Source organism: Pseudomonas sp. LPB4.O (genome assembly GCF_038383825.1).
Taxonomy (GTDB): Bacteria; Pseudomonadota; Gammaproteobacteria; order Pseudomonadales; family Pseudomonadaceae; genus Aquipseudomonas; species Aquipseudomonas putida.
In genome coordinates, this window is the sequence record NZ_CP151298.1 from 3,535,483 (window position 1) to 3,762,908 (window position 227,426).

The 227,426-nt window shown below is 62.4% G+C and carries 192 protein-coding genes and 7 pseudogenes (2 of these 199 only partly in view); 94 read left to right on the top strand and 105 right to left on the bottom strand.

The features are described from left to right. The 4 genes in view from MRBLPB4O_RS15945 to MRBLPB4O_RS15960 are tightly spaced (at most 4 nt apart) and all read right to left on the bottom strand, a layout consistent with a single transcriptional unit that may run on beyond the window. A protein-coding gene (locus MRBLPB4O_RS15945; protein WP_341795842.1) for an ATP-binding protein crosses the window boundary here: on the bottom strand, positions 1–36 show its start. Its footprint begins 981 nt before the window's first position; only the first 36 of its 1,017 coding nucleotides appear in the window; the start codon lies at positions 34–36; the stop codon falls past the left edge of the window. Continuing rightward, complete coding sequence (locus MRBLPB4O_RS15950; RefSeq protein WP_197897583.1) at positions 27–431, bottom strand: anti-sigma regulatory factor; 405 nt, start codon at positions 429–431, stop codon at positions 27–29. The genes MRBLPB4O_RS15945 and MRBLPB4O_RS15950 overlap by 10 nt, the downstream gene beginning before the upstream one ends. Further along, positions 428–790, bottom strand: coding sequence for an STAS domain-containing protein (locus tag MRBLPB4O_RS15955; RefSeq protein WP_043196515.1), 363 nt, complete (start codon positions 788–790; stop codon positions 428–430). The genes MRBLPB4O_RS15950 and MRBLPB4O_RS15955 overlap by 4 nt, the downstream gene beginning before the upstream one ends. A gap of 4 nt (positions 791–794) precedes the next feature. Then, on the bottom strand, positions 795–1,646 hold the full coding sequence (locus tag MRBLPB4O_RS15960) for an STAS domain-containing protein (protein ID WP_341795843.1): 852 nt from the start codon (positions 1,644–1,646) through the stop codon (positions 795–797). 233 nt (positions 1,647–1,879) lie between these two features. On the opposite strand from MRBLPB4O_RS15960, the gene MRBLPB4O_RS15965 reads away from it, so the two are divergent. From MRBLPB4O_RS15965 to MRBLPB4O_RS15980, 4 genes are all read left to right on the top strand, one after another. Next, positions 1,880–2,296 (top strand): low affinity iron permease family protein, encoded by a 417-nt coding sequence (locus MRBLPB4O_RS15965; protein WP_341795844.1) that lies wholly within the window; start codon positions 1,880–1,882, stop codon positions 2,294–2,296. A gap of 200 nt (positions 2,297–2,496) precedes the next feature. After that, on the top strand, positions 2,497–3,270 hold the full coding sequence (locus MRBLPB4O_RS15970; RefSeq protein WP_341795845.1) for an endonuclease/exonuclease/phosphatase family protein: 774 nt from the start codon (positions 2,497–2,499) through the stop codon (positions 3,268–3,270). Next, positions 3,267–4,469, top strand: coding sequence for a cardiolipin synthase ClsB (gene clsB / locus MRBLPB4O_RS15975; RefSeq protein WP_341795846.1), 1,203 nt, complete (start codon positions 3,267–3,269; stop codon positions 4,467–4,469). Before MRBLPB4O_RS15970 ends, clsB begins: the two co-directional genes overlap by 4 nt. Then, the gene (locus tag MRBLPB4O_RS15980; RefSeq protein WP_341795847.1) at positions 4,469–5,428 is read left to right on the top strand and encodes a lysylphosphatidylglycerol synthase domain-containing protein; all 960 of its coding nucleotides are present in this window, start codon (positions 4,469–4,471) and stop codon (positions 5,426–5,428) included. The genes clsB and MRBLPB4O_RS15980 overlap by 1 nt, the downstream gene beginning before the upstream one ends. A gap of 73 nt (positions 5,429–5,501) precedes the next feature. On the opposite strand, the gene MRBLPB4O_RS15985 is transcribed toward MRBLPB4O_RS15980, so the two are convergent. The 3 genes from MRBLPB4O_RS15985 to MRBLPB4O_RS15995 form a co-directional block, all read right to left on the bottom strand. Next, entirely contained in the window at positions 5,502–5,963 is a 462-nt protein-coding gene (locus MRBLPB4O_RS15985) for a phosphotransferase system, HPr-related protein (protein WP_341795848.1), read from the bottom strand. A 124-nt stretch (positions 5,964–6,087) separates the two neighbouring features. Then, positions 6,088–7,755, bottom strand: a complete 1,668-nt coding sequence (locus MRBLPB4O_RS15990) for a phytase (RefSeq protein ID WP_341795849.1) — start codon at positions 7,753–7,755, stop codon at positions 6,088–6,090. A 28-nt stretch (positions 7,756–7,783) separates the two neighbouring features. Then, on the bottom strand, positions 7,784–10,249 hold the full coding sequence (locus MRBLPB4O_RS15995; protein WP_341795850.1) for a TonB-dependent receptor: 2,466 nt from the start codon (positions 10,247–10,249) through the stop codon (positions 7,784–7,786). Positions 10,250–10,619: 370 nt separating this feature from the next. On the opposite strand from MRBLPB4O_RS15995, the gene MRBLPB4O_RS16000 reads away from it, so the two are divergent. From MRBLPB4O_RS16000 to MRBLPB4O_RS16035, 8 genes are all read left to right on the top strand, one after another. Then, positions 10,620–12,020 carry a metallophosphoesterase family protein gene (locus MRBLPB4O_RS16000; RefSeq protein WP_341795851.1) on the top strand — a complete coding sequence of 467 codons (1,401 nt, stop codon included), beginning with the start codon at positions 10,620–10,622 and terminating at the stop codon, positions 12,018–12,020. Positions 12,021–12,113: 93 nt separating this feature from the next. Then, positions 12,114–13,043 carry a GGDEF domain-containing protein gene (locus MRBLPB4O_RS16005; protein WP_341795852.1) on the top strand — a complete coding sequence of 310 codons (930 nt, stop codon included), beginning with the start codon at positions 12,114–12,116 and terminating at the stop codon, positions 13,041–13,043. Then, complete coding sequence (locus MRBLPB4O_RS16010; protein WP_341795853.1) at positions 13,040–14,059, top strand: AraC family transcriptional regulator ligand-binding domain-containing protein; 1,020 nt, start codon at positions 13,040–13,042, stop codon at positions 14,057–14,059. Before MRBLPB4O_RS16005 ends, MRBLPB4O_RS16010 begins: the two co-directional genes overlap by 4 nt. Positions 14,060–14,229: 170 nt before the next feature. After that, on the top strand, positions 14,230–16,698 hold the full coding sequence (gene ligD, locus MRBLPB4O_RS16015; protein ID WP_341795854.1) for a DNA ligase D: 2,469 nt from the start codon (positions 14,230–14,232) through the stop codon (positions 16,696–16,698). After that, positions 16,695–17,720 (top strand): acyl-CoA dehydrogenase, encoded by a 1,026-nt coding sequence (locus MRBLPB4O_RS16020; protein ID WP_341795855.1) that lies wholly within the window; start codon positions 16,695–16,697, stop codon positions 17,718–17,720. The genes ligD and MRBLPB4O_RS16020 overlap by 4 nt, the downstream gene beginning before the upstream one ends. Continuing rightward, positions 17,717–18,472, top strand: coding sequence for a PIG-L family deacetylase (locus MRBLPB4O_RS16025; protein WP_341795856.1), 756 nt, complete (start codon positions 17,717–17,719; stop codon positions 18,470–18,472). Before MRBLPB4O_RS16020 ends, MRBLPB4O_RS16025 begins: the two co-directional genes overlap by 4 nt. Positions 18,473–18,482: 10 nt before the next feature. Beyond that, positions 18,483–19,082, top strand: a complete 600-nt coding sequence (locus tag MRBLPB4O_RS16030) for an SAM-dependent methyltransferase (RefSeq protein WP_341795857.1) — start codon at positions 18,483–18,485, stop codon at positions 19,080–19,082. After that, positions 19,079–19,738, top strand: a complete 660-nt coding sequence (locus MRBLPB4O_RS16035; protein ID WP_341795858.1) for a glycosyltransferase — start codon at positions 19,079–19,081, stop codon at positions 19,736–19,738. The genes MRBLPB4O_RS16030 and MRBLPB4O_RS16035 overlap by 4 nt, the downstream gene beginning before the upstream one ends. Before the next feature lie 21 nt (positions 19,739–19,759). On the opposite strand, the gene MRBLPB4O_RS16040 is transcribed toward MRBLPB4O_RS16035, so the two are convergent. Together MRBLPB4O_RS16040 and MRBLPB4O_RS16045 are read right to left on the bottom strand one after the other, a co-directional pair. Further along, positions 19,760–20,596, bottom strand: coding sequence for a Ku protein (locus MRBLPB4O_RS16040; RefSeq protein ID WP_341795859.1), 837 nt, complete (start codon positions 20,594–20,596; stop codon positions 19,760–19,762). A 142-nt stretch (positions 20,597–20,738) separates the two neighbouring features. Then, positions 20,739–21,689 (bottom strand): GlxA family transcriptional regulator, encoded by a 951-nt coding sequence (locus MRBLPB4O_RS16045; RefSeq protein WP_341795860.1) that lies wholly within the window; start codon positions 21,687–21,689, stop codon positions 20,739–20,741. A 106-nt stretch (positions 21,690–21,795) separates the two neighbouring features. Between MRBLPB4O_RS16045 and MRBLPB4O_RS16050 the strand changes: the two genes are divergently transcribed. Both MRBLPB4O_RS16050 and MRBLPB4O_RS16055 read left to right on the top strand, forming a co-directional pair. Continuing rightward, the gene (locus MRBLPB4O_RS16050; protein WP_341795861.1) at positions 21,796–22,593 is read left to right on the top strand and encodes an SDR family oxidoreductase; all 798 of its coding nucleotides are present in this window, start codon (positions 21,796–21,798) and stop codon (positions 22,591–22,593) included. Positions 22,594–22,766: 173 nt separating this feature from the next. After that, positions 22,767–23,774, top strand: coding sequence for a zinc-binding alcohol dehydrogenase family protein (locus MRBLPB4O_RS16055; RefSeq protein WP_341795862.1), 1,008 nt, complete (start codon positions 22,767–22,769; stop codon positions 23,772–23,774). A 62-nt stretch (positions 23,775–23,836) separates the two neighbouring features. Here MRBLPB4O_RS16055 and MRBLPB4O_RS16060 read toward each other — a convergent pair whose 3' ends face one another. Beyond that, a complete protein-coding gene (locus MRBLPB4O_RS16060) occupies positions 23,837–24,868 on the bottom strand; it encodes a methionine synthase (protein WP_341795863.1) in 1,032 nt (343 codons plus the stop codon). Between the two features lie 24 nt (positions 24,869–24,892). Then, on the bottom strand, positions 24,893–25,879 hold the full coding sequence (locus MRBLPB4O_RS16065) for a DUF1852 domain-containing protein (RefSeq protein WP_341795864.1): 987 nt from the start codon (positions 25,877–25,879) through the stop codon (positions 24,893–24,895). A 327-nt stretch (positions 25,880–26,206) separates the two neighbouring features. Here MRBLPB4O_RS16065 and MRBLPB4O_RS16070 point away from each other — a divergent pair, with 327 nt between their 5' ends. Further along, the gene (locus MRBLPB4O_RS16070) at positions 26,207–26,872 is read left to right on the top strand and encodes a tellurite resistance TerB family protein (RefSeq protein ID WP_341795865.1); all 666 of its coding nucleotides are present in this window, start codon (positions 26,207–26,209) and stop codon (positions 26,870–26,872) included. 94 nt (positions 26,873–26,966) lie between these two features. Here MRBLPB4O_RS16070 and MRBLPB4O_RS16075 read toward each other — a convergent pair whose 3' ends face one another. From MRBLPB4O_RS16075 to MRBLPB4O_RS16085, 3 genes are all read right to left on the bottom strand, one after another. Beyond that, complete coding sequence (locus MRBLPB4O_RS16075; protein WP_341795866.1) at positions 26,967–29,375, bottom strand: TonB-dependent siderophore receptor; 2,409 nt, start codon at positions 29,373–29,375, stop codon at positions 26,967–26,969. 81 nt (positions 29,376–29,456) lie between these two features. Then, complete coding sequence (locus MRBLPB4O_RS16080; RefSeq protein WP_341795867.1) at positions 29,457–30,482, bottom strand: FecR domain-containing protein; 1,026 nt, start codon at positions 30,480–30,482, stop codon at positions 29,457–29,459. Continuing rightward, entirely contained in the window at positions 30,452–30,958 is a 507-nt protein-coding gene (locus MRBLPB4O_RS16085; RefSeq protein WP_049277058.1) for a sigma-70 family RNA polymerase sigma factor, read from the bottom strand. The genes MRBLPB4O_RS16080 and MRBLPB4O_RS16085 overlap by 31 nt, the downstream gene beginning before the upstream one ends. A gap of 201 nt (positions 30,959–31,159) precedes the next feature. Between MRBLPB4O_RS16085 and MRBLPB4O_RS16090 the strand changes: the two genes are divergently transcribed. The 3 genes from MRBLPB4O_RS16090 (at position 31,160) to arsH (MRBLPB4O_RS16100) (ending at position 32,759) form a co-directional block, all read left to right on the top strand. Beyond that, on the top strand, positions 31,160–31,507 hold the full coding sequence (locus MRBLPB4O_RS16090; protein WP_049277060.1) for a metalloregulator ArsR/SmtB family transcription factor: 348 nt from the start codon (positions 31,160–31,162) through the stop codon (positions 31,505–31,507). A 66-nt stretch (positions 31,508–31,573) separates the two neighbouring features. Continuing rightward, positions 31,574–32,044: an arsenate reductase ArsC gene (locus tag MRBLPB4O_RS16095; protein ID WP_341795868.1), complete on the top strand. Its 471-nt coding sequence runs from the start codon at positions 31,574–31,576 to the stop codon at positions 32,042–32,044. Between the two features lie 13 nt (positions 32,045–32,057). Then, positions 32,058–32,759 (top strand): arsenical resistance protein ArsH, encoded by a 702-nt coding sequence (gene arsH, locus MRBLPB4O_RS16100; RefSeq protein ID WP_341795869.1) that lies wholly within the window; start codon positions 32,058–32,060, stop codon positions 32,757–32,759. A 66-nt stretch (positions 32,760–32,825) separates the two neighbouring features. On the opposite strand, the gene MRBLPB4O_RS16105 is transcribed toward arsH (MRBLPB4O_RS16100), so the two are convergent. Further along, positions 32,826–33,143 (bottom strand): hypothetical protein, encoded by a 318-nt coding sequence (locus MRBLPB4O_RS16105; protein WP_341795870.1) that lies wholly within the window; start codon positions 33,141–33,143, stop codon positions 32,826–32,828. A gap of 284 nt (positions 33,144–33,427) precedes the next feature. Here MRBLPB4O_RS16105 and MRBLPB4O_RS16110 point away from each other — a divergent pair, with 284 nt between their 5' ends. Then, a complete protein-coding gene (locus MRBLPB4O_RS16110) occupies positions 33,428–33,937 on the top strand; it encodes a ProQ/FinO family protein (RefSeq protein WP_341795871.1) in 510 nt (169 codons plus the stop codon). A 76-nt stretch (positions 33,938–34,013) separates the two neighbouring features. Here MRBLPB4O_RS16110 and MRBLPB4O_RS16115 read toward each other — a convergent pair whose 3' ends face one another. Further along, complete coding sequence (locus tag MRBLPB4O_RS16115) at positions 34,014–34,874, bottom strand: LysR substrate-binding domain-containing protein (RefSeq protein ID WP_341795872.1); 861 nt, start codon at positions 34,872–34,874, stop codon at positions 34,014–34,016. A gap of 20 nt (positions 34,875–34,894) precedes the next feature. Between MRBLPB4O_RS16115 and MRBLPB4O_RS16120 the strand changes: the two are divergent. After that, positions 34,895–35,095: pseudogene (locus MRBLPB4O_RS16120) on the top strand (LLM class flavin-dependent oxidoreductase); the annotation flags it as partial. Positions 35,096–35,206: 111 nt separating this feature from the next. Here the strand turns inward: MRBLPB4O_RS16120 and MRBLPB4O_RS16125 are convergent. Together MRBLPB4O_RS16125 and MRBLPB4O_RS16130 are read right to left on the bottom strand one after the other, a co-directional pair. Next, complete coding sequence (locus tag MRBLPB4O_RS16125) at positions 35,207–36,244, bottom strand: sensor domain-containing diguanylate cyclase (protein WP_341795873.1); 1,038 nt, start codon at positions 36,242–36,244, stop codon at positions 35,207–35,209. Between the two features lie 59 nt (positions 36,245–36,303). Beyond that, positions 36,304–36,450 (bottom strand): annotated as a pseudogene (locus tag MRBLPB4O_RS16130) (transporter); the annotation flags it as partial. A 279-nt stretch (positions 36,451–36,729) separates the two neighbouring features. On the opposite strand from MRBLPB4O_RS16130, the pseudogene MRBLPB4O_RS16135 reads away from it, so the two are divergent. Further along, a pseudogene (locus MRBLPB4O_RS16135) lies at positions 36,730–36,968 on the top strand (hypothetical protein). Positions 36,969–37,280: 312 nt separating this feature from the next. Here MRBLPB4O_RS16135 and MRBLPB4O_RS16140 read toward each other — a convergent pair. Continuing rightward, a complete protein-coding gene (locus tag MRBLPB4O_RS16140) occupies positions 37,281–38,480 on the bottom strand; it encodes a M20 aminoacylase family protein (protein WP_341795874.1) in 1,200 nt (399 codons plus the stop codon). A 1-nt stretch (position 38,481) separates the two neighbouring features. Further along, complete coding sequence (locus MRBLPB4O_RS16145; RefSeq protein ID WP_341795875.1) at positions 38,482–39,783, bottom strand: MFS transporter; 1,302 nt, start codon at positions 39,781–39,783, stop codon at positions 38,482–38,484. 373 nt (positions 39,784–40,156) lie between these two features. Between MRBLPB4O_RS16145 and MRBLPB4O_RS16150 the strand changes: the two genes are divergently transcribed. Next, a complete protein-coding gene (locus MRBLPB4O_RS16150; RefSeq protein ID WP_341795876.1) occupies positions 40,157–41,287 on the top strand; it encodes a porin in 1,131 nt (376 codons plus the stop codon). On the opposite strand, the gene MRBLPB4O_RS16155 is transcribed toward MRBLPB4O_RS16150, so the two are convergent. From MRBLPB4O_RS16155 to MRBLPB4O_RS16170, 4 genes are all read right to left on the bottom strand, one after another. Further along, positions 41,264–42,202 carry a LysR family transcriptional regulator gene (locus tag MRBLPB4O_RS16155; protein WP_341795877.1) on the bottom strand — a complete coding sequence of 313 codons (939 nt, stop codon included), beginning with the start codon at positions 42,200–42,202 and terminating at the stop codon, positions 41,264–41,266. The two genes, MRBLPB4O_RS16150 and MRBLPB4O_RS16155, sit on opposite strands and share 24 nt — an antisense overlap. An 82-nt stretch (positions 42,203–42,284) precedes the next feature. Next, on the bottom strand, positions 42,285–42,791 hold the full coding sequence (locus MRBLPB4O_RS16160; protein WP_341795878.1) for a peroxiredoxin: 507 nt from the start codon (positions 42,789–42,791) through the stop codon (positions 42,285–42,287). Positions 42,792–42,879: 88 nt separating this feature from the next. Then, positions 42,880–43,020 carry a hypothetical protein gene (locus MRBLPB4O_RS16165; protein ID WP_174369350.1) on the bottom strand — a complete coding sequence of 47 codons (141 nt, stop codon included), beginning with the start codon at positions 43,018–43,020 and terminating at the stop codon, positions 42,880–42,882. A gap of 236 nt (positions 43,021–43,256) precedes the next feature. Next, positions 43,257–44,144 carry a LysR substrate-binding domain-containing protein gene (locus MRBLPB4O_RS16170; RefSeq protein ID WP_341795879.1) on the bottom strand — a complete coding sequence of 296 codons (888 nt, stop codon included), beginning with the start codon at positions 44,142–44,144 and terminating at the stop codon, positions 43,257–43,259. 95 nt (positions 44,145–44,239) lie between these two features. On the opposite strand from MRBLPB4O_RS16170, the gene MRBLPB4O_RS16175 reads away from it, so the two are divergent. The 14 genes from MRBLPB4O_RS16175 (at position 44,240) to dsdC (ending at position 60,784) form a co-directional block, all read left to right on the top strand. Continuing rightward, complete coding sequence (locus MRBLPB4O_RS16175) at positions 44,240–45,682, top strand: aldehyde dehydrogenase family protein (RefSeq protein WP_341795880.1); 1,443 nt, start codon at positions 44,240–44,242, stop codon at positions 45,680–45,682. A 13-nt stretch (positions 45,683–45,695) separates the two neighbouring features. Then, entirely contained in the window at positions 45,696–46,682 is a 987-nt protein-coding gene (locus MRBLPB4O_RS16180) for a dipeptidase (protein WP_341795881.1), read from the top strand. A gap of 55 nt (positions 46,683–46,737) precedes the next feature. Further along, complete coding sequence (locus MRBLPB4O_RS16185; RefSeq protein ID WP_016500203.1) at positions 46,738–48,288, top strand: BCCT family transporter; 1,551 nt, start codon at positions 46,738–46,740, stop codon at positions 48,286–48,288. 26 nt (positions 48,289–48,314) lie between these two features. Beyond that, positions 48,315–50,009: a hypothetical protein gene (locus MRBLPB4O_RS16190; protein ID WP_341795882.1), complete on the top strand. Its 1,695-nt coding sequence runs from the start codon at positions 48,315–48,317 to the stop codon at positions 50,007–50,009. 2 nt (positions 50,010–50,011) lie between these two features. Further along, a complete protein-coding gene (locus tag MRBLPB4O_RS16195; RefSeq protein WP_341795883.1) occupies positions 50,012–50,707 on the top strand; it encodes a DUF3726 domain-containing protein in 696 nt (231 codons plus the stop codon). A gap of 28 nt (positions 50,708–50,735) precedes the next feature. Further along, positions 50,736–51,107, top strand: coding sequence for a RidA family protein (locus MRBLPB4O_RS16200; RefSeq protein ID WP_028613671.1), 372 nt, complete (start codon positions 50,736–50,738; stop codon positions 51,105–51,107). A 443-nt stretch (positions 51,108–51,550) separates the two neighbouring features. Continuing rightward, the gene (locus MRBLPB4O_RS16205) at positions 51,551–52,960 is read left to right on the top strand and encodes a circularly permuted type 2 ATP-grasp protein (protein WP_341795884.1); all 1,410 of its coding nucleotides are present in this window, start codon (positions 51,551–51,553) and stop codon (positions 52,958–52,960) included. A 3-nt stretch (positions 52,961–52,963) separates the two neighbouring features. Further along, positions 52,964–53,914, top strand: coding sequence for an alpha-E domain-containing protein (locus MRBLPB4O_RS16210; protein ID WP_016500207.1), 951 nt, complete (start codon positions 52,964–52,966; stop codon positions 53,912–53,914). Continuing rightward, positions 53,911–54,690 (top strand): transglutaminase family protein, encoded by a 780-nt coding sequence (locus tag MRBLPB4O_RS16215; protein ID WP_016500208.1) that lies wholly within the window; start codon positions 53,911–53,913, stop codon positions 54,688–54,690. The genes MRBLPB4O_RS16210 and MRBLPB4O_RS16215 overlap by 4 nt, the downstream gene beginning before the upstream one ends. A gap of 72 nt (positions 54,691–54,762) precedes the next feature. Continuing rightward, positions 54,763–55,485 (top strand): peptidase, encoded by a 723-nt coding sequence (locus MRBLPB4O_RS16220; RefSeq protein WP_341795885.1) that lies wholly within the window; start codon positions 54,763–54,765, stop codon positions 55,483–55,485. A 321-nt stretch (positions 55,486–55,806) separates the two neighbouring features. Next, positions 55,807–56,943, top strand: coding sequence for an MFS transporter (locus tag MRBLPB4O_RS16225; protein WP_049274391.1), 1,137 nt, complete (start codon positions 55,807–55,809; stop codon positions 56,941–56,943). 139 nt (positions 56,944–57,082) lie between these two features. Beyond that, positions 57,083–58,426, top strand: a complete 1,344-nt coding sequence (locus tag MRBLPB4O_RS16230; RefSeq protein WP_341795886.1) for a gluconate:H+ symporter — start codon at positions 57,083–57,085, stop codon at positions 58,424–58,426. A 34-nt stretch (positions 58,427–58,460) separates the two neighbouring features. Next, positions 58,461–59,810: a D-serine ammonia-lyase gene (locus tag MRBLPB4O_RS16235; protein ID WP_341795887.1), complete on the top strand. Its 1,350-nt coding sequence runs from the start codon at positions 58,461–58,463 to the stop codon at positions 59,808–59,810. Positions 59,811–59,845: 35 nt separating this feature from the next. Continuing rightward, positions 59,846–60,784, top strand: a complete 939-nt coding sequence (gene dsdC / locus MRBLPB4O_RS16240) for a DNA-binding transcriptional regulator DsdC (protein ID WP_341795888.1) — start codon at positions 59,846–59,848, stop codon at positions 60,782–60,784. A gap of 209 nt (positions 60,785–60,993) precedes the next feature. Here the strand turns inward: dsdC and MRBLPB4O_RS16245 are convergent, their stop codons facing one another. The 10 genes from MRBLPB4O_RS16245 to pedF all read right to left on the bottom strand — a co-directional run bounded on the left by MRBLPB4O_RS16245 (position 60,994) and on the right by pedF (position 72,232). Continuing rightward, positions 60,994–61,608 (bottom strand): hypothetical protein, encoded by a 615-nt coding sequence (locus MRBLPB4O_RS16245; protein WP_341798895.1) that lies wholly within the window; start codon positions 61,606–61,608, stop codon positions 60,994–60,996. A 637-nt stretch (positions 61,609–62,245) separates the two neighbouring features. Further along, positions 62,246–63,916, bottom strand: a complete 1,671-nt coding sequence (locus MRBLPB4O_RS16250; protein ID WP_016500215.1) for a NahK/ErcS family hybrid sensor histidine kinase/response regulator — start codon at positions 63,914–63,916, stop codon at positions 62,246–62,248. Then, complete coding sequence (ercA, locus tag MRBLPB4O_RS16255) at positions 63,900–65,063, bottom strand: alcohol dehydrogenase-like regulatory protein ErcA (RefSeq protein WP_341795889.1); 1,164 nt, start codon at positions 65,061–65,063, stop codon at positions 63,900–63,902. Before ercA ends, MRBLPB4O_RS16250 begins: the two co-directional genes overlap by 17 nt. Before the next feature lie 143 nt (positions 65,064–65,206). Then, positions 65,207–65,278: a pyrroloquinoline quinone precursor peptide PqqA gene (gene pqqA / locus MRBLPB4O_RS16260; protein WP_010455123.1), complete on the bottom strand. Its 72-nt coding sequence runs from the start codon at positions 65,276–65,278 to the stop codon at positions 65,207–65,209. Between the two features lie 168 nt (positions 65,279–65,446). Then, positions 65,447–66,967, bottom strand: a complete 1,521-nt coding sequence (locus MRBLPB4O_RS16265; protein ID WP_341795890.1) for an aldehyde dehydrogenase family protein — start codon at positions 66,965–66,967, stop codon at positions 65,447–65,449. A gap of 140 nt (positions 66,968–67,107) precedes the next feature. Continuing rightward, complete coding sequence (gene pedH / locus MRBLPB4O_RS16270; protein WP_341795891.1) at positions 67,108–68,895, bottom strand: PQQ-dependent alcohol dehydrogenase PedH; 1,788 nt, start codon at positions 68,893–68,895, stop codon at positions 67,108–67,110. Between the two features lie 164 nt (positions 68,896–69,059). Then, positions 69,060–69,992, bottom strand: a complete 933-nt coding sequence (locus MRBLPB4O_RS16275; protein WP_341795892.1) for a quinoprotein relay system zinc metallohydrolase 1 — start codon at positions 69,990–69,992, stop codon at positions 69,060–69,062. Between the two features lie 40 nt (positions 69,993–70,032). Next, entirely contained in the window at positions 70,033–70,794 is a 762-nt protein-coding gene (locus MRBLPB4O_RS16280) for a quinoprotein dehydrogenase-associated SoxYZ-like carrier (RefSeq protein ID WP_341795893.1), read from the bottom strand. A 95-nt stretch (positions 70,795–70,889) separates the two neighbouring features. After that, positions 70,890–71,765, bottom strand: a complete 876-nt coding sequence (locus tag MRBLPB4O_RS16285) for a transporter substrate-binding domain-containing protein (RefSeq protein WP_341795894.1) — start codon at positions 71,763–71,765, stop codon at positions 70,890–70,892. Positions 71,766–71,770: 5 nt separating this feature from the next. Beyond that, complete coding sequence (gene pedF, locus MRBLPB4O_RS16290) at positions 71,771–72,232, bottom strand: cytochrome c-550 PedF (RefSeq protein WP_016486183.1); 462 nt, start codon at positions 72,230–72,232, stop codon at positions 71,771–71,773. Between the two features lie 254 nt (positions 72,233–72,486). On the opposite strand from pedF, the gene exaA reads away from it, so the two are divergent. Together exaA and MRBLPB4O_RS16300 are read left to right on the top strand one after the other, a co-directional pair. Beyond that, complete coding sequence (exaA, locus tag MRBLPB4O_RS16295; RefSeq protein WP_341795895.1) at positions 72,487–74,382, top strand: quinoprotein ethanol dehydrogenase; 1,896 nt, start codon at positions 72,487–72,489, stop codon at positions 74,380–74,382. Between the two features lie 170 nt (positions 74,383–74,552). After that, the gene (locus MRBLPB4O_RS16300; protein WP_341795896.1) at positions 74,553–75,212 is read left to right on the top strand and encodes a pentapeptide repeat-containing protein; all 660 of its coding nucleotides are present in this window, start codon (positions 74,553–74,555) and stop codon (positions 75,210–75,212) included. Between the two features lie 2 nt (positions 75,213–75,214). Here the strand turns inward: MRBLPB4O_RS16300 and MRBLPB4O_RS16305 are convergent, their stop codons facing one another. Continuing rightward, positions 75,215–75,880, bottom strand: a complete 666-nt coding sequence (locus tag MRBLPB4O_RS16305) for a response regulator transcription factor (RefSeq protein WP_341795897.1) — start codon at positions 75,878–75,880, stop codon at positions 75,215–75,217. Further along, positions 75,880–77,154, bottom strand: coding sequence for a HAMP domain-containing sensor histidine kinase (locus MRBLPB4O_RS16310; protein WP_341795898.1), 1,275 nt, complete (start codon positions 77,152–77,154; stop codon positions 75,880–75,882). The genes MRBLPB4O_RS16305 and MRBLPB4O_RS16310 overlap by 1 nt, the downstream gene beginning before the upstream one ends. A 162-nt stretch (positions 77,155–77,316) precedes the next feature. Here MRBLPB4O_RS16310 and MRBLPB4O_RS16315 point away from each other — a divergent pair, with 162 nt between their 5' ends. The 6 genes from MRBLPB4O_RS16315 (at position 77,317) to MRBLPB4O_RS16340 (ending at position 82,503) form a co-directional block, all read left to right on the top strand. Further along, positions 77,317–78,510: an ABC transporter substrate-binding protein gene (locus MRBLPB4O_RS16315; protein ID WP_341795899.1), complete on the top strand. Its 1,194-nt coding sequence runs from the start codon at positions 77,317–77,319 to the stop codon at positions 78,508–78,510. 30 nt (positions 78,511–78,540) lie between these two features. Beyond that, positions 78,541–79,530, top strand: coding sequence for a YVTN family beta-propeller repeat protein (locus MRBLPB4O_RS16320; RefSeq protein WP_341795900.1), 990 nt, complete (start codon positions 78,541–78,543; stop codon positions 79,528–79,530). Beyond that, entirely contained in the window at positions 79,527–80,267 is a 741-nt protein-coding gene (locus tag MRBLPB4O_RS16325) for an ABC transporter ATP-binding protein (protein ID WP_063425821.1), read from the top strand. Before MRBLPB4O_RS16320 ends, MRBLPB4O_RS16325 begins: the two co-directional genes overlap by 4 nt. Beyond that, on the top strand, positions 80,264–81,055 hold the full coding sequence (locus MRBLPB4O_RS16330) for an ABC transporter permease (RefSeq protein WP_016500230.1): 792 nt from the start codon (positions 80,264–80,266) through the stop codon (positions 81,053–81,055). Before MRBLPB4O_RS16325 ends, MRBLPB4O_RS16330 begins: the two co-directional genes overlap by 4 nt. Positions 81,056–81,236: 181 nt before the next feature. Continuing rightward, a complete protein-coding gene (locus MRBLPB4O_RS16335; RefSeq protein WP_341795901.1) occupies positions 81,237–81,785 on the top strand; it encodes a PQQ-dependent catabolism-associated CXXCW motif protein in 549 nt (182 codons plus the stop codon). 52 nt (positions 81,786–81,837) lie between these two features. Next, on the top strand, positions 81,838–82,503 hold the full coding sequence (locus MRBLPB4O_RS16340) for a response regulator transcription factor (RefSeq protein ID WP_016500232.1): 666 nt from the start codon (positions 81,838–81,840) through the stop codon (positions 82,501–82,503). Between the two features lie 61 nt (positions 82,504–82,564). On the opposite strand, the gene MRBLPB4O_RS16345 is transcribed toward MRBLPB4O_RS16340, so the two are convergent. The 9 genes from MRBLPB4O_RS16345 to pstS form a co-directional block, all read right to left on the bottom strand. Then, positions 82,565–84,463: a NahK/ErcS family hybrid sensor histidine kinase/response regulator gene (locus MRBLPB4O_RS16345; RefSeq protein ID WP_341795902.1), complete on the bottom strand. Its 1,899-nt coding sequence runs from the start codon at positions 84,461–84,463 to the stop codon at positions 82,565–82,567. After that, positions 84,432–85,595 carry a nitric oxide-sensing protein NosP gene (gene nosP / locus MRBLPB4O_RS16350; RefSeq protein ID WP_341795903.1) on the bottom strand — a complete coding sequence of 388 codons (1,164 nt, stop codon included), beginning with the start codon at positions 85,593–85,595 and terminating at the stop codon, positions 84,432–84,434. The genes MRBLPB4O_RS16345 and nosP overlap by 32 nt, the downstream gene beginning before the upstream one ends. Before the next feature lie 139 nt (positions 85,596–85,734). After that, on the bottom strand, positions 85,735–86,922 hold the full coding sequence (locus tag MRBLPB4O_RS16355; protein ID WP_341795904.1) for a porin: 1,188 nt from the start codon (positions 86,920–86,922) through the stop codon (positions 85,735–85,737). A 255-nt stretch (positions 86,923–87,177) separates the two neighbouring features. Beyond that, a complete protein-coding gene (locus MRBLPB4O_RS16360) occupies positions 87,178–87,777 on the bottom strand; it encodes a hypothetical protein (protein ID WP_341795905.1) in 600 nt (199 codons plus the stop codon). After that, positions 87,777–88,475, bottom strand: coding sequence for a hypothetical protein (locus tag MRBLPB4O_RS16365; protein ID WP_341795906.1), 699 nt, complete (start codon positions 88,473–88,475; stop codon positions 87,777–87,779). The genes MRBLPB4O_RS16360 and MRBLPB4O_RS16365 overlap by 1 nt, the downstream gene beginning before the upstream one ends. Before the next feature lie 94 nt (positions 88,476–88,569). Continuing rightward, positions 88,570–89,358 (bottom strand): phosphate ABC transporter ATP-binding protein PstB, encoded by a 789-nt coding sequence (gene pstB / locus MRBLPB4O_RS16370; RefSeq protein WP_016500238.1) that lies wholly within the window; start codon positions 89,356–89,358, stop codon positions 88,570–88,572. Positions 89,359–89,408: 50 nt separating this feature from the next. Next, on the bottom strand, positions 89,409–90,302 hold the full coding sequence (gene pstA, locus MRBLPB4O_RS16375; protein ID WP_016486166.1) for a phosphate ABC transporter permease PstA: 894 nt from the start codon (positions 90,300–90,302) through the stop codon (positions 89,409–89,411). Then, positions 90,299–91,267: a phosphate ABC transporter permease subunit PstC gene (pstC, locus tag MRBLPB4O_RS16380; RefSeq protein WP_016486165.1), complete on the bottom strand. Its 969-nt coding sequence runs from the start codon at positions 91,265–91,267 to the stop codon at positions 90,299–90,301. The genes pstA and pstC overlap by 4 nt, the downstream gene beginning before the upstream one ends. 70 nt (positions 91,268–91,337) lie before the next feature. Then, positions 91,338–92,369 (bottom strand): phosphate ABC transporter substrate-binding protein PstS, encoded by a 1,032-nt coding sequence (pstS, locus tag MRBLPB4O_RS16385; protein WP_341795907.1) that lies wholly within the window; start codon positions 92,367–92,369, stop codon positions 91,338–91,340. A 188-nt stretch (positions 92,370–92,557) separates the two neighbouring features. Between pstS and MRBLPB4O_RS16390 the strand changes: the two genes are divergently transcribed. Next, the gene (locus tag MRBLPB4O_RS16390; protein WP_341798896.1) at positions 92,558–92,938 is read left to right on the top strand and encodes a termination factor Rho; all 381 of its coding nucleotides are present in this window, start codon (positions 92,558–92,560) and stop codon (positions 92,936–92,938) included. A 75-nt stretch (positions 92,939–93,013) separates the two neighbouring features. On the opposite strand, the gene MRBLPB4O_RS16395 is transcribed toward MRBLPB4O_RS16390, so the two are convergent. The 4 genes from MRBLPB4O_RS16395 to MRBLPB4O_RS16410 form a co-directional block, all read right to left on the bottom strand. Further along, on the bottom strand, positions 93,014–93,247 hold the full coding sequence (locus MRBLPB4O_RS16395) for a hypothetical protein (RefSeq protein WP_341795908.1): 234 nt from the start codon (positions 93,245–93,247) through the stop codon (positions 93,014–93,016). A 160-nt stretch (positions 93,248–93,407) separates the two neighbouring features. Further along, positions 93,408–94,193 (bottom strand): fumarylacetoacetate hydrolase family protein, encoded by a 786-nt coding sequence (locus tag MRBLPB4O_RS16400; protein WP_341795909.1) that lies wholly within the window; start codon positions 94,191–94,193, stop codon positions 93,408–93,410. A 256-nt stretch (positions 94,194–94,449) separates the two neighbouring features. Next, positions 94,450–95,793, bottom strand: a complete 1,344-nt coding sequence (locus tag MRBLPB4O_RS16405) for an MFS transporter (protein WP_341795910.1) — start codon at positions 95,791–95,793, stop codon at positions 94,450–94,452. Positions 95,794–95,838: 45 nt separating this feature from the next. Continuing rightward, positions 95,839–96,981, bottom strand: a complete 1,143-nt coding sequence (locus MRBLPB4O_RS16410) for an iron-containing alcohol dehydrogenase (RefSeq protein WP_341795911.1) — start codon at positions 96,979–96,981, stop codon at positions 95,839–95,841. A 142-nt stretch (positions 96,982–97,123) separates the two neighbouring features. Here MRBLPB4O_RS16410 and MRBLPB4O_RS16415 point away from each other — a divergent pair, with 142 nt between their 5' ends. Continuing rightward, positions 97,124–98,062, top strand: coding sequence for a LysR family transcriptional regulator (locus MRBLPB4O_RS16415; RefSeq protein WP_341795912.1), 939 nt, complete (start codon positions 97,124–97,126; stop codon positions 98,060–98,062). Between the two features lie 221 nt (positions 98,063–98,283). Here MRBLPB4O_RS16415 and MRBLPB4O_RS16420 read toward each other — a convergent pair whose 3' ends face one another. Beyond that, the gene (locus MRBLPB4O_RS16420) at positions 98,284–98,748 is read right to left on the bottom strand and encodes an Lrp/AsnC family transcriptional regulator (RefSeq protein ID WP_012272789.1); all 465 of its coding nucleotides are present in this window, start codon (positions 98,746–98,748) and stop codon (positions 98,284–98,286) included. Positions 98,749–99,227: 479 nt separating this feature from the next. On the opposite strand from MRBLPB4O_RS16420, the gene MRBLPB4O_RS16425 reads away from it, so the two are divergent. Together MRBLPB4O_RS16425 and MRBLPB4O_RS16430 are read left to right on the top strand one after the other, a co-directional pair. Then, positions 99,228–99,494 carry an AzlD family protein gene (locus tag MRBLPB4O_RS16425; protein WP_341798897.1) on the top strand — a complete coding sequence of 89 codons (267 nt, stop codon included), beginning with the start codon at positions 99,228–99,230 and terminating at the stop codon, positions 99,492–99,494. 153 nt (positions 99,495–99,647) lie between these two features. Continuing rightward, positions 99,648–100,523 (top strand): universal stress protein, encoded by an 876-nt coding sequence (locus MRBLPB4O_RS16430; RefSeq protein ID WP_341795913.1) that lies wholly within the window; start codon positions 99,648–99,650, stop codon positions 100,521–100,523. 22 nt (positions 100,524–100,545) lie between these two features. Here the strand turns inward: MRBLPB4O_RS16430 and MRBLPB4O_RS16435 are convergent, their stop codons facing one another. Further along, the gene (locus tag MRBLPB4O_RS16435) at positions 100,546–101,433 is read right to left on the bottom strand and encodes a LysR family transcriptional regulator (protein WP_341795914.1); all 888 of its coding nucleotides are present in this window, start codon (positions 101,431–101,433) and stop codon (positions 100,546–100,548) included. Positions 101,434–101,555: 122 nt separating this feature from the next. On the opposite strand from MRBLPB4O_RS16435, the gene MRBLPB4O_RS16440 reads away from it, so the two are divergent. Next, entirely contained in the window at positions 101,556–101,999 is a 444-nt protein-coding gene (locus tag MRBLPB4O_RS16440) for a GFA family protein (RefSeq protein WP_341795915.1), read from the top strand. A gap of 178 nt (positions 102,000–102,177) precedes the next feature. Then, the gene (locus MRBLPB4O_RS16445; protein ID WP_041167770.1) at positions 102,178–103,404 is read left to right on the top strand and encodes an MFS transporter; all 1,227 of its coding nucleotides are present in this window, start codon (positions 102,178–102,180) and stop codon (positions 103,402–103,404) included. Positions 103,405–103,621: 217 nt separating this feature from the next. On the opposite strand, the gene MRBLPB4O_RS16450 is transcribed toward MRBLPB4O_RS16445, so the two are convergent. The 4 genes from MRBLPB4O_RS16450 to MRBLPB4O_RS16465 form a co-directional block, all read right to left on the bottom strand. Then, the gene (locus MRBLPB4O_RS16450; RefSeq protein WP_341795916.1) at positions 103,622–104,005 is read right to left on the bottom strand and encodes a DUF2493 domain-containing protein; all 384 of its coding nucleotides are present in this window, start codon (positions 104,003–104,005) and stop codon (positions 103,622–103,624) included. 21 nt (positions 104,006–104,026) lie between these two features. Beyond that, positions 104,027–106,741, bottom strand: a complete 2,715-nt coding sequence (gene mgtA, locus MRBLPB4O_RS16455) for a magnesium-translocating P-type ATPase (RefSeq protein ID WP_341795917.1) — start codon at positions 106,739–106,741, stop codon at positions 104,027–104,029. A gap of 764 nt (positions 106,742–107,505) precedes the next feature. Continuing rightward, complete coding sequence (locus MRBLPB4O_RS16460; protein WP_341795918.1) at positions 107,506–109,131, bottom strand: methyl-accepting chemotaxis protein; 1,626 nt, start codon at positions 109,129–109,131, stop codon at positions 107,506–107,508. Positions 109,132–109,286: 155 nt separating this feature from the next. Then, positions 109,287–110,177, bottom strand: a complete 891-nt coding sequence (locus MRBLPB4O_RS16465; RefSeq protein WP_341795919.1) for an alpha/beta hydrolase — start codon at positions 110,175–110,177, stop codon at positions 109,287–109,289. A gap of 225 nt (positions 110,178–110,402) precedes the next feature. On the opposite strand from MRBLPB4O_RS16465, the gene MRBLPB4O_RS16470 reads away from it, so the two are divergent. After that, on the top strand, positions 110,403–111,644 hold the full coding sequence (locus tag MRBLPB4O_RS16470; RefSeq protein WP_341795920.1) for a DUF1835 domain-containing protein: 1,242 nt from the start codon (positions 110,403–110,405) through the stop codon (positions 111,642–111,644). A gap of 139 nt (positions 111,645–111,783) precedes the next feature. Here MRBLPB4O_RS16470 and MRBLPB4O_RS16475 read toward each other — a convergent pair whose 3' ends face one another. Continuing rightward, entirely contained in the window at positions 111,784–113,271 is a 1,488-nt protein-coding gene (locus tag MRBLPB4O_RS16475) for a PLP-dependent aminotransferase family protein (protein WP_341795921.1), read from the bottom strand. Between MRBLPB4O_RS16475 and MRBLPB4O_RS16480 the strand changes: the two genes are divergently transcribed. Continuing rightward, on the top strand, positions 113,272–115,038 hold the full coding sequence (locus MRBLPB4O_RS16480; RefSeq protein WP_341795922.1) for an NAD(P)H dependent flavin oxidoreductase family protein: 1,767 nt from the start codon (positions 113,272–113,274) through the stop codon (positions 115,036–115,038). It abuts the gene before it with no gap. A gap of 29 nt (positions 115,039–115,067) precedes the next feature. On the opposite strand, the gene MRBLPB4O_RS16485 is transcribed toward MRBLPB4O_RS16480, so the two are convergent. Next, positions 115,068–116,003 carry a LysR substrate-binding domain-containing protein gene (locus MRBLPB4O_RS16485; RefSeq protein WP_341795923.1) on the bottom strand — a complete coding sequence of 312 codons (936 nt, stop codon included), beginning with the start codon at positions 116,001–116,003 and terminating at the stop codon, positions 115,068–115,070. 134 nt (positions 116,004–116,137) lie between these two features. On the opposite strand from MRBLPB4O_RS16485, the gene MRBLPB4O_RS16490 reads away from it, so the two are divergent. The 4 genes from MRBLPB4O_RS16490 (at position 116,138) to MRBLPB4O_RS16505 (ending at position 128,207) form a co-directional block, all read left to right on the top strand. Continuing rightward, positions 116,138–117,439 (top strand): FAD-binding oxidoreductase, encoded by a 1,302-nt coding sequence (locus tag MRBLPB4O_RS16490; protein ID WP_341795924.1) that lies wholly within the window; start codon positions 116,138–116,140, stop codon positions 117,437–117,439. Positions 117,440–117,480: 41 nt separating this feature from the next. Then, positions 117,481–118,569 carry a polyamine ABC transporter substrate-binding protein gene (locus tag MRBLPB4O_RS16495; RefSeq protein ID WP_063425775.1) on the top strand — a complete coding sequence of 363 codons (1,089 nt, stop codon included), beginning with the start codon at positions 117,481–117,483 and terminating at the stop codon, positions 118,567–118,569. A gap of 174 nt (positions 118,570–118,743) precedes the next feature. Next, positions 118,744–127,389 carry a glucoamylase family protein gene (locus MRBLPB4O_RS16500; RefSeq protein ID WP_341795925.1) on the top strand — a complete coding sequence of 2,882 codons (8,646 nt, stop codon included), beginning with the start codon at positions 118,744–118,746 and terminating at the stop codon, positions 127,387–127,389. Positions 127,390–127,481: 92 nt separating this feature from the next. Then, positions 127,482–128,207, top strand: a complete 726-nt coding sequence (locus tag MRBLPB4O_RS16505) for a Crp/Fnr family transcriptional regulator (RefSeq protein ID WP_341795926.1) — start codon at positions 127,482–127,484, stop codon at positions 128,205–128,207. A gap of 220 nt (positions 128,208–128,427) precedes the next feature. Here the strand turns inward: MRBLPB4O_RS16505 and MRBLPB4O_RS16510 are convergent, their stop codons facing one another. Both MRBLPB4O_RS16510 and MRBLPB4O_RS16515 read right to left on the bottom strand, forming a co-directional pair. Beyond that, positions 128,428–129,180 carry a methyltransferase domain-containing protein gene (locus tag MRBLPB4O_RS16510; protein WP_341795927.1) on the bottom strand — a complete coding sequence of 251 codons (753 nt, stop codon included), beginning with the start codon at positions 129,178–129,180 and terminating at the stop codon, positions 128,428–128,430. A gap of 62 nt (positions 129,181–129,242) precedes the next feature. Further along, entirely contained in the window at positions 129,243–129,920 is a 678-nt protein-coding gene (locus MRBLPB4O_RS16515) for a glutathione S-transferase family protein (RefSeq protein WP_341795928.1), read from the bottom strand. Positions 129,921–130,073: 153 nt separating this feature from the next. Between MRBLPB4O_RS16515 and MRBLPB4O_RS16520 the strand changes: the two genes are divergently transcribed. Further along, a complete protein-coding gene (locus MRBLPB4O_RS16520) occupies positions 130,074–131,090 on the top strand; it encodes an AraC family transcriptional regulator ligand-binding domain-containing protein (protein ID WP_341795929.1) in 1,017 nt (338 codons plus the stop codon). Between the two features lie 1,221 nt (positions 131,091–132,311). Here MRBLPB4O_RS16520 and MRBLPB4O_RS16525 read toward each other — a convergent pair. Further along, complete coding sequence (locus MRBLPB4O_RS16525) at positions 132,312–132,953, bottom strand: 4-carboxy-4-hydroxy-2-oxoadipate aldolase/oxaloacetate decarboxylase (protein ID WP_341795930.1); 642 nt, start codon at positions 132,951–132,953, stop codon at positions 132,312–132,314. 254 nt (positions 132,954–133,207) lie between these two features. Between MRBLPB4O_RS16525 and MRBLPB4O_RS16530 the strand changes: the two genes are divergently transcribed. The 3 genes from MRBLPB4O_RS16530 (at position 133,208) to MRBLPB4O_RS16540 (ending at position 136,768) form a co-directional block, all read left to right on the top strand. Continuing rightward, positions 133,208–133,861: a GntR family transcriptional regulator gene (locus tag MRBLPB4O_RS16530; protein WP_341795931.1), complete on the top strand. Its 654-nt coding sequence runs from the start codon at positions 133,208–133,210 to the stop codon at positions 133,859–133,861. 409 nt (positions 133,862–134,270) lie between these two features. Next, on the top strand, positions 134,271–135,653 hold the full coding sequence (locus MRBLPB4O_RS16535) for an MFS transporter (protein ID WP_341795932.1): 1,383 nt from the start codon (positions 134,271–134,273) through the stop codon (positions 135,651–135,653). Between the two features lie 53 nt (positions 135,654–135,706). Continuing rightward, complete coding sequence (locus MRBLPB4O_RS16540; protein ID WP_341795933.1) at positions 135,707–136,768, top strand: hydroxyacid dehydrogenase; 1,062 nt, start codon at positions 135,707–135,709, stop codon at positions 136,766–136,768. Positions 136,769–137,505: 737 nt separating this feature from the next. On the opposite strand, the gene MRBLPB4O_RS16545 is transcribed toward MRBLPB4O_RS16540, so the two are convergent. Together MRBLPB4O_RS16545 and MRBLPB4O_RS16550 are read right to left on the bottom strand one after the other, a co-directional pair. After that, complete coding sequence (locus MRBLPB4O_RS16545) at positions 137,506–138,828, bottom strand: MFS transporter (RefSeq protein WP_341795934.1); 1,323 nt, start codon at positions 138,826–138,828, stop codon at positions 137,506–137,508. A gap of 50 nt (positions 138,829–138,878) precedes the next feature. Further along, entirely contained in the window at positions 138,879–141,845 is a 2,967-nt protein-coding gene (locus MRBLPB4O_RS16550) for an FAD-binding and (Fe-S)-binding domain-containing protein (protein ID WP_341795935.1), read from the bottom strand. Positions 141,846–142,193: 348 nt separating this feature from the next. Here MRBLPB4O_RS16550 and MRBLPB4O_RS16555 point away from each other — a divergent pair, with 348 nt between their 5' ends. The 4 genes from MRBLPB4O_RS16555 to MRBLPB4O_RS16570 all read left to right on the top strand — a co-directional run bounded on the left by MRBLPB4O_RS16555 (position 142,194) and on the right by MRBLPB4O_RS16570 (position 145,662). Next, a complete protein-coding gene (locus MRBLPB4O_RS16555) occupies positions 142,194–142,979 on the top strand; it encodes an SDR family oxidoreductase (RefSeq protein ID WP_341795936.1) in 786 nt (261 codons plus the stop codon). A 9-nt stretch (positions 142,980–142,988) separates the two neighbouring features. Continuing rightward, on the top strand, positions 142,989–143,693 hold the full coding sequence (locus tag MRBLPB4O_RS16560; protein WP_341795937.1) for a ribonuclease activity regulator RraA: 705 nt from the start codon (positions 142,989–142,991) through the stop codon (positions 143,691–143,693). Positions 143,694–143,732: 39 nt separating this feature from the next. Beyond that, positions 143,733–144,671: a dihydrodipicolinate synthase family protein gene (locus tag MRBLPB4O_RS16565; protein WP_341795938.1), complete on the top strand. Its 939-nt coding sequence runs from the start codon at positions 143,733–143,735 to the stop codon at positions 144,669–144,671. Positions 144,672–144,771: 100 nt separating this feature from the next. Next, a complete protein-coding gene (locus MRBLPB4O_RS16570) occupies positions 144,772–145,662 on the top strand; it encodes a LysR substrate-binding domain-containing protein (protein WP_341795939.1) in 891 nt (296 codons plus the stop codon). On the opposite strand, the gene MRBLPB4O_RS16575 is transcribed toward MRBLPB4O_RS16570, so the two are convergent. The 3 genes from MRBLPB4O_RS16575 to MRBLPB4O_RS16585 form a co-directional block, all read right to left on the bottom strand. Next, positions 145,659–146,567: an AraC family transcriptional regulator gene (locus tag MRBLPB4O_RS16575; protein ID WP_341795940.1), complete on the bottom strand. Its 909-nt coding sequence runs from the start codon at positions 146,565–146,567 to the stop codon at positions 145,659–145,661. The genes MRBLPB4O_RS16570 and MRBLPB4O_RS16575 overlap by 4 nt on opposite strands. Positions 146,568–146,625: 58 nt before the next feature. Further along, positions 146,626–147,321 (bottom strand): fumarylacetoacetate hydrolase family protein, encoded by a 696-nt coding sequence (locus MRBLPB4O_RS16580; RefSeq protein ID WP_341795941.1) that lies wholly within the window; start codon positions 147,319–147,321, stop codon positions 146,626–146,628. A 186-nt stretch (positions 147,322–147,507) separates the two neighbouring features. Then, the gene (locus tag MRBLPB4O_RS16585) at positions 147,508–148,005 is read right to left on the bottom strand and encodes a helix-turn-helix domain-containing protein (protein ID WP_341795942.1); all 498 of its coding nucleotides are present in this window, start codon (positions 148,003–148,005) and stop codon (positions 147,508–147,510) included. A gap of 103 nt (positions 148,006–148,108) precedes the next feature. Between MRBLPB4O_RS16585 and fabF the strand changes: the two genes are divergently transcribed. Further along, positions 148,109–149,386 carry a beta-ketoacyl-ACP synthase II gene (gene fabF / locus MRBLPB4O_RS16590; RefSeq protein WP_341795943.1) on the top strand — a complete coding sequence of 426 codons (1,278 nt, stop codon included), beginning with the start codon at positions 148,109–148,111 and terminating at the stop codon, positions 149,384–149,386. 568 nt (positions 149,387–149,954) lie between these two features. Here the strand turns inward: fabF and MRBLPB4O_RS16595 are convergent. The 12 genes and pseudogenes from MRBLPB4O_RS16595 to MRBLPB4O_RS16650 form a co-directional block, all read right to left on the bottom strand. After that, the gene (locus MRBLPB4O_RS16595) at positions 149,955–152,399 is read right to left on the bottom strand and encodes a TonB-dependent siderophore receptor (protein ID WP_341795944.1); all 2,445 of its coding nucleotides are present in this window, start codon (positions 152,397–152,399) and stop codon (positions 149,955–149,957) included. 143 nt (positions 152,400–152,542) lie between these two features. Beyond that, positions 152,543–153,232: a FecR domain-containing protein gene (locus MRBLPB4O_RS16600; protein WP_341795945.1), complete on the bottom strand. Its 690-nt coding sequence runs from the start codon at positions 153,230–153,232 to the stop codon at positions 152,543–152,545. Positions 153,233–153,471: 239 nt separating this feature from the next. Next, entirely contained in the window at positions 153,472–153,993 is a 522-nt protein-coding gene (locus MRBLPB4O_RS16605; RefSeq protein ID WP_341798898.1) for a sigma-70 family RNA polymerase sigma factor, read from the bottom strand. 286 nt (positions 153,994–154,279) lie between these two features. Beyond that, positions 154,280–154,666 carry a cupin domain-containing protein gene (locus tag MRBLPB4O_RS16610; protein ID WP_016486135.1) on the bottom strand — a complete coding sequence of 129 codons (387 nt, stop codon included), beginning with the start codon at positions 154,664–154,666 and terminating at the stop codon, positions 154,280–154,282. Between the two features lie 72 nt (positions 154,667–154,738). After that, positions 154,739–155,562 (bottom strand): annotated as a pseudogene (locus MRBLPB4O_RS16615) (AraC family transcriptional regulator). A gap of 83 nt (positions 155,563–155,645) precedes the next feature. Continuing rightward, a complete protein-coding gene (locus MRBLPB4O_RS16620; RefSeq protein WP_341795946.1) occupies positions 155,646–156,197 on the bottom strand; it encodes a YdeI/OmpD-associated family protein in 552 nt (183 codons plus the stop codon). 48 nt (positions 156,198–156,245) lie between these two features. Then, a complete protein-coding gene (locus tag MRBLPB4O_RS16625) occupies positions 156,246–157,565 on the bottom strand; it encodes a serine hydrolase (RefSeq protein WP_341795947.1) in 1,320 nt (439 codons plus the stop codon). Positions 157,566–157,585: 20 nt separating this feature from the next. Further along, positions 157,586–159,439: a DUF1302 domain-containing protein gene (locus MRBLPB4O_RS16630; protein ID WP_341795948.1), complete on the bottom strand. Its 1,854-nt coding sequence runs from the start codon at positions 159,437–159,439 to the stop codon at positions 157,586–157,588. A gap of 134 nt (positions 159,440–159,573) precedes the next feature. Beyond that, complete coding sequence (locus MRBLPB4O_RS16635; protein ID WP_341795949.1) at positions 159,574–160,044, bottom strand: thioesterase family protein; 471 nt, start codon at positions 160,042–160,044, stop codon at positions 159,574–159,576. A gap of 2 nt (positions 160,045–160,046) precedes the next feature. Then, a complete protein-coding gene (locus tag MRBLPB4O_RS16640) occupies positions 160,047–161,210 on the bottom strand; it encodes an iron-containing alcohol dehydrogenase (RefSeq protein WP_341795950.1) in 1,164 nt (387 codons plus the stop codon). Positions 161,211–161,253: 43 nt separating this feature from the next. Beyond that, entirely contained in the window at positions 161,254–163,041 is a 1,788-nt protein-coding gene (locus MRBLPB4O_RS16645) for an acyl-CoA dehydrogenase C-terminal domain-containing protein (RefSeq protein ID WP_341795951.1), read from the bottom strand. Next, positions 163,038–164,276 (bottom strand): 3-hydroxyacyl-CoA dehydrogenase NAD-binding domain-containing protein, encoded by a 1,239-nt coding sequence (locus MRBLPB4O_RS16650; RefSeq protein ID WP_341795952.1) that lies wholly within the window; start codon positions 164,274–164,276, stop codon positions 163,038–163,040. The genes MRBLPB4O_RS16645 and MRBLPB4O_RS16650 overlap by 4 nt, the downstream gene beginning before the upstream one ends. 100 nt (positions 164,277–164,376) lie before the next feature. Between MRBLPB4O_RS16650 and MRBLPB4O_RS16655 the strand changes: the two genes are divergently transcribed. Next, on the top strand, positions 164,377–165,276 hold the full coding sequence (locus MRBLPB4O_RS16655) for a LysR family transcriptional regulator (protein ID WP_341795953.1): 900 nt from the start codon (positions 164,377–164,379) through the stop codon (positions 165,274–165,276). A gap of 101 nt (positions 165,277–165,377) precedes the next feature. After that, the gene (locus MRBLPB4O_RS16660) at positions 165,378–167,336 is read left to right on the top strand and encodes an alkyl sulfatase dimerization domain-containing protein (RefSeq protein WP_341795954.1); all 1,959 of its coding nucleotides are present in this window, start codon (positions 165,378–165,380) and stop codon (positions 167,334–167,336) included. 18 nt (positions 167,337–167,354) lie between these two features. On the opposite strand, the gene MRBLPB4O_RS16665 is transcribed toward MRBLPB4O_RS16660, so the two are convergent. The 3 genes from MRBLPB4O_RS16665 to MRBLPB4O_RS16675 are packed head-to-tail and all read right to left on the bottom strand — an operon-like array spanning position 167,355 to position 169,384. Beyond that, positions 167,355–167,654, bottom strand: a complete 300-nt coding sequence (locus MRBLPB4O_RS16665) for a DUF202 domain-containing protein (protein ID WP_341795955.1) — start codon at positions 167,652–167,654, stop codon at positions 167,355–167,357. After that, positions 167,647–168,033 (bottom strand): DUF202 domain-containing protein, encoded by a 387-nt coding sequence (locus MRBLPB4O_RS16670; protein WP_338747061.1) that lies wholly within the window; start codon positions 168,031–168,033, stop codon positions 167,647–167,649. The genes MRBLPB4O_RS16665 and MRBLPB4O_RS16670 overlap by 8 nt, the downstream gene beginning before the upstream one ends. 13 nt (positions 168,034–168,046) lie before the next feature. Next, entirely contained in the window at positions 168,047–169,384 is a 1,338-nt protein-coding gene (locus MRBLPB4O_RS16675) for a DUF1329 domain-containing protein (RefSeq protein ID WP_341795956.1), read from the bottom strand. Between the two features lie 150 nt (positions 169,385–169,534). Here MRBLPB4O_RS16675 and MRBLPB4O_RS16680 point away from each other — a divergent pair, with 150 nt between their 5' ends. Continuing rightward, the gene (locus tag MRBLPB4O_RS16680) at positions 169,535–170,497 is read left to right on the top strand and encodes a LysR family transcriptional regulator (protein ID WP_019472166.1); all 963 of its coding nucleotides are present in this window, start codon (positions 169,535–169,537) and stop codon (positions 170,495–170,497) included. Here MRBLPB4O_RS16680 and MRBLPB4O_RS16685 read toward each other — a convergent pair. The 3 genes from MRBLPB4O_RS16685 to MRBLPB4O_RS16695 form a co-directional block, all read right to left on the bottom strand. Next, positions 170,482–171,792, bottom strand: coding sequence for an MFS transporter (locus MRBLPB4O_RS16685; RefSeq protein WP_341795957.1), 1,311 nt, complete (start codon positions 171,790–171,792; stop codon positions 170,482–170,484). The two genes, MRBLPB4O_RS16680 and MRBLPB4O_RS16685, sit on opposite strands and share 16 nt — an antisense overlap. Before the next feature lie 63 nt (positions 171,793–171,855). Continuing rightward, positions 171,856–173,019 (bottom strand): acyl-CoA dehydrogenase family protein, encoded by a 1,164-nt coding sequence (locus MRBLPB4O_RS16690; protein WP_341795958.1) that lies wholly within the window; start codon positions 173,017–173,019, stop codon positions 171,856–171,858. Between the two features lie 15 nt (positions 173,020–173,034). Then, positions 173,035–174,582, bottom strand: a complete 1,548-nt coding sequence (locus MRBLPB4O_RS16695; RefSeq protein ID WP_341795959.1) for an AMP-binding protein — start codon at positions 174,580–174,582, stop codon at positions 173,035–173,037. 140 nt (positions 174,583–174,722) lie between these two features. Between MRBLPB4O_RS16695 and MRBLPB4O_RS16700 the strand changes: the two are divergent. The 3 genes and pseudogenes from MRBLPB4O_RS16700 to MRBLPB4O_RS16710 form a co-directional block, all read left to right on the top strand. After that, positions 174,723–174,821 (top strand): annotated as a pseudogene (locus tag MRBLPB4O_RS16700) (OsmC family peroxiredoxin); the annotation flags it as partial. 497 nt (positions 174,822–175,318) lie between these two features. Further along, positions 175,319–175,912: an N-acetyltransferase gene (locus tag MRBLPB4O_RS16705; RefSeq protein WP_341795960.1), complete on the top strand. Its 594-nt coding sequence runs from the start codon at positions 175,319–175,321 to the stop codon at positions 175,910–175,912. Continuing rightward, a complete protein-coding gene (locus MRBLPB4O_RS16710; RefSeq protein ID WP_019472176.1) occupies positions 175,909–176,268 on the top strand; it encodes a cupin domain-containing protein in 360 nt (119 codons plus the stop codon). The genes MRBLPB4O_RS16705 and MRBLPB4O_RS16710 overlap by 4 nt, the downstream gene beginning before the upstream one ends. A gap of 162 nt (positions 176,269–176,430) precedes the next feature. Here the strand turns inward: MRBLPB4O_RS16710 and MRBLPB4O_RS16715 are convergent, their stop codons facing one another. Both MRBLPB4O_RS16715 and MRBLPB4O_RS16720 read right to left on the bottom strand, forming a co-directional pair. After that, positions 176,431–177,636: a GAF domain-containing sensor histidine kinase gene (locus tag MRBLPB4O_RS16715; protein WP_341795961.1), complete on the bottom strand. Its 1,206-nt coding sequence runs from the start codon at positions 177,634–177,636 to the stop codon at positions 176,431–176,433. A 440-nt stretch (positions 177,637–178,076) separates the two neighbouring features. Continuing rightward, positions 178,077–178,619, bottom strand: a complete 543-nt coding sequence (locus MRBLPB4O_RS16720) for an AAA family ATPase (RefSeq protein WP_341795962.1) — start codon at positions 178,617–178,619, stop codon at positions 178,077–178,079. A gap of 359 nt (positions 178,620–178,978) precedes the next feature. On the opposite strand from MRBLPB4O_RS16720, the gene MRBLPB4O_RS16725 reads away from it, so the two are divergent. From MRBLPB4O_RS16725 to arsH (MRBLPB4O_RS16745), 5 genes are all read left to right on the top strand, one after another. Next, a complete protein-coding gene (locus tag MRBLPB4O_RS16725; RefSeq protein ID WP_341795963.1) occupies positions 178,979–179,773 on the top strand; it encodes a substrate-binding domain-containing protein in 795 nt (264 codons plus the stop codon). A 390-nt stretch (positions 179,774–180,163) separates the two neighbouring features. Continuing rightward, positions 180,164–180,511 (top strand): metalloregulator ArsR/SmtB family transcription factor, encoded by a 348-nt coding sequence (locus tag MRBLPB4O_RS16730; protein WP_341795964.1) that lies wholly within the window; start codon positions 180,164–180,166, stop codon positions 180,509–180,511. Positions 180,512–180,532: 21 nt separating this feature from the next. Then, positions 180,533–181,816 carry an arsenic transporter gene (locus MRBLPB4O_RS16735; RefSeq protein WP_341795965.1) on the top strand — a complete coding sequence of 428 codons (1,284 nt, stop codon included), beginning with the start codon at positions 180,533–180,535 and terminating at the stop codon, positions 181,814–181,816. A 27-nt stretch (positions 181,817–181,843) separates the two neighbouring features. Next, positions 181,844–182,314 carry an arsenate reductase ArsC gene (locus MRBLPB4O_RS16740; protein ID WP_341795966.1) on the top strand — a complete coding sequence of 157 codons (471 nt, stop codon included), beginning with the start codon at positions 181,844–181,846 and terminating at the stop codon, positions 182,312–182,314. An 11-nt stretch (positions 182,315–182,325) separates the two neighbouring features. Next, positions 182,326–183,027, top strand: coding sequence for an arsenical resistance protein ArsH (gene arsH / locus MRBLPB4O_RS16745; RefSeq protein WP_341795967.1), 702 nt, complete (start codon positions 182,326–182,328; stop codon positions 183,025–183,027). A 76-nt stretch (positions 183,028–183,103) separates the two neighbouring features. Here arsH (MRBLPB4O_RS16745) and MRBLPB4O_RS16750 read toward each other — a convergent pair whose 3' ends face one another. Further along, positions 183,104–184,270: a PLP-dependent aminotransferase family protein gene (locus MRBLPB4O_RS16750; RefSeq protein ID WP_341795968.1), complete on the bottom strand. Its 1,167-nt coding sequence runs from the start codon at positions 184,268–184,270 to the stop codon at positions 183,104–183,106. 80 nt (positions 184,271–184,350) lie between these two features. Between MRBLPB4O_RS16750 and MRBLPB4O_RS16755 the strand changes: the two genes are divergently transcribed. Beyond that, positions 184,351–184,794, top strand: coding sequence for a MarR family transcriptional regulator (locus MRBLPB4O_RS16755; RefSeq protein ID WP_341795969.1), 444 nt, complete (start codon positions 184,351–184,353; stop codon positions 184,792–184,794). A 72-nt stretch (positions 184,795–184,866) separates the two neighbouring features. Here the strand turns inward: MRBLPB4O_RS16755 and MRBLPB4O_RS16760 are convergent, their stop codons facing one another. Beyond that, complete coding sequence (locus tag MRBLPB4O_RS16760) at positions 184,867–185,835, bottom strand: AraC family transcriptional regulator (RefSeq protein ID WP_341798899.1); 969 nt, start codon at positions 185,833–185,835, stop codon at positions 184,867–184,869. Between the two features lie 101 nt (positions 185,836–185,936). Here MRBLPB4O_RS16760 and MRBLPB4O_RS16765 point away from each other — a divergent pair, with 101 nt between their 5' ends. Beyond that, complete coding sequence (locus MRBLPB4O_RS16765; RefSeq protein ID WP_341795970.1) at positions 185,937–187,184, top strand: MFS transporter; 1,248 nt, start codon at positions 185,937–185,939, stop codon at positions 187,182–187,184. 107 nt (positions 187,185–187,291) lie between these two features. Here MRBLPB4O_RS16765 and MRBLPB4O_RS16770 read toward each other — a convergent pair whose 3' ends face one another. Next, positions 187,292–187,888, bottom strand: a complete 597-nt coding sequence (locus tag MRBLPB4O_RS16770; protein ID WP_341795971.1) for a helix-turn-helix domain-containing protein — start codon at positions 187,886–187,888, stop codon at positions 187,292–187,294. Positions 187,889–188,010: 122 nt separating this feature from the next. Next, positions 188,011–189,234, bottom strand: a complete 1,224-nt coding sequence (locus tag MRBLPB4O_RS16775; RefSeq protein ID WP_341795972.1) for an MFS transporter — start codon at positions 189,232–189,234, stop codon at positions 188,011–188,013. 87 nt (positions 189,235–189,321) lie between these two features. On the opposite strand from MRBLPB4O_RS16775, the pseudogene MRBLPB4O_RS16780 reads away from it, so the two are divergent. After that, positions 189,322–189,540 (top strand): annotated as a pseudogene (locus tag MRBLPB4O_RS16780) (hypothetical protein); the annotation flags it as partial. A 265-nt stretch (positions 189,541–189,805) separates the two neighbouring features. Here MRBLPB4O_RS16780 and MRBLPB4O_RS16785 read toward each other — a convergent pair. Beyond that, the gene (locus MRBLPB4O_RS16785) at positions 189,806–190,513 is read right to left on the bottom strand and encodes a helix-turn-helix domain-containing protein (RefSeq protein WP_341795973.1); all 708 of its coding nucleotides are present in this window, start codon (positions 190,511–190,513) and stop codon (positions 189,806–189,808) included. A gap of 232 nt (positions 190,514–190,745) precedes the next feature. After that, a pseudogene (locus tag MRBLPB4O_RS16790) lies at positions 190,746–191,425 on the bottom strand (OprD family outer membrane porin); the annotation flags it as partial. A 265-nt stretch (positions 191,426–191,690) separates the two neighbouring features. On the opposite strand from MRBLPB4O_RS16790, the gene MRBLPB4O_RS16795 reads away from it, so the two are divergent. Beyond that, complete coding sequence (locus MRBLPB4O_RS16795) at positions 191,691–192,611, top strand: SMP-30/gluconolactonase/LRE family protein (protein WP_341795974.1); 921 nt, start codon at positions 191,691–191,693, stop codon at positions 192,609–192,611. Positions 192,612–192,656: 45 nt separating this feature from the next. Then, positions 192,657–193,982: an MFS transporter gene (locus MRBLPB4O_RS16800; RefSeq protein WP_341795975.1), complete on the top strand. Its 1,326-nt coding sequence runs from the start codon at positions 192,657–192,659 to the stop codon at positions 193,980–193,982. 4 nt (positions 193,983–193,986) lie between these two features. Here MRBLPB4O_RS16800 and MRBLPB4O_RS16805 read toward each other — a convergent pair whose 3' ends face one another. Together MRBLPB4O_RS16805 and MRBLPB4O_RS16810 are read right to left on the bottom strand one after the other, a co-directional pair. Then, complete coding sequence (locus MRBLPB4O_RS16805) at positions 193,987–195,168, bottom strand: MFS transporter (protein WP_341798900.1); 1,182 nt, start codon at positions 195,166–195,168, stop codon at positions 193,987–193,989. 131 nt (positions 195,169–195,299) lie between these two features. Continuing rightward, a complete protein-coding gene (locus MRBLPB4O_RS16810; protein ID WP_341795976.1) occupies positions 195,300–195,977 on the bottom strand; it encodes an RraA family protein in 678 nt (225 codons plus the stop codon). Positions 195,978–196,200: 223 nt separating this feature from the next. Here MRBLPB4O_RS16810 and MRBLPB4O_RS16815 point away from each other — a divergent pair, with 223 nt between their 5' ends. The 3 genes from MRBLPB4O_RS16815 to MRBLPB4O_RS16825 all read left to right on the top strand — a co-directional run bounded on the left by MRBLPB4O_RS16815 (position 196,201) and on the right by MRBLPB4O_RS16825 (position 199,597). Continuing rightward, a complete protein-coding gene (locus tag MRBLPB4O_RS16815; RefSeq protein ID WP_341795977.1) occupies positions 196,201–197,178 on the top strand; it encodes a hydroxyacid dehydrogenase in 978 nt (325 codons plus the stop codon). Between the two features lie 85 nt (positions 197,179–197,263). Next, the gene (locus MRBLPB4O_RS16820) at positions 197,264–198,592 is read left to right on the top strand and encodes an MFS transporter (RefSeq protein WP_341795978.1); all 1,329 of its coding nucleotides are present in this window, start codon (positions 197,264–197,266) and stop codon (positions 198,590–198,592) included. An 87-nt stretch (positions 198,593–198,679) separates the two neighbouring features. Next, on the top strand, positions 198,680–199,597 hold the full coding sequence (locus MRBLPB4O_RS16825) for an amidohydrolase family protein (RefSeq protein WP_341795979.1): 918 nt from the start codon (positions 198,680–198,682) through the stop codon (positions 199,595–199,597). Positions 199,598–199,654: 57 nt separating this feature from the next. Here MRBLPB4O_RS16825 and dapA read toward each other — a convergent pair whose 3' ends face one another. The 10 genes from dapA to MRBLPB4O_RS16875 all read right to left on the bottom strand — a co-directional run bounded on the left by dapA (position 199,655) and on the right by MRBLPB4O_RS16875 (position 214,564). Next, a complete protein-coding gene (gene dapA, locus MRBLPB4O_RS16830; RefSeq protein WP_341795980.1) occupies positions 199,655–200,524 on the bottom strand; it encodes a 4-hydroxy-tetrahydrodipicolinate synthase in 870 nt (289 codons plus the stop codon). A gap of 330 nt (positions 200,525–200,854) precedes the next feature. Further along, positions 200,855–204,373, bottom strand: coding sequence for a cellulose synthase complex outer membrane protein BcsC (bcsC, locus tag MRBLPB4O_RS16835; RefSeq protein WP_341795981.1), 3,519 nt, complete (start codon positions 204,371–204,373; stop codon positions 200,855–200,857). After that, positions 204,361–205,476, bottom strand: a complete 1,116-nt coding sequence (gene bcsZ, locus MRBLPB4O_RS16840; protein ID WP_341798901.1) for a cellulose synthase complex periplasmic endoglucanase BcsZ — start codon at positions 205,474–205,476, stop codon at positions 204,361–204,363. The genes bcsC and bcsZ overlap by 13 nt, the downstream gene beginning before the upstream one ends. Next, on the bottom strand, positions 205,476–207,758 hold the full coding sequence (gene bcsB, locus MRBLPB4O_RS16845; RefSeq protein WP_341795982.1) for a cellulose biosynthesis cyclic di-GMP-binding regulatory protein BcsB: 2,283 nt from the start codon (positions 207,756–207,758) through the stop codon (positions 205,476–205,478). The genes bcsZ and bcsB overlap by 1 nt, the downstream gene beginning before the upstream one ends. After that, entirely contained in the window at positions 207,755–210,364 is a 2,610-nt protein-coding gene (gene bcsA / locus MRBLPB4O_RS16850) for a UDP-forming cellulose synthase catalytic subunit (RefSeq protein WP_341795983.1), read from the bottom strand. The genes bcsB and bcsA overlap by 4 nt, the downstream gene beginning before the upstream one ends. Continuing rightward, positions 210,361–211,068 carry a cellulose biosynthesis protein BcsQ gene (gene bcsQ / locus MRBLPB4O_RS16855; protein ID WP_241800889.1) on the bottom strand — a complete coding sequence of 236 codons (708 nt, stop codon included), beginning with the start codon at positions 211,066–211,068 and terminating at the stop codon, positions 210,361–210,363. The genes bcsA and bcsQ overlap by 4 nt, the downstream gene beginning before the upstream one ends. Then, on the bottom strand, positions 211,065–211,283 hold the full coding sequence (gene bcsR, locus MRBLPB4O_RS16860) for a cellulose biosynthesis protein BcsR (RefSeq protein WP_016500278.1): 219 nt from the start codon (positions 211,281–211,283) through the stop codon (positions 211,065–211,067). Before bcsR ends, bcsQ begins: the two co-directional genes overlap by 4 nt. Further along, positions 211,280–212,899, bottom strand: coding sequence for a cellulose biosynthesis protein BcsG (bcsG, locus tag MRBLPB4O_RS16865; protein ID WP_341795984.1), 1,620 nt, complete (start codon positions 212,897–212,899; stop codon positions 211,280–211,282). The genes bcsR and bcsG overlap by 4 nt, the downstream gene beginning before the upstream one ends. Beyond that, positions 212,892–213,077: a cellulose biosynthesis protein BcsF gene (gene bcsF, locus MRBLPB4O_RS16870; RefSeq protein WP_016500280.1), complete on the bottom strand. Its 186-nt coding sequence runs from the start codon at positions 213,075–213,077 to the stop codon at positions 212,892–212,894. The genes bcsG and bcsF overlap by 8 nt, the downstream gene beginning before the upstream one ends. Continuing rightward, entirely contained in the window at positions 213,074–214,564 is a 1,491-nt protein-coding gene (locus tag MRBLPB4O_RS16875; RefSeq protein WP_341795985.1) for a BcsE family c-di-GMP-binding protein, read from the bottom strand. Before MRBLPB4O_RS16875 ends, bcsF begins: the two co-directional genes overlap by 4 nt. Before the next feature lie 290 nt (positions 214,565–214,854). Here MRBLPB4O_RS16875 and MRBLPB4O_RS16880 point away from each other — a divergent pair, with 290 nt between their 5' ends. Further along, positions 214,855–216,711, top strand: a complete 1,857-nt coding sequence (locus MRBLPB4O_RS16880; RefSeq protein ID WP_341795986.1) for an ABC transporter ATP-binding protein — start codon at positions 214,855–214,857, stop codon at positions 216,709–216,711. A gap of 85 nt (positions 216,712–216,796) precedes the next feature. On the opposite strand, the gene MRBLPB4O_RS16885 is transcribed toward MRBLPB4O_RS16880, so the two are convergent. Next, the gene (locus tag MRBLPB4O_RS16885; protein WP_341795987.1) at positions 216,797–217,624 is read right to left on the bottom strand and encodes an IclR family transcriptional regulator; all 828 of its coding nucleotides are present in this window, start codon (positions 217,622–217,624) and stop codon (positions 216,797–216,799) included. Between the two features lie 249 nt (positions 217,625–217,873). Between MRBLPB4O_RS16885 and MRBLPB4O_RS16890 the strand changes: the two genes are divergently transcribed. The 7 genes from MRBLPB4O_RS16890 to MRBLPB4O_RS16920 are packed head-to-tail and all read left to right on the top strand — an operon-like array spanning position 217,874 to position 224,391. Beyond that, on the top strand, positions 217,874–218,893 hold the full coding sequence (locus MRBLPB4O_RS16890) for an ABC transporter ATP-binding protein (RefSeq protein WP_341795988.1): 1,020 nt from the start codon (positions 217,874–217,876) through the stop codon (positions 218,891–218,893). Continuing rightward, positions 218,890–219,759 carry an ABC transporter permease gene (locus tag MRBLPB4O_RS16895; protein ID WP_341795989.1) on the top strand — a complete coding sequence of 290 codons (870 nt, stop codon included), beginning with the start codon at positions 218,890–218,892 and terminating at the stop codon, positions 219,757–219,759. Before MRBLPB4O_RS16890 ends, MRBLPB4O_RS16895 begins: the two co-directional genes overlap by 4 nt. Before the next feature lie 4 nt (positions 219,760–219,763). Further along, complete coding sequence (locus MRBLPB4O_RS16900) at positions 219,764–220,558, top strand: ABC transporter permease (RefSeq protein WP_341795990.1); 795 nt, start codon at positions 219,764–219,766, stop codon at positions 220,556–220,558. Positions 220,559–220,572: 14 nt separating this feature from the next. Continuing rightward, positions 220,573–220,863 (top strand): (2Fe-2S)-binding protein, encoded by a 291-nt coding sequence (locus tag MRBLPB4O_RS16905; protein ID WP_043201539.1) that lies wholly within the window; start codon positions 220,573–220,575, stop codon positions 220,861–220,863. Further along, positions 220,860–222,218: an FAD/NAD(P)-binding oxidoreductase gene (locus MRBLPB4O_RS16910; protein ID WP_341795991.1), complete on the top strand. Its 1,359-nt coding sequence runs from the start codon at positions 220,860–220,862 to the stop codon at positions 222,216–222,218. The genes MRBLPB4O_RS16905 and MRBLPB4O_RS16910 overlap by 4 nt, the downstream gene beginning before the upstream one ends. Beyond that, positions 222,215–223,351, top strand: coding sequence for an FAD-dependent oxidoreductase (locus tag MRBLPB4O_RS16915; protein ID WP_341795992.1), 1,137 nt, complete (start codon positions 222,215–222,217; stop codon positions 223,349–223,351). Before MRBLPB4O_RS16910 ends, MRBLPB4O_RS16915 begins: the two co-directional genes overlap by 4 nt. Continuing rightward, on the top strand, positions 223,348–224,391 hold the full coding sequence (locus MRBLPB4O_RS16920; protein ID WP_341795993.1) for an ABC transporter substrate-binding protein: 1,044 nt from the start codon (positions 223,348–223,350) through the stop codon (positions 224,389–224,391). Before MRBLPB4O_RS16915 ends, MRBLPB4O_RS16920 begins: the two co-directional genes overlap by 4 nt. Positions 224,392–224,466: 75 nt before the next feature. On the opposite strand, the gene MRBLPB4O_RS16925 is transcribed toward MRBLPB4O_RS16920, so the two are convergent. Beyond that, the gene (locus MRBLPB4O_RS16925; RefSeq protein ID WP_341795994.1) at positions 224,467–225,237 is read right to left on the bottom strand and encodes an IclR family transcriptional regulator C-terminal domain-containing protein; all 771 of its coding nucleotides are present in this window, start codon (positions 225,235–225,237) and stop codon (positions 224,467–224,469) included. 152 nt (positions 225,238–225,389) lie between these two features. Here MRBLPB4O_RS16925 and MRBLPB4O_RS16930 point away from each other — a divergent pair, with 152 nt between their 5' ends. Further along, positions 225,390–226,199, top strand: coding sequence for a shikimate dehydrogenase (locus MRBLPB4O_RS16930; RefSeq protein WP_341795995.1), 810 nt, complete (start codon positions 225,390–225,392; stop codon positions 226,197–226,199). A gap of 4 nt (positions 226,200–226,203) precedes the next feature. After that, a protein-coding gene (locus MRBLPB4O_RS16935; protein WP_341795996.1) for an FAD-dependent oxidoreductase crosses the window boundary here: on the top strand, positions 226,204–227,426 show its 5' portion. 511 nt of this gene lie beyond the right edge of the window; 1,223 of the gene's 1,734 nt are visible here — the first part of the coding sequence; the start codon lies at positions 226,204–226,206; its stop codon lies off the right edge, out of view.

The following is a 227,426-nucleotide window of genomic DNA, read 5'->3' on the forward strand; positions in this document are numbered from 1 at the left end:
CACCTGGGTCAAACTCGCTGCCAGGTTCAGGCCCATCGTGTGATCGTTACCCGGGTACCTTGCCCGGGGGTGGTGTCCAGTTCGAATTCGTCTACCAGTCGGCGCGCGCCGGTCAACCCCAGGCCCAGCCCGCCGCCGGACGTCCAGCCATCGGTAAGCGCCAGTTTGACGTCGGCGATACCCGGCCCCTCGTCACGAAATACCAAGCGCAGGCCTACCCGCCCGGCTTCCTCGATGACTTCCCAGTCCATGTCACCGCCGCCACCGTATACCACGGTGTTACGTGCCAGCTCACTGACAGCCGTGACCAGTTTGGTGAGGTCGACCAACCGCATGCCGCAGTCGGTGGCAATCTTGCGGGTCAGCTGACGGGCCAGTACCACGTCCTGCTCCAGGCGTACCGGCTGGCTGCCGCTTTGGCGGATGCTCATGAGTGGCCTACCCGCTGGCGCAACAGGTGCATGCCGCGATCGACATTCAGTGCTGTGCTTACGCCGGGCAGGGTCAGGCCAAGCTCCACGAGGGTGATGGCCACCGCGGGTTGCATACCGACCAAAACCGTTTCGGCATCCATGATCCGGGAAAGGCCGGAGATACTGGCAATCATGCGGCCGATGAACGAATCGACCATATCCAGCGCGGAAATATCGATCAGCACGCCGCGGGCCGAGGTGTGGTCGATGCGGTCGGTAAGGTCGTCCTGCAGGCGCAGCGCCAGTTGGTCATGCATGTCGACCTGAATGGTTACCAGCAGGAATTCACCCATTTGCAGAATGGGAATACGCTCCATCGCCTCACACCTTCTCGCCAGTGCTGGTACCCAGACGCGAAAGCGCCAGCTTCAAGGCGTCCGCAAGGTTGGACTTGGTGGTCAACGTGCCCAGATCAAGGCCCAGGTGCACGATGGTCTGGGCAATCTGCGGGCGAACACCGCTGATGATGCAATCGGCGCCCATCAGGCGGATAGCTGTCACGGTCTTGAGCAGGTGCTGGGCGACCAGGGTATCGACAGTCGGCACACCGGTGATATCGATGATGGCAATTTCGGAGCCGGTATCGACGATGCGCTGCAGCAGCGATTCCATCACTGTCTGGCTGCGTTGCGAGTCGAGTGTGCCGATCAACGGCAGGGCCAGTACGCCCTCCCAGAGTTTGACCACCGGGGTGGACAGCTCAAGCAGTTCTTCCTGCTGGCGCTTGATGACGGCTTCGCGGTTTTTCTGATAAGTACGGATGGTGTGCAAGCCGAATGCATCGAGCAGTTGGGATATTTCCCACAGCTGTTCGGCCAACAGCGCGGGCTGGTCGCGGTAGTGGGCCTGCAGCAGTGTGAATAGCGGGCCTTTGAGGGCGAAGATGAAATTGGCTGTCTGGTGCGATTCCTGTCCAACCTGCGCACGGCTGGCAGACAGTTTTTCGAGGAAATGACGCGTTTCTTCCCACTCTTCTACGCCAATCTGCGTACCCGCCTCCTTGCGCAGCGCGTCGATCACCAGTTGCAGGAAGTCTCGGGTTTCCTGGCGCAAGTCATGCTCACGGATATTGCGGGTCGCGCCGGTGGCTTCCAGGGCGCTGAGCCATTGCGCCAACAACTGCGGCTGATTACCGACGATTGCTTCCAACGAGCTGTTCTGCAGTGCTGCCATGTACGGTTTGCTCCTGAAAAAAAGGCCTGGCCGGCTCATCGATTTTTTTGCCTGCTTCGACAATGACCCCTACCGATGAAAATAGTTGTGGCACTTAGCGATAATTGATTGCGCCATCTTTTGTGTCGTTAACTCTAGGCCAAGTTCATGGGGTACGTGGGCTGCACACCCTCATCTACAGAGCTTTTAGCGCTCCACTGTGGTCACACGCTATAGATCACTGGAGAAAAGTCATGAAATTCGCGCAATTCTGCCAATGGCTCGCCAAGCACGCCGGTAAACCGAGCACCTTCCTCATCGCTGTAGTGCTGATTGCCATGTGGGCTGCATCCGGCCCCTGGTTTCACTACAACGACACTTGGCAGCTCATCGTCAATACGTCGACGACCATTATCACTTTCCTGATGGTTTTTCTTATCCAGAACACCCAGAACCGGGACAACGACATGATCCACGTGAAGCTCGACGAACTCATCCGCGCTACAAAAACTGCGGAGCAATCGGTGCTGGATCTCGAAGCGCTCGACAGCCGCCAGATCCATCAGCTTCGCAAGGCGTATGAGGCGATGGGCAGCCGCTGTGGAACGGCCGCACAGCCGCTTGTTGAGGAGGATGGAGACTCTGCCGCCCGGGATAACCTGCAGCGCTAGCGTGGTGTGGCCAGTCGAAGCGCTTTCATCACGCTTCCACTCGTCAACCTTGCTGAACCCTGTTGCCACTGCGCGGGTCGCTAATGATGAGTGCACGAACGAAAGGGAGCCCTCGTGAGCGAAATCTGCATTGGTATTTCCGGTTGGCGCCATGGCCCACCCCGCAACAAGCCCTACCGCAAGGGGCTGGGGGCGCAGCCATGAACGGGACCCTGCCCACCCCCAACTGCATTATCGACAAGGTCACCGCCGTGCACCGCCTGACGGTGCTCACACTCAACGTTCACAAAGGCTTCACGCCGCTCAACCGCCGCTTCATCCTGCCAGAGCTGCGTGAGGCGGTGCGTGCCACCGGCGCCGATCTGGTGTTCCTGCAAGAGGTGCATGGCAGCCACCAACACCATGCCGAGCGCCACTCGGCATGGCCGCAAACCCCGCAATACGAATTTCTTGCCGACAGCATGTGGCCACAGTTCGCGTACGGGCGCAATGCGGCCTACCCCCATGGCGACCATGGCAATGCGCTGCTGTCCAAATTCCCGATCCGCACCTACGACAACCTGGACGTTTCGGTCCATGGCGACGAGGAGCGCGGCCTGCTGCACTGCCAGCTCGAAGTACCGGGCCATGAACAGCTACATGCCATTTGCGTACATCTGGGCCTGCGCGAAAACCATCGCCAGCGTCAGGTCAGCCTGCTCATGGCATTGCTCGAGAGCCTTCCGCCAGAGGAGCCGGTCATCGTCGCCGGCGACTTCAACGACTGGCGCCTGAAAGCCGATGCGCGGCTTTCGGGGCACTTGATCGAAGCCTTCGGCAAACCGGCGCGCAGCTTTCCGGCCCGCCTGCCCCTGCTGCGCCTGGACCGTATTTACCTTCGCAATGCGCAAACCTGCAAGGCGCGGGTGTTGTCCAGCTACCCCTGGTCGCACCTCTCCGACCATGCCCCGCTGGTAGCCGAGGTGACGCTATGAAGCAGCCCTGGAGCAACGGCAATCACGTCGAACTGCTGATCAATGGCGAGCAGTACTATCCCCGCTTGTTCGAGGCCATGGCCGAGGCTCGCGAAGAAATCCTCCTGGAAACCTTCATCATCTTCGACGACAAGGTCGGCCAGGCCTTGCGCCAGTCACTGATCGAAGCCGCCCAGCGTGGCGTGCGGGTCGAGGTGGCGGTTGACGGCTACGGCACTGCAGACCTTCCCGACGATTTCATTTCCTCCATGACAGCAGCCGGCGTGCGCTTTCACGCGTTCGATCCGCAACCACGACTGGCGGGCATGCGCACCAACCTGTTCCGCCGCCTGCACCGCAAGATCGTGGTGATCGACGGGCAGCGCGCGTTCATCGGCGGCATCAACTACAGCGCCGACCACCTTGGCGACTTCGGGCCCCAGGCCAAGCAGGACTATGCGGTGGAAGTCGTCGGCCCCGTGGTTGCCCAGGTGCACGCCTCCTGCTGCAGAATGCTTGCGCCGGTTCTGGAAAGCGTGGCCCGAGTGGAGCCGACCAACGCCGCTGCCGGCCCGTCCAGCGCCGTGCTGGTGGAGCGCGACAATGGTCGCCATCGCAACGATATCGAGGTCTGTTACCTGCAAGCCTTCCGCCAGGCCAAGCGGCGCATCGTGGTCGCCAACGCCTACTTCTTTCCCGGCTATCGCCTGCTGCGCGAACTGCGCAACGCTGCCCGGCGCGGGGTCGAGGTGACCTTGATCCTCCAGGGGCAACCGGACATGCGCTGGGTCCGCGCGCTCTCGCGCCTGCTCTACAACTACCTGCTGCGCGACGACGTGCGCATCCACGAGTACTGCAAGCGCCCGCTGCACGGCAAGGTGGCGCTGGTGGACGACGACTGGTCCACCGTGGGCTCAAGCAACCTTGACCCGCTGAGCCTGTCGTTCAACCTCGAGGCCAACCTGGTAGTCCGTGACCGCGCTTTCAACCATGGCCTTTACACCCACTTGAGCGAGCTGAGCCAGGAGCATTGCAAGACCGTAACCCTGGAACGTGCGGTGCGTGGCTACTGGTGGCGTGCACCCTTGATCTTCCTGGGCTTCCACCTCACCCGATATTTTCCGCGCATCGCCGGCTGGTTCCCTGCACACAGGCAACACCTGCAGTCGCTGCAAGCAGACAGCGAAATCCCGGTCGACTACCACGAGGGCCAAACCTGATGGCCAATCCACATTGGAAGACCTGGGGCAAACGCCTTCTGACCGTGCTGTTCCTGATACTGATCCCGGTGCTGCTGTTCACCCTGGCGCGCAATCTGGACTGGAACGAAGTGCGCCAGTCGCTGCTGGCATACCGGCCCTCAACCCTGGCCCTCGGCCTGTTGCTGGCGCTGTGCAGCTACCTGGTGTTCGCCAGCTACGACTTGCTCGCCCGTGCCTACACCGGCCACCGCCTGCCTGCCCGTCAGGTGCTGCCAGTGGCATTTGTCTGCTACGCATTCAACCTCAGCTTCACCACCTGGGTCGGTGGCGTAGCCCTGCGTTACCGCCTGTACGGCAGGCTGGGGCTGGATACCGCGACCATCACCCGCATCCTCACCTTGGGCCTGTTGACCAACTGGATGGGCTATTTGCTGCTGGCCGGCACGGTGTTCGCCTTGGGCCTGGTCAAGCTGCCCGAAAGCTGGGCGGTGGGTTCTGGCGGCCTGCGCCTGATTGGCATGTTGATGGTGGCGGTCGCGGTGGCTTACCTGCTCGCATGCGCCTTCGCCAAGCGGCGCACGTGGAGCCTGCGCGGCCATGATGTAACCCTGCCGAGCCTGCGCCTGGCGTTGTGCCAGTTGGCGCTGGGCGCAAGCAACTGGGCGCTGATGGCGGCACTGATCCACCTGCTGCTGCCGCCGGAGCTGATGTATCCCTCCGTGTTGGGGGTATTGCTGATCAGTTGCGTGGCTGGCGTAGTGGCGCATATTCCCGCCGGCCTTGGCGTGCTGGAGACCGTGTTCCTTGCCCTGCTCCACGGCCAGATCGGCCAGGGCACCCTGGTCGCGGCACTGCTAGGCTATCGGACCTTGTACTACCTGATCCCGCTGCTGTTGGCGGTGGTCACCTACCTGATCCTCGAAAAGCGTGCCAAGGCGTTGCGCCAGCAGGCCGGCCTGGCTGCCGAGAAACGCTGATGCACCGTGGGTGCCCGTGCCGGACAGCGGCACGAGCACCCACGGTGCAAGCAGAAACAGCGTTGCTCGTGTATCAGGGCTCTCTGCGGTCGTCTTCAGAGGCCACATCATCGGTCCAGGGTTCGCCATCCAATGGCGCGGAGCGAGCCAGTTCAGCCTCGTCCAGGCCGATGCCGCCACCGATCTCGTTGGCCCCTACCTCGCGCAAGGTCTTGTCCGCCGGGCCATCATCCGTTCCCGGCTCGTAGGGATCACGGGCGCCGCTCTCATCGAACAACGTATCCGGGCTCATGTCGTCGAGGGTGACATTGTCTTCGTGCAGGCTGTCGCTGAGAGCCTCGCCCCCGGTCATGCCACCTTCAGCGACACGCCGGGGCGGGAATTCCTCGTTTACCTCGCGGTCCGGACGCTCGTCGCCGATACGGCCCTGGCGTTCATCGCGGCGCTCGCTGAAATCCAGCTCGTGGACTGAGCCCATGCGGTCTTCGGTGTCGTCGATCTCGCCTTGGGGTCTTGAGTCATCGGGTTTTGACATGAACGTTCTCCGTCTGTGGGCTTCATTCGGTCGACTCCCGCCAGGGGAAAATGATTCAGAGTTTCTTGAACAAAGCCCACCGCGCACTTCATGATCGCCACGCACATGCCCCTCCGGCCGGGATTCATCGAATCTTGTAGGTGAAGGTATTTTTGACATTGGCCACCGCCACCGCCTGCCCGTTCACCATCCGGGGCTGGTAACGGAAGCGCTTTTCGATGTCGTCCTTGACCAGGCCGCCCACGCCGATCACGTTGTCCAGACGGGTCGGGCCATCGCCACGGGCGTCCAGTGCCCAGACCGCAAGGTCTTCTTCGCCGATGAACAGGCGCTGGTTGCGGTCGTCGGCCACGCAACCTTCCGACTGGGTCGCGGTGCTGAAACTGCGCACCAAGGTGCCACCTGCCTGGCCGCTACTGCCGTCGAGGCGGTATTGAACGAAGCGGCCATCCTTGTCATTGGCGATGGCGTGAATGGCCGCATCGGCATCCTTGAAAAGGCAAACGCCGTAGATTTCCTTGAGCTCCGTCGGCACCTGGCCGATGTCGCTCAACTGGCCGCTGGCCGGGTCGATGGCAAACAGGTGCAGGCTGTTGCGGTCACGGTTGCTGGCCACAGCCAGGTCGACCTCACGTTCGCCAAGCTGGAACCCCTTGCGCACGTCCACATTGTTCAGGCGGCCCACACGCAGGTCCTGCAGCTGCTTGCCGTGCAGGTCGTAGGCCAGCAGCCCGCCTTTCTTGTCGGTACCCAGTACCCGACTCAGTTCGGGCTGGCGCGTGTTGACCCAGATCGCCGGGTCGTCCGCCGCATCGCCAAGGCTGGGCACGCCGTCGGTCTGGACCTGCGCCTTGATCTGTACCACTGCAGGCGCAATCGGCGCTGGCGTTGGCTTCCAGCCCAGCGTCGCCAGGTGCGTACCCTGGTCGTCGGCCAGCAACAGTTCCAGGCCCTTGTCGTTCACACGGGCGCTGATCTGCTCCGGCTCTTTCAGCCCTGGCAAGCTCAGGGCTCCATCACGCAGCCATTGCCCGGCGCGGCGCTGGTACAGGTGCAAGGCATTGGCGATCGGGTCCAGCAGCATCAGGCCCCCGGGCACCAGGGCCACGCCGGCGGCGGCCTTGGCCAGGCTTCCGAACGGTGCCACCAGGTCCACCGGCTCGCGCACCAGGGGTGCTTCGGCAGCAGCTTCGTAGCGCCACAGGCCGACGTTTTCTTCGTTTACGTACAGGCTATGGCTTGCATCATCCGCCTGGCAGAACGCGCTCTGCGGCGGCAGGCTCAGGGCGCGCACCTGGCGTGCCTCGGCCAGCGGCTGGCCATGTTCGGCGACCAGCCACTGCTCACCGATGCCCTCCTCGCCAACCAGGAACAGGAAGTCGTTGGCGGCGCTATCGCGGTACAGGCACAGGCCCTCGATGGCATAGCGGGTCTTGGGCAAGTAGCGCGGGGAGCCCCAACCGCTTTGTGCATCGAAGCGGGCCAGCAACGCCTGTTGACGCTTCTTGTCGACGGTGGCGACCATCAGGCCGGTGCCATCGGTGCGGTGGTCAAGGGTTTCGAAGCGGCCCGGCAACTCGCCAAGTACGCGGCCCTGGCGGTCAACCAGCTGCAGCGCCCTGGCGGTCAGTTGCAGGCGTTCGGCCTGCTTGAGCGCCGGCGTTGGAGCCAGCCAGTGGCTGGTTTCGCTGTCGATGACGTTGCGGTCGAGTGTGAAGCTCGGCGCCGCGTTGGCACCGGCGTGGGCCAAGGCGATGTATAGCCCCAGCATGGACAAAGTGAACATACGCATGAGCAGGCAATATCCCTGAAGGGTGCGGTCAGAAGTGGGTGAGCGTCAGGCCGACCTTGTAGGTCGGGCCGTATTCTTCGTACTGGGCGTTGTAGCGACGGTGGCCGCTGTACACGTAATAGGACTCGTCGGTGATGTTCTGCGCCTCGAAGGTCAACTGCAGCTCGGGGGTCAGGAAGTAGCCTGCCTTGAAGTCCACGTGCAGCTGGTCATCGGCATACTGGTCGTGGGCCTTGTCGTCGATGGCCCCCAGCTCCAGCAGGTAGCCCGACTTGTAGTTGGCGGCCAGGCGCATGTTGAAGCGGTCGTTTTCCCAGCCGACCATGAAGTTGCCCACTGTGTCGGACTGATTGGGCAGGTCGATGCTGCGCTTGCCGGTGGCCCCTTGCAGGGTTGCATCAGACTTGCTCAGGGTTAGGTTGGCGCCCAGCAGCAAACCGTTCCAGGGTGCCGGCAGCCAGTCGAACTTCTGCGAGTAGGCCAGCTCCAGGCCATACAGCTTGGCGCCCCCGCCGTTCTCGAAGGTGAGCGCTTCGTCGAAGTCCACCCATGCGCCAGTGCCCGCCAGGTCGGTGCTGTAGATGAAATGGTCGATGTCTTTGTAGAACAGGAACGCCGAGGCGGTGCCGGCGCGGCCCATGTAGTGCTCGATGCCCAGGTCGAAGTTCATCGACTCCAGCGGTTTGAGTTCGGGGTTGCCGAACGACGCATCGTTCTCATCGATGACAAAACCCGGCGCCAGCTGGCCGAAGGTTGGCCGTACCACGGTGTTGGTCCAGGCGGCCCGAATGGCCGTGGCCGGCGACAACTGGTAGCGGGCGTGCAGGCCTGGCAACCAGTGGTCATAGCGATTGTTGCTGCTGACGTTCTCGTACACACCGTCGCGCAGGCCAGTACCTTTGGCCTCGAACCTGGTACCTTCGTAACGCACACCGGCAATCAGGCGCCAGTCGCCGATGTCCAGCGTGTTCATCAGGTACGCCGCGTTGATGTCCTCGCTCATGTCGAAATCATTGATCCGCGAGGCTTCCTCATCGTAGTAGGCTGCACGGTCGAGGTTACTGATCAGGCCCTTGATTGCGCTGGCGCTGACGCCGTTGCCGAAGTTGCCCAGGGCGTAGTCGACATTGCTGCCCTGATAATCGGCAAGGCTGATGTCATCGAACCCGTCATAGGCCCAGGTTTCGGTGTCGCTGGTCTTGTCGCGGCGGCTGAGTTTGCCGCCAAACTTGACCTGCGAGGCGTCGGCGAATTCGTAGTCGCGGGCAAGGTCCAGGCGGATGTTCTTTTCCTGGTCCTTGCCGTCAACCTTCTCCCACTCCACTTCGTCGAGGGTGAACCGGGCCGGGTCGTAGAAGTCGTTGCCCACGCTCAGCCGTGGCTTGCGCGTGCCGTCGAAGCCGACCTCGTCGAAATCACCGACGAACCTGGCGCCGGCAATGCCAGCCGGATCGTGCTCGGTGGCCTGGCTGTAGCCGGCCTGGGCACTGATGGTCCACTGGTCGAGGATGCGCTCGCCGCCAAGTACGTAGGACTGGATTTCCTGGGTGTCCTCGCGCGATTTCAAGTCGCGCCAGCCTTCGGCCTCGCCACGCTGGCCGGGACCCTGCGGGTCGGCGAATTCCAGGCCTTGGGCGTTGCGCGTCTCGGTGTCCTTGAACTTGCTGTAGAGGGTGCGCAGGTAGTAGCTGGAGAAGTCATCCGGCTGGTAATCGAAGTTCAGGCCCAGGCCGGTGCGCTCACGGGTAATCTGGTAGTCGCGGGCCTCGACCTCTTCCAGCCGGGCGCCGTCCTCGAAATCCCAGTTACCGCCGGTTTCGACGTTGTCCGAGCCAAACTTGCGCTTCTGCCAGCTAAACGCCGCAGCCACGCCAAAGTTGTTGATGCCGTCTCCCAGGCTGAAGCGGTCGCTGACCGCGCCGGAAAACTTCGGGCTGTCGCGGCTGACGTTGGTGTCGTGGCTGGCTTCGCCGGTAAGGGTGTAGAACAGCCCGTCATGGTCGAACGCCGACAGGCTCTCGACTTCGATGGTGCCGCCGAGGGAGTTGGCGTCCATGTCCGGGGTCAGGGTCTTGACCACCGACAGCGACTGCACCAGCTCGGCGGGCAGCACATCCAGCGCCACGGCGCGGCGGTCGCCCTCGGGGGCCGGTACCAGGGTGCCGTTGATGGTCACACTGTTAAGGTCCGGGGCGATACCGCGGACGCTGACGAAGCGGCCCTCGCCCTGGTCGCGCTCCACCGACAGCCCGGGGATGCGCTGCAGGGCTTCGGCGGCATTGTCGTCGGGCAGTTGGCCAACACCATCGGCATGCACCACGCTCTTGATGCTGTCGGCGCTTTTCTGCTCGCGCAGCGCCTTGTCGATGCTCGCCGCCTGGCCGATCACCTCGACCCGCTCGACCGCATCTTCCGCCCAGGCTGGGGCGGTGGTAATGGCAACGGCCAGCAGGCTGACCCGGAATCCGGCGTTGCGGATGTGACGAAACGGCATTGCCACCTTGAAACCCTCGCTTGCAGTGACCCGATGAACCCGGGAATGGCTGCGAAAGCTAGAAAGTGTGTGTGGCACTTGCGTGACAGCGCTGGGCTGGGCGGCTTGAAAACGCGGCTTTAACATCGTTTTCGGCGCAATTTGAGCTGATATGACCTGAGGCCCGCTGCGGCCCTGGCGATGCCCTGCAAACCTGCGGCGCAGCTGTGGGGCCGGTCTGGGGGCCCTGGGCCGTTACCGACCACTTGAAATCGCGTTTTTTCCTGACGATCAGCTGAGCCAAATCGACCCCCCGCCCGGTAACAGAACCGTCATTCGCCTTTGTTTCCTTTGCGCCCATCACGCCTTCCGGGCTCATCGAGGAAACCCCATGCACCGCCCCCTGCTACTGGCCGCCCTGCTCTGCGCCGCACAGGCTCATGCCCAGGCCAATGACCCTCTTCCGATCCCGCGCTCCGCCGGCCTGCCCTACGCCGCCGGCAAGCTGGCCGACCGTATCGTGCTCACCCCCGGCCAGAACGCCGCCACGCAGATGGCCATCAGTTACCGCACCGACCTGGCCCAGGCCGACGCGGTGCTGGAGCTCGGCCCCGCCCTCGCCGGCCCTGCGCTGGCAGCCAAGGCCAGCCCATTGAGTGGCAGCACCCAGCGCCTGGACAGCGACAACGGCCCAGCCAACTACCACCAGGTGCGCCTGGAACACCTGCAACCAGACACCGCCTACGTCTACCGGCTCAAGGGCAGCGCGGGCTGGAGCGAATGGCACCAGTTCCGCACGGCCAAGGCCACGTTCGCGCCGTTCTCGTTCATCTACCTGGGCGACACCCAGAACGACATCCTCGCCATCGCCTCGCGCACCATTCGCCAGGCGCTGCGCAGCGTGGCGCACCCTGCCCTGGTGGTGCACGCTGGTGACTTGGTGGCATCGCGCGACGACCTCGCCCACGACGATGAATGGGGTGAATGGAACCAGGCCGGCGGCTGGTCGTACGCTGCCATCCCACAGCTCACCGCGTTCGGCAACCACGAGTACCTGGAAACCCTCAACCCCGATGGCAGCGAAAGCCGTAGCCTCAGCCCTCATGTAACGGCGCAGTTCGCCCTGCCGCGCAACGGTGCCCCGGGTGTGGCGGCAACCAGCTACTTCAGCGATTACCAGAATGTGCGCTTCGTGGTGCTGGACGGCACCTCGGCGCTCGACCTGGGCACCCTGCAAGTACAGACCGACTGGCTGGAGCAAACCCTGAAAAGCAGCAAGGCGCAGTGGAACATCGTGGTCATGCACCAGCCGGTCTATACCTGTGCGCGCCCCGACGATACCGAACCGCTCAAGGCCGCCTGGCAACCGCTGCTGGAGCGCTACAAGGTCGACCTGGTACTGCAAGGCCACGACCACTGCTACAGCCGCCTGACCCACGCCCAAGGGCGCCAGGCCACGCGTGCTGCACAGCAGGCCAGACAGGCAATCGGCCCGGTGTACATGGTCTCGGTGACCGGCTCGAAGATGTATGGCCTGAACGACCGCGCCCGCCACCAGCCGGACCGCACGGCCGAAGACACCCAGCTGTACCAGACCATCACGGTCGAGCAGAACCGCCTGCAGGTGCGCACCTATTCGGCTGACGACCAGCTATACGACGCGTTCGATATCACGCGTGATGCCAAAGGGCGCAAGTTCCTGCAGGAACCCAAGCTGGCGCTGGCCAACGAACGTTACTGCAAGGCCAGCGTAGGGCCGGACGGGCTGCCGTGCACGGCCCGCGGCAAGTGAGCGTCATCGAATTGAGATAAACGCCTTGCATGCTGCTCTGCCTGTGCCGGCGACGGTGCCAGCACAGGCAACAACACACTCACAGGACACCCCATGCGCCCCAGCCCCCTGTTCAAACAGCACGCCCTTACGCTGGTCGGCCTGGTACTGGCCGCCAACGCCGGCCTGCTCGTCTACCTCGCCGCCGGCACGCTTAAAGCCTGGGCCGAGATCAACTGGATGGACGTCGCCGGCGAGGGCGGCACTTGCCTGATCCTCTGCGGCTGGCTGGTGATGCTGCTGCGCGGGCGCCCTGCTGGCCGGGTCACCCGCCTGCTTTCGCTGGGCCTGTGCTTCATCGCCTTTTCGATGTGGATGGACACCCTCGACGAATTCATCCGCCTGCCCGACGACGCGGTCTGGGACAACTGGCTGGAGACTGCGCCCATGCCGCTGGGCATGCTGCTGCTGACCCTGGGCATGTACCACCTGCAGCAGGAACAGCACGCCATCACCGCGCAGATGCGCAAGCGTGAGCAACTGTTCCGCGAGCACCGCCTGTTCGACAAGCTCACCCCGCTGTCCGGTGCCCGGTACCTGCGCCAGCACCTGCAGCAGGCCATTGCCCAAGCCGCCCGCGAACAGCAAGCCCTGTCGCTGATCGTCGTCGACCTGGACGATTTCAACCAGATCAACCAGCGCTATGGCCAGGAAGAAGGCGATCTGGTGTTGCAAGTGGTCGCCCAACTGCTGCTGCTCAACCTGCGCCAGCACGACATACTCTGCCGCCTGGCCGGCGACCGCTTCGTCGCGGCGCTGCCCAACACCGGCGAACGCCAGGCCCAGGCCATGGCCAACGCGCTGCGCCAGAGCATCGCACACCTCGCCCATCACACCGGCCGGCATGGCGAACGCCTGCACCTGACCGCCACGGTGGCCAGCGTGATGGCGCTGGACGAAAACGAAGACCACCTGCTGAAACGCCTCAACTACGCCCTGGCCCAGGCCAAGAGCCGCCAGACGCACCAGGTACAACGGGCATGAACGGCTATGACGGCGACAGCCGCTTCATCACCGCCCACCACCTGCCCGCTGCGCTGATCGACCTGGCGCGTTCGCGGCAGATCGACACCCATCACCTGCTACGCGGCTGCGGGCTGTTTTACGACGACGTGGTCAGCGGCAAAGCGCTGATCAGCCCACAGCAGTTCCTTCGCCTGATCGGCAATGCGCAGCGGTTGCTCGATGCCGACGACACCAGCTTTCTCTACGGCCAGCGCCTGTGGCCCGGGCACCACGGTGCCGCCAGCCTGTTGCTGGAGCAGGCCGACCACCTGCTGCAGGCCCTGGAGCGCATCGAGCACTACCGCGCCCTGCTGTCCCCGTTGCTCAGCCCGGTGCTGCGCCTCGATGAGCGCTACCTGCACCTGTACTGGCGGGAAAGCTGCGCCATCGACGAGCAGCGCCGCTTCCTGCTGGAGTCCAGCATGACAGCGGTGGTGGCCCTCGCGCGGCGCCAGCAACAAGAGCACCTGCCCTGGCGCTTCCGGTTCCGCCATGCCGAACCGGCCTACGTCGAGCAGTACTGGGTGCACCTGGGCGACTCTCTGGCCTTCGACTGCCCATCCACGGTGATGAGCCTGCCCCGGGAATACCTGCTGCGTGCCTGGCCGGGTGCCGGGTCGACCGCCCAGCACGTGGCACGCCAGGCCTGCGATGCACAGCTGGCGGCCTGGGGCTGGCGGGCGAGTTTTCTCGACCTGGTCTACGAGCACCTGCTCGGGCTGATTCGCCAGCCGCTGAACCTGGAACGGGTAGCCGCCGCCTTCGCCACCAGCCCCGCTTCGTTCAAGCGCCGCCTGGCCCGTCATGGGTCCAACTTCCAGGAGCAACTGGACCAGGTGCGCTGCGATCAGGCGCTGTACCTCTACCAGGTCAAGGGCTACAGCAACGACGCGGTTGCGCAGTACCTGGGCTTCAGCGACAGCACCAACTTCCGCCGTTCGTTCAAGCGCTGGACCGGGCGTGTGCCAAGTGAACTGGAAGCCTTGTGGGGCTGATGCCCAAGATTGTCGTGCCGGGATTACCAACGTAATAGACCGCGCCATGGGGCGTGTTGAGCCTCTAGCAGTGGGCCGGTTCGTCGGTCCGCGACCCCACGCTTTTTTTGAACTCCATGCGCAGGCGCCCTCTCCCAATGAAGAGACCGCGAACTGTCCCGGAGCCCGCCATGGCCAAGCCCCTGCAGGAGTACCTGCGCAAGCGTGACTTCAACGCCACACCCGAGCCAGCCGGCAAGCGTGCCCACCCACGGCCTGCTCACGGGTTGCAGTACTGCATCCAGAAGCACGACGCCAGCCATCTGCACTATGACTTTCGCCTGGAGCTGGATGGCACCCTTAAAAGCTGGGCGATTCCCAAGGGCCCATCCCTCGACCCCAAGGTCCGCCGCTTGGCCGTGCATGTAGAAGACCATCCGCTGGACTACGCCAGTTTCGAAGGGCACATCCCTGAAGGCCACTACGGCGCCGGCGACGTGATCGTGTGGGACCGGGGGCTCTGGGAGCCCGAAGGCGACCCGCGCGAGGCCTATGCCAAGGGCAAGCTGCGCTTTCGCCTGCAAGGTGAAAAGCTGTCGGGTGTCTGGAACCTGTTTCGTACCCACCTGGCTGGCAAGAAAGAGCAGTGGATGCTGGTCAAGTCCCACGATGGCGAGGCCCGCAGCGAAGCGGACTACAGCATCGTCGAAGCCCTGCCTGACAGCGTATTGAGCGACCGTACACTGGTCCCCCGCCGCCCAGCCAAGGCGGCGACCTCCACGCGCAAGCGCAAGGCCAGCGCTGGCGCCCTGCCGGACATGCTCCAACCGCAGCTGGCAACCCTGGCCGATTCCCCCCCCGAGGGTGACTGGCGATACGAGGTCAAGTTCGATGGTTACCGCATGCTGGCCCGCATCGACGGGGACGATGTGCGCCTGTTTACCCGCAATGGCCACGACTGGAGCGCAAAGCTGCCCCATCAGGTGCAGGCGCTGAAAGCGCTGGGGCTCGACTCGGCATGGCTGGACGGTGAGATGGTGGTCACAGACGAGAACGGCGTGGCCGACTTCCAGGCCTTGCAGGCCGCCTTCGACAACGAGCACGACGATGACATTACCTACTACCTGTTCGACCTGCCCTACCTCGGCGGCAAGGACCTGCGTGAATTGCCTGTGCAAGACCGCCGGGCGACCTTGGCCAAACTGCTGAAGCACAACGCATCGGCCATCCTGAAGTTTTCCGAAGACTTCAACCAGCCGGTCGACGCGCTGCTCGACAGCGCCTGCCGGTTAGGGCTGGAAGGCCTGATCGGCAAGCGCGCCGACAGCCCTTACGTTAGCCGGCGCAGCAGCGACTGGATCAAGCTCAAGTGCACGCAACGCCAGGAGTTCGTGATCGTCGGCTACACCGCGCCCAAGGGCAGCCGCCAAGGTTTTGGGGCCCTGCTGCTGGCGCTGCACGACACCGACAGCGGCCAGTTGCGCTACGCCGGCAAGGTGGGCACCGGCTTCAGTGCTGCCACGCTGACGAGCATCCTCACCCGCCTGAAGCCCCTGCACACCGCCAAACCACCTTTGCCTGAGCCCCCCAGCGGTGCCGATGCACGGGGCGTGCACTGGCTCAAGCCAGAACTGCTGGCCGAGGTCGCCTACGCCCAGATGACCCGCACAGGGATCGTGCGCCACGCGGTTTTTCACGGGTTGCGCGACGACAAGCCCGCCACTGCCATTGCCTTGGAACGTGCCATGCCGGTAAAGAACGCAGCACATGCAGAGCCCAAGGGTTTGAGCAACCTGCACCTGACCCACCCCGACCGCGTCATCGACAAGACCAGTGGCACCAGCAAACGACAGGTGGCGGAGTACTACGCCCAAGTCGCCGACTGGCTGCTGCCACAGCTCGAACACCGCCCCGTGGCGCTTGTGCGCGCACCGGAGGGTCTGGACGGCGAGCTGTTCTTTCAGAAGCACGCGGGGCAGTTGCACCTGCCCAAGCTGACCAGCTACACCAAGGACCAGGCCGGCCAGGCGGCAATGGTGCTCAACAGCACCGAGAGCCTGTTGGGCGCAGTACAGATGAACATGCTTGAACTGCACACCTGGAACGCCACCGACAAGAATTTCGACAGGCCTGACCGCTTCATCCTCGACCTCGACCCCGACCCGGCATTGCCATGGAAGGCCATGCTCGAGGCCACCCAGCTGACCCTCACCCTGCTCGATGAGCTGGGCCTGAAGGTGTTTCTCAAGACCAGCGGTGGCAAAGGCATGCACCTGGTCGTGCCGCTCACCCGTCGGGCCGGCTGGGAGGAAGTGAAGGACTTCAGCCATGCCCTGGTCAAACACATGGCAGACTTGTTCCCGGACCGGCTCAGCGCAGTCTCCGGGCCCAAGAACCGGGTCGGGCGCATCTTCATCGACTACCTGCGCAACGGCAAGGGCGCTACCACCGTGGCCGCCTACTCGCTGCGCGCGCGCGAAGGCCTGCCAGTGTCGGTGCCGATCTGGCGCGAGGAGCTGCCCAAACTCAAGAGTGCCAACCAATGGAATATCGGCAACTTGCAGGCGCGGCTTGCGCAGGTGGACGACCCTTGGGCCGAGCTGGGCTCGACCCGGCAATCGATCACCCTGCGCATGCGCAAGCAACTGGGGATCGCATGATGGACTTCGCTCACCTCGACCGCCTGCTGCACCGCTTCGGTACCCGTTCGCGGGCCATCGACCTCGACCCCTTGCTGCCTGAACTGTTGCAGGTACTTCATGCTGAACAGCTTGACCTGCTGCCATTGCCCGGCCACGGGCGCACCCTCGAGCGCTGGCGGGCCTTGGCGCGGGTTGCCGGTTGCGATCTCGGCCTGGCCAAGCTGTATGAAGGCCACACCGATGCCCTGGCGGTCCTCGCCGAGTGCGGCGCCCTCCAGCATGCTCACGACGGTATCTGGGGCATGTGGGCCGCGGAGCCGCCGGATGCCAGGGCCCACATCGTCGCGCGCGATGGCGAACGGGTTCAACTGCAAGGCCGAAAAGCATGGTGCTCGGGCGCACTGCAGATCGATCGAGCGCTGCTGACCGCCTGGGAGAACGACCAGCCACAGCTGGTGGCCGTTGAACTGTCACACCCCAGCCAGCGCATCCAGGCCGAGCAATGGCAGGCTGTAGGCATGGCCAACACCGCCAGTGTCACCGTCGAGTTCGACAACTCGCCCGGGCTGGCCATCGGCACACCCGGCCAGTACCTGTCCCGCCCAGGCTTCTGGCAGGGCGGCGCAGGTATCGCTGCCTGCTGGTACGGCGCGGCCGAGGCATTGGCAGGCTACCTGCGCGAGCACTGCAACAAACCTCGGCCCGACCCCTATGCAAATGCCCACCTGGGGGCGGTCGATGCGGCCTTGTACGGTGCCCGCGCCGCCCTTCGCGAGTGCGCCGCGTGGATCGACCAGCACCCCCAGGACGACGCCAGTTTCGAGGTACGCCGCACCCGCGCCCAGATCGAGCAGGCGGTCGAACAGGTCATTCAGCATGTTGGCCGAGCCCTGGGGGCTACCCCCTTCTGCCGCAGCAGCCATTTCGCCCGGCTTAGCGCCGACCTGCCGGTGTACCTGCGCCAGAGCCACGCTGAACGCGACTTGGCCGAACTGGGTCAGCAAGTGACCAGCACACCGACAGGAGCATGGCAGCTATGAGCGAGAACCTTATTGATGCGGCCACGGGTACGCCGTGGAGTGACTGGCAGCATTCTGCGCACCTGGCACGCGCTACCTGGCTTGCGCCCGAGCAGCTGTGCCCACCCGGCCGACGCCTGGTGCTGCTGGCGCCGCACCCGGACGACGAGGTGCTCATGGCCGGCGGACTGCTTGCCAGTTTTCGCGGGCGCGAACAGGACCTGGTGCTGATTTCCGCCACCAACGGCGAGGGCAGCCATCCGCACTCACCACACTGGACCGAGCAGCGCTTGCGTCACCAGCGCCCCTTGGAGAGTCGGCATGCCTTGCAGCAGCTAGACCTGGACCTCACCCGCCTGGACTGGCGGCGGCTTAACCTCAAGGACGGCGCATTGCCCCGCGATGAGGCCTTTCTGGTCCGTCACCTGGAGCAGTTGCTGGAGCCTGGCGACCTGCTGCTGACCACCTGGCGTGGCGACGGCCACTGCGACCACGAGGCCGCAGGCCGCGCCGCTGCCCAGGCAGCCCAGGCGCGCGGGGCACAGCTGGCCGAAGCGCCGGTGTGGGCCTGGCACTGGGCCGCACCCGACGACCCACGCCTGCCCTGGTCGCGGGCGCATCGCTTGCAGGTCGACGAAACGCGCCAGGCGCGCAAGCGCGAGGCCTTGGCTGCCCATACCAGCCAATTGCAGCCCGACGGTGATCGCCCGCCGGTGCTGCCGGCGCATTTGCAGGCGTGCCTGCTGCAACCCTTTGAACTGGTTTTCCTGTGATGGAGTCGCCATGAGCCTCGACGCGCAATACTTCGCCGACCTGTATGCCGACAGCGATGACCCCTGGGCGTTTCGCACCCGCTGGTACGAACGGCGCAAGCGCGACCTGCTGCTGGCCAGCCTGCCCCGTCAGCGCTATGAGCGCGTGTTCGAGCCGGCCTGTGCCAACGGCGAGCTGAGCGTGCTGCTGGCCGAGCGTTGCGTCAGCTTGCTGTGCCAGGACATCGACCCGACCGCCGTGGGGCTGGCGCGCCAGCGCCTGGGGGCCGCGAACCATGCCCGGGTGGAGCAAGGACATCTGCCGGGCGACTGGCCAGGCGGGCAGTTCGACCTGATCGTGCTCAGCGAAATCGGCTACTACCTCGACCCCACCGATTGGCTGCAGGTGATCGAGCAGTCGGTGGCCAGCCTCACGGCCGATGGCGCCCTGCTCGCCTGCCACTGGCGCCACCCCATTGCCGGTTGCCCGCAGGACGGCCGCGAGGTTCATGCCCTGCTGGCGAGGCACTTGCCGCTGTATCCGCTGTTGCGTCACGAGGAGGCGGACTTTTTACTCGAGTACTGGACGTGCCAGCCCAGCGTCGTCGACCTGAATGAGCCCTGCCCATGATCGCCGTCATCATACCCGCCCACAACGAGGCCCGGCGCCTGGGGCGCTGCCTCAAGGCGGTCAAGGCTGCAAGTGCGCGAGCCGAGGCGGCAGGCTTAGCGGTAGAGGTGCTGGTGGTGCTGGACCGTTGCAGCGACACCAGTGCGCTCGTGGCCCGACGCCACGGTGTGCATACCCTTGAAGTGGACGCTGGCAATGTCGGCGTCGCCCGGCGTGCAGGCGCAGCATGGATGATCGCCCGCGGCGCCCAATGGCTGGCATGCACCGACGCCGACAGCCGCGTCCCGCAGCACTGGTTGACATCGCAATTGCAATGGCGCGCCGAGGTGGTGTGCGGCACGGTGCACATCGAGCGCTGGCAACCCTGGCAAAGTATCGCCCTGCGCCGGTTGTACCGCAGCCTTTACCAGGCCCGTGAGGGGCACAGGCATATTCATGGCGCCAACCTCGGTGTGTGCGCCAAGGCCTACGAACGCGTTGGCGGGTTCCAGCCACTGCCGGCCCACGAGGATGTTCAACTGGTGCTGGCCCTGCAAGCCAGCGGGGCGCAGATCGTCTGGACCGCCGAGCACAGCGTGGCGACCAGCAGCCGGCGTGATAGCCGCGCAAAGCAGGGGTTCGGCGACTATATCAGTGGCCTGGAAGGCCAGGTGTGACCACCTGGCGAGTCTCCACCATCAGGAGGCCTTGCGCGGTCGTTTGGTAGCCGGTTTTGCGCCCTTGGCCTTGCCACCGAGGCTGCGTTTGAGCAGTTCGGTAAGGTCGAGGATATCCGCGCCTTTCTCCGCGCTGGCGCCCTCCCCTTTGTCCACTGTCTCGATCTTGCCCTTGCTGGCTTTCTCTTCCACCAGGTCGAGTATGGTCTGGCGAAATGCGTCGTGGTACTCGTCCGGAGCCCAGGACCCACTCATGTCTTCGACCAGGCGTTTGGCCATGCCCAGTTCGCGCTTGTCGACCTTGGCATCGGTCACGCTCTTGTCCAGTTCCAGGGTTTCAACGCTGCGCACCTCCTCGGGCCAGCGCAGGGTGATCAGCACCAGGGCGTCTTCCAGTGGCCGCAGCAGCGCGAGGTGCTGACGGGTATGCAGCACCACGGTGGCCAGGGCTACCTTGCCGGTGCTCTCCAGCGTATCGCGCAACAGCGCATAGACTTTGCCGCCGCGCCGGTCAGGGCTCAGGTAGTAAGGTGTGTCAAAGTGCTGAAGCGGAATCTCTCCAGCCTTCACGAACGAAAAAATATCGATGGTCTGGGTCGCTTCAGGGCGAGCATCGCGAATTTCCTGCTCACTGATCACCACGTAGCGGCCCTTCTCGTACTCCACGCCCTTGACGATGTTGTCCTTGTCGATTTCCTTGCCGGTTACCTTGTTCACCCGCTTGTAGCCCACCGGCTCCATGCTGCGCTTGTCGAGCCAGTCAAAATCCACCCGCTCGGAGCTCACCGCAACGTTGAGCGAAACCGGGATGTGCACCAGCCCGAAACTGATCGCGCCTTTCCAGATAGCCCGCGCCATGTCTACCTCCTATGGGTTAGCAGCGAACGAAGCCCTTACTAAACCTGACTGACGACGGGTGCGAAGGTTTAGTTTGGTTGCACGACGCCAACGGGGGCCTGCAATGCCGGATAAACTGACCCGATTGCAAGCAGCCGAACCGTCAGAGGGAGACCAGCCGCCGAGCATCCCTTCGCACGGCTTGAGGGGGCACCCCAAAACCACGGATGAACACCTCCCGCATATGCCGGCGGTCCCTGAAGCCGGTCTCCCTGGCCACCACATCCAGGCTGTGCAGGCTCTGCTCGATCATCAGCCGGGCAGCCTCCAGCCGCAGGCTCTCGACAGCCTTGGCCGGTGACTGGCCGGTCTCGGCGGTGAACACGCGGGTGAATTGCCGTGGGCTCAGGTGCACCACTTCAGCAAGCTCTTCCACGCTCAATGGGCGGCTGAGGTGCTTGCGGGCGTAATCCAGCGCGCTCTGGATACGGTCCGACTTGGGCGAGAGCGTCAACAGTTCGGAGTGTTGCGACTGCCCGCCAGATCGGCGTTGGTGCATGACCATCTTGTGCGCCACCGACCTGGCCATTTCGCTGCCCAAGTCTTTTTCCACCATACCCAGCGCCATGTCCAGGGCGGCAGTCATGCCGGCAGACGTCCAGATCGGCCCATCGACGATGTAAATCCGGTCTTCCTCGACGTCGATCTTCGGGTGCAGCTCTCGCAACTTGTTCGCATAAGCCCAGTGAGTGGTCGCGCGCCGACCATCCAGTACGCCGGCTTGCGCCAGCACAAAACAGCCGGTGCAAAGGCCAGCTGTACGGCGCGCACCGTCGACAAAGCCCCGCACGCTGGCGAGCACCTCCTCGCTGGGGGGCGTCAGAGGCGTCAGCGTGCCGGTGACCATCCAGGTGTCGGCCAGCCCCGGCGCCCCCACGGGCAGCGTGTCGATATGCATCCCCAGTGACGAGCACACCGTGCCGCCATCGATGGAAAAGTTCTGGACCCTGTAAACCGCTTCGCCCGCCATGATGTTCGTAAGCTCGAACACGGTTTGCGTCGCCAGGGACATGATCTGGAAGCCTTCGGTGATGAGGTAGCCGACCCGGTGCATCGCTGATGCCCTCTGTGCAATGTCCTAAAACAGCACTATATGCGTCGTTTGAGACAAAGACCACCTGCTGCATGATGGCCCCACACCCAACCAACGGAGCATCAGCATGACGCAGCAATTCAAGGGCACCGCGCTCATTACGGGCGCCTCATCCGGTATCGGTTCGATCTACGCGGAGCACCTGGCCCGTCGCGGCTATGACCTGGTGCTGGTGGCACGCGACCGGGAGCGCCTCAACGCATTGGCTGGCCGGCTTACCACCGAAACCCGGCAGAACGTGGAAGTATTCCCGGCAGACCTGGCCAACGCCGATGACCTGGCCAAGGTAGAACGCAAACTGCGCGAAGACGCCAGCATCAGCCTGCTGGTGAACAACGCCGGTATCGGTACCCATACCGGGCTGCTGGAAAGCGACGTTGAGCGCATGGCGCACATGATCACCCTCAACGTCACCGCCCTCACCCGCCTTACCTATGCAGCTGTCCCCGGCTTTGTCGCTCGCAAGCAAGGCGCGGTCATCAATATCTCGTCCGTCGTCAGCCTGGCACCCGAACTGCTCAACGGCGTGTACGGTGGTAGCAAGGCCTACGTCACCGCGTTCACCCAGTCGCTGAACAAGGAACTGGCGGGTACAGGCATCCAGGTTCAGGCAGTACTGCCCGGGGCCACCGCGACCGATTTCTGGCAGACCGGCGGTTTGCCCGTCGAGAACCTGGACCCAGGCATCGTGATGTCTGCCCAGGACCTGGTAAACGGTGCCCTGCAGGACTTCGACAACGGCGTGCTGATCTCTCTGCCGTCGCTGCACGACCTGCAAGCCTTCGACCACTTTGAGGCCAGCCGGCAAGCCTTGTTCGGCCAGCTGTCCAGCAACCGGCTGGCGCAGCGCTACAGCGCCAGGTGATCAGCAGCGAAAGGAACGTAGTCGAGAATGTGTGGGGCGACCAGGCCAGATCACGGGCGCTTCACACCATTTTCACTGCAAGCGAGAAAGTCTTACTCCACCCAGGCTGTTTTTTGAGTGAAACGAAACGAATAGTCTGAACCCACTTTTCGCATCCCCAAGAGGCAACGCCAATGAAGGCAGTCGTTTACACCCAGCCCGGTCTCCCGATCCACGACCCACAATCGCTGTATGACGCGCAGCTGCCCACGCCAAAACCGGGGGCCCGTGACCTGCTTGTGGAAGTCCGGGCAATTGCCGTCAACCCGGTTGATACCAAGATCCGTGCAAGCCGCGGTGGTGAACAACCACAAGTGCTCGGCTGGGACGCTGTCGGCGTCGTCCGCGAGGTGGGGCCACAGGTTACGTTGTTCCAACCGGGCGACGAGGTTTTCTACGCCGGTGCCATTGACCGCCCAGGCAGCTACAGCGAGCTTCACGTGGTGGATGAACGCATTGTCGGGCCTAAGCCCCGCAGCCTGGACAACGCCAGCGCCGCGGCCTTGCCGCTCACCTCCATTACGGCCTGGGAGCTGCTGTTCGACCGCCTGGGCGTTGAAGAAAACGGTGGCAAGCAGCAAAGCCTTCTGGTGGTCGGTGCTGCCGGCGGGGTTGGCTCGATCCTGGTTCAACTTGCCCGCAAGCTGACACAGCTCACAGTCATTGGCACCGCCTCACGGCCCGAGACCCAAGCCTGGGTGCAGCAAGCGGGAGCCCACCATGTGATCGACCACTCCGAATCGATTCCACATCAGTTGGAAGCGCTCAAGCTGGGGCCGGTCGACTACGTCATCAGCCTGACCCATACCGACACCTATCTTGCGCAACTGGTGGAAGTGCTGCGGCCACAAGGCAAGCTCGCGCTGATCGACGACCCCGCGCAACTGGATGTGATGCCGCTCAAGCGCAAGTCGCTTTCACTGCACTGGGAGCTGATGTTCACGCGCTCGCTGTACAAGACCGAAGACATGATCAAGCAGCACCAACTGCTTGAGCGCGTTTCGCGGCTGGTCGATGATGGCACGCTCAAGACGACCCTGGGCGAGCACTACGGCACGATCAACGCCGAGCACCTCAAGCGCGCCCATGCCATGATCGAGAGTGGCAAAGCACGCGGCAAGATCGTGCTGGAAGGGTTCTGAAGCCCGAGATCAGGCGCCCGACGGCCAAAAGTGACATGGTAAGTCCCGACGTTCGGGTGCCTTCAACTGGCCAATAGTTCTCTGCGGACGATTTCTGCACCCGCACTCAACGCTCTGAGCTTGCCGCTGGCGACCCTACGCGGTAAGGGCGCCATGCCACAGTTGGTGCAAGGATAGAGCTTGTCTGCCTCTACAAATTGCAGGGCCTTGCGCAGGGTATTGGCTACTTCCTCGGGGGTTTCAATGGTGTGGCTGGCCACGTCGATCGCGCCGACCATCACCTTCTTGCCTCGGATCAGCTCAAGCAGGTCCATGGGTACATGGGAGTTGTGGCATTCCAGCGAAATGATATCGATGCTGGACTTCTGCAGCTTGGGGAAGGCTTCTTCATATTGCCGCCACTCTGATCCCAAGGTCTTTTTCCAGTCCGTGTTGGCTTTGATGCCGTAGCCGTAGCAGATATGCACAGCGGTTTCACACTTGAGGCCTTCGATGGCCCTTTCCAAAGTGGCGACCCCCCAGTCATTCAGCTCATCAAAGAAGACGTTGAAAGCGGGCTCATCGAACTGGATGATGTCAACACCGGCAGCCTCCAGCTCCCGGGCTTCCTGGTTGAGGATTTTGGCAAATTCCCAAGCCAGTTTTTCACGGCTTTTGTAATGGCTGTCATACAGCGTATCGATCATGGTCATGGGGCCTGGCAGCGCCCACTTGATGGGCTGACTGGTCTGCTGGCGCAGGAACCTGGCATCGTCGACAAAGACCGGGTTTTTCCGTGCAACGGCACCCACCACCGTCGGTACGCTGGCATCATAACGATCACGGATCCTGACGGTTTCACGGTTCTCGAAATCGACGCCGCTCAAGTGCTCAATGAAGGTCGTCACAAAATGTTGGCGCGTTTGCTCACCATCACTGACGATATCAATGCCGGCGTTTTGCTGCTCTTGCAATGACAAGCGCAGGGCATCCTGTTTGCCTTCGATCAACGCCTCATCCTGCAATTTCCAGGGTGACCAGAGCGTTTCGGGTTCTGCGAGCCAGGAGGGTTTAGGCAAACTGCCGGCAGTCGAAGTGGGTAACAGCTTTTTCACGAGGTAAGACCTTATATAAGTTAATCAGCAGGCGTAATTGGCGGACCACTGCTCAAGCATCGCGTGGTGCGGTTTGATAAAGTGCTCCTCCACAAAATGCCCCTGCTCGATGGCCAACCGGCTACGCTCCTCCCGGTCATAAACAATACGGGTCAGCGAGTAATCCTGATGCTGCAAGCTGGGGTGATAGCACTTCCCTGCGGCAGAATTTGCATTGTAGATTTCGGGACGATAGATTTTCTGGAACGTGTCCATGGTGCTGATGGTGCTGATCAACTCAAGGTTGGTGTAGTCACTGAGCAAATCGCCCGAAAAATAGAAGGCCAACGGTGCAGCACTGTTGGGCGGCATGAAATAACGCACCTTCAAGCCCATCTTCTCGAAATAAGTATCCGTCAAGGAGTACTCATCCTGCTGATATTCAAAGCCCAATACAGGATGCTGATTATCCGTTCGATGGTAGGTCTTGCTGCTGGAAACACTCAGGCAGATAACCGGAGGCTTGTCGAAGTGCTGCTTGTACGTGCTTGAGTTCACGAAGCGCTTGAACAGCTTGCCGTGCAGCTCTCCGAAATGGTCTGGCGTGCTGAACACAGGCTGGTTGGCATTGTGCCCCGGCAGCAGTACGCTGAAATCGTAATCGCGCACGTAGGAAGAAAAATTATTCCCTACCATGCCCGCGATGCGCTCGCCGGTTTGTCGGTCGATAATAGTCGTTTTCAATATTTCAATCAGCGGCAGCGCCTGATCGCCGCCCTCGGCATCGATACTCATCTCGACAGAAATGATGTCAAGTTCGACGGCGTAGCGGTCGCCTTTGGGGTTATCCCAATGCGCCAGGGCGTTGAAGCGGTTATCTATCATCCCCAAGGTGCTGCGCAAGTTCTCTTGCCGGCTCGCGCCCCTCGCCAGGTTGGCGAAGTTGGTAGTAATACGGGTGTTTTCGGACGGGTGATAGTGCTCGTCGAAGCGAGTGCTCTTGATGGAAAACTTGAAGTCTTTATTCGTCATGACCGGGAGCCTGCTCAAATATCCATATTCTCTGTAATTGGCCGGTATTTTAGGTTGGGGGCATGACCGAGGGAACTGAATTGATTTCACAGAACCTTTAGCCATGCTCATGACGCGCGCGGGCGATAATGCGAAAGATTCGCCGGGTTAATGTGTGCCCTACCACCACTCGATGATCGCCGCGCGTCAAACGGCGCTCAGGCATCGTTGCCATCGCCGCCAGGCTCCCGCGCCGGCGCGGCAAGGGGCCAGACGGTCATGGCGAATCGCCTTGAGAGGGCTATCGTTGCTTGTCTGGGCAACGACTACCGAGCGAGGGGCGCAGCCATGAATACCAGTGATCTACTCGAACAGTTGCTGCGCGCCGGGCAAGGCTCGCAAGCGCGTCAAGGCAGCGGCGGCATGTCATGGCGAGACGGCCTCGGCGGGTTGGGCGGCTTGCTGGGTGGCCTGTTGGGTGGCCGTGCTGGCAGCGGCACGGGCGGCTTGCCCCAAGGGCGCTCTGCGGGCGGCACCAATTTCGCAGCCCTGGCGTCGTTGGGGATGATGGCGTTCCAGGCCTATCAAAGCTGGCAGCGCAGCCAGGCGACAGCCCCGCAACAGGCGGTGCGTACTGTCGATCAGTTGTCCGGCCCCGAGGCCGAGGACCACAGCCATGCCATCTTGCGCGCGCTGATTGCGGCAGCCAAGGCAGACGGCCGCATCGACCAGCAGGAAGAGCAACTGATTTACGCTGAAATCAAACGTCAAACCAGCGATCCACAGCTACAACAATGGCTGGATGAAGAAGTCAGCAAGCCGCTCGATGTTGCCGAGGTGGCCCAGTCGGCACGGGACCCGGCCATGGCAGCAGAAATGTACCTGGCCAGCGTGATGCTGGTGGATGACCAGCAGGACGCCGAGCGGGCCTACCTTGACGAACTGGCCAGCGCACTGCAAATCGACCCGGCATTGCAGGTGCATCTGGAACAGCAAGCCAAGGCAGGTGCCTGAACGGGCTGTCAATTTACCCAGTGCAAACCAGACGTCTGAGGGACTGCGAAAAAGCTGTCGGTCAGTCGTGGCCTCAGCCTGGAGCCTACGTACCTCAGAAGTTGTATTTGATGCCCGTCATGATGTTTCTTGGAGCACCGTACATACCGTGGTCGCCGGCATAGCTGAGGTATTCGCGGTCGAACACGTTGTTCAGGTTGACTGACGCACTCAGATGCTGGTTGAAGTCGTAGCGCGCCAAGAGGTTGGTGACGGCATAGCTGCCCTGAGTGAAGGTGTGCAGGTCGGCACCGGTTTTGCTCTGCCAGTTCACACCGCCGCCGAGGGTGACCTTGTTCAGAATTCCCGGCAGCCGGTAGCTGGTGAACGTCTTGAGACTGTGACGAGGCAGGGTGGTAACGATGCGCTGGTCGTCAGCGTCGGTGCTGACCGCATAGGCATAACCTGCGGATGCCTGCCAGCCTTCGGCCAGTTCACCGTCCAGGGTGAACTCAGCGCCCTTGGTGGTGGTGCCCTGTTCTGACTTGTACGTGTTGCCGCCTGGGGTATCGATCCAGATGGCCAGGTTGTCCTGCTCGATCTTGAACAGCGCGACGCTGGAGTTCAGCTTGCCGTCAAAGTGGCTGCCTTTGACCCCGACTTCATAACCCGTGCCTTCCATGGGATCCAGGGGTTTGTTGTTGATGTCGCGAACCCAGGACGACTGAGGGTTGAAGATTTTCGTGTAGCTGGCATACAGCGACCACGTGTCGTTGACGTCATACACCACGCCGGCATAGGGAATGTAGACGCCGGTTTCCGATTCCTTGGTCTTGGTTTTTTCTGCGTTGTAGGGCTTATCCTCGATGTCACGGTGCCAGTCGATCACGCGGCTACCCAGCAAGACACTGAGATCGTCGGTGACGTGCAGTCGCGTGGCGAGGTAGGCGGCGTATTGGGTTTCGTCGGCAGTGGATTTGCCCGTGACGTCGAACTCCGGTTTGACCGAGCCGCCGTTCCAGTTCAGCAAGTTGTCGATCGCGCCAGCCGGCGAGCCGGAATAGTCGTATTTCCAGCCGCCGTAGCTGGGCACGTTCTCGTAGTAGTTGGACAAGGTCACACCGGCGATCAACTCGTGTTCGCGCCCCAACAGCCCGAACGGGCCGGTCAGGTAGGCATCGATGTTGTTCTGGCGCGGGATCCCGGAGAAGCGCACCGGCAACTGCGTGGTGCCGCTTCCGTCCGGGCTAAGGCTACCGTTGACGTAGTTGAAGACCTCGTCAAACTTGTTTTCGGAGTGGGTCAGCTCGATCTTCCCGCTCCAGCCATTGGCGAACTGCTGCTCGATCGAGGTGAAAAAGCTGGTTTGTTCATGGTCGTTGTAAGACCACGTCTGAGCCGAATTGAGCGAGCGTTTGAGGTGGGTGCGAGACCCGTCGGTAAAGCGCGTCGGCAGGCCGGAGCGCATGGGCGAGTCAACGTCTGTACGTTGGTAACTGAAGCCCATCGTCAGCAAGGTGTCTTCAGTCAGGTCGAACTCGGTAATGCCGTAGATCAGCTGCGAGTCCTGCTTGTAGCGGTCGACCCATGATTGCTCGGTCTTGAAGTCGGCGACCAGGCGACCGCGTACGTTGCCGGTTTCAGTCAGCGGGCCAGATACATCAAAGCCGGTTCCGTAGCGGTCCCAGTTACCGGCTTCTGCGGTGACGCTGGCCTGAGCCTCGAAGGTCGGACGCTTGCGGATCAGGTTGATCGTCGCTGAAGGGCTGCCCAGGCCGCTGATCAGGCCGGTAGCACCGCGCACCACCTCCACCCGGTCATACATGGCCATGCTCTGGGTGTAATTGTCCATGCGCTTGACGGTGGGCACACCATCGATTTCAAAGTTCTGAATCTCGAAGCCGCGCGAGAAGTAACCATCGGATTCCGCACCCAGCCCGTCGCGTAACACAATGATGCCCGGTGTGGCATCGAGGGTATCGCTGAGATTGGTCAGGCGCTGGTCATCCAGGCGCTGGCGGGTCATGACGGTCAGCGACTGCGGGGTTTCCTTGGGGGTCAGGTTCAGGCGGGTCGAACTGCTGGATGAGTAGGCGGTGTAGAGCCCGGTACCTTCTGTCGTCGACCCGGGCGCCTTGCCCGAGATCGAAATGCTTTGGAGCTCCAGCGCGGTAGAGGCCGGCGCTCGCTGGAGGGTGTATCGCCCATCCGGCTGGCGCACCGCAATCAGTTGGCTGCCCGCAAGCAGCGCCTGTAACGCACCGTCGATCGTGTAATCACCATTCAAGCCGGGGCTGTTTTGCCCCGCAATCAAGTCATTGGGAAACGACAACAACAAATGGGCTTGCTGGCCCAGTTGATTGAGCGCAGTGCCCAGGGGCGCTGCGGGGATTTCGTAGTGTTGCACGGTGCTATCGGCGGCTGCCCACACTGGCGATGAAGTGGCAATCAGAACCGCTGCAGCGCGACCCAAGGTGCTGGCAAGCGGGGTTACGGAGCACGACGAAATACTGCGGTGATGCATGTGAAATTCCCCGATGTTTTTTGATGTATGGCCTATGAGTCTCGCCAAAAATCAAAACGGCTCATCAAGGATGAAAAAACTTCAAACGTTAGCTGGCGAGGGGCGCAAGTTGACCCACAGGCGAGTGAAACGCTGTACATCCAGTTTCAGCGTCTGGGCGACGGCATCGATGATTCGATCACTGTCTGCCAACGGGTAGGTGCCCCATACTCGCAGATTGGCCAAGGCGGCGTCGCAGCCAAGATAGCCATGACGATACCGCCCAAGTTCGTCGAGAAACGCCTGAAGCGGTTGGCCGTTGGCGACGATCATGCCTTCGGCCCAGGCGGGAGCGGATGCTTGCATGACGCCCAGATCGAGCATCCCAAGCGGCCCGAAACGCGCCACCTGCCCGGCGTGCAGGGCAGTCCAGGTGCTGGCTTGAGTCGGGATCACCTGAAGCGCGCCGCGATAAACTGCCAACTGGGTTGAGCCATTGTCGAACTGACGTATCGTGAAACGCGCCGAGGACGCTTGCGTGCGAACCTGAGCGGTATCGATGAACAGCGCCGGGCTCAAGGCATTGTCAATCAAGGCCTCGCCGCTGATTAATCGAAGGTGCCAACCACGGTCAGTGCCGCGAGCATTTATTGCACTATGGGTATTGAGTTCCAACGACAGATCCGAGGCCAATGCAACTCGTCGCTGCTCGCCCACCCCCGTGGTGTAATCGGCACCAATGCGCGACACCAATTCGCTGTCTCGGCTCAACCATGCGCCGGTGCCCACAGCCAGCAGCAAGGCCAGCCCCTTTATTGTCTGACGCCTGCTCAGCCCTTCCTGGGAAGGCAGCAACAGGGCCTGTCGGGCAAGGCCTGGATCGCCTCGGGTGCGTAATGCGTCGAGTTGCGTCCCCAGCGCCAAGGCTTTTTCCCAGGCCAGCTCATGCAAGGGGTTTTCACGGCGCCATGCCATGAAAGCGGCCTGAGCAGATGAATCGAACTCGGCCTCCTGCATATCGAGCCACCACTCCATTGCCTCCTCACACATTTTCGGCGATAGCGTTAGTTCTCGGATAAAGGCGTTCCCGGTGCTAGTCATCGCAGCAATTCCGTCACCAGCATGCATTGCGCACCCGCCTTGATGATATGGCGTTTGACGGTAGCGATTGAAATCCCCAGCCGCTCGGCAATTTCTGCGTGGCTGAGCCCGTCCAGTTGTGACCAGAGAAACGCCTTTTTGACGGCGACGTCCAGTTTGCACAGTGCTTCGTCGAGGCGGACCAGCGTCTCGAAGATGATCAACTGGGTCGCCAAGTCCGGCAGGACGCTTTCGTCTTCCGCCTGGAGCGCATCCAGATAGGCTTTTTCCAGGCGTGCGCGGCGGTAGTGGTTGGACAGGACACTGCGTGCCACCTTGGCCAGGAAAGGCCGAGGCTGGCGGACTTCAATCACCTCGTCACTGGCCAACAGACGCATGAAGGTGTCCTGCATCAAATCAGCAGCGCGGTGTGAGCAGCTCAACTGCCGATACAGCCAGCTGCGCAACCAGCGGTGTTGCTGTTCGTACAGGGCAGTGAACTGAGCGGTATCGACGGATGCCATTGGCGGCCACAAGAACGATGCAAATGAGACTTAGTATCATATTTGACTAATCGGGTGCCGACAAGAACGCAAAAGGCCGCCGCGTAAGGCTGGTCGGATGAATGAGGGCTGAAACCGATGCGGCCAGTTTCTGCATTGCGGGGGTTACCATCAATATATGGAAATACGTATATTCGGCTTTCCATATGTATTGGTGCCGCGATGATCACTCCGCCCGATGTCTTCAAATGCCTGGCTGACGAAACCCGCGCTCGCGCCACCCTGCTCATCGCCAGCCTGGGAGAGCTTTGTGTGTGCGAACTGATGTGCGCGTTGGGCGACAGCCAGCCGAAGATCAGCCGCCATCTGGCGCAGCTGCGCAGCAATGGCATGTTGCTGGACCGGCGCCAGGGCCAGTGGGTGTATTACCGCCTTAATCCGGCGCTGCCCGCCTGGGTTCACGAGATGCTGCAGGTCACCTTGCAGGCCAATTCGCAGTGGTTGGCCGACAACACACTTCGGCTCAAGTGCATGGACGACCGCCCCGTTCGCGACGCCGCCTGTTGTTGATCACCCTTTCGGCCCTGGCACTGCGCCGGCGCCCCTGACGTCCGCCACGAAGCAAAGGAGCCCTCCATGCGAGTCCTGTTCATGTGCACGGCCAACAGCTGCCGCAGCATCCTTTCTGAAGCGCTGTTCAACCACCTTGCCCCGGCAGGTTTCGAAGCGATCAGTTCAGGCAGCTTCCCCAAGGGGCAAGTATTGCCCCGTAGCCTGAGCACGCTGGAGCAGGCCGGTATTTCGACTGCTGGCCTGAGTAGCAAGGGCAACGACGCATTCGAGGGCAACCCGCCAGACATCGTCATTACCGTCTGCGACAGGGCCGCCGGCGAAGCCTGCTCGGTGTATTTCGGACCCGCGCTGAAGTCGCACTGGGGGCTGGAAGACCCGTCTGATGTGGTGGGTGACGAGGCGCGAGTCGACGCGGCCTTCCAGGCCACGCTGGCCCACATCGAATCGCGCTGCCGAGCCTTCTTCGCCCTTCCATTCGCTATCCTCGACCGTGATCAGCTCAAGCACGCGCTGGATCGCATCGGCACGCAATAAGCAGGAGTAAAAAATGTCCGATCATCTCCCCAACCTCGACCTCGCGTTGTTCGATCTGCCCCCAACGGCAACCGTTGCCAGCGAGCACAAACCACGCATCCTGCTGCTGTATGGGTCTACCCGCGAACGCTCTTTCAGCCGCTTGCTGGTAGTGGAAGCTGCGCGCCTGCTGGAGCACTTCGGCGCCGAGACCAGAACCTTCGACCCTTCTGGCCTGCCGCTGCCTGACGATGCGCCAGTCGAACACCCCAAGGTGCAGGAATTGCGCGAGCTGGTGCAATGGTCGGAGGGCCAGGTCTGGTGCTCGCCGGAGCGCCATGGGGCGATGTCTGCAGTGTTCAAGGCGCAGATCGACTGGGTGCCCCTGGCGATGGGCGCCGTTCGCCCCACCCAGGGCAAGACCCTGGCGGTGATGCAGGTGTGTGGTGGCTCGCAGTCGTTCAACGTCGTCAACCAGCTGCGGGTGCTTGGCCGCTGGATGCGGATGTTCACTGTGCCGAACCAGTCTTCCGTACCCAAGGCCTACCTGGAATTCGATGAGGCTGGCCGCATGAAACCCTCGCCGTACTACGACCGCGTGGTGGATGTGATGGAGGAGTTGGTGAAGTTCACCGTGCTGCTACGCGACCGTCAGGATTACCTGGTGGACCGCTATTCGGAGCGCAAGGAAACCGCGGAGCAGCTAGCTGCCCGCGTCAATCAGCGATCGATCTGAAGCGGCTGCAGGGCCCGCTTGCACCAGGATGGCTAGCCCACCCTGGTGCGCTTTCTTTAGCGACGATCAGCGGTCTTGGTCACGCTGCGGGTTATCGCGTTGCGATTGCTGGCCGCCCATGCGGTCTTTATCCGCCTGGTTCTGCTGGTCGGTTACATTGTCTTCAGGCCGGCCGCCTTTGCTACCGGTATCACTGGAACGGTCCCAGTCCTTGTTCATCTTGTCTTCGGGCTTCTGCCCTGGCTGGTTATGACCCGGTTGTTGCCGGTTCGGCATGCCACCGCCCGAGCCTTGACCGCCTTGCTGCCCGGTACCCGCAGTGTTGCTGCCCGCACCGGTGTCAGCATCGCCCTGATTGCCGCCCTTGTCTTGATTATTAGCCATGATCGCTTACCTCAAGTCAGACACAGAAAGGCCTGTGTACTCGTACGACTGCGGCTTTGCTGGCGTGGCTGTATTTATTCGCCGCCTTTCGGATAAGCGATACCAAATGCAGCGACTTGATACTGAGCCGCGCTAAATACCGATGTGCTGCAGGACGAAGATCTGGGGAAACAGACACGCCGTGTCTAGGAAAATAGGGGCAATTCATCTGTTTAAGCTGATCTGTAGCGCTGCATGGCTTATCCTTGTGCCTCGCAATCAACTTCGAAGCAGTGAATTGAACAATGGGTTTTGAACAACTAGCTGAGCTACGTGACCGCCTGCGGGCGGAGAAAGTGCAGGAAAAGGCCGAAAGCCCGAAGCCCCCCAAGCGCAAGTCTGCGCCCCAGGCGAAGCCTCGTGAGCAGGACCCGGCGGTAGCGGCGATCTGGCCATTGCAAAAGCATTTTCCACTGGCCTTCCCTGTCAATCCGGCCCCCAAGGTTCCGCTCAAAGAAGGCATCTTCAAAGATGCCGAGCAACACCTGGAGCTGCTTGGCATCACCAGTGAACAGCTCAAGCTGGGTATTTCCACCTGGTGCCGGGGCACCCGTTACTGGGCAAGCATGGTCGAGAACGCCCCGCGCCTGGACTTGAACGGCCAGGTCGCCGGCATTGTGACCGCCACTCAGGCGATCCATGCGAAGCAGCAAGCTGCTCGCCATCGCGGCCAGGACCGACGCAATCGTGCCAAGTCGAAAGCACGTGCTGCGGCCCCCGTTGCCGAGACCGCAGCCGAGCAGACTCCAGACTGAATTCAGACGAAACGGTCGAAGGGTTGGCGCTGCTTGTGCGCATCGCCAACCAGCACATCCTCGCGCTGAAGATCAGTCAGCCACAACTGGACTTGTCCAGGATGGAACTGGATGGGTCGTGTGGCTGAAGGTCGCTCTCGGATGCAAGCTGCGCTTGAATCCAGCCGATGAATGCCCGCACGTGCGCTCGGCCCAGGTTCTCCTGGCGGGTAACCAGGTAATAGGCAAAGCGCGAAGGCCACGGCCGGTCTATCGCTACCACCAATCTGCCGCTTCGCAGGTCTTCTTCCGCGTGCTGCGCCTGTACAAGCGCAATGCCCTGGCCACTGGCCGCCGCGCGTAACAACAGCAGGTCTTCGTCAAAACTCGGCCCGCGGCGGCTCCGCTGATCGGGCTCGACACCATGCGCCTGCAACCACAACCTCCAGTCCGCACGGTCGGCATCCTGCAGCAGCGGGTAACGCAGGCAGTCCTGCGGCTCATCCAGCGCCAGCCCGCCGGCAAGCAGGCCAGGGCTGGCTACCGGCAGCAGCACAGGCGCCAGTAGCGGTATCGACTCCAGCCCAGGGTAATCGCCCAGGCCATGGCGCAGGGCAATATCGACAGGATCACGATGCAGGTCGACCAGCTCGGCCGTGGACTGCACACGCACGTCGATCTCCGGGTGCTGCGCATTAAAATCCGCCAAGCATGGCACAAGCCAACCGAACGCGAACGAGGGTTGAGTACTGATCGTCAGGGTTTTAGCGCGCGTCAGCACTTCAAGGTCCAGCAAGGCGCTTTCGATCTGGCCAAACCCGCGTGAAAGCCCTGGATAAAGGCTCGCGCCAGCCTCGGTGAGCTGCACCCCATAACGGCTCCGGGTCAGCAGGATAACGCCGAGGCGATCTTCCAGCAGACGAATCTGTTGACTGATTGCGCCTAGGGTAACCCCCATACGCTCGGCGGCTGCCTTCAGGCTACTATGTGTTGCGCACAGGCCGCAACGGGCTGTTCGAGCTGCTGCATGAGTGGCGCGAGGCCGGGGTCAATCATGCTGCACTGGGCATGCAGATGGCCCAGCGCCCGGCGCAGGAGATCATCCAGGAGCTGGCAGAAGAAGTGCTGCCACTGTTTCCATCGCTGACGGGGCCAGAGCCCCATGGGCAGAACTGGTAGGCATTGCGGTGGCTGCTGGTTGTCAAACAATCCATCAGCCGAACCACCGGAGGAATGATCGAAGCGAGCCACTGATGCGCTTGTGTGACCGTCATGGCCAAGCTTAGGCTCTTACAGGATCGGCGGGAGATAGACAACCTGGTCTCGCCCTCCCTGTTTGGCTGCGTAAAGTGCGGTGTCGGCGCGCCGCAGTGCATCATCGATCTGCTCGCTATCGGCGACTAAAGTAGATCCTAGGCTGAGGCTCACCCTCAGCGGACCGCTGGAGAGTTGCATCGGTCTGCTGCCAACGAACAGGCGCACGCGTTCCGCGATCCGCACCAGCTCGTCAGCGTCCTTTACCCGTAGCAATGCGACGAATTCCTCACCGCCCTGGCGTACCAGCAAATCGTCCGGGCGAAGGGCAGCTCGCAAACGACGCGCACACTCGCAGAGCACCTGGTCACCGTCAGCATGACCGTACTTGTCGTTTACCGACTTGAAGTGGTCAAGGTCCGCATACAGAGCACCCAGTTTCAGACCTTTCTCCTTTGCCAAACGGCGTTCACGATCCTGGAAGGCCGCCACCGCGCCGCGGTTCCATAGCTGTGTAAGCGGATCAAGCAAAGCCTTGCGTTGCTCACGGTCCATTTCAAGCCGTAAGTCGTGGTTGGCCTGTATCAAGCTGCGCAGTTGTAGATAACCCTCTGCGAGCGTGGCCAAGTCTCTAAAGTTGGCCTGTTGGGCTTCACTTAGCAGGCGTGGGCGAGGGTCGAACATGCATAACGTTCCGATTGCTTTGCCGTTCCCGGCGCGCAAGGGGTGACCGGCGTAGAAGCGGATGAAGGGTGCGCCAATGACCAGCGGATTATCGGCAAATCGCGCATCGTACTCGGCGTCAGCCACCAGCAGGGTGTCGTCACCCAAAATGGCGTAGCCGCAGAAGGACACATTGCGCGGAGTCTCGTATACATCTAGACCAATCCTGGCCTTGAACCATTGCCGATCGTGATCAATCAGGCTGATCAGTACAGTATCCACGTGCGCCACTTCTTGAGTGAGGCGCACCAGGGTATCCAGGTAATGCTCAGCCGGTGTATCCAGCACATTCATCTCATCGAGGGTACGCTGGCGCAGCGTTTCGTCAGTCGGTATGGGGCAAGCCGGCATGTCTTTTCTCCAGTCCATGGGGGGTAGCGTCTGCAAAAGTCCTACGCTGATTGAAGTCTTCACCACACATACTGCAATCGCAAGGTCCAGGTGTTCACATCCGGTGAACCTGTGCGCTCGGAGACAGTGTCCGAATAGGCAATCAACCCGCCGAACTGCGGCGATAGCATGAAGCCCAAGCTGGCACCCAGCAACGTGTTCTCGCGCCAGGAACACGCCGACGAATGGCCCCCAGGCCAGCCAGAAGGCCCAGAAAAACAACGTCCAACCCCCCATCCAGCCGGCCCCGTCGGGCTCGTAGGGCCATTCCCAGCAGGGCAACATCGCCCACCCTGCGATGCCATAGTGAAACATGGTCCAGATGCGAAGCCGATGATCAGGGTCATCGTCATGATGACGACCACATTGATCGTGCGGGGCAGGATTGCCGGCCAGTGCGCGTTCCGTTCGATAGGCTGGTCACTCCAATCAAGAGAGGATCAGCTATGTCCAGCAAGCAGCAGCAATTGGCATCACAGCCTGTGAACCTGACTCAAAAAGCTTCTCTGATCGAGCAGCAATGGAGCCCAAGGGTTGTCGCCGAAATGAACGACTACCACGTGGTGTAGAGCACAGAACAGCGGCACAGACGGAAACAACACTTATGATGATTGAGCCGCAAGGCGTGTTGAACACCGGTCATGAAGGCGGGGAGCGAACAGCGCTGAATGACGTCTGGATCTGAGTCGACATCGCCAGCAGTGGCTAGCCTCATCAGGGCGTGAAGCGGACACCTGTCGAGAGGCGGCCATTTCATGCCCCATGGTTTGTCAGTTCCAGACCTGGCCCGGCGTATATCTGCTGCAACCCGACATAACCTCCGTCAGCGCGCCACAGAAACTCTCCCCCGACGGGTGCCCCAGCACCACCAGCACACGCTTGCGCATCGTCACTTCATCCTGAACAAGAAGCCTTCAGGGTAAAGCCTGCCCCTGGAGGGAGAGTCAATGGCCCCGGGGCCAAGGGGCCAAAGCTGCCGGCCTGCCATGCACGAACGTCAACGCAGGTAGTCCTGCACCCACTTCACCCAACAATCGGCGCCTATCTTCACCAACGCGTCGTTGAAGTCGTAGTGAGGGTTGTGCACCGAGCACCCATGGAACTCGCCTGTACCATTCCCCAGCATGAAGTAACAGCCAGGCCGCGCCTGCAACATGTAGGCAAAGTCCTCGGTGCCCATGACCTTCTTCGGCATCTTGTCCAGTAACGCGCCGTGGGCGAACAAGGGCCTCAGGCTTTCACGCAGCAACGCGCTTTCGTGATCGCTGTTGCATAACGCGGGCGCCAGTTGAGTGTATTGAACGTCGATCTCCACACCAAAGCTTTCGGCATGCCCCTTGGCCAGGGCGTCAATGCGGCTGTTGATCTTGTGCTGGGTCTCGGCCGTGTCTGTGCGCACGCTGAGCAGCATGCTGGCCTCGTCAGGAATGATGTTGTAGACGGTACCGGCCTGGATCATGCCGATGCTGATAACCGCATATTCCTCGACGCTCAGGTTGCGCGACTTGATGGTCTGGATACCGCTGATCAGGCTGTTCAACGCCATCACCGGGTCCACCGACAGTTCCGGCATCGCCCCGTGCCCACCTTTGCCGGTGATACGAATGCTGACCCGCTCGGAGGACGCCATGGTTGGCCCGGCCTGCACCACGCAGGTACCTACCGGCATGCCGGGCATGTTGTGCAGCGCGTACACCGAGTCACACGGGAAGCGCTCGAACAGGCCGTCGTCGATCATCGCCTTGGCCCCGGCCAGGCCCTCTTCGTCCGGCTGAAAGATCACGTTCAACGTGCCGTTGAAGCTGCGCGTGGCCGCCAGTTGCGCAGCGGCTGCCAGCAGGATCGCGGTGTGCCCGTCATGGCCACAGGCATGCATGCGACCGGGGATCTTGCTGGCATGCGCGAAGGGGTTTTTCTCACTCATGGGCAATGCGTCCATGTCTGCACGCAGGCCGATGCTGCGCGGGCTGTCGCCTGCTTGCAACACCCCGACCACGCCATGCCCGCCGACGTTGCGATGCACTTCATAACCCCAGGCCTGCAACTTGTCGGCCACCAGGGCCGCCGTGTCAGGCGTGTCGCCGCCAAGCTCCGGCGCGGCATGAATCTGCCGGCGAATCACGACGAACTCATCCAGTTCAGCCGCCGGGGCCTGAGATTGGTTGCTCGGGAAAGTAGTCATGTTCAAAGTGCCCATGTCACTCGCATCCTTTGTTTTCGGGGAAGTATTTGAGGCAGGCCAGGCTGACAACACCCCCGGCCAGCAGGAAGTACGCCGGCGCCAACGGGGTGCCGAGCGCCGCAATCAGCCAGGTCGCCATCAGCGGCGAAAACCCGCCGAAGATTGTTACCCCCAGGCTGTAGCTGACCGAGGTGCCGAAGGAGCGCCTCTCTTTCGGGAAGCCCTCCATCATCAGCGCAAAGAACGCGCCGGCACCGATGCAGGTAGGCAGTATCAGCACCGCCACGCACATCATGGCCAGGCCCATGTGCTGCACCTGCCCAAGCAGGTAGAACACCGGCAGGGTCAGCACCACCGGCATGGCAACCGTCCACCCCAGCAGGCGCTTCCTGAGCTGGTACTTGTCAGCAAACTTGCCGGCCAACGGGCAGATGACCGCCATGCAGCCGCTGCTGATACAGGCAATTGCCATCGCGCTGCCTGGCGGGTAATGCAAGGCCGTGGTCAGGTAGGTGGGCATGTAGAACACGAACAGGTACATGCCGATGGTCGAGCTGGCCATCAGGCCGATGCCTTGGGCGATACGTTTGAGCAGTTCAGCGTCCAGCGCCTGTTCGGCCTTGTGCGCCGGGGCGGCCTCATGGGTTTCTGGCAAGCGCGTGCGAATGTACCAACCGACCGGGCCGATCAGCAGGCCGAAGATGAAGGGTATCCGCCATCCCCAGCTTTCCAGGGCAGCAGGCTCGAGCAACTGACTGAGGGCAAAGCCAAAGCCGGCCCCCAGCAATGCAGCGTATCCCTGGCTAGCGGCCTGCCAACTGACGTTCTGGCAACGTTTGCCAACCGCACTGGACTCCATCAGGAACACCGACGCGGTACCCACCTCTCCGCCTGCCGACATGCCTTGGATGAGCCGGCCAGCCACCAGCAGCACCGTTGCAAAAATGCCGATCTGCGAATAGGTGGGCGCAAACGCGATCAGCGCAGTACCCAGGGTCATCAGCCCAATGGTCAGGCTCAATGCCGCCTTGCGCCCACGCCGGTCGGCATAGCGACCGATGACCATTGCCCCGACCGGGCGCATCAGGAAACCGACGCCGAAGGTGGCCAACGACATCAATAACGAAGCCATCGCCGACTCGGAGGGGAAGAAATGCTTGCCGATCAGCACAGCGAAGAAGCTGTAGATCGTGAAATCGTACATTTCCAGCGCATTGCCCAGTGAGCAGGCGATCAAGGTCTTGCGTGAGGACGATGCCTGCGCAGTTGAATGCGCGCCCGTCTGCATGAGGGTCGGTGCGGGTAGCGGTCTGGTCATTGTTATCTCCGTTGGCAATTCGCGGCATGCAGCGAATATCGGCCAATCGGGCAACCAACACACTTGCAGTTTCGGCATGCGGCTAACCAATGGTTAATTGACCGGCCCGGGCGTTGACCAATTTGCCCTAAGGTGGCGCACAGATTGCCTTGCCTGTGCGCGCTGCCCCGATAGTGCTCACGCAACCGGGCCAGAAGCGCGGCCGGGCAGCGTGTTCGAGGCCTGCCTACCCTAGACGTTCTCGCCATCCGTAACGCCCCGCGCGGCCTTGATTAACCAAACGGCATGACGTAGCCGAATAAGCAATCACGCTGCTACCTGCTGTTCACCGACGCTACAGCCACCACATCACTGTGCTGGCCTGGAGTCGTGAATGAACACTCGCACTACGTCGTTGCTGTTGATGATCCAAGGGGCATGCCTTGCCGTGCAGGCACAGGCCGAGGGCTTTCCGACGCTCAGCCGGATTGCGCCAGGTTTTGGTTATTACGGGGTGGATTACGGTTTTGATGACAAGCTCAAGGTCTACGGCACCGTGGATGCATTCGCCAGCTATCACGACTCGCAGCACCACTCGGGCTTTCGCCTGGCCGGCGGCGGTGCATGGACCAACAAGCTCGGGCTGTATGCCCGCAAAGGGCTGAACCCCGACACCGTGCTGGAGCTCGACGTCGAGGAGGGTTTCAACGTCAATGGCAAAGCCCTGGAGGGGACCTGGGACACCATCGGTACCCTGCGCCTGGCAACGGTCGCCCTGCGCTCGCGAACCCTGGGCAAGCTTGAGTTTGGCAAGACCTACAGCATGGGCACGCCCACCTACGCCGACCCGTTTCTGGCCACCTACGGCTCGCCCTACACCTACCTGGCCCTGCCTGCTGCCGGCAAGGGCGCCTATTACCTGGACCTGCGCGCCAAGCACACCCTGGCCTACACCAGCCCCAACCTGAACGGCTTCAGCATCGGCACCGCGCTAAGCTTCGGCTTCGACGATGCCGCCAGCCAGGGGCGCACCGTGCGTGGTGGCGGTGCCAAGCTGCAATACCGCAACAACCGGGTAATGCTCCTGGCCTCCTACAACCTGTACTACAGCGACCCATGGGACGACGCCGGCGTCTCACGCCAGACCGCCAACTACTACAAGAGCCTGGCGGCGTTCTACGATTTCGGCCCGCTGGCCACCAGCCTGACCTGGCAACGCCAGGACGTTGACCAGGCCGGCACGCCCAGTACCACGCTGTACACCTTTGGGGTGATGGCGCCGGTCGGCGAGCTGGACGTGCTACGCCTGGCCGTGATGCAGCGCCAGGTCACCGCCCGAGACAAGGACGCAGCAGGGGTGATGATCGGCTATGACCATTTCATCACTCCGCGCTGGGCCATTTATGGACGGCTCGGCCTGATCGCCAACCAGCGTGCGTCGTCCGTCACCTACGCCGGCACCCCGGTGGACCAGGTTGGCGACAACCCCAGCAATGTCTCGCTAGGCATGTACTACCACTTCTGAGGCCACGGGGCGGGTTTGCCTGAGCACCTGCCCGCGCAAGCTGTGAAACAGCTCCTGGGCAGGCGCTGTGAGGCTGTGGCGGTCGATACAGACCAGGTTGATAGGGTAGTCCGGGATCAGCTCCTGCACCGCCATGGCCACGTACTCGCCATGCACGCCCAAAGTGAACCCCTGGTCCACCGCCAGCTCACTGATAGTCATCAACGATTCGGTGTTTTTCAGCAGTTTGAGCGCCATCATCACCGAGGTGCATTCAACGGTGTTCTGCGGGACCTGGAGGCCATTGACCTCGAACAGCTGGTGAAACTGCGAAGCCTGGTCCGACAGCTCATCCAGGCTGATCCAGTGGCCATACTGCAAGGTGCGCAGTGACTTGGAAAACTTTTGTGCGTTGGACGCGTGGCAAATCACCCTGCCCTTGATACTGCCCAGCGCCTCCCAGTCCAGGCTCAGCCGGCTCAGCGGTTGCTGCGAGGTAATGGCAAAGTCCAGGCTGCCGTCGCGCAGGCGTTGCAGGATCTGGCTGGGGCGCAAGTCGGTGATGGTGATCTTCACCCGCGGGTACTTGCGCCGGAAGGCCAAGATGCTCTCATCGACACCATCGAGCATCGCCGTCAGCGATGTCACCCCGATCGACACCGCGCCCAGCGCGGCATCCTGAATGCTCGCGGCTTCGATCTGCAGGCGACGGATGCTCTCCACCACGAGGTTGGCGTGGCGGATGACGCGCTTGCCTTCCTCGGTAAGGGCCATGCCTTTGTGCGACCGCTGCAACAGGCTGAAGCCGACTTCCCGCTCCAGTTCCTTGATCGAACGGCTCAGCGCAGGCTGGGTAATGTGCATGAGCTTGGAAGCTTCAAGGATGCTGCCTGCGTTGTGGATGGCGACCAGCGCCTTGAGTTGATGCAGTTTCAACCGTCTTTTCCCTTGTTGTTATCGGGTCGGTTTGAAATAGGCTTTGGCGACCCTGACAGGCCCTGACTGAAGGGCCTGGCGGCTAAACGTGACGCAACGTGGCCAGCACGCTCGCCGCATCACTGACCTCGAACTTGCCAGGCGCTTCGACAGCAATGTGTTTGACAACCAGGTTGTCGACCACCATGGCGTAACGCAGCGAACGGCACCCCAATCCACGCGCCGACAGGTCCTGGATCAGGCCCAGTGCGTCGCTGAATTCGCCGTTACCATCGCCGATCATCCTCACCGCTTCGCCCACCTGCAGGCTGTTGCCCCAGGCATTCATGACAAAGGCATCGTTCACCGAAACGCAGAGAATTTCATCAACCCCAGCGGCAAACAACGCGGGTGCCTCAGCGACATACCCCGGGACGTGGCGTTCGGAGCAGGTAGGCGTGAACGCGCCAGGCAAACCGAAAATCACTACTGTTTTCTGCTCGCAGCGCGCGCGAATGGAAAAAGCATTCGGGCCGATTGCGCAGGCGCCTTCGTCGTTGTTGTACGCGTACAGTGTAACGTCGGGCAATTGATCGCCAGTCTTGATCATTGTTGTCTCCTGGATGCATGGATGGCTGGGCACGCCATGATGCCGCAGTCCACCAAGCCAGGTACACCATACCCGCCGCAGCGGCGCTTCAACTCGCCAATATCGCCTGGGTATGGTCGATGGAAGGAACAGGCACCAACGCACGCCGAGCCGTCAGCCATTCCCGCATGCGTGCAGTATCGAAAATCTGCCCCTCTTCCATCATCACCAGGATGAGTGCTTGTGACATTCGGTAACATCCACACTGGGAACAATGCCGCTCTTCCCATCCCTGGGTGCATTCGACGGATTGCGCCTGTCCCGCGCAAATCAGACAACTCATGTAAGCCCCCTTTTGTTTTTGTCCATGGAGGTGAGCGCAAGGTTACGAAGATCCTATGCCAGGCGCTGTACATGAGATTTCCATGCCAACTTTTAATTCCCTCCCTGTTCAGACCAAAAATCAAGGGACCATGCGCCAACGGCTCAGCCGGTTTGTGCCAACTGCACCTGCAAAAATGCCATCAACGCCCCCGCCGCGGGTGACAAGCTGCGCCCCTTGCGGGTGAGCATGCCGATATGCCGCTCTACCATGGGCTCTACAAGCGGTACGAACGCCAGCTTGTCGTTTTCCTGCGGAAAAGCGAGGTACGGCAGGGTGCTGATCCCCGCCCCCTCCTCCAGCATGGCAATCAACGAAATCATATTGGAGATGAACAGCCGGCTGTGCGCCAGCAACCCCTCGGCCTCGGTGCCTGCCAGCAGTTGCGAGGTGCCGTTGCGGATCATCGGCACGCCCTGCAACTGCGCCCAGTGCAGGGGATCACCCGCCTGCGCCAATGGGTGGTCGCTGCGGCACACCACGCCCACCTGATCGTTCACGATGGGGGCGAATTCGAGCTGTTCGTCGTCCATCCACAGGCTGCTGATGCCGAAGTCCACCTGCCCTTGGGCCAGCAACTGCTGCACACGTTCGGCGGTGCCATCCTGGATGCTGACCTGCACGTTCGGGTGCGCGGCCACGAAGCGGGCCAGCGGGCCTGGCAGCATGCGGCTGGCCACCGAAGGCACGGTGGCGATGCTGACCTGGCCAATTTCATGCCGGGCGAGCAGTGTCGCCTCACGGGCAATACGGTCGTGGTGCTCGATCAAACCGCGAAACAACGGCAGGCAATGCTCGCCGAAGGGCGTCAGCTCTACCCGTCCCCCGCCCTTCTCGACCAATGCCTGGCCCAGCTTCTGCTCCAGTTCACGCACGGCCAGGGATATCGCCGGCTGGGTGCGAAAGGCCTGGCGGGCGGCGGCATGGAAGCTCTTGAGTTCGGCGACCAGTACGAAGTAGCGCAATTGGGCGATCTTCAGCTCGGGCAACATGGTTAGCATTCCTTATCAAAGCATTTTTTTTATTAATTTTTATTTGCTGCATATTGCTCGCATGATGAATGTCATGCAAACAGAGGCGTTCATCCATGTCACACAAGACCTACAACAACTACATTGATGGCCAGTGGTGCGAAGGCCACACCACCCTGGGCAACTACAGCCCCTCGGACACCGGCGACCTGATCGGCCAGTACCACCAGGCCAGCGCCGAACAGGCCCGCCAGGCCATCCAGGCCGCCCGCGCCGCGCAACCGCAGTGGGCCGCCAGCGGCCTGGAAGCCCGTCAGCAAATTCTGATGGCCATTGGCGACGAACTGATTGCCCGCAAGGAAGAGCTCGGCGAACTGCTCTCGCGAGAAGAAGGCAAGCCCCTGGCCGAAGGCATCGGCGAGGTCAACCGCAGCGGCCAGTTCTTCCATTACTACGCCGCCGAAGTACTGCGCCAGATGGGCGAGACCGCCGCCTCGGTGCGCGCCGGGGTCGACATCGAAGTGCATCGCGAACCGGTGGGTGTGGTGGGCATCATCACCCCATGGAACTTCCCCATGGCCACCGCCGCCTGGAAAATCGCCCCGGCCCTGGCCTTCGGCAACGCCGTGGTGTTCAAGCCGGCCAACCTGGTGCCGGCCAGTGCCTGGGCACTCACCGAGATCATCAGCCGCCAGGGCTTGCCCAACGGTACCTTCAACCTGGTGATGGGCAGCGGCGCCGACGTCGGCGAAGCCCTGGTGCAGTCCGCCGACATCGATGCCCTGACGTTCACCGGTTCGCTGCAGACTGGCCGGCGCGTGGCGGTCGCCACCGCAGGTAACCTGGTGCGCTGCCAGCTGGAAATGGGCAGCAAGAATGCCTTGGTGGTCATGGATGACGCCGAACTTGAACTGGCCGTGGAGTGCGCGCTCAACGGTGCCTTCTTCGGCACCGGGCAGAAGTGCACGGCCTCGTCACGGCTGATTGTCTGCGACGCCATCCACGACCGCTTCGTCGAGGCCCTGCGCCTGCGCATGCGCCAGCTCAAGGTCGGCCATGCCCTGGAGGCCGGCGTGCAGATCGGCCCAGTGGCCGACGCGCGCCAGCTGGAACAGAACCTCGCCTACCTGCAGTTGGCTCAAGCCGAAGGCGCCACCCTTATCGAAGGTGGCGAACGCCTGCAACTGGAGAGCGACGGCTACTACATGCGCCCGGCGCTGTTCATCGACAGCCGCAACGACATGCGCATCAACCGGGAGGAAGTGTTCGGCCCCATCGCCTGCGTGATCCGCGTACGCGACTTCGAAGAGGCACTGGCCACGCTCAACGACACCGAATACGGCCTCACTGCCGGCATCATCACCCAGTCGCTGCGCCACGCCAGCCACTTCAAGCGCCGCGCCCAGACCGGCTGCGTAATGGTCAACCTGCCCACCGCCGGCACCGACTACCACGTGCCGTTCGGTGGCCGCAAAGCCTCAAGTTTCGGCCCACGGGAACAGGGCCAGTACGCCCGTGACTTCTACACCGTGGTCAAGACCACCTACCTGCGGCCCTGAAGGAGTACACGCCATGCACGACCTCTTGATGATCGACGGCCTGCAGTACTCCAACTGGAGCCCGGAAATATTCCAGCAGATGCAGGCCGGTGGCCTGAGCGCGGTGCACGCCACCATCGCCTACCACGAGAACGCCCGCGAAACCCTGTCGCGCCTGGGCGAATGGAACCGCCGCTTCGAGACCTGGCCCGAGCTGATCCGCCCGGTGCGCACGGCCAGCGACATCCGTCTGGCGCACGAGGAAGGCCGGGTGGGGATTTTCTTCGGCTTCCAGAACTGCTCGCCGATCGAGGACGACATCGCCCTGGTGGAAGTCTTCCGCCAGCTCGGGGTGTTCGTCATGCAGCTGACCTACAACAACCAAAGCCTGCTGGCCAGCGGCTGCTATGAGCGCGAAGACAACGGCATCAGCCGCTTTGGCCGCCAGGTGATCGCCGAAATGAACCGCGTCGGCATGCTCATCGACATGTCCCACAGCGCAGAACGCAGCACCCTGGAGGCCATCGAGCTGTCGAGCCGACCGGTGATCATCTCCCACGCCAACCCGGCCAGCTTCCACGCCGCCAAACGCAACAAGTCCGATGTGGTGCTGCGCGGGATCGCAGCATCAGGCGGGCTGCTGGGCTTCAGCACCTACCCTTTTCACCTCAAGGGTGCCTCGGGCTGCAGCCTGGAAAGCTTCTGCGACATGGTCGCGCGCACCGCCGACCTGATGGGCGTGGAGCATATCGGCATCGGCACCGACCTGTGCCAGGCGCAACCGCTGGCCGTGCTGGAATGGATGCGCAATGGCCGCTGGAGCAAGGACAAGGACTACGGCGAAGGCTCCAAGGACAACGCCAACTGGCCAGCGCCCTTGCAGTGGTTCCGCGACAGCCGGGACTTCGGCAACATCGCCCAGGGCCTGCGCGCCCGTGGCTTTGCCGAACAGGATGTGGCCAACATCATGGGCCTGAACTGGTTGCGCCTGCTGGAGACTGCCACCACGGCACAGGCCTGAGCCCCTTGCACGGACAGCATCCACAATAACAACAATCGCAGGTTCCGGAGGCTTCATGAAAAACCCAACCACCCTGCAGGCTGAAGGCCAGGCCATGGGCCTGCCAATGGCACGCGACATCGACTGGCCGCTGTTCGTGATTAGCGGCGGGTTCCTCGGCGCCTTCCTCCTGGCGGCACTGATCGACATCGACAGCGTGTCGGCGCTGGTCAATACCCTGTTCGCCTGGTCGACCAGGTTCTTTGGCCTCTACTGGCAAGTGCTGATGCTGGCAACCTTCGCCGTCAGCCTGTTCATCGGTTTTTCCAGATGCGGGCGCGTCCGCCTGGGCGGCGTCACCCAGCGCCCGGACATCAGCACCTTCAACTGGATCGCGGTGATCATGTGCGCCCTGCTGGCAGGTGGCGGCGCCTTCTGGGCCGCTGCCGAACCGATGATGCACTTTGCCAGCCCGCCGCCCCTATTCGCCGGCCTGCAGCCGCACAGCGAAGCGGCGGCCACCGCGGCACTGGCGCAATCGTTCGTGCACTGGGGCTTTCTCGCCTGGGCTGTGCTGGGCAGCCTGCTGGCCATCGTGTTGATGCACCTGCACTACGACAAAGGCCTGCCGCTGGCGCCGCGTACCCTGCTTTACCCGCTGTTCGGCGAGCGGGCGCTCAAAGGCCCGATCGGCACCCTGGCCGACGCCACCTCGATCATCGCCGTGGTCGCCGGCACCATCGGCCCGATCGGCTTCCTCGGCCTGCAGATCAGCAGCGCCATGCATGCGGTGTGGGGCTTGCCCAACGATATCGTCACCCAGTCGCTGACCATCGTCCTGGTCACGGCCATGTACACCGTCTCGTGCCTGGTGGGCCTCAAAGGCATCCGTTTTGTCAGCGAGATCAACGTCTGGCTGATGATCGGCCTGGCGCTGTTCATGGTGGTGTTCGGGCCGACGCTGTTCATCCTCGGCGGCTTCCCGGCGGCCTTTGCCCTGCATGTGGAGCACTTCATTCCGATGGCGATGTTCCGCGCCGACCCCAAGTGGCTGGACTGGTGGACGGTGTTCTACTGGGGCTGGTTTATTGGCTACGCGCCGATGGTGGCACTGTACGTCGCGCGGATCTCGCGGGGCCGAACCATTCGCGAGATCATCATGACACTGTCGATCATCGCGCCGCTGGTGACCATGTTCTGGTTCACCGTGGTGGGTGGCACCGGTATCGGCCTGGAGCTGCAAACGCCAGGCATCGTCACCGCCCACGGCACCCAGCCCGAGGACCTGCTGCTGGGGGTGACGCAGAACCTGCCACTGGGTGGCCTGATCAGCGCGCTGTTCCTTTTCCTGAGCTTCATCTCGGTGGCCACCAATGGCGATGCCATGGCCTTCACCGTGGCGCTGGCGATGTCCAGCAACGATAAACCGAAAAAATGGCTGTGCGGTTTCTGGGCCATCGGCATGGGCCTGGCAGCGGTGGTGCTGATCACCATCGGCGCTGGCGGCGTGACGGCCCTGCAGTCCTTTATTGTCATTACCGCGGTACCGGTGTCGCTGGTGATCCTGCCAGCCTTGTGGGATGCAGTGCGCATCGCCCGGCACATGGCCCGCGAACAAGGCGTCTGAACATGATCCATCCAGGTACAACAACAATGCCCAACACCGTGCCTGCAATACCCGCGATGCGCCCTGCCAGCCAGGTCATGGACCTGGCCCGGCTGGGCAGCCACTTCCAGAGCCCGCTGAGCTTCGTGCGCAGCAGCATGCGGCGGATGATGCAGCAGCACTGGCACATCCAGCGCAGCTGCTTCGACCTGGACGGCCAAGGCTTCGGCACCGCGATCTACCGCATCGACACGCCGAATGGCCATTACCACTGCGTGATCTTCTCGGCCTACCTGCCGCCGGAAAAGCGCAGCGACCGGGTCATCGCCGACCAGTGGGACGTCACCTTCGTGCTGGTGACGGGTGATGTCGATGCCGAGCAACTGGCCGATCTGCAGCGTAACGTGCCGCTGCAGGAGGCTGGCCGCTTCGATGCCCGCGTGCTGGTACTATCACGGGCCAACCGTAGCTTGCGCAATTTCGACCGGTTCCTGGCGGCGCTGGCTGAGGGCCAACAGCCCGACCCAGGCCAGTTGGCCGAGGTCGGCTACCTGTATCGCACCACGGCAGTGTACGGCAATGGCAAGTTCGGCATCGCCGACTTTGGCTGCCTGCAGGACAACCCGGACTTCAACCAACCGTTCAGCGCGCAGATGTTCACGGTCTACCTGCTGCGCCACTTCAGCATCGAGCAGATCAACCACATGGCCCAGGCGCTCGACCCGCAGCGGGCAGTGCAACTGGCCCCGCCCCTGCAACGTTACCTGGGGGTCGGCAACGCGACCGGGTTGGGCATGGCCCCGTTCCTGATCAACCACCCGCAGCTGGTGGAACGCTGGATCAGCACCCGGGAAACCGCCCTGGCCCTGGTGTTGGCGCAGCCGGCCGACCCTGACCGGTTGGTGCGCCTGCAGGCACTGCTGGCACGCGCCCGCCTGCATTTGGAACAGTCCCGGACCGAAGACCAGCGCCAGCATGAGCAGAACCTGCAAACCTTGGCCGAGCTTGCTTTACTGACCACCTGGCTTGGCGCACAAGCCATCGGCGCGGGCCTTTGGTCGCGCCTGCTGGCCTGGGCTGAGGCACAGGTGGGGGTGGGCTGCCAAGAACTGCTGGCAAGCCTGCTGCTAGAGCTGTACCCCGAGCAGGTCACGCCACTGGCCGAGCACATGGGCGTCAACGAAAGCTGGCAGCTGGACGCGCAGATGCCCCTTGGGCAACTGCGCCAGCTCATCGAGCAGCAGTACGGCTGGGCGCTGGAGTACGACTTCAGTGCCGTGGATGCCGAGCACTTCTTCTGGTACCGCTCGGCCGAGAAAGAGGAGCCGCGCCTGGGCATGCGCGGCGAGGAACCGGGGGCCGAAAAAGAAATGCAGCTGGGCATTGCCCGTAATATCCAGCAGTGCCACGCCGCATTGCTGAAGCACCTGCAGCTGGAGCCCCAAGCGCTAACCGCGCACTTCCTGATCGCCCAACCGGCGTTCAAGGGCACGGTGCGCCGCCTGCAAGGCATGGCTCAGACGACCTACGGCGAAATCCGCGCCAACCTGCTGGCACGGGACATGCTGCCGATTCACCTGCTGCGCTGCAAACTGGCGTTTTTCGGCGCGGGCAAGTTCGACCCCAAGTCGAGCCGCTGGGTGCGTATCACGCTGTTCCAGGGCGCACCACTGGTCAGCGACATCGGCCAACCGTTCGCAGACGACTGGAATTTCGCGGTCATGCCGCAAGGGGAACTTTGACCATGCGCGTATCGCTTAACGAAATACAGGTGATGTGCCGCAAGGCCTTCGAAGGCATGGGCTTCGCCCCCGGCGACTGCGAGGATGCCGCCGAGCTGGTGGGCTGGCTGCAATTGCAAGGGCTGGATGGCGTGGGTGCGCTGGAAAAGGCCCTGCTCTACCTGCAAGCCGAAGCCGCCCAGCCATACGCCCTGAGCCACGAGGATGACACCCTGCTGGTGATCGACGCCAAGGGCCAGAGCGTGTTGCGCTGCGCCGCAACGGTGGTGGAACTGGCAGCCGCCAAGGCCATGCGCCGTGGTCAGGCCGAGCTGCGCATCCACCACTGCCACAACCGCTTGCTGCTGCTGGGTTACCTGAGCCGGGCAGCTGTGCTGGGGCTGCACGTGCAAGCTCGCTGGGAGGACGCCCGTCAGTGCCACCTGGCCGACTTTACTGCCGGCATTCAGCGCCCGGCACTGCGCAGTGAAGCCCGGCCCGGCACCATTGACGCGGCCGAGCAAAGCGTCACGGTGCTGTTCAGCCGGCCAGGCCAGACCGCAACGGCGCCAGCCAATACGCAGAGCACCTTGCATCAGGGCTTTACAGTCAACGAACACACCTGGCAACGGCTCAAGCAGCTGGCCGAACACATCCTCGTCGAAAGCACCGATGCCTCGCGCCGCCACGGCGCAGGCGGCGGCAGCGATGCTGACTGAAGCCGCTCATCACTCAGGAAACCAACGTATGAAACATGCAATCAAGACAGAGCTGTTCGCCTCCAGGGCCCCCCTGGAATGGGCGGTAGTCGGCAACGGTACGCTCTACACCGCCCAGATCCCCATCGACGCACAGGGCCAGGTGGTTGCTGGCGGCATCGAGGCGCAGGCCCGCCAGACACTGGACAACCTGCGTCACACGCTGGAAGCCGCCGGCAGCTCGCTGGATGCCGTGACCCAGGTGCTGATCTACGTGACCGACCGCCAATACCTGGCCACCGTCAACAGCCTGTATGCCGACTACTTCCAGGCCCCCTACCCTAACCGCGCGGCAATCGTAGTGGCGGGGTTGGCACGCGAAGAAATGCTGGTGGAGCTGGTGGTGTACGCCTGCCTTTGAGGGCATTGAGGGCCTTGAGGCGCTCGTCTGGAGGTTTTCAGCGCCTGTGCGATCGAGCGCCGCCCGCGCGGCGCTCGATATACGCCCCACATAACCCCCAAGACATGCACCCGGAACACTTCCCTTTTCCCCGCCAGGCACCGGCCTGTGCCCCATCTCGGTTCAAAACCCTCTCCCTGATTAAAACCGCACTTATTTGATGCATCGGCCAAAGCCGCCCGACAGCGCCGGCCGGCCATGCCCCTCGCATTTCCCGCATTCCCGGCACTGCCAAGCGTGTTCGGCACTTTCATTGCAAAGGCTGTTTGTGCCCTACGCACAGCCAATCAATCGCAACCGAGGCTTACGCCAGACACAGCATCCCCTTACCCGAGCAAGGCAGCACCCTGAAAAACGCAGATGAATCGCAATAAAGCTGCCGGCGACGGCGGCAAGGAGTGGGTATGTCCCGGGCTTTTTTCAATGAAATGTACGAAGCGAACGGCAGTTGCCGCCCGCATTACCAGGAGTTCGCCCGCTGGCTGGCCAACACCCCGCTGGAGCTGCTGGAACAGCGCCGGCGCGAGGCCGACCTGCTGTTTCACCGTGCAGGCATCACCTTCACTTTGTACGGCGATAGCCAGGACACCGAGCGCCTGATCCCCTTCGATATCATCCCGCGCAGCATCCGCGCCAGCGAGTGGCGCACGGTCGAGCGTGGCTGTATCCAGCGGGTGCAGGCCCTTAACCTGTTCCTGGAGGACATCTACCACGACCAGCGCATCCTCAAGGCCGGCATCATCCCGCCTGAGCAGGTACTGGCCAACGAGGGCTACCAGATCGCGATGCAGGGCCTGGACCTGCACCGTGGGCTGTATGCCCATATCGCCGGTGTCGACCTGGTGCGTGACGGCGATGGCAGCTACTTCGTGCTGGAAGACAACCTGCGTACCCCCAGCGGCGTCAGCTACATGCTCGAAGACCGCAAAATGATGATGCGCCTGTTCCCCGAACTGTTTGCCGCCCAGCGTATCGCGCCCATCGACCACTACCCCAACCTGCTGCTGGACACGCTCAAGAGCGCCAGCCCGCTGGATAACCCCACTGCCGTACTACTCACCCCGGGCCGTTTCAACAGCGCCTACTTCGAGCATGCCTTCCTGGCCCGGGAGATGGGCATCGAGCTGGTCGAAGGCGCAGACCTGTTCGTGCGTGACGAGCATGTCTACATGCGCACCACGGCCGGCCCCCAGCAGGTGGACGTGATCTACCGCCGGCTGGACGACGACTACCTCGACCCGCTGTCCTTCAACCCTGACTCGACGCTGGGCGTACCGGGGCTTATCTCGGTTTACCGCGCCGGCAATGTGGTGCTGGCCAACGCCGTCGGCACGGGCGTGGCCGACGACAAGTCGATCTACCCGTATGTGGACGACATGATCCGTTTCTACCTGAGCGAAGAGCCGATCCTCAACAACGTGCCAACCTGGCAGTGCCGCAAACCCGCAGACCTGTCCCATGTCCTGGCCCACCTGCCCGAGCTGGTGGTCAAGGAAACCCAGGGCTCCGGCGGCTATGGGATGTTGGTGGGGCCGGCATCAACCAGCGCCCAGATCGAGGATTTCCGCGCGCGTATCAAAGCCCGCCCGCACGCCTATATCGCGCAACCCACCTTGTGCCTGTCGACCTGCCCCACCTTCGTCGACAGCGGCATCGCGCCGCGCCACATCGACTTGCGCCCGTTCGTGCTATCGGGCAGTGAAACGCGCCTGGTGCCTGGCGGCCTGACCCGCGTGGCCTTGCAGGAAGGCTCGCTGGTGGTCAACTCGTCGCAGGGCGGCGGTACCAAGGACACCTGGGTGGTAGAGGACTGAACCATGCTTTCGCGAACCGCTTCCGACTTGTACTGGATGTCCCGCTACCTGGAACGTGCAGAAAACCTCGCACGCATGCTCGAGGTCAGCTATTCGCTGTCGCTGATGCCCCAGGCCGGGCGCAGCGACGGCCATGCCGAACTGGCGATGTCGCTGCTGGCCTCGGGCACGCTGGACGACTACATCCGCCGGCACACCGAGCTCGACACCGAGCGCATGCTGCACTTTTTTGCCCTGGACGCGACCAACCCCAGCAGCATCTATTGCTGCCTGCAGGCCGCCAGGACCAATGCCCATGCAGTGCGCGGCCGGATCACCGCCGACATGTGGGAGAACATCAACGCCACCTGGATCGAAATGCGCAACATCGCCAGCAATGGCCTTGGCCGCTATGGCATCAGCCAGTTCTGCGACTGGGTCAAGGAACGCTCGCACCTGTTCCGCGGCGCCACCTCCGGCACCATCATGCGCAACGATGCCTACAGTTTCATCCGCCTGGGCACCTTCCTGGAGCGGGCAGACAACACCCTGCGCCTGCTCGATGCGCGCTACGAAATGTTCGGCGAGGCCTCCGAAGAGGTCAGCGACAGCTCCGCCCGCGGCTATTACCAGTGGAGCGCCCTGCTGCGCGCGCTTACCTCGTATGAAGCCTTCAACGAAATCTATCGCGGCGCACCCAGCGCCCGGCCGGTGTCCGAGCTGCTGCTGTTGCGGGTGGACGTGCCGCGCTCGCTGCATGCCTGCATCGAGGAACTGGACCTGATCCTGGCCGGCCTGCCGGGCAACAGCGGCCGCGCCGCCCAGCGCATGGCCGCCGAACTGAACGCGCGCCTGCGCTACACCGCCATCGACGAAATACTCGACGCCGGGTTGCACCCGTGGCTGAGCGACTTCATTGGCCGCGTCAACCAATTGGGCCAGGCCGTCCACCACTCCTACCTGGAGGTCGTATGAAACTGTCCATCCGCCACGACACCACCTACAGCTACGCCAGCGACGTGAGCAACAGCATCCAGTTCCTGCGCCTGACGCCGCGCAGCAGCGAACGCCAGCGCATCAATGACTGGCAACTGGACCTGCCCTGCAAGGTCAAGGGCCAGATCGACCCCTATGGCAACATCCTGCATGTGCTGACCCTGGACAAACCCCATGGCCACCTGGCACTGACCGCCCGCGGCCAGGTCGAGATCGACCCGGACTGCGAACACGAAGCCGAGGGCCAGTCACCCCTGCCGTTCCTGCGCGGCAGCCACCTGACCCTGGCCGACGACGCCCTGGTTGCTTTCGCCGCCCGGCAATGTGGCAGCCACCGCGACCGGGCAGCGCTGATCGGGCTGATGCAAGGCCTGGCCGAGCACATGCCCTACAGCCCCGGCGCCACCTCGGTGGGCACCACGGCCATCGAAGCGTTCAGGGGTGGCGCCGGCGTGTGCCAGGACCACACCCACGCCTTCCTGGCCTGCGCCCGCAGCCTGGGGGTGCCGGCACGCTATGTGTCCGGTTACCTGTGCACCGAGGACGAACAGCACCTGGCCAGCCATGCCTGGGCCGAGGCCTGGGTCGACGACGCCTGGTACAGCTTCGACATCACCAACCGCCTGACCCGGCCAGAACGTCACCTGAAGCTGGCGGTCGGCCTGGACTACCTGGACGCCTGCCCGGTCAGGGGCGTACGCCGCGGTGGTGGCGCCGAAGCCATGCAGGCCAGCGTCCACGTACATCGCCAGTGACGGGTTTGCTGCAGGCCGGTCTTGCCGCACGGCGCGGCAAGACCACTCCACTCGCAACACAAGGGAAACCGCATGACTTACTGCGTCGCCATGCACCTGGAGGACGGGCTTGTCTTCATCAGCGACTCACGCACCAACGCCGGCATCGACCAGATCTCCACCTTTGCCAAGTTGTTCGTTTTCAGCCTGCCGGGCGAGCGGCTGATCGTGCTGCAGACCGCCGGCAACCTGGCAACCTCGCAGTCGGTGGTGAACCTGCTGCGCCAGCGTACCCAGGGCAGCGGCCCTCATCTGCTGAACGTTGCCACGCTCTACGACGCTACGGTGCTGGTTGCCGACACCCTGCGCGAAGTGGTCAGCCGTGACCGCAGCAAGCTTACTGCCGACGTCGACCTGAGCAGTTCATTCATTGTTGGCGGCCAGATAGCCGGCGGGCCCATGGCCATCTACAACGTCTACGCACAAGGCAATTTCTTCCAGGCCACGCCGGATACCCCGTTCCTGCAACTGGGTGAAAGTAAATACGGCAGGCCAATACTCGACCGCAACCTGGATTACCGCACACCGCTCGATGAGGCGCTGCGCTGCGGCCTGATTTCGTTCGACTCCACCATCCGCAGCAACCTGTCGGTGGGTATGCCGCTGGACTTGCTGGTGTACCGCAATAACACCCTGCAAAGCATGACGCGCCAGCGCATCACCAGCGACGATGCCTATTACCAGCAGATTCGCAGGCAGTGGAGTGACGGTCTGAAAACCCTGCTGGCCGAACTGCCAGCGCCGCCTTATGGCTGAATGAGCAAACTGTTCAGATCCTCTGGTGCCTGTACCGGCCTCTTCGCGGGTAAACCCGCTCCCACAGTGGAAGGATCTGGCTTGCACCATCACTCAGGCTACCGCATCACCTGGTCGGAGCAGCCTTGCGCTGCGAAGAGGCCGGTAGGGCTGAAGATCATCTTTGGCTGCAATGGCCTCTTCGCAGCACAAGGCTGCTCCTACAGGTCCGGTACTTGCCTTGGAATCGAGCCAATCAGTTGGACCACGTCAGTGACGTCAATTGCAATGTTCGAGACGCCGTGGGTTATCCTGCCCCCTCACCCCTGTCACGAGGCTGTCATGTCGTCCGCTGCCACACCGGTGCAAACCCACCGCGCCGACCAAGACTCCCGCAATGCCGCCCAGGTGCTCAGCCTGTGCCTGCCCAGTGACGTACTGCTCTACCTGCTACTGCCGATGTACGCAGCCGATTTTGGCGTGACCCTGGCCGAGGCTGGCATTCTGCTGGCGGCCAACCGCCTGGTGCGCATCATCGGCTACGGCTGGGTAGTGCGTTTCTATGCCCGCCACGGTGACCGCGCGGCCTGCAGCCTCGCCGCCTTCGCCGCCGCCGTGTGTGCACTGGGCAACGCGGTGCTGACCGGTTTCGCCGCGCTGCTGGTGCTGCGCCTGGTCTGGGGCCTGTGCTTCGCCACCTTCAACCTCAGCACCCAGACCCTCGCCACCGCTGAAGCACAAGGCGCCGCGCGGCGTGCCGGGCGTTCGCGGGCGAGCATCTCCATCGGGCCAATGCTGGCCTTGCCGCTGGGTGCGCTGATGGCCCAGGCCTACGGCCCGCGCAGTGTGTTCTTCGTGCTCTGCATCAGTGCCCTGTTCGGGCTGTGGCGTGCACGTGCCCTGCCCAGCACCGGCCACCCGGTCGCCAGCCGGGGTGGCCGGCGCCTGCGCCTGCCAGACAGCATTGCCACCTGGTCCTTCATCGAAGGGGTGGCCCTGGACGGCCTGTTCATCTTTGGCCTTTCGCTTTACGCACAAACCCACCTGGGTGAGTCCGGAGTGCTGGCAGCAGGTGTGCTGATGGCGGTGCGCTACCTGAGCGAAATGCTCTTCAGCCCCTTCGGTGGGCGCCTGGCCGACCGCTTCGGGCCGCTGCGCATGCTGGTGGTGCTGTCACTGGCCACGTCGATGGCGCTGCTGCTGTTTGGCAGCCACTGGCTGTTCATCGGCGCCTTCTTCGTGCTGGTGCTGCGTGCCCTGCAACTGCCGCTGGTGATGACACTGGTCGCCCTGCGCAACCCGCAACAACGCATCCAGGCCCTGGCCGGCAATGCCATATGGCGCGACATCGGCGCTGGGCTCGGGCCGATGCTTGCGGGGGTATTGCTGCCGCAGGTACCGGCGATCTGGGCCTATGCCGGGGCGGCACTGGCGGTTGCGGTGGCAGCGTTGAATTGTGCCTGGTCGGCGCGGCATTGAGCGCTGGCGCCATGCATGACATGGGCTCACCTATGGGGTGAGGAGTGATCGTTTGAGTCGATCAAATCGCTGAAATCTAATGGGTGCAAACCAACAAGAAGCTCGCACGGAAGCGATCAGCGATAGAGAAAACCACACGATGACTCCAACGTTCTCATTACTCGTCCTGGGCACCGCGATACTCCTGATCGTCGTCATGATCAGCAAACTCAAAGTACACCCGTTTCTGGCCTTGATGGCCGCAAGCCTGGTGGTCGGTGTCGGCACCGGCATGGCGCCTACGGCAATCGTGGCGGCATTCGAGAAAGGCATGGGCAGCACGCTGGGCTTTCTTGCCGGCATCATCGGCCTGGGCAGTATCCTCGGCAAACTGCTGGAGGAATCCGGAGGCGCCAGGCGCATCGCCACCACGCTGCTGAACAGGCTGGGGGAACGCAATGCCTCGTGGGCAATGATGCTCGTCGGCTTCATCGCCGGCATCCCGGTATTCTTCGAGGTCGGCTTCGTCCTGCTGATTCCGTTGATCTACGTGGTGGCACGGCAAACCCGCATCAGCATGCTGTCCCTCGGCGTGCCGCTGGCCACTTCGCTGATGGTGGTGCACTGCATTCTCCCGCCACATCCGGCCGCCACAGCCATCACCGGCATGCTCAATGCGGATATCGGTACTGTCATCCTGTACGGCCTGATCGTTGGCCTTCCGACCGCTATCATCGCGGGCCCCGTGTGGGTTCGCTTCACCTGTAGCCGTGAAGCTGGCGAATCCCAGCAGGCCTTCCTGTCTGCGCGCACGGTGGCTCAAGCAGAAGAGCAGGCAATGCCCGCGTTCGGCATCACACTCACCACCGTACTGCTGCCACTGGTGTTGATGGTCGGCAAAACGTTGGCCGTCACGGTCCTGGACAAGGGCTCTGCGCTGTACGAGTGGGTGGCCTTCCTCGGCAGCCCATTGATTGCCCTGACGCTGTCGGTGGTGTTCGCCTACTGGGCGCTGGGCTTGCGTCGCGGCCTGGATATGGCGCACCTGCTGAGCCTGACCCAGCGCTGTTTCCCTCCCCTGGCCGGCATTCTGCTGATCATCGGTGCCGGCGGTGCCTTCAACGACATGCTCGTGGGCAGCGGCATCGGCAAGGCACTGGCCGATGTGCTGAACCAGACGCAGCTCAACCCGATCATCCTCGCCTGGTTGATCGCCGGGATCATGCACTTTGCCGTCGGCTCGGCCACCGTCGCGATGATCAGCGCGGCCGGCATGGTAATGCCGATCCTTGGCCAGCACCCTGAATACAACCGGGAAATCCTGGTGATCGCCATCGGTGCGGGCGCCATCGGCTGGACCCACATCACCGACTCGGCGTTCTGGGTGGTGAAGGAATACCTGGGCCTTTCCCTGAGTGATGCACTGAAGAAGTTCACTGCCGCTACAGTGCTGGCCTCGGTAGTCGCCTTGTGCCTGACCCTGCTCCTTTCGAAGATTGTCTGATCTACTCTGCACATACCGCACTACAGGTGAAATCATGATTCACGGAAAAACCCTGGAAGCCTGGCAACAAAGCCACCCGATCATCGCCGAGCTGGTGGCCCTGAAGCCAACCAGCTGGTTCAACCCTGGCATCGCCAAGGCTGCAGAAGCCCTGCGCGACGTGGGCCTGACGGCGGCTGACGTGCAAGCCACCAGCGCGCGGCTGCAGCGGTTCGCGCCCTACCTGGCCACCGTATTCCCCGAGACGGCAGCGGCCGGCGGGGTCATCGAGTCGCACATTACCCCGCTGCCACAGCTGCGCCAGCTGCTTGTCCAGGAGGGATCGCTGCAGAACGTGGGCAGCCTGTGGCTCAAGGCGGACAGCGACTTGCCTATCTCCGGCTCGATCAAAGCCCGGGGCGGCATCCATGAAGTGCTCAAGCACGCCGAGGACCTGGCCCTGGCGGCCGGCTTGATCACCCCCACGGATGACTACACCAAACTGGCGAGCGACCAGGCCCGCGCATTCTTCAGCCAGTACAAGATCGCAGTGGGCTCGACCGGCAACCTGGGGCTGTCGATTGGCATCATGAGCGCCAAGCTGGGCTTCCAGGTGAGCGTGCACATGTCGTCTGACGCCAGGCAATGGAAGAAGGACAAGCTGCGGGCCAACGGCGTCACGGTGGTCGAACACGCCTCCGACTACAGCGTGGCGGTCGAGCAAGGCCGCCAGCAGGCGGCATCAGACCCCAGCTGTTACTTTGTCGACGACGAAAATTCCCCACAGCTGTTTCTCGGCTATGCCGTGGCCGCCGAACGGTTGGCGCGGCAATTCGACCAGGCGGGCATCCAGGTAAACGCAGATCATCCATTGTTCGTGTACCTGCCGTGCGGCGTAGGGGGCGGCCCAGGCGGTGTTGCGTTCGGGCTGAAGCTGGTATTCGGCGATGCGGTGCACTGCATCTTCGCCGAGCCCACCCATTCCCCCTGCATGCTGCTGGGTGTCTATACCGGCCTGCACGATGAAACCAGCGTGCAGGACTTCGGCATCGACAACATCACCGCTGCCGACGGCCTGGCGGTCGGGCGCCCATCAGGGTTTGTCGGCAAAGCCATGCAGCGCCTGATCGATGGTTACTACACCGTGACCGACGAAGAACTGTACCGCTTGATGGTCATCGCCCATGAGCAGGACAAGGTCAAACTGGAACCCTCTGCCCTGGCCGGCGTACCCGGTATGCTGCGGGTGCTGCAAGCAGGCGAGTACCTGGCTCGCCAGGGCTTCACCCCAACCCAGCTGCAGCAGGCTACCCACCTCGTCTGGGGGACGGGTGGCAGCATGGTGCCGGACGATGAATTCAACGCCTATCTGGCGAAAGGGCGCAGCCTGCAGGCAAACGTGTAACCGCAATCTGCTAACGGCGCAGGAAGGATTGATCAATGAAAAAGCCCGGCGGCGGCGCCGTGAAACTCAATGGCTCGCACCTGGGCAGCCTGCATGTCTTTCTGGTGGCGGCACGCCACTTGAGCTTCTCGCGCGCCGCCGATGAGCTGTGCCTGACCGCCAGTGCCGTGAGCCATCGCATCAATCGCCTGGAAGATGAGCTGGCGTTCAAGCTGTTCCACCGCATGCCGCGCAAGGTCAGCCTCACCGAAGACGGCGAGCGCCTGTTCGCGGTCATGCAACGGACCATGGATGAGTTAAGCGAAGCCGTGCAGGAACGTGCTCACGCCGAAATCGCCGGCCAGTTGACGTTGTATGTGCGCCCGTCCGTCGCACAATGCTGGCTGGTGCCGCGGCTGGCGCAGTTCACTGCCCGCTACCCTGATATCCAGCTGGATATCAGGGTGGGCAACGAGAGCATCGATTACCGCACCCGCAAGATCGACCTGGTCCTGTGTTATTCGGATGGCCATCATCCGGGGTTGCAGAGCATCCACTTGATGGACGAGCGGATTGCCCCGGTGTGCTCCCCCCGTTATGCAGAAACCCATGCACTGACCGGTGACCTGCACCCCCTGGATCACTGCACCGCCTTGCATGACGTAGCGGCCTGGGACAACGCTGCATTCGATGCAGAATGGCAGCTCTGGGCCAACACCACAGGTACGGGTATCAGCCTCCCGCGCCGATTCCTCACATTCGATCGCTCCGACCTGTGCACGCTCGCCGCGCTGAATCACGTAGGCATCGCCATTGGCCGCGAACAGCTGGTCAAGGATCGCATTACACGAGGTGAGCTGGTTTTGCCGTTCGGTGGTTTCGTCGACACCCCCAACTATGGCTATTACCTGGTCTACCCGCATCATGACCCGATGCCCAAACGCCTGCAGGTGTTGATCGACTGGCTCGTGAAAGAAGCCTGCACTGACCTGTAGGAGCGGCCAGTGCAGGCCCAAGGACTGGGTCAGGCGCGGATACACTGGGCAAACGGCCGGGGAGATATCCGAGCCGGTAGGGTTGTGGCACACCGGCTGGATGAGGAACAAACGGGGCCAGTTCAGCCTGTGTCATGTCCAAAGCCTCAACAACGCCGCGAACGTTACAGGTTCGCAGCGTTATGCGTTCACAGCCGTGGCTCAAGCGATCAGCAAGGAATGCCCGCCAGCGGCCAGACAGGTGCTTGCGTCGCTTTGGCCATAGTGCGTTTTCGCGCCCACTGGGTCAGTGCGGCCATCAGGGCAAAGCCGAGCAGGATCATGACGGGATAGGCCAGCAACAACTCGGTCAGCGAATACTTCCAGGCCAGCGGCCGACCGACACCCAACATTGCCGCATATAACCAGGACACACCGGACAATGCGCCGGAGAACAGTGCAAACATGCGCACGCCGATATTCAGGTCAAGCAAAGAGCCCGCCTTGAGTAAAGCCGGCAAGACATAGCGGTGCAACAACATGCCATTGAATGTCAGCAACAGGACAATAATAACTTTGGCGTGAAGTTTCGGATTGGCAAAGTAACTCACGCCTTTTTCAAGGTAGTCGACACCGATGACGGCAGCCCCGGTGAGCCACAAGAACATCAAGGCGTTCGTTACAGACTTCTGCAAACGTGCCATATGCCTACCGTCATGCCCGGCCGGTTGATGCCCCTTCAACAAGTCCCTGACCATCTCGGCATCGCTGGCAAACACCAGCCCGATGGCAACGCAGCAGGCCAGCAAATGAACATAAATAACCGACAACCGCACCAGCTCCATGGATTCTTTCTGCCCGAACAGGCTAATAATTGTATTAAACTCCACGTCGAATTCTCCACGTAATGCATTAGCGCTAGCGGGCCTTGCTACAGGCGTGCGAACGGCGTGGTCGCAGCGGCAAGCCCCCATTCATATCGTTAATTGAAACAGCGGATTGAAACTTGAATACACAGCGGCTCAACCGTTGAGCCTCGGTTTGGCATAGGCGTTACTCCATGATCAGAGACAATAAAAATCCCCATGTGCATCCCTGCGGCGCACATGCGTTTTAAGGTTGATAACTTCCTGGAAGGTGCCAAGTGCAGTTCATGCGAATACACCTGCTGGCAAATATGAGCCATCAACAGTGAAATCGTTCATTTCTTGGGCAAAAGCACCGACCAGCGGTATTTAAAGCCGCATTAGTTAGTTTGCTAGCTTCTTGCAAGCTGACCGAACGGTAAAGTTTTTGATCACTGGATCCAAACTTTGCAACGGGTCTTCACGGCTCTACTTCGTTGTTCGCAGGGCAACTCCAAATCAGGGGGGGTGTACAGCGCCACCCCATTTCATTTTTTCGCGGGCAAGCCCGCTCCCACAGGTACAGCGCAGGCTTCGGGCAAAGGCAGTAATCGCGCCCCCAATGAGCCCTGCGCAATCAATGCTCCTGTAGTAACTGGCTCAATACCGCGCGCAATTTCCCAGGCTTGACCGGTTTGTTCAAAAGCGGCGCCCCCAGTTTCTGCAAGCCCCGCCGGCATTGATCGCTGCGGTCGGCGGTGATGATCACCGCCGGTATGGCAACCGCAAAATGCTCACGCAAATACCTGACCACCTCGCAACCCACCACGCCATGGTCCAGGTGGTAGTCGGCCAGGATCAGTTCCGGGGCCTGCCCCTGCAAGGCCAGCAAAGCACCTGCCTGGTCGGTCGCGGTCACCACTTCGCAGCCCCACTGCCCAAGCAGCGCGCCCATGCTCTCAAGGATGCTCACTTCGTTGTCCAGTACCAACAGCCGGCGGCCCGGTAGCGGGTTGCCGACGCTTGGCAGCGGCACAGCCTGGTGAGCGGCCAGCGGCACCTCTTTACCCAGCGGGACCTCGATGCTGAACACCGAGCCACGCCCCGGCCACGAACGTACCTCAATCCGGTAGCCGAGAATCTTGGCAATCCGCTCGACGATGGCCAACCCCAGCCCCACGCCCTTGCGATCCGCTGCGCGGCCGACGTCCAGTTGGTTGAACTCAAGGAAGATCGCCTGCAGCCGGTCTTCGGCGATACCCCGCCCGGTATCCCACACTTCCAGCCGCAAATGACCACCCCGGCGCCTTGCCCCCAGCAAGATCCGGCCTTCGTCGGTGTAGCGGCAGGCGTTGCTGAGGAAGTTGCGCAGGATACGTGTCATCAGCCGCAGGTCAGTGCTGATGGCACAATCCGGGATGCGCGCATGCAGCTTGAGGCCTTCCGCATCGGCCACCGAGCGGAACTCCGAAACCAGTGGTGCGAACAACTCGTCGAGGCGGTACACGGCCACGTCCGGCTTCACCGCTGCCTGGTCGAGCCGGGAAATGTCCAGCAGGTCGGTCAGCAAGTCTTCGGCGCCCTCAAGGGCCTGGTGGGTACGCTCCACCAGCACGTGCTCGGCCTCTGGCAATGGCCGCTCGCGCAAGGTGGAGATCAGCAGGCGGGCGGCGTTCAGCGGTTGCAGCAGGTCATGGCTGGCGGCAGCCAGGTATTTGTCCTTGCTGCGGTTGGCAGCTTCTGCAGCATCGCGGGCCTCCAGCAATTCATCGGTACGAGCAGCAACCCGTTGCTCCAGCTCGTCATTAAGCTGTTGCAGGCGTTGCTGGGCCAGCTTACGTTCGGTGATGTCGGCGACAAAACCCTCCACCAGCCCTTCCTGCCCGGGCTTGAGCAGCAGGTTCATCAGCACGTCGAGGTGGCTGCCGTCCTTGCGCCGCAAGCGGGTTTCATAGCCGTGCAGGCTGCGCTCACGGGCGAGGATCGCGGTAATCGCCTGCAACTCCTCGGCACCGCCGTCGAACAGGTTGGCGGCCAGGTCCGTCAGGGAAAACAGCACCGCTTGCGGGTCGTCGTAGCCCAGCATGCGCGCCAGCGCCGGATTGGCGGCACGCATGCCGTCCTGCAGGCTAGCCTGGAAAATCCCGTGCACGGCATTTTCGAACAGCCACTTGTAGCGGTTGCGCTCGGCCTCCAGCTCGTCCAGGCGGGCGGAAAGCTCCGGGTAATGGCTTTTGCGTGCGGAGTGGTCGCCCAGCCCCAACAGCCCGGCCAGTGCCCGCTGCTGCTCGTCAGAGGGCCTCGCCATAAACGACCTCGACATCACGCTGGCTCGACGCACGGGGGTTGGTGAGGATGCACGGGTCATCCATCGCGTGTTGCGACAGGAACGGAATGTCCGCGGTGCGCACCCCATGCAGGCCCAGGGTTTCATGGAAGCCGATGGCGTGCTTCAGGGCAATCAGGTGCTCCACCAGGCGCCCGCAGATCTGCCGCTGGTTGAGGCCGCGGCAATCAATACCGAACACCTCGGCAATCACCTTGAAGCGCTCTGGCGCCGAGCTGTAGTTGAACGCCACCACGTGCTCCACCAGCACGGCGTTGCACAAGCCATGGGGCAAGTCGAGGAAGCCGCCCAGGCTGTGGGACATGGCATGAACCGCGCCCAGAATCGCGTTGGAGAACGCCAGCCCCGCCTGCATGCTGCCCAGCATGATCTTCTCGCGCAGGCCGATATCGGCCGGGTTGGCGATCATCTCCACCAAGTTGCCGTTGATCAGGCGCATGGCTTCCAGTGCGTGGGGGTCGGTCAGCGGGCCGTGGCCGGTGGAAACAAAGGCCTCGATGGCATGCACCAGCGCATCGATACCGGTGCAGGCCGACAGGAACGGGTCCATGCTCAGGGTGGTTTGCGGGTCGATCAGCGACACGTCCGGCACCACCGCCTTGCTGACGATGGAGAACTTCATGCGTTCCTGCTGGTTGGAGATGATCACGAACTGCGAAACGTCCGCCGAGGTGCCGGCCGTGGTCGGGATCAGGATCAGCGGCGGGCTGGGCACGCGGATCATGTCCACGCCTTCGAATTCGAGGATGCTGCGCCCGTGGGCCACCACGATACCGATGGCCTTGCCGCAATCCATCGGGCTGCCGCCGCCGACGGCGACGATCACATCGCAGTGGTTCTGCCGGTAGATCTCGGCGCCGAGCATCACCTCTTCGACCCGCGGGTTGGGCGACACGGCCGTATACAGGCAGTAATCGATGCCCTGGGCCTGCAAGCTGGCCTCTACGTCCGCCACCCAGCCGGCGGCGATCACGCCCGGGTCGCTGACCACCAGCACCTTGCGGGCACCGAAGGTTTTCGCGTAATTGGCGACGTTATGCCGGCATCCGGCACCAAAGATGATTTCAGGCGATACGAACTTGCGAAGCGGGCTGAAACTCTGGCTCATTGGCAAGCCTGTTCTTATTGTTCTGGAAGGTAACCGCCAGCGTAAAGCATCCCGTAGCGAAAGCAACCAGACCAATGAGCAGCACTGGCTCAGCCACGGGCAGTCGGAGGAACCGGCCACCGTAGTGATGGCCGGGTGGCACATCAACGGTTGGCGAAATACATCGTCACTTCAAAGCCAATGCGCAGGTCGGTAAAGGCAGGTTTATTCCACATGGGCAGTCCTCTTCTTGTGCCGGGGGAGTCCGGTAGATGCATTAATGCACGGGGGGCGCCAGGGCCGAATGCTACTTTGGAAGGAGCTTGCAGGGTGCGTTGGTAGGGGATTTTGTTTCCTGTGCCGGCCTCTTCGCGGGCATGCCCGCGAAAAGGCCGCGACGCGGTCTAGAAGAAGCCCAGCGGGTTGATGTCGTAGCTTACCAACAGGTTCTTGGTCTGCTGGTAGTGGTCGAGCATCATCTTGTGGGTCTCACGGCCCACGCCAGACTTCTTGTAGCCGCCAAACGCTGCATGGGCCGGGTACAGGTGGTAGCAGTTGGTCCACACGCGGCCGGCCTTGATGCCGCGGCCCATCCGGTAGGCGCGGTTGATGTCGCGGGTCCACAGGCCGGCGCCCAGGCCAAACTCCGTGTCGTTGGCAATCGCCAGCGCTTCGGCTTCGTCCTTGAAGGTGGTCACGCCCACCACCGGGCCGAAGATTTCTTCCTGGAACACACGCATCTTGTTGTTGCCTTTGAGCAGGGTCGGCTGGATGTAGTAACCGCTGCCCAGGTCGCCCTGCAGCCGCTCGGCAGCGCCGCCGGTGAGCAGCTGCGCGCCCTCCTCCTTGGCAATCTGCAGATAGGACAGAATCTTGTCGTATTGCTGCTCCGAAGCCTGGGCGCCAACCATGGTCTCGGTGTCCAGCGGGTTGCCCCGCGTTATCTTGGCGATCTTCTTCATCACCTCGGCCATGAATGGCTCGTAGATCGATTCCTGGATCAGTGCCCGTGACGGGCAGGTGCACACCTCGCCCTGGTTGAAGAACGCCAGCACCAGGCCCTCGGCGGCCTTCTCGATGAACGCGGGCTCGGCCTGCATGATGTCTTCGAAGAAGATGTTCGGCGACTTGCCGCCCAGTTCGACGGTGGACGGGATGATGTTCTCGGCCGCGCATTTCATGATGTGCGAACCCACCGGGGTGGAGCCAGTGAAGGCGATCTTGGCGATGCGCTTGCTGGTGGCCAAGGCCTCGCCGGCCTCACGGCCGAAGCCCTGGACGATGTTCAACACGCCCGCCGGCAGCAGGTCGGCGACCAGCTCGGCAAAAATGGTGATCGACAGTGGCGTCTGCTCGGCCGGCTTGAGCACCACACAGTTGCCGGCGGCCAGGGCTGGGGCAAGCTTCCAGGCAGCCATCAGCAACGGGAAGTTCCAGGGGATGATCTGCCCGACCACGCCCAGCGGCTCATGGATGTGATAAGCCACGGTGCCTTCGTTGATTTCGGCCGCGCCGCCCTCCTGGGCACGGATGCAACCGGCAAAATAGCGGAAGTGGTCCGCTGCCAGCGGCACGTCGGCATTGAGCGTTTCGCGCACCGCCTTGCCGTTGTCCCAGCTTTCGGTGACGGCCAGCACTTCCAGGTTCTGTTCGATACGGTCGGCAATCTTCAGCAGCACCAGGGCGCGGTCTTGCACCGAGGTCTTGCCCCAGGCTTCGGCGGCTGCGTGTGCGGCGTCCAGGGCGCGGTCGACGTCCTGGGCAGTGGAACGCGGGAATTCGGCAATCGGCTGGCCATTGACCGGCGAACTGTTGGTGAAGTACTGGCCAGCCAACGGTTGCACGAACTCGCCATTGATGAAGTTGCCATAACGTGGCTTGAAGGACACGACGGCGCCTGGGGTTCCGGGTTGTGCGTAGATCATGCTGAGCCTCTGCGGGTCGATGCCTGTCCCACGACAGGCGATGGACCGATGGTAAAAAGCCCCGCGTGCCAGGCGAATGCATCGTTGGCAGCGGGGCTCTCGTCATTTGGTAGTAGGGCTGCTTGCCTCAGGCCACTGCTTTACGGCTTGGCGCTGGCCGTTTGCTGCAGCTGCTTGGGCAGCTTGAAGGTCCAGAGCATGCCGCCCTGGTTGAAGTCCTTGACCCGCTTGGCCACTTCGCCACCCCACAGCGGTACCGCGCCGCCCCAGCCGGAGACCACCGACACGTATTGCTCGCCGTCCATTTCCCAGGTCACGGGCGAACCAAGCACGCCGGAGCCGGTCTGGAATTCCCAGACCTTGTCGCCGGTCTTGGCGTTGAAGGCCTGCAGGAAGCCTTCCGGCGTGCCGGTGAACACCAGGTTGCCCTTGGTGGTCAGCACCCCGCCCCACAGCGGCGCGTAGTTCTTGTGCCGCCACACCTCCTTGCCACTGATCGGGTCGATGGCACGCAGCACGCCAATGTAGTCTTCGTTGAGCGGCTTGATGGTGAAGCCGGCGCCGAGGAACGCCGCGCCTTTCTTGTAGGCGATGCCTTCGTTCCAGATGTCCATGCCCCACTCGTTGGAGGGCACGTAGAACAGCCCGGTGTCCTTGTTGTAGGCCATCGGCATCCAGTTCTTGGCGCCGAGGAACGCCGGGGCGACGAACACCGAGCTGCCCTTGGCTTCGCTGCCGGGTGCGCCTGGGCGGCTGGCCTCGTTGTAGATCGGCCGGCCGTCCTTGTCCAGGCCGGTGGCCCAGGTGATCTTGTCGACGAAGGGGAAGCCGCGAATGAACTTGCCGTTGGTGCGGTCCAGCACGTAGAAGAAGCCGTTGCGGTCGGCCGTGGCAGCGGCCTTGACCTCCTTGCCGCCATCCTTGTAGTTGAACGAGATCAGTTCGTTGACGCCGTCGAAGTCCCAGCCGTCATGCGGCGTGCTCTGGAAGTGCCACTTGATGGTGCCGTCGTCCGGGTTCAGCGCCAGGCGCGACGAGGAATACAGGTTGTCACCGGGGCGCAGGTGCGAGTTCCACGGTGCCGGGTTGCCGGTGCCGAACAGGATCAGGTTGGTTTCCGGGTCGTAGTAACCGCCCAGCCAGGGCGCAGCGCCGCCGGTCTTCCACAGGTCCCCGGGCCAGGTCTTGCCCGCCTCGCCGCCGGAAATACCGTTCTCGATCGCCTTGCCGTCCTTGTACACGTAGCCCATGTGCCCTTCCACGGTGGGGCGCATCCACAGCAGCTCGCCGTTTTCCGGGTTGTAGGCCTGGATCTTACCCACCACGCCGAACTCGCCACCGGCGACGCCGGTGATCAGCTTGCCGTTGACGATCATGGGCGCGGCGCTGATGGAATAGCCTTCCTTGTGGTCGGCCACCTTCTTGCTCCAGACCACCTTGCCGGTGTCCTTGTTCAGGGCCACCAGTTTGGCGTCCAGGGTGCCGAAGAACACCAGGTCGCCGTACAGCGCCACGCCGCGGTTGATCACGTCGCAGCAGGGGCGGATGTCATCCGGCAGGCGTGCATCGTATTGCCACAGTTTCTTGCCGGTGCGCGCATCCACGGCGAACACCCGCGAGTAGGAACCGGTCAGGTACATCACCCCGTCCTTGATCAGCGGCTGGGCCTGCTGGCCGCGTTGCTTTTCACCACCGAAGGAGAACGCCCAGACCGGCCGCAGTTCCTTGACGTTGTTGGCATTGAGCAGGTCCAGCGGGCTGTAGCGCTGGCCCTGCACACCCAGGCCATTGGTCACGATCTGCTGCGGGTTCTTCGGGTCCTGGAGGATTTCTTCAGTGCTGACAGCGGCGTGGGCTGCACCGGCAAGCAGCATGGCGCTGAGCACCAGGCTCACGGCGAACATGGGGCGACGCGGGGATCGGGTCATGACGGCTACCTTTGGTTTTTTTGTTGTGCCCGGGAAAATTTCCCGGTGTGCCGGGAATTCTTGGTTGCCGCCAGTTCGCCAACAATTGCCCGCAGTGCGGAGTTTTCTAGTTCCTTGGTACAGGGCTGCGTCCCCAAGACAAGCGCGATCCCTTGGGGATAGCGTCAGGGGTTGGCGTCGACCCTCTGGAGTTGTTGGCGTTCGTAGCGGGGATACAGATGGCTGACACTGCGAATCAACTCATAACGGGTCAGGGTGATCCCGGCAAAGCGTTCGGGGATGGGGCTGCGGATCATCTCGGCCATGTCGTCGCCACGCGCCGCGCCGTCGCGCATCAGGCCATCCAGCCAGCCCAGGTAATCACGCATCTGCGCAAACGGCCGGGCATCGCTGGCCACCGGCCCGTGCCCGGGCACAAGCAGCTTCCAGGGCAAGGCTTGCAGGGTGTCCAGGTCCTTTTGCCACACCCCCAGCCCCGGGCTGTTGGGGGTGGTCAAGGCACGCTCGTAGAACACCAGGTCGCCAGCGAACAGCACGCCGGTCTTCTCATCCAGAATCGCCAGGTCGGCGCCGGTATGCCCGCCTAGCTCCAGCAACCGCAGGCGGTGCCCGCCCACCTCGTGGATACCCGGCTGCAGCACCTGGGTAGGCAGCACCACTTCGGTGCCGCGCATCCAGTCGCCGACCAGGCGGTACATGTTCTCGGCCATGGCCTCGCCCTGCTGGCGCAGCAAGTCGCCGGTACCGGCCAAGGCGCCAATAGGCACATCGGCAAAGGCCTGGTTGCCCAGTACATGGTCAGGGTGATGATGGGTCAGCAGCACTTCCAGCACCGGCTTTTCGGTGGTGGCGGCAATCGCCTGGCGCAACGCGTCGCCGTAACGCTTCGACGGCCCGCTGTCGATCACCACCACACCGCTGTCGGTGACAATGAACGCGGTATTGACGATATTGCCGCCATTGGCCTTGGCGAAGTTGTCGGTGCTGCCCTCCAGTAGCCAGGTATCCTCCGCAATCTGCCGGGGCACAAGCCGATAGTCCAGGTCTGCCTGGGCCGGCAGCCCCAGGCACAGCAGCAACAGCATCATCCAACGCATGAAGAGCGCCTCTGGTCAGGGGTGAAATCGGGCAATGGGCTCAGGGCACTGCCGCTTCGAACTGGTTGCCGCTGTTGTCCTGCAACAGCAGCCGGGTCGGCCCGGCGCCCTGGATATCGAAGCCCAGGCTGGGGTTTTCGCTGACCGCCGGGTACAGCTCAAGGCTGGCCAGGCGCTGGCCTTTCGCGTCCTGCAACTCGGCATGGTTGAGGAAGAACTCGGGAATACCGCTGACCAGGCCGTTGTCCATCGGGTGGGCCACCTGCAGGCGCAAGCGGCTGCTGTCGCCACGCGGGTAGCGCCCGCCCAGCACTTCACCGAGGTGTTCTTCCCAGCCAGGCTGCGTGCGCACCACGCTGGGCGCGGTACAGCCGCCGCCGGCGGCATCGATCAGGGTCGAGCCGACGTGCCACAGGCCGTCGCGCGTCAGCACGGCGGCGCGCAGCGGCGTGGCCTGTTCGATGCGGATGCGGATCGACAACCACGGCAACACGTGCTCGCCGGGCTGAAAGTCGACAATGCGCGGCAATGGGTTGAGCTCGGCCCAGGCGATTATCCGCACCACCTCGCCAGCGAATGCCCGGGCGTCGATTTCCAGCGGCACCTGCCGTGCGTCCTCGGCAAAGGGCGGCGCCAGCAGCTTGACCCGGTCATCGAAGACGAACGCGGCCTGGCCCAGCAGCTGCTTGTGGTAGAAGTCCCACATCACCGAGGGCACCGGGTCCGTCTGGGGGGCTGGGATGGCAGCCTGGGCTGACCAGGGTATCCAGCAGGCCAGCAGGAAAGTCGCTCGCCAGTTCATGGCCTGCTCCTGATTGAACAACACATAAGCCACTGATTCAGCGAGGCCCTGTGGGAGCGGGCATGCCCGCTCCCACAGGGAAGGTGTGTGCCCCGCTATTGATACATCTCCGGAACCTCGTAGCGCAGGCCGTAAGCTGCATACATCGCCTTGAGCCGGCCATCGCGGATCATCGCCTCAAGGGCTTCTTCCACGGCATAGGCCAGCTGACGGTTGCTTTCATGGACAGCCATGCCGATTTCCCAGGCCTGCTTGCCCAGGTTGGGGTAGGCGTTTTCCGCCAGGGCCAGTTGCGGGTCGGCGGCCTGGTGCAGCTGCCAGTCAACTTCGCCACGCATCGCCATCACCGCGTCCACCTGGCCGGCCTTCATTGCTTCAAACGCCTGCTGTACACCGGGGTAATGACGGGTTTTGGCACTGAGCATGCCGTTGAACACCGAAGTGAGGTAGAACGAAGGCACGCTGTCCACCTCGACCCCGATCGGATGCTGCTGGAACACCGCCACACTGGCCACCGACTTCAGACGACGCTGGTCGTAGGCCACTTGCCAGCGCTCTTGCTGATAAGGGCCGAACATCACCACCTGCGCGTTTTCCAGCTCGCCCAGTTCGTTGCGTTTTTGCGCGTAGGCGTGGTCGTAGGGCACCCTCATCATCAGGTCGGCCAACTGCTGGTGGCGCAGCGGGCTGCCGCGCCAGATGTAATCGCGCAGGTCATCGTCAAGCTTTTCCCCGGCCGGCGCCCAGATCAGTTGCAAGCGCACCCCCAAGGCGGTCGCCAACGCCTGCGCCAGCTCCACATCGACACCCCGGGGCTTGCCGTGGTCCTCGAAACTGTAGGGCGCGAAATCCTTGTACACCGCCACCTTCAGTTCGCCAGCGGCGATGATCGCGTCGTAGTTGCGCACCTGCGCCTGGGCCGTCGCGCACCACAGCAGCAGGCTACAAAGCCACACGGCAAACAGACGCATGGCCGTCACTCCTCGACGTGCACGCTGTCCAGGTAGGTGCGCACCGCCCACAGGGCTTCCTGGCTGAGGTAGTCGGCCATCTTCGGCATGTACACACGGCCATCGCGGACCGCGCCATGGCGTACCCGTTCGACAAACCATTCATCCCCGGCGTCACCGGCATCGAGCATGCGCAGGTCGGGGGCAATACCGCCGGACTTGGCCTCCAGGCCATGGCAGGCAGCGCAATTCTGGTTGTAGGCCGAGGCGCCGATCTCCACGGCCTTGTCGTGCTCGGGCGAGCTGCGGTAAGGGTTTACTGCCGCCCAGCCGTCGCCGTCCAGGCTTACACCGGCGTCCTTGATCGGGGTCAGGCCCTTGGTCTCCACCGCCTGGGGCACTACGTTGCCATGGGCCCAGGCCGTACCGGTCAGCACCGCTGCAGCCAGCAGCCCTGCAGCAAGCAACACATTGCGTTTTGTTGTCATTGTTATGCCCTCACCATTGCACGCAAAGCCTCAACCAGAGAGGCCGTGCCGCCATCTTAGAAACAGCCTGCGGGCGCTCGAATGCTGCTTTGGTGGCCGGGCCTTACTCCCTTGGTAGTAGGGCTTGTGGCGAAGGGCCAATTGAGGTGCCGTTCGGGAACTATTCCCGGCAAGGGCGGGACTTTTTCCGTATCCCGCGACAGCTCCCCCGCCCCACCCTGTGCAGGCCAAAACCTCCACTGGGAACTGCAACCATGACAATAAGATCGCTACCCGCCCTTTCCCCTCTGGCCCTGAGCGTGCGCGTCCTGCTACTGGCCGGTGGCCTGGCCCTGGGCAATGTGGCAACAGCGGCCACTGCACCTTCTGCACCTGCCGGCAAGAGCGTCACCTGGGAAGACATCGCCAACGACCACCTGACCACCAAGGACGTGCTGCAGTACGGCATGGGCACCAATGCCCAGCGCTGGAGCCCGCTGGCCCAGGTCAATGACCAGAACGTTTTCAAGCTGACTCCGGCCTGGTCGTACTCCTTCGGCGACGAGAAGCAGCGCGGCCAGGAATCCCAGGCCATCGTCAGCGACGGCGTGGTCTACGTCACCGGCTCGTACTCGCGGGTTTTTGCCCTCGATGCCAAGACCGGCAAGCGCCTGTGGACCTACAATCACCGCCTGCCCGACAACATTCGCCCGTGCTGCGACGTGGTCAACCGTGGGGCGGCCATCTTCGGCGACAAGATCTACTTCGGCACCCTGGACGCGCGGCTCATCGCCCTCGACAAGCACACTGGCAAAGTCGTGTGGAACAAGAAGTTCGGCGACCACAGCGCCGGCTACACCATGACCGGCGCCCCGGTGCTGATCAAGGACAAGACCAGCGGCAAGGTGCTGCTGATCCATGGCAGCTCGGGCGATGAATTCGGCGTTGTCGGCCAGCTGTTCGCCCGTGACCCGGACACTGGCGAAGAGGTATGGATGCGGCCCTTCGTCGAAGGCCACATGGGCCGCCTGAACGGCAAGGACAGCACCCCCACCGGCGACGTCAAGGCGCCATCCTGGCCAGACGACCCAACCACCGAAACCGGCAAGGTGGAAGCCTGGAGCCACGGCGGCGGCGCCCCTTGGCAGAGCGCCAGCTTCGATGCCGAGACCAACACCATCATCGTCGGCGCTGGCAACCCTGGCCCCTGGAACACCTGGGCGCGCACCTCCAAAGATGGCAACCCCCACGACTACGACAGCCTCTACACCTCGGGCCAGGTCGGTGTCGACCCCAGCACCGGCGAGGTCAAGTGGTTCTACCAGCACACCCCCAACGATGCTTGGGACTTCTCCGGCAACAACGAGCTGGTACTGTTCGACTACAAGGACAAGGACGGCAAGGTGGTCAAGGCCACCGGGCACGCCGACCGCAACGGCTTCTTCTACGTGGTGGACCGCAACAACGGCAAGCTGCAGAACGCCTTCCCCTTCGTCGACAACATCACCTGGGCCAGCCATATCGACCTGAAGACCGGGCGCCCGGTTGAAAACCCCGGCCAACGCCCGGCCAAGCCGCTGCCGGGTGAAACCAAGGGCAAGCCGGTGGAAGTCTCGCCGCCGTTCCTGGGTGGCAAGAACTGGAACCCGATGGCCTACAGCCAGGACACCGGTCTGTTCTACATCCCGGGCAACCAGTGGAAAGAGGAATACTGGACCGAGGAAATGAACTACAAGAAGGGTTCGGCGTACCTGGGCATGGGCTTCCGGATCAAGCGCATGTACGACGACCATGTCGGCACCTTGCGCGCCATGGACCCGACCACCGGCAAGCTGGTGTGGGAGCACAAGGAGCACCTGCCGCTTTGGGCAGGCGTACTGGCAACCAAGGGCAACCTGGTGTTCACCGGCACTGGCGACGGCTTCTTCAAGGCCTTCGACGCCAAGACGGGCAAGGAGCTTTGGAAGTTCCAGACCGGCAGCGGCATCGTCTCGCCGCCTATCACCTGGGAGCAGGACGGCGAGCAGTACATCGGCGTGACCGTGGGCTACGGCGGCGCCGTGCCGCTGTGGGGCGGCGACATGGCCGAGCTGACCAAGCCGGTGGCTCAGGGCGGCTCGTTCTGGGTGTTCAAGATCCCGAGCTGGGACAACAAGACTGCGCAGCGTTGACTGCCTGAGGTAAAGCGTTACTGGGGCTGCTTTGCAGCCCATCGCCGGCAAGCCAGCTCCCACACTACGGTGCAGATCTCAAGGGCTGTGCAGTCCCTGTAGGAGCTGGCTTGCCGGCGATGGGCCGCGCGACCCCGCAAATGCCCTGTTCCAACTGAGAGCCTTTCACCATGAACTACCTGCCATTTGCCTTGCTGTTGGTACTGTCCCCTGCCTTGGCCGTGAGTGCCGACGACGATGGCAACGATGCCCCCTTGACCATCAACGGCTGCGTCATTGCCGAAGCCAGCCAGTGCCCGGGGGCCAACCTGCGCGGTGCCAAGCTGGCCAACCAGGACCTGCGCAAGATGAACCTGGCCGGCGCCGACCTGCGTGATGCCGACCTGCGCCATGCCCGGCTGGACCTGGCCAACCTGGAAAAAGCCCGCCTGCAGGGCGCCAACCTGACCCGTGCCAGCCTGCAACAGAGCAACCTGCGTGTGGCTGACCTGAGCAACAGCAAGCTGGTGGCCATTCAGGGCTGGGGCTTGTTCGCCCAAGGGGCACAGTTTGCAAAGGCCGACCTCAGTGCAGCCTGCTTGCAGTTCGCCAGGCTGTCCGGGGCGAAGCTGCAGCAGGCCAACTTGCAGGCGGCGGACCTGGAGATGGCGTGGCTGAGCAAGGCTGATTTGCAAGGGGCCAACCTGAGCGATGCCAACCTGCAAGAGGCCAAGTTTAGCCAGAGCAACCTTGCGCGTGCCGATTTGCGCGGGGCGCGGCAGCATTACGGGAATTTCCAGGAGGCCAACATGGAGGGGTGCAAGGGGTGCCCGGATACATGGGACAAATGAGTTCAGTTAGCAGGGGCCGCTGACAAACCTCGCCCCGCCACCTTCACCACCCCCAGGTTGATGCCCAGGTGCACCAGCTCGGCATGCGAACTGACCTGCAACTTGCTCTTGAGCAAGGTCAGATGATTGGACACAGTCTTGGCGCTGATGCACAGCTGCTCGGCAATCACCCGCATCGGCGTACCTTTGGCCAGCATGGTGAAAATCTCCAGTTCACGCTGGGTCATGCGCTGCAAGCGCGGGTCACTGGTGCTTTGCTGTGACGTGCACGCCAACTGGGTAGCCAAGGGTTGTTCGATGTAGGCGTGCCCGGCCAACACGCGCTGCACGGCCTCGATCAACACCTCGGGCGCCGAGTTCTTGGTCAGGTAGCCCGAGGCCCCCGCCTCCAGCGCCTGGCGCACCAGCGGCAGCTCGTCGTGCATGCTGAAAAACAGCACCCGTAGCTGAGGCAGGCGCTGGCGCAGGCGGCGGGTGGTTTCCAGGCCGCTGATACCCGGCAGGCCAAAGTCCATGATCACCAGGTTCGGTACTTGCTCCTGTACCCGGGCCAAGGCCTCTTCACCACTGGCGGCCTCACGCACCTGCATCGCCGGCAATACCGTGCGCAGCAGGCTGGCATAGCCCTGGCGGACCACAGCATGGTCATCGACCAATACGATATTCATCACACCTCCTTGGGAATGTTCAGGGCCAGCGCCCAGCCGCCACCCGGGCGGCTCAAGATGCGCAACTCCCCCCCAAGGCTGCGCGCACGCTCGGCCATCGAGTGCAGGCCTACCCCTGGGCGATGGGGCGGGTGCGCACCGCGGCCATTGTCGCGAATGAACAGGCGCAAACCCTTGGCACTGCGCTGCAGGCGCACCCGCACCTGGCTTGCGCCGGCATGCCGGGCGACGTTGGTCAGTGCCTCTTGCAGCAAGCGGTATAGGTGCGTTCTGCTGGCCCCGGGCAGCGCCGGCAAGTGCTCGCCAACCCGCAGCCGGCACTCGATGCCCTGGCTGGCCTGCCACTGGCTCACCAGCAGGCCGAACGCCTCGGCCAGCGGCATGTAGTGCAGCGCCACCGGATACAGGTTGTGCACCAAGGCGCGAAAACCGTGCTGGAGGCGCTCGCAATTGAGTTCGAGGTCGTGCGCCGTCTGTGTCACCACCGCAGGTTGCTCGGCCACCATACGCAACAGACAGAGCTGGGCACGAATACCTGCCAGGTATTGCCCCAGGTCGTCGTGCAGCGCCTGCGCCAGCTGGGTACGCTCATGCTCCTGTGCCGCCAGCAGTGCCTGGGTCAGCTGCGCATTGTCGCCCCTGGCCTGCTCCAGCGTCGCGGTCATATGGTTGAAGTAAGCCGCCAGCTGGCGCGCCTCCGGCAGGCCCGCCTCGCGCAAGCGCGCAGTCAACTGCCCGCCCGAAACCTGGCGCAAGGCGCACAGCAGCTCATCCAGCAAGCCCATGGCCCGCCGTACCGCCCAGCGAATGGTCAGCAAGCTCAACAGCAAGGCCAGGCCACACAGGCCAAGCAGTTGCTGCAGAGAGTCCCAGACTTCGTCGATCTCATCCCGCGGATCGACCGCAATCAACACCCGGCGCCCGTCATTCAGCTCCAGCAGCCGACTGCTGCTGGGGCGCTCGCCAAACAGCTGGTGGCCCAGCCAGGCATCCAGCCCGGTCTGCGGCGGTAACCGCGGCGCTTCACCCGGCGCCAGCCAGTGCACCCGCACATGGCGCAGGCTCTGGGTCAGCCGGGGTTGCAGGCTTGCCGGGTCGCGTTCGGCAGTGTCACCGAGATACGCCACCACCGCTTCGGCAGACTGCAACTCACGCTCTACATCAGCTATCGCCTGGTGCAACAACACGCCGGCACAGGCTAGCGCCACCAAAGCGAAACAGAACGTGACCCACAGGTTGATCCGCCACAGGGCCGACAGGTTGACAAGGCGCACAGGCGATTCTCCTCGGGGCGTCGTGGCCCATCGTGCTCCCCATCCTAAAGCCGCAGCACCCGCGCCGAATTACTACCTTGGTACCGGGCTAGCGCTACTTTCTGCATATTTCCTCCTCTCGGCGGGCTTCCTATGCTGGCGCCATCTGCCGTGGAGTGTGTTATGCGCCAGCCTGCCCACCTTGCCCTGACCTGCCTGTTGGCCCTGGCCGCGACGCTGTCTGCGCCCCTGGCGCCCGCCGCTCAGGGCCAACCCGCAGCACCACTGCAAGTGCGCATCGGCTACCTGGGCTATCGGCCCGACCCCGGCCCGCTGCTGTCCAATGTCATTTCTGAGCCTGCCGACGCCGGGCGGCAAGGTGCCGAGCTGGCGATTGTCGACAGTAACAGCACCGGGCGCTTCTTGAAGCAGCAGTTCCAGCTGAGCAACGCCACGGTCGACAGCCCCGAGGCGCTGCTGCAGGCGGCAAAGGCACAGCACGACCAAGGCCTGCGGCTGTTTGTGGTGAATGCCCCGGCCGCCAGCCTGCGCGCTTTGTCTGCCGCCCTGCCCGACAGCCTGCTGTTCAACGCCGGCAGCCCCGACGACAGCCTGCGCAGCAGCCAGTGCCTGGGCAATGTGCTGCACAGCCTGCCGGGGCGGGCCATGCTGGCCGATGCGCTGGTGCAATTCCTGGTGCTGCGCAAGTGGCAGCGGGCGCTGCTGGTGGTTGGCCAGACCGAAGACGACCAGGCCTACGCCGCCGCCCTGCGCCGTTCGGTGAAGCGCTTTGGCGTGCAATTGGTAGCGGAGAAGACCTGGACCTTCGACAACGACCAGCGCCGCAGCGCCCAGGCCGACATGCCGCTGTTCACCCAAACCGCCGAATACGACGTGGTGCTGGTGGCCGACGAGCGCGGCGACTTTGGCGAGTACCTGCCCTACCAGACCTGGTACCCCCGCCCCGTGGCCGGCACCCAGGGCCTGACCCCCACCGGCTGGCACAAGACCGTGGAAACCTTTGGCGCAGCGCAGCTGCAAAAACGCTTCGAGGCCCAGGCCGGGCGCTGGATGAATGACCGCGACTTTGCCGCCTGGATGGCCGTGCGCAGCATTGCCAGCGCAGCCAGCAAGCTGCGCCAGGCCGAACCCCGCGCGCTACAACAACTGCTGCTCAGCGAACAGCTGCCACTGGATGGTTTCAAGGGCCGCAAGCTCAGCTACCGCCCGTGGAATGGCGAACTGCGCCAGCCAATCCCGCTGGTGCAGCCGCGCGCCCTGGTCAGCACTTCGCCGCAGGAGGGCTTCCTGCACCCTTTCAACGAAATGGACAGCCTGGGCTACGACAAGCCCGAAGTGACCTGCAGCTACCCCTGATCCGATAACCACAACAATAAGGAATTCGCCATGCGCCGCCCCCTCTTCCACCGGGCCCTGCTTTACCCCAGCCTGCTGTCGGGCGCCCTGGCGCTGGCCTGCGGGCACGCCATGGCCGCCACTGCCTGGGTCTCCAACGAAAAGGACAACAGCCTCAGCCTGATCGACATGCAAACGCTGGAAGTCACCGAAACCTTGCCGGTGGGCCAGCGCCCGCGCGGCTTGCTGCTGTCACACGACAACAAGCTGCTGTACATCTGCGCCAGCGATTCGGACCGGGTGCAGGTGATGGACGTGGCCACCCGCAAGATCATCAAGGAGCTGCCCTCTGGCAAGGACCCCGAGCAGTTCGCCCTGCACCCCAACGACCGCTGGCTGTACGTGTCCAACGAGGACGATGCGCTGGTGACGGTGATCGACACCGTCACCGACAAGGTGCTCGGGCAGATCGACGTCGGTATCGAGCCCGAAGGCATGGCGGTGAGCCCCGACGGCAAGTGGGCCGTCAACACCAGTGAAACCACCAACATGCTGCACTGGATCGACACCAGCACCCAGACCCTGGCCGACAGCACCCTGGTCGACCAGCGGCCGCGTTTCGTCGAGTTCGACAAGGACGGTTCACGGCTGTGGGCCTCGGCGGAAATCGGTGGCACGGTGACCATCCTCGACGTGACCACGCGCCAGGTATTGAAAACCCTGAATTTCCAGATCAAGGGCGTGCACCCGGACAAAGTCCAGCCGGTGGGCATCAAGCTCAGCGCCGACGGCAAGTACGCTTTCGTCGCGCTGGGCCCGGCCAACCATGTGGCGGTTATCGATGCCAAGACCTTGGATGTGCTCGACTACCTGCTGGTCGGGCGGCGGGTCTGGCAGCTGGCGTTCACCCCGGACCAGAGCCAGTTGCTGGCCACCAACGGGGTCAGCGGCGACGTTTCGGTGATCGACGCGAAGTCCCTCAAAGTGCTCAAGTCGGTGAAGGTGGGGCGCTACCCCTGGGGCGTGGTGGTAACACCATGAATGCCCTCGACGTCAGTGATGTGAGCTTCGCCTACGGCCAGCGCGAAGCCCTCAAGCAGGTGGGTTTCAGCCTGGCGCCCGGGCGCTTCGCCGCGCTGCTGGGCCCCAATGGCGCCGGCAAGTCGACCTTGATCGCCCTGCTTACCCGCCTTTACGACCTGCAGCACGGCGACATCCGCGTAAGCGGCTGCTCTCTGCGCAACGCTGCACGCCCGGCGTTGCGCCAGTTGGGCGTGGTGTTTCAGCAAAGCACCCTGGACCTGGACCTGAGCGTTGAACAGAACCTGCGCTACCACGCCGCGCTGCATGGCCTGTCGCGGCGCCAGAGCGACCTGCGGGTGGAAGCCGAACTGGCCCGCCAGGGCCTTGGCGAACGCAGGCGCGATCGTGTACGCGAGCTGAACATCGGCCATCGGCGCCGGGTGGAAATTGCCCGCGCGCTGCTGCATGAACCGCGCCTGCTGCTGCTCGACGAAGCCAGCGTCGGCCTTGACCCCGCCAGCCGACTGGCGCTCAACCAGCACCTGCGCGGGCTGTGCCGCGAGCAGCAGCTCAGTGTGCTGTGGACCACCCACCTGCTGGACGAAGTGCAGCCCAGCGATGACTTGCTGATTCTGCATCAGGGTCGCCTGGTGGCCAGTGGCACCGCCGATGCGCTGAGCCTGGAGCACGGCGGCGACCTCGACAACGCCTTTGCCAGGCTGACCAACGCCCACTCAGGAGCCGACGCCCGATGAACGCTTACTGGCAATGTTTCAACGGCATCATGCTGCGCGAATGGCTGCGCTTCGTGTTGCAGCGCACGCGCCTGCTCAGTGCCCTGGTGCGCCCGTTGCTGTGGTTGCTGGTGTTCGCCGCAGGGTTTCGCGCGGCGCTGGGCATTGCCATCATCGAGCCCTACGACACCTATATCCCTTACGAGGTGTATATCATTCCGGGGCTGGCCTGCATGATTCTGCTGTTCAACGGCATGCAGGGCTCGCTGTCGATGGTCTATGACCGCGAGATGGGCAGCATGCGCGTGCTCTTGACCAGCCCATTGCCGCGGCCTTTCCTGCTGGGCAGCAAGCTGTTGGCGACGTCGTTGATTTCCCTGCTGCAAGTCTATGCCTTCCTCGCCATCGCCTGGCTCTACGGCGTGCAGCCACCGGCTGCGGGCTTGCTGCTGGCGCTGCCGGCAATGCTGCTGGTGGCGTTCATGCTCAGCGCCCTGGGTCTGTTGCTGTCGAACGCGATCCGCCAACTGGAGAATTTTGCCGGGGTGATGAATTTCGTGATTTTTCCGCTGTTTTTCCTGTCTTCGGCGTTGTACCCGCTGTGGAAGATGCGCGAGGCCAGCCAGTGGTTGTACTGGCTGTGTGCTGTGAACCCGTTCACCCATGCCGTGGAACTGGTGCGGTTTGCGCTGTATGAGCGGTTGAACCTGTTGGCGCTGGCGGTGTGCCTGGGGTTGACCGCGTTGTTTACCCTGCTGGCGATACTCACCTTCAACCCCCAGCATGCGGCGCTGCGCAAGCCCCGCTGATTAACCAGGCCTGTGAGTGCGCTGTTCTTGTGGGAGCGGCCTTGTGTCGCGATTGGGCTAGCTACATTCCTTTCAGCGCCCGGGCTTCTACTACTTTAGTACTGCCTTTGCTGTCTAATCGTCGCATTCACAACGCACCGCCACTGGCATGTAATGGGCCTATAACAAAAAGGATAAAACCATGCCACGTGCCCTGCGCCCTTTGTTGGCTGCCCTTTCGCTGAGCCTTTCGCTGGGCGTCGCCTGCGCCGACACCACGCCGCTGTTCTCCGCCGAAGGCTATCGCACCACCCTCTATCGCAGCCCGACCCCGCAACAGGTCGAAGGTGGCCAGGTCATCGACACCGCCACGCTGCAACGCCTGCTGGGGCAGACTCCCAGGCCGGTGCTGGTTGACGTCTATCGCCGGCAATGGCTGCAAGGCCGCTTCATCGAAGACGAACCGCACAGCAACCTTCCCGGCAGCCTGTGGCTGGCCAACACCGGCGACGGCGAACTGAGCCCGGCCTTTCAGGACTACTTCATACGTAACCTGCAAAAAGCCACCGCCGGGCAGTCAGAGCAACCGCTGGTCTTCTACTGCCGCTCCGATTGCTGGTTAAGCTGGAACGCGGTAAAACGCGCCAAGGCCCTGGGCTATAACAACCTGTACTGGTACCGCGATGGCCTGGACGCCTGGCAGCAAGCCAACCTGCCGCTGCAGCCGGCGCAACCCGTGCCCTTCCCCTGAAACACTTGCCTGCGAACGCGTGCCCATCCAATAAAAACAAGGTGAAAAGGCCATGTACAAAATTCTGATTGCCGACGATCACCCCCTGTTTCGCGAAGCCATCCACAACGTCATCAGCGATGGCTTTCAAGGCAGCGAGGTCATGGAGACTGCCGACCTGGACAGCGCCCTGGCATTGACCCAGGCGCACGACGACCTCGACCTGATCCTGCTCGACCTGAACATGCCCGGCATGCACGGCCTCAATGGCCTGATCACCCTGCGCAACGAGGCGCCGACCACGCCGGTAGTGATCGTTTCGGCCGAGCAGGAAAAGCAGATCGTGTTGCAGGCCATCACCTACGGTGCCGTGGGCTTCATCACCAAGTCCTCGCCACGCTCACAGATGATCGAAGCGATCGAGCAGATCCTCAATGGCAATGTCTACCTGCCACCCGACATCATCCGTGCGCAAAAAAGCAGCACCAGCCGGCGCCACAACGATACCCCAAGCTTCCCGCCGGAAATGCTCCAGGCGCTGACCCGCAAGCAGCTGCTGGTGCTTGAGCGCATGACCAAGGGCGAATCGAACAAGCAGATCGCCTATACGCTGGATATCGCCGAAACCACAGTGAAGGCGCACGTGTCGGCGATCTTGCGTAAGTTGAACGTGCATAATCGGGTGCAGGCGATCCTGAGTGCCGGCGATATCGATTTTGCTGATTACTTGCGGCGCTGACCTGTTCGGGCCTATTCGCGGGTGAACCCGCTCCCACAGAAGCCCGCGAAGAGGCCAGCGGCTATGTCATGCTGCTGGCCAACAAGTGGCTCATCGCAGTCTTGAGCTTCATCGGCCGCACCGGTTTGTGCATCAGGGTATGGCCCAGCTCGCGGATCTGCTGCTTGAGGTCGTTGCTGTAGTTGGCGGTGATCATCAGCGCTGGCAGCGGCTGGGCGCGGCGGGCATTGATCCGCGCCACGGCGTCGACACCATTGCAGTCGTTGTCCAGGTGATAGTCGGCAATCAGCAGGTCGGCCTCGGCGTGGTAATTGTCCACCTGGCGCGCCAGGTCTTCCTCCGACAGCGCCGTGACCACCTGGCAGCCCCAGCCCTCCAGCAGGGTGCGCATGCCGGCGCAGATCGCCGCATCGTTATCCAGCACCCACACCCGCGCCCCACGCAAGCGTTCGAGCATCGGCTCGCAGCTCACCGGGCTTGGCTGGGCCTTGGGCGCGGTGGCGCTCAGCGGCACTTCGACGGCGAACACCGAGCCTTTGCCGAGCCATGAACGCACCCGGATCCGGTGGCCGAGGATGCCGGCGATCTTTTCCACGATCGCCAGGCCCAAACCCAACCCGCGGTCCTGGTCCGGGCGCTGGACATCACCGCGCTTGAATTCCTGGAACATGTCTTCCAGGTGCTCTTCGGCAATGCCGATACCGCTGTCCCACACTTCGATCCGCAGGCCGCCACGCTGGCGCCGACAACCCAACACAACGCGCCCGCTGTGGGTGTAGCGGATGGCATTGCTGAGCAGGTTGCGCAGGATCCGCGCCAGCAGCTGGATGTCACTGCGCACCACCGCCGAACAGCCCACAAAATGCAGTTCAAGCCCTTCGCTGCGCGCCACTTCGGCGTATTCGGCAGCCAGGTTGTCCATCAGTTCGCTGAGGGCGAACGGGGCGACATCGGCCTTGATCACCCCGGCATCGAGCTTGGATATATCCACCAGGGTGCCTAGCAGGTTCTCTACATCCTCCAGCGAGTTGCTGACATTTCGAATGAGGTGGGCATTGTCTTTCGGCTCGCGGCGCTCGAGCAGCGCGCTGGTGAACAGCCGCGCCGCGTTCAGCGGTTGCAGCAGGTCGTGGCTGACCGCAGCGAGGAATTTGGTTTTCGACAGGTTGGCCTGTTCGGCCTCGCGCTTGGCCTCGCGCAGGCGCGACTCGGCCTGGCTGCGCTCCTCTATCTCACGCAGCAACTGGTCGTTGAGGCTGGTCAGTTCAGCGGTGCGTTCGCGCACCCGTTGCTCCAGGTGTTGATAGGCCTGGTGCAGCGCCTGGGCGGTATTGCGGCGCTCGGTGATGTCGCGGATCAATACGAAGATGCCCACCACGTCGCCATTGGCCAGGCGGTTCGGTACGTAGGAGCGCAGCATGTAGCGCTCCTGGCCATTGATGTTGGTTTCGGCAAATTCGAAGGTGACACTCTCCCCTGCCAACGCCCGCGCCACATAGGCTTCCAGGCGCTGGTAATGCTGCTCGCTGTGGGCCTCGCGCAGGCTCTGGCCCAGCATCACGCCGTGCGGCCAGCAATACCATTCTTCATAAACCTTGTTGGTGAATTCGTAGACCAGATCGGCATTCAGGTAAGCGATCAGCGCCGGGACATTGTCGGTAATCAGGCGAATCTGGTGTTGGTGGGCGGTCTCGGCCCGCTGTCGGGCTTCGCTTAGCAGCCGGTTGACGGCCTTGAGCTCAGCCATGGCCTGGTTCAGGGCATCGGTGCGTTCACGCACCTGCTCGGCCAGCACCACCGAATGCTGGAACGCCGCATAGGGGTCGTTGCCCCGCGTTACCCCCGACTCGATGCGTTCAATCAACGCGCCGTTGATCCGCTGCAACTTGTGGTTTTCGTGCTGCAGCCGGCTGAGCTCGGCCTGCAGTTCAGCGCCCGACAGGAGGCCGGTTGCGGGCAATGGCGACCCCGGTGAAGGTCTGGTTGATATGCATGCCATTGAACTGTTCTCCGTAGGTGTTGAAGCCGATCACCCGCTGCTCGCGCAAGAACGCACCCACCGGCTCCAGGCCGTGATGGGCTTCCAGCTCCAGACGCCGCAGAAAGCAATCACAACCGATGGTCAGCAACGGCGGGCCAAGGCGCTGGTGCAAACCGTCGAACAGCTGGTGCAGGTTCGGCAACAGCGGGCCCGGGGCCATGGCGGTGAGCACGATGCCATTTTCCACTGCGCAGTAGAAACTCAGGCTCAGGTCCGGATGCACTTGCTGGATCGCCCGCACGTAGTACTGGTCATGAATGCGCACGGCCAGCGGATGGGCGGCGAATACCCGGTAATCGAGCGCAGCCACCGGCACGCCGATGTGCCGGGCGTACTCCTCGGCAGCAGGCTCGGCATTCAGCTCGAAGACCCGACGCTGGGCGCTGTCGGCGCCGGTTACCACCAGTTTTTCCTGGCGTGGCAGGATGTGGTGCGTGGTGAACACTTCGAAATCGAGCCAGGTGTTGACCAGCACCACCACTGCGGCACCGTTGTGGAACGTGCCACCGAAATACACATGGGTACGGGTCAGGTAATTGTCGTCACCGGCCGAACCGCCAAAATGCGGGATGTCACCCAGTGCCGCGCTGAGCGCGGCGAGCACCATCTCCTCGCGGCTGGACAGGCCGTCGAGCAGGGTCAGGGCAAAGCTGTGGCCCTTGATCGGCGCCAGGGTGTTACTGCGGCAGGTGCCGACCAGGCGCTCGACCATCTGCTGCGCGTCGATCAGGCTGAAGTGCTCCATCTCATCGATGAGCTCGGTGGCGATGGAAAAATGCCGGTGATCAAAGCCCAACGCCGTGACGCAATTGCGGCCGTAGCCCAGCGGGGTGATTTCGCCAGCGCTGGTGCAACCGACCAGGCGGATACCGCCAAAGCCCTGCTCCAACGCTTCGCCCAAGGCTTGCAAGTCGTATTCGGCGGAACAGAAGAACAGTACGAAACCCAGGTGCGGGTGCAGCAGCTGCCGCGCCAGGTCCTGGGCGGCCAGCCGTGCATCAGGGGCCTGTGACATGGCGCTGACCACACCGTCGTTTTGAGCCTGCTGCATCGTGGTCTCCGGCGCGGGTGGCTGAGGGGTCAGTGTACGAAGGTGAGCAAGGGGGACGAATGCTACTTGGGTAGTGGGTGGGCGGTTCCATGGGCGTAATAGCCCGCATCATTTGGGGCCGCCTTGCGGCCCCAGGGATTCACCAGGTCAACACCGCACCCACCGCAAAGGTATCGGTGTCTTCGTTCTGCGCGCTGGTGTCATGCCCGTCGATGGAAAACTGGTTGTACTCCGCCACCAGCTTGAGGTTATCGTTTACATCATGGAACAGCGCCACGCCGCGGGTCTCGTAGTCCGCCCCGCTGCCCACCGCGCCATTGCCATCGTCATTGGTCTTGCCATAGGACAGCGCCACGCGGTTCTTGCCGAACTTGTACGAGCCCTGCAGCAGGTAGCCGTCACTGTCGACATTGCGCAAAACCGGTTCGCCCGCGTTGTTGGTGAAGAACGGGTTGATGCCCTTTGCCTGGAACCCCGAGCCAGTCAGCGACAGCCCGCCCATCTTGGCCTGAACGCCATAGCCGACACCTTTGGAGGTAATGGACTCCACCGTCGAATCGGTATTGTCGGAGGTCTGGTAGCTGCCGTTGACCCAGCTGTAGATCTGCGCCCCGCCCAGGTCGAACTGGTAGGTGATCTCGCTTTCGGTGCGCGGGTTTTCCTGGTACGCCTTGCCGGTCGGGCTGCTGTCGTTGGTGTCTACCGGGTCCATGATGCCCACCGCCACCCGCAGGCCGTCCACCACCGGCGTGCGGTAAGTGATCTGCGAGGTGGGGAACGGGTACGGGTAACCACTGCCGATGTTGCCGAACGACACCCCGCCGCCGTCCACCAGCCCCAGCGTGTCGCTGACCTGGCCATAACCGGCCAGCAGCTCGTCCAGCAGGATGTTGGAGCGGGCGAACAACCCGAAGTCTTTGCCAATCAGCACCTCGCCCCACGCGGGGTTGGCCACGGTGCCGTAGAACTGGCGCACGTCGATGGCGGTGTCGGTGCCGTTGGTTTCACTGTCGTTGATGGTTACCCAGAACGAGGCACGCGCGCCGAGCTTCAGGTCATCCACCTGCTTGCCCATGTTGAAGCCGAGGTAGTTGGGCAAGAAGCCCATTTTCACCCGCGACTGACGGCGGTCGAACTGTTCGCCCTCACGGTCGACCTTGCTGTTGACGTAGAAAGCGTTGATGTAACCGTCGGTGGAAAACGTTGTCTGGTCCTTGTCGTACAGCATGATCTCGGCCTCGGCGACGCCGCTCAGGCCCAGGGCAGAAAAGCTGGCGATGGCGGCTGCGAGGAAACGAGGCGGCAGGTGCTTATTGTTGTTGTGCATGGCGCGCTCCAAACGGGGACTGGATGTCGGAGGCGATTATCGGAAGTGGCCAAATGGCCAGATACGCTGCTTTGGGGCAGGCGGGCAGGTGCTTTGGGCTGGCGAATGCGGCGTGAGGACTTGGTCGCGGTACCAGGTCGGGCCAGGAGGCAAGACTTAGGGTGTACGCATGAATAGCAGGCAGGTATCAGTACAACTGTACGAACTGGGGCCGCCCTGCGGCCCCATTGATACCGATTGCGCTGACCACTGCCCTCAGGAAGCAAGCGCCTGCGAGCGCTGGCGCTCGGGCATCTCATAGCGGTGCGGTTGCTGCCAGGCCAGCCGTGCCTGCACGTCGACCGCCGCGTCCATCACCTTCTGTGCCCAGTTTTCGTCTTTCGGGCACACCACCACAACGCGAAAACCGTGGTCGACGCCTTCCAGCCGCACACCTTCGGAATCATCGACATGCAGGTCGATATCGAACGCCGAGGGCAACTTCGAGGGCGAATGCTCAAGGCCGTTCTGGGCCAGGATATGCTGGTGCCGGTCGCTGTTGACCACACCATCGACATGGATGCCATAAAGCATCAGCCAGCGCCGGATGTAGGCCGGGGTGCGCCCCGACGAGGTATAGATCCAGATGCTGCAGCCCTGGCGGCGCAGGTCGCGGATCAGCGAGCGCGTGCCACTGCGCAGGGGCTCGCCCAACCAGCGATGGACGAATTTCGGCAGCTTGCTGTCTTCGGCAGCAGCGTGCTCGGGCAGGCAGGCGAGCGTGTCGTCGATATCGAACGAAATGCGTACCTGGCCACGCTTGAGCTTGCGTTCAAGGGCTTGGCGCCCGCGTGCGAACATGGAGTAACGTTGCATCAGCGGCGCCCCTCACAGGCAGGCACGGGCGTGCCGTTCAGGAAGAACTTGCCGGGCTCAGGCGCCTTCTCTTCAAGGAAAGCAGCGTACTTTTTCTTGATCTTGGGTAGTTCGTACAAAGCCTTTACACCGTGTTTAGCGGAGTTGCGTATGACCGAGGACGGGTTGAAGTAACCCTCGGCGTTTTCCAGCGACAGAACGAAAGGCGGCAGCCCGGCACGCATCAGCAGGTAGCTGACGAGGAGCGAACCTGTGCGGTTGTTGCCTTCGATGAACAACTGCGGCTTGCTGAGGATTCGTACATAAACACCGGCTGCCCGCTTCCAGACCGAATCGCTGCGGTACGAGCAGTACCAGTTGTACAAGTCCTTGATGCCACCTTCGACGTTGTTGAAAAAGTGCGCCTCGGTTGCGGCGAGGTGCGGGGCATATTCCAGGCGACGGGCCGGGTCGCTGCCGCACAGCACGGTGGCATTGATTTCCAGCATCAGGTTCAGCTGTTGCAGGTCGAAGAGGTCGATACCGCGAGCGACATAGTCGTCAATCAGGGCGTAGCCTTCAAGCACGTTCAGCAGCACCTCGTCGGTAAACGGATCCCGCGGTTCGGTGAAATGCCGGCTGAGTTCGGCAAAGCGGCCCTGCACCTCGCGCAGTGCGCGCTCTACCGCTGAAAGATCAAGACGACGCGTTGCTCGCATTGGAAATCCCGGGTAACACTTTAACGGAAGGTAACGCGGCCGGGTGCTGCAACCTCCCTGGCTGCAACACCCGGCCACCTTGGGCGTGCCTGACTCAGCTGAACTTGCCGCTGATGTAGTCGCTGGTCAGTTGCTCGCGTGGGTTCTGGAAAATCTGCGCCGTAGGGCCCATCTCGACCAGGTAACCGGTGCGGCTGCCCTGGGAAATATCGACCGAGAAGAACGCCGTGGTGTCAGCCACACGAATCGCCTGTTGCATGTTGTGGGTCACCAGGGCGATGGTGTAGTCCTTCTTCAGCTCGACCATCAACTCTTCCACGCGACGGGTGGCAATAGGGTCGAGTGCCGAGCATGGCTCGTCCAGCAGCAGCACTTCGGGCTCGGTGGCGATGGCGCGGGCAATGCACAGACGCTGCTGCTGGCCGCCGGACAGCGACAGGCCGCTGACCTTGAGCTTGTCCTTCACTTCGTCCCACAGCGCGGCGCCTTGCAAGGCGTGCTTCACGCGGTCACCCAGGTCGCCCTTGTAGCGGTTCAGGCGCAGGCCAAAGGCGACGTTGTCGAAGATGCTCATCGAGAACGGGTTGGGCTGCTGGAACACCATGCCGATGTAGCGGCGCACGACCACCGGGTCAACACCCTTGCCGTAGACATCCTGGCCCAGGAAGTGCACATGGCCTTCAAACCGGAAGCCCTTCACCAGGTCGTTCATGCGGTTGAGGCTACGCAGCACGGTACTCTTGCCGCAGCCCGACGGCCCGATGAAGCCGGTGATCTCGTTCTTCCTGATCGGCACATGGCTGTCACGCACGGCCATGAAGTTGCCGTAGAAAATCTTGTCCAGCTTGCAGTCCATGACGATCGGGGTGGCTTCACTGACCATGGGAGCGGCTCTTTGCGCAGTGGATACGTTCAAGTGGGATGCTCCCTTTCTCAATACTTGGGCTTGCCGAAGACTCGGCTCAGAATGTTGATTACCAGCACGATCATTACCAGCACCAGCGAGGCCGCCCACGCGAGCTCGAGCTGGTTGTCGAATGGCATGCCGGAGAAGTTGTAAATCAGTACGGCGAGCGAGGCCGTAGGGTTCATGACCGCCAGGCTGCCGTCATGGTAGATCCAGTAGTTGCTGAACAATGCGGTGAACAGCAGTGGCGCGGTTTCGCCAGCGGCGCGGGCCACGGCCAGCATGACGCCGGTGAGGATGGCCGGCAGGCCGGTGGGCAGGACGATCTTCCAGATCACCTGGGCCCGGGTGCAGCCCATGCCGTAAGCGGCGTCTTTCATGATCTTGGGCACCATCTTCATCGACTCTTCAGCGGTCAGCACCACGATCGGCAGCATCAGTACTGCCAGGGCCACACCGCCAGCCGGCGCCGAGTAAGTACCGGTGGTCATCACCACCAGGGCGTAGGCAAAAACCCCGGCCAGGATCGACGGCAGGCCGGTGAGCATCTTGGCGGCAAAGCGCGCGGCGTTGGCCAGCTTGCTGTCGGGGCCGAGTTCGGCCAGGAACACTGCTGCCAGGATACCGACCGGTACCGCGATGGCGGCGGCAATGCCGACCATGACGAAGGTACCGGCCATGGCGTTACCAAAACCGCCACCCATCTCGAAGCCGGTCGGCGGCAGCTCGGTGAACACTTCCAGACTCAGGCGTGCACCGCCGCGGGTGATCAGCATGTACAGCACGGAAATCAGCGGCACGCTGGCCACCAGCGCCGCGAGCCATGCCAGGGTGGTCAAAAGCACGCTGCGCAGGGCACGGCCTTCCAGCTTGCGTTGCAGGCTGGGCAATGCGGCTACAGGGGTCGTCAAGTCAGTCATTGTTTGTTACCACGCTGGGCGTAGAGCATGATCATCGAGCCGAGCACGTTCACCAGCAGAGTGATGAACATCAGGACCAGTGCCGCGTACATCAGCACTTCGACCTCGTTCGGGCCGGCTTCCGGGAAGTTCAGCGCCAGCAGCGCCGCCAGGGTGTTGGCCGGGGCGAACAAGGAAAGGGAAATGGTGTTGGCGTTGCCGACCAGCATGGCCAGTGCCATGGTTTCACCGAGCGCGCGGCCCAGGCCCAGCACCAGCGAACCAAAGATACCGGTAGCAGCCGATGGCACCATCACCTTGAGGATGGCTTCCCAGTGGGTAGTACCCATGCCGTAGGCAGCCTGCTTGGTTTTCATCGGTACGCTGGTCAGCGCATCCTGGGAAACGGCAGCGATGGTCGGCAGGATCATGATCGCCAGTACCAGCGCAGCAGGCAGCAGGCCGGGCCCGCTCAGGGAGGTGCCGAAAAACGGGATCCAGCCCAGCTCGCTGTTCAACCAGGCGGTCAGCGGGCGAATCGCCGGGATGACCACGTAGATGCCCCACAGGCCGTAGACCACGCTGGGGATGGCGGCGAGCAGTTCGACGATGGTGCGAAACACCGCGGCGAGCTTGGCCGGAAGGAAATCCTGGGTGAGGAAAATGGCCATGCTCACGCCGAAGAAACCGGCGATCAACAGGGCGATGAAGGCACTGTAAAGCGTGCCCCAGATCGCTGGCAGAATACCGTACTTGCCCTGGTTGACGTCCCAGACGCTGCCGAACAGCACATCAAAGCCGTGCTTTTCGATGCCGGGCAGTGCCTTGCGGCCCACTTCATAGACCAGCGCGAAGACCAGCGCCAGTACCAGCACCACACCAATGCGTGCAAGCGCACGGAAGGTGCGATCGACCAGGAAGTCTTTCGCAGACGGTGGCTGGCACGCGGAATCGGGGTTATCCGGTATGGCAAAGGGTGTGTTCATGGGCAAGTTCCGGGACTAGGGACAAACACCCCCGGCATGGCTTCATGCCGATACCGGGAGCGCCTGGGTATTACTGGATGTTGGCAGACGCTTTACGCACCTGGTCGACAACCGACGCAGGCAGCGGGATGTAACCCATCGAGTCGGCGATGGTCTGGCCTTTGGTCAGGCTGTACTCGACCATTTCACGCATGGCCTTGGCTTTTGCCGGGTTGCCGTTGTCCTTGCGGAAGATCATCCAGGTGTAGGAAGTGATCGGGTAGGACTTGGCACCGTCCGGGTCAGGCAGCCAGGCCACCAGGTTTTCCGGCATGTTTACCGCAGCCAGTGCTTCGGCACCGCTCTCTGCGTTTGGCACGACGTATTGGCCAGCCTTGTTCTGCAGCACGGCGAAGTCGACCTTGGCCAGCTTGGCGAAGCCGTATTCGATGTAGCCGATGGCGCCCGGGGTCTGGCGGACGGTGGCGGTTACGCCATCGTTCTTCGGCGACTTGATGAACTTGTCGGTGGCCGGCCAGTTGACGGTGTTGCCCTCACCCAGCCCTTGCTTGAAGTCAGCGTTGATGGCCGACAGGTGCTTGGTGAAGACCGCAGTGGTACCGCTGGAGTCGGCACGCACGACCACGGTGATCGGGGTAGCTGGCAGTTTCAGCTCAGGGTTGGCCGCGGCGATTTGCGGGTCGTTCCACTGGGTGATCTTGCCCAGGAAGATGTTGGAGTACACGTCGCGCGGCAGCTTCAGCCCTTTAGGGTTGCCCGGCAGGTTGTAGGCCAGGACGATTTCACCGGCGGTCATTGGCAGCAACTGCACGCCTTCGCCAACCTTGGCAATGTCTGCTTCGCTCATGGCCGAGTCGCTGGCGGCGAAGTCGACGGTCTTGTTCAGGAAGTCCTGAACGCCCGCCCCGCTGCCCTTGGACTGGTAGTCAACGGTGACGCCAGCAGTGTTCTTGCTGAAGTCCTTGAACCAGGTCAGGTAGATCGGTGCAGGGAAGCTGGCGCCGGAACCTGTCAGGCGAACGTTTTCTGCAGCAAAGGCTGCCGAAGTGGCGCAAAGGGAGACCGCAACGGCGAGTGCAGCAGACTTCATCAGGCGTTTCATCAAAAAGTGCTCCTTGTGATGGCCGGCACACTTTGCATCAGCTGTGTTACAGCTTTGTGACTGTTGAGTGGCAGGCCGCACGGTAGAGCTTTTTGCCTGTGCCATGAGGCACCGTTTGTCCATTGTCCGGCACTCTCGGTGGACGCCTGGCCTCAACCGTGCTGGCAAATCCAGCAGGAGTGAAAACCATGCCACGCGGTGACAAGGACAAATACACAGACAAACAGAAGCGCAAGGCCGAGCACATAGAGGAGAGTTACGAAGACAGGGGTTTGTCGAAAGAAGAGGCCGAAGCCCGTGCCTGGGCCACCGTCAACAAACAGTCCGGAGGTGGCGACAAGAAGGGCGGCTCGGGGAGCCACACGGCTGCCAGCGAAAAGAAGACAGCCCGCTCCGACTCAGCCAAACGCGCGGCCAAGTCACGCCAGGGTCATTCGCGCAGTTCGGGTGCTTCGCTGGAAAGCCAGAGCAAGCAAAGCCTGATGAAGGAAGCGCGCAGCAAAGACATCAAGGGCCGCTCCACCATGACCAAGGCAGAGTTGGTAGAAGCGCTGCGCAAACAAGGTTGAGGGCGCGATGGAAGGCACCGGCGTAGCCGGTGCCATCAACAACGGTATCCCGTCCTTTACCTGGGCTCCACCGAATCAGCCCATACCGACAATACCCGCTTCATCGCCTTCCTGGCCGAGGTTGCGGCATGCGCACTCGAACTCGGCCTGGGCCCGTGTGGAAAAGTTGAGGCTCAAGCGCATCTTTTCTTGTGTGTCGTAAAGGTCATAACCCTCCCCCAGTGCGGCCGGAAAGCCAAGGCGCCGAGGGTAAACCTCTCTGTTTATTGGCACTGCAGGAACCACAACGAAGCGCGTCTGCATGATCATCCCTCTTCGGCAGTGCTTAAGTATTAGTACCGCTATGCCAAAGCATCAAGATGACTCATGCAATATTTTGGTACGGCTATTGGTATTTGCGAGCACCTGATCCCCGTTGCCCCACCAACCCAGCAAGAGATGCAGGCGCCCTATCAAAAGTGATCGACGGTTACAGCGTGAACGACAGCGCCTGGCCAAGGAACCTGGCGCTAACCTGATGGCCTGTTTCATTCACGTCGAACGGCTGGCACATGGCCCCCGTGGTCACCACATCACCTGCCTTCAATGTCTGGCCGCGTTCGGCAGCATGGGCATACAGGTGGGCCAGCGACACCAGCGGGTCGGTCGCAGCATCGCCAGACAAGCCGCGGGCGCGTAACTCGCCATCTACGTACACCTCGGTGGTCTCGGCCAGGTCTGCAAGCAAGGGGACGTTGATGCCTGCCCCGAGGCTGTTGCCCACGACCAACGCTTCAAAGCCCACGTTGTCCGCCACGAAGCTTGGCCAGCCGACGCTCTTGCGGTCGACGAAGCGTGAGCGCACCACCTCGAAAGTGACGCAGGTTGCGCGGATATCCTCGCTGGCCGGCACCCGTCCCGCTTGCGGGGGGATATCGCGGTCAAGCACGAAGGCGATCTCGCATTCGATGGTCACAGGTGTCACCGCCGGCAGCTCGATGCGCACACCATCAGCGTGGCAGCGCTTTGCTTCCAGTTGGCCAATCAGCGGCCGGGACAGGTTGGCCGCACGCATGCCTGCGGGGCTGCCGACACCCAGCTTCCACCCGGCACGCTGGCCAGCGGCGGCGGCGAAGAACTGATCCTGGCTGTCATAGCCTTGTTTCAAGGTTTCGGGCCTGAGGCTGGCAGGCAGTTCCGTGAGCAAGTCACCGCTGCGCCAGTGCTGCAGCAACAGGGCCGCGGTACGTTGGGGTACGAAAAGCGAACTGTTCATCAAGACCTCATGGAAATGGGCGATGCCGGGCAACCGATGCTAGGGTCTGAAATTGATAATGATAAATATATTGTCATGATGCCTCGCATCACAAACCGTTATGAAACGACTTCTGGAAGCTGATGCGATCCTTGTGTCGCGATTGGGCCGCAACGCGGCCCCACCGGTCTCGACGGTCCTGCAAGGATCCTGGGGCCGCTCTGCGGCCCAATCGCGACACAAGGCCGCTCCCACAGGGATTGCACAGGCCTGACGATCACTGGTCAGCAGAAACCGGCTGCTTCAGCAGCAATACATAAGCCATCGCTGCCACCGCCGCCACCGCAGCACTGATCAGGAACGCCGAGGCAAACGACCCGGTCTGCTGGATGCTGAACCCGGTCACGATCGGCGCCACCGAGCCTGCCAGGTAGCCACCGAAGTTCTGGATCGAGCCAAACGAGGCCACGCGCTGGCTATCGACCACAGTGTTGGCAATCATCCAGGCAGTCGAGCTGGCCATATTCACGCTGAACAGCGCGCAGCACAGCAGCGCCACGCTGAGCATGAAGCCGCTGCCGAACGACAGCGGAACGGTAAATGCCGCCGCCGCGAACAATGCCGTCACCACTACCCGCTTGCGGCTACCCAACACGCTGGCGCCGTTCTTCACCAGGCGGTCGCAGATGCGGCCCGCGACAATGGTGCCCAACGCGCCGAATACATAGGCCAGCGATACCACCCAGGCCGTCTGGTACAGGCTCAAGCCATGCTCACGTTCGAAGTAGCCCGGCAGCCAGGTAAGGTGCAGCCACAGCATGTAGATCACCCCCATGAAGCCCAGTACGGCGCCCCAGGTGCTCTTGTGGCGAAACAGCTCGGTCCAGGCCGCCAGTTGTGCCCGCAGGCTCGGCCTGGCGCTTGCCACCGGCTGTTTATGGGCCTGTGTCGCCAGCAGCCGCTCACGCTCCTCTGCAGGCAGCTCGGCCAGGTAACGCGCCTTGCTTTTGTAGAAGGCAAACCAGCAGGCGGCGACCAGGATGCCGAATACCCCAGTGACAATGAACATGCCGCGCCAGCCCCAGGTGACCATCAGCAGGGTCAGCAACGGTGGGGCCAGGCACGGCCCGATGCAGGTCGATGACAGCACTATGCCCGTCGGTGTGCCGCGCTTTTCGGCCTCGAACCACTCCGCCAGGGCTTTTGCCGCCGACGGGAACATCGGTGCTTCGCCAATCCCCAACACCACCCTCAGGCCGATGAATGCGGAAAAACTGTTGATCAGGCCGGAGGCCGTCTGCGCCACTGACCAGCCCAGCAGTGCCGCCCCCAGCGAGATCTTGCTGCCCAGGCGGTCGATGATCATGCCCAGCGGCAGCTGCGAGAAGGCATACGCCAGGGAAAACGCTGACAGCAAAATGCCCATCTGCGACGGGGTGATGCCCATGTCGCGCTGGATAGACGTATTGGCGATCGACAGCGCACTGCGGTCGACGTAGTTGATGATGCCGATTACCAGCAACAGGCTGACGGTGATGACCTGGTACTTTTTGAACGGGTTCGGGCTGGCGACCGCTTCCCCTGTGGGGACAAGCTCGGCTTGCGCATACTTGGTATTCATGGGCGTTCACTTTTGTTGTTATTGATTGAACAGCGGATTGGCGCCTTACATCGACGCTTCAAGCAACCACTGGTAGTCCTCGGCAGACGCCTCACGCGGGTTGGTCCGATGGCTGTGATCGGCCAACGCGCCCTGGATTATGCGTGGGTACTGCTCTTCGCTGACACCCAGTTCGCGCAGGCCGGTCGGCAGGCCCAACGCGCGGGTCATGTCGCGAATGGCCTGTTCGATCTGGCTTTCGTTTGCCAGCCCCATCGCTTGGGCGATACGCGCCATCTTGTGCTCGTTCAGCACGGTTGCGGCCTTGCGGTTGAACGTGATGACAGCAGGCAGGAAAATTGCGTTGAGGGTGCCATGGTGCAGGCGCGGGTTGATCCCGCCCAACGCATGGCTAAGGCTGTGCACGCAGCCGAGCCCCTTCTGGAAGGCCAGTGCACCTTGCAGTGAAGCGCTCATCATGTTGATACGCCCATCGAGGTTCTGCGGGTCTCGGGTAGCGCTTTCGATAAAGCGCCATGCACGCCACAGGCCGTCCAGGGCGATGCCATCGGCAGGTGGGTTGAACGCGGGCGCCATGAAGGTTTCCAGGCAGTGGGCAATCGCATCCATGCCGGTGGCCGCGGTAAGTTGCGCGGGCAGGCCAAGGGTGAGCGCCGGGTCGCAAATGGCCGCCTTGGGCACCACATGGGGCGAGATGACGCCCACCTTGCGCCCGTCATCGAGAATCAGGATGGCGCCCCGCCCTACCTCGCTGCCGGTCCCGGCCGTGGTGGGTACGGCAATCACCGGCGCGGTTGCCGGCGTGATTCGTGCCAGGCCGCCTTCGATCACCGCAAAGCTTTTCAATGGCCCTTCGTGCCGGGCACACACCGCCACACCCTTGGCCAGGTCGATCGCCGAGCCGCCGCCAATGGCAATGATGCCGTCACAGCCGCACTCCTTGAACATGGCCACGGCTTCACGCACCGCGGTCTCGTTGGGGTTGGGTGGCGTACCGTCATAGATCGGCAGTTGGGCAGCGCTGTCGGCAAAGGTGTTCAACGCCGTATCGACGATACCGGCAGCGCGCACGCCACGGTCGGTCACGATCAAAGGCCTGGTTATACCAATGCGCTCGCACTCGGCAGGCAAGAGGGCAATGGCGCCGATATCGAACTGGATCTGGGTGATGTAGTTGATCAGGGACATAAGGCTCAGCAGGCTCCTGGCATTGTTGTTATGGGCGGTTCAGCCGCACTGGATGCGACACCGTGCAGCGCCAGTATAGGAATGCGCGCCTGGCCATGGTATTGAGAACAATCCATAGCGGTATAACCAGGACGCATACCCGATGACCCCATCACTTAACTCGATCATGTCCAGGCTGCATGCCCGCCACCTGCGCCTGCTCATCGAGCTGGACGAGCACCGCTCGCTGCTGGGTGCAGCAGGCAGCGTCGGGCTTACCCAGCCCGGCGCCAGCAAAGCGCTGCAGGAAATCGAAACCACCTTCGGTACGGTGTTGTTCAACCGCACCAACCGCGGACTGGAACCCACTGCCGCCGGGCACTGCGCCATCCGCTACGCGCGTGTGGTGCAAACCGATATTTCCAACCTGCGCCATGACCTGGATGCAATCCTGCGCGGTGTGGGCGGCCGGCTGGCGGTGGGCGCCATCATGGGCGCGGTGCCATTGCTGATGCGGGCCGTATCACAGCTGGCCAGTATCCAGCCGCAGATGTCGTTCGAGATCATCGAAGACACCAGCCAGTCGCTGCTGGCACAGATCGAAAGCGGCCGGCTGGACATTGCCCTGTGCCGCACCAGCGTCAGCAATACGCCGCAGCTGTTTGCCAGCACCTTTGTCCAGGATGAGACGCTGGCGGTCATCGCCAATGTCGACCACCCGCTCAAACACGCCCAAACCGTCAGCCTTGCCGAGTTGGCCGAAAGCCGCTGGATCGTATACCGGGCCAACATGCCGATGCGCGTGCAACTGGAGCGTGAATTCCACGACGCCGGGCTGCGCTTCCCGCTGCACCTGGTTGAAACCACCTCGATCCTGGCGACATTGTCGCTGCTGCAGGACCGCCCCGACTTTGTGGCGTTGGTGTCGATTGACGTGGCCCGGCAATGCGCGATGAACCAGCAAGTGCGCATACTGCCCCTGGCCATGGGCTCGGTCAGCGACCCCTACGAGCTGGTCACCCGCAAAGGCAGCCAGACGACGCCGGCCATGGACACACTCACCGAACTGCTGTTGCAAGGCGGACAGCACAACAACAGTTAGTTGTGTTTTCAGGCAGGAGCAGCCCATCGCAGGCATCTAGGTGATCGTCATCGTCTCCGCTGCCGACCCTTCGCGTGGGCAGATTCCGCAAACCACTACTGCCTGCTTGAAGACATCCGCCTGCAAGGCACCCCAGAACAGCACCGCTTCGTCTACTAGCTGGTACTGCAAGGCCAGGCTGCTGGCAGACCGCGCCGAGTGGGCCTGAGTGAAACGCGCGGCTAAACCGGCAGCTCTGTGGTCAGCTTGATCTTTTCCATCGGCACTTCGGTCTTCACGTTCTGCACCACGCTCAGGCTGGTCAGGTGCTTGATCTGGAAGCGTCGATAGGCTTCCAGGTCTGCCGCCACCACCCGCAACAGCAAGTCGCAATCGCCCGCCATCACATGGCACTCCACCACTTCAGGCAACTGCCGCACGGCCTCGACAAACTCGTCGGTGGTGTCCTGGTCCTGGCGCTTGAGCCACACCCGCACGAACAGGGTCAGGCCCAGCGCTACCTTGGCCGGGTCCAGCAACGCCACATAGCGCTCGATCACCCCGGCCTCTTCCAGCAGGCGCACCCGTCGCAGGCACGGCGAAGCAGACAACCCCACCTGCTTGGCCAGCTCCTGGTTCTGCAACCTGCCGTCGCGCTGCAGCGCGCGCAGGATGCGCCGGTCGATGGCGTCGAGCTTGATTGGCATTGACAGACCTCATTATCGATATTGTCGGTAGCAGATTCTAAATGCCAATCGTATCAGCGCAACTACGCAAGCCAATTTCAGCGGTTCATTGGAATAATTTGCCTCCACTGGAGGTGACCATGAATACCCTTGAACCTGTACTGAACGATCCCCCTACCACCACGCCACAAAGCGAACGGCGCCGGGGTGCCGTTGCCGCCCTGCCGGTGCAGCTGGGGTTCATCCCTTTTGCCCTTGTCCTCGGCGCGCAGGTCGGGCCGCTGCTCGGCGACCTACGCAGCTGTGGCTTCGACATGGCGTTCGCCGCGGTCTTCCTGGCGCTGCTCAAGGGTATGTGGAGGGGCGTACACGCCGCCCTGGCCTGGCTGTTCAGCCTGATCACTGCCGCACTGTTCTACCTGCTGATTCCCGGTGGCTGGTACGTGCTCGCGGGTACCGTGGCCGGTCTGGTGACCGCTTACCTGTGGGCCAAGCCATACATGGCCGTGGCCACCTACCTGACCCGGGCGCTGGGCTTTGTACTGCTGCGCAACCGTACCCTGGGGCCGCAGCTGACCCAGGTGCTGAACGCCGCACCCGGCTGCGTGCTGATTGCCGTGATCGCACCCAAGTTTGTCTCCGGGCACCCGGCGGACCTTATTGCGCTGGGGCTTACCGTCTACGCAGCTTCGAGGTTCTCTCTCTTGCCGGTGGTGGTGTTTGCCATCGTGATGACGGGGGTGCTACGCATGGTGATGCCGGCATGATCCGCTGCGGCACCTACACTCCATTGACACAAATCAAGCCCTCGCGCCGGGTTCGCGCGACGATGGCTGCAAGCAAGGAATGACTCAAGCACCGCCAGGCGCACAGTGCACAACCCTCGAACACTGTGCGCGGCCTTGGACAAGGAGCCCCACATGAACCCGCTGAAACACATACTGGTAGCCACCGACCTGTCCCCCCATGCCCGCAACGCAGCGGAGCGCGCTGCCTACCTGAGCAACGCGCAGCAGGCCTCACTGGACCTGCTCTACGTTGCCAACCCGGCGCCCTTCGAACGCCTCAAGCAGTTGGTGGCGCCTGATGACGACCTGCTGAAGCGCATGCTGGCTAGCGCCGCCGAGAAAACCCGCGCACTGGCAGCCCTGCTGTTCCAGCGCTACAACATTTCCGCGGGTGTGCAGGTCGCCAGCGGGTCGGTGATCACGGAAATCACCCGGGTGGTGCAAGACAAACACAGCGACCTGCTGGTATGCGGCGCCAAGGGCCAGAGCATGGCGCGGCGCCTGCTGCTGGGTTCAACCGTGCAGAAAATGCTCAACCACATGCCCTGCCCTTTACTGGTGGTCAAGCCGGCCCCTCGTGATACCTATCGCACGGTGCTGGTGCCGGTCGATTTCTCTCCCGCTTCGCTGCGCGCCATCAAACTGGCCAGGGCCATTGCCCCACAGGCCGAAATCATTCTGCTGCATGTGTACGAAGCCCCGTTCGAAGGCAGCGTGCGTTTCGCCCATATCGACCACGACACCCTCACCCATTACCGCAATGTCATCCGCAAGGACGCACAGGCACAACTCGCTGCATTGAGTGAGACCGCGGGCATTGCCGATGCACGGCAGATTCTGGAGCACGGTGACCCTGGCTGGCGCATTGCCGAGCAGGAGCAGGAGCTGGAGTGCGACCTGATCGTAGTCGGCAAGCAGGGTGCAAGCGCGCTGGAGGAGCTATTGGTTGGCAGCGTCACCAAGCATGTACTGAGCGAATCGCAGTGTGATGTGCTGGTGGCCCCATAGGCTGCAGGAGGGCCGACCAACGCTACTCCAGGTAGTGGTGCAGCGCCCGCGTCAGCCCGTCGAATACCTGCACAACCCGCCTTACCCGGCGCAAATCATGGTGCATGGCAACCCAGATATCGACGCGGAAAGCCACTTCACCCGGCAGCACCTGCACCAGCCCGTGCTGCCTCGCCAACTGGTTGGCACATACGCCAATACCGAGCCCCGCCCTGAGCGCTGCAAACTGGGCCAGATGGCAGTCGGTGCGGACAACGCTGCTCGCCAGGCTGCAGGCAAGGCCCTGCTGCCCTAGGAACGCAAGCTCTGTCAGGTTGCGGTCTGGGCCAATCAGCGGGTAACGGCCCAGGTCATCGAGACTGCGCGGGGTGCCTTTGTCCGCAAGCAACGCTTCGGTTGCGTACAGCCCCACCCGCAGGTCCCCCACATGCCGCGTAACGACCGTCGCCTCGGTGGGCCGACGAATGCGCACTGCTACATCGGCCTCCTGCAACGCCAGGTCTTCCATGCGATTTGAAACGCTAAGCTCCAACGCCAACCCGGGGCTCGCATCGCGCAGCGCTCGCAGCATTGGCGGCAGCACCTCGACACCCAGCAGTTGGCTGGCAGTGACCCGTACGGTGCCGCCGGCCTCACTGGCCTGGGCGGAAGCCGCGCGGGCGAAGGCTTCGGCGGCCAGCGCCATGGACTCGGCATGCGCGACCAGATCCCTGGCGGTGTCGGTCGGCATCAACCCTGCTGGCGAGCGGACAAACAGGCTGGTACCGACGCTGTGCTCCAGCGCGTCGATCCGGCGCCGCGCCGTAGCCTGAGCAATCCCCAGCGCACGGGCGGCGGCAGAAAGGCTGCCAGTTCGAAGGACGGCGAGGAAAACCCGCTGGGTTTCCCACTGTAGTTGCGGGGCGTTCATACATTTCCTATGAGCAGGTAGGCAGCTTTGATCAGTTTCAATCAAGCAGAATCTGCCGCATCCTTTACCAGACCCGCTTCATCAATCAAGCGCCCCAGGCGTGAACAAGGAAGAAAACGACCATGCAACTTGCCGGTGAGTGCCGCTGCGGCGCTGTTACCTACCACTCCACAACCACGCTGCAGGCGGCGGTGTATGCCTGCCATTGCCAGCATTGCCAGGCATGGAGCGGCAGCAGCTTTGCGCTGCACGCCCTGCTACCAGAAGACGCGTTCACGCTGAACGGCCCCATGGTCGAATATCAGTACGAGCAGATGGGGCAGCAATCGCGGCACTACCTGTGCGCGACATGCCACACCCGCATCTACAACACCACCTCGGCCGCACCTGGGCTGTGGGTACTCAGGGCTGGCACACTGCATGAACGCGCTGCGCTGCAGCCTGTTGCGCATATCTGGGTCAGGCACAAGCAACCTTGGCTGGCTTTGCCTGCCGGTACACCGGCCTGGGAAGAAAGCCCTACTGCTGAAGCATTCGCGGCTGCCTTAGGCGGGCATCGCACGTAAAATCGCTATATAGTTTTATACACAGCAAACCTTGAAAGACCAGGCGTTTCATCGATTGCGCTGATGATGACTATCAAGCGGCCTGCCTGTCGGCCTGGCAGGCCATCCCTATAATCGCCTGCAAATCCCTCCGCTCCTGCGCCTGCTACAGGCGACATCCCTCATGGAACCGACCCCCATGCCAAGCAACCGCCAGGCCCGTCGCGGCCTTCCCGAACATAATCAACAGAGTGTCACGCAGCAATGGCTGGCAATCCTCTCGGTCGCCGTGGGTGCCTTCGCCCTGGTCACCAGCGAGTTCCTCCCGGTGGGGGTGCTCAACGATGTGGCCAGTGACCTTGGCATCAGTGCAGGCCTTGCCGGCCTGATGGTGACCCTGCCCGGCATCATGGCCGCGCTGGCCGCGCCGTTGATTTCCGTGGGTGTCGGTGCGCTGGACCGGCGCTACCTGCTGATTGGGCTGACGCTGATCATGATCATCGCCAACACCATCGTGGCCTACGCCGTCGACTTCAACCTGCTGTTGGTCGGCCGCGTGCTGCTGGGTGTCAGTATCGGTGGCTTCTGGGCGACCGCCATCGCCCTCAGCGGCCGCCTGGCTCCCGACGGCATGGGCGTGGCCAAGGCCAACTCTATCATCATGGCCGGCGTAACCCTGGCGACCGTGGTGGGCGTGCCAGTGGGCACCTGGCTCAGCGGCCTGATGGGCTGGCGCATGACTTTCCTGGTCACCGCACTGGTGGGCATACCCGTGCTGCTGGCGCAGGTATTCCTGCTGCCGCGGCTGCTGCCGGAAAAGGCTATTCGCATCAGCGACCTGCCAGCCTTGTTCATCAACCCGCAAGCACGGGTAGGCTTGATCGCCGTGCTGCTGATCGGCCTGGCGCACTTTGCCGCGTACACCTATGTTGCCCCGTTCTTCAAACAGAATGCCGGCTTTGACGGGCCTACGATTGGCTCGCTGTTGCTGCTGTATGGCGTAGCCGGGTTCATGGGCAACATTTTCGCGGGCTACGCTGCCAACCGCAGCGTGCGGCATACCCTGATGCTGGTCGCGCTCATGATTGCTGTCAGCACCGCCCTGTTCCCGCACTTCGCCACCGGCATGACCGGCGCCGCCATGCTGATCGCGCTGTGGGGCTTCGCCTTCGGTGCGTTCCCGGCCTGCGCCAACATCTGGATGTTCGTGGTGGCACCCAAGGATGTTGAACGTGGCATGCCGCTGTTCGTGGCCATGTTCCAGGTGATCATTGCGCTGGGCTCGTTCTTCGGCGGGCAGGTGGTCGACCATATGGGCACCGCAGTGCTGTTGAGCCTGGCCACCGCGTTGGTGGGCTGTGGTTTCGTCACCGTGCTGGTGCTGGGGCGCAACGTCAGCAATAGCCTGGCGGCGCAGCCAGGCTGAGTAGCAGCCTGGAGCGACTGCGGAAAGCTTGAGCTATTGAAGACCGAGGCGCTTGCTTCGCGGGCACGCCCGCTCCCACAGGTGCCGTGCCGGCTTCAGGCTTACGCATTCCCTGTAGGAGCGGCTTTAGCCGCGAACACCGGCGAAGCCGGTGCCATCCACCGCGCTGGATTCTTCGCGGGTGAACCCGCTCCCACAGGGCTAGTGGCAGACAGGCTTATCCCACGCCAGGTTCATGCCGCTCGGGCCGCCGTGGTTGCCTGCCGCAGATCACCGGAACCTCCGCGCCGCGAGCCCTGGCCAGCAGTTCCTCTGTGTCATCGCCCCCGGGCAGCGCGAGCAACAGATCAGGGCGGCTGTCATTGAGCATGAACAGGTTGCGCAGACGTTCAGCTTGCTTGCCGTGCAATTGCCAGTTTGGCGGATAACGTACCAGATCGGCACCGTGCTCACGTGCCCAGCTTTCGATCTCGCCGCCCAGGAACTGGCTGCCACCGTGGATCAACACCCGGATCGGCCGCTGGCGCTGAACGTCATCCAGGGCCTGGCGGCAGCGCCGGGTGTCGGCATAGTTGCGTCCCGCACAGATCAGTACTCGCATGGCCTGCTCTCCTCGCCTGGCTCAGAACCATTGCCCGAAGCGGCGGATGTAGAGGGTCTTCATCCCTTGCGCGACCACGCAATAGCCCAGCAGGGTAGCAACCAGCCAAGGGAAGTATTCCCACGGCAGCGGCACCAGGCCGACCATCGCGCCCACCGGCGAGAACGGGATGTAGATCCCCAATGCCATCACCAGCCCCGTTGCCAGCACCACCGGCAACGCAGCGGTGCTTTGGAAGAACGGCACCTTGCGGGTGCGCAGCATGTGTACCACCAAGGTCTGTGACAGCAACCCTTCGATGAACCAGCCAGACTGGAACAGCGCCTGCATCTCGACGCTGTTGGCGGCGAACACATACCACATCAAGGCAAAGGTGGTGATGTCGAAGATCGACGAGGTCGGGCCGATCCACAGCATGAAGCGGCCGATGTTGCGGGCATCCCATTTGCGTGGCTTGCTGAGAAACTCCTTGTCCATGCGGTCCCACGGCAACGACAGCTGGGAGAAGTCGTACATCAGGTTCTGCAGCAACAGGTGAATTGCCAGCATCGGCAGGAAGGGAATGAACGCACTGGCCACCAAAACCGAGAAAACGTTGCCAAAGTTGGAGCTGGCAGTCATGCACAGGTACTTCATGATATTGCCGAAGGTTTCGCGGCCTTTGAGCACCCCCTCCTCCAGCACCATCAGGCTCTTTTCCAGCAGGATGATATCGGCCGACTCCTTGGCGATGTCGGTGCCGCTGTCTACCGAGATACCCACGTCGGCATCGCGCAGGGCTGCGGCGTCGTTGATGCCGTCGCCGAGGAAGCCCACCGTGTGACCATTGGCTTGCAAGGCCTTGAGCACACGTGATTTCTGCAGCGGGGTGAGCTTGGCAAAGACCGTGCGCTCCTCAACCTGAAGCTTCAGGGTGGTGTCGTCCATGCGCTCGATGTCCTGGCCGAGCAGTGGCAGGCCTGGCTCCAGGCCCACCTCACGGCAGACCTTGCAGGTAACCACCGGGTTGTCGCCGGTCAGCACCTTCACCCGCACGCCCATGTCGCGCAGGGCGGCGATGGCCGGGCCGGCAGTTTCCTTGGGTGGGTCGAGGAAGGTCAGGAAGCCCTGGATCACCAGGTCGCGCTCATCGTCGGTGTGGTACTGCGCCTTGCCTTGGGCAGCCGGGATCTCGCGGGTGGCGACCACCAGCACACGGAAGCCATCCTGGTTGTAGGCCTCGGCGCTGGCCAGAAGCTGCTGGCGACGGAGCGGGTCCAGGGCAACGACGCTGTCGCCTTCCTGCACATGGGTGGCGATAGCGAGCATTTCCTCGACCGCGCCCTTGCTGACCAGCAGGTGATCACCCAAGGCGTTTTTCACCACCACCGACAGGCGACGGCGGATGAAATCGAACGGCAGTTCGTCGACCTTTGTGTAGGCATAAGGCACCTTGAACTCACAGTCCTGGCCAGCGAAATGCAGCACGGCCTGGTCCATCAGGTTGCGGATGCCGCTCTGGTGATGGCTGTTGAGCCAGGCCAGTTCAAGAATATGCCGGTCGCGCTGGCCGTCGAAGCCCACGTGGTGTTCGAGGATGATCCGGTCCTGGGTGAGCGTGCCGGTCTTGTCGGTGCACAGTACGTCCATGGAGCCCAGGTTCTGGATGGCGTTCAGGCGCTTGACCACCACCTTGCGCCGGGCCATGGCCACGGCGCCCTTGGCCAGGTTGGCGCTGACGATCATCGGCAGCATTTCCGGGGTCAGGCCCACTGCCACGGCAAGCGCGAAGAGGAAGGCATCACCCCAGTCGCCCTTGACCACACCGTTGATCATGAACACCACCGGCACCATCACCAGCATGAAGCGGATCAGCAGGCTGCTGACGCTGTTCACGCCGCGGTCGAAGGCGGTCTGGCTACGGGAACCGGCAATGGCTTTGGCCAGCGAGCCGAAGTAGGTACGTCGACCGGTGGCGACCACCACGGCGCGGGCGCGGCCGCTGACCACGTTGGTGCCCATGAAGCAGATGTTCGGCAGCTCGAGCAGGTTGCCCTGGTCAGCACCATGCCCGGTGGCGGACTTCTGCGCGACATTGCCCAAGGTGTCGTACTTCTCGACCGGCAGCGCTTCGCCGGTGAGCACCGCCTGGCTGATGAACAGGTCGCGCGATTCGAACAGACGAATGTCGGCAGGGATCATGTCGCCTGCAGAAAGCTGCACGATGTCGCCGGCCACCAGTTCGTCCATGGGCACTTCGCGCAGTCGCGGGGCCTGCCCGACCTGCTCGCGGCGCAGCACGGTGGCGGTGGTACGCACCATGGCCTTGAGCGCGTCGGCGGCCTTGTTCGAGCGGTATTCCTGCCAGAAGCGCAGCAGGCTGCTGAGGCTGACCATGGTCATGATGATGATGACCTTGGTCAGGTCGGCGTCGTCTGTTTCGCCGGCGCTGACCGGCAACCAGTAGTCGGTGACGAAGCTGATCCCGGCCAGGGTCAGCAGTACATAGATGAACGGGTTGTGCAGGGCCTTGAGCAATTGCACCAGGGCGTGGGGTTGCGGGTCGTGGGCGACCTGGTTGGCCCCATCGCGCTCCAGGCGCTTGCCGGCTTCGTGCTCGGTCAGGCCCTGCTCGCTGGCATCCAGGTTGGCGAGGGTGACCGCCAGGCCATTGCGCGCTTCACAGGCGGCGCGGGTAGACAGGCGGGTTTCGCGTTCGGCCTTGGCCGATGAGGTGTTGCGGTGTTTGACAGTCATGTTGCTGTGCTCCTGCCGCTGCAGCGGCACGACACACAGACGTATCACTCAGGCGGTGAACGAAGGCATGTCGGGTCGCAGAAAAATACTGGGCTTTTCCGACAGTTGTCTGTCCGCTGCCGAGGGTCGGAAGTTGTTTCGGCAGCGAACTTTCTACTCGCGCAGTCCATGGTTTGATTCCTTTTGATAAATACCGGGCAATAGCTGCCCGCGAACTTTTAATTTAAAAAGTTCGAGAGCAAAGATACCGTTTAATATCTTTTATTCAGCGAGAAGTCTGGGGGCTCAAGCGGGCATGAAGACACACCAGCCGCCCGCATCTACTGGGGGGCTCCTGGCTGTCGTCAGGGTACCCGTGCAGGCGGGACGGCCGGGCACGGGCCTGCTGCGGCGCAAGGCCGGCGAACAGGCAATGTGAAACGAATGAAGTGAGGTTCATGAGCTTGCCTCCAACCGGCAGACACCAGTGGCGGCAAGTCACGACGGAGCATCAGGCTCTGGCGCGGCTTGCCCGACCAGGGTGTCGGGACCGGTGTTCCGGTTCAAGTGCCTGACCCGGCCATATGGCAGGGGTCAGGCAGCGACTAGATACTGTGTCCATTGAATTCTTCAGTGAATGGAAAAAAGGCCCTTTCTCGGGGCGATCGAACTTTATTCAAGCGTAGTATCGAAGTCAACCCGCAAGGGGAACTTTAAATAAGTTTCACCCACTTTTAATGTAACAACGATCAGGTTCGAGTTTGACGCCCGTCGCCCGGCGAACCTTACACCCTGAACCGCCCCACCAATGCCGTCATCTCCCCCACCAGCCCGGACAGCGCCTTGCTCGCCTCGCTGGTCTGCTGCGCTCCCGTCGCCGAGTTGATCGACAGCTCGCGAATGTTCAGCAGGTTACGGTCCACTTCCCGTGCGACCTGAGCCTGCTCCTCGGCCGCACTGGCAATGACCAGGTTGCGCTCGTTGATTTCGCCAATCGCACTGTAGATGCCTTCCAGCACCTGCCCCGAGGCCAGGGTCACGTCCAGTGTGGACTGGGCACGGTTGGTGCTGGCCTGCATCGACGCCACTGCCGCTTCGGTGCCCGCCTGCACGCGGCCGATCATCTGTTCGATTTCCTGGGTCGATTGTTGCGTGCGGTAGGCCAGCGTGCGCACCTCATCCGCCACCACCGCAAAGCCGCGCCCGGCCTCACCGGCGCGGGCCGCCTCGATGGCGGCATTGAGCGCCAGCAGGTTGGTTTGCTCGGACACCGAGCGGATCACTTCCAGTACCTTGCCGATATCCCGCACCTGCCCGACCAGTTGCTCCAGGTGTGCACTGCTGGCCTGGATCTCGCGGGTCATGGCCTCGGTGCCGTCGATGTTTTCGCTGACTTGCTGGCGGCTCTGCGCGGCCAGCTGGTTGGACTCGCTGGTGGTTTGCGAGGTGGTGATGGCGTTGCGCGCAACCTCCTCCACGGCCGTGGTCATTTCGGTCACCGCGGTGGCTGCCTGCTCCAGCTCTTGCCCCTGCTGGCGCAGGTTGTTGGCGCTTTCCTCGGTAACCGCGTTCAACGCCGTGGCAGCGGCGTCCAGCTGCCGGGCACAGTGGTTGATCTGCCCCAGGGTGTCGCGCTGGCTCTGCTGCATGCGCTGCAGTTCGTGGAACAGCTGGCCGATCTCGTTGTTGCCCTGCCCCTGCACCGGCACGCTCAGGTCGCCACCGGCAATACGCTGGAAATGCCTACCGGCTTCGCGCAGCGGGTGCAAAACCCGCTGGGCAATGAAGGCCCAGCACAGCGCCGCCAGCACCAAGGTCACCGCCAACAGCCCCAGGCTTAGCAGTTGGGCGCGGGCCAGGCGCCGGTCTGACTCAAGCATGATCTGCTGGCCACGTTCGTTCAGTGCGCCAACCAGCTGCTGGCGTAGCGCTTGCAGCCGGCCCATGGCATTGCCGGCATCGCTGTTGACCTTGAAGTACTGCTCGAGCGAGCGCTGGCGGGTCGCCTCACGCTGCCCGGCCACCGCCTTGGCGTATTCGGCGAAGGTTGCCTGCAGCTCGGTTGCCAACGTGCGCAGGGCTGGCTCGCGGGCGTTTTCGACAAATTCATCGACCAGCTTCTGGCTCTTGTCGTTCAGCTCAACCGACAGCGCCATGCGCTTGCCTGCACTCTCCTCATGCCCCCCCAACTGCTCGATGAAGCCCGAGGACACATTGGCGCTGGAACGAATTGCCATCAACAACGCATTGTTCAACCGGTCGGACTGGTGTGCGGTCTGGTCCAGCTCGGTGATCTGCTGGTCGCTGCCCACTGCTGCCCACCAGGCACTGACGGTGGAAAACAGCAGGGTCAGGCTGAACAGCGACAGCACCCAGAACATTCCGGTACGTATTTTCAGGTTGGCAAGCATGCGGGCAGTACTCCTTGTTGGCACCACTTCTGGTCGAGATTCGACGGTGGGTGTGCTGCTATCGGAGGTGCCGGCGTAGGCTTGAGCCGCAGGGAGGCGGTTATGGGCGGTAACCGAACAGATGTTGCCGGGCGCAGGCTGCGCCACGGCCAACCTCAGCGGTCGAGGAAGTCGACTACCGCCTGCGCGAAGGCCTGCGGTTGGTCCAGCATGACGAAGTGGAAGCTGCCATCGATACGTTTGAAGCTGATGTTTCGCGTCCCGGCGTAGGCACTTGCGAAGGTTGCATCGACGCTGGCAGCGGGTATGCCATACAAGGGGTCATAGGCATAGACGACCTGCACCGGCGACTGGATGCCGCCAAGCTCCGGGCGCAGGTCGGTGGTCATCAGTTCATAGGTGGCATCGGCTACCGTCTTGCGGTCCGAGTGCAGCGCGGCTTCGACCAGTGCCGGCCGGGCCGCAGCGGTCTTGGCCAGCCGGTCGATGGCTGTGCGCTGCATGGCTTCGGCCTGTGCTGCCGGGGCCAGCAGCATCCCATCACGGAATGCGGCAGCCTGCGGTGCAGCCGTTTCGGCAGTTGCCGTGGGGTCGATCAATAACGTGTAGAACGGCAGCGCATCGACAACCATCAGCCGCCCTACCTGCTCGGGGTGGCGTGCGCCAAGCATCAGCGCCACCTCACCGCCCAGCGAATGGCCAATGATGGCCGGCGCCTCAAGGCGCTGGCTGCGGATATAGCCTGCAACCGCCTCGGCCACCGGCGCGGCCACGCGCCCGTCCACAGTGGGCACGGCAGGCGAGCCGGCAAAGCCTGCAACCTGCACCAGATGCAGACGATGCTGCTTGCGCAATGTGCTGGCCAGCCCCGACCAAACCTCACGGGAAGAGGCCAGCCCGGGGATCAGGATGACGTCCGGCCCGGTGCCCTCGACTTTTACCGAGATACGTTCGCCCGCTACAGGCACTGGCTGGCTTGGCGCAGCCAATGCCGAGCCCAGCGACAAGCTGGTGCCGATTACTGCAAGCAGGGTTCGTATGCGCATGGTCGCCATTCCTTTGACTTAGACGGAGAAAAGCCCGCCACTATAAGGGGCATGGCAGCCATGGGAAAACTATCGTTTGCCACCCGCTGCGCTGCGCCGTTAAAGTCGGGGCCTGGGCGCCGGCTGCGCCTGCGGTCCGCGCGAAGGGGTTGCCCGAGCCACGCGTCACTACATTCCCATACCAGCTCCCGGCTTGTCGGCGGACCGAGCCCCAAAGGAGTTGGCATGCCCGCCATCAATGCTTCCCGCCACCACGGCTTGCTCGACCTGCCCGCCTTGCGCAAACGCGCCAAGCGCTTGCTGACTGAACTGAAAAACCACCAAGCCGACGACGCCCGCGAGCAATTGCGCACGCTTGGCCTGCCCGGCCCCGACTACCGGCTTGCCGACACTCAATGGCTGGTGGCCCGCGAGGCCGGCTTTGCCAGCTGGCCAAGGCTCAAGGCCCATGCCGACGCCGTGGCTTTCGCAGCACGCCACCCCGGTTTTTCCGCCGATGACGAGGCCAGCGTGCAGCATTGGCGCTGCGGCAACGACATCGCCCACAGCTTGCGTACCGCCGGGTTTGCCGGCGCCTTCCAGATGTTCGACGACCCGATGGTCATGGGGCCTGTACCGGCGCTGCCCGACGAGCAGTACTGGCAGGTGCGCAGCGCCTACGTGCAACAGGCGTTCAAGCTGAGTCCCCTGGACCTGGAACAGCGCCAGGTGGCGCAGCGTAGCGCACTGGCCGGGCTGAACCGCGACAGCGAAATTGTGCTGTGGTGCGAGGCCGACGCTTACGACCAGCTGTTCCTGATTCGCGTGCTCGCCAGCCTGCCCGGCCTGCCGCGTCGGCTTGAGCTGATCGAAATTGACCAGGTACCCGGTATCGAGCGTTTCATCGGCATCGGGCAACTGGCCCCCGACCTGTTGGCCTGGCTGTGGCCGCAACGTCGCGCACTGGGTGAGGATGCACTGGCCCTGGCCCGCGAGGCATGGGCGGCCTACACCGCACCCAATCCAAAGACCTGGGCAGGCCTCGCTGACCACACGCACCCGGCCTTGCCGTTGCTCGGCGGGGCATTGGCGCGCCAGCTACAGGAGCTGCCGGGGGCACAGGATGGATTGAGCCTTACCGAACGCCTGCTGCTGCGCGTGTTGGCTTCACGCGGCGAGCTACCGGCCGGGCGCGTTTTTGGCCAGTTGATGATGCAGGATGACCCACTGCCTTACCTCGGTGACCAGATGTTCCATGTGCTGTTGCAGCCGTTGATCCACGCGCCACAACCGCTGCTGCTGGAAGGCTCAGGGGAAGCTTGGGCGCAGCGACCGCTGCGACTGACGCCGCTTGCCGAGCAGGTGCTTGCAGGCAAGGCGCACTGGCTTGATCACAACCCTGCGCAGCGCTGGGTTGGCGGGGTGCTGGTGGATGCGGCTGACAGGCCTTGGGTAGTGACCGAACAAGGCGAGGTGTGGCGACGTTGATGATTCCTCAGGGCTAGCAAGCCCCTGTGGGAGCGGGTTTACCCGGGAAGCAGGCAACCCGGTGTATGGCACCGGCTATGCCGGTGTTCGCGGGTAAACCCGCTCCCACAGAGCCCTCATCCGGGCTTGCATCTTGATTTTATCCCGCGGCAATAGCGCTCCACGCCTGTGCCAAACGCTGGGTGGCCTGCCGGATCTCATCCACATCCAGCGAAGCAAACCCCAGGCGCAAGGCATTCTCAGTATGACCAAACGGCGAGAACTGGCGACCGCTGCGCACCACCAGGTCCAGCGCCAGCGCCTTGTCGACCAACTGATCCACATTGATCGCGTCGGCAAACCGCACCCACAGCGCCAACCCACCTTCCGGCTCCTGCACGGTAATCTGCTCGCCAAACGCATCGTGCAGGCAAGCCAACAGGGTCTGCCGACGCCGACGGTACTCGCGGTTGACCCGACGCAAATGCTTCTTCAGCTCGCCATCGTTGATCAAGTCCGCCAGCATCCGCTGCATCACCGCATCGCCCTGCCCCAGGGTCAGCGTCGCCCTGCGCTCCAGCACTGCGGTTACCTCAACCGGCGCGACGATATAGCTGCAACGGAACGTGCTGCCCAAGGGCTTGGACAGTGTGCCGATATAAATCACATGCCGCTGCTGACGGTCGCTGGCCAAAGGCAGATAAGGCCGCCCGGAAAAATGGTATTCGTAGTCGTAGTCTTCCTCGACCACGCAGAAGTCGTGCTGCCGCGCCAGTTCCAGCAACTGCTGCCGGCGCCCGGCTGGCAAGCTGACCGTGGTCGGAAACTGGTGATGGGGCGTTATGTACATCATCCGCACCTTGTGCTGCCGGCACAGGGCATCGATCTGATCGACCCGGCAACCCTCATGGTCCAGGTCCACGGTCACCAGCCGGGCACCGAACTGACGGAAAATCTCCCACGCCGGCGGATAACTCAGGCGCTCGACCAGCACGGCATCCCCCGGCTTGAGCAGCACGCTGGCCAACAGGGACAGCGACATCTGCACGCCTTGGGTCAGGCAGATATGCTCGGCGCCAACGTTCAGGCTGCGATTGTGCCTCAGCATGTCGGCCAGGGCGGTGCGCAGGTAAAGGCTGCTGCAATCGCTGCCATGGCGCACGCTGTTGCTGGTAAAGCTGCTGCGCAAGGCATTGCGGTAGTAGCGATGCAGAACTGCCTGGGGCAACAGCCGATGGTCACAGGCGCCGTTGTCAAAGAACAAGGCCCCTGGCCGCCCCTGCTGCGCTGCAGCCCGTTCGTTCGCCTCGAAGTAGGCAATGGCAGGTTCCTCTGGCAACGCCAGGGCGAAAGGCCCCGTGGTAGCGGGTTCGGTGGCTGTGCCGGTCGCCAGCTGTTGGCTGACGAAAGTGCCCCGGCGCTGCACGCTCTGCAGCCAGCCTTTGGTCTCGGCTTCCTCGTAAGCAAGGATCACCGTCTTGCGGTTGACGTTCAACAGTTGCGCCATTTCCCGCGTGCCCGGCAGCGGCGTGCCAGGGCGCAGGCGGCCCTCGCTGATCGCGGTCACCAGGCCTTCGACGATCTGCCGGTATGAAGCCTGCGCCCCATCGAGCCTGAGCAGTGGCTGCCATTTGCGAAGCTGGACCATGTGAATTATCCAAAACTGGAGGTTCTGCTGGTCCTGGACTATAGCAACAATCGAACCTTCAATTGCCCTGAGGTGTTCATGCAAAGCCGCCACGTCATCGAATTGTCGCCCTCGGGCAAAACCTTCGAAGCCAGCCACGAGCTGCTGCTCGACGCCATGCTCGCCAGCGGCCTGCCGGTACCGTTCTCCTGCCGCCGCGGCGCCTGCGGGTCCTGCAAGGTCAGGGTAGTGTCGGGGCAGTATCAGGACAAGCAGCGAGATGCGGACACCCCCGCGCCCTGCTACCCCCTGGCCGCCGACGAGATACTGCTGTGCCAGAGCCACGCCTGCAGCGACATGCGCCTGGCGATCCCTGGCTGGTCCCTGGACGCCCCGGCACTCGCGTTCCAGGCGCAGGTTCTCAGCCAGCGCGAGCTGAGTGCAGATATCGTCGAACTGGTGCTGCAACCTGCTCAACCGCTGGAGGTGCGGGCTGGCCAATACGTAAGGTTCCAGCTCGACAACGGTGACAGCCGCTGCTTCTCCATCGCCAACCTGCCCGTTCAGGACCAGGGGCAACTGGTGTTTCATATCCGCAAGGTCAGCGGCGGCGTGTTCACCGAAGGCCTGCTGCCCACCCTGCAAGCAGGTGCCGTACTGAACCTTGAGGGGCCGGTGGGCGCCTGCACCTGGCAGCATGAAGACCAACGCCCACTGGTGCTGTTTGCCACCGGCACAGGTTACGCCGGCATCAAGCCCTTGTTGCTGACAGCCCTGGCCCGCGGTGCCAAGGTCACGCTGTACTGGGGTGGGTCATCGACGGCGGACTTCTATGACCGTGCGTTTCTCGAGCAGGCCAGCCATGAACACCCACACTTTCGCTGGCACCCGGTGCTCTCGGCTGAGGCACGCGTGCAGCAGGTGGCGTTGGGCCAGGCGCATCAATGGGCCGACACCCAGGTCTATGCCTGCGGCAATGCCGCCATGATCAGCCAGGCCCGCGAACTGTGCCTTGCCGCGGGCGTACAACCCCACCGATTTGTCGCGGAGGCCTTTGTCGCCAGCGGCGCACTGGCACCCCAGGCTGCAACCGCCAACACCCTGCACCCAGAGCTGGAAAAGGTCGGCCCACGCTACTCGCTGGATGGCATGCTCGCTGCCCGCGAGCAGTCAGTACGGGCCGTGGCCGCAATCGCCAGCCAACTGCGCATCGGCATGACCACCGCCCAGGCACTGGAAATGGCTGCGCAAACCTTGCAGGCAATGGGCGCGTCCCACACCTGGCACCCCACCTACATCCGCTTCGGCGACGACACCGTGCGTACACCCCGGCAAGGCATCGACCTGCAACGTGTATTACGTACTACGGATATTGTCGTAGTCGACGTCGGCCCGGTATGGGATGGCTACGAAGGCGACTATGGCGACACCTTCGTGTTTGGCCAGCACGACCTGCACCACGCCTGCGTCAAGGCACTGCACGAGGTGTTCGACGAAACGCGCGAGGCCTGGGGCCATGGTTTGACCGGACGGGAGCTGTATGACTTCGCCGAACGCAGTGCCCAGGCCAAGGGCTGGCAGCTGGAACGCAACCTGGCCGGGCATCGCGTCGCCGACTTCCCGCATGTGCTGTATGGCCAGGACAAGCTGGCCGAGGTGGAAATCGTCCCGAGCGAGGTGGTGTGGGTACTGGAAATACAGTTGTGCCACCCCACCGAACCGATCGGGGCGTTTTTCGAAGACATTTTGATTGCTGAAGGCAAGCAGACCATGGCAAGGGTCGCTTGACCGACCCTGCAAAACCGGGCGCGGGTCGATCAATCCAGGCTTACAGGCCGGGGCCGGTGTTCTTGCAAAACCGTCTGTTCCACCTGCTGCTCGAACCACTTCAGCACGGCTTGGCACGCGGGGTGGGCAACGCCGCTGTCCCTTAGCCACAGGGCATACACCCCGCCAGTCTTCAGCGCCTCGCCGAAGGGCACCACCAGGTCGCCGCGCACCAAGGCATCGTGGGCCAGCATTCGGTCAGTCATGGCGATGCCCATGCCGCGGGCTGCCGCGTCCAGCGCCAGGTCGTCCAGATTGAACAACAGCTCTTGGTACTTGTGCTCGGCCGGGGCCTGCTGGGCCTTGAGCCACAGGTTCCATTCGTAGCGCGAAGTGGAGCCGTGGATCAGCGCATGGTCGACAAGCTTCGCCGCGCACTTGGGCGGGGCGCGGCCGTCGCCCAGCACGGGCGCACAGACTGGGATCAGGTACTCGTCGAACAGCGGCGTCAACGGGCGTTCGTCCAGGCCGCCCGGTAGGTAAAGCACATACGCGTCGCAGTCGCCGCCGGTGTCTACCAGGTCGCCGCCGACCGTTTCAATCGACAACGTCAGGCCTGGGTTGAGCGCATAGAACGAGGTCAGCCGCGGCAGCAGCCAGCGTACCGCCAGCGATACGAACATGCGCACGCGAAATGGGCGGCCCAGCGGCGTCGGCGCCAGCTTTTCCTCCAGCGTGCGCAGGGTTTGCAGCATGCCCTTTGCCACCCCGTACACCTCGTGCCCATGGGCGGTCAGCGCGACCTTGCGGCTGGTGCGGTCGAACAACGTGGTCTGGAAATGCTCCTCCAGTTGCTGGATCTGCCGGCTGATGGCGCTCTGGGTCAGGTGCAACTGGCGTGCAGCCTCGGTGAAGTTGCTGGTGTCGGCTACCCGCACCAGGGCCTGCAACGCCTGGAACGATGGCACACGAAGGTTTTTATCCATGCAAATTCCGAATGGATGAATGAATTATTAGCGTTAGAAATTGCGCTTTGGTCCTCGTAAATTGGAGCCAAGACGCGCTTTCGCGGGCAATAGCCAATAACGCCTGTGCATCGATACTGAAGGAGTGACACGCAATGAACAACCACTGTGGCTGGATTGCGCTGGCCGGTGAGTCACCGCAGCGGCCGCGCCTGCAAGGCACTCATAAGGCCGATTGGCTGATCATCGGCGGCGGCATAACCGGCCTGTCCGCAGCCCATGCCCTGGCGCGCCGTTTTCCGTCGCAGCGGATCGTACTGCTGGAGCGCCAGCGGGTCGCCCAGGGCGCTTCGGCACGCAACTCTGGTTTCGTGGTCAGCCACGAGCTGCCAGGTGCTGGCGAACTGATCGGTACAGCAGGTTTTTCCGGCTATCAGGTCGCCTCGCGCATCGGTGTCGCGGCGGGTAATGAAGTGCGCCAGCAAATCCGGGCGCTGGCTATCGACTGCGAGCTTAGCGACCATGGCTACCACTTCGCGGTACACGAGCCTGCCCATTTGCAGCAGGCCGAGCAGGCACTGGAAACCCTGCGTGCCGTGGGTGCCCAGGCAAGCTACCACGAGGGAGAAGCGCTGCAACGGCGCCTCGGTACGGCGTTCTATTCACGCGCGATCCATTGTGCGGGCGGCAACGGCCTGATGCAGCCGGCGCGCTACGTCAAAGGGCTGGCCGAGGGCCTGCCAGAACAGGTGGAAATGTTCGAGCAAAGCGCTGTGACCGACTTGCGCCGTCGCCCTGGCAAGGGCTGGACTGCCCGCACCGAGGCTGGCGAGGTCGAGGCCCGGCAGGTACTGGCCTGTGTCGGTGCGTTTCTGCCCAGGGTCGGGCTCAAGCGCAGCGGCACTTTCCCTCTGGAGCTGAGCGCAAGCATCACCCGCCCGTTGACCGGGGCGCACTGGCAACAGCTGTTCGACGAACAGGGCTGGGGCGTGCTGTCTACCTTGCCGGGCGGCTGCACCCTGCGCCTGCTGCCGGGGCGCCGCCTGCTGATTCGCAACACCGTGGAATACCGTCAGCACGACATCGACAACCGTGGCCTGGCCGTACGCCAGGGTGCACACCTGCAGGGTTTGCAAAAGCGCTTCCCCGGCATCACCGCGCAGGATCTGCAATACACCTGGACCGGCCACCTCAGCGGCACCCGCACAGGCGAGCCGTATTTTGCCCGGGTCGCCGACGGCCTGCATGCCGTGGCCGGCTGCAATGGGTCCGGCGTTGCCCGCGGCACCTTGTGGGGCCGCTTGCTGGTCGAAATGGCACTCGGCATCGACTCGCCGTTGCTCGGCGACGTGCTGGCTCAGGCCAGCCCTGGCTACCTGCCACCCAGACCGTTCTTCGACCTGGGCGCCAAGGTGCGCATGGCCTGGGAAGTACGCCGCGCGCGGCTGGAACGCTGACATTCAAACTACCTCGCAAACAAGAACAAGAGAGCTATCCCATGATCAAGCACACTTGCGTGGCCCTGTTGTCCTCAGCATTGCTGGCCGCGGCAGTGCAGGCCGAAGAGCGGGTCAACATTGCCAACTGGAGCGGCTACATTGCCGACGACACCCTGGCCGAGTTCACCCGGCGCACGGGTGTCCAGACCACCTACGACCTGATCGATAGCAATGAAACCACCGAAGCCAAGCTGATGACCGGCAACAGTGGCTACGACCTGGTGAGCCCGTCCAACCACTTCCTGCCGCGGCTGATCAAGGCGGGTGCCATCGAGGAGCTGGACCGTAGCAAGCTGCCTGGCTGGCACAACCTCGACCCGAAGCTGATGAAGATCCTGGAGACAAGCGACCCGGGCAACCGCTATGCGATCCCGTATATGTGGGTTACCACCGGCATCGGCTACAACGCCGACAAGATCAAGGCCATCTTCGGCAGCACCGAGGTGACGCAATCCTGGAGCCTGCTGTTCAAGCCGGAGAACATCCAGAAGCTGAGCCAGTGCGGCGTGGCGTTCCTCGACAACCCGACGCAAATCATCTCGATCACGCTCAGGACCCTGGGCCTGGACCCGCACAGCGAAAAGCCAGAGGACCTGAAAAAGGCCGAAGCGGCACTGCTGGCGGTGCGGCCCTACATCAGCTATTTCCATCAGTCCAAGTACGTCAGCGACCTGGCCAATGGCAACATCTGCGTAGCGATCGGCTTCAGCGGCGATGTGCTGCAGGCCATGGGCAGCGCGCAGCAGGCGGGCAACGGGGTGAACCTGGGCTACAGCATTCCGCACGAGGGCTCGACCGTGGCGGTGGACATGGTGGTAATGCCCAAGGGCGCACCGCATCGGGAGAATGGGTATGCGTACCTGAACTACCTGCTAGAGCCGAAGGTGATCGCCAGTATCAGTAATACGGTGAAGTACCCCAACGGCAATGCGGCGGCGCTGGAATACATCACGCCTGAGCTGCGCAACAACCCGGCGGTCTACCCGCCCGAATCGGTCCTCGATACGCTGTTCCCGATCAAGACCTTGTCGCCGGCAGGGATGCGCTCGAGTACCCGGCTGTGGACACGAGTGACTAGCGGGAAGTGATGTAACGACCAAAATTCGTCCAGCCCCTCCATGGTGTGCCACAGCGGCGCGTTGGACATCGGCGATACAGCCCGTGCGCAGGCCAAGGCGGGTCTGTTCGCTACCGTACAGACGCTGCGCGGGCAATCGCCGCAGACTGAATGCTGAAAGGCCAGTTCGGTAACCCGGCATACCATGGACAATCCTTGGCTTCTCGCACGCAAGTACCTCCGACGCCTGTACGCCCATGCGGGGCGCTGGCGCTCGCCCCGGCACACCTTCACCTATGAAAGCCTGCTGCGCTCGGAGCTGTACAACGCTGACCAGATGGCCGAGCACGGTCTGCGGCTGGCCCATCAGCACCGTTTGAGCCAGCGGCCAGCCAAAGACGCCCTGCTTGACCGCCTGGCCGACAACGAACGCATGCTCTCTGCAAGCTGCACCGCCCTCGCCGCCGCCCTGCCCGGCCCCCGCCCGGCGCTACCCGCCGCGCAGTGGCTGCTCGACAACTTTTACCTGGTCGAAACCCATATCCGCATTGCCAAGCACGACCTGCCGGCCAATTACAGCCTGCAGCTGCCGCAGCTGGACAACGGCGCCTCCACCGGCCTGCCGCGTGTCTACGACATTGCCCTGGAGACCATTTCCCACGGTGACGGGCGGATCGACGCTGAGAGCTTCAGCCGTTTCGTCGAGGCTTATCAGCAGGCCTGCACCCTGACCCTGGGCGAGCTCTGGGCCATCCCGATCATGCTGCGCCTGGCCCTGATAGAAAACCTGCGCCGTGTAGCGGCGCGGGTCATGGCCAACTGGGCTGACCGCGACCTGGCCAATGTCTGGGCCGACCGGCTTGGCGAAACCGCCGAGCGCGACGCCAAGAGCGTGGTGCTGGTGGTCGCCGACATGGCCCGGTCGCAACCGCCGATGACCGCCGCCTTCGTTGCCGAGCTGGCCAGGCGGCTGCAGGGCCACAGCGCTTCACTGACCCAGCCGCTGCTGTGGGTGGAACAGATGCTCAGCGAGTCGGCGCGCAGCATCGAGGGCCATGTCCAGCTCGATGCCCAGCAGCAGGCCATTGACCAGGTGTCCATCAGCAACAGCATTGGCAGCTTGCGCCTGCTGTCGACCATCGACTGGAAGGTGTTCGTCGAGCACCTGAGCCATGTCGAACAGGCGCTGCACCGCGACCCGGCGGCCATTTACCCCGCCATGGACTTCACCAGCCGTGACCATTACCGGCACAGCGTCGAGCGCCTTGCACGCCACAGTAAATTCAGCGAGCCCGCCGTGGCGCGCACGGCCATCGAGCTGGCCCAGACAGCAGGCGCCGCGCCGGGTGAACCGGCTGGGCACGTGGGCTTCTACCTGGCGGGGGATGGCCTGCCGTTGCTGGAGCAGCACCTGGCCGCGCGGGTGCCGCTGGGCGAGCGCTGGCAACGCCTGCTGCACCGGGCGCCGCTGGCGTTCTACCTGGTGCCAGTGGCACTGCTGTCGTGCCTGCCGGCCTGGGGCTTCATACGCGCCATTGGCCTGGAGGGCTGGCCTTTGGCGGTGCTGGCCGCCATGGCCCTGCCGGTTCTGCTGAGCACCAGCCGCCTGGCCATCGGCCTGGTGAACTGGCTGGTGACCTTGACCGTCAAGCCCTCCTTCCTGCCGCGGCTGGACTACACAGGCGGTATTCCCGAGGACGCCCGCACGCTGGTGGTAGTGCCCACGCTGCTGGCCAATACCGGCGATGTCGAAGAACTGGTCGAAGGGCTGGAAGTACGCTTCCTGGCCAACCGTGACGAACACCTGCACTTTGCCCTGCTCAGCGACTTCATGGATGCCCGTGAACAAAACAAGCCCGAAGACCAGGCACTGCTCGACCTGGCCAGCGAAGGTATCCGTGCCCTCAACCACAAGTACCCAAGCACGGGCGGTGCGCGCTTTTTCCTGTTTCACCGGCCACGCATATGGAACCCCGCCGAGCGCTGCTGGATGGGCCGCGAGCGCAAGCGCGGCAAGCTCGCCGAATTGAACGCGGTGTTGCGCGGCCACGGCCACGCGTGCTTCATGCGGATCGTCGGCGACCTGCAAGCGCTTGGCCACGTGCGCTATGTGATCACCCTGGACACCGACACCCAATTGCCTCGCGGTGCCGCTCGGCAATTCATCGGCGCCATGCAGCACCCGCTCAACCGCCCTCGCTTCGACGCACGCACTGGTCGCCTCGACGCAGGCTACGCGATTCTGCAACCGCGGGTGGGCATCAGCCTGCCCAGCGTGTCGCGCTCGCGCTATGCGCGCCTGTTTGGCAGTGACGCCGGTGTCGACCCCTACACGCAGGCCGTTTCGGACGTTTACCAGGACCTGTTTCTCAGCGGCTCCTTCATCGGCAAAGGCATCTACGCAGTGGACGCCTTCGAACAGGCACTGGAGGGCCGTTTCGCCGACAACCGGGTACTCAGCCATGACCTGATCGAAGGCTGCTACGCACACTCGGGCCTGCTCAGCGATGTGCAATTGTTCGAAACCTACCCGGCCCGCTACAGCGCCGACAGCAAACGCCGGCACCGCTGGATACGCGGCGACTGGCAACTGCTGCCGTGGCTGGTGCCCTGGCTGCACACCGGCACCCATGGCCTGGCGCTAAGCCCGCTCAGCGCCTTGTCGCGCTGGAAGATTTTCGACAACCTGCGCCGCAGCCTGGAGCCGGCGGCGCTGCTGACGCTCCTGCTGTGGGGTTGGCTGGCCAGTGCCACGCCGCTCGCCTGGACACTGGCCCTGCTGGCCTTGCTGCTGGCGCGCCCAGTGCTGGACTCGCTGCTCGAACTGCCGGGCAAGGCCGCTGATGTCCCTGTGTCAGAACACTTGCTGGCAGCGTTGCACACCTCGGGCACCTATTTCTTGCGTGCCGGCCTTTCACTGGCCTGGTTACCCTTCGAAGCCTGCTACAGCCTGGATGCCATCCTTCGCACCTTGTGGCGGCTGGCCGTCAGCAAACAACGCCTGCTGCAATGGAACCCCTCACGCGAGGACGAGCGCTGCAGCGCAGATACCCTGGGGGCGGTGTATCGCCAGCAATGGGGGCAACCGGCCTTGGTGATTGTGCTGACCGGTGCCTTGGCGATGCAGCCGACGGTACTGCTGATTGCCTCGCCGGTGCTTGTCCTGTGGCTGCTCGGCCCGGCGCTGGCCTGGTGGCTCAGCCGCCCGCGTGACCTGACCGCCCTCATGCCCGGCAGCGAAGACCTGGTCTTCCTGCATCGACTCGCCCGCGCCAACTGGGCCTTTTTCGACAGCTACGTCGGCCCTGCCGACAACTGGCTGCCACCCGACAACATCCAGGCGCCGCCCTTCGCCAACATCGCTCACCGCACCTCACCGACCAACATGGGCATGGCCCTGCTCTCGCACTTGGCGGCCCATGACTTCGGCTACCTCAGTGCGGGCCGCCTGTTCGAACGCCTGGCCTGCATGCTCGACAGCATGGCCCGCCTGGAGCGCTTCAAAGGGCACTTCTACAACTGGTACGACACCCAGGCCCTCAAGCCGCTGTTACCGCTGTATGTCTCGAGCGTGGACAGCGGCAACCTCGCCGCCCTGCTGTTGACACTCAAGCCCGGCCTGCTGGAAATGGCCGACACGCCCCTGCTCGACCGGCGACTGAGCCAGGGATTGCTCGACACCTTTGACACGCTGCTGGACGCCTATGCCCGCACAGGCGCGGACATCCAGCCGATCTCGGCCCTGCGCGAGCAGGTGCGGCTCGCCCATGGCCAGGTGGGCGACGTATACGCCACGCTGCTGCCGATGCTGGTCGAACAATTGCAGCCGCTGATCACACAACCGGCTGCCTTGGCCCCCGGCACAGAAGTTGCTGACGATTGTACTTTCTGGCTGAATGCCCTGAATGAGCAATGCCTGGACCTGAGCCGCGAACTGCAGCAGCTGCAATTGCCCCCCGGTAACGATCAGGCGCCCCACGCTCCGCTGACCTGGCGCCAGCTGGCACAGCTTGACGCAGACCAGTGGCCGCCCCCCGAGCGCCTGGCGGTGGCCAACGTCAGGGCAGTTGCCCGCCAGCGCATCGCCCAGGCACACGCCCTGGCCAGCCGCATTGAAGCGTTGGCCAGCATGGACTTCACCTTCCTGTACGACAACCAGCGCGACCTGTTCGCCATCGGCTACAACGCCGACGAACATCGCCTGGACGCCGCGTTCTATGACCTGCTCGCGTCCGAGATGCGCCTGACCAACTTCGTCGTCATCGCCCAAGGCCAGGTGCCCCAGGACAGCTGGTTCGCCCTGGGCCGGCTGCTCACCAGCAACGCCGGCGTGCCTGTGTTGCTGTCCTGGTCCGGCTCGATGTTCGAGTACTTGATGCCGCTGCTGGTGATGCCGAACTATGAAGGCACGCTACTCGACCAGACCTGCCACGCCGCCGTCAAACGGCAAATCGAACACGGCAAGCTGTCGGGCCTACCTTGGGGTGTGTCGGAATCGGCCTATAACGCGCTGGACGCACATTTCAACTACCAGTACCGGGCGTTCGGCGTACCGGGGCTTGGCCTGCAACGTGGCCTGGGTGAAGAGCGCGTGGTGGCGCCCTATGCCAGCGCACTGGCCTTGATGGTGGCGCCCGCTGCCGCCTGCCGCAACCTGCAACGGCTGGCCACCCTTGGCCTGGCTGGGCGCTTCGGGCTCTACGAGGCCGTGGACTACAGCGAGGCACGCCTGCCCCCCGGGCAAGACGCCGTCGTGGTCCGCTCGTTCATGGCCCACCATCAGGGCATGAGTTTCCTGGCCCTGACCGCTTTGCTGCTGAACAAGCCCATGCAACGGCGCTTCGCCTCCGACCCGCAGTTCCAGGCCAGCATGCTGCTGTTGCAGGAGCGCGTGCCGAAAACCGCTGCGCCCTACCTGCATACCCTCCAGGCGCCGGCCGAGGACACCGCCGAGCGCGACCCCGAGGCACGGCTGCGGGTGTTCAAAGAGCCAAACCGGGCGCAACCGGCCGTACAACTGCTGTCCAACGGCCGCTATCACGTCATGGTCAACCACGTGGGCAGTGGCTACAGCCAGCGCAATACGCTGGCGGTGACCCGCTGGCGCGAAGACGCCAGCCGCGACGACCTGGGCAGCTTCTGCTACCTGCGCGATGTCGCCAGCGGCGCCTACTGGTCCACCTCCTACCAGCCGACACGGCACCGCACAAAGCTCCAGGAGGCGATTTTCAGCGACGGCCGCGCGGAGTTTCGCGTGCGCGAACGCGACTTCGACTGCCATACCGAAATTGCCGTATCACCCGAAGATGACATCGAGCTGCGACGCCTGCACCTGACCAACCATGGCGACCTGCCCCGCACCCTGGAGCTGACCAGCTACGCCGAAGTGGTGTTGGCACCGGCCTTGAGCGATGCCCTGCACCCGGCTTTCAGCAAGCTGTTCATCCAGACCGAACTGATCCGCCCGCTGCAAGCCATTCTCTGCACGCGACGGCCGCGCTCGCAGCAGGACGCCGTGCCATGGATGTGCCATGTGCTCGCGGTGCACGGCGCCGACATCGAGGCGCTGTCCTACGAAACCGATCGGGCCCGCTTCATCGGCCGTGGGCGCACCCTGGCGCGGCCGGCAGCCATGGACCGGGACAACGAGGCGTTGTCCGATAGCGAGGGGGCGGTGCTGGACCCGATCGTGGCCATCCGCTGCCGCATCACCCTGATGCCCGGCCAGGCGACCACGGTCGACCTGGTCACAGGCGTCGCCGACAGCCGCGACGCCTGCCTGCAGCAAGTCGCCAAGTACCGCGACCGGCACTTGGCCGACCGGGTGTTCGACCTCGCCTGGCCGCACAGCCAGGTATTGTTGCACCAGCTCAACGGTTCGCTGGCCGACGCCCGGCTGTTCGAGCAGATGGCCGCCTCGGTGCTGTACCCCAACGCCAGCCTGCGGCCCAACGCAGCGCTGCTGGCCAGCAACCGACGCAACCAGTCTGGCCTGTGGGGCCAGGGGGTGTCGGGCGACCTGCCAATCGTGCTGGTACAGATCGGCGACCCGGCCAACATTCATCTGGTCAAGCAAATGGTGCTGGCCCATGCCTACTGGCGCCAGAAGGGGCTCGCGCTCGACCTGTTGATCTGGAACGAAGACCAGGCCGGTTATCGCCAGCAACTGCAGGACCTGATCATGGGGATCGTCACCTCCGGCAGCGAAGCGGCCCTGCTCGACCGCCCCGGCGGCATTTACGTAAGGCCTGCGCAGCAACTGTCTGCCGAAGACCGGCTGCTGACCTTGTCGGTAGCCCGGCTGGTGCTCAACGACAATCTCGGCACGCTGGAAGAGCAACTGCACCTGCGCCGCCAGCCAAAGGTCCCGCAGGCTGTTCAGGCCAACCCTGCCAGCCGCCGGCCGGCACCTGCCAGCCACTCTCCGGCCGAGCAACCCACAGTGATGCTGGGCAACCGTTATGGCGGGTTCAGCACCGACGGCCGCGAGTACGTCATTGCGCTGCCACCCGGCTCATCGCCACCGGCGCCATGGGTAAACATCCTGGCCAACCCGCACTTCGGCAGCGTGGTCTCCGAGGCCGGCAGCGCTTACACCTGGTACGAGAACGCCCACGAGTACCGGTTGACGCCCTGGCACAACGACCCGGTTACCGACGCCAGTGGCGAAACCTTCTACCTGCGCGACGAGGACACCGGCGAATACTGGTCACCGACGCCGCAACCCTGCCCAGGCAGTGGCCGTTACTGCACCCGCCACGGCTTTGGCTACAGCGTATTCGAATATACCGAGCAAGACCTGCGCTGCGAGCTGTGGGTGCATGTGGCACTGGATGGCCCGGTCAAGTTCAGCCGGCTCAAACTGCACAACACTTCGGCACGGGTACGTCGGTTGTCGGTGACCTGCTTCGTCGAGTGGGTGCTGGGCGACCTGCCCGGCAAAACCGCCATGCACGTGGTCAGTGAGACCGACGCTTTCAGCGGCGCGCTGTTTGCCCGCAACAGCTACTCAGTGGAATTTTCCACGCACGTGGCGTTTCTCGATTGCGACCTGCCAATACAGGGCATGACCTGTGATCGCGGCGAATTCCTGGGGCGCAACGGCGATTGCCAGGCGCCTTTGGGTATGCGCCAGTCACGGCTGTCGGGGCGTACCGGCGGTGGTCTGGACCCGTGCGCGGCATTGCAGGTGGCGCTGCAGCTGGAGCCTGGCGAAAGCCGGGAGGTGGTATTCCGCCTGGGCGCCGCCCGGGACGCCCGCGCCGCTACCCGCTGCGTGCAGCAGTACCGGGGGTTGCAGGCCGCCATGGACGAGTTCGACAAGGTCAGCGCCTACTGGCGGCGCACACTGGACACCGTGCAGATCGAGACGCCGGAACCTGCACTGGATGTGCTGGCCAACGGCTGGTTGATGTACCAGGTGATCGCCTGCCGGTTCTGGGCGCGCAGCGGCTTTTACCAGTCTGGCGGTGCCATCGGTTTCCGCGACCAGCTGCAGGACAGCATGGCCATGGTCCATGCCGCGCCGGCGGCGGCGCGTCAACACCTGCTGGCCTGCGCTGCGCACCAGTATGCCGAAGGCGACGTGCAGCACTGGTGGCATCCACCGCTGCAGCGCGGGGTGCGCACCCGCTGCTCCGATGACCTGCTGTGGCTACCGCTGGCCGCCAGCCGCTACGTAGAGGCCACCGGGGACTATGCTGTGCTTGACGAGCCGGTCGGCTATCTGGAAGGCCGCGCGCTAAACGCCGGGGAAGAGTCCTACTACGACCTGCCTGGCCACTCGGCCCTGGTCGAGAGCCTGTACCAGCATTGTCAGCGCGCCCTCGCCCACGCCCTGCAGTGCGGGGCCCACGGCCTGCCGTTGATGGGCAGCGGCGACTGGAACGACGGCATGAACAGGGTGGGCGAACAAGGGCAAGGCGAAAGCGTGTGGCTGGGCTTCTTTGGCCACGAGGTGCTGCGGGCATTCGGCTGCGTCGCCTTGCGCCAGGGCGACAGCGCCTTTGCGTTCCGCTGCACCACCCAGGCCGCCGCACTCGCCGAAAAACTGGAAGCGCACGCCTGGGACGGCGGCTGGTATCGCCGCGCCTGGTTCGACGATGGCCAGGTACTGGGGTCGGCGAGCAACCAGGAATGCCGCATCGATTCGCTGTCGCAGAGCTGGGCAGTGCTGTCGGGTGTCGCTTCGCCCGAACGCGCCCGCCAGGCCATGGCGGCGCTGGACAGCCACCTGGTACGCCGTGATATCGGCATCGTCAAACTGCTCGACCCACCCTTCGACCAGGGCCAGCTGGACCCTGGCTACATCAAGGGTTACCTGCCAGGGGTGCGTGAAAACGGCGGGCAGTACACCCATGCGGCCATCTGGGCGAGCATGGCCTATGCGCAGCTGGGCGACGCCGACAGGGCCTGGGAACTGCTGCGCCTGATCAACCCGGTGCGCCAGGGCTGCGACGCGTTGATCGATACCTACAAGGTCGAACCCTATGTGATGGCCGCCGACGTCTATGCGGTTGCGCCCCACGCCGGGCGGGGTGGCTGGAGCTGGTACACCGGCTCTGCCGGCTGGATGTACCGCTTGATAGTCGAAAGCCTGCTGGGCCTGCAACGCAGTGGCGACACCCTGCGCCTGCAGCCGCTGTTGCCGGCAGGCTGGCCGGGTTATGTCCTGCATTACCGCTTTGGCAGCACCCATTACCGGATCGAGGTACGCAACGGCAACGGCAGCGAACTGAGCCTGAGCCTGGACGGCGAGCGGCTTGCCGACGCCAAGCTTCGGCTGAGGGATGACGGGGGCGAGCACCACGTCATTGCCCAGTGCCGGGCCTGCTCCTTGCCTGCCATCTGAACCGTTGGGCGCGTCACGGCAGCGCTGGCGCAAGCCTTGGCCCCGCTAGGCTAAGCTTGTTCCGACAGCCGCTGCCATCGATGGTCCCACGCATGCAACACACGGTAAAACCCCAGAACAACCACTTGCTGGCAGCCCTGTCGCCAGAGGCGTTCAGCCGGTTGGCACCGGACCTGGAGCACGTCAACCTGCCCCTGGGCAAGGCGCTGTACGAGTCCGGCGACACCCTGAGCCACGTCCACTTCCCGGTCGATGCCATCGTTTCGCTGCTGTATGTGATGGAGAACGGCGCCTCGGCCGAAATATCAGTGGTCGGTAACGAAGGGCTGGTCGGCATCGCCGTGTTCATGGGCGGCGAAAGCACCCCCAGCCGGGCCATCGTGCAAAGCGCCGGGCATGCCTACCGTCTGCCCGTGCAAAAGATCAAGGACGAGTTCAACCGCCATGGCGAGTTGATGACTTTGATGCTGCGCTACACCCAGGCACTGATCACGCAGATGGCACAAACAGCGGTGTGCAACCGGCATCACTCCATCGACCAGCAATTGTGCCGCTGGTTGCTGTTGTCACTCGACCGCCTGCCGGGCGACCGCCTGTGTATGACCCAGGAACTGATCGCCAACATGCTCGGCGTGCGCCGCGAGGGTGTGACCGACGCCGCCGGCAAATTGCAGCGCCTGGGGGTGATCGAGTACAACCGCGGGCAGATCAGGGTGCTGGACCGGGCACGGCTGGAAATGCTGAGTTGCGAATGCTACGCGGTGGTGAAGAAAGAAACCGAGCGACTGCTGCCCTACCTGCCGGGGCCCCAAGGTTGAAGCCTGGCCAGATCAGCCAAATCTGCAGCGCGGGCATTGGCCCGCCCCCCCGCAGAGACTGAACGCCATGCGCCGGAATCAGACAGTCGCTAGCGGCCCGCTTTTCCCTTTGCATTCAAATGGCCGCTTTCGACCCATAGCTGCCCTTGGCGGAGGGCAGCTAACGGCAAGAAGAGAAGACTGGCAAACGAGTGTCGGCTTCATGAGACATTTGTAAGCGTCAAACTTTTCGCGCCCAGCTTCCAAACATCATGTCACCGATGAAGAAGCCTGAAGAGGCTGAACGCTCCTGGTTCAGACGCTGCTGCAGCGTTTCAATTTCGACTTCTTCTGCACTGGCAACGCCCAATGCAGTGATCCGCGAAAAGCACGCCCGAACAATGTTGCCAAGTCCGTAGGGTGTGTCAGGCGTTTGTACCAGGCATTCGGCTCGCACGCTTTCGACGGTCAGGCCTGCTCGGGTAGGAATGCCGTGCAGGTTAAAACCGATGTGTAGATCGGCCCCTTCGCGAGCAATCATTTCTCGTATCCAAGCTTGCGCTCTTTCATGCAACGGAAAAGACCCGAGGCTTGCAGGTACCATCGTCGTATCATGTTCTTGAAAAACCATGATGCCACCGGGGCGCAAATACTTGGATAGCGCACGGATCGTTGCCACCGCATCCTTCTGATACATGAGCACGCGCCGTCCAACGATTGCGTCAAAAGTGCCGAGAGCGTCCTGCAACTCGAGAAGATCACACTCAAGAAATCTCAGCGCAGGGTGGTCGTATGCTGCACAACGGTGACGTGCAATGGCGATGGCGCCGGCGTCGTGATCAACGCCGATGATCTCTCCGCTTCTTCCCACCAGATCACAAAGCACAAAGGAGACATCACCCGAGCCGCAGCCCACGTCCAGGATTCGCATGCCTTTTCCGATTCCTGCGTCGATCATTAATCGTGTAGTGAAGTCAGGTGGTTGGGTCGCCATTACTAAGCCTCGCAGAATTTTGGGTAAGTCTGTTACGTCGCCATCAGCCCCCCTGTCAAGTATCACCCCGGTGTACGCAAAAGTGCCTCATCCTTGGCCACCGCACGTTTATAAGCGTCGCGGTTCGTTAAGTTCTCGGCGTAAGCGAGAAACGCGGCTCTGGGTGGCAAGGTGCCCAAGCCTAGCCCCCAACCGATGTGGGAGCCGACATAAACGTCGGCAGCGGTGAAGCGGTTTCCGGCAATGAACGGATGCGCCAACACTGCGCGTTCGAGTTGATCGACGGTGCGCTCGTAGCTGCCGTAACCCAGGAAGAACTCCTGATCAGGGGTCTGGGTGAAGCCAGCGCGTCGGTTGGTCACAGCCTGCTCCAGTGGGCCTGCGGCAAAAAACAGCCAACGGTAGTAATTAGCCCGCTCAGCTGCCGCAGGGGCCAGCATAGCTTCGGGGAACACATCAGCCAGGTACGCACAGATCGCGGCTGTTTCTGTTATGGTTTGCCCGTCATGCACCAGTGCGGGAATCTTTCCCATCGGGTTCACGTCGCGAAAAAAAACCACGCGTGGATCTGCAGGATCGGCCACCGTCGGCGCTGCCAGCGCAGCACCGCCCCAACGGTCATCCTGACTGCTTGACTGATAGTCCAGCACAACCGATTCATAGGTGCAGCCGATCTCTTCGAGCATCCAGCGCACCATGCGCCCGCGAGAGTTGGGATTGGTATAGAACGTCATTGTCATTGTGAGCTCCGCTAGGCTCGGTTGGTTGACGCCTATGGTAAGAGTGAAGCTGCAGAACCCCTTGGGCGGTTTACGCCAGAATACTTGCGCAATGCGCCATCCGCGCAACGTTGCGTCACGCGTTACCGCTTACCTGCGGTTCGGAGTCAAGAAATGTCGTACCTGCAGACCAGCGTCGAGCGTTGCAAATTGCCCAGCGTATTCTGGCAATCGATAGCGCAACTGGGACTCGATCCCTTGTTGATTCAACAGCACGCTCAACTGCCCCGTGAGCTTCTGCTTGATGACGCGGCTGTTGTCAGCAGCAGTCAGCTCTTCGCCGTCTGGAATGCGATCGAGGCGCTTTCTGAAGATCAGGGCTTCGCGATAAAGATGGTTCGCGACACGCCCAGTGCCAAACACAAAATGGCCTTTCTCGCTGCGTTATATGCGGCTGACTTTCGCGACGCCATTGCGAGGTATTCGCGGTTCAAACGCTTATGCAGCCCCGACCGGCTTTGCATCGACGAGGGTCAGGGCAGGGCGGTGTTCACGATTCAGTGGCCTTCTGACACGGCGCCGGCACCTTACCTCTCAGTGGATGCGGGTTTTGCTCTGGTACTGGAACTGGGTCGAAGAGGCACCGGTATACATCTGGTGCCAGTCGAACTGAATTTGCGACGGCCAAGCCCTGATTCGGAAACTCACTCAAGTTACTTCGGTTGCCCCATTCACTACGGCGCGGAGCGTGACGAGTTGACGATCAGCGCCGCCGACCTCGATTTACCGTTTCTGCAGCACAATCCGGACGTGTTGCACATGATGACCCCCGGGCTGACTGCTGCAATACGAGAGATCGAGGCTCCTGTGGGATTCTCTGAACAGGTCATTGAAGTGCTGAAACGAGCCCTGACGGCGGGGCGGCCAAGTTTGCAGTACCTCGCCCAGGAACTCTTACAGAGCGAGCGGACGTTACAACGACGATTAGCCTCAGAGGGGACGACGTTCAGCGCCCTGCTCAACGAGACCCGACGCCAAGTCGGATATCACCTGCTCGCCGATACGACCCTTGAACTGAAAGAGGTGGCATATCTGCTCGGTTACGAGGACGTCAACTCTTACTACCGTGCTTTCCGCCAATGGGAGAAGGTTTCCCCCGGTCAGTGGCGATTTGCTAATGCGAGAGTATGAAGCTGTTGGTACGCGAACCGGTGGGGCGGAAGCAGCCAGCCGTGACAGTGCTGCTTGGATCACAGTAGCTCCTTAGAGAGCCGCAAGTAGTAAGCGTCCGGCGAACATGGGCAAGCGGAGCGCGCAGGCCTAGGGCGGGCCAAAGGCGTGAGAATGGAAACCCGAAGGGCCGCAACCTAGCGAAGCCTGGTTGCGGTTTACGACAGCCGTCCCCCATTATGGGGCACACTCAGGGCATGCTTAGCCGGGTGGCGTAGTGATGAGGGTGGGCTGCAACGAGGTTGGCGCATCAGCTCCAGGGTCAGCCATGGGGGCATCGTCATACCCAAGTACCAGCACCACCCGCTTAGCAGGGCTTGATACCAAACGTACTTTCGCCGCCAGTGCCACGGCGCACGTGCCCTCGCTCCCGACCAACGCGCGAGCGACATTGAAGCCGTTTTCAGGAAGAAGTTCGTCCAGGTTATAGCCCGATACCCGGCGCTTGATGTTCGGGAACCATTGGCGCACGAAGTCCGCGTGGCGGTCACGAAGCTCGCGCAAATCTTTATAGATCTGCCCGTGGATTTAGAGAATTAAAACTGTCGCAACCGGCCCCCGGAATTTCTGGGTTTGAGCTTCCTTTGGAGAAACCTCAAATCTGTCGCAACCTCGCCAAAAAATGATTCGCGCCCACGCTGTAGAGAATTAAAACTGTCGCGATCAGCAACGATGAGGCTTTGCGGGTGGTTCAGCTTCGCCCAGAACCCAAAGCGTAGCAGCCCCCGTGGGTAGGCAGCTGCTCTGTCAAAAGCGCGACGCAGGCAGGGGGATAGTTGCCTTGGATGCGGGCGAGCGGCGCGCCTCGGCCGGATTCAATCATCGGGCAGTCTATGAGTTTAGCCGGTCCGGTTGCGCATTTGAGCGCCCTTTGGGCGACAACAGGCAAGATCCAAATGTCGAAGGATCCATGCCTAACGGCTGTTGGAGCACTGGAAATGGCTAGGCAGGCATTAGGTGATTAGCTGTAGAAGTGACTGGAGCACCGCAGTCTGCTCATAGGCCAAAAGCCAGGTTTGGTTAAATGGTCGGTGCCGAGCAGTACGAGATGATCAGCGCCGGCTATAAGGTTCGGACCAATGACTTGGGGAAACGCGTTACGCCCAAAAGCGATCTTTCCAAGAACCGTGCTCGGCGACCCTTGACGGTGTCAAGTCGTGGGCGGTCCCCGAGCGCAGGCGTTTACCTCATTCCGAGCTTTTCAAGCGTTGCCTCCAGGCCAAGTAGTTCAACTGTGCTCACGCCAGCCTCAATGCCATGGCGTATACCGTCCTCTTTATCCTCGCGAGCGCGGCTCAGGCTAATCACCTCTGCGACACGATCTTGCTCCACCACCACCAAGCCGTCCCGATCCCCGACGATGATGTCTCCGGGTTGGATCTGCACATTCCCGATCACAATGGGGACGTTCACTTTTCCTGGCTGGCATTTATTCGTTCCCTTGATGCTTAAACCGCGTGCAAAGGTAGGAAAACCCATCTCGATAATCGAGTCAGCATCACGAACAGCGCCGTTCATTACTAACCCCACAATCCCCAGCTTCTGAGACGCCAGTGTAAGAAGGTCACCCCATGGGCCCGCTTCCAAGAAACCCTTTGCATCTACAACGAGTACGTCACCCGGCTTGGCTTTCGTAAGCGCGTAATGAATGGCGAGGTTGTCATCTGGACGACAGTCAACCGTCAACGCAGGCCCACACAACCTGACAGTTGGGTCGATCGGTTTTAGAGAACTGTCAATCGCGCCTGTTTGGCCCTGAGCCTCGTGAATGGTGGCTGAACCGAGCTTTTTGAGGACTTCAATTTGTTCTTGTGAGATAGGCATGGCGGTTTCCGTCTGGTCTGATCTGGCTCAACACACCTAGGCTGTACACTACTCATCGAGCGCAGCACGGGCTTGAGCGGACACGCAGAATGAGCATCCACAAATACAATAAAAGTACAATGCAGCTTAATGCAAACAATTTCAGTACAAACGGCTCCCTGCATGATGATAATGCGTGCGTGTACGAGCATCGGGTAACGCCCCTGCACGCGCCCAAAATCACGCAAGGCAGCTAGGGAAGAGAACCACTAGACATGGCTACAGAGCGCATTTACGAGACGTTGCGTAACCGCATAATTGCGGGGCAGTACGAACCGGGAACTCAACTTAAGGAGGAGCCCCTAAGCCGGGAGTTTGAGCTGAGCCGCACCCCTGTCAGAGCTTCGCTCAAAAAGCTCGTTGAGGATGGCTTAGCAGTGGTTGAGGCCAACCGCGGGGTGTTTGTTGCAGGGTGGACGCAGTGGGACGTCGAGGAGATGTTTAGCCTCCGGGAGCTACTTGAGCCTCATGCAGCGATGCTGGCAGCTATAAGGGCTACGGCACAGGATGTAGCAGAGCTGCAGCGGATAAACGCGTCTATGGCTGAAGCGATTAGTCGTGGTGGCGATGGCGTCCAGCTAGGCGTACAGGCGGCGAACAGGGCGTTTCACCACCAACTTTTGGAAACCGCTCGATCTCAAAGGCTCAAGGCCATGCTTCACACGCTGATTGATATGCCCGTGATCACACGGTCATTTTTTCTTTACGCAGAAGCAGATTTTGCCCGAAGCCTGCAGCAGCACCTGGACATCACCTACGCCATCGAAATTCGGGACGGCGAGCTTGCTAGGCAAGCGATGCAGACGCACATCAGGATGGCTTACCGGCGCTTCATGGCCCATCGATCGGAAAACGTCACTGCGGAATAAAAAAAATACAATCTCAGTACAATCTGGTTTATAGTCGGCTCCATAAGAACAATCTCGGAGGAGCCATGAGCCTCATCACCCCTACCTCGGTTGCGCAACTGCCCACGATTCCGCACCGGTCACGTAGCTCGCGAACCTCGATGGTTTGCTCAATGTCTGCCGTAAAGCGAAAGCCTGATTTCAGGCCCCCCCCGCATTGTCGATCTCATGAAATGAGCATCAGCACTCTTTCTTCATCGCCACCGAAATGACTTCGGTTTGCCTTGCGTCGTAATCGCAGGGGCTAACGAAGATTCAACCTAGGGTCGCTTAATGAACAGGCTCCCGCCTGAGGGTATGCTTTTGCCATACGATAAGTTAGCGACTTGCTAGAAACCCGCAAACTTTAATAATAAGAGCAGGTGTAAGCATGAAAGACGACATTAGCAATGAAAAACCGTCCAGGTTCCGCTGGGTCGTAGCGGGGCTTTTTTTTCTGGTATACACAGTTGCATCAGCGGATAGAGCGAATTTGGGGGTTGCGCTTCCATTCATTCGCGAAGAATACCCCATGACCAATGCCGAGGCTGGTGCGCTGTTAAGCGTATTCCTGCTTGCTTACGCTTTGGCCCAAATACCTTCCGGTTTCGCCTCAAGTAAATATGGTGTCAGGAAGATATTTTCATTTTCTATGATCGCAACATCGGTGCTGACAGGTCTGATGGGAACGGTCAACTCAGTAATCGGTTTGAAAATATGTCGATTTTTGCTGGGCATAGCCGAAGGACCACTGCCTATCGGGATTGCCGCCACTATTAACAACTGGTTTCCTGCCAAAGAAAAGGGTACTGCTACCGGTATCTTTTTGGCCGCTGTGAAGTTTGGTCCTGTACTGGTACCACCGCTCTGCGTCGCTATTGTCGCAATGTGGGGGTGGCGGGAGATCTTCTACATCTTCGCTATACCCGGGATAATCCTGGCGGTTATGTGGTATTTCTTGGTAAGCAATCAGCCGGCGGAGAGCCAGTTTGTCAACTCCAAAGAGCTGAGCTATATCACTGATGAAACTAATAATGTAATTACTCAGCAAGACAAGACTGATCGCCGGGACTTTACAAAGCTTGACAAATTTATCCGAGTAGCACCGATACAGGCTATAACTTCAAGCAAAGACCTTTTCCGTTCCTGGAACGTAATAGGTTGTTCGCTTGGCTACAGCTTCCAGGTTGGCATTTCAATGATCCTGCTGTCGTGGATTCCCACCTATCTGGTCAGTGTCAAAAACTTCTCCATCATGAACATGGGCTTTGTAGCCGCAGCACCGTGGGTAGGTGCAATTTTCGGTAACCTGCTAGGAGGTATTCTCTCTGACCGCTTACTCGGCAAGCGCCGAAAGCCGGGCATGATGCTTTCTGCCTTGGCTACCGCCGGCATGATGTACGCTCTGATTAACTCCCCGAATGACCCCTTGCTATATGCATGTTTGATGTTTTTGACCGGCACGCTGATTAGCATCGGTTATTCCTCTTACATGGTATATCCCATGGGCTTGGCATCTAAGAAAATATTCCCAGTGGCGAGCTCGATTGTGAACACTGGCGGGCAGCTGGGTGGCGCAGCAGCTCCATTCCTTGTGGGCCTCTTACTGGATAGTTACGGTTGGTCCCAAGTATTCCTCGGTATGGCGATCGCATCTTTTGTAAGCTTTCTCATTCTACTAACTATTAAAGAGCCTGTTCCGGCCACTGCCGCTCATGATGCTGATACTGCACATCAACAGGTTGAATTAAAGCCGTCCAATACGACCAGTTAGAATCCGCATTAAAATCGGACCTGCACCAGACTCGGTAAACAGAGGTATTACAAATGAATGCGACCTTCAAGGCACAAGTGTGCCGCTTAGATCTGTGGATCAACCCGATTTTCGACGAGACGCTGGCTCCCAACGCTAATATCGATCTGCATGTTGCCTCGCGAGATCCACAATGCTTGGAGACGGCAGCTACGCTTGCGCAAAGTCATGCCTACCACGTTTGCGCGGCTAAAGACGATCTACCAAAACGTTGGTGGGTGAATGAAGACCTCATTAAATCGTGTCCTAATTTGCTCTGTGTTTCAGCCGGAGGGGCAGGCTATGACACCGTGGATGTTGATGCGTGCAGCGCCGCAGGGATTCCAGTTGTTAATCAAGCTGGTGCAAATGCGCACTCAGTGGCTGAGCATACGTTCGCGCTTCTACTTTCCGTGATCAAACGCATCGTGGAATCTGACAAGAAGTTGAGGACTGAGTCTGGCTTCACTCGAGAGGACCTGATGGGTGATGAGATTCACGGCTGCACTATCGGAATTGTTGGCATAGGGGAGATTGGTACCCGAACTGCTAAGATTGCTCAAGGCTTTGGCTTGCAGGTGCTTGCATTTGATCCATTCCTCTCCCCTGACCAGATTCGATCCCGAGGCGCGGAGCCGACCAGCCTCGAGCAGCTGCTTCAGCGTAGTGACTTCGTGTCCTTGCACTGCCCACTAAATTCACAAACCAGGCACCTGATTGGCGCGGACGCATTTGCCAGGATGAAACCTGGATCTGTATTTGTGTCCACGGCTCGTGGTGGAATCCATGATGAAGTGGCTCTCTACGAAGCCTTGAAAAGCGGGCACCTTCGCGGAGCAGGACTCGACGTGTGGGAGGTGGAACCTCCATGCCATGAGGCTCCACTTTTAACCCTCAACAATGTCGTTGCGACCTTTCATACTGCGGGCGTGAGCCATGGAGGCCGTCGAAACGTTGCGCGGTCTTCTGCCGAGCAGCTCATCGCTATGCTCGAAGGTAAACGACCTCCACACCTGCTGAACCCTGAGGTCTGGGATCGATTCATAGAACGGCGCTTGGAGATCCTTGGTCACGATGCGCGGGCAGCTGTCATCTAAACCACTACTCCGACGTTCTAAGGACTAATACGACGGTAAACAGCTCAATATTTGGCGGCAACATCAGCGGACTCGGCCGTCTCTCAGCTGAGCTCTATGTGTTTGTCGCCACTTCGTAGCCACATCGTTGGACAGATGGTGTGTGATTTCTCCAGGGTGTCGTAATCCAGCTCATAGTGCTCGAGCTGCTGCGAGAGGCGAGACGAATCACTCATCGGCATAGCTAGCCCACCCTCCTCGATCGCAGGCGGATCTATAAAGCGCTTTAGCCTGTGCTTCCAATGTATGGGGTATTAGCACCGCATGGACATTTCCTATCCATCGGTAACCCGCCGTAGATCACAAACCAAATCGCCTATGAGCGGGCTTCGAAGCAGGTGAGCGTGCTCTTGACTGGTATTCATGTCGACGCCGCTGTGCCACGGCGCGGCTGTAACATGCCCCTGACTGGCCCAGGGCCAACGTCGTCACCGCAACTATATAATGCCGGAGCATTTTTTATGAAGCTGCAGGTCGGTCGCGTACTACTTAACTTCGAAATTAGCTCGCTCTAACTTATTTAGCGTGAAGATGGCTGGAACCCAGCTATCTCATAATTCGCAGGTCGGTAGACAAGGATTGGCAAGCAGGCGTCCAAAAAAAAACCGGGCTAGCGGTGTGGCCCGCTCTCCCGGCATAAGTACAACTCACTGCCAATCTTTTAACTGGATCAGGAAATTTCAGTCGTCGGGCATCTTTCAGGTTTTAGCCATCTGGGGTTGCACTGCAGGCTTTACTTTGGGGCTTCTCCCGCGGTCGGAAACAAAGAATACCGTTAAGATGACTCCGAGTAATGCGATGCCACTTAATACATACAGTCCGCTTTCGAAGCTGCCTGTCATTTCCTTCGCCATCCCGACTAATCCCGGTCCGAAGAATCCGCCAAGGTTTCCTACCGAGTTGATTAATGCGATGCCTGCAGCCGCGCTACTACCACTCAGGTAAAGAGCGGGAAGCGGCCAGAATGGACCTTTGCAGCCCATGATCCCTACTGTAGCTACGCACATAGCCACAATTGCTAAATACGTCCCTGACAACAACGCAGCCGATGCCAGCCCACCTACGATCAACAATAGTGCAACGATAAGGAAAAACTTACGTTTGTTGAACCGATCAGACAGGAAGCCGATCGATACCATACCAACGCATCCAATCAGATAAGGAATCGCGGCTAAATAGCCGATGGCCATACCTGAATATCCCTGCTGCTTGATGATCTGAGGAAGGAACATCGACAAGCCTAGGTTCGCGGCAGTAGTGCAAAAATAGATGACGCAGAGAGCAATGATGGCTGGATTGCAAAATACTTTCCATACAGAGGCCTTGCCATCCAATTGTGGGGGATGGACTTTGCGATCATTCTCGAGTTCACGACTAAGCCAGTCACGTTCAGCGTCCGTGAGCCAGTCCGCTTTCTGAGGCGAATCGGGTAAATACTTCAACACAACCCAGACCAAGAACACACCCGGCAGGCCTTCAATTATGAAAAGCCATTGCCACCCTTTGAGGCCCAGTAAACCGTCTAGCTCCAAAAGTTTGGTAGAAATCGGCGCTCCCAGGGCTAATGCAATTGGGATGGACAACATGAACGTCGAGATGATGCGCGCACGGTACCGGGCCGGAAACCAAAATGTGAGATAGAGGATCACGGCAGGGAAGAATCCAGCTTCTGCGACACCTAGCAGGAACCGTAGGACCAGGAAGCTCTTCGGTCCCTGTACCAAGGCCATGCAGGTAGCGATCAAGCCCCACGTGAACAGAATCCGAGCGATCCAGCGACGCGCGCCTACCCGCGCCATCATCAGGTTGCTTGGCACTTCAAATAGGCAATATCCAATAAAGAATAATCCTGCACCCCAGCCGTAAACTGCAGCACTGAGGCCGATATCGGCGTTCATGGTCAGCGCAGCAAAACCTACGTTTACGCGATCAAGATAAGAAATGATGTACAAGCATATAAGCAGGGGCAGCAGACGCAAGAAAATCTTGCGGGTGACCTGCTTTTCGAATGCAGCGTCCATGGGATGTCCTCTTGTTTTTGTATGACATTGTGATTGGCACACTGGCTCTTTCAGCTAACGTTTTCTACTTCGCTTACCACACTCATCGCTGAAAAAGGTTCGGATTGAGCGCCCGCGCTTTTTTGATGTGCTAAGGCGAGTAGCTGGGCGAGATGCATGACCTCCCGACCAGTGCCCTGACGAATTTGCTCACGGCAACTGAAGCCATTAGTCAGGATCACAGTTTCTTTGGATTGTTTCCGGACTGCAGGTAGTAGCACTTCCTCGCCGACCGCGCGTGATAACTCTTCGTGGTCAGGATTAAAGCCAAACGAACCTGCCATTCCGCAGCAACCGCTATCTAGGAATTGGGCCCGAGCCCCCATCCTCTCCAGCAACAGGCGATCGCCTTTAGCACCAAAAAGAGATTTTTGGTGGCAATGTGTATGAACGAGGACGTCCGCTTCAAAAGTTGGCGGTTGATAGCCAACTTCGACCAAGAAATCTCCGAGTAGACGCGTCTTGCTAGCCAATGCTTGTGCGCGGGGATCATCAGGGAAGAATTTGAGCAGCTCGTCCTTGAAAACGGAGAGACAGCCTGGCTCCAGACCGACCAGTCCGACTACCCCATTTTTCTCATCGACCAGCTGGTCACCTATGGAATCGAGGATGGCCAAAAGCTTCCCACGGGCTTGGTCGAGATAGCCGAAATCATAGAGTGGCCGACCGCAGCACAGTGGACGCTCTGGTAAAACAGGCTCAAAAGCTGCGTGGCGGATTACCTGCGCGGCGGCTATCGCAATTTCGGGATGGAAATGCTCGCAGAATGTGTCGACCCAGAGGATTACACGACCCTTGGGTTTCGGCGCTTCTGTGGTGCGATCTCGTTCGTGCAGTTGGCGAAAACGATGCGGCGCAAAGCGTGGCAGATCACGGCTTTGGGCAACGCCACCTAGTTGCTTGGCGACCCGTTTGATGCCCGGAGTCTGAGTAAAGAAGTTCGCCAGCCACGGCACACGGCCTGCTAATGGTGCCCAGTCGCCGATACGCCCCATTGTCAGTGCTTGGCGCGGACGACGCTGGCTTTCGTAGAAATGCGAAAGGAACTCCGCCTTGTAGGACGCGATATCCGTATGCGTCGGACAGTCACTTTTGCATCCTTTGCAGGCCAAGCATGTGTCCAGAGCTTCTTTGACTTCTTCACTCCGCCAACCATCCTTGACGACATCCCCTTGGAGCATCTCCCAAAATAAGCGAGACCGTCCTCGTGTTGAAAATCGTTCATCTCGGGTAGCCCGATAGCTAGGGCACATTGTGCCGCCTTTCAACGTCCTGCACTTACCAGTGCCCACGCAACGTTCTACTGCGCGCTGGAAGCCATCACCTTCCTGGCTGATGAATTTCAGCTTTGTAATGAGCTCCACAGGCTTGTAGTCAGGGCCCATACGAAGGTTTTCGTCGATCCGATAGGCGTGGACCAGCTTGCCTGGATTCAAACGGTTGCGAGGATCCCAGATCGCTTTGAATTGGTGCAGAGCTTCCATGAGCTCCTCACCAAACATGATCGGCAGAAATTCCGCTTTGGCTTGCCCGTCACCATGTTCGCCCGAAAGTGAGCCGCCATAGTCGACGACTAACTGAGCGGCCTCACGAGTAAAAGCACGAAACTTCTGCACGCCTTCCTCGGTACGCAAATCGAAGGTGATGCGTGCGTGCACACATCCGTCTCCGAAATGACCGAACAATGAGGTGGTATAGCCGTAGCTATCCACCAACGCTTGGAACGCACGCAGGTAGTCTCCTAATCTAGCCGGATCTACTGCAGCATCTTCCCAACCCACCTGTGGATCTGGCACATCCGGGTCGATGGAAAGCTGAGTGGCTGATGCGCCCGTCTCGCGGATCGACCAAATGCGTTTCTGCAAGGCAGCATCAGGAACGATCCAGGTAGTAGGAACCGGCCCCTGAGGGCGGGAGCTGAAATAGTCACTCGCGGCTTGAGCTTTGGCCGTGGCCTGCTCCACCGTGGCCCCCCCGAACTCCATGACTACCCAGGCGTCCCCTCTTGGCAGCAGCGCAATTTCCTCAGCGCGCAGGCCCCGGGCTTGCAGTCCTCGAATGATTCGACGGTCCAGCCCTTCAATCGCTATCGGGTCGAAACGCATGTACTCAGGGACAGCATCCGCTGCCACATAGATATCGTCATACCCAAGTACCAGCACCACCCGCTTAGCAGGGCTTGATACCAAACGTACTTTCGCCGCCAGTGTCACGGCGCACGTGCCCTCACTGCCGACCAACGCACGAGCGACATTGAAGCCGTTTTCAGGAAGAAGTTCGTCCAGGTTATAGCCCGATACCCGGCGCTTGATGTTCGGGAACCGTTGGCGCACCAAGTCCGCGTAGCGGTCACGAAGGTCGCGCAAATCTTTATAGATCTGCCCGCGACGACCGCCCTGAGCGATGATAGATGCGAGCTCATCCTCTGAAGTTGGCCCTACCCAAAAACGCTCACCGTCGTAGGTGATGACCTCCAGCGCCTCGACGTTTTCAAGCGTTTTGCCAGCCATCACGGAGTGAGGACCGCACGAGTTGTTTGCGACCATCCCCCCGAGGGTGCACCGACTATGCGTCGACGGATCCGGGGCGAAGGTGAGCCCGTGCTGCTCAGCAGCATCACGTAGGGTGTCGCATACAACGCCAGGCTCCACTACTGCGGTGCCCAAGACGGGGTCCAAAGAGTGTATTGCATTGCAGTGCATGGAGAGGTCGAAGACAACGGCAGCGTTGACGGTTTGGCCGTTCATCGAGGTTCCGCCGCCTCGGGTGAGCACCGGGGCGTCATGCTTGCGGCAGATTTCAAGTCCCCGAATGCAGTCCTCAATCGTGCGAGGCATAACCACGCCGATAGGCACCTGCCGGTAATTCGACGCATCGTGTGCGTATACGGCTTTGTGCCCATTGTCGAACTGAACTGCTGCGCCCAACGCGCTTCGCAGCTCAGCCTCTAGGGCTCGCCATTTCTCACGGTTGCTCATATCGGAGCCTCACTACAGCTTGTTGTTCTTGTTTGGTTGCTACCGGCGGCAAGTGCCGGGCGTGATTAAAGGCTGACATAGCCCACCCTGAGCGCAAACCGTAAAAAAATCTGTTTATGCATGCAGTTTATGCATGAAGGGATCTGAACTGCCTGAAAGGCGCATGTGGTAATGACATGCAAGAAGGCTTGAACAGCCGATTATTCAGGGCTTAGGAGCCTCAACGCCTAACGATTCATACCGAAAACGCATGTAGTTCATGAGTTATACGCGTTTGTTCGGGAGTTCTTACCTTCCTAACATGCATGGCAGCACCCTATTCAGGGGTGACAGCCAGCGGAGATAACAATGGATCTCGGACTCAAACAAAAAACAGCATTGGTCCTTGGCGGCGGAGGCGGCTTGGGCGGCGCCATCGCTACATCCCTAGCGCAAGAAGGGGCGCGGGTGGTGGTGGCCGACATCAGTCTCGATGCAGCGCAGACCACCGTTTCCGCGCTTGAACAGGCCGGACTGGAGGCATATGCCCTAGAATGGGACCTTGCTCGACTGCAAGATATCAATGACAAGGTCAGCAACATCGAATCGCATTACGGCCCGGTGGATATCCTCGTGAATAACACCGGCGGCCCACCTCCTACTACCGCCCACAGCCAAGATGCGGACCTCTGGACCGCGCACTTCCAGAGCATGGTTCTGTCGGTTATCAAGATCACCGATCGGGTGCTGCCAAACATGCGCAGCCGAGGTTGGGGTCGGATCATCACCAGCACCTCCTCGGGTGTGGTTTCCCCGATCCCTAACCTGGGCGTATCCAACGCACTGCGCCTCTCTCTCGTCGGTTGGTCCAAAACGCTGGCACGCGAAGTTGGCGGCGACGGCATCACCGTAAACATCGTGCTTCCTGGTCGTATCGCTACCGGCCGCATCACCTTCCTCGATGAAGCAAAAGCTAAACGAGAGGGGCGCAGCGTTGAGGAAGTAAGCAAAGAAAGTACTGCAGCAATCGCAGTCGGCCGGTATGGCGAGCCAAAAGAATATGGCGATGTGGTTGCCTTCCTCTCCAGCGTACAGGCCGCCTACCTCACCGGTTCTGTTATCCGTATTGACGGTGGTTTGATCGCTAGCATCTGAGCAAGAGCCATGAATTCGAACGCTATGTTGAATGCTGAACAGCGTGATCAACTGGCCAAAGTACCGACTGCAACCTTGTGCTCGGTACTTTCGAAGCTAGGAGTGACCAACGTCTGGATTCGTCGTGCTAGGCCTTTGCCTGGACAGTCGTCCATGCGGGTAGTCGGAAGCGCTTTCACCTTGCGATTCGCTCCTTCCAGAACTGGGTTGAATCTCACGCTGAATACACGCACTGCCATTGAGTCCATGCCTGAAGGCGTCGTTGTGATTGCTGACAGCAGCGGGATTGATGACGTTGGACTGGTGGGCGACGTTATTGGTCTACGCATGCATCAGCTCGGCGTGCGTGGCCTCGTTACGGACGGTGCAGTACGGGATGCAGAGGGGATTCGGGAAAGTGGTCTCCCTATGTGGTGCGCAGGGCCTTCAGTCCCCTTGCCTGGTGATGGCGTGTTGCTGGTAGGCATGCAGGAAGTCATTAACTGCGGGGGCGTCACTGTATGCCCGTATGACGCTCTCGTCTGTGATGCTGATGGCGCCGTCGTTATTCCCCGCGAGCTCGTCTCCAAAGTGCTTGAGCAAGCTCAGGCGACAGAGCGCTTTGAGCAATGGGTCATGTTAGAGGTTAAGTCGGGAACACCTTTACCTGGCCTCTATCCACCCGATGACGAATCGAAGCGCCGCTACGACCTCTGGTTAAAAGAACAACAATGATCGCTGAGCAGGCCGCGGCCTGGTGGCGGAGGAAAATCTATGAAATTTGATTCCAATGCAAAAGGCGTCTACCCCATTGCGCCAACCCCCTTTCTGGACGACGGTACAATCGATACTCTATCGATTGATCGTATGGTCGACTTTTACAACGAAATTGGATGCACGGGTCTGACCGTACTCGGTCAACTCGGTGAGGCTCCTAAACTCGATTCCGACGAATCGTTGAGCATCGCCAGCCAGGTCATCAAGCGCGCTGGTGACATGCCAGTTATTGTCGGCGTATCCGCTCCGGGCTTTGCGTCGATGCGCACCCTGACTCGTGAAGTTATGGAGCGTGGTGCTGCAGGTGTGATGATCGCGCCACCAAATACCTTGCGCACGGATGACCAGATCGTCAATTACTACGCCCAAGCTGTAGAAGCGATCGGGGCCGATGTGCCATTCGTCCTTCAAGATTACCCCCTTACATTCTCCGTGCAGATGTCGAACTCGGTGATTCGCAGGATCGTCAATGACCTGCCTTCTTGCGTCATGCTCAAACACGAAGATTGGCCTGGCCTGGAAAAAATCAGTGCACTGCGGCGTTTTGAGAGCGAGGGATCGATGCGCCACATCTCCATCCTCTGTGGCAACAACGCACTGTTTTTGGACTACGAACTCGAGCGTGGAGCAGACGGTGCCAATACCGGATATTCCTTCCCGGACATGCTTTGTGACGTCGTGCGTTTGAGCGCCGCAGGCGAGAAAGACAAAGCACACGACTTGTTCGATGCCCACCTTCCTCTGCTGCGTTATGAGCAGCAGCCAGGTGCTGGGCTGGCAGTCAGGAAATACGTGATGATGAAGCGGGGGATTCTGACCAGTGCTGCCCAACGTCGACCTGCAAGTCCGATGTCAGCCACTGCTCGTCAGGAAGTGGATAACCTTCTGCGCCGACTAGCTCGTTACGACTCCAGGGCTCAGGCGACCCTGAGCTAAGCGTTGGCGTCCGGCTGCCTCTACCGTAAAGTGGAGGCAGTAGTCGGTCTCTTGATTCCGACTCTCTTCCCCGCGAAACAGTCGGTGTCAGGAATAATCAATGAACCCTCGCACGCTTAATCCCTCGATGTCTTCCCTTTTGGCTTTCGAGGCTTCCGCGAGGCATGGCAGTTTCACCCGGGCAGCTGAGGAGCTCAGTTTGTCCCAAAGTGCCGTCAGCCGACAGGTCCAGTCGCTTGAAGAGTTGTTGGGCGTAGAGCTGTTTGACAGGGTCGGTCGCCACATCACGCTCACCGATGTGGGTCGTACCTACTCATTAGAAGTAAACGGAGCACTGGCACGCATCCGCGATGCTACGGTGCAAGCTATCGCTTACCGAAGTGGAGGCGGCTCGCTGCACCTTGCCGTCTTACCCGCCTTCGGCAGTAAATGGTTGCTCCCTCGCTTGAGCGACTTCTATGCTCGTTATCCGGAAATCCTGATCCATATCCATTCACGCGTGGGCACAGTCGAGTTTACGGGCACGAGTCTGGATGCCGCAATTTGCGTGGGTGACGGCCTGTGGCACGGCTTGAATGCGCATAAGCTGGTCGACGAAGATCTGGTCCCCGTCGTGGGTGGAGACCAGGAGATTGCCGAACGCTACAAATCGATCGAAGATCTACGCAAAGCCCTGCTATTACGCGTCGCGGCTCGTCCAAACCTATGGCTTGAGTGGTTCAAATGCCAAGGCGCCAAGACAGATCGACTCCGCCTTGGCCCTCATTTCGAATTGACGACCCACCTGATCCAGGCAGTTTCTTCTGGAATTGGTGTTGGCTTGGTACCTAGATTTCTTGTCCGTGATGAACTGGCAAATGGCACGCTGAGGATCCCGTTCGAATCGAATTCACCCACGGGCACCGCTTACTACCTGGTCATCCCCCCACATAAAGCCGCATACCGACCAATGGCAGTTTTTCGCGATTGGTTGATCGAACAGCTGGACTAGTTGGCAGCTTGCTTTTCCCGTCGGAATTGACCTGGTGCCAACCCATGGGCCTTGCGGAAACAGCGCGAAAAATAGCTCTCGTCTGCAAATCCGCAAGCGGTAGCAATCAGGCCTACCGGTTCGTTACTGGTCAAAAGTAAAGTCCTCGCCAGCTGCATTCTTCGCTCGAGTAGTAGCTGCGAGAACGGTTTACCCGTCTCCTTACGTAGCAGGTGAGTCAGGTAGTTAGGTGATAGGAATGCCGCAGCCGCCGCGGCTTTGAGCGAAATCGCAGGATCATGTAAATGGTCATTGATATACGCACGAACGCGACCCAGTGCATCTCGACGCCCCCGCTTGACGCTGTCAGTGCTGGCCAACCTCTGTAGGTCGATTGAGAAAACTTCGCAAACCAGGCCTATCAGTTGCAGCAGATACCCTCTCAATTTCGTGACAGAACCGAAGCTCCGTTGGTTGTTGCACGCGCGCATCAAGTCCAGGAGGGCGTGCACCTCATTGAACTGAGCCTCACTGAATTGGAAGTCGAGGTGCTCTTGGAAGCGGAAGGGGGCGAGTTCCGGGAAAAGCTCTGTGGATAAATCTTCAAGATCGAGCGGGTCGCATGTGACATGCGGCAAGAAGAAATGCTGGCTGAAATTTAACAGCAGGAATTCGCTTTCCGCTGGGTGAGGAATCAGGTGCAAGCGATGAGGGAGAATAAAGGCCAGCGTACGTTGAGGGAATGGGCGAACCGCGCCCCCTATATGCTGCAGGGTGTCGCCACCCAGGTTGATCTGAATCTGAAAATACTCATGCCTATGAGGCTGAGTCAGCGGGGGGCGACCCCGCTGGTCTCGAATATAGAAATCTAGATGATCACTGCGCTGCCGCATTCCATAAGTGAGCACTGGAGGCTTGCTTAACATGGCTGCATCTCTAAAGCAGATGCTCAAATGTAGCGAGCCCAACGTGATCATCCAAGCGTTATGGAGAGCCGATCGTGAAACTCAGGGACGCGATGCCTTCCACCCCGGCAGAAATATGATCACCTTGGCTCAGTGACCCGACTCCCGCTGGAGTACCCGTGAATATAAGATCGCCTGGGCTAAGAATGATCGAGCGCGACGCGTAACTGATGATGTCGCTCACGGACCAGATCTGATCCTGCAGGTCTCCGCGTTGACGTTCCTCACCGTTGACCTTTAGCCAGATCGCGCCTGAATCTGGGTGCCCTACCGCTGTGACTGGTTGCAGCGCTGAGCATGGTGCGGACGCATCAAAGCCTTTAGCCCAATCCCAAGGCCGACCCATTTTTTTGGCAAGTGCCTGAATATCACGCCGCGTAAGGTCGATGCCCACGCCATAGCCCCATACATGGCTCAAGGCATCATCAGCAGCAATCTCAAATCCGCCGGTACCAATCGCTACTACCAGCTCGACCTCGTGATGAAGTTCCGACGTCAACGGCGGATATGGGATTAGCCCTTCAGCAGGTACGACGGCATCATTGGGCTTGGCAAAAAAAAATGGAGGCTCACGATCTGGGTCGTGGCCCATCTCACGGGCATGTTCGCTGTAATTTCTGCCAACGCAGAGCACGCGACGGATGGGAAAGCGGGACGTTGAGCCTTGTACGGCCAGGGACGGAATGACGCTGGGAGCAAACACGAAAGAAGTCATGGGAAGTCCTCCTTAAAGACCTGCTGGCAGTCTGACGAAGCGAGCAACTTTAGAATCGGACGAATCCACGCTTTTCTTGGACTCAGATACGCTCATTCTGAATGCGCAGGCTGAAGCGTCTAGCTCGAACACTTCGCCTCCGGCGGCACAGAGAGAGCGCATGCCGTCAAGGCTCGCAGCACGCTCTCAACTTTCCGTGCGTTCAGCTAAGGACTTAAGCCGCATGCGCATGCCCTCGCTGGCTGCAGGGCCGGCCACAAATTCGCAGGCATCCAAATCAACCGATTGGCGTGTGGCCTCGCTCACCATTTGCGGCTCAAGTACCTCACCAGTTGATCGCGCTATCACCTGGATGCTTGGACCTTCAGGAGCAAAATGTTTGTTTCCCCACGCCACGAGTGCTGCCAGAACGATCTTCAAATCGCGGCCCTTCTCGGTGGGTACGTACTCATAGCGTAAGGGCTTTTCGCAGTAAGCCCGCCGTTCAAGCAACCCAGCTTCCACAAGGGCTCCGAGGCGCCTAGTCAGGGTATTGGGCGGGATTCCCAAGCTGCGTGAGAACTCGTCGAAGCGTGTAAACCCCTGCAGCGCGTCCCTCATGATCAACATGCTCCACCACTCGCCAACGCGCTCCAGTCCCTGGGCGATGGGGCATTCAGAACGCTCGAACGTTTTGTGTTGCATTTGAAATGTCCTGGGGGGTAGGGAAAAATTCTGCCACCTGTTACTTTCATAATGATAGTGGCGTCAACCTAGGGATTCTACCAAACGCAGAAGGTAAAAAAGTATGAGCAGACGAATAGTGGTAACCGGAATGGGTGCTGTCTCGCCGCTTGGCTGCGGCGTGGAAGCAGTCTGGAGCAGGCTTCTCTCGGGTAGATCTGGGATTAGCACGCTTCCTGAGGACCTGATCGGTGATCTCTCAGTTCGGATTGGCGGCCAAGTACCAGACTGTACGCAGGACCCTGAGGCTGGATTTGATCCAGATTCGGTGGTCTCGCCGAAGGAACAGCGGAAGATGGATCGTTTCATTCTGTTTGCACTTGCCGCCGCCGATGAGGCGTTACAACAGTCCGGTTGGCACCCTGTTACCGCCGAAGAAAAAGAGCGCACTGCGACGATCATAGCCTCCGGAATCGGCGGTTTTCCTGCGATCGCGGATGCGGTCAGGACGACAGACAGCAAGGGTCCAAAACGCTTATCGCCATTCACGATCCCATCTTTTTTATGCAACTTGGCTGCTGGACACATTGCCATCAAACATCAGCTTAAAGGCCCCTTGGGAGCTCCCGTCACGGCATGCGCTGCAGGGGTTCAAGCGATAGGTGATGCGGCAAGAATGATCCGGGCGGGTGAAGTCGACGTGGCCGTCTGTGGTGGGGCTGAGGCTGCGATCCATCGTGTGAGCATGGCTGGATTTGCCGCCGCTCGTGCTCTGTCCTCTTCCTTCAATGACGATCCAACATGCGCTTCGCGTCCGTTTGACCAAGCACGCGACGGATTTGTCATGGGGGAAGGAGCTGGCGTTCTGGTAATCGAAGATTTGGAACATGCCCTGGCCCGCGGAGCTAAGCCAATCGCAGAATTGGTAGGCTATGGAACGTCATCCGATGCTTACCACATCACCTCCGGTCCAGAAGACGCTGACGGTGCTCGTAGGTCAATGCTGCAGGCCCTTAAGCAGGGCGGTGTACAACCAAATCAGGTGCAGCACCTAAATGCTCACGCCACCTCCACCCCGGTTGGCGACAAAGGGGAGCTGACTGCAATCAGAGCAGTATTTGGAGAATCGCAGGGCCTCGCCATCAGCGCCACTAAATCGGCAACAGGGCATTTGCTGGGTGCGGCGGGAGGAATAGAAGCGATATTCACCGTCCTCGCGTTACGCGATCAAGTTGCACCCGCAACCCTAAATCTTGAGGAGTCTGATGACTTGGCTCAGGGACTGCAGATAGTAAAAGGCAGCCCCTCATCCATGGCGATTGAATACGCGTTGTCAAATGGATTTGGATTCGGAGGCGTGAACGCTTCTCTGCTTTTCCGCCGGTGGGAAGCGGAATCGTAGGGTGCTCAACCCAAAGCGGCCAGCGGCATAAGGAATTGTCGCTAACATTTTGATCACCACCTCGCAAGCCGGTGGGCAACTGCCGGCAGCTCGAGCAATAACCAGGAATGCTGCTGTCTCCGTGGCCCAGCTGTAGGCCGGAGGCGTTCACTATCAGCTCATGGATTGGGCTATTTGCAATGTTTGGGTCCAATCGATTTGTTCGAGGACCGGCCTGGCGGTATCGGTAGAATGCAGAACAGCGAACATGATTCCACGGTGAACGAGCTCGTCGTCAACAGTTTGCATGAAGCCTGAGTAACAACCTCTGCGGCGTATGCCGGCTGAACGTACGCATTCAACAGCTATCCTATACCTCCTGCCTCAAGCAACATTTCCTGGCGATGTGTTCAAATCCTCTCTATGTCAGCGGGCTCAACACGAACAGGGACGGCTGCTGTCCTCGACGGAGGGCAGCGCTGGGTCGACAGCAGCCGGTCGCGACCGACTGACCGCTTTCGACCCAAAGCGGCCAGTGGGAAGCTTTGAATCTTACCCCCTACAGCCCCTCCAGATAATCAGTCACCACTTACCAGAATGTGCCACGAAGGGTCAGCATGTGATTGCGCTTTTCGCCATACCAGTTGCCAGACGCCGAAGAACCTAACGTTGCGTAGTAGGTCTTGTCGAAGATGTTGTTAGCGTTGTAGGCCAAGGTCCAGTGATCGTCGATCTTGTACTCGACGAGCGCGTTCCACACCGCGTAACCGCCCTGACGGTAGTCGTAGGCTTCGTTGCGCAGCACATTACCGGCGCTGTCGATCACACTGGCGGTACCGTTGACCAGATTCGCGCTCTGCACGATCGCGCCACCACCGACCTTGAAGTCGTGGAACTGGCCGGGCAGCTGGTAGGTGCTCCACAGTTTGAACTGGTGCTTAGGCGTAATGCTGCTGAACGCAGTGTTGTCCTGGCGGTTGCGATTGTTGTTGTAGGTGTAGCCGGCCAGCACATTCCAGTCCGGAAGGATCTCGCCGGTCAGTTCCATGTCGATACCCTTGCTGACCACTTCGCCTTGGGTCAGGTAACAACAGTTGCCACCGAACAGCACGTTGGTGAGCGTGTAGTTCGGGTCGACCACCGCCTCGTTGTTACGCTTGGTGTAGTACAGCGCAAACGAAACATTCACCGCACCATTGAACAGCTCGCCCTTGATCCCGGTTTCGTAGGTCTTGCCCTTCATCGCTTCGATCGAGCTGCCTGGCAGTGGACCTTGCAGCTTGTTCTGCTGCGGCTTGTAGATCTCGGAATAGCTGACGTAGGTCGACCACTCGTCGTTCAGGTCGTAGACCAGGCCCCCGTAGGGCACCAGCTTCGTGGGCTCGCGGGTGTCGATGTCGGACTGTACGCTCCACACACCGTTGCTGCGCGCGCGGTACAGCTGCTCGAACTTGTAGCGCTGGGCCCGGGCACCGACGATCAAGTGCAACGGCTCGGCCAGTTGAAGGCGCAGGGTGGAGTACAGGCCGTACTGGGTCTGGGTGTTAGGGCTGTAGTCGCGGTAGAAATCTTTGTTAGTCGCCGGCATCGGCCACGGCGTGGAGCTTGGGTCGAACACGTCGATGCCGCCACCGGAACCGGCCGACTGCATGGTGCCTTCCCACTGGCTGGTAATTTTTTGATAGTCGACTCCCATGAGGAACTCATGATGCAGGTCGAATGCCTGGAATTTACCGGCGATGTTGGCATCCCAAAGCTTCTGGTCGCTGCGGTACTGGTTGACGTTGCCGCTCCAGGCCGGACCATCGAGAGTGACCGGGTTGACCGAACCGAAGTTGAACGCACTCTTGCCGAAGCCGGAGTCCAGGGTCTGGGTGTAGGTGACGTTGGCTTTCCAGTCGTCATTGAACTTGTGGTCGACCTTGGCGAACACCTCCTGTGAGCGGCCATCCAGATAGGCCCAGCTCTCGGTCAGGCTGGTGTTGCGCGACAGGCCCAGGTCGGCGCCGGTGGCATAGCGCGGCAAGCCAGTGCCGGAACCGGTTTCGTGAATGCGCTCGGTGCGGCCACCGACGGTCAGCATGGTGTCTGGCGTGATGTCGGCCTCCAGAATACCGTAGACGATCGGTTTTTCAGTGGCACGGTCGTCGAGCATATACTGGCGGTCGGTGTAGGCGGCTACCAAGCGACCACGCAGTTTGCCGTCGAAACCCAACGGGCCAGTGACGTCGAACTGGGTGCGGTAGTTGTCCCAGCTGCCGGCCGACAGGTCGACCTTGAGCTGGTAGGTGTCCAGAGGGCGTTTGCGCACCAGGTTGATCATGCCACCCGGGTCACCGGTACCACCGAACAGGGCGGACGAACCCCGCAGTATTTCTACGTGGTCGAACTCGACCATGTCGTAGTTCTTGTTCGAGTAGAAGCTGCCCGACGTAGTACCCAAGGCCATCGGTGCAGCACCGTCAATCTGGATGTTCTCTACCTTGAAGCCGCGCGAGTAAAAATCCGAAAGGCGGAAGTTGTTGTTCTTCACCGTGATGCCGGGGGTAATCTTCATAGCATCGGCAAGGTCAGTCATACGCTGCTCTTCGATGACCTGGTGGGTGATCACCGACACCGATTGCGGTGTTTGCCGCAGGCTTGTCGGGGTCTTGGAGCCGATACTGACCTTCTCAGTGGTGTACGAGCCGGTATTCTCGGTCATCATGCCCATGCCCTGACCTTCGATGAGGATACTGCCCAGTTCCAGTGCAGATCCGCCGTCATTTGTCAGCGGTTGCAAGGACCAGTTGCCATCCGCGGCCTGCGTTGCTGTCAAACCGGTGCCCTCTAGCAGCAGGTGAAGTGCCATGTCAGCAGGCATCTCGCCGTTGACTGCTTGTGCCTGTTTGCCTTCGACCATGTTCGGAGTGTACGGCAGACTGATGCCGGACTGCTCGGCAAAGCGGTTCAACGCCTGGGCCAGTGGTGCTGCGGGCAAGTTATAGAGCTGTGCAGGTTGCTGCGCCTGAGCCATTTGGCAGAGGCTGGACATCGTGCCAATGCAGATGGCCTGGGCAAGCAAGGCGGGACAGTAACGGGATAGCAGATCCATCGAGTTGTGGCTCCTGAAAAGTGCGGGCTTTTTCTTCTTGTCGAAGGAGCCGGCGAAATCCCGTAAATAACCCGGCATTTTTTTCAGGCGGGAACGATGCGTACCCACAACGACGTACGCCAGACCAGGCGTACAGGCAGCGTGTGGGTCAGGGTGCGCAGGGCATTGTCTGTATCGTCGAGCTGAAATACGCCAGAGATCTTCAGCCCAGCCACGGCAGGGTCACAACCCACCCAGCCTACACGTTGGCGAGCCAACTGCTCGACCAGGTCTGGCAGGAGCATGTCCTGGGTGATCAACACGCCACGAACCCAGGCAGAGCCCTCGAATGTCGGCCGCTCGACAAGTTGGGGGCCGGCCCTGTCGATGCGCCATTGCTGCCCGGCATGCGCCTGTGCTGACGCCTGGCCCGGAAACAGAACGGCAACACTGCCCTGGTCAACGGTCAACCGCGTGTAGCCGTTTTCCTGGCAAAGGCTAAAGGCTGCGTCGGTAGTCTCATAGCGCCCTTGCGCCGTAGTTACGCATAGCGGGCGCTGCAACGCGCCGAGGGCCGTTTGTACGTACGCCTGTCCTTCTCGCAGTGTGATTCGGCGCTCGCGCGAATCGAGCCTTACATCCACGGCACTCCTGCTGTCGAGTTGCACCGTACTGCCGTCGGCCAGTACGAAGCGGAGCCGCTCGCCGGTGTTGGTGCTGTAATCGGCGAAACTGGTGCGCCACGGCGACTGCTGCAAGGCACCACCCGCCATGCCCAGGCCAAGAAGGCCCAAGCCGAGCGCCTTGATTGCCGTGCGGCGCCCCTGATTACCCAATGTAGTGATTGCGACACCAGGCGGTAACTCTCGCGCGAGTGGGAAACAGGCTTGAGCCTCCAGCAGGGCTTGCCAGCGTGCCTCATGCCTTGGATCCGCCTGACGCCAAGCCATGCACGCTGCACTCACGCTCGGAGCGTGTTGTGAGGACTCGAGTTTCACCAGCCAGTCGATGGCTTGATCGAGGACCTTGTCTGTCATGTTTCGAGTGTGAGCTGGTAGCAGTGACGAATGGCCTTGGCCATGTACTTCTCAACACTGCTCAGGCTGACCTCCAGGCGGACGGCAATCTCTTGGTAGTTGAGCCCCTCCAGGCGCGACAGCAGAAACGCCATGCGTACCTTCGGTCCAAGGCCGTCAAGCATGGCGTCGATCTGCATCAGCGTCTCCAACAGCATCAGTTGTCGCTCAGCACAGGGCACTTCAGCCTCAGGCAACTGCGCCAGCGCCTGCAGATAGGCGGCCTCAAGCTTTTGCCGGCGATAGCGGTCGATCAATAGCCCTCTCGCTACGCTGCTCAACCAAGCCCTGGGTTGTCGCAACCCGGCAATCTGCTGCGGGCGCAGAATCGCATGCAAGAAGGTGTCCTGTGCGACGTCGGAGGCCTGGTCACCGAAGTGATGCCGCCGTTGCAGCCAACTAAGAAGCCAGAGGTGATGATCACGGTAAAGACCAGCGATACGCTCGCGTGTTTCAGGTGCGATAGCAGGGGAAGGCAACACGATGGCTCCTCGCTTCCGTGATCAGAATAAAGTGCAGGTGTTAATCATTCGCAATGATACGAGGTTCTTGGGGGCACTCTCAAGCGGCTGATTAACTACCCGCTATACATCCTTGTGCACGCAAATGTTCGCCCTCAGCTCATAGAGATTAATAATTTACCTAGCATTGGTGGCAGAACGTCCGCTATGGGTCGAAAGCGGTCGATCGCGAAGCGGCCCCTCCATGCCGGATAGGTGTCCGCTTCAGACCTGAAGGCAGCTAGCCAATATTACAGACGTCAACTCAGATCCAAACGTCATTCACAGCCGTTCGCTCCCCGCCTTCATGACCGGTATTCAACACGCCTCGCGGCTCGATCATCATGAGTTTCGTCTCCGTCTCTGCTGCTGTTCTGTGCTCTACACCACGCGGCACCACATACAGCTCGCCCGGCTTCACATGCACGCAGCCCTCTGGGAGATCGATGCGCAAGAGGCCTTCGAGTACCAGAAACGCTTCATCGGTCTCGGGGTGCGAGTGCCAAATGAATTCACCTTCGATGCGAACCACCTTGAATTGGTAGTCGTTCATTTCCGCGACCACCCGTGGACTCCACTGCTGCTCGATAAGCGAAGCTTTTTGAGTCAGGTTCACAGGTTGCGGTACGCATTGCTGATGTATGCCGGACATGGCAGATCCTCTCTAGTTGGAGCGACCAGCCTATCGAATGGGAAACACGCCTTTCTTGCACGATCCTGCACCTCAGCGAGAAGCACGCAAGCGTTCCAGCCAACGCAGGGGTGGCACGCCGTAGGTGCGAGTGAAGTGCCGGGTCATGTGGCTTTGATCGTGAAACCCTGCGGCGAGGGCGGCATCGACCAGGGTGAAGCATCCAGGATCAGCCTGCGTAAACAATCCAGGCGCCGTAGCGTGACAAACCGGTAAGGGCTGGTGCCGTACAGGGCGCGAAAGTCCCGCGACAAGCTCCATTGCTCACGCCCGCTGGCCTGTTCGAGCATCTCCAGCGTGATGCCTACGTGCAGATGCTCCATGATGAACGCTCTGGCTCGCTCGGCGCTGCGGTAATCCAGACGTTTGCGGCCACGTGGCTTACCGCCCACGGCACGCAGCGCCATTGCCAGGTCATACACGGCGTCCTGCTCCTCCAGTGTTTCCAGAGGATGGTCCAAGGCTTGTACGAACGCCTCGCTGGCGCGATACAAACGGGGGTCGCAAGAGAGCCCGCCAGCGATGAAAGGCAACGGTTCGCCCCCGAGCACGTTCTGGATCAACGACGGGTCGATATAGGCCATCCGGTAGCGAAAGCCCACCTCCGTGCCGGCCATGCCGTCATGTACTTCATCCGGGTGCAGCACCAGTGTGTTGCCTGGCACGCCGTGGCACAGCGCCCCCTTGTAGTGAAAGCTCTGAACACCGGCAAGGGTACGGCCTATCGAGTACGTGTCGTGACGATGCGGGTCGTAGCCATGGCCACCAAACCAGGCTTCGATACGCTCCACGCTGCCAGGCGTAGTGCTGCGTATGACCCAATCAGCAGTGCATGACGGGTTTGCTTTTCGATCCATGAGTATGCTTGCCGCTATCGAGCCATGTTGGATGGGGTGCTTGACCCTTGGTGCTTCAGGATTTCCACCTGCGGCGGCATTTATCAATCTTGCGCCTCAGGCGCACGCAAGGCCTTGCTGTAGTAACCAGACGGGTCGAAACAGCAAACGTGCTTCTTGCCGGAGGCAAGCATATCGCATGCGTTGGCTATTCGTTTTGCCCGCGTGTGGGCCTGCATGGCTGACGTGATCCAGTGTATCCAGTCTACTCGTGCGAGGGTCGTCGTATTGGTCCAGACCAGACGCGCCTCAGGCGTGGCTGCCAGTGCCTCCTGAAAATCGGGGGGGATGTCAGGTTCGGGCTCTTTCTTGACCGGGGTCAACTCCAGTTCAACGATGTCCCCAATGGCCGCATTTGCAGCTTCTAGTAACGCAGCGCTGATCTGCAGCCAATGGCTCAGTTGACCATCCGGTTCAAGGGTTGCCTGGAAAGGGTATCCATTCATTGTGCCTTCAACTGTGGTCCTTCCTCGCCTGGGAAGCCGTGCACTTGCCTCTTTTGGCAGGACCACGAAGGCCCATGACGAATCATTCCCAGGGTTTGCCGGACGAAGAAGCGTTGCTTCGAAGCGGGATTTCACAACGGTCTTTGTCATTGCAACGCCTCCAGTCACGATGCCAGGTTCAATTGCAGTAAAGACACTTTAACCCGGCAAGGCCGCCAGCACCGCACCCACCATGCTGTTGAACGCAGCGGGCGAGTCGACGACGCGCGCAGGGGCTTTTACCTCGCCGTCGGCACGGGTGGCGCGCCGGGCCTGATCGGCCGTTGCTGACAGCTTCACGATCACCACTTCGCGGCGGGGGTTGATATAGATTTTCTGACCGAAGCGCCCACTGGCCTCGACCGAACCGTCACCGTCGTTCTTCTGGTACCAGTAATTGCGGTAGCCGTAACCCGGGCGGCCGGGGCCGAGGTTGCCTTGGGCGAACACCGCCGGGTCCGCAGGCTGGAATGTGCTGTGCACCGCCTGGTTGAAGCTGTCGCCCTTGGCATCGCGGGCCAGTTCGCGGCGCACCAGCTCGGCGAAGCGGGCGGTGTCACGCAGGTTGCAGCTGATGCCGCCACTGGCCATTTCGGTGCCCAGCGGGTCGACCTGCACGTAGGCATCGTCCTCGGCGAAGCGTGACCACAAGCGCTGCTCGACCAGTTGCGCCCAGTTGAGCCCGGTGATGCGCCGCAACGCCCATGCCAGCGCTTCCGGTGAGCCGTTCTGGTAGAAGAACGGCGCCTGGCTACCCGCGTGCGGCGCCTGCTGCACCTGCTGGAGGAAGCTGTAGATATCCCCTGGCATGCCCTCGCGCCGCGGTATCAGGCCGGTGGCGGCAAACAGGCCGAGGTCCGGCGGCATCTGTGGTGGGTACTCCACCGCCACCTGCATGTCCAGGTTGGCCTGCACCGTCGCCTCGCCGAACGGCGTGCCGCGCAGTTCCGGCACGTAATGCGCCAGTGTGCGCTGCGGGTCCAGCGCACCCTCGGCGATCAACTGGGCGGCGATCAGGCCGGTGACCGACTTGGTCATTGACGCCCAGATATGCGCCTGGCCGGGTTGGAACCCTTCCAGATAATGCTCATACACCACCTTGCCCTGATGCAGCACGATCAAGCCGTCGGTGCTGGTTTGCTGAAGGTAACCGGCCAGGGTCAACGGCTGGTCGCCGGCGCGGAAGGCCAGTTGGTCGAGCGCCGCCGCGCTGCCTTCGGCCAAAGCCAGCGGTGTGGCCGCGCGGCCGATGCCACGGGTGGGCGACACCTCGCGGGCGTGGCGCATGGACCAGCGCAAGTACGGTGGCTGAAAGGCGTTGGCCTGGTTGACGCGCAATTCCGGTGCTGGTGGGAACCCCTGCATCACGCCCTGCCCGGTCGGTGCCCCGACCGCCAGCCCTGGTGCCAGCGCACCGGCCAGTATCAGGGCGATGCCGGGCAGGTTGGCGGATGATGGCTGCATGCTGCGCTTGGACATTGTCTTGCTCCTTGGTTGTACTAGAAATTGGCACCCACACTGAACGCGACATAATCGCGGTCGCCGCGGGTGCCGTAATCGCCGTCGAGGTAATCGGTGTAGGCCAGGCTTGCCCAGTACTGAGTGGCCAAGCTGACGTCCACGCCCAGGCTGATGGAGCGCGAGCCTTCGTTGAAGGCCGAGCCGTCAGCGGGTGAGTAGCCTTTGACGTCATGGGCCCAGGCCAGGCTGGGGCGAATGTCCAGGCCCTGGACAAGGTTCGGGTAGCTCCAGGTCGCGCGCAGCCGGTACCCCCACGAGAAAGGCGTGACAAAACCCTCGCCGTTGCAGTCGCCCGGGCTTTTCGAAATCGCCAGGCACAGGCTGTTGTCGGCCAGTTCGCCGTTGCCATAGGCACCGGAGCGGCCATACCGGGCCCCGAAACGCCCCTCCAGCCCACCGACATAGGTGGCGCCCACCTCGCCCATCAGCAGCAGCTGGTTGGCGCCCATGACCTGGCTGAACGCCTGCACGGCCGACACCTGGGCCTGGGTAACCTGCTTGCGCCGGTAACCGTCGAACGGCGTGCTGTCGGTTGCCGGGCGCAGACCATCGGCGTTCAGCGGGCTGCGGCCGGGGGCATTGAGCAACGACTGCAACACATCGTTGCCGTTGAGTTGTACCGGCATGTTCGGCCGATAGCTCACCTCCCCTTGCACGGCGGTACCGTTGCGCAGGGTGGTGGCGAAGGTGAGGCCGTACAGGCGGATGTCCTCCGGGTATTGCGCCTGGTATCGGGAAGTGCCCATGCGCAATGCACCGGCCAGGGTCTGCCCGTTGCTGGAAGCCAGGAAGGCGCCGCAGTTGGCCAGCGCCACACCGACATTGCCGCACAGCTCCCTGGCAAAACCCGTATTGGCGTAGTAGCGGCTGCTGACCGTGCCCAGGTAGGGGGAGCGGCTGTGGTAGTTGGCGGCGAACAGGCCGAACTCGGTATCCAGCCGTTCGACGTACCAGTGCAGCGAAAAACCCCATTGGCCGCCATTGCGCGGATCCTGGTCGGCGCCCCGGGGCACCCGCACGCCCTCCTCCGTCAGCGTCACACCGAACGGGGCCAGGGCCTGCGAAACGGCCGGGTTGGTGACCATCTGCCCGCCGACATCCAGGCCCCGGCAGCCCTCGGGCATGAAGTCGTTGCCGGAAAAGAACGTTGCGCAGTTGTCCAGCCGGGCCTGTTCCCAGTCCAGCTGGTAAAAGGCGTCGAAAGACAGCGCCTGGTTGAGGTTTTGCGTGACATACACCAGGTTGACCGGCGCCAGGGCGTCTTTCACCTCGGAGCCTGGCCGACGCAGCGCCGCCTGGTTGAAAGGGTTGATCACGTTCAGCCCGCCCTGGATGAACAGGCTTTCCCCCCAATTGACCACCTGTTTGCCCAGGCGCAGCGAACCGGGCTCGCCGTCGATGTCGTAGAGGGCATAGGCGAAGGCATCGAGCAGCTCCGCGCCTGCGGTTTTCGCCGATACCTGGCGATCGTGGTCGTCGATATCGACTGCGCGCTGGCTGTGGTCACGCTGCGCGGTGTCGTACCAGTAGCTGCCGCGCAGGAACACACCGAGGTTGTCGCGCCGCAGCTCCAGGTCGTGGGTGCCTTTGAAGATCGCCGAGAACACATCGCCCGCCCGGTAGTTGCGTCGCCCGTCGTTGCCATTGGCCGCCTGCAACTGCTGTTTGTCGGGGTTGGCGGTGCTGACTGCGCTGCCGAACGACAGGGCCGAGTCGAAACGCCCCTGTAACGGGCCAACGTCGAATTGCACGCCCGCCACCGGGGTGGCGAGCAGGCAGCACAGTGCCGCCAGCGGCGCGCGGCGCCGGCAGAAAAGTAGGGTTGCGCTCACTCTTAACCTCTTGTTGTTTTATTAGAGAGGGAAATGATGGGTTCAGCGCGGACGCGCCGGCCGCCCAGGCCGGCGGTGTCGGTGACCAGAAGTATCAGGCAGGTTGAACGCCCCTCACAAATAGCGTCTTCGGATCAATGCCATGCCGGTTCGTTATGGCTGGATGGGTCGGGCGACGCGATCAGGCTGCCGAGAGCGCTGCGCAGCCTGGCGGGGATGGCGACCGGGCGGTTGTCGCGACGGTCGACGAAAACGTGGGTGAAACGGCCGGCCGCGCAGGCTTCAGGTTCGCCCTCGACGAACACGGCCAGCGTGTAGTGCACCGAACTGTTGCCCAGACGCTCCACGGCGATGCCCACTTCGATGCGTTGCGGGAAGGCAACGGCGGCAAAATAGTCGCAGGCGGACCCGGCCACGTAGGCCACCACCGGGTCGTGGTGGATATCCAGGCCGGCATGTTCGATCAGCCAGGTATTCACGGCACTGTCGAAAAACCCGTAATAGACGACGTTGTTCACATGCCCATACACGTCGTTGTCATGCCAGCGCGTGGTGATCGGCTGGAAGTGGCGGTAGGCGCCGCGCAGCGGGCGCTCCCTGGCCATGGTCAGAACGCCGCCTGGTAGAGGGCCAAGGCATCGGCAAGGGTGACCTTGCGCGGGTTGTTGACCAGCAGCCGTTGCTGTTGCAGGGCATCCTCGGCCAGCAGCGGCAGGCTGTGCCGCGGTACACCGACATCACGCAGCCGGCTGGGCAGGCCGCAGCGTGGCGCGAGCTGCGCAAGCTCATCGATGAACTGGCTGCACAGGTCATGGGGGTCGCCAGGCACCAGGCGCTCGCCCAGCAGTGCCGGCGCCAATGCCGCATAGTCGGCGAACGCCTCGCGCCGGTTGAAGCGCATCACGTGGGGCAGCACCAGCGCATTGGCCAGCCCGTGCGGCACGTGGTAGCGCGCCCCCAGCGGGTAAGCCAGCGCATGCACCGCCGCCACCGGCGCGTTGGCAAATGCCTGCCCGGCCAGGCAGGCGCCCAGCAGCATGGCCTGGCGCGCCGCCAGGTTGCCACCGTTGTGTACCGCCTGGTCGAGGTTGCCGGCCAGCAGCCCCAACGCTTCGCGGGCCAACAGGCTGGACACCGGGTTGCGCTTGAACCGGCTGGTGGTGGCCTCGATGGCATGGACCATGGCATCGATACCGGTGGCCGCAGTGATCGCCGGTGGCAGGCCCAGGGTGCGCTCGGCGTCGAGCAGCGCCAGGTCAGGCAGCAACAGCGGCGAAATGACCGCCATCTTGGCCGCCTCGCCGGTGGTGATCACGGCGACCGGGGTGACCTCGGAGCCGGTCCCGGCGGTGGTCGGCACCTGGATCAGTGGCAGGCGCTGGCCCTTGGCCTGGTCGATGCCATAGACCGCCTCCAGGGTCTGGTCACAGGCGGGGTGTGCCAGCAGCGCCACCAGCTTGGCGACATCCATGGAGCTGCCGCCACCGAAACCTACGATCAGCTCGGCGCCGATATGCCGCGCCCGGCCCACCGCGGCCAGCACGCAGGCATGGCTGGGGTCGGCGCTGACCTCACCGAAGATCGCCACGCTCAGGTGAGCCTGGGTGAACCCTGGCAGTAAATCATCGAGCATGCCCAGGTTGACAATGCCCGGGTCGGTCACGATCAGCACACGGCGCACGCCGCGTTGCTGGCACAGCTGCGCCAGGCGCCCGGCGGCACCGGGTTCGCACAGCAGATGAGGGGTGGTGGCAAAACTGAAAGGCTGCATGCTCATGTTCCTCTTGTTGTTGTGGGTGAACAGCTGGGCAGAGTCAAAAGGCGAAGTGCGCTTCATCCAGGCTCATCAGGCACTGTGCGCCGCCGCGCAACGCCTCGCAGTGGGCATTTGCGCGCGGCAATACCCGCCGCCAGTAGAAGCCTGCGGCGTGCAGCTTGGCTTGGTAGAAGGCACTGTCTGCGCTGCCTGCGGCCAGTGCCGCGCTGGCCGTTACGCCAGCGCGCAGCCACAGCGCGGCCAGCAGCACGTAGCCCGAGTAGGCAAGGAAGTCGACCGACACTGCGCCGATTTCCTGCGGGTCACAGCGGCAGGCATCGACCACCTCGGCGCTCAGGTTGCGCCATTCCTGCAGGCGCTGGACGACCACCTGGGCCATCCCGGCCAGCTCGTCGGCAGCGCAGCCGCGAGCCGCTTCGAGCAACTCATCGATGAGCAGGCGCAACTGCTCGCCACCATCGCCAAGCACCTTGCGGCGGATCAGGTCCAACGCCTGGATGCCGTTGGTGCCTTCGTACAACTGGGTGATACGGCTGTCGCGCATCAGCTGCTCCATGCCCCATTCGCGGATATAGCCATGCCCCCCGTACAGCTGCACCCCCAGGCTGGCGACCTCCTGGCCGACATCGGTGAGGAAGGCTTTTACAATGGGGATCAGCAACGCCGCCCGGCGCCCGGCGGCCGCTTGCACGTCTGGCTGCGGGGCACCGTGCTCCTGATCCAGCGCTTGCGCTGCAAAGGCCGCCAGCATGCGGCAGCCCTCGCTGAGGGTTTTCTGGGTCAGCAGCATGCGCCGCACGTCCGGGTGGTAGATGATCGGGTCGGCATTGCGCTCGGGTGCCACCGGCCCAGCCAGGCTGCGCGACTGCAAGCGCTCGCGGGCATAGGCCAGGCCACCCTGGAAGGCCGCCTCGGCGATGCCCAGCCCCTGCAGGCCAACCTGAAACCGCGCATCGTTCATCATGGTGAACATGCAGGCCAGGCCTTGGTTAGCCTCCCCCACCAGCCAGCCGCGGGCGCCCTCGAAGTTCATCACGCAGGTCGCTGCACCCTTGATGCCCATCTTGTGCTCGAGCGCACCGCATTCGACGGCGTTGCGCGCGCCTAGCCCACCGCTACCGGTGCATTCGAACTTGGGCACCAGAAACAGGCTGATGCCACGCACACCGGCCGGCGCATCCGGCAGGCGCGCCAGCACCAGGTGGACGATGTTGTCGGTCAGGTCCTGGTCGCCGCCGCTGATGAAGATCTTGCTGCCGCTGATGCGGTAGCTGCCATCGCCTTGCGGCTCGGCGCGGGTGCGCAGCAGCGCGAGGTCGGTGCCGGCCTGTGGCTCGGTCAGGCACATGGTGCCGGCCCATTCGCCGCTGACCAGCTTGCCGAGGTAATCGCGCTTGAGCGCTGCGCTGCCATGCCGATGCAAGGCCAGCACGGCGCCCTCGGTCAGGCCGGAATAGATCCGAAACGACAGGGACGCGCCCATCAGCATTTCGTGAAAGCACGCCGCGACCATTTGCGGCAGCCCCTGGCCATCGTGCTCCACGGGGCCGGTCATGCCACCCCAGCCCTGCTGCACATATTGCCGGTAGGCCCGGCGAAAGCCATCGGGGGTGCACACAGCGCCTTGCTCCAGGCGGCAGCCCTGCTCATCGCCCTGGCGGTTAAGCGGCGCAACCACCTCGCCGGCAAACCGCGCGCCTTGTTCGAGGATGCCATCAATGGTTTCGCGGTCCAGCTCGTTGCCCAGGCGGGCACAGTGCGCCGTCACATCGAACAGTTCGTGCAGGACGAAGTGCATGTCACGCAGGGGGGCTCGGTAGCTCATGCGCGGCCCTCGCGCACATCGGCCAGCTGCTTGCCCCCAGCCACCAGGCGCATCAGCAGCCCGGCCGGGCGCCAATGTTCGCCGAACAGGCCTTGCAGGCGTTCCAGCCGCGCCAACAGCAGGCTCAACCCCTGCTGGTCGGCCCAGCGCATCGGCCCACCGACCTCTGCCGGGAAGCCATAGCCATGCAGGTACACCCGGTCGATGTCGGCGCTGCAGCTGGCCACCGACGCCTCGAGAATCTTCGCCCCTTCGTTGACCAGCGCCAGCAGGCAGCGCTCACGGATTTCCTCGTCGTCGATCACCCGCCGGCGCACGCCCAGGTCCTGGGCGACCTTGAGCACCAGTGCATCGACCTCGGGGTCGTGCATGGCCTCGCGGCTGCCGGGGGCGTAACGGTAGTAGCCGTGGCCGGCTTTTTGCCCGAAACGCCCCAGCGCGCACAGGGCATTGTCGACCTGCAGCAGAGGCGCATCCATGGCTTTGCCGGCCAGCTGGCGCGCCCGCCATTCCAGGTCGACGCCCACCACGTCATACATGCGGAACGGGCCCATGGCCATGCCGAATGCCTGCAGCGCCTCGTCCACCTGCCGCGGCGTGGCGCCTTCAAGCAGCAGCTTGCGCGCCTCGGCCGCGTAAGTGGCGAGCATTCGGTTGCCGATGAAGCCCGGGCAGTTGCCGGCCACCACCACTTCCTTGCCCATGCGCTGCCCCAGGGCCTGGGCCGCATCGAGCACTGCGGGCGAGGTGCGCTCCCCGCGCACCACTTCCAATAACTTCATCACATGGGCCGGGCTGAAAAAATGCAGCCCCAGTACCTGTTCGGGCCGACGGGTCACGGCAGCGATGGCATCGATGTCCAGTGCCGAAGTGTTGCTGGCCAGGATGGCTTCGGCTTTGAGCGTGCTGTCCAGGGTGCGGAAGATGTCCTGCTTGAGCGCCAGGTTCTCGTACACCGCTTCAATCACCAGGTCGGCTTCGGCGAGGTCGGCATAGGCCGTAACCTGGCGCACCCGCGCCAGGCAGGCGTCGGCCCCGGCCTGGTCAATACGCCCCTTGGCCACCTGCTGTGCCCAGGTCTGCGCAAGCACCGCCAGGCCGGCTTCGGTAGCACGCGGGTCGTTATCCAGCCACAGCACCGGTAGGCCTGCACGGGCCAGGCTGATGACTATGCCGCGGCCCATGGTGCCGGCACCAATCACCGCCGCCTGCTGAATGTTATAGGGAGTACTCACGGGTGACGCTCCTGATGACTGTTATGAAGGCATTGCCCTCACCCTAGTCAGGCGCCTACTATTTTTGAAATTCTCATTTTCCATCCCATGTATTTTTTGCATGAATATAGCCAACTTCGACCTCAACCTGCTGCGCGTACTGGACATGCTGCTACGTGAACAGAACGTTTCCCGCGCCGCCGAGCGCCTGGCCCTGACCCAGCCGACGGTGAGCAATGCCTTGGCGCGCCTGCGCGACCTGCTCGGCGACCCGCTGCTGGTGCGCGTGGGCCGGCGCATGCGCCCCACCCCGCGCGCCCTGGCCCTGGAAGGCCCGATCCGCGCGGCGCTGCAACAGATCGAGCAGACCCTCGGCGCCGGCGACAGCTTCGACCCGCAGCTTAGCCACCGCCAGTTGCGTATCGCCCTCACCGACTTCGCCGAGCAGCTGTGCATGCCCGGGTTGCTGGCCACCTTGCAGACCCACGCGCCACATTTGCGCGTGGACGTGCTGCACCTGACGCCCAACCTGCCGGCCGAAGCCCTGGACCGAGGCGAACTCGACCTGGTGCTGGGGCGCTTCGATGATGTGCCCGCGCGCTACGAGCGGCGCCACTGGCGCAGCGAAACCCTGCACGTGGCGGTGCGCCAGGGCCACCCCGAAGTGGATGGCGCGCTCGACCTGCAAGCCTTCCTGGGCCTGCGCCACCTGTGGGTGCACGGCGGTCAGACCCGCGGCATGGTTGACCAGTGGCTGGGTGAACAGGGCCTGGCCCGTCGCATCGTCTACACCACGCCCAATTACCTGCAGGCCGCGCACCTGGCCGCAAGCTCCGACCTGTGCGTGGTGCTGCCCACCGCACTGGCGCGCCATTTCGCCCGGCTGCTGCCGCTGCAGGTATTGGACCTGCCGTTCGCCCTGCAGCCCTTCCAGCTGGAGCTGGTGTACCTTGCCCACCGCCAGCACGACCCGGCACTGGCCTGGCTGGTGGCGCGCATCATGGAGATTGGCGCCAGCTGAGCCATCGCATTTGGGCATGGGTGGCCATGCAAGAGTGGTATTGGTTCGCCAATGAGCTCTGTCCTTAGAGTGTTCGCCCTCAGAACAACAAGGACCACCCCATGCGCCTACGCACACTGCCCTGCCTGCTGGCCCTGGCCCTGCCCTACGCGGCGCTGGCCGAAGGCCCCGCCAAGGACGCCACCGACCTCACCCGCCAGAGCAATCAACATTGGTTGCAGCGCCTGCCCTTCGCCGACCGCAGCGATTTCGACAATGCCCGCCGCGGCCTGCTTGAAGCCGCCGACCGGGCCGTGGTCAATGCTGATGGCAAAACGGTCTGGGACCTGCAGCGCTACGCCTTCCTCACGGGCGAGGCACCGGCCACGGTCAACCCGAGCCTGTGGCGCATCGCGCAGCTCAATACCATTGCCGGGTTGTTCAAGGTCACCGACGGCATCTACCAGGTGCGCGGCCTGGACCTGGCCAACATGACCCTCATCGAAGGCGAGCACGGCCTGATCGTGATGGACCCGCTGCTGTCGGTGGAAACCGCCCGGGCCGGTTTGGCGATGTACTTCCGCCATCGCCCGCAGCGGCCGGTGGTGGCGGTGATCTATACCCACCCGCACGTCGATCACTTCGGCGGTGTGCGTGGGGTGATCGACGAGGCCGAGGTCAAGGCGGGCAAGGTGCAGGTCATCGCCCCGCAGGGGTTCTTCGAGCATGCCATCAGCGAAAACGTGCTGGCTGGGCCGGCGATGAAGCGCCGTGCGCAGTACATGTACGGCGCGCCGTTGCCACGCGGGCCACGCGGCCAGGTGGATGCCGGCCTGGGCAAGGGAGTGCCGGCCAATGCCACGGTCAGCCTGATCGCCCCGACCCGGCTGATCGAAAAACCCTTCGAGACCCTGCGCATCGATGGTGTCGATATCGAGTTCCAGCTCACACCTGGCACCGAAGCACCTGCTGAAATGAACCTGTGGTTCCCCCGGTTCAAAGCCTTGTGCATGGCCGAAAACGCCTCCCACGTGCAGCACAATGTGCTGACCCTGCGCGGCGCCCAGGTGCGGGATGCCAAGGTGTGGGCGCACTACCTGGACCAGTCGCTGTTGCGCTATGGCCAGCAAGCCGAAGTGGTGTTTGCCCAGCACCACTGGCCCACCTGGGGCGGCGCGCAGATCCGCGAATACCTGGCCGATCAGCGCGACATGTATGCCTTCATTGACAGCCAGACCCTGCGCCTGATCAACCGCGGCCTTGGCCCCACCGAGATCGCCGCCGAGCTGACCAGCTTGCCGCCACGGCTGGCCAGCAAATGGTACAGCCGCGACTACTACGGCTCGCTCAGCCACAACGTGCGGGCGGTGTATCAGCGCTACATGGGCTTTTACGACGGCAACCCGGCAACCCTCAACCCCTTGCCGCCGAGCGAGGCCGGCACGCATTACGTCAAGGCCCTGGGCGGCGCCGAGCGGGTGCTGACCCTGGCCCGTGAGGCCTACGGCAGCGGTGATTACCGCTGGGTTGCCGAGCTCACCCGGCACCTGGTATTCGCCCAGCCCGACAACAGCGCAGCGCGCGAGCTGCAGGCCGACGCCCTGGAGCAACTGGGGTACCAGAGCGAGAACGCCACCTGGCGCAACGCCTACCTGACCGGTGCGCAAGAGCTGCGCAACGGCGTGGCCCCGGCCGCAAGCAAGGGCGGCAGCGCCGACGACCTGGTGCGCGCCCTGACCCCGACGCTGTTCTTCGACTACCTGGGGGTACGCGTGGATGCCGCCAAGGCCGCCGAGCAGGACCTGACCATCAACTGGCACTTCACCGACCTGAACGAAGACTACGCCCTGACCCTGCGCAACGGTGTGCTCACCCACCGCGACCTCACTCGCCACGGGCAGGCGGATGTCGAGGTGAACATGAGCAAGGCCACCCTCGACCGCATCGCCCTGAAGCAGACCGGCTTTCTCAAGGAAGCGACCCTTGGGGACATCAACATCAGCGGCGAGCGCATGAAGTTCATGCGCTTCATGGCCGGGCTGGACGAGCCGGATGGGCGCTTCAATATCGTCACCCCCTGAAGCACCCGCAGCGCCGCTCTAGAACGAGCGGCGCAACCACACGCCCAGCACCAGGCCCGCCACCCCCAACGTACACAGCGGCACGCTCCAGGCGGCGGCGTGGCCCTGCTCGCGGCGCAGCATGCCCAAACCACGGCGGTAGACGCCGCGTTCACGCGCCCGGCCAAGCAGTGCCAGCAGCACCGCCATGCCAGCAAGCACCGGCATTTCGCCACGCCACGCCAGGCAGGCGACCAGCAGCAATGCCACCTGCGTGCGCCGCCAGGCCAGCACCGTACGTTCGGCCTGCAGCCCGGTGTCGCCCGTGGGTTCAGCCATGCCAACGCGCCCATAGCAGGCCCACCAGCGCCACACAGGCAAGCCCGCACGCCACGCTCAGCAGGGGCACCAGGCGGGGCAGCGGCAATGGCGCCTCGCGGCGCAGTGCGCGTTCCACCGCCAGCCAGCGCCAGCCGGCGCCCAGGCTCACCAGCAAGCTGGTGGCCAGCAACGCCAGCTCCATCGCCACCCGCCCCGACGTGGGCCAGGTATGGGCGGCGAAGGTTTCGATGGCGATGGCGCCGCCGAGCAACGCCAGGGCGGTGCGGATCCAGGCAAGAAAGGTGCGTTCATTGGCCAGGGTGAAACGCGGGTCGGGCGCCTTGCCTTGCCCCAGCAACCAGCGCTCCCAAGGGCTGTGACGGTGATCGGAATTCATCGGGGGTCCTGTGTCAGCGCAGCCCTTGGCTGCGCAATGCGCCGGGTGAGAAGTACGAAGCACTGGTGCGCACATCGAAAGCGTACGGCCTTGGCTGCTCGTTGGTCAGGCCCGACAGCTGATAGCGGCCACTGCGCAGGTCATAGATCGCCTCCATGGCATTGACCAGCGCCTGCCCGATGACGTGGTAGTAGCTGTGCGCCTGGGCAGTGCGCCACAACTGCCCCTTGTGATCGAAGAAGTCCGCCTCGACGATGGCCCAGCTGTCCTCGTCCAGGTAATAGCGGCGGCTGGCATAGATATGCTTCGCCCCAGGCTTGAGGGTGCCCACCACTTCCCACACCCGGTGCAGCTCGTAGCGGGTGGGTTGCGGGTTGACGTGGCCCGGCCCGATCAGCGCGGCATAACCGAGCAGTGGCGATGCCAGGCGATAGCTGTTGTACGGCACGTGCAGGGCCTTCTTGCCCACCAAGGTCCACTGGTAGAGGTCCGGTGCACCATTGAACATGTCGCGGCTGTCGGCGGTGCGCAGGCCGGCCGTGCCCGGGGTGATGCTGTCATAGGCCAGCGCCGGGGCGCGCCGCACCCGCCGCTGGCTGCTGCTGTACAGCCACGACAGGCGCGGCTGCGCAACCTGATCGAGGGTTTCGTGCAGCACTACGGCATCGCCCGCCAGGCGCGACGGCGCGGTCATGCGGTAGCTCAGGTAGTACAGCACGTTACCCGTCTGGCCATCGTCAAGCACGTCGGGACGGGCAAACGTCTGTTGCAGGCTCATCGTGGCAAAGCGCCCATCGCCACGCGGTGTGATGCTGTCCGAAGCCAGGCTGAAACTGCCGTTGCGTGGCCGGGTGAGGTGGTTCCACAGCACCTGCAGGCCGTTGTCGGGCCTGGGGAATGCCAGCACGCCGTTAAAGCCTTCCACGCCGTTGCCGTCATTGACCAGGCGAGCGCTGGCAGCATTGTGCCGGGCCCATTCGCCCACCTGAGGCGGTACCGCGACACTGCGGTGGGACGGGTATACCGGCAGGCGAAACGTCTTGGGGTAGCGCTGGATCAAGGCCACCTGCCCCGCCGTCAGTTGCTCACGGTACTGCCCGTAGTTCTGCGCCGTGATGACGTACAGCGGCTGCTCATCGGCGTACGGGTCCAGCGGCGTGCCGTTGACCGCCAGCGACACCTGCCCCGCTTGCAGGCCCCCGCGCCAGGCCGGAATGCGGCCGTCGCTGCTGGCCCCGCGGTCAGCCCCCACCGGCGTCAGGTCTGGAAGCAGCGGCGTGGCCGCGACATGCAGGGCCAGCAGGCTGACGTTGATGAGCAGAATACTGCGTAGCAGGGCGACAGGTTTCATCGGGCTTGGCCTCTTGTTGTTGTGTTGTCCTGGCCGGGCTTGCCTTGGCCCGCCCTTTCGGGGTGATACTAGGAGCCGCGCTTCGAACGCCACAAATAACGTGTTCGGATACGTGCCATATCAGTTCGGCATACCCTTGGAACCGCTCCGATGACCCTGAAACAGCTCCGCTACCTGATCGCCATCGTCGAAGCCGGCAGCTTCTCCTCGGCTTCACGCCGCGCCTACATTGCACAACCGGCGCTGAGCAGGCAGATCAGCCTGCTGGAAAGTGAACTGGAAATGCAGCTGCTTGACCGCCAGCACGACGGCATTGCCCTGACCGATGCCGGACGCCAGCTTTACGAGGTGGCCCGCCAGGTGGTGCAGAAACTGGACTCGGTGAAGGACGAGCTGAAATCCAGCCGCGGCGACCCCAAGGGCCACGTGGCCATTTCCATTCCGGCCACCGCGGCCGACCTGCTGCTGCCGGAAATCGTCAGGCGCGCCGAACAGCGCTTCCCGGGCGTGACCCTGACGGTGTGGGACGGCCTCAGCCGCGAAGGCGGCCAGGCCATCGAACTGGGCAAGGTGGACTTCGGTGTGGTGCCCAATGCCGAGGAACTCGACCATGTCGAGGCCGAGCCGATCTTCACCGAGGCGCTGTACTGGGTCGGCGCATCAGCAGCGGGCACACCCGACACCATCACCCTGGCCGAAGCCGCCGCCACCCGGCTGGTGCTGCCGCCCCGCGCGCTGCACCTGCGCCGGCGCATCGAGCAAGCCGCCATGGAGGCCGGGGTGCCATTGACCGCAGCTTACGAACAACAATCGGCGCCCGGCATCGCCAGCCTGGTGCGTGCCGGCCTGGCGGCGACCATCAGCAACTGGCCGCCGCTGAGCGAACTGCTCGAACCCACGGCGGCGCGGCGCATCGTCGAACCGCGCATCAGCCGCACCATCGCCTTGGCGCACTCCCAGCACAAACCCTTGTCATTCGCCGCCGGTTGCCTGCGCGACCTGGTGCGCGGCGTGCTGATCGACCTGGTCAACAGCGGCCGCTGGCGCGGCGAACTGATCGGCAAAGAGCCCGAACCGCTGGAGGCCGTCCTGGGCGTTCAGCTGGCAGTCTGAGCGCGCGCCTGCCCGTCCCTTGCAGCCGACTCGCGCAGGCGTTGTCGGGTGCGCTGCGGGTTCAAGGTGGCCAGGCCGACCAGCCCGGCCACCACCAGCACCGCGCCGCATACCAGGAACCCCTGGGCATAGCCCGCCGGGTGTTCGGCACCCGCGCCCTGCACCAGCAAGCCGGTCACCACCGGCGCTGCCAGCCCGGCCAGCGAGGCGATGCCGTTGCCCATGGCGAGGATGCCGCCGCGCTGGGCCGCTGGGGTGAACTCGGCGAGCATCGCCGGGCCCACGGAATACATGACCAAGGCCAGGCCACCACTCAAGGTCAGCGCGGCAACCCGCACAGCGGTGCTCAGCCCGGGCAGGATCAGCGACGCCGACAACAGCCCGCCCAGCACCAGGCACACTGAAACGAACACACCACGTGCCACCCGTGAAGGCAGGCCGCGACGCATCAGGCGCTGGGAGAACCACGCCAGCAGCAAGCTCAGCGGTGTGGTCACGACCACGAACATGACGAAGATGCGCCCGGTCTGCAGCGGGTCGATACCCAGGCCCACTTGCAGGTAACTGGGCACCCAGGTCAGGGTCAACGCCAGCGACCAATTGGCAGCGAAATGGCACAGGTAGTTGCCCAGCACACTGGCGTCGCCCAGCAGCCGGCGATAAGGGATTGCCGGCTCATCGGCCTTGAGCTGGCTGCTGCGCAGGCGCTCCAGGGTGCCCTCCTGGCCCAGCCGCCACCACAGCAGGCACCAGACCAGGCCGATCAGCGCAAGGATGATGAAATTGCTGCGCCAGCCGTAATGCAGGCTGACCCAGGGGATCATCGCACCGGCCACCAGCAGCCCCATGGCACTGCCAGCATGCAGCAGGGCCACCGGCAGGTTGCGCCGATCGTTGGGGAACCACTTGTACAGCGCATGGGTGGCCACAGGCGATGCCGGCCCCTCGCCGATGCCCAACAACACCCGGCAAGCCACGATGGCCCACAGTGAGGTGGCAAACAGCATCGGCAGCTGGATCAGCGCCCAGAACAGGCCCATGCCCAACAGCAAGGTGCGGGTGGGGCGCCGGTTGGCCATGAAGCCACCGACCACGGCGGAGATCGCGAAAAACCAGTGCAAGGCACCGCCGATCAGGCCGAACTGGGTGGCCGTCAGGCCCAACTCGGCGCTCATCGGCACCGCCACCAGGCCGATCACCACCTTGTCGAGAAAGTTGACCAGCATCAGCAGGGCCAGCAGCGCCGCCACCAGCCAGGCAGTACGGGGGTTGGGCAGGGAAGAATCCGCAGTCATGGCGAGTACTCTTGTTATTGTTGTAGGTGTTGCCAAAAGGCCGCCGCAGGGGCGGCCCGATGGTCATGCAGGCATCAGCACGCCTTTGGCGATGGTGTTGCGCTGGATCTCGCTGGTGCCGGTGAGGATACGCATCATCCGCGTGGCGCGGAAAACCCACTCCACCGGGTGGCCCTGCATCAGCCCGGCGCCGCCATGCACCTGCACCGCCTTGTCAGCGATGCGGAAGGCCGCCTCGGAGACGAACAGCTTGCACATCGGCGCCTGGGTACGAATATCGCCGCCGGCGTCGCTCACCTGGGCTGTGGCGTAGACCATGCTGCGCGCAGCGTGCAGCTCGGTGGCCATGTCGGCGATCATGTGGTTCACCGCCTGGAACATGGCGATTGGCTGGCCGAACTGCTTGCGGCTGCGCGCATGCTCGATCGACAGGTTCAGGGCCAGGCCGGCCATCCCCAGCAGGGTCGGGCAATGCAGCAGGCGGTTGAGGGTGATGCGCCCCATGGCCAGCTTGAACCCCTGCCCTTCTTCACCAATCAGGTTGGCCGCTGGCACGCGTACATTGTCGAGCACGATATCGCCATGGGCACCCCCGCCGGACATCACCGAATAATCGCTCTCGATACGTACGCCCGGGGCCTTGAGGTCGACTAAGAACGCCGAAATACCCTGGGCGCCCTGCCCTGGCCCGGTCACTGCCAGCAGCACCGCCAAGTCGGCGTAGGTGGCCCCGGAGATATAGCGCTTGCTGCCGCTGAGCACATAGTGGTCACCGTCACGGCGCGCCTGGGTGCGAATGGCGGTCGCATCCGAACCGGCCTCGGCTTCGGTCAGCGCAAAGCACACGGCTTTTTCAGCGCGGCACACGGGCTTCAGGAAGGTCTCGACCTGGTAGGGGCTGGCCACCTTGAACAGGTGGCCGACCCGCGGCGGCCCAGACAGCTCGCCCAGCACATGCGGGGCCAGCATGGAGCCTGTCAGCACCGTCGCTTCTTTCACCGCGCACAGGTCGGCCACGTTCAGGCCGGCCCCACCCATGCTCTCGGGCAACATGATGGTGTACAGGCCTTGTTCGCTTGAACGCTTCCATACCTGCCGCAGCACCGCCTGCGGGTGCGGGCGCGCCCAGTCCAGGTTCGCCTGCTGCTCCAGCGGGCGAACCTGGTCACGGACGAAACCCTCGATCGCTTCGATGATCTGCGCAGCCTTTGCACTTGGTTGATACATGGTGATGCTCCCTGGTCAGATACGACGTTCGCTGTGTTGCCAGTAGGTGTCCCGGACGAGGCGGCGCACCACCTTGCCGTTGGGGTTTTTCGGCAGTTCGCTGACAAAGTCCACGCCGCGCGGCTTCTTGAACCCGGCCAGCGCACGACCGCAACGCTCGATCAGCTCGGCGGCCTCCAGTTGCGCACCTGGCTTGAGCACCACCACCGCACGTACCGCTTCACCCCACTGCGCATCGGGCACGCCGACCACTGCTACCTCGAACACTTCGGGGAAGCCGTAGATGACCTGCTCCACTTCGCTGGGGTACACGTTGAACCCGCCGGAAATGATCATTTCCTTCTTGCGATCGACGATGAACACGTAACCCTGCGCATCGACCTTAGCCAGGTCGCCGGTGAGGTAGTAGCCGTCACGCATGACTTCGGCGGTGAGCGCCGGGGCGCGCCAATAGCCCTGCATCACGTCCGGGCCCTTGACCACGATCTCGCCGACTTCGCCGGGGGCCACATCTTCGAACGCGTCGTTGACCACCCGCAGGTCGGTCTCGAAGTAGCACCGCCCGCAGGAGGCCAGGCGTTGATAGTCGCCGTCTTCCACCAGGTGGTCCTGCTCGGTCAGCACCGTGACCAGCGAGCAGGTTTCACCAGCGCCGTACCCTTGCACCAGAATCGGCCCGAACAGTTCGATGGCCTTTTTCACCAAGGCTGGCGCCATGGGCGCGGCACCGTACATGACCAGCTTCAGGCTGGCCAGGTCGAAGCGCTCGACGCCAGGGTAATTGACCAGCCGGTTGATCATCGCCGGCACCAGGAACAGCCGCGTCACCCGTTCGCGCTGGATGGTCTCCAGCAACAGGCGGTCGTCGTAACGATCGAGCAGCAAGTTGCAGGCGCCCACCGCCAGCAGCGGCATGATCTGCATGCCGCTGGCATGGGTGATGGGCCCCACGTGAGCCATGACGTCGCCTGGCCCGGAGCGCCGTGTGGGGCTGGCGATGCTCTTGCGCACCAGCGCCTTGCGGTTGCCGAACGAGAGCATGGCGGCCTTGAGCACGCCCGAGCTGCCGGAGGTGTAGTGCAGCACGGCCAGCGCATCGTCGGCCGGGTCCAAACCCAGCGCTGCTTCGCTGCCGCGCTCAAGCAACGCGGCATAACCCAGGTCACCGCCCTCGCCCTCCAGCACGATGAGCTGTCGCAGCAGCGGCAGCTCCGCACGCCGCGTCGCCAGCGCCTGGGCAAAGCTAGCGTCGGTGATCAGTGCAACGCTGCAGGAGTCTTCCAGCACCCGCACCACTTCATCCAGTGACAGCCGCGCATTGATCGGCACCTTGACCATCGCCGCCTTGTACAGCGCCACTTCCGCTTCCACCAGCTCCACGCGGTTGGCGGCGAGGATCGCCACATGCTCGCCCACGGCCACGCCCAGCGAGCCCAGCCCTGATGCCAGGCGGTTGCTGCGGCGCTCCAGCTGGGCGTAGGTGACACGTGTCTGGCTGTCCGCCACGGCGATGTGGTCCGGCCAGTAGCGGGCACTTCGGGTAATGATCGTTCCAAGGTTCACGTTGTTGTTCTCGTCGACAGGAAGACATCGACGATGCTAAACAGCCATGCGCGGGCAGATGTAATACAAGATTCAGATGCCGGCCATAACGTTATTAGCTGGCGCAATGCATGAGACGTGCGAACTACCGCTCGATGTGCGTGCTGGAATACGTCGACCACCCGCTAGGCCGTATGATCGAAGGCGATGGCCAGCGCAAGGGCCATTTCAAGGAAGCCGAGCTAAGACCTCAGATCCTCAAGGGCTCTAGCGTCGGTATCGGCCCGGACATCCAAATGTCTGCATGGGGTCGTAATGTGACGGTCATACCTGATGGACACCCATTCAAGGTTCGATCGTCTGTGCTGGCCTCATTGCCGGCAAGCCAGCTCCCACAGCAATATCACCAGCCTTCAGGCGAGTGCTGGACTTGTGGGAGCCGCGTTTGCCGGCGATGGACCGCTCATTGTCGATGGATTTCAACCTGAAGCCAGGGTACAGCCGTGAGAGCCAATGATCCTCGCTCAGCGACTTGCCGGATGCAATCTTCCCTGAGATCAGATGTAGCACGGCACGACCAATCCCCAGGGCTGAGCCCTCAGACGGCTATCTGCCTTTGAGCATGGGCAGCGTCGCATGCCGTGCTGACGGTGTTCGCCCAGAGCATGATGGAAACCGTTGAATCCGCCTAACCTGCCAGCCTGCCTATGGCGTAATCCTTGAAAACCAGGTACCCGATCCCTTGGGAGCACTGTACATGCTTATCGACTTCAGACCCGCTCAAGCCTCGGATGCGCAAGATATTGCGCGCTTCTTTCAACTGACGTCGGAGGGCATGGCCGATTACATATGGAGCAAGCTTGCAACACCGGGAGAAGCATTGCTGAGTGTCGGCACGTCTCGCTATGCCAGGGAACAGGGCGACTTTTCCTACAAGAACTGCCTGATGGCCATTTTCGAAGGGCGCGTCATCGGCATGATGCATAGCTATGCCTTGCGCGAGACCCCTGACAGGCCTGTCGAGACAGACCCGGTCCTCGCGCCGTATTCCGACATGGAAATACCCGACACCTTATACATATCCAGCCTGGCCCTGGATGAAGCCTGGCGCAGCCAAGGGCTGGGCGTCCAGTTTCTTCGCCACGCTCAGCAACGGGCTGAGGACTCTGGCCTGGATGGGCTATGCCTGATTGATTATGCAGAAAACCACGGTGCACGACGCTTCTACGAACGTCACGGTTTTCAAATTGTTAAAACCTGCCAGATCGTTCCGCATCCGATGCTGAGCGTAACCGGTGAAGCCTATTTGATGTATCGCCCTACCCACAACGTGCTCGAGGAAAAACCATGAACAAGAAGCTGACCGTCTTCCGCGAACTGGATATCCAACCGGTGCGCGACCTTCCTTTTTTTGAAGAGGTCGTGGAAGGCACCCCTCATACGCTGACCTCCAAGTATTATCACGATGAACAGCAAGGTCGCATTTCCGGAGAATGGGAAGCCAGCACCGGAGCGTGGCGCATCGACTACAAAGTTTGGGAGTTCTGCCATGTCTTGAGTGGATGCTGCGTCATCGAGCTTGAGGGTTGCGCCCCCATCACACTGGCCGCTGGCGACACGTTCATTATCGAACCGGGCGCCAAGGGCAAATGGACCGTACTGGAAGACATGAAAAAGAACTTCGTGATCCTCTTGCCCGCGAACTAGGCACCGGGTGGCGTTTCATCGAGCGCAGCGCAAAGCCAGTGTGCATGCTGGCCTGCTGCCGGCGCTCGAATGTTCTTCGGCAGGAGCCCTTTACCTCATGGCTGCGCTGTCGCGCATAGAACCAAGCGTTCGGCGAAGCCACCTATCAACTGAGACCCACATCTAGTGCTCTTTCGTCCACTCCAAGGTGCCAGGGAACCTCGCGACGAAGCGCGTGCCGTCCTCAGGCGTAGAGGTTACTGACAGCGTCCCGTTGTGACCCGTTACGATCTGAGATGCAATATACAAACCGAGCCCCAGCCCCTCCCCGCGACCACCACCTGCTGACCGTTTAAACGGCTGGAACAGTAGCGGTAACAAAACGTCGGGGATTTCTGGGCCATGGTTCATCACTGACAAAACTACATGATTTTCTTGCATGCTTGCGATCACCTCTATCGGGAGATCATGCGCCCCATGAGCAACGGCATTGCCCAATAGGTTTGAAAGCAATTGCCCCATTCTCCCAGCATCACAGAAGACCCCAGGTGAAATGATCACCTCTTGACGGATTTTGACGTTGGGATGACTCATCATGATTTCATTGATGACAGCAATAAAAATGTCACCCAGGTTGTCCACCAAAGTCCGTTTGACCGGAATGCCTCCCCCCAGCTTTCCTCGAGAAAAATCCAGGACATCTTCAATCAAGTTATTCATCCGCTGCGAGCTTTGTCGTATTGCAATGGCAAGCTGCTGCTCGCGACCGGCGGGCAGCCTGGCCTCCAGTAGATCAGCGCTCATTCTGATAGCGCTCAGTGGCGAACGGAGGTCATGCCCCAGTACGGCAATGAACTGCTCCCGGACAATGCCGGTCTCAGCCGCATTGGCCAGTTCAATCGTTTTGGCCTCAAGGTCCGCCAGAACGTCGAGTTGAACAGCTATTAACTGGGCGAAAAGCGTTAGTGTGTTGCACACTGCATCTTCATCAAAATCTGCTGGCACCTGATCAATGGCGCAGAGCGTTCCGAAAAAATCTCCGTTTGTCCTGGTGATAGGAATGGAGACATAGCTTTCCAAGCCGTATGTCTTAGGGGTGTGGTGGGTTGAGTACACCGGATGCTCACTGGCATTCTTGAATATAACGGGTTTGTGGTGCTGACGAATTTCGTGGCAAATCGTCGTTTCCAGCACCAACTCGCCGCCAGGTATGAGCCCAAAATCAATAGAATCATCGACGGCGCAAGCCACCCATTTCCTCTCGGTGACACGCGCAATTGCCGCAAAGCGCATGCCGGTAACATGCTTCACCATATTGAGAATAAGCGGAACGGCCTCGATCTTGGCAATCGTACTAATGTCATGTGAAAGGTCAGACGGATAAGGCATCAAGTCGCCGATTGGATGAATGGCAAATGGGCATTAAAGCGGAAGCCCCAGCGTTTGACAATGAACCCGCGCAGGGTACGCGGCCGTCAACATGGGCATGCGGTTACAATCGATATAGGTGGCTGTCTGGCAGATCCAGTTATGTGGCAGGCGTTGGTCGATTCAGGTGCCCGCTGGGTTGGCAGGGATGCGAGAAATGACAATTTGGCTTGCCATCCACCAACGGCAGCTCTGGGTCGGTCGCAGTCGGTCTCCACTGGCCCCTAACGACCCATAGCTGCCAGCGATCCAAAGCTCTTTAGTCAGTACCGGCGATGGGCCGCGAAGCGGCCCCGGTTACAGTTGTCCGCTATGGGTCGAAAGCGGTCACCTCAATCAGCACCTCCATTTCAGGCTCGGCTGCAAGTTGATCCGCCATTGCGGCAGGCGCCCGCCGCCATCTAATGACCTTGCACAACCCCATCAGGCTGCGTGCCCATGCTTGCGAGAAAAATCTCGGTCTCCCGATTGGACCGCAGGCAGACCACGCGACACCCCGACGGCACCGTCGCCACGAATTGCTTCATCGCCTTGCGAGACGAGGTTTTCGTCCGCCACATGAACCTGAAAAACCCCGGCAGGTTGGCCAGCAGTTCCGGGCAGTCATCCGGCAAGTCTGGCCGGGACCGACCGCGGTTCAGCATGGTTCTGAGGAGCACGCGCCAGAATCGAAGCGGCGCCGAGCGATCGATCCATATCACCATGTCAGCGCGGGCCAGGCGGTTGCGCCAGGTAGCCGAATGGCCGCCTTCGAAGATCCAGCGCTCACGAGCCTCGACCTCGTGGCATAGACGCGTCTTCTCGTCCCGGCTCCGCTCGACCCAGCCTGGCTGCCAATGAATCGTGTCGATATGCACGACCGGCAAGCCTGTGCGCTCGCCCAGCTTGCGCGCCAGGGTACTTTTCCCAGAACCCGGCTGACCAATGATCATCACCCGCTGCATTGAAGCTCCCTCTCGCCATGCTTGTTGAATATGGGGCGCGCGATTCTACGGCAATGGGCGATGCGGTCAACTGCACTGCCTTGGGCAGCTGACAGGTTGAATGACGCGCCCTCATCTGCAAGGAAGCGCCCGTCGCCATACGCTTCAGAGCCCCGTCTGCTCCTTCTTGGGGGCAGTCCAAAGATCACCTCTGACACGGCTGGCAGCTATGGGGCGTAAGCGCTGAGTCGCGATCGTCTGCTTTCTGCCCGCCGCTGCCATCTGCGGACAGAAATGTTAAACATTCTTAATTGTTGATTAATTACTTGCTTGCTTCTCGCCCCGGTAAAATTTCGCGCTTTCATGTGGAGAACGCTCCGATGCTTCGAATGCTGTCCTGTGCTGCCCTCTTGACCACTTCACTCGCCTGCTGCGCTGCTGACGTTGTACAAGGTGGCGAGCAAACGCTGACCGTTCTGAGCTCCGGCGGGATCATGGGCGCGATCCGAGAAGTGGCGCCAGCTTATGAGAAGAAATATGGCGTTAAGTTAGAAGTTCTCGCCGCGCCTTCGATGGGGGAAACCCCGCAGGCCGTCCCAAAAAGGCTCGCCCGCGGTGAGCAGGCGGATGTGGTTCTGATGGTAGGTTCGGCGCTCGACAACCTGGTCGGCAGCGGTCAAGCCGACAAAACCAGCCGAATAGATCTCGGAAAATCTTTCATCGCCATGGCCGTTCGCAAAGGCGAACCGAAGCCGGACATAGGCACGATGCAGGCCTTGCGCACGGTGCTGCAAAACAGCAGCTCTGTCGCCTACTCCGACAGCGCAAGCGGCGTCTATCTCTCCACGACCCTGTTCCCTCGCATGCAACTCGGTGACCAGTTCGTGGCCAAGGCTCACATGATACCTGCCGAGCCTGTCGGCGCGGTGATCGCTCGCGGGCAAGCCCAGATCGGCTTTCAACAGCTAAGTGAGCTTAAGCCAGTAAAGGGTATCGACATTGTTGGTCTGATCCCGACTGAAGCGCAGAAAATGACCATGTATTCGGGCGCTGTCGTCAGCAAGAGCCAGCATCATGCCGCAGCCCAGGCGCTCCTCAACTATCTGGCATCGCCAGAAGCCGACGCAGCGATCAAAGATAGCGGCTTGACGCCACTACCTCATACAGCAAGCTGACTGCGAGCGCCGGCATCGGTAATGGGAATGCGGCAAGACACGAATTGTTGCCCGTAGCCTTCGCTCCGCGAGCGATCGACTCATAGCTGCCAGTCGTAGCTTAGGTGATCTTTGTGGGAGCGGGCATGCCCGCGAAGCAGGCGACGCGTTGGATGGCACGGGCTTCGCCCGTGTTCGCGGGCAAGCCCGCTCCCACACTGATCGCGCAAACTTTTAGATTTTAAATAGGACAGCTGCTTCCACCGGGTTCGCGCCGGCCTCGGAAAAAGAGCAATGGCAGTGCTTTCGCAACGGCAGCTATCACCTCATTGCCGACGCTCAGTCCAAATGTCCTTGCACTAAACATATGGAAATTCGTATATTCGGATTTCCATATGTATTGGTGCAGTCATGATTACACCGCCTGATGTATTCAAAAGCCTGTCCGACGAGACCCGTGCTCGCGCGACCCTGCTGATCGCCAGTCTCGGTGAGCTATGTGTCTGCGAACTGATGTGCGCGCTGAACGACAGCCAACCCAAGATCAGCCGCCACCTCGCACATCTGCGCAGCAATGGCATGCTGTTGGATCGCCGCCAGGGGCAATGGGTGTATTACCGTCTAAACCCCGAGCTGCCAGCCTGGGTGCATGAGATGTTGCAGGTGACCTTGCAGGCAAATTCGCAATGGTTGGCCGACAACTCTCTTCGGCTGAAGAACATGGACGGCCGCCCCGTCCGTGACGCTGCCTGCTGCTGATCAACATCGAGCGAGATCTTCATGCTGGTCGCCATTGCAGTGTTTGTTTTCACTCTCATCCTGGTCATCTGGCAACCGAAGGGGCTTGGCGTTGGCTGGAGTGCTGCGCTCGGTGCCCTCATTGCCCTGGCGGCGGGTGCCGTCTCGCTGCACGACATCCCGACCGTTTGGGCCATTGTCTGGAATGCCACCGCCACCTTCATCGCCGTCATCATCATCAGCCTGCTGCTGGACCAGGCCGGTTTCTTCGAGTGGGCCGCGCTGCATGTGGCCCGCTGGGCAGGCGGTAGCGGCTACCGCCTGTTCGCCTTCTGCGTCTTGCTCGGTGCTGCCGTGTCGGCGCTGTTCGCCAACGATGGTGCGGCGCTGATCCTCACACCCATCGTCATGTCGATGCTGCTCGCGCTAAGGTTCTCGCCCGCCGCAACGCTGGCCTTCGTCATGGCCGCTGGCTTCATCGCCGACACGGCGAGCCTGCCGCTGGTAGTTTCCAACCTGGTGAACATTGTTTCGGCCGACTACTTCAGGCTGGGCTTCAGCGATTACGCCTCGGTGATGGTGCCGGTGAATTTCGCCAGCGTGGCTGCAACCCTCCTGGTGCTGTTCGTGTTCTTCCGTCGTGATATCCCGAGGCAGTACACGCTCGCGGCCCTGAAGACGCCAAGCGAGGCGATTCATGACCGCGCTACCTTCAATGTCGGTGGCTGGGTGCTGCTGGTGTTGCTGATCGGCCTGTTCGCCCTGGAACCACTAGGTATCCCGATCAGTGCGGTCGCTGCAACTTGTGCGGCAATCCTTTTTGCCGTCGCCGCTCGCGGGCACCGCATCTCCACCCGTCGTGTGCTGCGCGAAGCGCCTTGGCAGGTGGTGATCTTTTCTCTTGGGATGTACCTGGTGGTCTACGGGCTGAAGAACGCCGGCCTCACCGATATGCTCACCCACTTGCTCAACCAACTTGCGCAGCAAGGGCTGTGGGCTGCCGCCATCGGCACCGGGTTGATCGCTGCATTGCTGTCCTCGGTCATGAACAACATGCCCAGCGTGCTGGTCGGCGCCTTGTCGATCCAGGCCAGCGAGGCGCAAGGGCTGGTGCGCGAGGCAATGATCTACGCCAACGTCATCGGCTGCGACCTCGGCCCGAAAATCACACCCATCGGCAGCCTCGCCACCCTGCTCTGGCTGCATGTGCTGGAGCGCAAAGACATGCGCATCACCTGGGGTTACTACTTCAAGGTCGGCATCCTGCTGACGCTACCGGTGCTGTTGATCACCCTTTCGGCCCTGGCATTGCGCCTGAGCCTCTGACATCCGCCACGAAGCGGAGGAGCCCCCATGCGAGTCCTGTTCATGTGCACGGCCAACAGCTGCCGCAGCATCCTTTCCGAGGCCATGTTCAATCACCTGGCGCCTCACGGATTTGAAGCCGTCAGCGCCGGCAGTTTCCCGAAAGGCCACGTGTTGCCTCGCAGCCTGATCACCTTGCAGCATGCGGGCATCTCTACTGAAGGGCTGAGCAGCAAGGGCAATGACGCGTTCGAGGGTTGCCCTCCTGACATCGTCATCACCGTTTGCGACAAGGCTGCCGGCGAAGCTTGCCCGGTGTATTTCGGCCCTGCACTGAAGTCGCACTGGGGACTGGAGGACCCGTCCGATGTCGTGGGTGATATGGCGTCGGTAGACGCTGCGTTCCGCGCCACGCTGGCCCGGATCGAGTCACGCTGCCAAGCATTCTTCGCACTGCCTTTCGATAACCTCGACCATGAGCAACTCAAGCATGAGCTGGATCGCATCGGTACCCTTTAACAGGAGGAAACATGTCCGAGCAACTGCCTAATCTCGACCTTGCCCTATTCGATGTATCGCCAGCGGCAACCCGTTCCAGCGAGCACAAACCGCGCATCCTGCTGCTGTATGGGTCGACCCGCGAACGCTCTTTCAGTCGCTTGCTGGTGGAAGAAGCCGCACGCCTGCTGGAGCACTTCGGTGCAGAAACGCGGGTGTTCAATCCGTCGGGCCTGCCGCTACCTGACGATGTACCTGTCGACCACCCCAAGGTGCAGGAACTGCGTGATCTGGTGCAGTGGTCGGAAGGCCAGGTGTGGTGCTCTCCAGAGCGTCATGGTGCGATGTCTGCGGTTTTCAAGGCACAGGTCGACTGGATCCCCTTGGCGCTGGGAGCGCTTCGCCCCACCCAGGGCAAGACCCTGGCAGTCATGCAGGTGTGTGGCGGCTCGCAGTCGTTCAACGTGGTCAACCAACTGCGCGTGCTCGGGCGCTGGATGCGGATGTTCACCATCCCGAACCAGTCCTCGGTACCCAAGGCCTACCTGGAGTTCGACGACGCCGGGCGTATGAAACCTTCGCCGTACTACGATCGCGTGGTAGATGTGATGGAGGAACTGGTGAAGTTCACCGTCTTGCTGCGTGACCGCCAGGAATTCCTGGTGGATCGCTATTCGGAGCGCAAGGAACACGCCGAGCAACTCTCTGCCCGTGTGAACCAGCGCTCGATCTGAGCGCTATGCCTGGCATGCCCGCTATGGGTCAAAAGCGACCTGTCGTGAATTGCAGATTTCGACCTATTAGCGATCGTCAGGCCGCCTGCTGGATCAGTGCCTGACGCAGGACGTCCGCCAAACGCTTAAGGCCTTCATCCAGCTTGTCGGGAGCAACATGGCTGAAGTTCAGCCTCAGGTGCCCTGGATGTTTGTCAGGCTCTGGGAAGAAGGGCTCTCCGGGCATGAACGCCACATTGGCCGCCAATGCCGGTTCGAGCAATGCCCGGGTATCGATGGGGTGCTTGAGCGTCAGCCAGAAGAACAACCCTCCCTCTGGCATCTGCCACTCGGCCAGGTCGGCGAAGTGCGTCTCCAATGCGGCCTGGAAAGCGTCTCGACGAGCTCGGTAATAGTGGCGTAACGCTTCAAGATGACGCTCAAGCCTTTCTGTTCCCAACCATTGAAGCACCTGCCATTGGCCAACCCGACTGGTGTGCAGGTCCGCCGACTGCTTGAGCCGCAGCAAGTGCGGGAACAGGTCGGGGCTGGCAATCAGATACCCAATCCGCAAGCCGGGCAGCAAGGTCTTGGACACAGTACCGGTATAAATCCAGCTGGTGGTGTTCAGACGGCTGACAACCGGCATGGCCGCGACGCTGTCGAAGCTCAGCTCTCGATAAGGCTCATCTTCGATCAATGTGACGTTGAACTCATCGAGAAGCGCCGCGACTTCGTCCCTTTTCCTGTCGCTGTAGCGCAGCCCCGACGGGTTCTGGAACGTTGGAATCAGATAGATGAACGCGGGGCGGTTCAGGCTCAGCAGTTCGCGCAGCGACTCCAGGTCCGGGCCATCCCGCTCCATCGGCAGCGACAGGCAGTGCGCACCGAAGAACTGGAAGCTTTGCAACGCGGCCAGATAAGTAGGGGCTTCCAGCAGTACCGGCGTTCCTTTGTCGATATACAGTTTTGATGTCAGGTCCAGAGCCTGCTGCGAGCCGCTGAGAATCAGCACTTGGCTAGCCTCGCACTTGATTCCCAACGCCCGGGCTTCCCTGGCCAGCGCCTCACGCAACATCGGCTCACCCTCGCTCATCCCGTACTGGCCCATGCTGGTGGGCATTTCAGCCCAGTCCACAGAGGGCAGCATCTCCTCTGCCGGCAGGCCTCCTGCAAAAGACATCATCCCTGGGCGCTGCGCGGCGGCCAGAATTTCACGAATCAAAGAGCTTTTAAGGCGCGAAACACGTTCAGAAAATGCCATGGATCACCTCTGGCCAAGCGCGAACAATATAGGTCAAACTCCTTTACCTAAAGTAGAACGCTCGTCGAGAATAAGTCAACATGATTGACCTAAAAAACCAGGAAGCACAGCAGCAGGCCATGGAAGCGTTTTTCTTTGGCTATCAGGCGTTCACCACCAAGGCCGACGAGATGCTTGAGCGCAGGGGCTTGGGCCGTGTGCATCAGAGGATCGTTTTTTTCATAGCCCGGCACCCACACCTCAGCGTCAAGGAGCTGCTGGCCCTGCTCGGCGTGACCAAGCAGGCGCTGAACATACCGCTACGGCAATTGGCAGAGATGGGATTAGTGGACAGCGTGGCATCGCACACCGACAAACGGATGCGGTTGCTTCAGCTGACCAAAGAAGGCTCGCGACTTGAACAAATGCTGCGACGTGAACAAGTAAAGCTGCTTGAACGGGCATTCGGTGAGGCCGGAGAGGCGGCGGTAGCGGGATGGCTGGCTGTCAATGCGGCATTGGGGAAGATACAACATTCAACGTGAACCCGGATGCCCGGAACATGCGCATAATGCCAAAACCGCCCATTATGGCCCTTCCACTAATTGCACTCAGTTTCAGATGGCAGCCGACTGCCTCAACCTCCGACTCAACCCAGGCGTCTTACCCGTAATACGCTTGAACGCCCGACTGAATGCCGCCTGAGACGTATAGCCCAAACGCTGCGCGACCTCTTCAATAGGCATCCTTTCCAGCGTCAACCACTGGCTGGCAAGCCGCATTCGCACCTCGGTGACGTAGCGCAGCGGGGTCATGCCAATCGTCACTTGAAAACGCTCCGCAAAGACCGAGCGGGACGTATTGCATTGCTCCGCCAACTGCTCGACGGTCCAGTCGCGGCCCGGTTGTTGATGCAGCGCCAAAAGTGCACCTGCCAGCCGCGGATCGCGCAGGGCGGCCACCAGGCCGGAGGCGTTACCGCAGGCGCACTCGACCCAACCTCGAACGACCATGGCGGCGACCACGTCGGCCAATCGCGCGAGGATGCCGGCGAAACCGACGCGTGCGGCGCTGACTTCGCGCTCCATGGTGGTGAGAATAGGCACCAGCCCGGGATAACGCTGGCCGCCTGCATCAATCAGCATCAGGCCCGGCATCAGCTTGCCAAGGCTATGGAGGCTGCCCAATTCGAACGCCATGCAGCCACTGAACAAAAGCGTGGTCGGCATGGGGCCGGCATCGGTGCCGGTTTTCACCCCGCTGACGGCGTCGCCGAGAGGCTCGCCGTCCAGAAGGTCAATTTCTTGCACGGGCACGTGCGTATGCGAGAGCAATTGATGGGCCGCACCATGGGAGATGAAGACGGCGTTACCGGCGGACAGCGCATAGGTTGTCCCGTCTTCCATGCGCAGCACCGCGTTGCCGACCGCCAGGAAGTGGAACCAGGCATGCCCGGGTTTGGCAGCGAAGCCCAAGCCGAAGGCCGGGCCCGCTTGGATACGCCGGTAGTCGACACCGCGCAGGCGCATGCCGCGCAACAGCTCGTTGATGAGATCGGAAGAGAGGGCAAATGGGTCTTTCGGCATTATCCAGGTGTTTTGGTCAAAAAATTGAGTTTTTAGATCATAGATCATCCAAATTCTCGCGCCTAGACTACGGGTCAATTGAAGATTGGGAGATCCGTGCAATGACTGACCTTGTATGCAATGCCGTACCCGACAGCCGTCCCGGCGCCGGGCCGGATGCAGAACCTGCAACCCCCGCGTGGATGGCCGTATTCTCGTTGGCCATGGGCGTGTTTGGCTTGCTGACCGCTGAGTACCTTCCGGCCAGCCTGTTGACGCCGATGGCGACCGAGTTGGGGGTATCCGAAGCGCTGGCTGGCCAAGCGGTAACGGTGACAGCCGTGGTGGCGCTGTTCGCCGGCCTGTTGGTGCCAGGCCTGACTCGCAGTATCGATCGCCGCTGGGTGTTGCTGGGTTTTTCCACATTGATGATCGCTTCCAATCTGTTGGTTGCCGTTGCCTCCAGTTTCGCGGTGCTGTTGTTGATGCGTATCTTGCTGGGCATCGCGCTTGGCGGGTTCTGGAGCATGGCGGCGGCGGTGGCGATGCGTTTGGTGCCGGGGGCTTTGTTACCGCGAGCACTCTCGATCATTTTCAGTGGCATCGCCATCGGGACGGTAGTTGCGGTCCCGCTGGGCAGTTATCTGGGTGGGCTTTATGGCTGGCGCAGCGCGTTCTTTGCAGCGACGGCGGTGGGTGTAGTGACCCTGGCTTTCCAGGCACTCACGCTGCCGAGCCTTGCGCCGCGTCGGCCGGCACGCCTGCGCACGGTGCTTGAGGTGTTGCAGCGTCCAGGCATTGCTATGGGGATGTTCGGTTGTGTGCTGGTGCACAGCGGCCACTTCGCGATGTTTACGTATGTTCGGCCATTCCTCGAAGGTACGACCGGCATTGGCCCGCAGGGGCTGTCGCTGATGTTGCTGGGTTTTGGTGTGGCGAACTTTGTCGGCACCTTGGTGGCCGGGTGGATGCTTACTCGTCACCCGTTGGCCACCCTGGTCTTGATGCCCGCGCTGGTGGGCGTTGCGGCACTGGCGCTGGTCCTGTTGCCGGCGTCGGTGCCAGGGCAGGCTGTACTGCTGGCCGTCTGGGGCCTGGCCTTTGGGGGTGTGCCGGTGGCGTGGTCGAACTGGCTCGCCAGCGCGGTCCCTGACCAGGCGGAAAGCGCCGGGGGCATGGTGGTTGCGTCTGTACAGTCGGCCATCGCCACAGGCGCAGCCGCTGGTGGGGCAATGTTCAGCCTTGGTGGCAGCGCAGGCGTATTCGTCGCGGCGGCGGTGCTGATGCTGCTGGCCGCGTTGCTGATTGCACTGCGTGTGCAAGTTCCTTCGGTAGAGGGCGCTTTGCTGAACGGGTCGGCACTCCACTGATAACTTGACTCTCCAAGCGGCTTATCTACTCCGGCGCCTACCGGCGACCCAAAGCTGCCAGAGCGGAGGCTCAGGTTCTGCTTCTTCCAAGGGCTGCGGTTACCCGCTCATTGCGCCACCTGGTTTCTAAGCACTCCCCGCAACAGCAGTTCGAGCGCCCTGCTTGCCTGCGCCAAGCGCGCAGCGCCGTCTTCAGCCTCCGCGATCCACGCAGCCGCTTCTGCCAAGCTGCCATGTATCAACGAGGCCAGCGCTTGAGCGTCAGCTTCGACGACAACGCCCTGTACCATCAATTGATGTATCAACTGTCGCATCGACTCTACACAATGTTGCTGTGCCTCCGGCGAGCCGCCACCCAACACAGCCCTGGCATCACGCAGCACGATCCGCTGAATCTGAGGCTCCAGGGCCATTTCAAGAAAGGCATGGCAGCGCTGGCGAAAGCCGTCCCAGCCATCCTTGGCCGAGTCAGAAATGGCACACAGGCGCACATCCATCTCCGCATCGAGCTGCGCGACCACTGCCGCCAGCAACCCCTTCTTGTCGCCAAAGTGATGGTACAGCGCCCCCCGCGTCAGGCCCGCCTGGGCCGTCAGATCATCCATGGAGGTGTCCGCATAGCCGCGTTCACTGAATACTTTGCGTGCAGTCTCCAACAACGTGGCTCGGGTTTCTTCCATTGCGGCGCGAGTGCGGCGAACCATCCAGCTACTCCTTGTCTTCAGGCGGCATGAGGTGAGCGTATGCGAGTGCCGTCATACAACCTGTAGCCATTGTCTTGATCTCGACGCGCGCTGACAAGCGCCTGCTTCCTGCCCTCTTCGCCTTACTCGATGCAGGGTGGAGGCAAGGCAATCCGATCGGCGGCCCGCTCCCGCAGGCGGCAGTAACTCCAGAAAGCGACCAGCAACACCGCCACGCCGGCGCCCAGTGCCACGTTGAATCCGGCCTTGGCACCCAACACATCGACAACCTGCCCCGATGCCGCAGCCCCGCCGGCAACCCCGACGTTGAGGCCAGCGAGCAACCAGGTCATGCCTTCAGTCAACTTGTTGTGCGGAACAATGCGCTCTACCAGCGACATCGCCACGATCATGGTGGGCGCAAAGAACAGGCCCGCGACCAGGACTGCTGCGGCCAGCCCGATGATGTTGCCTGCCAGCAGCAGCGGCAAGGTGGTCGCCGCGGTCGCCAGCCCCCCCACTAGCAGCAGCTTGCGCAGTGGCGTATCGAGTTTCAGGGCACCGAACACCAGCCCCGCTACGCAGGAGCCGATGGCATAGCACGACAGCACGAAACTCGCCGCAGCCGGCATGCCCATCAGCTCGGCAAACGCCACGCTGACGATGTCGACAGTACCGACGATCACGCCCATCGCGACCATCAGCAAGGTCAGCAGGCGCACATCGGCGAGGCTGAAGATCGACACGCTACCTTGCTCCATGTCGGCGTCAGCCCTGACTGGCGGCTCAGTGCTGACCTGCACGGCCAGTGCGAGCGCACCAATGGCCAGGAGCACCGCGGCGGCCAGTGGTCCTGCTTGCGGCACTACCGCCACGCTCAGCCCCACCGAAATGGGCGGGCCGGCAATGAAGGAAACTTCATCGAGTACGGTTTCTAGCGAAAAGGCTGTCTGCAACTGAGGCTTACCGCGGTAGATCGCAGTCCAGCGGGCACGCACCATGGCCGACATGCTCGGCATGCAGCCGGCCAGGGCGGCGCCAGCGAATAACGCCCAGTCCGCCGTCTGCCAATAGCTGCACGCCAGCAGAAGGAGAATGCCCAGCACGCTGAGCCCGGCGGCGGCTGGCAATACCCGGCGCTGGCCGAAGCGGTCGACCAGACGCGAGACCTGAGGCGACAACAGGGCATAGGTCAATACGAAGGTGGCTGCCACTGCACCCGCCAGGCCGTAACTGCCGCGGATCTGCGACAACAGGGTAATGATGCCTATACCCGTCATCGGCAGCGGAATACGGGCCAGAAGGCCCGCCAGAACAAAACCCTTGGCCCCCTTTGCCTGGAACAATGCGCGGTAGGTTGTGAACATGCTCGACTCTCCTTATCGAATGGCCTGCGTACGCCTGGGCCCCAAATACATACACCTCGTATGATTACGACCCTATTATCATACGGGATGAATGTAAAGCCGCTGTCTTCCCGTATGATGAGCATCCGTGCGTAAGAAAGCCCTCAGCGCGCCAGCGCTGCCCTGATCACCGCCGAGGCAACCAACATCAGCGCCCTAGGCCGTGGCCACGCTGCAACCGCCGGTATCTGGAGCGCCGAACAGACGGCTGGCTGGAAGAAGGTCACCGACGCTGTGCATGCCAAAGGTGGCAAGATTGTGCTGCAGCACCGTGGTGTTGAGCTGAGCATCGCTCCCAGAGAGCGCTATTACGGCGGCGGAGCCAAGGGCTACACCGACTGGCCGAATGGCAATTACTGAACCCGCGCATCACAACAGGCAAATACCCCATGAACAACCCCACCGGCCTTTCACAAGGCCGTCAAGTACGGCTGGGCGCAGGTGACACGCGTCTGGCTGAGGAGAACGCTTCAGATCTGTGCCCCGCCCTGAGGCCGTCCGCAGCCAGATACCTTACAGCGAGCTTATTGACTCAAGCGGACTCCAAAGACGCAGACTTGAAGCCCAAGCTTCGCATCAGATCACGTGCCGCTTCGAAGAACATGGGCTTGAGGCTTTCTGCGTACTCTTCCGTCAAACGACTCGCAGGCCCTGAAATGACAAGGGCGCCCATGAGTTCCTGTTGGGCACCGTAGATGGGCAGCGCCATCGAAGCAGCATGAGGGTCCGTTGCGCCTTTGGAGTAGTAAGGTTTTTGCAAGTCAATCCCGATTTCATAGGGAGCGCGCAAGGCCTGCGCACCCGCTGCTTCATCCATCGGACGCATGTCACCAGGTTGCAGGTTCAAACGCAGTCGATGCGATGAGTTGACGCGATATTGGCACATCCGATACGCACCGTGACGTACATAAAATGAAGCAGTTTCACCCGACTGTTCAGCCAGGTAATGCAAGCGTGGCATCACGTGTTTTTCGAGGTCCAGCGCTTCTTGGTATACAGCGTTCAAACGCATGACTTCACTCGCCAACTGATAGCGACCATCAGCCATGCGGGTAATGAACCCGTGGTTCTCCAGAGACACCATCAAGCGCATGATCGTGCTTTTGATCAGCCCGGTACGCTCAACCAGCTCGACAAGGCTCAGCGCAGAGTCGCCTATCTGAAAAGCGGTCAGCACGGTCAAAACACGGTCTGCCGATGCCACACCATTCACCGCTGGACGCGGCCGCGCTTTTGCCATTTGCAAAACCTCACACGATTGAGGCCCTCCATTCAACGCGAGGGCAGAAAAACCCCATTATCCGACAACGGTCGGCCCCCGCCAACGTAGCATGCGCCGTGGGCCAGATAAAAAAGCCAGCAGGGCAATGGCTGCGCCTGCTGGCAAGGGGTCAATCGGTGTCACATGAGGGTATGTTCAGCGCCTTGAGTTGAGGGCGCTGACTACCCGCTGTCGACCAGTGCCTCATACCGGTACGCTCACCCGCGCGCGTGAAGCTGAGCAGCATCTTGTCAGTCCACAAATACAGGCTGCTGCCGCCAGCCCCCTTGTCGATCGAACCCTGGTTGACCTGCACAAAGTTGCTATCGTCGGAAACGCTTTGATACCCCAGGGTCAGCGAGTGGCCTCGCAGTCGATAGCTGAACGCCGCACTCCAGAGATCATTGTCGATTTCGCCATCGCCACCCGCGATGTAACCCCCGGTGGTATAGCCTTGGCTACGCCCCGAGCTGCTGCCGTTGGCGCCGTCCGCACGGGTGCGGAAATAGCGCAGGTCAGTGGTCAACGAGCTGTCATCGGTCAAGATTTCATCTTGGCGGTCAGGCCGGCGCTGCTCCAGTGGTCAGCTGCGCCATCGCCATCGGAAGGAATCATGCTGCCGCCCAGATGCCGTCCCCTGCCGCTGTCCAGCGTCAGGCCCAACATGGCCGTGGCGTCCACGCCGAACCCAACCACACCCTCGGTAAAGCCCGAGCGCAGGTCGAGCAGAAAACCTTGGGCCCACTCCTCGGTTTTAGAAGGCGCCGCCGCGCCCTCTCGGTTATCGCTGTTGAAGTAAAAATTGCGCATCGACAGTTGCGCATGGCTGTCGATGATCAGATCGGCTTGAGCAGGCAGGCCGATGACGCCGCCAATGGCTGCCAGTGCAATGCGACAGGTCGAATGTTGGGCTTTCAAGAAAAGCTACTCCGAGGAACAGTTATTATTTTTTTTGAAACGACGTTTCCTTTATACGGAGTCAGATTACCCTCAATTCGTCAACAGGCGCACCATAAAGCGAGCCTTAGCGAAAAGAATCACCACAATTCGCTTCACCCTTCGTCCGGTTATGGTTTATTTTGCAACGCCGTTGCATTAAACAAATCAAAACAACAATCCGGACGCCTTGGCGTCCACTGGCCCTACAGGAGCGCCCATGAGCTTCTTTGCTGCCCCTCCCACGGTAGAAACTACGGTATTCACCCGCCTGCCCGACCGCTTCCGCACCCCGCGCCCGACTGCCTGGGCCAATGCCAACCGCCAGGGCCGTGCCATCGACTCGTTCCTTGAAGGCCCATCGTTCGATCGCCGAGGCCATCTGTACGTGACCGACATTCCCAACGGGCGAATTTTCCGCATCTCGCCCCAAGGCGAATGGGAGTTGGTGTGCCAGTACGATGGCTGGCCGAATGGCCTGAAGATTCACCAGGACGGTCGCATCTTCATCACCGACTACAAGCGTGGAATCATGGTGCTCGACCCCCAGACAGGTGCTATCGAGGCGCTGCTCGACTCGGCCGGTTCCGAGGGCTTCAAGGGTGTCAATGATCTGGTGTTCGCCCCCAACGGCGACCTGTTTTTCACCGACCAAGGTCAGACTGGCCTGCAAGACGCCACAGGTCGGGTGTACAAGCTCGACGCCGGGGGCAACCTGACTTGCCTGCTAGGCACTATCCCCAGCCCCAACGGCATCGTCTACGACCCCCACCTCAACCACCTGCTGGTGGCCGTGACCCGTGCCCAACAGATCTGGCGCATTCCCCTGGGCAATGGCTCGATCGTCGGCAAGGTCGGCGTGTTCGCCCAATTGCACGGCGGGCTGGGTGGGCCTGACGGACTTGCCCTGGATGCCCAAAGCAACCTTTACATCGCCCACACCGGTTTCGGTTCGGTGTGGAAGCTGTCGAAAGTCGCCGAGCCACTGGAACGCATCGTCTCCTGCGCAGGGATCAGCAACACCAACCTCGCCTTTGGCGGCGACGACGGCCAGACCTTGTTCATCACCGAATCCGAGACGGGCAGCATCTTGCAGGTCAGGACCAAGGCTCCGGGCCTTGCGATGTTCTCGCACTGCTGACAACGCCCCGCTTCACTGACGACAACTACAAGAAGACCAGACGACATGAACGATCAAAATCCGAATCTACCCCCGCTGAGTGAGGCCGAAGGCGAACGCCTGATGCGCCGCGTGCTGTGGCGCCTGCTGCCGTTCATTTTCTGCTGCTATGTCATCAGCTACCTGGACCGCACCAACGTCGGCTTCGCGGCCATCTCCATGAACCAGGACCTGGGCCTGACCGCCACGATGTTCGGCTGGGCAGCCGGGCTGTTCTTCTTCGGCTATTTCATCTTCGAACTGCCCAGCAACCTGCTGCTGCAACGCTTTGGCGCACGGGTGTGGATCGCCCGCATAATGGTTACCTGGGGCTTGCTTTCGATGGCCACGGCGTTCGCTACCGGGCCGGTCAGCTTCAGCATCCTGCGCTTCCTGCTGGGCGTCGCCGAGGCAGGCTTCACCCCCGGCATCTATCTGTTCTTCACCTACTGGTTCCCGGGCAAGTGGCGCGCCAAGGCGACCGCAGCCTTCCTGCTGGGCATTCCCACCGCCAACATCATCGGCTCACCGCTGTCCGGCTGGTTGATGCTGCAACACGACGTGATGGGCCTGAAGAACTGGCAACTGCTGCTGGTCACGGAGTCCTTGCCGGCCGTGCTGCTGGGGATCGCCTGCCTGTGGGTGCTGGTCGACAGCCCGGCAAAGGCCAAGTGGCTGAGCGAGCGTGAGAAGCAATGGCTAGGCAACCGGATTTCGCAAGAGCAGCAGTCGATCGGGGCAAACCATGGCCATACATTGCGCTCGGCACTGACCAACCCGAGGGTGTTCACCCTCGCGGCGGTCAACTTCTGCTGCATCGTGGGCTCGGTCGGCATCGGCATGTGGTTGCCGCAGATCATCAAGGGGCTGGGCATCTCCGCGGACAAGCTGGGCTTCGTAGTCGCAGTGCCTTACCTCCTGGGCGCTATCGCCATGACCCTCTGGGCACGCTTGGCCAACCGTAGCGAACAGCGTCTGCCGTACGTGGTTGGCGCGCTGGCTATCGCCGCCCTCGCCTTGGTCGCAGCCGCGTTAGCAGCAGACCCGCTGGTCAAGATCGCTGCGCTGTGCGTCGCAGTGGCCAGCATCCTGTCGTTCCAGGCCACCTTCTGGGCCATCCCTTCGACCTTCCTCACCGGCCGCGCAGCCGCCGGCGGCCTGGCGATGATCGTGTCGATCGGCAACCTGGGTGGTTTCACCGGGCCGTTCATGATCGGCATGATCAAGGACGCCACTCACAGCTTCGTCATACCGTTCTTCGCAGTGGCAGCCATACTGGTGATCGGCATCATCCTGATGGTCTTGCTGGGCGACCCGGCCAAACGGCAAGCCCCCCAGGGCCATGCTGTCTGAGCAATCAATGGCGGCGGTACATGAGGTACTGCCCCAACAGCCCCAGCATCAGCACCGCGCCGGCGACCCCCAGTGCCTCCGGCGCGCCCCATCGAGCGGCGATCAAACCTGCGGCCATGCCGCCCAAAGCCTCGAAACCAAAGCGCATGGCAATGTAGAAGGCGATGACCCGGCCGCGCAAATGGCTGGGCGCGCCGCTCTGCAACTGCATGTTGGTGCTGACGTTGCTCAATGTGATGCCAAAACCCAATACCGCCAACGCCAGCAGTGCCAGCGGCAGCTCCCCCGCCAACCATAGGCCCATCAAGGCGACCCCGCACGAAAGCGCCCCGACCTCGGTGAACTGTCGCAGCCGTGGCAAGGCGCCGCCTACCGCCAACACCAGCGTCGCCACGAACGCCCCCGCTCCTGCAGCCCCCCATAGCCAACCCAACACCCGCGCATCTCCGGCGAACACCGCGCTGGCCAGGATGGGCAACAGTGCCGCGTAACAGGAAGCCAGCAAGTTGATCATGATCACGTTGACCAACAGCTGGCGCACGTTGCGGGTCTGCCACATATAGTGCAGACCCTCGCGGAACACCTGAGCGGTTGAGCCGCCGGCCTTGGGGCTGGCAGTACCGCGGACCTTGAGCAAGCCACCCAACAGCGCGAGAAAAGCCACGGCAGTGAGCAGGAAACAGGCTGCTTCCCCGGCAAAGGCAATCAGCGCCCCGGCCAGTGGCGGGCCAACGAAGCGCGCGGCATTGATCAGCATGGCATTGAGCACGAGCGCATTCGGCAGGTCGCCCGGGTTGTCGACGAAGCTGCCGATCAGCGCCTGGCGCAGTGGCGTTTCAAGGGCGTTGAGCAGGCCTAGCAGCAGGGCCATGCCGGCGATGAACGGCCCGTCCACCCAGCCCAGCCAGGTTGCGACGCCCAGCACCAGCGACTGCACGATCAAGATCATTTGCACGATGATGAGCAGCCGGCGCTTGTCGTGGCGATCGATCCATGCTCCCGCTAGCGGGCCGATGACCAGTTGCGGCGCCAACGACAGAAAGGTGATCAGCCCCAGTAGCACGGCCGAACCGGTCAGGTGATAGGCCAGCCAAGCCAATGCAACCTGCTGCACCCACTTGCCCAGCGTGGAAACACCCTGGCCGACGAAATAGATCTGGAAGTTGCGATGAGAGAGCGCCCGCACAGCGGCGGGCCAGCGCGTGCGGTGCTGTGGTGATAAATCGGTCAAGTCTTGGAATCCTCAATAGCCCCGCGACCAACACCGGTCCATCAGCCACTGCGCACCCCATCGCAAGGTGCGCAGGTGGAGCTGAATCAGCCTGGAAGCAGGCAGCCTTTCTTCTTCAAGGACTCCAGGACCCAGGAGCGGTCGTTGGTGCCTTGGGCAATTTTTTTCATCTGCGCGGTTTCGGCAGCGTGTTTGGCGGTGGCACCTGCGTAAACCTCGGAAATATGGTCGTAAGGCACGCACAGCAAGCCATCGTCATCACCGATCACCAGGTCGCCCGGCTCGATCACCATACCATCGATGGCGATCGGCACGTTGATCTCGCCCGGGCCATCCTTGTAAGGACCACGGTGCGAAACACCTGCAGCGAACAGCGGGAATTCACCCGCGCCGATGTTGGCAGCATCGCGGATGGCGCCATTGATGACGATACCAGCCACGCCACGCTTGACCGCGTAGGCCACCATCATTTCACCGATCAGCGCGTTGGTCAGGTCGCCGCCGGCATCGACCACGATCACATCGCCCGGCTGAGCGATGTCGATCGCGTAGTGCAGCATGAGGTTGTCACCTGGACGGGCTTTGACGGTCAAGGCCGGGCCGCACAGTACGCCTTGGCGATGCATGGGGCGCAAGCGGGCTCCACCAGCCGTCATGCGATTCATCGAGTCGCTGACATTAGCGACCGGAACCTCACGGTAGCGTGCAACCCACTCCTCGCCAACCTTACGCGGGCGCTCAAGCACTTGGAAGCCAATGCTCATGTGACATACCTCTCTTGGTGTTATTCGATGTCATCGGCTGCTGCCGAATGTGTTTTTAGAATGTCATTTCATTAAAATCATTGCAATGAGATTTTTCAGCCTAGACCCGCCTGTCTACGCGATAGATTTTAATTTTCTTGCAACAGCGTTTCATTATGATAGGGTTTAGACCATTGCCGCAGATGCGCGGCTGACTGCCCCTGACAAGAACAAGGTACCCACGATGTCCCGCACCATTCTGCTGACCGGCCCAGAGCTTGCCGCCGAGGCCATGAACCTTGCCGCCGAACAGGGCGTCAGAATCGTTCCCACCACGCCCTACCTGCCAGCCGAAGAACTGGAAGCCATCATTCGCGCCGAACAGCCCGATGCCATCGTGGTACGCCAGGGCAACCTGACCCGCGCCATGATCGAGGCCTCGGACAAACTGAAAGTGATCGCAAAGCACGGCGTGGGCTATAACACCATCGACATCCAGGCCGCCGCAGACCGCTGCATCCCGGTATCGATCGCCGTAGGCGCCAACGCCCAGTCGGTGGCCGAGCTGGCCTTCGCCCTGATGTTCAGCGTGGCCCGCCAAACCGCACTGCTGGACGCGCGCATGCGTGACGGGCATTGGGACAAGGCTTCTGCCAACGGCATCGAGCTCTCGGGCAAAACCTTGGGCCTGATTGGCCTGGGCTCGATCGGCGGCATCCTCATGGACCTGGTGTCGCCGTTGGGCATGAAAGTCAAGGTATTTGACCCTTACCTCAAGCAACTGCCAGACCGCCCGCACGTTGAACGTGAAGAGGATTTCCATCGCCTGCTGGCTGATAGCGATATCATCAGCCTGCACTGCCCACTGACCGAGACCAACCACAACCTGATCGGCGCTGCCCAGCTTGAGCGCATGCGCCCAGGTGCCATCCTGATCAATACCGCCCGGGGCGAGCTGATCGACACTAACGCCCTGGTCAAAGCGCTCAGCGAACGCCGCATCGCCGGTGCCGGCCTGGACACCTTCAACCCCGAGCCGCCGCCTGCCGACAGCCCGTTGTGGGGCCTGCCGACCTTGGTCGCCACGCCGCATGTCGGCGCCAACACCACCGAGGCCCGGGACCGTGTGGGCCTGGTAGCGCTGAAACAGATTCTCGATGTCTGGGCGGGTAATGCTCTGGACCCGCGTTGCGTGGTCAACCGCCACCTGTTCGCCAACTGATCACTCCACGCTTCACGCGCCCGCTTGGTGAAAAGCGACGCGTTCACGACGCATCACTCCAGAAAAAAAACAATTGGAGAGCACCATGACTTCAGCAACATCCCTGCCAAATGAACTCGAACGCAGCACCATGCGCCGAGTCGCCTGGCGCCTGCTGCCGTTCCTGATCGTCTGCTACCTGATCGCAATCATCGACCGCGGCAACATTGGCATGGCCTCCTTGCAGATGAACGAGGACCTGCAGCTCACGGCCAAGATCTTCGGCTTTGCCAGCAGCCTGTTCTTCTTTGCCTATTTTTTGGTCGAAGTGCCCAGCAATCTGGCCATGCAACGCTACGGTGCTCGCATCTGGATCGCCCGCATCATGATTACCTGGGGCCTGATCTCGGCAGGCACGGCGTTTGTGCAGGGCGCCAACTCCTTGTACGTGATGCGCTTTCTGCTGGGCGCGGCAGAGGCCGGATTCTTTCCGGGTGTACTGCTGTATCTCACCTACTGGCTGCCGTCGGCCTACCGTGCGCGGATGGTGGCGCTGTTCATGGTGGCCATCCCGGCTGCCAATTTCATAGGTTCACCGCTGTCAGGGTTGCTGCTGAGCCTGGATGGCTGGATGGGCATGCGCGGCTGGCACTGGCTGTTCATTCTGGAAGGTATCCCTGCCGTTCTGCTGGGCATCGCCTGCCTGTTTGTGCTTACCGATCGCCCCGAGCAGGCCAAGTGGCTCAGTGACGAGCAGCGCGGCTGGCTCATCAAGCGCCTGGCTGAAGAAGCGTCGAAAAAGACCGCCATCGGCCATATCTCGCTGTGGAAACTGCTGCGCCACAAAGACATCTGGGTGCTGGCACTGATCTACTCGGGTGCTTCTGCCGCAGGCAGCACCATGAGCGTATGGGCCCCTCAGCTACTGAAAACCTTTGGCCTCAGTGCCATGGAGATCGGACTGGTGAACGCCATCCCTTACGGCATAGCCTCGGTGCTGATGATCATTTGGGGTCGCAGCTCCGACCGTACCGGCGAGCGTCGCTGGCACACCGCAATGACCATGCTGCTGATCGCGGCAGGACTGTTGATGACTTTGTTCACCTCGTCGCTGCCAGCAACAATAGTGATGCTGACCATGGTTCTGGTCGGTGCCTACTCGATGAAAGGGCCGTTCTGGGCGCTGGTGTCTGGCTGGCTGTCTTCCTCGACCGCTGCTGCGGGCCTTGCAGCCGTGGGCGCCATGGCCAACCTCATCGGCGGTGGCCTCATGGTCAATGCCTACGGCGCCATTCACGATGCCACTGGGAGCTACTCTCTGGCGCTGATGCCATTGGCCGCGCTGTGCACCGTAGCCGGTGTCGCGGTACTGGTAATCGGCCGAAAGCGCCAGCGCGAGCAAGCTGAAACATCCGGCGCCGCCAGCGCAAAATAAACCGCACAAGCCGCACCTCGATGCCCACTTTCCTGCCTCATGAACGTGGGCATCGTCTTTCATAATTACAAGAAAAGAGGAATAGCCATGACGTTGTCTCGTCGCCAATTCTTGCTCGCCACCGGCGCACTGGGCGCTGTCGCCTCCATGGGCACCATGGCCGATGCGCCGTTCAGCAAAGGCGATGCGCCCCCCCGCCTGACGCCGCCTGAAGGCAGCATCGACTGCCACATGCACCTTTACGACAGCCGCATCCCGGCCGCATCTGGCGCTACCCTGCTGCCGCCGAACGCCTCGCTGCAGGATTACCGCAGGTTGCAGGAGCGCCTGGGCATCCGCCGCATGGTCATCGTCACGCCGTCAACCTACGGCACCGATAACCGCGTGATGCTCGAGGGTTTGTTACGCAGTGGGGGCGACGCCCGAGGCGTGGCGGTTGTGTCGAGTGCGATTACCGACACGCAGCTTGCCGAATTACACCAGGCGGGCGTGCGGGGTATCCGCTTCAACCTGAGCGTTGGCAACCAGGCACTCGATGGGCTGGAAAGCCTGGCCGCGCGAGTCGGCGAAATGGGCTGGAACGTGCAGGTCGCTCCCGGGCCGCTACTGCCCGAGATTGCCCCACGCTTGCTGGCATTGCCGGGCAAAATCGTTATCGACCACATGGGCCATGTACCGCAGCCCTTAGCGCTGAAGTCGCCGGCTTTCGCCGCGCTGGTGCGGCTGCTGGACACCGACCGAGCATGGATCAAACTGTCGGCTCCCTACCTGCGCTCGAAGACCGGAGCACCGCTGTTCGAGGATGTCGGCAGAGTCGCCAGTACATTGATAAGCCATCGCCCTGATCGCATGCTATGGGGCAGTGACTGGCCGCACCCGACGCTGCCCGTCAAACAGAAACCCGATGATGCGCTGATCCTCGACCTGCTGATGCACTGGGCACCAAAGGAACAGACTCGAGCTCTGATATTGCGCGACAACCCCACCCAGCTCTACTTTTTCTGATCACCTGCCAGACCTGATGCCTGGCTTTTTCGTGGGAGGCAAAGGCTGGGCCATCGCCTACAGGGCATCGGGAAGCGCCAGCACAGCCAGCAGTTTGTCTCTGGTCGTTTGAGTGCAAGGCTGCATCGGCTCGCGCAGCTCGTCGGTCATCAAGCCCTGGAACTGCAATGCCGCCTTGACCACGGCCGGGTTGGGCTCGGCAAAGGCCATCCTGATCCAGGGCAGCAACTGGTAGAACGTGCCACGCGCAGCCGCCCAGTCGCCACTATCCACCTGCCGCAGCATCCGCACGTAAAGGTGCGTATGCACATGGGCCGAAGCCGAAATGGCCCCTGCACCGCCCAGGCACAGGTTGTTGAATATTTGCAGGTCTTCACCGGCCAGCACTTGGGCATGACCGTCCTGGATCAAGGCCATGGTGGTTTCGCTGTCGCCGCTGCAGTCCTTGACTGCCGCGATACGGGGGTGGCGCACGATCCGGCGCAAGGTTTCGCGCTCGATGCGCACGCCGGTGCGGTACGGGATGTCGTATACGATCAACGGCACGCTGGCGGCATTCGCTACGGTATTGAAGAAGGCCTCTATGCCGGCCTGCGAAGGGCGGATGTAGCAAGGCGCCGGTACCAGAAGCCCAGCAATGTCACGCCGCTGGATTTCAGCCTGGAAGGCCAGCAGCTCACGCAGGTTGTAACCCGACAGGCCCATCACCACCTGGCCTGGCGCCGCCCAGGCCAGCACGGCATCCAGCACAGCCAGTTGCTCGGCCTTGGACAGTGCCGCCGCCTCCCCCGTGGTACCGCACACCACAAAACCGGCCACGCCGTCTTCGAGCAGCTTCTTCACCAGCTTTTCCAGTGCGGCGAAGTCCACTTCATCGGCGCGCATGGGCGTGACAAGGGCAATCCAGATACCACGGAAATTCGACATGCAAAAACTCCTGATGTTGACCGAAAGTCAGCGTCAGCGGGTGAGGAGTCGAAGTGGTCTGGCAGGGATACCTGGCGCCTTCTGTCTCGTCAGCCCACCTGACGAGACAGCGCGCCTCGGTCAGATGAGCGGCTGTTTCTTGGATTTCTTGGCAACGGCAACGCACGCCTCTGCCTGGGCAATGAAGCCCGAAGCGGAAATGGCGTGGTTGGACATGGACATGCTGGCAAACCCGTTGCGTAGGTATGGCTGGATAATGGTGGGGCGACGTGCCTGGTGTCAACCCTTGGTCTGCATCGGCCCGTGTAGCAGCGCAAGCAGGTATTGCCGTCAACGCCACTCGCTGTAAGGCTCCAGCGGCGTTACCGGCAAGGCCAGGTTGCCCCGCCACGGCTCGAACAGGTAGCGCAGGTAGAGCATGGCATGGCTAGGCGCGTAGTCATCGCTGTGCTGCCAGTCGAAGCCGCCGCCCAGTACCCACCGATCACTCAGGCGCCGTTCGAACAGGCCGCGCAGGCGGTAGCCCAGCCCGCTGCTGTCGCTGGCTTCGCTCATGGCATAAATGTTGGAGTCAACGTCATATTGCGCCAGCACCCTGCGATTGACGTGGGCGTCCGGGTACAACCGGCTGCTGCCACTGTGGGCCTGGGACCAACTGACCGAACCCTCCAGCAACAGCGACCAGTCGTAGTTGCGCCAGGCGTAACTGACCGGCACGCCTACCGACGTGTAACGCTGTGGGCTGTAGTAGCCGCCCTGCCCCAGGCTGTAGCCGCCCAGGTCCTTGTCATGGCGCCAGTGCATCAGCGTCAGGCCAACACGCACACGCTCGTCGGCCCTTTCCACCACTCGGTGGTAATAGCCGGCCATGGCCCGAGTGCGCTGGTTGTCGGCAACGTTTTCGCCATACAGCCAGTGATGCCCCACGCTGGCCCAGACACCGTTGTCGCCCCCTTGGTCCCAGCTCAGGCCAAGCGTGCCGCCATTGGCTGTGACACCGCCCCAACGCACGCCTGTCGGGCGGTCGCGTGCGCCGGCAAACGACAACAGCGAGTTGCTCATGGGCCGCCGCGATGCAGTCAGCGACCAGCCAACTTGACCGAGGTCTCCGCTGAGCGTTGCGCCACCCAGCCAGTTATTGACCGCATAGCCCTGGGTGGTGCCCAGGTCGACCGCCCAACGGCCGCCCTGCCAACCCAGCGCCAGCACGCTGCCATCAGCGGTCTGCGAGCCGCCGGAGCACGCAGGCAGCGATTTCCCGTCAGCGGTCCGGCCGACAAACTGGCAGCTACCGAAGTCGGGTGTGTAGCGGCCCTGATCGTTCTGCTCGAACGAGCCTGCATCCATGCCGATGCGCTCAACACGGGCAAAGGCGGTGCCGTCCTGCCAAGGGGTATCGACATGCAACAAGGTCGACTGGGTACTCAGCTCGGAGGTGCCCGGCGTACCGTCGTCCTGGCGCCAACCGTAGTCGTGCATCAGCGTCACATGGGTATTCCGCTGGCGATACAACGCATCGACGTCGCTGCGCAGGCTACGCGCCAGCCAGTCGTCGGCGTCCTGTTCACGGCTGGCCAGCGTCAGGGCACGGTCATCCCGTGGCGAGGCGGCAGCACGGTCCAGCAACTGCGCATCGGCCATTGCTGCGGCGTAGAGGTCCAGCGCCCGTTGCGGCTCGTGCTGCGCCACCAGGCGGGCAGCGTCCCGGCGCAACAATGGGTCAGGCCGGGGCTGCTGCGCTGCAAGCCGGTCGAGCAGCGCGGCCGCTTGGTCGTGATTGCCCAAGGCCACCCAGACAGCCGCCAGGCGCCGCTGGGCGTTGCTGTCATCGGCGGCCACCTGTGGCACCTGCACGGTCATCATGTGCCGGGCCTTGGTCAGATTGCCTTCAGCCACCGCGCTTTCGATCACGCCAAGGCGCGCTTCCGGTCGCCCGGGCTGTATGGCCAGCACACGCTGGTAATAACCACGAGCCTTGTCAGGCTCACCGCGCGCTGCCGCCCAGTCGGCCAACAATATCAGGTCGTCGGGGCCGCCTTCTCCACGCGCCAGGCTGGCTTCAAGCATGGCTGTCGCCTCAGTAACGCGGCCTTGAGCCTGCAGCTGCTGCGCCGAGGCCAGGGTCACGCGGCGCTGAATGCGCTGCTGCAGGGCATGCATGTCAGCGCTCCAGGCTGCCTGCGGCACTGCACCCAGGCTGTCCAGGGCCAAGGCATCACGGTCGCTGGACTCCAGGAACAGGCCATGGGCATAGCGGGTTGCTGGGTCGCGCGGCTGGTGCTGCACCAGTCTGGCGAAGGCCGCATCGGCCTCGGCGGTGCGGCCCTGGTGACGCAGGCTGTTGGCCAACTGATACACCAGCCAAGGCTCATCGGGGGCCAAGGCAGTGGCCTGGGCCAGCACCTGGCTAGCCGCTGCCCAGTCTTCGCGTTGCAGCGCCTGCTCACCCTGCTGACGCAGGCGTGCAAGTTCCAGGCTGCGACGCAAACTGGCGAACTGCACCTGCTGGCGAGTCGGCAGGCTGTCCAGGTACGCCTGCGCCTTGGCTGGCGATTGCGCCTGGTACACACGGATCAGGCCACGCACGGCGCTTTCATTATCCGGTGCCATGCGCCTCACTTGCAGGAACTGCCGCTCGGCGGCAATCGCATCGCCTTCAGCCAGCGAAACATCGGCCAGGCCGAGCAAGGCGTACTCATCTTTCGGGCGTTGCTGGCGCGCCTGCAAGTACAGTGCTCGGGCGCCTCGCAGGTTGTTGGCCTGCAGGGCGCGCTCAGCGTTGTGAAGTTGCGCCCAATACTGGCTGGACGACTCCAGGTCCTTCCATTGGCTGATCCAGTAGGTGTCCTGTTCCTTGGCACTCGCCGTCCGGAACGCTGTGTTGGCGTTTTCGTAACGGCCCTGACGCATCAGCGCATAACCCAGGGCGCCGTGCAGGCTGGCATCGTCCGGGTACCGGCGCAGCGCCCGACGCAGCTGTACTTCGGCTTCGGCATTTCGGCCCTTGTCGAGCAACGCCTTGCCGCGCTGGCCCGCCTGCCAGGACGGGTCGGCCAACAGCGTGCGCTGCTGTTGCAGGTTGGCGCTGGCCTGTGCCAGCAGCGGCGAAGCCGGGTAGCGCTTGAGGAAGGCTTGCCAGGCCGCTGCGCTGGTGCTGCTCACCGCTTGCCCGGACAGGTAGTCGAACTCCCGCTGGGCGGCAGCATCCCGGGCGCCGGGGTCGCGCGCCAGCTGATCGAGCAGTGCCAGCGCTTCGCGGTCACGCTTTTCGGCGAACAGCCAGCCAGCCAGGGTCTGGCGCAACCCGGCACTGCCGGGGTACTGCTGGTCCAGCTGCTGCAACTGCCTGATCGCCTCGGGCCGCTGACCTGGCAGGTTGCCGCGCACGCGCCAGTAATCCAGGGCCAGCTCAAGGCTGGGCGGCTCGCCGGCGAACAGCTGCTCATAAACCGCCAGCGCCTCCTGATTGCGCCCGGTAACGGCCAGCAGGCGCGCCTGCTGCAAGCGCCGCGCAGTCTCTGGCTGCTGCAACGCGAGCAGGCGCGCGGCCTGGCGCGCTTGCAGGCTACCGGGTGCCAAGGCATTGATCCTGGCACTCAGCTGTTCGGCCTCGGTGATGTTCTTTTCGCGCAATGCCAGGCTCAAGGCCGCCAGCAACACATCCGGGTTGCGTGGCTCCAGCAGCTGCAGGCGGCCCAGTGCATCACGCACCAGGTCGTCGCGGTGCAGCGCCTCGCCCCGGCGCACCTGGTCCAGCAGCCATTGGCGCTGCTCCCCGGCGTCCTTGGGTTGTGCGACGGCCTGGCAAGCCACCGTCGCCAGCATCAGCACGCCGATCATTCGCTGCATGGCGCACTCCAGGCCGGCAGCAGGTGGCCGTGCGAGTCAAAACGGTAACGGGCTTCATCCCAACCCTGGCCAAACAGCGCCAGCACCTGGCTGTAGTACGCCTTGGCCTCGACCGGCTGCTGATGCAAACGCTGCCGCTGCGCTGCCAGGCCAGCCACGTGCTCGGGAGAAGCCGCCAGCAAAGGCAGCAAGGCCGCAGAGAAACCGGCCGGGCCATGGCCGCTGGCAGCACCGCTGCGCGCATCCACGTGCTCGGGCGGCAGCCCGTCGCGTGTGGTCAATGCTGCCATCGGGGCATAGCGGGCCACCAGCTCGGCACGCTGGGGCGCGTCCTTGGCCAGCATGCCAACCCACAGGTAGACCCGGATGGCATCGTAATCACCGCCACTGCCATGCTGTGGGTCCGCTGCCAGCTCACCGGCCGGCGTCCACAGTAGCCAGTCCGGGGCGAAGCCTTTGGGTGACGATGCCAGCCACAAGCGCCGCGTATTGGCCGCCAGTTCGCCCCACAGCGGGTCCACCAGGCTGAAGCGGTCGAACAGTTGCAACGGCAGGTAACTGGGGTTAAGCCGCGTGCCACGGGCATCCTCGAAGCCGTAGTCGCCCGGCAGCAGCATCACCCCCAGGCCTGGCAGCTTGCGTACGGTCTGCGCAGCGATGCGCCACAGCAGGCGCTGGCCCAGTTGCGTGTAGGCCGGTTCGCCCCACAACCGCCCCGCTTCCAGCAGGCTGTAGGCAATCCACAGGTCGGCGTCGCTGGCATTGTTGGTATCCAGCACCTGCCACTGCTGCTGGCTGTTACGGCCCCACAGCCAAGCGGGAAGATGCCGGGCGAGGTCACCCTCGGCCAGGTTGTTGGTGGTCCAGCGCAGCAATTGCGCGAAGGCCTGCCGGTCATTGCCTACCAGGGCGAAGAACAGCGCATAGCTCTGCCCTTCCGAGGTGGTGATCAGGCGCTCGTCGCTCGGGTCGATGACCCGACCGTCCACACTCACCAGCTCGGCCTTGAAGCGGTCCCAGGCGGGCCAGGAACAGGCCGTCGCGGCATTGGCTAAGAAAGGCAGGCCGAAGGTGACCAGCCCCACCAGCAATCGGCGCATGATCACCCCGCCTCACCCAGGCGGCGCTTGCCTGCCCAGCGCAGTGCCCGCCAAAGCAGGAAGGCAAACAGCACCACGCAAATGGCCGCGATCGCCGCCAGCAGCACCGGGTGCTCGGACAAGTGGAACCACAACAGCAACCACCACGGCAATGCACCCACGAAGTAATGCTCGCCCACAAACTGGCTGGTAACGCCGCTGCTGCGCACCAGCGTTACCGAACCGGCCACCGCATCGAGCTTGCCCACATCGCCGAGCGTATCGCGCAGCAAGCCGTAATCGCTGTCGCTGCTGGCCAACAGGGCAACGACACTGCGCTGCGGGTGGAACGGCGACTTCAAACCGGTGATGGCCGCGATCGGTGCCTGCGCGCTCACCGCCACGCGGCTGCTTGCAGGCACCGCCCCGGTGTCGAAGCGCTGGCTTCCCGGCAGCCCTGCGCTGCGGCCTTGCAGCAACCAGTCACGCTGGGCGCTGAGCAGCAGGCCAAGGTTGGGCGCATCGCTCAGGGCTTCAGGCAGGCTGCCTATCAGCAGCAAGTCGGCATCGGCCGCTGCGGCCTGCTTCCAGTCATCCACCAGTTGCAGGCCCAGCGCCGGGTAACCGATTTGCCCGGCCAACCCGCCAATGGTATCGAGCAAGGTGCCGACCTGCATCGCCGTGGGTTTGCCCGGCATGATGACCAGGGTTTCGGAAAGGTCGGCCATGCGGCTGAACGGGAAGCCGCTGCGGGCAAATGCACGCAGGTCGGGCATGGCGATGTAGTGGTGATAACCGGACAGGTCGATGGTGGAGTTGTCGTCGATCGCTGCCCGCACATCCACCGGCAGGGATGTCTGGCAACGGTCGCGCTGGGCGCTGCCCAAGGTGCTGGCAAAGCTGAAATCAAAGCGCAGGCGGTTGCGGTCGCCGATTTTCAACGCCGGCACCAGTGACTTTTCGGTCAACGCAGTGCTGTCGCCGGAGAACACCGCCAGGCGCATTTCTTCGAGGGTGCCGCTGCGTCGGTCATTGCCCACCAGCGGCATGCTGGTGATGTACTGGTCGTTGACGCTGATGCTCAGGCGCGATTCGTCGGTCACCGCAGGCGCCGTGTAGCGGTATAGGGTGCGCAGCGGGATGCCCTGGTTTCGCCAGACAAACAGGTCGGGCGGCAGGTTCAGCTCCAGCGTCACCGGCCTAGGTTGAAGGCCACTGACTTGCAGCTGCTCGGGGTAGTCCAGCAGCTCGGCAAAGCGTACCGGCCGGTCGGTGCGCGTCCAGTTGGGGGCATCGTAAGGCTGACGTGGTTGCAAGGCAGTCATCTGCTCCACTTTCACCCGGGCGCCACGGAACAGGTTGTTCCCAACCGCCAGCGCCGATGCAGCCTTGACCAGATCATCGTCGTTGCGGCCCAGTACCAGCAGCACTTTGCTCCAGCGGTCATCCGGGTGGTCGATCATCTGCAGCACCGGGCCATCCACCGGCGGAAACTGCTGCAGGTCGGCGAGGAAGGCCGGGCGACGGTCGTTGGTGGCAAACACGATGCTTGGCTTTGGCGTGCCCGCCCGCGCCGGCAGGCGGTTGTACAGCACCGGGAAGGTTGACTTGCGCCAACCGGCCTGGCTGCCGAAGTACGACGCCAGGATCGCCGCCGCGCGTTGCTCACCCAGGCTCGGCACGCCACTGAATACCACCGGCAGTTCCACTTTGCCGGTATCACGCGCATCGAAGAACGGCAGCGGGAAATACGCCAGGTCGTTGTCCAGCGCCAGGGCCTGCTCGTGCAACTGCACCTGGCTCTTGCGATTGAGGTTCAGCCACAGGCCGCTGTGCGCCGGGTCTTCGCAGATGTCGGTGTAGTGCCCGACAAACTCCAGGCGTACCCGGTTGAAGTCGCTGAGCAGCTTCGGGTCCAGCGGCAACTGGCGGCGCACGCGCTGGCCAGGCTGGTCCTTCTCCACGGGCACCACGCCCATCATTTCGTCATTGAGGTAGACGCGCAGATGCGACAGGTTCGGCAGCAGCGCTGGCGAAGGCGTGTAGTCCAGTTGCAGACTGGCGTCAGTGACCAGACGGTCGCGACGCACGCCGAACTCGATGTGTTCAGTGTTGCGCACCCCCAGCAACAGGCTGTCGGATGCATGCCCGAGCTGCTCGAAGGTTTTCATCACTGGCCAGTTCGGTACCGTGGGTACGGCTGGCTCGGCAAGCGGGGCTACAGAGGCGGCAGCAGCAGGCTGCGACAAAGCGGCAAGCAGCGCCATCGCCAGGCCCCAGGTACGCGCGGGATAACCAGTCATCATGCGTCTCGATCAACAAGGTTCAAAGAAGGAACAGCCCGTGGTGTGCGGGGCCAGTAGCTGGCCAGCCAACGTGCCAGCGCGCGCAGTGGCTGCAGCCACGCGTGTACCCACGGCGGCAGGTGCTCTAGCAGGCGCAGGTAACCGACACCGCCCAACTTCAGCACATCGACCAGGCTGCGCAGCGGGCGCTCGACCTCATGCTGCTCGCTCCAGCCCAGCCAGGCATCGGCGCGAGCAAACGTGCAGTGCACCAGGTCGATACGCTGCTGTTGGCTTAGCGCGTTGAATACCAGGCCCACGTGCTGCCCGACCGTACGGGTGACACAGGCCTGGAAGGCGAACTCGCGCTGGCCACGGTTGAGCAGCAGGCGCACCTGCTCCCCCGGTTTCAGCGCAAGGCCGTCGTGCAGTTGCAGGCCGACACCGCCATCGGAGTAATCGACCAGGGTGCACGGGTAGGCGTGACCGCTGGCCAGCACCAAGCCTGCCGGCAGGCGCATCTGCACCCGGTGGGCGCGGCGCACCTGGCGCACTTCGGCGGCCACGGCAACCGCGGCGCCGATGATCAGCAGGTTGTAGACCACCCACAGCGAACTGACGATCACCGTGCCGATTTCTGCCGCCGGGCCGGTGAACAGGCGCCACACGGCAAAGCCCAGGCCCGCTACGTTGAGTGCCGCAAGCCACAGGTACGGCTGGGCGATGTGCCAGTCGAACTGCTCCTGCTCCATCAGGCCGCCCTTGGCGGTAACGTTGAACTTGCCTTTTTTCGGGGCGAACAGCGCGACCGTGGTGGGGCGGGCGATGTACCAGGCCAGCACGGTCTCGTACACCTCGCCCCAGAAGGTTTGCCGGTACTTGCCCTGCATGCGCGAGTTGGTCAGGCTGGCGTGGATCATGTGCGGCAGCACATACAACAGGATCATCAACGCCGGTGCGTAGATGATGTAGGCATGCAGTAGCAGGAACGCCAGCGGTGCGGTCAGGAACACCAGGCGCGGCAGGCCAGCCAGGAAGTGCAGCATCGCATTGGCATAGCACACCCGCTGGAACAGGCTCAGCCCACGCCCGAACACGGGGTTGTCGGTGCGGAAGATCTGCACCATGCCGCGTGCCCAGCGAATGCGCTGGCCGATGTGCGCCGACAGGCTCTCGGTAGCCAGGCCGGCCGCCTGCGGGATGCTCAGGTAGGCCGATGACCAACCCTGGCGGTGCATGCGCAAGGCGGTGTGGGCATCCTCGGTCACGGTCTCCACGGCAAAACCACCGATGCTTTCCAGCGCGGTGCGGCGCAGTACCGCGCACGAGCCGCAGAAAAACGCCGCGTTCCACATGTCGTTACCGTCCTGGATCAGGCCGTAGAACAGCTCCCCTTCATTGGGGCGGCGACGGAACGAACCCAGGTTGCGCTCGAACGGGTCGGGCGAAAAGAAATGATGCGGCGTCTGCACCAGTGCCAGCTTCGGGTCCTTGAGGAACCAGCCCACCGTCATTTGCAGGAAGGAGCGCACCGGCACGTGGTCGCAGTCGAAGATGGCAATCAGCTCGCTGTCGGTCACACCCAACGCATGGTTGAGGTTGCCGGCTTTGGCGTGCTTGCTGTCCGGCCGCACGATGTAGCCCACCCCCACCTCGTCGGCGAACGCGCGGAACGCATCGCGGCGGCCGTCGTCGAGGATATAGATCCGCAGGCATTCGCGTGGCCAGTCCAGGCCCAGGGCCGCCAGTACTGTGGTGCGCACTACCGACAAATCTTCGTTGTAGGTGGGGATCATCAGGTCTACGGTTGGCCAGTGCTGCAGGTTGGCAGGCAGGTTCGCCGGCTTGCGCTGCAACGGCCAGCTGGTCTGGATGTAGCCCAGGATCAGCACGAACCACGAATAGGTTTCCGCCGCCAGCAGGATCACCCCGCACACCAGGTCAGTGGTGTCGTTCCAGTTCAGGGTCGCGGTGTAGCGCCACCATAGATACCGGCAGGATATGATCGTCGACAGCACGATCAGCATCAGTGTCGGGAAACGCCCCGGCATGTGCCGCACCAGCATGGCAATGCCCAGCAGCAGGCCGATGAACACCAGCTGTGCCAGGTAGCCGAAGGGCTCCGTCACGCACAGCAGGGCCAGGCCGGTCGCGCACAGCGTCAGCGCACTGTAGAACGCCCGCCGGGCGAACACGCTCAAGCCGCGCAAGCGTGCCGAGGCTTCATGTCTGAAGGCACTGCCACGGTAGCGGGCAGGTACCTGCTGCAACCTGCCGATCACCAGGCTGCGGTAATGGCCCGCAACCTGTCGCGCATTCCGCAACTGCTCGCGCACGGTGGCCCAGACCCGCCGCGCGAACCCTGGCCGGTGTTGCGCCGGTTGCTGCCTTAGCAGCAGCCACAGGCTCTGGATCAACAGGCGGACCGGGTCGCCCAGGCTCGGACGCTTGCCCGCCAGTTGCGGGTACAGGCGCTGGCGCTCGGCCAACAGCGCCTGCCAGGCGGGGGACTCCAGGCGCAGAAACAGGAAGGCCAGCCATACGCCGAGGGTAAACAGGCACGCGACCGGTAAGCGCGCACCGCGCGCGCTGAACCAGGTGTAGGTCGACAGGGGGCTCAACGTCACGGCTGGCGCCTCGTCAGGCAACGTACCGCCAGGCTCTGCACATCTCGGCAGGCCAGGCTATGCGGCGCGTAATGGCCGAGCGGTGCCTTGCATGCCAACGCTTCGAGGAACGCCTCGTCGCGGTGCACCACCTGAATCGGCAGGCGATCACGGAACAGGTCACGCCATACCATCAACAAGTCGCTTTGCAAGCGGCTGGCCGGGTCGTAACGGTTGACCAGCAGCATGTCGTAGCGCTCGACCGGCTGGCGGCCGAGCAACAAGTGGCTGGCCATCTCGGCCTCGGCCACCAGTACTCGAACATCGGTCTCGATGCTGTGGCCAGCGGTATCAGGCGGCAGCTGCGGCAGGTCGAACAACACCCAGTCGAAATGCCCGGCCAGCTCGGCCTGACGCGCGCGCCATGCCTGCGCGTCGGGCATGGGGCGCGCCACGCCATCTGGCAGGTTGCCGAACGGCAGCAGGCATAGGCCATCGAGTACTTCATACACGGCATCGCCAACCGGCCGCCCTTGCCGCTCGGCCAGCGCCCAGCCTTCTTGCGTACCTAACGGCAGGTTGAAGTGCAGCCCGAGCAAGTTGCTTGGGCACAGGTCGATCAGCAGCACCCGCTCGCCCACGCCCTGCAGCGCATAGCCCAGCGCGGCCAGCAAGGCGCTGCGCCCCAGGCCACCACGCACGCCGTGCAAGGCCAGGCTGGTCATGCGGACACACCCTCGCGCTGCGCTGCAGCCGCGTGCAACGCGCCCGGGGTGCTGGCCCGATAGCTTTCACCCAGCAACGGCCAGCGCTGCAACGCCTGCTGAACCCCCACCAACATGGAAATGTCCTGGTAGTTCAGGTCTGGCATCGCCAGGTGCTGGCGCAACTGGGCGATATCGTCGCTGCGGTCGGACGGGTCTGCTTTGCCAGTGTTCATGGGCGCTCCTCGGGGATGGGCTGCCAGTCGGGCTGGCCTTGCAGGCGCATGTAGGCGCGCCCCTGATAGTTCACAACCTCCGCCCCGGAGGTCTGCGCAACCTGTTCTGTGGTCGGCAGGTCGGCCAGCAGGCCGGGCACATCCAGCGCCTGCTGCTGGCCCAGGCCGGCGTAAACGCGCGACACAAGCTCGGACAGTGCCAGGTAGCTGGTCGGTGCCGCGACACGCAGCGGCTCGCTGCGGGCCGGCTGCCCCATGCCGATGAACTTCAGGCCGACCGGTACATGGGTGATCGACGGCGTAGGGATTTCACGCATGCCTGACAGCTGCATGCGGTCACCGTGCAGCGCAGCGCCATGTTCCGGGACAATGGCCACGACCACGCGGCGGCCACTGCGCTCCAGCTCGTCGAGGAAGGTGCCCAGCTCACCAAACAGCCGGTTGGCGCGGGTGGCGTAATCGGCCACGCGGGTACCGCCGTCGGCGGTAACGATACGGTTGCCGTCGTGCAGGCTGATGCTGTTGTAGAACAGCGACACATGCTCGGCGGCGCTGCCTTGGCGCTGCCCCCACCAGCGGCGTAACACGTCCAGGTCACTGGCAATCGGCGAGCCGTCGAAACCGACCAGCGCGCGCGGGAAGTCGGTATTGCGCAAGCCGGGCTGCGGCATGTGCTGCTGGGTGATGTCGCCGATGAAGTTGTCGAACTGGCCGCTGTGGTTGAGCAAGGTATTGCTCTGGAAGCCGAGCTTGGCCAGGTTCTGGAACAACAGGCACTGCTCCGGGGCGCTCTGGTAAAGGCCCGCGTGGGACGACTGCCCGCAGCTGGCACGTAGCACGCGGATGGCCGCCGGCCCACTGTAGGAGGTGGCCGAATTGAACTGGTCGAAGACCACGTCCAGGCGCGACAGCAGCGGGTTGTCACGCAGCCCCGCGGCAGACAGGTCATCCCAGGCCAGCGAGCAGATGTTGATGATCAGCAGGTCGAACGGTTGCTCATCAACATTGATGGCAGGGAATGCCGTCACCCGCTCCCGCTCACTGGCGAAGAAACGTTCGAGCCAGCTGTCGAGCGTGGCATTGTCGGCAAGCGCTGCGGCCTGCACGGGCTTGCCGGGGCCGGCAGCCACATTGCCGGACGGCTGGCCGGCGTTGACGGCCAGTGAAGGCAGCCCGCCCACGGCCAGCCACGCCAGCCCCAGCAGGCTCAAGGTGCTCAGGCGCAGCCAATGGCGCAAGTACAGGTAGCCCACCAGCAACAGCGCCAACGCACCGAGCAGGTTCCAGTTGATGAAACGGCCCAGCAGTTCGAGCATGTAGTCCCATGAAAAGTCGAGCACACCCGGCTGTGCCAGCAGGCGGCTGAACGGCGGGAACCAGGTGTCCTGGTAGAACAACGCGACACCAATCGGCACCGCCACCAGCTGCCGCGCGACGCGCAGCCATCTCCCCGGCAAAGGCAGCAGCAGGAAAGCGGCGAACAGCAGGTTCGGCAGCGCCTGGAAGTCCAGCATGCCGAGGGCGACCAGCAGGAATTTTGCCAGGAAATAGAGGTTCCACCCTCCCAGTCCAGGCCAGCGCGCCAGTACCGGGAGGGAGGCGATGGTCTTAGTCATTACGGGGTTCCTGGCGTGCAGCGCGATGGCGGACGCCCAGCGGTTTCAGGTAACGGGGTGCAAGGCGGCGGCGCAACCAGCCGCGCAATGCAACGCGCAGGCGCAGCACCAGCAAGGCCAGGGCAAACGTCACCAGCGCAGTGATGGCAATTACTTGCAGGAGCTGCACGAAGTTCATGCTGTACCCCGCTTGCCCAGGGCAATCCGGCGTGGTGCCAGGGCCGACCTTGGGTGCGCAGGCTGTTGCGCCGATGCATCCAGCCGCGGTGGCTGCGGTGCGCTGTCGTCGAGGAAGGCCGGGGTGGCCAGGCTGTCGACCCCGGCGAGTACCTCTTGGCTGATGAACAGTTCTTTCCACGACAACTGGAAGATGTGGTCAAGCGCTTGCTCGACCCCTTCAGAGCGGCAGGCGAACAGGAACAGGAACAGGACTTCGCCCACCACACAGGCAATGTCACCATCGCGGCGGAATACCGTGCGCGAACAGGCCTGCAGCGGGGTCAGGCCATGGGCCGGGCGCAATACCAGCAACTGGTGGACGATTTCGCCGTTGCGCACACCGTGCCACATGGTGTTCACGGCTTGCGCAAATGCACGGGGCGCTACCAGCCCGCAAATGGCCAGCGGCCGCAGCCGTGCGAGCAAGGCATCGAAGTTGCCCGGCAGATGCCGCCGCCATACGTAACCCTGGATGCTCTCGACCATGGTCAGGAAACGCGACAGGCTGGCACCGAACGGCACGATCTGGGTGGCACCACAGGCCAGCAGCAGTTGCTCGTCCTGATAGCGCAGGGTTGGCGCCATCTCGCGCACCACCAGCTTCAAGGCATTGCCACGTAACTGGCGCAGGCGGTGCAGCTGGCGTGCCAGGCTGTCCAGGCGCTGCCCGCCATCCATGGCAAAGATCACCGTGGCAGACACCGCTCTGCTGGCTTTGGCGCTCAGTTCGTCAAGGTTTTCGCAGACCTGCCAGTGCTCGGAGAAGGCGGGCGCGCCTTCCAGCACCGGGCGCTGGGCCAGGCACAGCAACTCATCACCACCGGTGTCGGATGGCACCTGCGGCGCTCCGGTAACGGCAAACCCGGTGTCAAGGCGCACCAGCTCCACGTCTCGGGTACCGGCCTTGCCGAGTGGGTTGCTCCAGAAATGCTGCAGGTAGCGCACCCCACCTTTGCCGCGGTACACCTGGGCCAGCCCGTCTACGCCCTGATTGAACGCGCGCAGCTGCTCCACCCGTCCAACACCCTGCCCGCTGCTGATGACCAGCAGCAGCGCAGCCTCGGCCAGCAATAAGGGCCGCAGGGCATTGCACCAACGGGCAACGTCATCGCCCGCCCAGGCCTCGAGTGGCGCCAGCAGCAACAGCACACGCCCGGGCACGTCGATGCGTGGCAAGTCATCAACTAGGTGCAGGGTGGCTTGCGGGGTGGTCTCGTACAGTGCCAGCTCGGCCGGGCCCTGCGCCGCATCGAGCGCACCCAGCACATCACCCATGGCTTGCGCATCGGTGATCAAGGTTGCCCGAACGTCGTCTAGCATGCCTGCAAGCACTTGGCGGCATAGCAAAGTGGCGTCTTCCGTGGCGTCACAGGCTACCCAGTACAGTCCTTGTTCATGAAGGCAGCTGCTTTCGGCGCCTATGCCGGAAATAGCCAACAACGGCATTCCATTCGTCAAAACAGTGGCTCTACGTCAAAAATTTAAACGGCTTTGAAGCTAGATTTGCACATGGGTCGTCGACGGCTTTTGACCCTCGTCAAAAAAACGACAAAAACACCGACGCACCATTTAAGTGCGTCAATTCTACAGCAGCAAGGCAAAATAATGTCAACCGCAAATGTAATGAATTGCAAAGGTGTGTCGAACGCTGCACCAAGGGCAGGATGCTGCATGCGAATGTGTCGATGTGCGTTAAGGTTACCTGTCAGGCAGATGCTGATTTACCGGAGACACGCATGCTTCGCATTTTTGAACGCTGGCTAGACCCCTTCCCCCCTGACGAAGTACCGCCGCCGCCAGTTGGCCTGTTGCGCTTCATGTGGGCCTGCACCCGGGGCGCTCGCGGCTACATTCTTGCCTTGGCACTGCTCAGTGCCGGGGTGTCGATTTACGAAGCCTGGCTGTTTGCGTTCCTCGGCCAGGTGGTCGACCTGCTCTCGGCCTGGCAGGCCGGTGGCGCCGCCGCCAGCACACAGGAAAGCCACGTACTGTGGGGGATAGGCATCGTCCTGGTTACCAGCATCGGGCTGGTGGCGCTGCGCACCCTGGTGCAGCACCAGGTGCTGGCAATCAATCTGCCGCTGCGCCTGCGCTGGGACTTCCACCGCCTGATGTTGCGCCAGAGCCTGTCGTTCTTCTCCGACGAGTTCTCTGGCCGGGTTACCACCAAGGTGATGCAGACAGCGCTGGCGGTGCGCGAAGTATTGTTCACGCTCATCGAGATCCTGCCCGGCATCGGCGTGTACTTCATTGCCATCATCGCCCTGGCCGGTGGCTTTGCCCTGAAACTGATGCTGCCGTTCATTGCCTGGCTCGTGCTGTTCGGGCTGGCCATGCTGTATTTCGTGCCACGCCTGGGCAAGGTCGGGCAAGAACAGGCCAACGCACGGTCGTCGATGACCGGGCGGATTTCCGATGCCTACACCAACATCACCACGGTGAAACTGTTCTCGCACTCCAAACGCGAAGCGCACTTTGCCCGTGCAGCCATGGAGGATTTCAAGCAGACCGGCTTTCGCCAGATGCGCCTGGTCAGCCAGTTCGAAATCGTCAACCAGGCACTGGTAGTGGGCTTGATCTTCGGCGCAGGCGGCTACGCGTTGTGGCTGTGGCACCAGGGCCAGGTCGGCACCGGAGCGGTCGCGGCCATTACCGCCATGGCCCTGCGTATCAATGGCATGTCGCACTGGATCATGTGGCAGATGACCTCGCTGTTCGAGAACATCGGTACCGTGCAGGACGGCATGGCCACCCTCACCCGCGGCCCCAAAGTACAGGATGCGCCGGGTGCCACCGAGCTGGTAACCGGCGGCGGCGCGGTGAGCTTCGACAAGGTCTGCTTCAACTACAACGGCGAGCGCCAGGTGCTCAACGACCTGAGCCTGCATATTCGCCCGGGCGAAAAGGTGGGGCTGGTCGGCCGTTCCGGCGCCGGCAAGTCCACCTTGATCAACCTGTTGCTGCGCTTCTACGACGTGGACAGTGGCGAAATTCGCATCGATGGGCAAAACGTCGCCAAGGTGACGCAAGACAGCCTGCGCAGCGCCATCGGCATGGTCACCCAGGACACCTCGCTGTTGCACCGCTCGATTCGTGACAACATCGCCTATGGGCGCCCGGACGCAACCGACGCGCAAATCCGCGCCGCTGCAGCCAATGCCCAGGCCGATGGTTTCATTAGCCAGCTCAGCGACCGCCAGGGCCACAACGGTTACGACACCTTGGTGGGCGAGCGCGGTATCAAGCTGTCTGGCGGCCAGCGCCAGCGTATCGCCATTGCCCGGGTAATGCTGAAGAACGCACCGATCCTGCTGCTGGACGAAGCCACCAGTGCGCTGGACTCGGAAGTGGAAGTGGCGATTCAGGAAAGCCTGGACGAAATGATGCAGGGCAAGACCGTCATCGCCATCGCCCACCGGTTGTCGACGATTGCCGCCATGGACCGGCTGATCGTGATGGATGAAGGGCGCATCATCGAGCAAGGTACCCACCCCGAGCTGTTGGCGAAGAATGGTACTTATGCCCGGCTGTGGCAGCACCAGAGTGGTGGGTTCCTGGGTGAAGACCAGGGCGTGGCCGAGGCGGTTGAATAGGCTCACCTGAAGCTGACGCGGGCATTGTGGGAGTGACCTTGCCGGGGCGCTCCCACAGAAATCGCGCCTACCTGAATCTGGTACTTCAACCAAACACATGCGAAGGCCGGCGCAGCACCGGGTCGAACGGGTTGACCCGTTCGCCAATCGCCGCCGCCTCGCGCTTGAGCAATGCCACCACGGTGGGCATGCGATTGGGCCCCAGGCGGTCGCTGATGGTCGCCACGCTCAACGCTGCCACCGCATGGCCGTTCCGGTCCAGAATCGGCACTGCCAGGCCGGCCATGCCGTCGAGCACTCCGGTGTTGCGCCCGGCGTAGCCGAGGCTGCGCACGTTGTCGATTTCGGCACGCAGCAACACTTCGTCGTAATGGTGAAAGTCCTTCAACCGCGGCAGGTTGTAGCGGATCACCTCGTCCCGCTCCTCCTCAGGCAGGAAGGCCAGGATCGCCAGGCTGCCCTGCCCCACGCCCAACGCCACGCGGCCGCCGATGTCGCCGGTAAAGGTACGGATCGGGTACGGCCCTTCGCTGCGGTCCAGGCACACGGCATCGAACCCCGAACGCGCCAGCAAAAACAGCGAATCGCCCAGCGAAGCCGACAACCGCAGGAGGCTGGGGCGCACCACATCGCGCAGGTTGCCAGCCTGCCCGGCCTTGGCCGCCAGGGCAAAGAAATCCAGGCTCAGCCGATAACGCTTGCTGGTGGCGCACTGGTCGACCATGCCCTCCTCGATCAGGCTACGCAACAGCCGATGGGTGGTGGGCTGCGCCAGGCCAACCCGCAGCGCCAGCTGGCTGACCTTCTCGCCCTCCCCCCCGCAATCACCTAGCGCGCGCAGCACGGCGAACAAACGCGACACTGCGCTTACGCCAACTTCCTTGGCGCGTTCATTTCGTTTACCGGAATCCATTTTTCGTTAAACCCATAGAAATTTCATTGAGTGGAATAATTTCAAAATAGCTGTCACTCAGTGAAATTACTCTTTGTCGCCATCCTAATCATTGCCCTACTCTCCGGTCCATAGGGCGATATCACAACATCGGCCGCCGCCATAGAAGCGAGCGCCAACGTCCGTAAAAGCTTTGCTTTTCGCCGCTGGCGCTCTGCCCACCCTGAAGCTGCCGGGTTACCCCGGTTCCGTTTGCGATGGAGCACAGCCATGACCTTTCTGTTGATCAACAAGCTTTGCAAGCGCTATGGCGCTACGGAGGCAGTGGCCAGTTCGTCACTGGCCATCGAAAAAGGCGAGTTTGTCTCCCTGCTCGGCCCTTCAGGCTGCGGCAAGACCACCACCCTGCAGATGATTGCTGGCTTCGTCGAAGTAACCAGTGGCCGCATCGTCCTCGACGGCCGCGACATCACCCACGCCAAGCCGGCCAGCCGGGGCCTGGGTGTGGTGTTCCAGAGCTACGCGCTGTTCCCGCACATGACCGTGCGCGACAACGTTGCCTTCGGCCTGCGCATGCGCAAGGTGGCCAATGCCGAGATCGCTCGGCGCGTCGACCAGGCGTTGGCGTTGGTACGCCTGGACAAGCACGCCGAACGTTACCCGCGTGAACTGTCCGGCGGCCAACGCCAGCGTGTAGCCCTGGCCCGCGCACTGGTGATCGAACCGCCGGTGCTGCTGCTGGACGAGCCGCTGTCAAACCTGGACGCGCACCTGCGCGAAGAGATGCAGTTCGAAATCTGCCGTATCCAGAACGAAGTCGGCATCACCACCCTGATGGTCACCCACGACCAGGCCGAAGCCCTGTCGATCAGCGACCGTGTAGTGGTGATGGAAGCCGGTCGCATCACCCAGATCGATGACCCTTACCGTCTCTACGAGCACCCGGGCACGCCGTTCATTTCCGACTTTGTCGGCAAGGCAAACCGCCTGCATGGCGTCACCGGCCCCGGCGGGTTACCGCAGGCAGCCGCCCAGGGCCCGCTGGTCCTCAGCCTGCGCCCGGAAAAGATCAGCCTGGGTGCAGCCGGCAGCGGCAAGCTGGCAGGCCGCGTCAGCTGCCGTTACTTCCTTGGCAGCCAGTGGCTGTACCGCGTCGATACCGCCTTGGGCAACCTGGCGGTGGTGCGCGCCAACGATGGCAGCGCGCCGCTGGACGAAGGTGCCCCGGTCGGCCTGGACTGGAACGATGCCCTGCTGCGGGTGCTGAACACAGCCGAGGTGGCCGCATGAGTACGGCAAAACTGCGCAGCAACAGCTGGGGCTACGGCCTTAGCAGCCCGGCCCTGCTGTTGTTCCTGGCGTTGCTGGTGATGCCGCTGGGGCTGACTGTGCTGTTATCGTTCAACGCGTTCGACTACACCAGTGGTATCCAGGCCGGCCAGTACACCTTCAGCCATTACCTGAGCCTGGTGACCGACACCTATTACTACGAAATCTTTTTCCGCACCTTCTGGATCAGTGCCCTGGTCACCTTGTTGTGTGTGCTGATCGGCATCCCCGAAGCCATGGTCCTCAGCCGCATGGGCGCGCCGTGGCGCTCGATCTTCCTGATCCTGGTGCTGACCCCGCTGCTGATTTCGGTGGTGGTGCGCGCCTTCGGCTGGAGCCTGCTGCTGGGGGCCGACGGCCTGATCAACCAAGGCATCAGCGCCCTCGGCGGGCAGCCGGTGAAGCTGCTGTACACCCCGTTTGCGGTGATCATCGGCCTGGTCCACGTGATGCTGCCGTTCATGATCATCCCGGTGTGGACCTCGCTGCAAAAGCTCGACCCGGCCGCCGAGCAGGCCGCGCTGTCGCTGGGCGCCAGCCAGTGGACGGTGTTCCGCCGCATCGTGCTGCCACAGATCATGCCCGGTGTGCTGTCGGGCACGCTGATCGTGTTCGGCCTGGCCGCCAGCTCGTTCGCCATCCCGGGCCTGCTGGGCGGGCGGCGGCTGAAGATGGTCGCCACCATGATCTACGACCAGTACCTGGCCGAACTGAACTGGCCCATGGGCGCCACCATCGCCGTCGCCCTGCTGCTGATCAACCTGCTGGTGATGCTCAGCTGGAACCGGCTGGTCGAACGCCGCTACAAACGCGCACTTGGAGTGTGAACCGATGACCCGTAACGGCCCGCTGGCCTTGTCTTTTCATGCCTTGGTGATGCTGTTCATGCTCGCCCCGCTGGTGGTGGTGTGCCTGGTGGCATTCACCCCGGAAAACACCCTGAGCCTGCCCACTGCCGGCTTCTCGCTGCGTTGGTTCAGCGCTGTGTTCGAGCGTGCCGAGTTCCTCGACGCGTTTTACACCAGCCTGAAACTCGCCGCCCTGGCGGCCTCGCTGGCCACCCTGATCGCCGTGCCGGCGGGCCTGGCGCTGACCCGCTACAGCTTCCCTGGCCAGGGCTTTGTCAACGGCCTGCTGCTGTCGCCGATCATCATCCCGCACCTGGTGCTGGGTGTGGCCTTGCTGAGGTTGTTCGCCCTGCTTGGGGTCAATGGCAGCTTCACCTGGCTGGTGTTCGCCCACGTGGTGGTCATTACTCCGTACGTGCTACGCCTGGTACTGGCTGCCGCCATCGGCATCGACCGCAGCGCCGAACAGGCCGCGCAAAGCCTGGGCGCCGGGCGCATCACGCTGTTCTGCAAGGTCACCCTGCCAATGATTCTGCCCGGCGTGGCCGGTGGCTGGCTGCTGGCGTTCATCAACAGCTTCGACGAAGTGACCCTGTCGATCTTCGTCACCTCGCCTGCCACCCAGACCCTGCCGGTGCGCATGTACGTATACGCCACCGAGTCCATCGACCCGATGATGGCCGCCGTCTCGGCGCTGGTGATTGCCGTCACCGCCCTGACCATGATCGCCCTGGACCGCGTGTATGGCCTGGACCGCGTATTGGTGGGCAAGCAATGACAAGGAATGCCCCTATGCCGCTGTTCAAGCGCGTGGCCGAACACGACCGCGAGCCGCTGCCCTTCCTGCTGGACGGCCAACCGGCTCAAGGCATGAACGGCGACACTCTGCTGACCGCCATCCTGACCAACGCCACCCACCTGCGTGGCAGCGACTTCAGCGCCGAACCGCGCGCCGGTTTCTGCCTGATGGGCGCCTGCCAGGACTGCTGGGTACGCCTGCAGGACGGCCGCCGGGTGCGCGCCTGCTCGACCTTTCTGGAACCGGGCCAATGTGTCACCCGCGAACCGGGACGCCAGCCATGAGCGCAACCGTCATCATTGGTGCCGGCCCCGCCGGCATCCGCGCCGCGCAAACCCTCGTGGCCCATGGCGTGCGCCCAGTGCTGCTGGACGAAGCCAGCCGTGGCGGCGGGCAGATCTACCGCCAGCAGCCGGCCAACTTTCGCCGCTCGGCCAAAGCGTTGTACGGCTTCGAGGCGGACAAGGCCCGGGCCCTGCACAACACCCTTGAACAACTGCGCGAGCAGATCGACTACCGCCCGGAAACCTTGGTGTGGAATGCCGAGCAGCAAGTACTGGACACCTTGCAGCAGGGCCAGTTGGCCGACCGCCTGGCATTCGACCGGGTGATCGTCGCCACTGGCGCTACCGACCGCGTGTTGCCGATCCCCGGCTGGACCTTGCCCGGGGTGTATACCTTGGGCGCCGCGCAGATCGCGCTGAAGTTTCAGGGCTGCGCCATCGGCGAGCGGGTGGTGCTGGCTGGCACCGGGCCGCTGTTGTACCTGGTGGCCTACCAGTACGCCAAGGCCGGCGCCACTGTCAGCGCAGTGCTCGACACCTCGCCGTTCAGCGCCCAGGTACGCGCCCTGCCGCGCCTGTTGCTGCAGCCGGGCACCTTTGCCAAGGGCCTGTACTACCGCGCCTGGCTCACCCGCAAAGGCGTGCCGGTGCATCAGGGGGTGACCCTGCTGGGCATCGAAGGCGAGCAACGCGCCAGCGCCGTACGCTGGTCGCGCAATGGCCAACAACACACCTTGCCGTGCGACGCCGTGGCATTCGCCCACGCCCTGCGCAGCGAAACCCAACTGGCGGACCTGCTGGGCTGCCAGTTTGCCTGGAACACCATCAACCGCGCCTGGCTACCGGTACGTGACGCCCAGGGCCGCGCCAGCAGCCCCGGTGTGTACCTGGCTGGCGACGGCGCCGGCATCCTCGGTGCCGACGGCGCCGAAATGACCGGTGAACTGGCCGCCCTGACGCTGCTGGCCGACCTCGGCAAACCTGGCAACCCGCAACGCCAGCATCAGCTGGAAAAACGCCTGGCTACCCTGCAGCGCTTTCGCCAGGGCCTGGAACAGGCCTTTCCGTTCCCCGAGCAATGGGCTCGGCAGGCCCCGGACCCGTTGACCGTGTGCCGCTGTGAACAGGTCAGCGCTGGCGAAATCCGCGCCACCGTGCGCGCCGGGCACTGGGAAATCAACCGGGTCAAAGCCATGTGCCGGGTCGGCATGGGCCGTTGTCAGGGCCGTGTGTGCGGGGCCGCCGCCGCCGAACTGATTGCCTGCGAAAGCGGTCGGTCCATTGACCAGGTCGGGCGCCTGCGTGGCCAGGCACCGGTCAAGCCCCTGCCCTTCGGCCTGGAGATCAAGCCATGAAGTGGATCGAGGTGGACGCCATTGTTGTCGGCGGTGGCATCGTCGGCAGCAGCGCTGCATTGACCCTGGCCCGCGGTGGCAAACAGGTGGCGCTGCTTGAACGTGACTTCTGCGGCTCGCACTCCAGCGGGGTGAACTATGGCGGGGTCCGTCGCCAAGGCCGCTCGCTGGCCCAGCTGCCATTGTCGATGCGTGCCCATGCCATCTGGGGGCAGTTGCGCGAGTGGATCGGCATCGACGGCGAGTACACCCGCAGCGGCCACCTGAAGCTGGCACGCAGCCAAACCGACTTCGACGCCTTGAAGGCTTATGCCCGTCGGACCCAGGCCTTTGACCTGCGCCTGCAACTGCTGGAGCACCGCGAACTGCGCCAGCGCTTCCCTTGGGTGGGCGATATCGCCGTCGGCGCGTCATATTGCCCCGAAGACGGCCATGCCAATCCGCGCCTGGTGTCACCCGCCTTCGCCCAGGCGGCCCGGCACAGCGGCGCCCAGTTGCACGAACAATGCAAAGTGCTGGAGGTAGACCACGACGGCCAGCGCTTCACCATGCGCACCAGCACAGGCCAGTGCTTCAGGGCGCCCTGGTTGCTGAACTGCGCCGGTGCCTGGTCGGCGCAACTGGCCGAGTACTTCGGCGAAGCGGTGCCGCTGACGGCGGCCCACCCGGCCATGCTGGTCACCGAGCCACTGCCGCTGTTCATGACCGCCAGCACCGGGGTCGAAGGCGGCGGTATCTACGCCCGCCAGGTGGCGCGCGGCAACTGCGTGCTGGGCGGTGGGCGTGGCTTTGCCCTGACCCCGACCACCGCCCGCCCGGGGCAAGCCGCAGTGCTCGACATCCTGCGTAATGCCACCGAGCTGTACCCGGCATTGGCCGGCGCCCAGGCGATTCGCACCTGGAGCGGCACCGAAGGCTACCTGCCCGATGACGAACCCGTGATCGGCCCCAGCCTGCGCCAACCCGGCCTGCTGCATGGCTTCGGCTTTGCCGGCGCCGGTTTTCAGATTGGCCCGGCAGCCGGGGAAGCCCTGGCGCAATGCGTCCTTCATGGCGCGCCGGCCATCAGCCTGGCGGCCTTTTCCATCAACCGTTTTCAGCCCAGCCACCACTACAAGGAAAACCTGTCATGACGCACAAGCAACGTTTGCTCGCCCTGTTCTGCACCGTACCTGGCCTGTTCGCCTGCCTGCCCGCCATGGCGCAACCCACGCTGTACCTGGGCATGAACGGCGGCACCATGGAGCGGCTGTTCAGCGACAACATCCTGCCCTCGTTCGAGAAGGCCAACGGGGTGAAAGTGGTGATCGTTCCCGGCACTTCGGCCGACATCCTGGCCAAGGTCCAGGCCACGCCGAACAAGCCGTCGATCCACGTGATGGTGCTGGATGACGGCATCATGTACCGCGCCATCGGCATGGGCCTGTGCAGCACGCTCAAGCCCAACCCGACGCTGGCCCAGCTGCCGGAGAAGGCCCTGATCAAGGACAAGGCTGCCGCCGTCAGCCTGGGTGTGACCGGGCTTGCCTACAACAGCCGCCTGTTCAAGGAAAAAGGCTGGGCAACACCCACCTCCTGGAACGACCTGGCCGACCCGCGCTTCAAGGACAAAGTGGTGTTCCAGTCGATGGCGTCATCCACCTTCGGCTTGCACGGTTTCCTCATGTACAACCGCCTGCACGGTGGCAGCGATACCGACGTCAACCCGGGCTTCACGGCCTGGAAGAAGAACGTTGGCCCGAACGTGCTGGAGTACATCCCAAACTCGGCCAAGCTTTCGGAAATGGTGCAAACCGATGAGGCCGCGTTGTTCCCGCTCACCCCTACCCAGGTGACGGCGCTGAAGCTCAAGGGCATCCCGGTGGAATACGCCGCGCCCAAGGAAGGCGCCGTGGTGCTCAACCAGGCCGAATGCGTCACCGCCAACAACGACCAGCCGGAGCTGGCGCAAAAGCTTGCCGAGTTCCTGCTCAGCCCTGAGGCGCAGGCACCGGCACTGGAACTGGGTGACCAGATCCCGTCCAACCCCAACACGCCGACCAGCGACAAAACCCGTGGCCAGGTCGAAGCCATGCAGACCTACCTGCAAACTGCCGTGACCATCGACTGGGACCAGGTCAACACCCAGCGCCCGGAATGGAACGCCCGCTGGAATCGCCAGATCGAGCGATAGGCCGAGGCCCCCTGGCCCGCTCCCGGCGCCCCAGGTGCCGGCCAGCGGGCACCGTCACCCCGCCCGCATGGCGCCTCAATCCAGCACTGGCCGCAACAGCGCCTGCGCCTCGTACAGTGGCGGCAAATAACGCATGCGGATTTCATCAACACTCAACCGCGAGGCATGAGTCGTGATGGTCAGCGTCGCTTTCAACTGCCCGGCACGGTCCAGCAACGGTACACCCAGCACCCGCATACCGACTTCATATTCCTGGTCAACAATACAGAAGCCCTGCCCCTTCACCCGGTGCAATTCCGCCTCCAGCTGTGCCCGGTCTGTGAGCGTGTAGGGCGTCAACACCCGCAACGGGTTGCGTGCAAAGTACTCACCTCGCTCCCCCTCACCCAGCCAGGCCAGCCAGATTCGCCCGCCGGCCGTGCAATACATTGGCACCCGCGAACCGGGCCTGATCGACAACGACGCCACATGGCTGTAGCGGCTGCGCACCAGGTGGATGATCTCGTCACCATCGCGGGTACCCACCGACACATGCTCCTGGGTCTGGCGCGCAACCTGCTCGACAATCGGCCGTAGCATGCGCGGCAGCTGCGCCGAGTCCACGTACGCCTGGCCAATACGTAAAGCCTTGGGCGTCAGCCAGTACTCGCGGCTGTCAGTTTCGGCAAAGCCCTCGTGCACCAAAGTCAGCAAAAAACGCCGTGCGGCACTCGGCGTAAGGCCAGACAACCTGGCCGCCTGCGGCACGCTCAGGCGCGGTTGCTCAGCGCTGAACAATTGCATCAGGGCCAGGCCTTTCTGCAAGCCGGCGATCAAATCGCGGGGGTGGATGGCGGGCGTGTTCATCTTTACGACTCGCAAGTGGAAAAAAACAGCCGATTACTGCGATAACCGGATCATGGTTGCGATTATCGCATCAAAAGCCCGATCAACGCATTGTTGCTCTTCCACCTCTGCATCACGCTTGCCTTCACAACAACATCAATAAGGAGGTCAGCATGATTCGTGGTTCCACTGAACTGGTTGCCATCGTCGGTTCGCCCATTGCCCAGGTGAAGTCCCCCGAGAACTTCAACACCTGGTTCGCCAACAACAACTGCAACGTCGCCATGCTGCCCATCGACCTGCACGAAGCCGCGCTGGGCAGCTTTGCCGACAGCCTGCGCGGCTGGCAGAACCTGCGCGGGTGCGTGGTCACCGTGCCGTACAAGCAGGCCCTGGCCAGCCGCCTGGATGGTTTGAGCGAACGTGCGGCTGCCTTGGGTTCGGTCAATGTGATACGTCGCGAGCGCGACGGGCGCCTGCTGGGTGACAACGTAGACGGCGCCGGCTTCCTCGGTGCTGCGCGCAAGCATGGCTTTGACCCGGCGGGTAAACGGGCGCTGGTGATCGGTTGCGGCGGGGTTGGCAGTGCCATCAGCTACGCATTGGGCGAGGCAGGTATCGTCAGCATTACCCTCAGCGACCCCAGCACAGCGCGCATGGGCGCTGTGTGCGAACTACTCGGCAATGCCTTCCCGGGGCTTTCGGTCAGCACGCAGTTCAGTGGACTGGAAGACTTCGACCTGGTGGCCAACGCCTCCCCGGTCGGCATGGGCACAGGCGCAGAACTGCCGTTGTCCGCTGCCCTGCTGGCCACGTTGCAGCCAGACACCCTGGTCGCCGACGTGGTCACTTCGCCCGAAATCACCCCGCTGCTGAACCGCGCCCGGCAAGTAGGCTGCGCGACCCAGACCGGCCCGGAAATGGCCTTCGCCCAACTCGGCCACCTTGGCGCCTTCATGGGCGTGACGCCGCAGGAGATCTGAGGCCATGGCCACTCTTGAACACATACAACACAGCTTTGACCTGGTGGTATTGGGCAGCGGCGCCGGTGGTTTTGCCGCCGCCGCCACGGCGGCTCGCCGCGGGCTGAAGGTGCTGGTAGTGGAAAAGGCCGAACGTTTTGGCGGCACCTCGGCGATATCCGGCGGCGCGGTGTGGCTGTACGGCACCGATCAAGCCCGCGCCGCGGGGGCCAAGGATTCACCCGCGGCCATGCGCACCTACCTCAAACATGTGATCGGCGACGGCTACGACCCTGCCCTCGCGGACGCCTTCATCGAACATGGCCACCAGGCACTGCGTTGGCTGGAACAGCACACCGAGCTGCGCTACGCCCTTCGACCGCACTCCCCGGATTATTACCCCGATGCCCCTGGCGCCACCCAGTTTGGTCGGGCGCTGGAAATGGTCGAGTACGACGGCAAGCACCTCGGCCCACGCTTCAAGGACCTGCAAATGCCACCGCCCGGCATGCTGTTGTTCGGCGGCATGATGGTCAACCGCGTGGATATCCAGCATTTCCTCAGCATTCGCCGCTCGCCCAGGTCGTTGTGGCATTGCCTTAAACTGATGGCACGTTACGCACGGGACCGCCTGCAGCACCCGCGTGGCACCCGGTTGACTACCGGCAACGCACTGATCGCCCGCCTGGCCACCAGCGCCTTTGCCCATGGCACACAGCTGTGGTTGCGCAGCGAGGCCCTGGAACTGATCGTTGAACAGGGCGCGGTCACGGGCGTGGTGGTACAGCACGAGGGGCGCCGCGAACGGGTACTGTGCCGCGGCGGTGTGGTGTGCGCCATGGGCGGGTTCGCGGCGGGCGCACTCGCCGCTGGCTACCGGCCAGCCCAGCAAGCACCGCACCTGACCATGTCACCCGCTGCCAACGACGGCGCTGCCCTGCGCCTTGGCCGGGCTGTTTCGGCAGCGCAGGGCGAGGGCCTGGCGGCCAACTTCTTCTGGGCGCCGGTTTCCGAACTGCGCCACGCCAGTGGCGAGCGTGAGCGCTTCCCGCATCTGGTTACAGACCGCGCCAAACCCGGCGTGATCGCGGTGAACCCGGCCGGGCGGCGCTTTGTGAACGAATCCGACTCCTACCACCACTTCGTGCAGACCATGTTCGCCAACGGCCTTTCCAGCTGCTGGCTGGTCTGCGACGCCGAGGCCATGAACCGCTATGGCCTGGGCCTGGCGCGGCCAAAACCGGTGAA

What these genes read in the sequence shown, in the direction of transcription:
- MRBLPB4O_RS16050 (WP_341795861.1), top strand. Translation starts at nt 21,796, where the DNA reads ATGACGCAGCAATTCAAGGGCACCGCGCTCATTACGGGCGCCTCATCC.
- MRBLPB4O_RS16075 (WP_341795866.1), bottom strand. Translation starts at nt 29,375, where the DNA reads ATGCATCACCGCAGTATTTCGTCGTGCTCCGTAACCCCGCTTGCCAGC.
- MRBLPB4O_RS16800 (WP_341795975.1), top strand. Translation starts at nt 192,657, where the DNA reads ATGAACGATCAAAATCCGAATCTACCCCCGCTGAGTGAGGCCGAAGGC.
- MRBLPB4O_RS16815 (WP_341795977.1), top strand. Translation starts at nt 196,201, where the DNA reads ATGTCCCGCACCATTCTGCTGACCGGCCCAGAGCTTGCCGCCGAGGCC.
- MRBLPB4O_RS15950 (WP_197897583.1), bottom strand. Translation starts at nt 431, where the DNA reads ATGAGCATCCGCCAAAGCGGCAGCCAGCCGGTACGCCTGGAGCAGGAC.
- MRBLPB4O_RS16520 (WP_341795929.1), top strand. Translation starts at nt 130,074, where the DNA reads ATGTCGTACCTGCAGACCAGCGTCGAGCGTTGCAAATTGCCCAGCGTA.
- MRBLPB4O_RS16080 (WP_341795867.1), bottom strand. Translation starts at nt 30,482, where the DNA reads ATGCATGCTGGTGACGGAATTGCTGCGATGACTAGCACCGGGAACGCC.
- MRBLPB4O_RS16610 (WP_016486135.1), bottom strand. Translation starts at nt 154,666, where the DNA reads ATGTCCGGCATACATCAGCAATGCGTACCGCAACCTGTGAACCTGACT.
- MRBLPB4O_RS16585 (WP_341795942.1), bottom strand. Translation starts at nt 148,005, where the DNA reads ATGCAACACAAAACGTTCGAGCGTTCTGAATGCCCCATCGCCCAGGGA.
- MRBLPB4O_RS16415 (WP_341795912.1), top strand. Translation starts at nt 97,124, where the DNA reads ATGACCCCATCACTTAACTCGATCATGTCCAGGCTGCATGCCCGCCAC.
- MRBLPB4O_RS16725 (WP_341795963.1), top strand. Translation starts at nt 178,979, where the DNA reads ATGCTTCGAATGCTGTCCTGTGCTGCCCTCTTGACCACTTCACTCGCC.
- MRBLPB4O_RS16555 (WP_341795936.1), top strand. Translation starts at nt 142,194, where the DNA reads ATGGATCTCGGACTCAAACAAAAAACAGCATTGGTCCTTGGCGGCGGA.
- MRBLPB4O_RS16145 (WP_341795875.1), bottom strand. Translation starts at nt 39,783, where the DNA reads ATGACCAGACCGCTACCCGCACCGACCCTCATGCAGACGGGCGCGCAT.
- MRBLPB4O_RS16315 (WP_341795899.1), top strand. Translation starts at nt 77,317, where the DNA reads ATGCGCCAGCCTGCCCACCTTGCCCTGACCTGCCTGTTGGCCCTGGCC.
- MRBLPB4O_RS16500 (WP_341795925.1), top strand. Translation starts at nt 118,744, where the DNA reads ATGGACAATCCTTGGCTTCTCGCACGCAAGTACCTCCGACGCCTGTAC.
- MRBLPB4O_RS16400 (WP_341795909.1), bottom strand. Translation starts at nt 94,193, where the DNA reads ATGAACAGTTCGCTTTTCGTACCCCAACGTACCGCGGCCCTGTTGCTG.
- MRBLPB4O_RS16005 (WP_341795852.1), top strand. Translation starts at nt 12,114, where the DNA reads ATGCGCCCCAGCCCCCTGTTCAAACAGCACGCCCTTACGCTGGTCGGC.
- MRBLPB4O_RS16245 (WP_341798895.1), bottom strand. Translation starts at nt 61,608, where the DNA reads ATGGAGCTGGTGCGGTTGTCGGTTATTTATGTTCATTTGCTGGCCTGC.
- MRBLPB4O_RS16570 (WP_341795939.1), top strand. Translation starts at nt 144,772, where the DNA reads ATGAACCCTCGCACGCTTAATCCCTCGATGTCTTCCCTTTTGGCTTTC.
- MRBLPB4O_RS16795 (WP_341795974.1), top strand. Translation starts at nt 191,691, where the DNA reads ATGAGCTTCTTTGCTGCCCCTCCCACGGTAGAAACTACGGTATTCACC.
- MRBLPB4O_RS16620 (WP_341795946.1), bottom strand. Translation starts at nt 156,197, where the DNA reads ATGACAAAGACCGTTGTGAAATCCCGCTTCGAAGCAACGCTTCTTCGT.
- MRBLPB4O_RS16325 (WP_063425821.1), top strand. Translation starts at nt 79,527, where the DNA reads ATGAATGCCCTCGACGTCAGTGATGTGAGCTTCGCCTACGGCCAGCGC.
- MRBLPB4O_RS16125 (WP_341795873.1), bottom strand. Translation starts at nt 36,244, where the DNA reads ATGCCGGCTTGCCCCATACCGACTGACGAAACGCTGCGCCAGCGTACC.
- MRBLPB4O_RS16750 (WP_341795968.1), bottom strand. Translation starts at nt 184,270, where the DNA reads ATGGCATTTTCTGAACGTGTTTCGCGCCTTAAAAGCTCTTTGATTCGT.
- MRBLPB4O_RS16035 (WP_341795858.1), top strand. Translation starts at nt 19,079, where the DNA reads ATGATCGCCGTCATCATACCCGCCCACAACGAGGCCCGGCGCCTGGGG.
- MRBLPB4O_RS16495 (WP_063425775.1), top strand. Translation starts at nt 117,481, where the DNA reads ATGATCAAGCACACTTGCGTGGCCCTGTTGTCCTCAGCATTGCTGGCC.
- pstA (WP_016486166.1), bottom strand. Translation starts at nt 90,302, where the DNA reads ATGACTGACTTGACGACCCCTGTAGCCGCATTGCCCAGCCTGCAACGC.
- MRBLPB4O_RS16715 (WP_341795961.1), bottom strand. Translation starts at nt 177,636, where the DNA reads ATGCCTTATCCGTCTGACCTTTCACATGACATTAGTACGATTGCCAAG.
- MRBLPB4O_RS16195 (WP_341795883.1), top strand. Translation starts at nt 50,012, where the DNA reads ATGCGCGTATCGCTTAACGAAATACAGGTGATGTGCCGCAAGGCCTTC.
- MRBLPB4O_RS16275 (WP_341795892.1), bottom strand. Translation starts at nt 69,992, where the DNA reads ATGCGTTGGATGATGCTGTTGCTGCTGTGCCTGGGGCTGCCGGCCCAG.
- MRBLPB4O_RS16010 (WP_341795853.1), top strand. Translation starts at nt 13,040, where the DNA reads ATGAACGGCTATGACGGCGACAGCCGCTTCATCACCGCCCACCACCTG.
- MRBLPB4O_RS16920 (WP_341795993.1), top strand. Translation starts at nt 223,348, where the DNA reads ATGACGCACAAGCAACGTTTGCTCGCCCTGTTCTGCACCGTACCTGGC.
- MRBLPB4O_RS16560 (WP_341795937.1), top strand. Translation starts at nt 142,989, where the DNA reads ATGAATTCGAACGCTATGTTGAATGCTGAACAGCGTGATCAACTGGCC.
- MRBLPB4O_RS16330 (WP_016500230.1), top strand. Translation starts at nt 80,264, where the DNA reads ATGAACGCTTACTGGCAATGTTTCAACGGCATCATGCTGCGCGAATGG.
- MRBLPB4O_RS16915 (WP_341795992.1), top strand. Translation starts at nt 222,215, where the DNA reads ATGAAGTGGATCGAGGTGGACGCCATTGTTGTCGGCGGTGGCATCGTC.
- MRBLPB4O_RS16825 (WP_341795979.1), top strand. Translation starts at nt 198,680, where the DNA reads ATGACGTTGTCTCGTCGCCAATTCTTGCTCGCCACCGGCGCACTGGGC.
- MRBLPB4O_RS16070 (WP_341795865.1), top strand. Translation starts at nt 26,207, where the DNA reads ATGAATACCAGTGATCTACTCGAACAGTTGCTGCGCGCCGGGCAAGGC.
- arsH (WP_341795967.1), top strand. Translation starts at nt 182,326, where the DNA reads ATGTCCGAGCAACTGCCTAATCTCGACCTTGCCCTATTCGATGTATCG.
- MRBLPB4O_RS16110 (WP_341795871.1), top strand. Translation starts at nt 33,428, where the DNA reads ATGGGTTTTGAACAACTAGCTGAGCTACGTGACCGCCTGCGGGCGGAG.
- MRBLPB4O_RS16340 (WP_016500232.1), top strand. Translation starts at nt 81,838, where the DNA reads ATGTACAAAATTCTGATTGCCGACGATCACCCCCTGTTTCGCGAAGCC.
- MRBLPB4O_RS16810 (WP_341795976.1), bottom strand. Translation starts at nt 195,977, where the DNA reads ATGAGCATTGGCTTCCAAGTGCTTGAGCGCCCGCGTAAGGTTGGCGAG.
- bcsB (WP_341795982.1), bottom strand. Translation starts at nt 207,758, where the DNA reads ATGATGACTGGTTATCCCGCGCGTACCTGGGGCCTGGCGATGGCGCTG.
- MRBLPB4O_RS16440 (WP_341795915.1), top strand. Translation starts at nt 101,556, where the DNA reads ATGCAACTTGCCGGTGAGTGCCGCTGCGGCGCTGTTACCTACCACTCC.
- MRBLPB4O_RS15960 (WP_341795843.1), bottom strand. Translation starts at nt 1,646, where the DNA reads ATGGCAGCACTGCAGAACAGCTCGTTGGAAGCAATCGTCGGTAATCAG.
- MRBLPB4O_RS16765 (WP_341795970.1), top strand. Translation starts at nt 185,937, where the DNA reads ATGACTGACCTTGTATGCAATGCCGTACCCGACAGCCGTCCCGGCGCC.
- MRBLPB4O_RS16090 (WP_049277060.1), top strand. Translation starts at nt 31,160, where the DNA reads ATGATCACTCCGCCCGATGTCTTCAAATGCCTGGCTGACGAAACCCGC.
- bcsG (WP_341795984.1), bottom strand. Translation starts at nt 212,899, where the DNA reads ATGACTAAGACCATCGCCTCCCTCCCGGTACTGGCGCGCTGGCCTGGA.
- MRBLPB4O_RS16250 (WP_016500215.1), bottom strand. Translation starts at nt 63,916, where the DNA reads ATGGCGAGGCCCTCTGACGAGCAGCAGCGGGCACTGGCCGGGCTGTTG.
- MRBLPB4O_RS16390 (WP_341798896.1), top strand. Translation starts at nt 92,558, where the DNA reads ATGCCACGCGGTGACAAGGACAAATACACAGACAAACAGAAGCGCAAG.
- MRBLPB4O_RS16900 (WP_341795990.1), top strand. Translation starts at nt 219,764, where the DNA reads ATGACCCGTAACGGCCCGCTGGCCTTGTCTTTTCATGCCTTGGTGATG.
- MRBLPB4O_RS16740 (WP_341795966.1), top strand. Translation starts at nt 181,844, where the DNA reads ATGCGAGTCCTGTTCATGTGCACGGCCAACAGCTGCCGCAGCATCCTT.
- MRBLPB4O_RS16880 (WP_341795986.1), top strand. Translation starts at nt 214,855, where the DNA reads ATGCTTCGCATTTTTGAACGCTGGCTAGACCCCTTCCCCCCTGACGAA.
- MRBLPB4O_RS15970 (WP_341795845.1), top strand. Translation starts at nt 2,497, where the DNA reads ATGAACGGGACCCTGCCCACCCCCAACTGCATTATCGACAAGGTCACC.
- nosP (WP_341795903.1), bottom strand. Translation starts at nt 85,595, where the DNA reads ATGCAGCAGGCTCAAAACGACGGTGTGGTCAGCGCCATGTCACAGGCC.
- MRBLPB4O_RS16545 (WP_341795934.1), bottom strand. Translation starts at nt 138,828, where the DNA reads ATGGACGCTGCATTCGAAAAGCAGGTCACCCGCAAGATTTTCTTGCGT.
- MRBLPB4O_RS16785 (WP_341795973.1), bottom strand. Translation starts at nt 190,513, where the DNA reads ATGGCAAAAGCGCGGCCGCGTCCAGCGGTGAATGGTGTGGCATCGGCA.
- bcsC (WP_341795981.1), bottom strand. Translation starts at nt 204,373, where the DNA reads ATGCAGCGAATGATCGGCGTGCTGATGCTGGCGACGGTGGCTTGCCAG.
- MRBLPB4O_RS16265 (WP_341795890.1), bottom strand. Translation starts at nt 66,967, where the DNA reads ATGATCTACGCACAACCCGGAACCCCAGGCGCCGTCGTGTCCTTCAAG.
- MRBLPB4O_RS16235 (WP_341795887.1), top strand. Translation starts at nt 58,461, where the DNA reads ATGATTCACGGAAAAACCCTGGAAGCCTGGCAACAAAGCCACCCGATC.
- MRBLPB4O_RS16465 (WP_341795919.1), bottom strand. Translation starts at nt 110,177, where the DNA reads ATGCGCATACGAACCCTGCTTGCAGTAATCGGCACCAGCTTGTCGCTG.
- MRBLPB4O_RS16875 (WP_341795985.1), bottom strand. Translation starts at nt 214,564, where the DNA reads ATGCCGTTGTTGGCTATTTCCGGCATAGGCGCCGAAAGCAGCTGCCTT.
- MRBLPB4O_RS16580 (WP_341795941.1), bottom strand. Translation starts at nt 147,321, where the DNA reads ATGACTTCTTTCGTGTTTGCTCCCAGCGTCATTCCGTCCCTGGCCGTA.
- MRBLPB4O_RS16320 (WP_341795900.1), top strand. Translation starts at nt 78,541, where the DNA reads ATGCGCCGCCCCCTCTTCCACCGGGCCCTGCTTTACCCCAGCCTGCTG.
- MRBLPB4O_RS16405 (WP_341795910.1), bottom strand. Translation starts at nt 95,793, where the DNA reads ATGAATACCAAGTATGCGCAAGCCGAGCTTGTCCCCACAGGGGAAGCG.
- bcsF (WP_016500280.1), bottom strand. Translation starts at nt 213,077, where the DNA reads ATGAACTTCGTGCAGCTCCTGCAAGTAATTGCCATCACTGCGCTGGTG.
- MRBLPB4O_RS16365 (WP_341795906.1), bottom strand. Translation starts at nt 88,475, where the DNA reads ATGCGAGCAACGCGTCGTCTTGATCTTTCAGCGGTAGAGCGCGCACTG.
- MRBLPB4O_RS16775 (WP_341795972.1), bottom strand. Translation starts at nt 189,234, where the DNA reads ATGTTCACAACCTACCGCGCATTGTTCCAGGCAAAGGGGGCCAAGGGT.
- MRBLPB4O_RS16355 (WP_341795904.1), bottom strand. Translation starts at nt 86,922, where the DNA reads ATGCACAACAACAATAAGCACCTGCCGCCTCGTTTCCTCGCAGCCGCC.
- MRBLPB4O_RS15955 (WP_043196515.1), bottom strand. Translation starts at nt 790, where the DNA reads ATGGAGCGTATTCCCATTCTGCAAATGGGTGAATTCCTGCTGGTAACC.
- MRBLPB4O_RS16595 (WP_341795944.1), bottom strand. Translation starts at nt 152,399, where the DNA reads ATGTCCAGCCTCTGCCAAATGGCTCAGGCGCAGCAACCTGCACAGCTC.
- MRBLPB4O_RS16930 (WP_341795995.1), top strand. Translation starts at nt 225,390, where the DNA reads ATGATTCGTGGTTCCACTGAACTGGTTGCCATCGTCGGTTCGCCCATT.
- MRBLPB4O_RS16675 (WP_341795956.1), bottom strand. Translation starts at nt 169,384, where the DNA reads ATGAAACCTGTCGCCCTGCTACGCAGTATTCTGCTCATCAACGTCAGC.
- MRBLPB4O_RS16885 (WP_341795987.1), bottom strand. Translation starts at nt 217,624, where the DNA reads ATGGATTCCGGTAAACGAAATGAACGCGCCAAGGAAGTTGGCGTAAGC.
- MRBLPB4O_RS16475 (WP_341795921.1), bottom strand. Translation starts at nt 113,271, where the DNA reads ATGGTCCAGCTTCGCAAATGGCAGCCACTGCTCAGGCTCGATGGGGCG.
- MRBLPB4O_RS15980 (WP_341795847.1), top strand. Translation starts at nt 4,469, where the DNA reads ATGGCCAATCCACATTGGAAGACCTGGGGCAAACGCCTTCTGACCGTG.
- MRBLPB4O_RS16575 (WP_341795940.1), bottom strand. Translation starts at nt 146,567, where the DNA reads ATGTTAAGCAAGCCTCCAGTGCTCACTTATGGAATGCGGCAGCGCAGT.
- MRBLPB4O_RS16215 (WP_016500208.1), top strand. Translation starts at nt 53,911, where the DNA reads ATGAAACTGTCCATCCGCCACGACACCACCTACAGCTACGCCAGCGAC.
- MRBLPB4O_RS16045 (WP_341795860.1), bottom strand. Translation starts at nt 21,689, where the DNA reads ATGCACCGGGTCGGCTACCTCATCACCGAAGGCTTCCAGATCATGTCC.
- MRBLPB4O_RS15965 (WP_341795844.1), top strand. Translation starts at nt 1,880, where the DNA reads ATGAAATTCGCGCAATTCTGCCAATGGCTCGCCAAGCACGCCGGTAAA.
- MRBLPB4O_RS16665 (WP_341795955.1), bottom strand. Translation starts at nt 167,654, where the DNA reads ATGGCTGAACCCACGGGCGACACCGGGCTGCAGGCCGAACGTACGGTG.
- MRBLPB4O_RS16175 (WP_341795880.1), top strand. Translation starts at nt 44,240, where the DNA reads ATGTCACACAAGACCTACAACAACTACATTGATGGCCAGTGGTGCGAA.
- MRBLPB4O_RS16925 (WP_341795994.1), bottom strand. Translation starts at nt 225,237, where the DNA reads ATGAACACGCCCGCCATCCACCCCCGCGATTTGATCGCCGGCTTGCAG.
- MRBLPB4O_RS16510 (WP_341795927.1), bottom strand. Translation starts at nt 129,180, where the DNA reads ATGGCGACCCAACCACCTGACTTCACTACACGATTAATGATCGACGCA.
- MRBLPB4O_RS16635 (WP_341795949.1), bottom strand. Translation starts at nt 160,044, where the DNA reads ATGGCCAGGGAGCGCCCGCTGCGCGGCGCCTACCGCCACTTCCAGCCG.
- MRBLPB4O_RS16055 (WP_341795862.1), top strand. Translation starts at nt 22,767, where the DNA reads ATGAAGGCAGTCGTTTACACCCAGCCCGGTCTCCCGATCCACGACCCA.
- MRBLPB4O_RS16730 (WP_341795964.1), top strand. Translation starts at nt 180,164, where the DNA reads ATGATTACACCGCCTGATGTATTCAAAAGCCTGTCCGACGAGACCCGT.
- MRBLPB4O_RS16435 (WP_341795914.1), bottom strand. Translation starts at nt 101,433, where the DNA reads ATGAACGCCCCGCAACTACAGTGGGAAACCCAGCGGGTTTTCCTCGCC.
- ercA (WP_341795889.1), bottom strand. Translation starts at nt 65,063, where the DNA reads ATGAGCCAGAGTTTCAGCCCGCTTCGCAAGTTCGTATCGCCTGAAATC.
- MRBLPB4O_RS16525 (WP_341795930.1), bottom strand. Translation starts at nt 132,953, where the DNA reads ATGCCTATCTCACAAGAACAAATTGAAGTCCTCAAAAAGCTCGGTTCA.
- MRBLPB4O_RS16040 (WP_341795859.1), bottom strand. Translation starts at nt 20,596, where the DNA reads ATGGCGCGGGCTATCTGGAAAGGCGCGATCAGTTTCGGGCTGGTGCAC.
- MRBLPB4O_RS16030 (WP_341795857.1), top strand. Translation starts at nt 18,483, where the DNA reads ATGAGCCTCGACGCGCAATACTTCGCCGACCTGTATGCCGACAGCGAT.
- MRBLPB4O_RS16505 (WP_341795926.1), top strand. Translation starts at nt 127,482, where the DNA reads ATGCAACACACGGTAAAACCCCAGAACAACCACTTGCTGGCAGCCCTG.
- MRBLPB4O_RS16760 (WP_341798899.1), bottom strand. Translation starts at nt 185,835, where the DNA reads ATGCCGAAAGACCCATTTGCCCTCTCTTCCGATCTCATCAACGAGCTG.
- bcsQ (WP_241800889.1), bottom strand. Translation starts at nt 211,068, where the DNA reads ATGACCAGCCTGGCCTTGCACGGCGTGCGTGGTGGCCTGGGGCGCAGC.
- dsdC (WP_341795888.1), top strand. Translation starts at nt 59,846, where the DNA reads ATGAAAAAGCCCGGCGGCGGCGCCGTGAAACTCAATGGCTCGCACCTG.
- MRBLPB4O_RS16210 (WP_016500207.1), top strand. Translation starts at nt 52,964, where the DNA reads ATGCTTTCGCGAACCGCTTCCGACTTGTACTGGATGTCCCGCTACCTG.
- dapA (WP_341795980.1), bottom strand. Translation starts at nt 200,524, where the DNA reads ATGTCGAATTTCCGTGGTATCTGGATTGCCCTTGTCACGCCCATGCGC.
- MRBLPB4O_RS16300 (WP_341795896.1), top strand. Translation starts at nt 74,553, where the DNA reads ATGAACTACCTGCCATTTGCCTTGCTGTTGGTACTGTCCCCTGCCTTG.
- MRBLPB4O_RS16895 (WP_341795989.1), top strand. Translation starts at nt 218,890, where the DNA reads ATGAGTACGGCAAAACTGCGCAGCAACAGCTGGGGCTACGGCCTTAGC.
- MRBLPB4O_RS16640 (WP_341795950.1), bottom strand. Translation starts at nt 161,210, where the DNA reads ATGCAGCCTTTCAGTTTTGCCACCACCCCTCATCTGCTGTGCGAACCC.
- MRBLPB4O_RS16445 (WP_041167770.1), top strand. Translation starts at nt 102,178, where the DNA reads ATGCCAAGCAACCGCCAGGCCCGTCGCGGCCTTCCCGAACATAATCAA.
- MRBLPB4O_RS16205 (WP_341795884.1), top strand. Translation starts at nt 51,551, where the DNA reads ATGTCCCGGGCTTTTTTCAATGAAATGTACGAAGCGAACGGCAGTTGC.
- MRBLPB4O_RS16550 (WP_341795935.1), bottom strand. Translation starts at nt 141,845, where the DNA reads ATGAGCAACCGTGAGAAATGGCGAGCCCTAGAGGCTGAGCTGCGAAGC.
- MRBLPB4O_RS16485 (WP_341795923.1), bottom strand. Translation starts at nt 116,003, where the DNA reads ATGGATAAAAACCTTCGTGTGCCATCGTTCCAGGCGTTGCAGGCCCTG.
- MRBLPB4O_RS16660 (WP_341795954.1), top strand. Translation starts at nt 165,378, where the DNA reads ATGCGCCTACGCACACTGCCCTGCCTGCTGGCCCTGGCCCTGCCCTAC.
- MRBLPB4O_RS16755 (WP_341795969.1), top strand. Translation starts at nt 184,351, where the DNA reads ATGATTGACCTAAAAAACCAGGAAGCACAGCAGCAGGCCATGGAAGCG.
- MRBLPB4O_RS16655 (WP_341795953.1), top strand. Translation starts at nt 164,377, where the DNA reads ATGAATATAGCCAACTTCGACCTCAACCTGCTGCGCGTACTGGACATG.
- MRBLPB4O_RS16170 (WP_341795879.1), bottom strand. Translation starts at nt 44,144, where the DNA reads ATGTTGCCCGAGCTGAAGATCGCCCAATTGCGCTACTTCGTACTGGTC.
- MRBLPB4O_RS16670 (WP_338747061.1), bottom strand. Translation starts at nt 168,033, where the DNA reads ATGAATTCCGATCACCGTCACAGCCCTTGGGAGCGCTGGTTGCTGGGG.
- MRBLPB4O_RS16165 (WP_174369350.1), bottom strand. Translation starts at nt 43,020, where the DNA reads ATGTCACAAGCACTCATCCTGGTGATGATGGAAGAGGGGCAGATTTTC.
- MRBLPB4O_RS16420 (WP_012272789.1), bottom strand. Translation starts at nt 98,748, where the DNA reads ATGCCAATCAAGCTCGACGCCATCGACCGGCGCATCCTGCGCGCGCTG.
- exaA (WP_341795895.1), top strand. Translation starts at nt 72,487, where the DNA reads ATGACAATAAGATCGCTACCCGCCCTTTCCCCTCTGGCCCTGAGCGTG.
- arsH (WP_341795869.1), top strand. Translation starts at nt 32,058, where the DNA reads ATGTCCGATCATCTCCCCAACCTCGACCTCGCGTTGTTCGATCTGCCC.
- MRBLPB4O_RS16000 (WP_341795851.1), top strand. Translation starts at nt 10,620, where the DNA reads ATGCACCGCCCCCTGCTACTGGCCGCCCTGCTCTGCGCCGCACAGGCT.
- pstC (WP_016486165.1), bottom strand. Translation starts at nt 91,267, where the DNA reads ATGAACACACCCTTTGCCATACCGGATAACCCCGATTCCGCGTGCCAG.
- ligD (WP_341795854.1), top strand. Translation starts at nt 14,230, where the DNA reads ATGGCCAAGCCCCTGCAGGAGTACCTGCGCAAGCGTGACTTCAACGCC.
- MRBLPB4O_RS16685 (WP_341795957.1), bottom strand. Translation starts at nt 171,792, where the DNA reads ATGACTGCGGATTCTTCCCTGCCCAACCCCCGTACTGCCTGGCTGGTG.
- MRBLPB4O_RS16890 (WP_341795988.1), top strand. Translation starts at nt 217,874, where the DNA reads ATGACCTTTCTGTTGATCAACAAGCTTTGCAAGCGCTATGGCGCTACG.
- MRBLPB4O_RS16450 (WP_341795916.1), bottom strand. Translation starts at nt 104,005, where the DNA reads ATGCGAGTACTGATCTGTGCGGGACGCAACTATGCCGACACCCGGCGC.
- MRBLPB4O_RS15990 (WP_341795849.1), bottom strand. Translation starts at nt 7,755, where the DNA reads ATGCGTATGTTCACTTTGTCCATGCTGGGGCTATACATCGCCTTGGCC.
- MRBLPB4O_RS16160 (WP_341795878.1), bottom strand. Translation starts at nt 42,791, where the DNA reads ATGATCAAGACTGGCGATCAATTGCCCGACGTTACACTGTACGCGTAC.
- MRBLPB4O_RS16705 (WP_341795960.1), top strand. Translation starts at nt 175,319, where the DNA reads ATGCTTATCGACTTCAGACCCGCTCAAGCCTCGGATGCGCAAGATATT.
- MRBLPB4O_RS16470 (WP_341795920.1), top strand. Translation starts at nt 110,403, where the DNA reads ATGCCCGCCATCAATGCTTCCCGCCACCACGGCTTGCTCGACCTGCCC.
- MRBLPB4O_RS16335 (WP_341795901.1), top strand. Translation starts at nt 81,237, where the DNA reads ATGCCACGTGCCCTGCGCCCTTTGTTGGCTGCCCTTTCGCTGAGCCTT.
- MRBLPB4O_RS16220 (WP_341795885.1), top strand. Translation starts at nt 54,763, where the DNA reads ATGACTTACTGCGTCGCCATGCACCTGGAGGACGGGCTTGTCTTCATC.
- MRBLPB4O_RS16065 (WP_341795864.1), bottom strand. Translation starts at nt 25,879, where the DNA reads ATGACGAATAAAGACTTCAAGTTTTCCATCAAGAGCACTCGCTTCGAC.
- MRBLPB4O_RS16425 (WP_341798897.1), top strand. Translation starts at nt 99,228, where the DNA reads ATGGCCGTGGCCACCTACCTGACCCGGGCGCTGGGCTTTGTACTGCTG.
- MRBLPB4O_RS16820 (WP_341795978.1), top strand. Translation starts at nt 197,264, where the DNA reads ATGACTTCAGCAACATCCCTGCCAAATGAACTCGAACGCAGCACCATG.
- pstS (WP_341795907.1), bottom strand. Translation starts at nt 92,369, where the DNA reads ATGAAACGCCTGATGAAGTCTGCTGCACTCGCCGTTGCGGTCTCCCTT.
- MRBLPB4O_RS16185 (WP_016500203.1), top strand. Translation starts at nt 46,738, where the DNA reads ATGAAAAACCCAACCACCCTGCAGGCTGAAGGCCAGGCCATGGGCCTG.
- MRBLPB4O_RS16530 (WP_341795931.1), top strand. Translation starts at nt 133,208, where the DNA reads ATGGCTACAGAGCGCATTTACGAGACGTTGCGTAACCGCATAATTGCG.
- MRBLPB4O_RS16460 (WP_341795918.1), bottom strand. Translation starts at nt 109,131, where the DNA reads ATGCTTGCCAACCTGAAAATACGTACCGGAATGTTCTGGGTGCTGTCG.
- pedF (WP_016486183.1), bottom strand. Translation starts at nt 72,232, where the DNA reads ATGACAACAAAACGCAATGTGTTGCTTGCTGCAGGGCTGCTGGCTGCA.
- pedH (WP_341795891.1), bottom strand. Translation starts at nt 68,895, where the DNA reads ATGACCCGATCCCCGCGTCGCCCCATGTTCGCCGTGAGCCTGGTGCTC.
- MRBLPB4O_RS16430 (WP_341795913.1), top strand. Translation starts at nt 99,648, where the DNA reads ATGAACCCGCTGAAACACATACTGGTAGCCACCGACCTGTCCCCCCAT.
- MRBLPB4O_RS16625 (WP_341795947.1), bottom strand. Translation starts at nt 157,565, where the DNA reads ATGTCCAAGCGCAGCATGCAGCCATCATCCGCCAACCTGCCCGGCATC.
- MRBLPB4O_RS16770 (WP_341795971.1), bottom strand. Translation starts at nt 187,888, where the DNA reads ATGGTTCGCCGCACTCGCGCCGCAATGGAAGAAACCCGAGCCACGTTG.
- MRBLPB4O_RS16735 (WP_341795965.1), top strand. Translation starts at nt 180,533, where the DNA reads ATGCTGGTCGCCATTGCAGTGTTTGTTTTCACTCTCATCCTGGTCATC.
- MRBLPB4O_RS16190 (WP_341795882.1), top strand. Translation starts at nt 48,315, where the DNA reads ATGCCCAACACCGTGCCTGCAATACCCGCGATGCGCCCTGCCAGCCAG.
- MRBLPB4O_RS16085 (WP_049277058.1), bottom strand. Translation starts at nt 30,958, where the DNA reads ATGGCATCCGTCGATACCGCTCAGTTCACTGCCCTGTACGAACAGCAA.
- MRBLPB4O_RS16020 (WP_341795855.1), top strand. Translation starts at nt 16,695, where the DNA reads ATGATGGACTTCGCTCACCTCGACCGCCTGCTGCACCGCTTCGGTACC.
- bcsR (WP_016500278.1), bottom strand. Translation starts at nt 211,283, where the DNA reads ATGAACACTGGCAAAGCAGACCCGTCCGACCGCAGCGACGATATCGCC.
- fabF (WP_341795943.1), top strand. Translation starts at nt 148,109, where the DNA reads ATGAGCAGACGAATAGTGGTAACCGGAATGGGTGCTGTCTCGCCGCTT.
- MRBLPB4O_RS16150 (WP_341795876.1), top strand. Translation starts at nt 40,157, where the DNA reads ATGAACACTCGCACTACGTCGTTGCTGTTGATGATCCAAGGGGCATGC.
- MRBLPB4O_RS16490 (WP_341795924.1), top strand. Translation starts at nt 116,138, where the DNA reads ATGAACAACCACTGTGGCTGGATTGCGCTGGCCGGTGAGTCACCGCAG.
- MRBLPB4O_RS16200 (WP_028613671.1), top strand. Translation starts at nt 50,736, where the DNA reads ATGAAACATGCAATCAAGACAGAGCTGTTCGCCTCCAGGGCCCCCCTG.
- MRBLPB4O_RS16535 (WP_341795932.1), top strand. Translation starts at nt 134,271, where the DNA reads ATGAAAGACGACATTAGCAATGAAAAACCGTCCAGGTTCCGCTGGGTC.
- mgtA (WP_341795917.1), bottom strand. Translation starts at nt 106,741, where the DNA reads ATGACTGTCAAACACCGCAACACCTCATCGGCCAAGGCCGAACGCGAA.
- MRBLPB4O_RS16140 (WP_341795874.1), bottom strand. Translation starts at nt 38,480, where the DNA reads ATGGGCACTTTGAACATGACTACTTTCCCGAGCAACCAATCTCAGGCC.
- MRBLPB4O_RS16910 (WP_341795991.1), top strand. Translation starts at nt 220,860, where the DNA reads ATGAGCGCAACCGTCATCATTGGTGCCGGCCCCGCCGGCATCCGCGCC.
- MRBLPB4O_RS16095 (WP_341795868.1), top strand. Translation starts at nt 31,574, where the DNA reads ATGCGAGTCCTGTTCATGTGCACGGCCAACAGCTGCCGCAGCATCCTT.
- MRBLPB4O_RS16540 (WP_341795933.1), top strand. Translation starts at nt 135,707, where the DNA reads ATGAATGCGACCTTCAAGGCACAAGTGTGCCGCTTAGATCTGTGGATC.
- MRBLPB4O_RS16515 (WP_341795928.1), bottom strand. Translation starts at nt 129,920, where the DNA reads ATGACAATGACGTTCTATACCAATCCCAACTCTCGCGGGCGCATGGTG.
- MRBLPB4O_RS16720 (WP_341795962.1), bottom strand. Translation starts at nt 178,619, where the DNA reads ATGCAGCGGGTGATGATCATTGGTCAGCCGGGTTCTGGGAAAAGTACC.
- MRBLPB4O_RS16115 (WP_341795872.1), bottom strand. Translation starts at nt 34,874, where the DNA reads ATGGGGGTTACCCTAGGCGCAATCAGTCAACAGATTCGTCTGCTGGAA.
- clsB (WP_341795846.1), top strand. Translation starts at nt 3,267, where the DNA reads ATGAAGCAGCCCTGGAGCAACGGCAATCACGTCGAACTGCTGATCAAT.
- MRBLPB4O_RS16710 (WP_019472176.1), top strand. Translation starts at nt 175,909, where the DNA reads ATGAACAAGAAGCTGACCGTCTTCCGCGAACTGGATATCCAACCGGTG.
- MRBLPB4O_RS16180 (WP_341795881.1), top strand. Translation starts at nt 45,696, where the DNA reads ATGCACGACCTCTTGATGATCGACGGCCTGCAGTACTCCAACTGGAGC.
- MRBLPB4O_RS16905 (WP_043201539.1), top strand. Translation starts at nt 220,573, where the DNA reads ATGCCGCTGTTCAAGCGCGTGGCCGAACACGACCGCGAGCCGCTGCCC.
- MRBLPB4O_RS16285 (WP_341795894.1), bottom strand. Translation starts at nt 71,765, where the DNA reads ATGCGTCTGTTTGCCGTGTGGCTTTGTAGCCTGCTGCTGTGGTGCGCG.
- MRBLPB4O_RS16565 (WP_341795938.1), top strand. Translation starts at nt 143,733, where the DNA reads ATGAAATTTGATTCCAATGCAAAAGGCGTCTACCCCATTGCGCCAACC.
- MRBLPB4O_RS15995 (WP_341795850.1), bottom strand. Translation starts at nt 10,249, where the DNA reads ATGCCGTTTCGTCACATCCGCAACGCCGGATTCCGGGTCAGCCTGCTG.
- MRBLPB4O_RS16230 (WP_341795886.1), top strand. Translation starts at nt 57,083, where the DNA reads ATGACTCCAACGTTCTCATTACTCGTCCTGGGCACCGCGATACTCCTG.
- MRBLPB4O_RS16680 (WP_019472166.1), top strand. Translation starts at nt 169,535, where the DNA reads ATGACCCTGAAACAGCTCCGCTACCTGATCGCCATCGTCGAAGCCGGC.
- MRBLPB4O_RS16690 (WP_341795958.1), bottom strand. Translation starts at nt 173,019, where the DNA reads ATGTATCAACCAAGTGCAAAGGCTGCGCAGATCATCGAAGCGATCGAG.
- MRBLPB4O_RS16395 (WP_341795908.1), bottom strand. Translation starts at nt 93,247, where the DNA reads ATGATCATGCAGACGCGCTTCGTTGTGGTTCCTGCAGTGCCAATAAAC.
- MRBLPB4O_RS16645 (WP_341795951.1), bottom strand. Translation starts at nt 163,041, where the DNA reads ATGAGCTACCGAGCCCCCCTGCGTGACATGCACTTCGTCCTGCACGAA.
- MRBLPB4O_RS16225 (WP_049274391.1), top strand. Translation starts at nt 55,807, where the DNA reads ATGTCGTCCGCTGCCACACCGGTGCAAACCCACCGCGCCGACCAAGAC.
- MRBLPB4O_RS16105 (WP_341795870.1), bottom strand. Translation starts at nt 33,143, where the DNA reads ATGGCTAATAATCAAGACAAGGGCGGCAATCAGGGCGATGCTGACACC.
- pstB (WP_016500238.1), bottom strand. Translation starts at nt 89,358, where the DNA reads ATGGTCAGTGAAGCCACCCCGATCGTCATGGACTGCAAGCTGGACAAG.
- MRBLPB4O_RS16280 (WP_341795893.1), bottom strand. Translation starts at nt 70,794, where the DNA reads ATGAACTGGCGAGCGACTTTCCTGCTGGCCTGCTGGATACCCTGGTCA.
- MRBLPB4O_RS15985 (WP_341795848.1), bottom strand. Translation starts at nt 5,963, where the DNA reads ATGTCAAAACCCGATGACTCAAGACCCCAAGGCGAGATCGACGACACC.
- MRBLPB4O_RS16025 (WP_341795856.1), top strand. Translation starts at nt 17,717, where the DNA reads ATGAGCGAGAACCTTATTGATGCGGCCACGGGTACGCCGTGGAGTGAC.
- MRBLPB4O_RS16410 (WP_341795911.1), bottom strand. Translation starts at nt 96,981, where the DNA reads ATGTCCCTGATCAACTACATCACCCAGATCCAGTTCGATATCGGCGCC.
- MRBLPB4O_RS16360 (WP_341795905.1), bottom strand. Translation starts at nt 87,777, where the DNA reads ATGCAACGTTACTCCATGTTCGCACGCGGGCGCCAAGCCCTTGAACGC.
- MRBLPB4O_RS16305 (WP_341795897.1), bottom strand. Translation starts at nt 75,880, where the DNA reads ATGAATATCGTATTGGTCGATGACCATGCTGTGGTCCGCCAGGGCTAT.